The sequence below is a fragment of the Pseudomonas sp. 14A genome (genome assembly GCF_018132745.1).
GTDB classification, from domain to species: domain Bacteria; phylum Pseudomonadota; class Gammaproteobacteria; order Pseudomonadales; family Pseudomonadaceae; genus Aquipseudomonas; species Aquipseudomonas mercuritolerans.
On record NZ_JAGRQJ010000012.1, the window covers coordinates 1 to 230,686 of the forward strand.

A 230,686-nucleotide genomic window follows, 5' to 3' on the forward strand; every position below is an offset into this window, starting at 1 on the left:
CAACGAGGCTGCGATCTTTTGATTTTGATTTTCACAATCCAGATCAAGATCAAAAGATCGCAGCCTCGTTGCACTCGTCAGCTCCTACAGGGGATGCGGCCCCAACCCCTTGGCCAAACCAGTCAGCCACTTTGATAACTTTGACCATTGCCCCGAGCCCCGCGCGGCGCGACTATCCCTGTGTTGTTTACGGTTCCCAGCCTGTTAAAAACACCGAGGGATTCTGGCAATGCGCGATTACTTGTCTGCTACCGAACAGTTCGATTATCAGCACACCGTCGACGCGGCACTCAGCGGCACGCTTGCTGCCCTCAACGCCTGCGTCGAATGTTGCGACCGCCATGCCTTGCCCGGGCGCATTGCGTTGTTCTGGGAAGGACGCGACGGATCGAGTGCGACTTACACCTTCACTGATCTGCTAGACAAAGCCGCGCGTTTCGCCAATTACCTCCTCGCCCAAGGCGTGCAAAAGGGCGACAAGGTCGCCGGCCTGCTGCCGCGCAACGTCGAATTACTCATCACCGTGCTCGCCACTTGGCGCATCGGCGCGGTGTATCAGCCGCTGTTTACCGCGTTCGGCCCGAAAGCGCTCGAACATCGCTTGAACAGCTCTGGGGCTAAGGTCGTGGTGACCGATGCGGTCAATCGGCCGAAGCTCAGCGAAGTCAGCGCATGCCCGACCATCGTCACCGTTGCCGGCGGCAAAGGTCAGGGCATCGTTCGTGGTGATTTCAGTTTCTGGGCTGAGCTGGCCAACTATTCCAATGTCTGCGAGCCGGTATTGCTGACCGGCGAAGACCCGTTCCTGCTGATGTTCACCTCGGGCACCACGGGGCCGGCGAAAGCGCTGTCAGTGCCGCTCAAAGCCATCGTCGCCTTTCAGAGCTACACCCGTGATGCGGTGGACCTGCGCCCTGAAGATGCGTTCTGGAATGTTGCCGATCCGGGCTGGGCCTATGGCATCTATTTCGGCGTGACCGGGCCGTTGGCGCTGGGCCACCCGATTACCTTCTACGATGGCCCGTTCACCCTCGAAAGCACCTGCCGGGTGATCAACAAATACGGCATCACCAATCTCACCGGCTCGCCCACTGCCTATCGTTTGCTGATTGCCGGTGGCGAGGATTTCGCCAAATCGATCAAGGGCAAACTGCGCATCGTCAGCAGCGCCGGTGAGCCGCTGAACCCGGAAGTGATCCGCTGGTTCGCCGACAACCTCGACGTGGTCATCCACGACCATTACGGCCAGACCGAGCTGGGCATGGTGCTGTGCAACCACCACGGCCTCGAGCACCCGGTGCATGTCGGCGCCGCCGGTTTCGCTTCGCCGGGCCATCGCATCGTCGTGCTCGATGAGCAATACAACGAACTCGGCGTCGGTCAGCCGGGCATTCTCGCCATCGACCGCCCGCAGTCGCCGATGTGCTGGTTCGGCGGCTACGAAGGCGCGCCGACCAAGGCCTTCGTCGGCGACTACTACCTGAGCGGCGACACCGTGGAGTGGAACCCGGACGGCAGCATCAGCTTCGTCGGCCGCAGTGATGATGTGATCACCACTTCGGGCTACCGCGTCGGCCCGTTCGACGTGGAAAGCGCCCTGATCGAACACCCGGCCGTGGTCGAGGCGGCGGTCGTCGGCAAACCCGACCCGGAACGCACCGAACTGGTCAAAGCCTTCGTCGTGCTGAGCGCGCAGTACCGCGCCGCGCCGGAGTTGGCCGAAGAACTGCGCCAACACGTACGAAAGCGTCTGGCCGCGCATTCGTACCCGCGTGAAATCGAATTTGTCAGCGAATTGCCCAAGACCCCGAGTGGCAAATTGCAGCGCTTTATCTTGCGCAACCAGGAAATCGCCAAGGCTCAAGAGGCCGCGGCGCACAACGTTTCAGCTTGAATCCAAGGAAACACCGTCATGCAGATCGAGAACAAGGTTTTTATCGTCACCGGCGGCGCATCAGGCCTCGGTGCCGCCAGCGCTGAATTGCTGGTCAGTGCCGGCGCCAAAGTCATGCTGGTCGACATGAACGCCGAAGCCGTCGCCGCTCAGGCTCAGCGCCTGGGTGCGCAAAGCGTGGTTGCCGACATCAGCAATGAAGCCGCCGCCGAAGCCGCTGTGCAGGCGACCGTTGCCGCATTTGGCAGCCTCAACGGCCTGATCAACTGCGCCGGCATCGTGCGTGGCGAGAAGATCCTCGGCAAGAACGGCCCGCACGCGCTCAGCAGCTTTGCGCAAGTGATCAACGTCAACCTGATCGGCAGTTTCAACATGCTGCGCCTGGCTGCGGCGGCGATTGCCGAGAGCGAAGCCAATGCTGACGGTGAGCGCGGAGTAATCATCAACACCGCCTCGGTCGCAGCGTTCGACGGCCAGATCGGCCAGGCTGCGTACTCGGCGTCCAAAGGCGCAATCGCCAGCCTGACCCTGCCGGCCGCCCGCGAACTGGCGCGCTTCGGCATCCGCGTGATGACCATCGCCCCGGGCATCTTCGAAACGCCGATGATGGCCGGCATGACCCCGGAAGTGCGCGACTCGCTGGCCGCCGGCGTGCCATTCCCGCCGCGTCTGGGCAAGCCTGCCGAATACGCCGCGCTGGTGCGCCACATCATCGAAAACAGCATGCTCAACGGCGAGGTGATCCGTCTCGACGGCGCCTTGCGCATGGCCGCCAAGTAAGGAGGATTAGTCATGACTATGTCCAATGATCCGATTGTTATCGTCAGCGCTGTCCGCACACCGATGGGCGGTTTTCAGGGCGAGCTGAAAAGCCTCAGCGCACCGCAACTCGGCGCGGCGGCGATCAAGGCTGCGGTCGAACGCGCCGGTGTCGCCAGCGATGCGGTTGATGAAGTGCTGTTCGGCTGCGTACTGCCCGCCGGCCTCGGTCAGGCACCGGCTCGCCAGGCTGCGCTGGGCGCCGGGCTGGATAAATCGACGCGCTGCTCCACCGTCAACAAGATGTGCGGCTCGGGCATGCAGACCACCATCATGGCCCACGACATGCTGCTCGCCGGCAGTGCCGACGTGGTGATCGCCGGCGGTATGGAAAGCATGTCCAACTCGCCGTACCTGCTCGATCGCGCCCGCGCCGGCTATCGCATGGGCCATGGCCGCGTGCTCGATTCGATGTTCCTCGACGGCCTCGAAGACGCCTATGACAAGGGCCGCCTGATGGGCACCTTCGCCGAGGATTGCGCCGAGGCCAACGGCTTCAGCCGCGAAGCGCAGGATGCTTTCGCCATTGCCTCGACCACCCGCGCGCAACAGGCGATCAAGGACGGCAGCTTCAAGGACGAAATCGTCCCGCTGACGGTGACCGTCGGCAAAGAGCAGGTAGTGATCAGCAACGATGAGCAGCCGCCAAAAGCCAAACTCGACAAGGTTGCCTCGCTGAAACCGGCGTTCCGCGACGGTGGCACGGTCACCGCAGCCAACTCCAGCTCGATTTCCGACGGCGCGGCGGCGTTGGTGCTGATGCGCCAGTCCCACGCGCAGCAACTGGGCCTCAAGCCGCTGGCGGTGATTCATGGCCATGCTGCGTTCGCTGATACCCCAGGCCTGTTTCCCACCGCACCGATTGGCGCGATCAAGAAACTGGTGAAGAAGACCGGTTGGGCGCTGGATCAAGTGGATCTGTTTGAAGTGAACGAAGCGTTTGCCGTGGTCGGCATGGCCGCTATGACGCACCTGGAGATTCCCCACGACAAGCTCAACGTGCACGGCGGCGCCTGCGCGCTGGGCCATCCGATCGGCGCATCGGGCGCGCGGATTCTGGTGACGTTGCTCGCGGCGCTGCGGCAGAAACAGCTCAAGCGCGGCATTGCAGCGATCTGCATTGGCGGCGGCGAAGCCACGGCCATGGCGGTGGAATGCGTTTACTGAAGGCATCGCCGATCAACTGTGGGAGCGAGCCTGCTCGCGAAGACGTCGTTTCAGCCGGCACATGCGTGACTGATACACCGCTTTCGCGAGCAGGCTCGCTCCCACAGGGTTCTATGTCGTACTCAGATTTGAAGGAATCACGATGATCCCCAACGAAGACCAAACCCAGATCCGCGACATGGCCCGGCAGTTTGCCGAGGAGCGGCTCAAGCCGTTCGCCGCCGAGTGGGATCGCGAGCACCGTTTCCCCAAGGAAGCCATCGCCGAGATGGCCGAGCTGGGCTTCTTCGGCATGCTCGTGCCGGAGCAGTGGGGCGGCTGTGAAACTGGCTACCTCGCGTACGCCATGGCCCTGGAAGAAATCGCCGCCGGCGACGGTGCGTGCTCGACGATCATGAGCGTGCACAACTCGGTCGGCTGTGTGCCGATTCTCAAGTTCGGCAATGACGACCAGCGCGAGCGTTTCCTCAAACCATTGGCCAGCGGTGCCATGCTCGGCGCCTTCGCGCTGACCGAACCGCAGGCCGGTTCCGATGCCAGCAGCCTGAAAACCCGCGCGCGGCTGGAAGGCGATCACTACGTTTTGAACGGCTGCAAACAGTTCATCACCTCCGGGCAGAACGCCGGCATCGTGATCGTGTTTGCCGTGACTGACCCGAGCGCCGGCAAACGCGGGATCAGCGCGTTTATCGTGCCGACCGACTCGCCCGGCTACAAAGTCGCGCGGGTCGAAGACAAACTCGGCCAGCACGCCTCCGACACCTGCCAGATTCTCTTCGAAGATGTGAAAGTGCCGGTCGCCAACCGCCTTGGCGAGGAGGGCGAGGGCTACAAGATTGCCTTGGCCAACCTCGAAGGCGGCCGCGTCGGTATCGCCTCACAAGCCGTCGGCATGGCCCGCGCTGCGTTCGAGGCCGCGCGTGATTACGCCCGCGAGCGTGACACCTTCGGCAAGCCGATCATCGAGCATCAGGCCGTGGCGTTCCGCCTGGCGGACATGGCCACGCAAATTGCCGTCGCCCGGCAGATGGTGCATTACGCCGCAGCCTTGCGTGACAGCGGCCAACCGGCGCTGGTCGAGGCGTCGATGGCCAAGCTGTTCGCCTCGGAAATGGCCGAGAAGGTCTGTTCCATGGCCTTGCAAACCCTCGGCGGTTACGGTTACCTCAACGACTTCCCGCTGGAACGCATCTACCGCGACGTGCGCGTCTGCCAGATCTACGAAGGCACCAGCGACATTCAGCGCATGGTCATTTCGCGCAATCTCTGACAAGGAATTTTATTCATGACTTACGAAACGATTCTGCTGGAAACCCGCGACCGCGTCGGCCTGATCACCCTCAACCGGCCGCAGGCACTGAACGCGTTGAACGCGCAACTGGTCAGCGAAGTGAACCACGCCCTCGATACGCTGGAAGCCGATGCGCACATTGGCTGCATCGTCCTCACCGGTTCGAAAAAAGCTTTTGCCGCCGGCGCCGACATCAAGGAAATGGCTGAGCTGACCTATCCGCAGATCTACATGGACGACCTGTTCAGCGACAGCGATCGAGTGGCCAACCGACGCAAGCCGATCATCGCCGCGGTCAATGGTTTCGCCCTCGGCGGCGGCTGTGAACTGGCACTGATGTGCGACTTCATCCTGGCGGGCGACAACGCCAGATTCGGGCAGCCGGAAATCAACCTCGGCGTGCTGCCGGGCATGGGCGGCACCCAGCGCCTGACCCGCGCGGTGGGCAAGGCGAAGGCCATGGAAATGTGCCTGAGCGGGCGCATGATCGACGCCGTGGAAGCCGAGCGCTGCGGCATCGTCGCGCGGATCGTGCCGAGCGATGAGCTGCTTGATGAGGCGCTGAAAGTTGCAGCGGTGATCGCCGGCAAGTCATTGCCGATTGCGATGATGATCAAGGAGAGCGTCAACCGCGCGTTCGAGGTCAACCTGACCGAGGGCGTGCGCTTTGAGCGCCGGGTGTTCCATGCCGCGTTTGCGACGCAGGATCAGAAGGAAGGGATGGCGGCGTTTATTGCCAAGCGTGAGGCTGCATTCCAAGGCAAATAGATGCGGTGCCTAAGCTGACGCTTTCGCGAGCAGGCTCGCTCCCACTGGATCTGCACCGTCCAATGTGGGAGCGAGCCTGCTCGCGAAGCTTTTACAACTGATAGTTCTTCAAATCCCGCGCAATCACCATCCGCTGTATCTCGCTCGACCCTTCATAGATCTGGGTAATCCGCGCGTCGCGGTAGTACTTCTCGACCGGGTAATCCTCCAGATAGCCATAGCCGCCATGAATCTGAATCGCCGCAGAACACACCTTCTCGGCCATTTCCGAAGCGAACAGCTTGGCCTGTGACGCCTCGGACAAACACGGCTTGCCCGCCGTCCTCAGCCGCGCTGCATGCAGAATCAGCAACCGCGCGGCATTGATCTGCATGTGCATGTCAGCCAGCAGGTTGGCAATGCTCTGGTGCTCGATGATCGGTTTGTCGAATTGCACGCGATCTTTCGAATAGGCCAGCGCCGCTTCAAACGCCGCCCGGGCGATACCCAATGCCTGCGCGGCGATGCCGATGCGTCCGCCTTCAAGGTTGGAGAGGGCAATCGCCAGGCCCTTGCCACGCTCGCCGAGCAGATTGGCCTCGGGGATGCTGCAGTTGTTCAGCGTCACCGCGCAGGTGTCGGAGGCGCGGATGCCCATTTTGTGTTCGGTGCGATCGACGATGAAACCCGGTGTGTCGGTCGGCACCAGAAACGCTGACAGGCCTTTTTTGCCGAGATCCGGATCGGTTACCGCGAAGACGATCGCCAGCTTTGCCCGTTTGCCATTGCTGACAAATTGCTTGGCGCCGTTGATCACCCATTGGCCGTCGCGCAGTTCGGCGCGGGTGCGCAGGTTGTGTGCTTCGGAGCCGGCCTGGGGTTCGGTCAGGCAGAAGCAACCGATGGTCTGCCCACTGGCCAGATCGGCCAGCCAGGTCTGTTTCTGTTCGTCGCTGCCGTAGTTGAGCACCGGGCCGCAGCCTACCGAGTTGTGAATGCTCATGAACGCGCCGGTCGCGCCGTCACCGGCAGAGATTTCCTCGACGGCCAGGGCATAGGCGACGTAGTCGACGTAAGTGCCGCCCCATTCCTCGGGCACAACCATGCCGAGTAGGCCCAGCTCACCCATCTTCGCCACCAGCGCGTCGTCGATCCAGCCAGCCTTTTCCCAGGCCTGGGCGTGGGGCGCGATTTCGCCACGGGCAAAATCCCGGGCCATGTCGCGGATCATCACTTGTTCTTCAGTCAGTTCGAGATCGTGCATGACTCAGCTCCCGCTCTCATCAAAACCATGGAAGAAGCTCGTCACCTGCGCAGCGTCCAGCTCAGCGACGGTTGGCGGGTTCCAGCGCGGTGACTTGTCCTTGTCGATCAGCAGGGCGCGCACGCCTTCGATCAGGTCGCCACGGGCAAACCACTGGCGGTCCAGATGCAGCTCCAGAGCAAAGCAATTCTCCAGACTCAGGTGCCTGCCGCGACGGAGCATTTCCAGGGTTACGGCCATGGCCAGCGGCGAGCGGGTTTCCAGCAGATCCGCCGTGCTGACTGCCCATTCGTGGCTGTCGGCGACGGTGACGGCGCGCAATTGCTCGATCATGCTCGGCACGTCGGGCAAGGCAAAGAAGTGGTCAATGGCCGGGCGCAGTGCTTCGAGGGGCGCATCGGGCAGCGTTTGCACGGCGTGCTTGGCCAGCAGGTTCTGCAGCGACTTGAGCGGCGTGTCCTGCCACTCCATCTGATCGAGTTTCTCGTCGAGCAGGGCCAGTTTGCTGCTGTCCAGATACCAGTCGGCGAGGCCGCAGTACAGCGCATCGGCCGCGCGAATCTGCACGCCGCTGACGCCCAGATAAATCCCCAGTTCACCGGGAATACGCGGCAGGAAGTAGCTGCCGCCGACGTCGGGGAAGTAACCGATGGCCACTTCCGGCATCGCCAGACGGCTCTTCTCGGTGACCACGCGCAGATCGGCGCCTTGCACCAGGCCCATGCCGCCGCCGAGGACAAAACCGTCCATCAGGGCCAGCACCGGTTTGCGGTAGTGATGAATCGTCAGGTCGAGGGCGTATTCCTCGACGAAGAAATCTTCGTGCAGCGTGTCGCCGCTTTTGTAGCTGTCGTACAGCGAACGGATATCACCGCCGGCGCAGAAGGCCTTTTCACCGGCACCGCGCAATACCACGGCGTGAACATTGGCGTCAGACGCCCAGGCATCGAGCTGCTGTTGCAGCAGACGCACCATGTCCAGGGTGATTGCATTAAGGCCCGCAGGGCGGTTGAGGGTCAGGTGGCCGATATGGTTGCGCACCTCGGCCAGCACGTCGTTTTTCATGGCATCCATGGACGGGGTCCGCCGGGATGAAGCCTGAGCTGTCATCTGTAACTCCCTGCTTTTATTGTCTTTATTCGAATAGCCCGCGCGCGGGCGTTAGCGGATCGTAACAGTGCAAATTTGTCGTGTACAACGGGGATATGTGCAGGGGGAATCTGCGTTTTTCTCTTAGCGCCGCTGTCCGTGTAGGAGCTGCCGAAGGCTGCGATCTTTTGATCTTGATCTTGGAAGCAAGATCAAGAGATCGCAGCCTCGTTGCACTCGTCAGCTCCTACAAAGGGGTTATCTGAACGTTTCGGTAATGCTGCGGCGCTTGGCGTGCAGTTCGCTCGCGTGGATCAGGCGTTCGAGGTCTTCGGGGGTGACGTCGATGAAGGCTTCCATGTCGGCCAGCGCCAGTTTCAAGTCTTCGGCGGTGATCGCCTGACGGTCGACCGGGACCACTGGCGGTGCCGGGTCAGCAGCGCGTTTCGGGTAGCGAATGCGAGTCAGGTTGTTATAGGCCAGCGCGCTGATGAGCATGCACAGGGCGCCGAGCATCACCGGCTCCATGGCTTTCCAGTCCATGGCGATGGTTGCGGGGTCGGCCAGCACCAGTGTCAGCGCCAGGGCGCCGGCCGGCGGGTGCAGGCAACGCAGCCAGCACATCAGAATCACCGCCATGCCGGCGGCGAGGCAGGCGCTGCCCAGTGTTCGGCCGAGCACGTGGGCGACCAGCAAGGCGACGACCCCGGCACACAGGTAGCCACCGAGAATCGACCATGGCTGGGCGAGGGCGCCAGATGACACCGCGAACAGCAGCACCGCCGAAGCGCCGAGCGGGCCGACCAGGTGAAAGGCAACGTCATGGCCGAACACCTGCGCACACATCCACACGCTGAACAGCGTGCCCAGGCCCATGCCGATCGCGGCACGGCTCCATTCAGTGGGGCGGGTGTTGATGGCAGCGGGCAACCAGCGAGCAAGCATGTAGAACTGATCCTTTACAAAATCCGGGGCAAAAAAAAGGACTTGTCCGGCATATCCGGAAAGCCCTCGAAGCGTTCCAACATTGGGGGAGGAACGCGCGTAGTTTGCCGCGCAAATTCGATGCTGACAAATTCATATAAATGCAGTTTTAGTACACTATTTTTGCATTGAAGCAGTGCGGCGTGCGCTGACGAAGCACAGATAACCGCCCAGCGCTGCCAAGCCGCTCAAGGCATAGAACATGCTCGGCGCAGGTGTATGCATCAGCAAAAACCCGCATAGCACCGGGCTCGCGCCGCCGCCAAGTGCCGAGAGGTTCTGCGCGCCGTAGTAGCTGCCGCGCAGCCTCTCGGGGGCCAGGGTGTCGACAAAGAGGAAGTCGGCCGGGTAGATGATCATTTCGCCCAGGGTGAAGATGAACATCGCGACGCACCAGCCGAGCAAACTGTCTGCCACGCTGAAACCGATCAAACCGACGATGAACAGCGCGGTACCGCCGGCAATCCAGTGACGCAGGTGCTCACGGCTGAGCCAGCGACCCACTTGGTATTGCAGGAGGATCACCGTGATCGCATTGCAGGCGAGCAGGGCGGCCATGGTGTCGAGGGTCTGTTGCTGGGAGTGGGTGACCAGCAGGTATTGCGACAGGTACAGGGTGAAGCGCCCGTGTACCAACGTACTGAGCAGGCAGCCAAGGGTGAACAGCACCATGGTGCGGTCGTTTTTCAGGATCAGAAGCGTGTTGAGGAAACTTTGCGGCGCAGTTCCGGAAGTTATCGGAGTGGCATCCCTGGTCGCGCCGAGCAGCAGAAAAATACTGCCAATGGCGATCGCACCGGCAACGATGAAAGGTGCGGACGGCTGCACCCCGGCAATCACCACGCCAAGCATCGGGCCGACGGCGTAGCCGATATTGGTCAGCGTGTAATTGAGGGAAAACGCCTTGACCCGCTGGCCGACCGGCAGGTTTTCACTGAGGATCGCCTTGGAGCCGATGAGGAACAGCGCCGACGCGGTTTCGCTGATGATCAGCACCACGGTGACCACATAAAGATTCTGCGCGAAGGTCAGCAGGATCAGACCGATACCGCTGGAGAGCATGGCCAGGATCAGCAACTGGCGCTTGTCCAGCTTGTCGATGATGTAGCCGCCATACAGCGACAGCAATGTTGCACTGAATACGGCGATGCCGAGCAGCAAGCCGACATCCTGCGGATTGAGTCCAAGCTTGTTGCTGAGGAACAGTGTCAGCAACGGGCTGACCAGGGCGCGGCTGATGACCACGGTCAGCGAGCTGATCATCAACCGGCGAATGAACGGCGAATACATGGCCACGGAAGGGGAATGTCCTTATTCGGGAAGCCTGGGGCGAGCGCCATCCTCTCTGGGCAGCCGCCACCGGTCAAGCTGATATACCAGCGTCCCTGGGAACACATGATTTCCCTGTGGGAGCGAGCCTGCTCGCGAAGGCGGCGGATCAGTCACCTGCGATGTCGCTGACAAACCGTATTCGCGAGCAGGCTCGCTCCCACAGGGTCTGTGTAGCTCACAATTTGCAATGACTCCCACAGGGCCAGTTCAAGCCACATCCGACTCCGCCGGCCTCTGCCGCAAGGTGATCGGCAACTTGCACGATTCACCGCGCCCCATCGGGAAATACTGGAAGCCATTGCGCGCCAGGCGTCCGGCATCGTACAGGTTACGGCCGTCGAAGATGACCGGGCTATTGAGGCGCTGTTTGATCAGCTCGAAATCCGGCGCCTTGAACTGTTGCCATTCGGTGCAGATGATCAGCGCATCGGCGCCGGCCAGTACCGATTCCGGCGTGCCCATCAGCATCAGTTTTGATTCGTTTGGATAGAGATTCTGGGTTTCCACCATGGCTTCCGGATCAAACGCGCGCACGCTGGCCCCGGCAGCCCATAAATCTTCGAGCAGAACCCGGCTCGGCGCGTCACGCATGTCGTCGGTGTTGGGCTTGAACGCCAGGCCCCACAGGGCAAAGGTCCTGCCGCGCAAATCGCCCCGGTAGAACGCGTTGATGCGCTCAAACAATTTGTGCTTCTGGCGCTGGTTGATCGCCTCGACCGCTTGCAGCAGATCACTGGAGCAATGCGCCTGTTCGGCACTGTGAATCAACGCGCGCATGTCTTTGGGAAAACACGAACCGCCGTAGCCGCAACCCGGATAGATAAAGTGATAACCGATCCGCGTATCGGCACCGATGCCCTGGCGCACTGATTCGATATCTGCGCCGAGGTGCTCGGCGAGTTCGGCGATCTGGTTGATGAAGCTGATCTTGGTCGCCAGCATGCAGTTGGCGGCGTATTTGGTCAGCTCGGCACTGCGCAGGTCCATGAACAGGATGCGGTCATGGTTGCGGTTGAACGGCGCGTACAGATCGCGCATCACATCGCGCACTTCAGCGCCTTCGCAACCGATGACGATACGATCCGGCCGCCGGCAATCAGCAACCGCTGAACCTTCCTTGAGAAATTCCGGGTTGGAGACAATATCGAACTGCAGCAGGCGGCCAATCTTGATCAGGGCTTTTTCGATGTGGCAGCGCAAAGCGTCGCCCGTGCCCACCGGCACTGTGGACTTTTCCACCACGATCAACGGCTGCTGGCGATGCCGGGCAATCGCGTCGCCGACCGACAACACGTAGCGCAGGTCCGCCGAGCCGTCTTCGCGTGGCGGCGTGCCCACAGCGATAAACGCGACCCGCCCATGCAACACCGCGAGTCGCTCATCAGTGGTGAATTGCAGGCGTTTCGAATCCAGGCCCTCACGCACCAGGCTCGCCAGCCCCGGCTCGAAAATACTGACGTGGCCCTGGCGCAACTGCTCGATCTTCTGCGCGTCTACATCCATGCACACAACGTCGTGACCGACCTCGGCCAGCACCGCCGCTTGCACCAGACCGACGTAACCACTGCCAAACACCGTGATCTTCATGCCGCACTCCTGTTCGCAGTCCCTGCATTGAACATAAGAGCGCGATGTTTCAGTTCGCCTACCGTGCTGAAGAGGCAGCAAACAGACCGTTCGGGGAATGCCCGATTGACTTTTACCGCCTCGAACGGCAGGTTGTCGGCCTTTCGCGGCAACCCCTTTCATTGAGTCATGCCGTTTTTTGCGTTTCATTTCATGCATTTATTGTTTTTGTTGAATCGTTTTTTATTTCAAGGCCGTTTCGTTTGAGTGATTTGTCGAGTACCCAACCCGCACCGCACAACACCAATCCGCTGAGCGTTTACCTGGCAAGACTGGCGCCTTCCAGCCAGTTGACCATGCGCTATGTGCTGCAAGATGCCGCTGACCGCCTCGGCTTCGAGGACGTCGATATCGAAGAAATCCCCTGGCACGGCCTGCAACCGGAAGACGTGGTGGCGCTGGTCGCCGCTTTGCGTGCCGACGGTTATGCACCGAACACCTCGTCGCTTTACGTGAACGCCGTGCGCGGGGTGATGAACGAAGCGTGGCGCATGAGCCTGATCAGCCAGGATCACCTGTTGAAGATGCGTTCGGTCAAGGGCATAGCCGGCACACGGCTGTCCCAGGGGCGCAACCTCAAGCGCACGCTGATTCACGAACTGATGGAAGTCTGCGCTGCCGACCCGCGCCCGCAGGGCCTGCGTGATGCGGCGGTGATAGCGCTGCTGTACGGCACCGGCATGCGGAAGTCGGAATCGGTGGATCTGGATCTGAGTCAGGTCGACTTCAAAGAGCGCAGCCTGACGGTGACCGGTAAGGGCAACAAACAGCTGATCAAGTACGCGCCGGCCTGGGCCTTTGCCAAGCTTGATGCCTGGCTGGAACTGCGTCGTTCACAGCTCAAGGAAGGCGAGAGCGACGATGCTTTTCTGTTCAACCGCATTCGCCGGGGCAGCCACATCACCCGCGAGCGCATTACCAAACACGCGATTTACTACATCGCCCGCCAGCGCGGTACGCAGGTCGGGGTGAAAATCATGCCGCATGACTTCCGTCGTTCGTTCATCACCCGGGTGATCGAGGAACACGACCTGTCGATCGCCCAGAAACTGGCGCATCACAGCAATATCCAGACGACCGCCAACTATGATGTGCGCGATGACAACGAGCGGCGGCGGGCAGTCGATCGCTTCGATTTGTAGGCTGAGTCAGTTTTGCACCGGGCAGCGCGAGCCGCTCGCAGCCTGAGTGATTTGCGCAGCAAGGCGTTTGACGTTGCTCTGCTGCGCCGTCACCAGTTCCTCGATGCTCGGCCCTGAAGGCGTCTGCAACACCGAGCGGCAGGTGAGCAGCGCCGCGTCCGTTGCATCCAGCGGGCGCACTCGCCATTTCACATCGATCAAGGCGTACTGGCCGGGAATCGAATCGAAGCGCTGCACATCGACGCGCACCGATGCTCGATGCTGGCCGACGCCGCCGCTCAATTGATCGGCCAGCGCACCGCGCAACTCATCGGCAAGCGTGGCGCTCCACCAGTCGGTATCGAGGATGGCCACGCCGCTGTTGCCCTGGCGAATCACAATCTGCGCGCGATCGACCTGCGGCGGCACGCTGATGCTTTCGATGGCGATGTCGGCGCCGTTGCGACTGGCGCCCGGTTGCGCCGGGACCAGCGTGTGAAAGCTGATCGGGTCGCTACGGCACGCAGTCAGCAGCACGAACGCAGCGAGCACGGTGATCTTCAACGGTAAAGCCATGGATTCAGCTCCTGTGCTCAATTGCGTGGCGGTCCTTTGAGGTCCAGCGGCGCGGCGTTGTCGGGACGCCCGCGAATCAGCGACTCAGGGTGGCGACCGAGGTAATCCGACAATTCACGCAACGAGCGCGACATGCGCCCGAGCTCGTCGAGGGTCTCGGTGAGTTGCTCGCGTTGCGGAGAGTCCTCGGCCAACGTCGAATTGGCGGACTGCAACGTCTTGCTGACATCGGCGAGGGTGCTCTGCACGCCCGGCAGGGTCTTGGCATTGAACTGCTTCAGGCCCTTGCGCAGCTCGACCAGGTTGCCGTCGAGGTTGCTGGCGATGCGTTCCACCGGCAATGCGTTGATCTTGTTGACCATCGCCTCGAGTTTTTCCTGCAACTGTTCGAGGCTGCCGGGAACGGTCGGAATGGTGACCGGCCGTGCCTTGGGGTCGAACGCGACTTTCGGCGCTTTGGGATAGAAATCCAGCGAGATATACAACTGACCGGTGAGCAGGTTGCCATTGCGGGCCTGGGCGCGCAGGCCATTTTCGATGAACGTGCCGATCAGGCGCGCGCCGGTGGCCTCGTCGTTTTCGTCGCCATGGTAGGTCTTGAGAATCTTCGCGTGGGCACGGCCGAGTCGCTGCGGATAAATGACAATGCCGACATTCACCGGAAAGGTGCGCTTGACCTCGTCGAAGTCGAGATTGACCGCCACCACCCGGCCGATTTCGATGCCGAGAAACTCCACGGGCGCATCGACCTTGAGCCCGCGCAAGGCCTGATCAAAGCGCAGCGACAGGTATTGCGCCTTGCCGTCGGGCGGGGCGAGGGCGGCGGTCTGATTGGCGAACAGCTCGAAACTCTTGTCGTCGCTGGCCGGCTTATCGTCGGGGCTGTAGTCCGGGGCGCGGAATGCGATGCCGCCGACCAGCAGGGTCGACAGCGATTCGGTTTTCACTGCAAAGCCGTTGGCGCCGACATTGATGTCGATACCGCTGGCGTTCCAGAAGCGGGTATTTTCGGTGACGTAGACATCGTTGGGCGAATGCACGAACACTTCGATATTGACGCCTTTACCGTCCGGGTCCAGCGCGTAGGACACAACCTGGCCGACGGGAATCTTGCGGTAATAAACGGGCGAGCCGATGTCCAGCGAGCCAAGGTCGGCGGTATGCAGGGTGAAGCGCTTGCCCGGCTCGCCGTAAGTAATCGGCGGCGGATTCTCGAGACCCTTGAAGTTTTTCGAGCGGGTATTGGCCTGGCCAATGTCGGCGCCGATGTAATCGCCCGACAGCAGCGTATCGATGCCCGAGACACCGCCGGCGCCGATACGGGGACGCACGACCCAGAATTGCGAGTCCTCGCGGGTAAAGGCTTCGGCTTGCTTGGCCAGTTTGATCGTGGCGTTGACATGTCTATGGTCGTTGGCCAGTTCGACGTCGGAGACATGGCCAATGACCACGTTGCGGTATCTGACTTCGGTCTTGTTTGCGGTCAGGCCATCGCCGGTCTTGAAGGTAACGGTGATGACCGGGCCTTCCTGAAGGATGTTGTGAATCACCAGCGAAATGCCCACCAGCACCGCCACAATCGGCACGATCCATACCAGTGAAATAGCGAAACGGCGGGTTTTGATCGGCGCCTGACCGGGTGCTCGCGGCTCATCGCTGGCTGACGACTTCATCCATGTCCTCCTCAATTAATCGGGCACTGAGCGTCAGGAACGCAAAAGCACTTCATCAATATAGAAGTGCTTGGCGATAGAGCAAATGTGTATAGCTGGCGTTGATCGTTCCCATGCGCAGCAAAGGAATGCCGCCGGGGACACTCTGCGTCCCAGAACAGATCAAAAGATCGCAGCCTTCGGCAGCTCCTACAGGGGGCCGGGGATGTGGCGGGTTCAGCCGAGCATTTCGCGCAGGCGATACCAGAACATGCCCAGCGCCAGCAGCGGCGAACGCAAGGCCGGGCCGCCAGGGAAGGTCATGTGCGGCACGCCGCTGAACACGTCCATGCCTTGGCTGTGCCCGGCATGAATGGCTTCGCCCAACAGCTTCGCGCACCAATGGGTGACGTTGAGGCCATGACCGGAATAACCCTGCGCGTAAAACACGTTCGGGTGCTGCTTGAGCCGGCCAACCTGGGGGAAGCGGTTGGCGGTAATGCCGATCTTGCCGCCCCATTGGTAGTCGATGCGCACATCGGCCAGTTGCGGGAATATCTTCAGCATTTTCGGGCGCATGTAGGCAGCGATATCCGCCGGATCGCGCCCGGAATAATGACAAGCGCCGCCGAAAAGCAGCCGTCGATCAGCCGAGAGTCGGTAATAGTCCAGCCCGACTTTTTGATCGCACAGCGCCAGGTTCTGCGGAATCAACTGCGCGGCGCGGCTTTCGTCCAACGGCTCGGTGGCGATGATGTAACTGCCGGCGGGCAGCACTTTGCCGCTGAGTTTCGGCTCGAGGTCATCCAGATGCGCGTTGCAGCCGAGCACCAGGCTGCCGGCGCGTACTGAACCTGTGGCGCAGCGTACCTCGACGGTAGGGCCGTGGAGGATTTCCAGCACCGGGCTTTGCTCGAAGACACGCACGCCCAGCGATGCGGCAAGTCGCGCCTCACCTTGCACCAGATCCAGCGGATGCAAATGGCCCGAACCCATGTCGATCAATCCGCCGGCGTACACACCGGCGTCGACCACTTGCTCACGGATCTGCTGCGGGCCGACCAGCCTGGTTTCGTGGGCATAGTCGAGTTCGGCGAGACTGTCCTGTTCCTGCTTGAACGCGGCGAATTGCGCGGCGGTGTTGGCCAGTTCGCAAAAGCCCCAGCGCAGATCACAGTCGATGGCGTTTTCAGTGATGCGCTGACGCACCAGCTCCACCGAATCGATGCCGGCGCGCTGCAGATAGCGCACGCCGTCCTGGCCAACGTAACGGGCGAACCCCTCGACTTCATGGCCGATGCCGCGAATCAGCTGACCGCCATTGCGCCCGCTGGCGCCCCAGCCGATGCGCCGCGCCTCGAGCAACACCACCGACAGACCGCGCTGGGCCAGCTCAATCGCGGTATTGACGCCAGTGAAGCCGCCACCGATTACGCAGACATCGGCAAGCAAATCACCATCCAGCGCAGGGTAGGGCGTGCTCGCCCGCGCAGAAGCGGCGTAATAAGAGCCGGCGTGTTGTGCGCTGTGCTGATTCATTTGTTCGACTTCACTTTGCTCCACGACCGGGTCATCAGACGCATGATCGCCTGGGGCGGGGTCGAGGAAATGTAGAGTTTGTCGAGCACCGACTGCGGCGGGTAAACCTCAGGGTTGTTGACCAGTTTCTGATCCATGAACGGCTTGGCCGCCGGGTTCGGGTTGGCGTAGCCGACGGTAGCGCTGACTTTGGCGATCACTTGCGGATCGAGCAGGTAATTGATGAAGGCGTGCGCCTCTTCGGCGTTGCTCGCGTCGGCTGGGATCGCCAGCAGATCGAACCACAGGTTGGCGCCTTCCTTGGGGATGGCGTAAGCGATATTCACACCGTTCTTGGCTTCCTTGGCGCGGTTGGCCGCCTGGAACACATCGCCGGAGTAACCGAACGCGACGCAGATGTCGCCATTGGCCAGGTCCGATACGTATTTGGATGAATGGAAATAGGTGATGTACGGGCGGATGCTCAGCAGCTTGGCTTCGGCCTTTTTGTAGTCTTCAGGGTTTTCACTGCGCGGGTCCATGCCCATGTAGTTGAGGATGGCGGGGAAGACTTCGTCAGCGGAATCCATCATCGACACGCCGCACTGGCTCAGCTTCTTGAGGTTCTCGGGCTCGAACAGCACGGCCCAGGAATCGATGTGGTCGATGCCGAGCACTTGCTTGACCTTATCGACGTTATAACCAATGCCGTTGGTGCCCCACAGGTAAGGCACCGAGTGCGCATTCCCGGGATCATTTTTCTCCAGCAATTCAAGCAGTTTCGGGTCCAAGTTCTTCCAGTTTGGTAACTGTGAACGATCGAGCTTCATGAACGCCCCGGCCTTTACCTGACGGGCGAGGAAGTGGTTGGACGGCACCACCACGTCGTAACCGGTCCGGCCGGCGAGGAGTTTGCCTTCAAGGGTTTCGTTGGAGTCGAAGACGTCGTAGATCACCTTGATCCCGGTCTTGCTCTGGAAGTCGGCGAGGGTGGTTTCGCCGATGTAGTCGGTCCAGTTGTAGACACTGACCTGGGACTCGGCGTGGGCTACGGCACTGAACAGCACGCTCAGTGCTACCGGGAGTACGGATTTCAATAGACGCATATCGACACCTCTTGGATTTATTGGAATTCTCAGGCGCTGCACAATCCCATGTGGGAGCGAGCCTGATCGCGAAAGCGGTGTTTCAGTCGACATCTATGGTGAGTGTGCCGACGTCTTCGCGAGCAGGCTCGCTCCCACAGGGACGGGCTCGCCGTCAGACGCTCAGCAGCAGAAACTCACGCTCCCACGAGCTGATCACGCGCTTGAAGTTTTCGTGCTCGGCGCGTTTGACCGCGACGTACCCGCGGACGAATTTGCTACCCAGGTATTCGGCCACTTTCGGGCACTCTTCCATCTGCGTCAGGGCTTCTTCGATGGTGATCGGCAGGCGCAGATTGCGCCGTTCGTAGGCCCGGCCTTCGACTGCCGCGCTCGGCTCGATCTGTTCGACCATGCCGATGTAGCCGCACAGCAGGCTTGCGGCAATCGCCAGATACGGGTTGGCGTCGGCGCCGGGCAAGCGGTTCTCCACGCGCATCGATTCAGGCCCCGAAGTCGGCACTCGCAGGCCGACCGTGCGGTTCTCTTCGCCCCATTCGACGTTGACCGGCGCCGAGGTGTCCGGGAGGAAGCGGCGGAACGAATTGACGTTGGGCGCGAACATCGGCAGGACTTTCGGGATGTACTTCTGCAGGCCACCGATGTGATGACGGAACAGTTCGCTCATGTTGCCCTCGGCGTCGGCAAAGATCGGCTGGCCCGTCGCGATCTCGACCACGCTCTGGTGCAGGTGCATGGCGCTGCCGGGCTCGTCGCCGATCGGCTTGGCCATGAACGTCGCCGTCACGTTGTGCTTGAGCGCCGCCTCGCGCAGGGTACGTTTGAACACGGTGATCTGGTCCGCCAGATCCAATGCATCGCCATGGCGGAAGTTGATTTCCATCTGCGCCGGGCCGTCTTCGTGGATCAGCGTGTCGAGATCCAGGCCTTGCAGTTCGCACCAGTCGTATACGTCTTCGAACAGCGGATCGAATTCGTTGGCGGCATCGATCGAGAACGACTGGCGCCCGCTTTCCGCACGGCCCGAACGACCCAGTGGTGCCTTGAGCGGCAGGTCCGGATCTTCACAGCGCTGGGTCAGGTAGAACTCCATTTCCGGCGCGACAATCGGCTTCCAGCCCTTGTCGGTGTATAGCTGCAGAACTTTCTTCAGCACGTTGCGCGGCGACAGTTCGATCGGATTGCCAAACTTGTCGAAGGTGTCGTGGATGACGATGGCGGTCGGCTCGATGGCCCACGGGATGACATACACGGCGTCGGAAACCGGCTTGCACACCATGTCGATGTCGGCCGGGTCGAGCAGGTCGTAGTAGATGTCGTCGTCGACAAAATCCCCGGTTACCGTTTGCAGCAGCACGCTTTCCGGCAGGCGCATGCCGCGCTCATGCAGGAACTTGTTGGTCGGTGCAATCTTGCCGCGGGCGATGCCGGTCAGGTCGCTGACCACACATTCGACTTCGGTAATCTTGTGATCTTTCAGCCAGGTGAACAGCTGATCGAAAGGGGCGTTCATAAAGACCTCGTTATTGGTTTTGTAGACGCCGGGGAGGGCGGGTTTCATCTTCCGCCCCTTCCCCTGTGGCGCGTTGGCGACTATCTTGGGCGCGGCTTGCGATTCCATCTATCCACTTTCAGCAGCACCAAAGCGCACCAAAAGAGTGCGCAAGGTCACCCCATGACAACGTGCAATCCGCTTCAGGTACAAGCGTTCAATACCGCCGACGTGGCCGAGCAAATCCGCGCCACACCGGGCTGGGTCCAGCATTACCAGCAGATGTCGCCGGGGCATTTCGCCGGGCAGATTCGTTATCTGGATCTGCAGGGCGTCGAGGTCTACGAAGAACAGATGAACACCCGGGTCGAGCAGAATTTCAGTGCGCCATCCGGTGCTCTGGCGTTCTGTTTCGATCGCAGCGACAACGCGCTGTACCTGCTCAATGAAGAGAGCCGCAACATCTGGATCACCCCGGAAAACTATCGGGAAATCGCCGTGGTGTTCGGGGCGGATTTCGTCCGCGAGCACGGCCTGCAAGTGGCCAAGCTCGAAGGGTTGTTCATGGCGCCGCTGAACTGCGGACAGAACGCTTTGTTCAGCGGCTGGTTAAGCTCGATTCTCACGAAGTTGTCGCAAGCTACTGATCCACTTGATAAAGATCGCCTGACTCTACAGTTGCTAGAGGACTGCCTGTTCATCCTTGATAACGCTCACAACAGCCTCGATCGCGGCGGATTGCAGCGGCGCCACGACGAACGCCAAATCATGAAACGAGTAGGGGAGTGGGCGGCTGATTCGCCGGAAGACACGGTCAATCTGCTCGAACTATCCGACGTCGCCGGCGTGCCGCTACGCCAGTTGCAACAGGCGTTCAAGGCCTACACCGGCATGACCCCGAGCCACTGGTTACGCCTGAGACGGCTGAACAGTGCGCACCGTGAATTGCTCAAGCGCAGGCCCACGGAAACCACCGTTGCCGAAGTGGCGATGCGCTGGTCGTTCTGGCATCTGGGGCGGTTTTCCAGCAGTTACCACGCGCTGTTCAAGGAGCTGCCGAGCGAAACGCTCAAGCGCTGAGCAGAAAAAGGCTTTGTGTCCTTCGAGAAGTTAAATAGAATCAGTCTCATTTGAATCTACCTTCGCGCAGGGTCTCTTGAGATGATTGAAGCTACGTCACCGTCGGAGCAGAGCCTGCAGCAGTTGTACCGCGAGCACCGCGGCTGGCTGGAAACCTGGCTGCGCCGGCGCATGGGCAATGCGTGGGATGCGGCGGACCTCAGTCAGGACACCTTTCTGCGCGTCCTGTGCAACGCGCCGCCACTGGCCGAATTGCGCGAGCCGCGCGCGTATCTGCTCACCGTCGGCAAACGCCTGCTGAGCAATTTCTACACGCGACGCCATCTGGAAAAAGCCTACCTCGACGCCTTGGCGCAATTGCCGCAAGCGTGCGCGCCGTCGCCGGAACAGCGCTGGTTGCTGCTGGAAACCTTGCAGGCGCTGGATGAATTGCTCGATGGCTTGCCACGTGCGGTGCGTCGGGCATTTCTTTGGAGTCAACTCGAGGGCATTGGCTACCGCGAGATTGCCGGACGCTTGCAGGTTTCCGAGCGCACGGTGAAACGCTACATGGCCCAGGCGTACGAGCATTGCTTGCTGGTGGAGCTGTGATGCGCGTTGCCCCGAGCGAGGAAACACGGGAAGTGGCACGGGCCGCAGCGCAATGGCTGGCCTTGCTCGAATCCGGTGGCGCCAGTGATGAAGATCACGCCCGATTGCAGCATTGGCGCGCCAGTGACAGTCGCCACGAAAACGCTTGGCAGAAAATCCAACAGCTTCGCCAGCGTTTCGCAGGTTTGCCGCCGACACTGGCCATGGCCACCCTGGATCGGCCGGATCCGGCGCGGCGCGCGGCACTCAAGCGTGCCTTGGGCGTGGCGGCGCTGGTGCCGGCGGCGTGGTTGATCAGTCGGGAGCTGCCGCTGGAGGTCTGGCGCGCCGATTTGCACACCAGCACTGGCGAGCGGCGCAAAGTGCAGTTGGCGCAGGATTCTTCATTGCAACTCAACACCGACAGCGCGGTGAATGTCGATCTGCCTGCACGTCAGCTGACACTGATACGTGGCGAGATGGCGCTCAACGTGGCGGGCGATTCAGCCTTTATCGTCAACGCGCCTTATGGGCGGATGATCGTCAATCACAGCGACATCTCGGTGCGCCTCAATGCGCGCGATTGCCAGGTCTGCGTATTGCGTGGTTCGGTGCAATTGCAGCCACTGCACGGCCCGGCGCTGGTATTGCAGCAGGGCCAGCAAGTCAGCCTGCAAGCTTCGGGCGCCGGGGCGGTGATGGCATTCGATGCGTTGATGCCCGGTTGGCGCGACGGTGTGCTGATGGCGCAAAACCAGGCGCTGGGTGATTTCCTCCGCGAGCTGAGTCGCTACCGCTCGGGCGTGCTGCGTTGGGATCCGGCGCTGGAATCACTGCGTATCACCGGCAGTTTCCGCCTCGACGATACCGATCAAGTGCTGGCACTGCTGGCAGCCAGTTTGCCCGTCGACGTGCACACGCGAACGCGATTTTGGGTGTCACTGGTACCGCGCGCAGAAAAAACTGGCTGAAGCCTGTCCCTTTTTTTCGCCTCGCTGGTCATTCCAGGCAAGTGAACAAAATCGAGAGCTTCTTCCAATGCCCGCAGTATTCCCAGGTCGTTTGCGTCCGTTGTTGCAGTTGAGTCTGTTGCTGAGCCTGAGTGCCAGCCCCGTGTTGATCCAATCAAGCTGGGCCGACGACGGCAGCCGCCGCAGTTATCAGGTGCCGGCCGGTAGCCTGAGCGCGGCGCTGACGCGTTTCGCCGGTCTCGCTGGAGTCAATCTTTCGGTGGATCCGGCGCTGGTCAGCGGCCGTAACAGCAATGGATTGTCCGGCGAGTTCGGTGTGGAGGAGGGGTTCAGCAGGTTGTTGCTGGGCTCCGGTTTGCAGCTGCAACCGGTCGGCGATCAGGCTTATACGCTGGTGCCCGCAGCGCAAGGCAGCACCTTGCAACTGGCACCGACATCGATTCTCGGCGCGAGCGGTTCAGCGGATGCCGACGTGTTTGCTGGCGGTCAGGTTGCGCGGCGTGGCTCGCAAGGGCTGTTGGGCTCCAAGGATTTCATGGAAACCCCGTTCAGCATGACCACCTACACCAGCGAAACGGTGAAAAACCAACAGGCGCGCACCCTCGGCGACCTGATCGGCAGCGACCCTTCGGTACGCGCAACCAACCCGGCCGGTGGCCGCTACGAGCAATTCACCATCCGTGGTTTCAGCCTGTTCAACAGTGACGTTTCCTACAACGGCCTCTACGGAATCTTGCCGACTTACACCATCGACATGGAAATGGCCGATCGCGTCGACATCCTCAAAGGCCCGAGCCAATTGATCAATGGGATTTCGCCACGGGGCAGTGTAGGAGGGGGGATCAACGTCGTGCCGAAACGCGCGACCGACAAGCCGATCACTTCGCTGACAGCCAATTACGCCTCGAACAACCAAGCCGGCGGCGCGGTGGATGTCGGACGGCGTTTTGGTGACGAAAACCAATTCGGTCTGCGCTTCAACGGGGTTAAACAGTCCGGTGATACCGAATGGGATCATCAAAGTGTCGATCGCGACATGGCGGTCCTTGGTCTGGATTTCCGTGGTGAACGCTTGCGACTTTCCACCGATATCGGCCACACCGAACGCGACACCGACGCGCCGCAGGAACGCGTGCAAGTCGCGGCCAATGCCAAGGTGCCGAACGCCAATGATGTGCGCGATAACTATGCGCAACCCTGGAGCCGGGCGCGCACCAAAGACACTTTCGGCACAGTCAACGGTGAGTTCGATGTCAGCGACTCGGTCATGCTGTATGGCGGCGTCGGCGCTCGTAAAAGCGATCACGAATTCTTGCGCCATGCAGTTTCGGTGAGCAACGACGCCGGCGACTTCAGCGTCCAGCCGCGAGATTTCACCCGCGACGAAAACGTGCGCACGGCCACCGCTGGGGTGCGTAACTGGTTCCACACCGGGCCGGTCAGCCATGAAGTCAATCTGGCGGCCAACTACTTTTATATGGACTTCGAAAACGGCGGCGCCCGTTACGCGGCCGGGCGCAGCAACCTCTACGACCCGGTGGAAATCCCCAGGCCCGGCACGCCGGCCCGCAATGACGCCAAGGTCTACACCGAGAACCGCTTCAGCGGCGTGGCGTTGTCCGACACGCTTGGCTTCTTCGACGATCGTCTGTTGCTGACTTTGGGGGCGCGCTGGCAGCGAGTCAAAGTCGATGACTGGAGCGACGGCATCAAGGGCGACACGGCTTACGATGAGGAAAAAGTCTCGCCATCGGGCGGGATCCTGTTCAAGGCGACGGACAAACTCTCGCTGTACGCCAACTACATGGAAGGCCTCAGCCAAGGCAAGATCGCGCCATCAACGTCGATCAACGAAGACGAAATCTTTCCGCCATTCATCAGCCGCCAGGTTGAAGTCGGTGCCAAGTACGACGCCGGCGCATACGCGCTGACGGCAGCGGTGTTCCGCATCAAACAGCCTGCCTACGAAACCAACGCCGTTACGCGAGTCTTCGGGCCGAACGGCAAGCGTGAGAACAACGGCGTAGAACTGAGCGTGTTCGGCGAACCGCTCAAGGGGTTCCGATTGCTCGGCGGTTTGATGTACATCGACAGCAAACTGGCCCACACCACCAACGGCACATTCGACGGCAACCGCGCACCGGCGACACCGAAATACAACGTCAACCTTGGTGCGGAGTGGGACGTGCCCACGGTGCAGGGTTTGACCTTGACCAGTCGCGGTATTTACTCAAGTTCGCAGTATCTGGACCAGTCGAACGACAAGGAAATCGACTCATGGGAACGGCTCGACGTAGGCACACGCTATGCTTTCAAGCTGGACGAGAAGACCATTACCTTGCTTGCCAACGTCGAGAATGTGTTGGATAAACGCTATTGGAGCTCGGCGGGTGCATCGGATGACAGTGAGCCGGGATTGACGCTTTCTACGCCAAGAACGTACCTGCTTTCGGCGACCGTGGATTTCTAGGATAGCAGGGTGATTGCATCGATCTTCGTCGATAATACGTTAACTACACTAAATGACCGTTTAGTTGAGCTAACAAAAAATCATTACCGATAACGGAGAAAACCATGATTCAGCGCAAGCCGAACGCAACTGATGTGATTGCTGCGCTGAATCTAGAGCCTCATATCGAGGGCGGTTATTACCGCAGAACCTATCAAGCCGATCACCGTGCCTGCCTCGAAACGCAGCAAGGCCCGCGTTATCTGCTGACCTCGATCTACTATCTGCTCACTGAGCAATCGCCGGCGGGCCAGTTTCATTTCAACCAGTCCGACATCCTGCATTATTTTCAGTTGGGCGACGCCATCGAATACAACCTGATCCACGCCGACGGCTCATTGCAAACGCTGGTGATGGGCAGCGATGTTTTGGCTGGTCAGCAACTGCAGTTGCACGTACCGGGTGGAATTTGGAAAGCCTCTCGATTACTGGAAGGCTCAAATGGCTTTGGCTTGATCAGCGAAGCGGTTTCGCCTGGGTTTGATTTCGCAGACATGGAAATCGGTAATCGCGCAAAACTCACGGCACAGTTTCCACAGCACGGAGCGCTGATTGAAAAGCTGACGCGTGATGATGGATGAGGGCTGTAGATTGGGAAGAATGCGGTTTGTAGGGAAAGCTGGTTTTGAAGCGGCCAACGCAGATTCAAATCTCCCGGGCAACCACGCTGACCTTGTAATACTTTGTTACGCGTAATGTATATTATGTTAAATCGTGTATGCGAATGGTCTCAGGCTTTAGATATCAGATCCACCACTCCTAACCTCTCAGTCTAAGCAACGCCATTCGTTTGCAGCTTCAACAACCAATGTCTCTCGGTAGTCCATCCGAGAAAAACCCGAGCACCTTCGCTTGCTTGGCGAGCCCCGGTCAACGGTGCGCCAGAAGCCGCTACTCGCAATCCTCTAATCGCCGGCAGGAACCTTTCACGAAATGCACGAGGCTGAATCGCGAAATGAGCTTCGATGCGTTCAAGCGCAAATTGCATTTCTGCCTCATCGAGCATCGCTAGATAAAACACCATCTGCCGCCACGCGTACGCCGTATTTTTGATCATCACCAGGCTGGAGTGATAAAACCTCAACTTCATCTGCTGGCGTATGCATATCCATCTGAAGCATTCCTCGGCCATCGAAGCCAGGCGATGCTGCAACAGCGCCTTCAACCCAAGCTCACCAAACAACAGCGCAAGGTTTTGCGTCGTCAGGATCTGTTGTTGCTCGATGATTTTCCCGTTAATCGCCGGCCGCCATGTACCCAAGCGCTCATCAGCCCTCTGAGCGCACAATCTGGCCAATGCGTCCCTGGAACTAGCGTCAGGCCTGGAGAACCTTTTGCGCCTGGATTTCGGTTGTTCAGGCAGCATCGCCAATTGGCTTGCATCAATGTCGTAGTAATTGGCGTATAGCGTGCCACCTGTCAAAGATGCCGCCTGCCTGGCAGCTCTTATGTACTTGTTCGAGAAAGCGCCCATGAAAATGTCCGAGGCGACTTCTTCTACAAAAGGCAGATCCAGCTTGGCCATCGCCGCAAGCGCGGAAAATTCCTGAATCAGTTTGTTGGGCAGGATCGCTTGAGGAAACGCGCTAAGAGTCATTGCTGCGGATTCGATCAGGACCTGTCTGGCTGCATCGGCGACCACCGCGTCCGTTTTACGCTCGACTTCAACAGCCGCCACCCACGGCAATTCATTCATCCTGACCTGACTTTGCAGATCCAACAGCAACAATGATCGGCGTTGTCGAAAGGCGCGATAGGTTGCGACAGACAGCATCCGCAGCGACGTATCGCGATATCCTGCGCAGCAGATCTCAGCCGTTATCGCTGGCAACAGCCGCGCCACAGTATCACCAGAGGTAATGAATCCCTTCTCGATCAACTCCGCAATTGTGCCCTTTCGACACCGCTCGACGCGTCGACGAATATCAGGAGGAATGCCGATACCTGTTAACAGCGAATATGCGGTCGCTTCTTCGCAGGTAACGGGTTGCAATAGAGATGAAAAGTCGGAAATTCCGTCCGAACCCGGATACCTGCTCAGACGTGCGGCAAGCGCTTTAGCAAATAGATGGTGACCGGGGGCGGACACGTGACTGCGTTGAGACTCTCTGTGCTTTTGATGAGATTCGGATTCGGGATGACCATGCTTGCGTACGAAATCGTCGACGATCCTGCGAATTCGTCCGACTTGTCGTCCGGTAAGCAAAGCCGCATCGCTGGCGCAAACCCCCAGCAGTGCAAACAACTCCCCTGCCCGATCCCTTGAGCTTTCAGCTGCACCTAAAGCGCTGGGGCAAGAAGCATCGAACTGCCGCTTCAGAATATTCGCCTGCTCTAACCAGCCCTCGGGGTACCGGCGACAAGGCCAATCATCCTGATACGTTAAAAGGAAAAGCGACACCGCCGAATCGTAAAGCGGTAAACGTGTTTCAACGACATGCTTCTGCACTGCCACGCGCGCCTGTGCCGGGCGATTTGAAAGCACGGCTCTGACATCCCCGACAGTAAAAACCTGCACTTGCCCTGGTGAAAGCGGCAAACCGTCAGAAGCCATCGGAAAGAATCGCAGCCGGCCAAAGAAAGGCGCAATTATTTCAACGAGAGCCCACGCGTTTTCAGTGCGTTGCTGCCCCAGCAACCACGCCACCGTCAGCAGTGCAGCCTGTTCTGGCACATCGATTCGATAATCCCCGCTCGCCAGCTTCGTTTGCAGTACCTCAATCCCCTCCTCTGTAAGGTGCCAAGTGTTGAGATCGAGTCGCTCGAAGCCAGGGCGGATACCTGGAATCGAAGCAGCCAGCTGTCGCTCGTACTCGGTCAGTGCACCGCCGGCCAAGAACTGCCCAGTGGCGAAACCTCCAGTGACGACTTCCAGCGTGACCCACTCAGGCACATCCGCGAATGGAGTCCGTGAGCCATACGACGCCGATCCCTGCAATATGTGCTCGATTACATTGCGCCAGCGCTCGATGCGCTTGCTCGTCTGTCCGTCATTGTCGAGGCCCGGTGCAGTGAGTGCTCGAGACAGTTGAAAGGCTGCATAGCCGGCACCTATGCCGGCGCTCGCATTCGATTCCCTATCATCCCTGAGCATGAGTCCTTCCGAGCCTGCAATGTTGTGGGTCCGGGGGCTGGATTCGAACCAGCGCCCACCCGGTTAAGAGCCGAGTGTTCTACCGCTGAACTACCCCGGAACAGAGCGCGGATTGTCCACGAGCGCTGAACGATTGTGAAGATCGGAAATATTGCCGCTTGTGAATTGCACAGCCGAGATTCTAGCGAGCCCCATCATCGTGGATCGGCTCGACATCAATCTCACTCGACTCACCCAATGCGCGATATCGATCACGGAGCTTCCTCAGCTCGCGCGCCTCCATCTTCTCCAGACCCAGCGTGGCGTTCTGCGCTTCATTGGTAGCTCGGATCAGCTCATCGATCTTCAGATGCAGAATGTCGTTGTCGCGGTTCTGGGTGTTTTGAATGAGGAACACCATCAGGAACGTAATGATTGTGGTCGACGTGTTGATGATAAGTTGCCAGGTGTCGTTGTAGTGAAAGTACGGCCCTGTTCCAGCCCAGGCGACGATCAGAACGATCGCTGTCAAAAAGGTCTTCGGGCTACCTGCCCAGTTGGAAAGTGCCTGGCAAAAGCGTGCAAATTTCATCTTGAAACCTCTGAATAAACCTATCCACTTGACCTCGCTCGATCGTGAAATACTTTGTCATATTTGCGCCGCTCGTCGGTGCCGCAGATTCACCTGAGTGTTCAAGCGTCAGCTCGAGAAGCTACACCGGCGGCTTACCACCCGATTAATCTCCTCTACTACCCGCCCCGTCGCCTCCTCGATCGTTCCCTCATTCCGACACAAAAACCAACCCTGATCGGCAGCGGCCACCTCAAACGCCTCAGTACAAGCGACATGCTCCTCAAACCCTCGAAGCACAGTACTGCTCAAGCCACGCCGTCGTGCCCCTGCCCTCGCCCACGAAATCTCCGCGGCTGTAACCACCCCGACATGCAGGTCGGGCACCTGTACGTTGCGGTCAATGTTCAACTGCAGGATTTCAGCGAAAGGCACTATCCGGCGAAACGCCGCATCGGACGGGTACCAGCGATCAATCAGCACAATGCTGTCGGTGGGCTGTTTGCTCAGCACGTGCTGGGAAATCCAGCGGCGGCTGTCAGCCAGGCGTTGGCAAACGTCCAGTTCCAGATCCCTGTCGGGATGTCGGACGAGTCGATTCACCAGATGCATTGTCTCGCCCCTGAACGGGTCGCTTTTTTTCTCGCACAGTCGGATGACTTTCTGGTTGTCTGCCCTCAGGACTTCAGTGATGGCCTCCAACAGCGAGGTTTTGCCGACGCCTTTGGGGCCATCCAGAGCGACAAACAGCGGACGAGTCATTTTTCTCACAGGCTTTAGCGGGGAGTAGCGCGCACTCTAACGGATTTTCAGGTTGAACCTCTGTTGCTCAGCAGGACTCCCAAACTCAAATCCAGGAGAAACCTATGACCCAGACAGCTCTAGTCGTGGGCGCCAGCGGCATCGTCGGTAGCGCCATTACTCAGTTACTCATCGACAACCAGTGGCAAGTCGCTGCGCTATCGAGACATCCATCGCAAGCACACGGCGTGATCCCTGTGGCGGCAGACCTTCAGGATCCTGCTTCTCTGGAACAGGCGCTGAGGGCTGTGAAACCCACGCATGTGTTCATTACCACCTGGTCGCGGCAAGCCACGGAGGCCGAGAACATCCGCGTCAACGCAGCCATGGTACGCAACGTCCTCGCCGCCATTCGCCCAGCCAAAAACGTCAAACACGTAGCACTGGTTACCGGCCTGAAACACTACCTCGGCCCGTTCGAAGCCTATGGTAAAGGCAGCCTGCCGCAGACACCGTTTCGCGAAGAACAGGGTCGTCTTGATATCGAGAATTTCTATTACGCTCAGGAAGACGAACTCTTCGCCGCTGCGGAAAAGGACGGTTTCACCTGGAGCGTGCATCGCCCGCATACCGTCACCGGGGTGGCCGTGGGCAATGCAATGAACATGGCAACCACCCTCGCCGTGTATGCCTCGATTTGCAAACACACCAATCGCCCTTTTGTGTTTCCCGGATCCAAGGTGCAGTGGGACAGCCTCACCGACATGACCGATGCGCGGCAGTTGGCGAAACAGCAACTGTGGGCGGCCACCACGCCGGCTGCGGCAAATCAGGCATTCAATATCACCAATGGCGATGTATTCCGCTGGAAATGGATGTGGAGCCGAATTGCCGAATACTTCGACCTGCCTGCTGCTGACTATCCCGCCTCACCCTCGCCTCTAGAGAAGCAGATGGCGGACGATCAAGCCGTATGGACGCAAATAGTCGCCGAGCACGGTTTGAAAGAGTCCGATATTGGACGTCTGATTTCCCCATGGCATACCGATGCCGACCTTGGCCGCCCAATCGAAGTGGTCACGGATATGTCGAAAAGCCGCCTGATGGGTTTCACTGCCTACCAAGCGAGTGATCAGGCATTTTTTGACGTGTTCGACAAACTGCGAGAGATGCGCTTGATACCCTAGGCGGTTGCAGACAGATCAGGTGGGCACCTGGCGTGCCCCCTCCTTCAACAGGACTTTCCACGCCCTCGCCCTCCCCTCATCTGCGACGTTCATTCGCTCTGCGAATCCTCCCGCCAGTCACCGGCAGAACGCAGCCGATCGTATATCCCAACTCCAAAATAGCGCCCTCGACAGGCACTGCTCTGTATCCAAGTGTGTACGGACGCAAACACGTTACACAACATTGATCTTCCCGCCCGCCCAGACACAAGCGAGATACACCAGCACGATGAACTGCGCTCACGGCCAGCGCAGTGCTCCTGTGCCTGACACCTGTCAGTGGGAGCACCGGAACGGCTTCCACTTTCTTGACGACAAGTCGGAGGATTAAACCCATGCAAACAAACGCGTTATCGGTCTTGAATCGGCTGCAGCTTAATCTCGATCGCGCTGGAGACTGGATCGCCCCTTTGAGCCTGCGCGTTTTTCTGGCTTGGGAGTTTTTTGAAGCGGGATGGGAAAAGTGGAACGGTGAGAACTGGTTCCCAAGCATTCAAGGGGCCTTTCCTTTTCCCTTCAATCATCTGCCGGCTACGTTCAATTGGCAGTTATCCATGTGGGCAGAGCTGCTCTGTTCCATTGCTTTGCTTGTAGGCCTGGGAACACGTCTTTCGGCACTGATCCTCATAGTGGTCACCGTCGTGGCAACTGCCGCAGTTCACTGGCCAGCAGAGTGGTCGACGTTGAGTGAACTGGCTATGGGGTACTCCATCAGCAACAAAGGCTACGGCAATTTCAAGCTGCCGTTGATCTATCTCGTCGCACTTCTGCCACTGGTATTCACAGGCGCCGGCAAGCTGAGCCTGGATGCATGCATCGGTCGGTATCTCAAGCGTTTGAATGCACGCTGAGTGTTATCGCTTCACCAAGGTTATCGCTCTCAACCCACTAGTAATCAGGAGTTTCATCATGACCCATATTGATAAAGTGCTGTACACCGGCAAAGTCCATACCTCTTCGGGTGGTCGCAATGGCACCGCCCTCAGTGACGACGGCCGACTGGATATAAAGCTGTCGTCGCCTGGCGCCTCTGGCGCCGGTACCAACCCAGAGCAGTTGTTCGCCGCTGGTTGGTCGGCTTGTTTTATCGGTGCAATGGGACTAGCGGCGAGCAAGCTGAAAGTCACCCTCCCGGGTGACCTTGCTGTCGACGCCGAAGTCGATCTAGGCACAACCGATGGCGCTTATTTCCTCCAGGCTCGCCTCAATGTCTACCTTCCCGGGCTTGATCGAGAAGTCGCTCAAGACCTGATCGAAACCGCACACCAGACTTGCCCGTACTCCAAAGCGACGCGGAACAACATCAACGTGGTGATCAACCTCGTTTGAGCAGAACCGTGGCGGGTTTCAATCACCCGATTCACACCCCCCGGCTGCCAGCGGTAACCGTGGAGGTGCTGTGGATCGAGCGTTCCAGACGTCGAATCGGAGTATTGAGCTCATGCAAACGAACACTTCATCATCAACGCATTTAGATCCACAGCTTCCCCCTGAGGCGACCGTCGGGCTCGGGTTGCGCCGTGCGCTGCTTAACACGCTTCGTGACGCTCCAGTCGGGGATTTCGATTTTCTGGAGGTTGCTCCAGAGAATTGGATCGGCATCGGCGGCGCTCATGGTGAGGCCTTGCAGTTGCTAGCTGAACGCTACCCGCTGTCATGCCATGGCCTGTCACTGTCGCTGGGTGGCAGTGCACCGCTGGACGAACCCTTTCTTGAGCAAGTCCGCGGGTTCCTCGATCGCTTCAACGTGCCGTTCTATAGCGAACACCTGAGTTACTGTAGTGACGATGGCCATTTATACGACCTGCTGCCGTTGCCATTCACTGAGGAGGCTGTTCATCACGTTGCTGCGCGCATCCGCCGTGCACAGGATATTCTCGGTCGTCGTCTTGCTGTAGAGAATGTCTCTTACTACGCCGCTGCTCATCACGACATGGACGAACTCACGTTTACCAATGCAGTGCTCCGCGAGGCCGATTGCGACCTGTTGCTCGACGTTAACAATGTGTACGTCAACTCGGTGAACCATCGCTTTGATCCAGCGGTTTTCCTCGCCGGCCTGGAACCAGAACGCGTAGTCGCCATGCATGTGGCTGGGCATTACGACGAAGCCGAGGACCTGATCATCGACACCCATGGTGCGTCGGTCAAACCGGTAGTCTGGTCATTGCTGGGGCAGGCTTATGACCTTTTCGGCGTGAAACCAACCCTGCTGGAGCGCGATTTCAACTTTCCGTCCTACGACGAACTGGTGGCTGAGCTGAACACCATCAGGCGCTTGCAACGCGACGCCAATGCTTTGGTGCGGGTGACCGTCGATGGCTGACTCCCCTTCAAGTCTGCACAGTCAGCAGCTCGCGCTGACCCGTTACCTGCGTGACCCGGACAGTTATGCGCCGCCAGCGCAGATGAATCCTGCAAGAGCGCAGGTCTATCTCAACTTGGTGTTGAACAATCTGTTGGGGTTGCTGGGTGGGACGTTTCCGGTGCTGGTTGCTGTGCTGGGTGATGCCGGTTGGCGTGCCCTGGTACGACGTTTTTTGCGTGACTACCGCGCGCAAACGCCACGCTTTGGAGAAATTGCTCGTGAGTTTGTGGACTTCGTAGCGAGCCTGGAAGACTCGCCCGGTCACGAACACCCCTGGTACCCGTTCTTGCCAGAATTGGCCCATTACGAGTGGGTGGAGATGGCGCTGCAACAGTTGGACGCTGCGCCGTTAAAAGCCAGTGATGCGGAGCATTTACTCGACCGTCCCCTCAAGCTTTCCCCGCTCGTCTGGCCGCTGGCTTACACCTGGGCCGTACATCGTCTTGGGCCAGGCTATCTGCCTTCCGAACCGCCAGAACAACCGACGTTGCTGCTGATCAGCCGGGTGCCGAGTGGCCAAGTGCAATTCTCCCAGGTCAGCCCTCTCGCGTTCCGTTTGTTGCAGCGGATCGAGCAGTTCCCTGACATGGATGGTCGAGCGCAGTTGCACGCTTTGGCTGCGGAGGCTAGTGCTTCAGACGTGACCGGCTTCGTCGCTGACGCACTGGTGCTGCTGCGCCAGTTGCATGCGCAAGCTGCCGTCGGCGTAGCCGCGACACCCGTGTTAAAGCTGTTGTCCTGACTGACGAGCAAAGGCTGAGGTCGGTTTTTGTATCTCTATGTACCCAAACGCGAAGTCTTGGGATTGGCTTACAAATGCTCCGCTCGCCGATACATCGCCGATACATGACTCCCGCTCAATAGGCCTACCCGAACAAGGACGCTGTATCGAAGTGGAAGACGCTTGCGCCTTTCGCCTCGAACTTCCTTGAGGGTCTATCCGCCCTGTGGCATGAACCGCGGCCTCGCCGCGCAAACCATCTGGAGAAGCACTATGTACCGTAAACCAATGTCGAACAAAACCAGTCTTGGCCTGGCCGCTATCGCTTTAGCCGGCGGCATGAGCCTGGCATCGCCTGCCGCTTTTGCTGTTGAGCCATTGCCCCAAGGCTACCAACTGGCATCGGCCGATAAAACCGGCGAAGGCAAGTGTGGCGAAGGCAAATGCGGGGCCAGCGAAGCCAGCGACAAGTCCGCTACTGCCGAAGGCAAGTGCGGTGAAGGCAAATGTGGCGACGACTCTTTCGCTCGCACAGACACCGACCATGATGGCCTTGTTTCTCAAAAAGAACTGCTGACCGTGGCACCTCAGGGCGGTGAAGAATTCAAAGCGATGGACACCAACCACGATGGTTTTCTTTCGGAAGGTGAGGTCTACAAGTTCAGAACCAACCAGTACATTTCCAATGGCAAGAAAGTACCCACCGAGCTATTTACCCGCATGAGCAAAGCGCAAAACTGATTCCTCCCGCCGTAGCATTCGCCCTCCCCGCGCCTGCAGCCAGGGAGGGCGATTTACCTTCTGCAAAGCCCCCAGTTTTATTGATTACATCGCGTTATAAGTGATGTTCTCCGCCCCTGATTTATCCCCTGAACGCAACACTCTAAAGTCCATCCCACTGCTCCCCTCTTCATATCGATGGGGCGCCTACTGGAGACTTATCCCATGCCTTTCATCAGCGTTCGTATCACTCGCGACGGCGTTACCAAAGAACAGAAATCTCAAGTCATCGCCGAGATCACCAAAACCATGCAAACCGTCCTCAACAAGGACCCGCACCTCACCCATATCGTTATTGAAGAGGTCGACTCCGACAACTGGGGCTATGCCGGAATTACCACCACCGAGTACCGCCAACAACTGACGGAGTCGAAGAAATGACGTTCCCCGTCAGTATCGACTTTGTGTCGGATGTGGTGTGCCCTTGGTGCGCACTCGGCGCCACGGCGCTGGAACAAGCCATCGCGAACGTTGCTGGCGAGGTTGCCGTGGAGCTGACCTTCAAGCCCTTCGAACTGAACCCGGACATGCCGGCCGAGGGCGAGCACGCCATCAAGCACATGATGCGCAAATACGGGCGCAGCGCCGAAGAAGTCGCTTCGCGCAATGAAATGATCGTCGCGCGTGGCAAAGCCATCGGTTTTCAGTTCGACCTGGAAAAGCGCAGCCATTTCTACAATACCTTCGATGCCCATCGCCTTCTGCTCTGGGCCGTGCAGGAAGGCCGCCAGGTCGTGCTGAAGAAAATCCTGATCGAGGCTTATTTCACCAATGGCGAGAACCCCAGCGACCACGAAACACTGGTGCGCCTGGCCGGTGAAGCGGGACTTTCAACCACCCGCGCCCGCGAGATTTTGACTAGCGAGGCGTTCGCTCACGAGGTCCGTGAACTTGAAGGTTTCTACCTTGAACGCGGGATCAACTCGGTCCCGGCCATGGTGCTGAACGGTCGTCAGTTGGTGTCCGGATCGCTCTCAGTCACGGAATACGAACAAATCCTCAGGCAAGTGGCCCGCGAGTCCGCCACAGCCTGACAAAGCTATTGATCAGCACGATGCCCGGGCAAGCCCACCGCATCGGTCACTCAACTTGCGTGGAGTACATCGTCATGTCGAACGCCCCTTATCCGCTGAACCGCACCGCTTATCTGCTGGTCGATCCGTACAACGATTTTCTCTCGGAAAACGGCAAGGTCTTCCCCTTGATCAAGCCGATTGCCGAACAGGTCGGGCTGCTCGACAACCTGCGAGCCCTCGATCGCGCCGTACGAGCGCAGAACATTCCGGTGGTCATCGTGCCGCACCACCGTTGGGAACATGGCGACTACGAAGGCTGGGATCATCCAACACCGACCCAGTGCAAAATCATGCACATGCACCACTTCGCACGTGGTGAATGGGGCGGCGAATGGCATCCCGATTTCGCGCCGAAGGACGGCGACATTGTCGTGCAGGAACATTGGGGCGCCAGCGGCTTTGCCAATACCGACCTTGATTTTCGCCTGAAGCAGAAAGGCATCACCCACGTCATCATCGTCGGCCTGCTCGCCAACACCTGCATCGAAGCGACCGCCCGCTACGCCTCGGAATTGGGCTACCACGTCACGCTGGTGCGCGATGCGACCGCCGCATTCCGTGCAGAAATGATGCACGCCGCCCACGAGTTGAACGGGCCGACTTTCGCTCATTCAATCGTGACTACCCAAGAACTGATTGAGGCGCTGGCAGCGCAGGAGTAGCGGCGATGAACACCGATTTCGCCAGTTTGCCGAGGTGGTGCGTCAAGGCCGCTTTTTGCAATTGGCGATCGGCCCCCGTCAAAAATGCACCTTGAGCAAGAGACTCAACGCGTTCTGGTCGGTAGGGAATCCGCTCGTGTCTTCAATCCCGTATTTATTCGACCAGTAATCCCACTCAAGTCCCGCATAAAAACGTTTTTGCTGTTGCCCCAGCGCCTTGCCCACGTCGTATTTGACTTGTGGGTTGAAGTGAAAGCTCCTGGCCACATAGTTGGAAGTGCCTTTGTTGCCGACGTCGTTGACGTACCACTCCAGATAGCCGTCGAAAAGAATGTCGGAGCGACCCACCGGGAGGGTCATGGACCAGGTCGGGTTGATCTGCCATTGACCTGAGGCCTTACCGGTAATGCCGTCGGGTTTGCGGTAGTAGGTATTCAGGGAAAAGCGATCAAAGCCTGGAAGCACGAGGTCGACAGCGGGACCCAGCAGGTATTTGCGATTGCGGTTTTCACCGCGCTCGTAGGTGGCAGCGATGAGGACGTCCTTGACGATGCCATAGCTCAGGGAGCGGTCACTGATTTTGCCCAGCGACAGCCGTGGGGAGAATTCACCGTAGTAGGAATGGCCGTCGGCACCCGAGAGTCCACTGGACCATTTGTTGTCGACGAACATGAAGATATCGCCCCACGTCCAGCCGCTGGCGTGTTCGAAGCTCAGTGTTTGCTGAGTATCGTCGCCAGTGCCGTCGACTTTGAAATGCTGGCCGTAGAGGTAGCTCAAGCTGTTGTCGTTCCACAACAAAGGGCCGGCTTCGGCGCCGGCGCTGGCCAGAGCTAACAGCGGCGCCAGGCTGCGACGCAGCTGTGAAGGTGCAAGTAATGGAATACGCGATGCTTTCATGGGCTGCCCTTGCCAGGTGATTAGCGGATATCACCGGCAAGGCACGCCCGAGCTGCGGATCAAGCAGCTGCTCTGGCCCTCAAGTTAACGAGGGGCGACCCTTGCCGGGTACGCGGCGTAATGCCGCCAGAGCAATGCCCTGCACCTCGGGTCCTGTTGAGAGCCCCTCTGTGCTGACCGCTTCTACTCGATTCCGGACTAAGCAGGGGTTGTGCCAACTGAGCGAATACAATCTTCAACCCTCATTCAGCACAATCGATGCGTAAAACTGAATACTTTGCAGCCATCGGTCGCGCACCAGATTGAGGCGCGCCCACTTGAATTCGCACCGTTGCGAATCGCCTGCCCACCTCCTGCTAATTGCCTCGCCCGCCGGATCCCGTGAGGGCGGGCCTGCGACGGCTTGGCACACTTTTGGCTATGACTGCTTTCGAGTAGAAGCGGTCAGTGCCAGCAATGGCACCGGGCATTGCTCTTGCGCCCCTCCCTGTGGGCGTACGTCCGATTGGATGCTTGAACGCGGCGCCAGCGCCCCGGGCAAGAGAGAAGTGTCAGCCGTGTAACTACGCATACGCGCCCTCTCTCCCCTGTTCTCTCCAATCGGTCCCTCGCTGGCGTGCCGATTGGCGCGCGGCGGTTTTCGAATCGTTGTGGAGAACACATCATGAAAATTCGCTTTGCCTTGGGTCAACCGCTTCGCTCGCTACTGGCCATGGCGCTTGTGCCCGCCGCCCTGATCGCGTCTCCACTGGCTTTGGCCAATGACAAGGTGGTGCTGCTCACTTCCTGGTATGCCCAAGCCGAACAGGGCGGTTTTTACCAGGCCCTGGCGGATGGCCTGTATGAAAAAGAAGGCCTGGACGTGACCATCCGCATGGGTGGGCCGCAGGTCAATGGCATGCAGCTGCTGCTCAACAAGCAGGCCGATTTCATCGTCAACTACGACTTGCAGATTCTCAAAAGTGTGGAGCAAGGCCTGCCGGTGGTGGCCGTGGCCGCGCCCTTTCAAGGTGATCCTCAGGGCCTGCTGACCCATGCCGATGTGAGCGGCCTGGATGCGTTGCAGAACAAACAGGTGCTGGTGTCCACCTCCGGCCAGCAAACGTGGTGGCCTTGGCTCAAGGAAAAATATCAGCTCAAGGACAGCCAGGCCCGCCCCTACACCTTCAACCTGCAACCCTTCCTCGCGAACGCCAACACCACGCAGCAGGCCTATGCCAGCTCCGAGTTGTTCCAGGCGTTGAAGGCCGGGGAGAAAGCCAACTTCTTCCTGTTTGCCGACGCTGGTTACCCGCCCTACGGCTCGACCCTGGCCACTCGCCAGGACGTGATCGATCAGCATCCTGAGCGAGTCCAGCGCTTTGTTCGCGCCTCGATGGAGGGCTGGAAGCGCTACCTCGACAACCCGAGCGCCAACCACCTGATCAAGGCTGATAACCCGAACATGAGCGATGAATTGCTCGCCTGGGGGTTGTCGACGCTCAAGCAATATCGCCTGGTCACCGGCGGTGATGCCGCCACCCAAGGCATCGGCGTGATGAGCGACGCGCGCTGGCAGGCCACCCGAAACTTCATGGTCGACGCCGGCCTGCTCGGTGCCGATGCGCCTTGGCAGAAGGCCTACACCACGCGCTTCGTCGAGGACTTGAAGGTACTGCCTGGCGCCGAACAGTCCGCCAGCCGCTGAGCCAGATTGCAAGACTGCTGAACCCAGAGCCCGAGCCCAAGAGCCGGCTGAATGAATACCGTGAGGACACTTGTTATGTTGGTCACCAAACAACCTGTATTGCGCCGTTTCTGGTATGCCCTGCTGCCCATGACCGCGCTGGATGCCGGCCCGCAGCCCTTCACTTTACTGGGTGAGGCGCTGGTGCTGTGGAAGCGCCCCGACGGCACCCCGGTGGCCATGCGCGACCGTTGCTGCCACCGCACCGCCAAGCTCTCGAAAGGTTTTGTCAGCGAGGACGGCAACATCGCCTGCGGCTATCACGGCTGGGAATACGACTGCACCGGCACCTGCGTGAAGATCCCGCAAAATCCCGCTGGCATGATTCCGCCGGGCGCCTCGGTCCAGGCCTTTCACTGCCAGGAAAAATACGGCTACGCCTGGGTCGCCCTCGACGATCCTCTGCAACCAATCCCTGAGTTTCCCGAGGATGGCGCCCCGGGCTACCGGCGCATCTTCCAGTTTTATGAAGAGTGGAAAACCAGCCCGCTGCGGGTCATGGAAAACTCCTTTGACAACTCGCATTTTTCCTTCGTCCACAAAGCCAACTTCGGCCTTTTCGACCAGCCCGCGCCGGCCGGCTACGAGTTTCGCGAAACCGACTACGGCTTCGAGGCGGAGACCCGTGTGCCGATCCGCAATCCTGAGGAAAGCTATCGCATCACCGGCACTCGCAAGCCGATCACCCAGCGCCACCTGATCAACCGCTATTACCTGCCCTTCTCCCGGCGCTTTGGCTGCATGTACCCGGACAGCGGCATCCACCACATCATCTACAACTGCGCGACGCCCATGGAAGACGGGCGCCTGATGCTGGTGCAGTGGTTGTACCGCAATGACAGCGAAGAGCAATGCTCGACCCAGGAACTGATCGACTGGGACGCAGCGATCACCGCCGAAGACCGCGACATCCTCGAAGCCACCGATTACGACGCCTGTGTCGATACTCGCCGGCGAGTGGAACTGCACATGCCGTCGGACAAGCCTGGCCTGGTGATTCGCCGGCAATTGCTGGGCCTGCTCGAAGCTCACGGTGAAAGTGAAGTGTTCCTCAGCCATTGAAGTCAGCGCCCCGGTGTGCCGGGGCTTTACCGGACGCTCATGACCCAAGGGGAGAGCGCTATGTTGATGCAAACCATAACTGGGGCCAACGCCCTGCCACAGGCGTTGCCACGGGGCGACAGCGTCGGCGTGCAAACACCGCTGTTCGCCAATCAGGTGGAAAAAACCTACAGCAACGGCACCCAGGCCTTGAGCCGGGTGAAGCTGGCCATTCAGCGCGGCGAGTTCGTTTCATTGCTCGGCCCGTCGGGCTGCGGCAAGAGCACCCTGCTGAAAATGTTCGCCGGCCTCGAAAAGCCCTCCGCCGGCCACGTGCGCTGGTGGGGCAAGGACAGCCCGGCCAGCCCGACCCAAGGGCAAAGCCTGGCGATGGTGTTCCAGGAGGCGACCCTGATGCCATGGGCGAAGGTTAGCGACAACGTGCGCCTGCCGCTGGACCTGGCCAATGTGCCGAAAACCCAGAGCCAGCCAAAGGTCGACGCCGCCCTTGCCCTTGTCGGCTTGGACCGCTTCAGCCAGGTGTACCCGCGGGAACTGTCCGGCGGCATGCAAATGCGCGCGTCCATCGCCCGGGCCTTGGCCACCGAGCCCAATCTGCTGCTGATGGACGAGCCCTTCGGCGCCCTGGATGAGTTCACCCGCAACAAGCTCGACAGCGACCTGCGTCAGCTGTGGGCCAGCCGCGACCTGACCGTGGTGTTCGTCACTCACAGCATTTTCGAGGCCGTCTACCTGTCATCGCGGGTGGTGGTGATGGGTGCGCGCCCGGGCCGAGTAATCGCCGACATCGAAATCGACGGCCCGTTGGAACGAGACGAGGCCTACCGCACCTCCCCGGCCTTTATCGCGCAGTGCGCACGTCTGTCCCAGCTCCTGGCCGAGGCCAATGGCGATTCTTGCTGACTTCACTGAGAGCCCGATCATCATGAACTCGTCCTTTACTCCCTGGTTACGTCACCCCACGGTGTTGCGCATCGTCTCGCCGCTGCTGCTCGGCGCGGTATTGCTGGGTCTGTGGCAATTGGCATGTGTGGCCTGGAAGGTGCCGGTGTATCTGGTGCCCTCCCCGGTCGATATCGGCCGTACCCTGATCAGCGATGGCCCGATGCTGTTCGGTGCATTGTGGATGACCTTGAAGATCACCTTTTTCTCGTTTGCCCTGGCGGTGCTTATCGGCACCCTGGCGGCGTTTGTGTTTGTGCAGAGCCGCGTGCTGGAAGCCAGCCTGTTTCCCTACGCCATCCTGTTGCAGGTGACGCCGGTGGTGGCCGTGGCACCGCTGATCATCATCTGGTGCAGCAACACCACGCTGGCGTTGATTATTTGCGCGACCCTGGTGGCGATTTTCCCGATCATCGCCAACACCGTACTCGGTTTGCGCAGCGTCAACCCCGGCCTGCTCAATCTGTTCCGCCTGAACCGCGCCAGCCGCTGGCAAGTGCTGTTGCGCCTGCGCATTCCCAGCGCCCTGCCGTGTTTTTTTGCCGGGCTGCGCATCGCCAGCGGGCTGGCGTTGATCGGCGCGGTGGTGGCGGAGTTCGTTGCCGGCACCGGGGGCACCGGTGCAGGGCTGGCGTATCAGATCCTCCAGGCCGGCTTTCAACTGAATATTCCAAGGCTGTTCGCTGCCCTGCTGCTGATCGCCTTGACCGGTGTCGCGTTATTCAGCCTGATGGCCGTGCTGGCCCGGTTGAGCCTGCGCAACTGGCATGAAAGCGAACTCGGCTGACCCTTTGAATCCGCCGCAGGTGCGGCGTATGGAGCCTCACATGAAGCTTGAAAATAGCTGGCTGGTACGTAACGCCAGCGCCATCCTCACCGGTTTGTCCGGCGCGGCGGCGCGCCATGCCGGGCCTGATATCCGTATCGTCGACGGCCGCATCAGCGCCATCGGCGCCCTGCAACCCCAGCCCGGTGAGCGAGTGCTGGACGCCACCGATTGCGTGGTCTACCCGGCGTGGGTCAATACCCACCATCACCTGTTTCAGTCGCTGCTCAAAGGCATTCCCGCAGGTATCGACCAGAGCCTGGGAGCCTGGCTGGGTGCCGTGCCCTATCGCTATCGCGGCGCGTTTGACGAGCACAGCTTTCGCCTCGCCGCGCGCATTGGCCTGGTCGAATTGGCACGATCCGGCTGCGCCACCGTCGCAGACCACCATTACCTGTACTTGCCGGGCATGGACTTTGACAGTGCCGAGGTGCTGTTCGAGGAAGCCGAACGGCTGGGGCTGCGGTTTGTCCTCTGCCGTGGCGGCGCCACGCAAGCACGGCAAGCCGAAGGCAAGTCCGTGGCTGGGCCAGAGACCCTGGAGCAATACCTGGACGACGTCGAGCGTCTGGTGCGGCGCTACCACGACCCGGCCGCCGATGCCTGGCGGCGGGTGGTGATGGCGCCCACCAGCCCGCCCTACTCCATGCCTGCCGAACACCTGCGCGAAACCGCCCGGGTCGCCCGGCGACTGGGCATTCGCCTGCACAGCCATCTGAGCGAAACCGTCGAATATCAAAATGAGGTGCAGCAACGCCACGGCATGTCGCCAGTGGCGTTCTGTGCCGAGCACGAGTGGCTGGGGCCGGACGTGTGGTTCGCGCATCTGGTGAAACTCGACGCCGAGGAAATCCGCATGCTCGGGGCCAGCGGTACGGGCATTGCCCATTGCCCGCAAAGCAATGGCCGCCTGGGCAGTGGCATTGCCGATGTGGTGGGTATGGAGGCTGCGGGAATGCCAGTGTCGATTGGCGTGGATGGCGCCGCCTCCAACGAGGCCTGCGACATGATCAGCGAAACCCACGCCGCCTGGCTGATGCAACGGGCCAGAATTGGCGAACGGGCCCGCCCGCGTTATGCCGGCGGTGACGAGGAAGGCGGTGCCAGCGCGGCCACGGTGGAAGACGTGGTGCGCTGGGGTACGTCTGGCGGGGCTCGGGTGCTGGGGCTGGACGCCGTGGGCAGCGTGCAAGTGGGCATGGCCGCCGACCTGGCGATCTACCGCCTGGACCAGCCGCGATACTTCGGCCTGCATGACCCGGCGATCGGGCCGGTGGTGGGCGGAGGACGCCCGACCTTGCGCGCCTTGCTGGTCGGTGGCCGGTTGACCGTACACGACGACCAGTTGCCTGATTTCGACCTGGCCGAACTCGGCGCCCAGGCCCGAGACGCGGTACGGCGGTTGCAGCAGGCCGCAGGCGTACGCTCATGAGCTGATCTCCCCGGCACGTGCTGCCGTGCCAATACTCGGCCGCACCAAATGTCTGGTAGATGGAAAAATACGGCAGTAATCGACCTGGGACTGTCATCAGACAGTTTTAGGGTCCCGGAGAAGAAAGCAGCGGACGGCGTATCACAAGGCGCTTCTACAACAATTGCTCGCGTAGAAAATCGATGAACGCCATTGTCCGCGCTGAACGTCGGCGCTCGCGGCTGAGTACGGCGCTGACAGGCAGCGCGCTGGTCTGATAGTTGTCGAGTACGGTACTCACCCTGCCCTGCTCGACGTCAGCTGTGAACAGCCATTGCGGTGAGAGGGTGGGTATCGCATATAGAGACTCAGAGCCATAGAACGCTGATAGCCTGAATCGCTGTTATTATTCCCGCACTACAGGTAAATGGCGGCTTTATTCGGTATATGAACACGAATCGTGAGCAGTTTCCGTTGCCGGAAGATTTAAAGGTCTTCCTTACTGTTATCCGAAAAAACGGCTTCGCGAATGCCGCTGAAGAGTTGGGTTATTCACCTGCCTACATAAGCAAACGCATTTCCGTACTTGAGTCGACTCTTGCCACAAAGCTGCTGCACCGCACAACAAGACGTATTGCGCTGACCGACGACGGCGAACGAGCCCGGCAATGGGCAGAAAAACTGCTGGGAGACCTCCAGGAATTTCTTGGTGAAATATCCGAAGCGCGGCATCAACCTACAGGGTCGCTGCATATTTGCAGCAGCTTCGGTTTTGGACGTAACCACGTAGCACCAGCGATTTGCAAACTATCGCAGACCTACCCGAAACTCGATATCCGTCTGGACGTGTTTGACCGTGTAGTCGATATCGTCGGCGAAGGGTTTGACCTTGAGATACGTGTCGGGGATGACCTGCCTGGTCAGCACCTGGGGCGAAAACTTGTAAGCAATCGACGAGTGCTGTGTGCAACTACGGAGTATCTGGAGCGGCGAGGCATGCCTCACTCATTAGATGACCTGACCGCCCATGATTGCTTGGTACTCAAAGAGCGAAATAACGCATTCGGCGTCTGGAACCTGACAAAGGACGGACACGAAGAGTCGGTGCGCGTAAGCGGCCCTTTGTCCTCCAACAACGGTGAGATTGTTCTGGAGTGGGCATTGAGCGGTGGAGGGATCTTGTTGCGGTCGATGTGGGACGTTAAACCGATGCTGGAACAAGGACGACTGGTGCAAGTACTTCACGAATACACTCAAAGTGCGAACGTATGGGCTGTGTACCCCACCCGACTTAGTGAGTCGGCGAAATTGAGGGTTTGTGTCGAGTTTCTCGAAGAGTATTTTCGCCATCTATCGGTTGAGTGATGCCCTGGCGGTAGATCTCAGCATGCGATCTACCGTCGACACTGTTTCCATCTGGATCACAACCAGGGATTCTCCGACAGATACCGAGTTTCAAAGCTGCGAATCTGTTCGGTACGCTGAAGCGTGGTGCCAATGGCATCCAGACCGAGTAACAGCGACTGCTTACGCAATTGATCAATCTCAAAGTGAATAACTGCACCGTCAGCTAATTCGATCGTTTGCTCTGGCAGATTCACGTTGATCTTCGCTGTTGCTGCGTTGCTGATAACGCCTGCAATTTGTTTCAGCTGCGCTTCGGACACCTGGATGGCCAGCACCCCATTTCGCTGGCAGTTATCATAAAAAATACCGGCGAAGCTGGTGCCAAGGAGTGCTCTGATACCGACTTGCTTCAAGCCCCAGACGGCATGCTCGCGGCTTGATCCACAACCAAAGTTTGGCCCGACCACCAGAAAAGCGGCATCGTTCCAGGCGGGCTGATTGAGAATGAACTCTGGATTGGGTTCGCCGGACTCAAGAAATCGCAGATCGAAGAACAGGCCTTGGTCCAGCCCCTTGCGATCGATCCCCTTGAGGAACTGCTTGGGCATGATGACGTCGGTGTCGATGTTGGAAGCCAAAAACGGTGCTGCACTGCCGATTACCGTGGTGAAAGGTTGCATGTTCATGCCTCCAGAGCGAAAGATCGAACGTCAGTCAAATGCCCGGTAATCGCCGCCGCAGCGACCATCGCGGGGCTCATCAGATGGGTGCGCGCACCGGCGCCCTGCCGGCCTTCAAAATTGCGATTGGTACTGGATGCACACCGGTCACCGGGTGCGAGCACGTCATCATTCATGGCCAGGCACATCGAGCAGCCTGATTGCCGCCACTCAAAACCCGCATCCAGGAAAATCTGCGCGAGCCCCTCCTCTTCCGCCTGGCTACGCACCAAGGTCGATCCCGGGACGATCATTGCTCGCACATGGGCAGCGACTCGTTTACCGCGCACCACTCGTGCAACATCACGCAAGTCTTCAATCCTGGCATTGGTGCAGGAACCAATGAACGCATGGCTGATCATCACGTCGCTGAGCGGCATTCCGGGTACCAGGCCCATGTAGTCCAAGGCTCGTTGCATGCCCTGACGCAATATGAGGTCTGTCTGACTGGCGGGATCGGGTACACGACTTCCAACCGGCGCCGCCTGATCAGGGCTCGTCCCCCAGGTGACCATGGGTTCCAGCGCACCAACATCGAGAGTGACTTCACAATCAAACAGAGCACCTTCGTCGCTATGCAGTCCTCTCCATTTCGCGACTGCCTGCTCCCACATCTCGCCTTGAGGTGCGCGGGGCCTGGATTGCAGGTAGGCAAAGACTTTTTCGTCCGGTGCCATGAAGGCGCCTCTCGCACCAGCTTCTACAGCCATGTTGCAGATGGTCATCCTGGCTTCAACGCTGAGGTCATTGATCGTCGGCCCCGCGAACTCAATTGCGTAACCTGTGGCGCCCGAAGCTCCGATCTTTTCGATCAGAGCCATGATGATGTCCTTGGAGGTGACGCCGGTAGCGAGTGAACCGGTCACCGTTACACGCATGGTCTTCAAGCGCTTGTAGACCAGTGTCTGTGATGCCAGCAAGTGTTCTATTTCGGAGGTGCCGATGCCGAAACCAAACGCGCCCAATGCACCATAGGTCGTGGTATGACTGTCACCGGCTGCGACGATCATGCCTGGCAGTATGAAGCCTTGCTCGGGCGCTACGACGTGCTCAATACCCTGACGTTTATCGAGAATATCGAACAGTTCAATTCCGAAGTCTCGGCAGTTTTCTTCGAAGTACGAGACCTGCTGTGCGCCACCTGCATCTGGCATTGTGGAAATACGAACTGGAGCAGTCGGGTTAACGTGGTCTACCACCGCCAAAGTCGCGCTCGGGCGCCAAACCTGGCGGCCTGCTTCGCGTATACCGCTAAAGGCCTGTGGACTCGTGTATTCATTAGCGACTTGGCGGTCAATGTATAAAAGGACATGACCCTGATCATCGAGAGCACAAACAGTGTGGCTGTCGATGTGTTTCTGGTAGAGCGTTCTTGGCTTATTCATTGAATGGGCTCTTTTCCGGTCTAAGCATGAATATGGGTGCGGTATGTCAACAGCTTATTTTTGCCGCTGATTCTCTATCAATAGCGATAAGGTGAAGGCGTTGTGCACGACTCGTGAATGATCGTAAGTGCTTTTGTAGGACATTCATTTGTGGGGAGGTCATATCTTGAGCAGAACAACGCCAAGACACTGTGTTGCGATTCAAAGCGGCGTAGTACTGGCGCCATGAGCCAACAGAATGGAATCTGTGCCGGGGGCGGCCTATTCGGGGGAAAGCTTGGCAGCCGCTGCGGCTGTTCTTGACTGACGGCCGCGCTTGAGGGCGATCGGTGCCATCTTGCTGCGATCCATTTCACCCTCCCAGGCCGCCACTACGAATTTTTTGAATCAGCTGCGGCAGCACCGATTCTGAAGAGCTGGTGCCAAGCACAATGAGCAGTTCGGCCTTGATGTACGCCAACAGTTTGAAAATATTGAAGCCGGCGTAGTGGGCAATGCTGCCAAGTACGCAAGAAATGAAGATGAATGCCGTGACATAGAAGGTTCCGATCAACTTCAGCAGCGGCAGCAGCGAGCCGAGGCCGCACTTTCCCGGCCAATAATGTCCTGCGGCGCAAGGCTGTTTCATATCAGTGAAAGGCGGGTGTCAACGCAGGAAAGCCATTGCCTCGGCGAGCAATACCTCTGGGACTTCTTCAGCAAGGTAATGGCCGGCGGGCAACGCCTTGCCACGAACATCTGTGGCGACCTGTTGCCATTCCTTGAGCGGTTCGAAGCAACGACCGACCGTGCCTTCGGCGCCCCATAAAACCAGCAATGGAAGACTCAGGTGACGACCGGATTGGATGTCGGCACGGTCATGCTCAAGATCTATGCTGGCGCTGGCGCGATAGTCCTCGCAGATACCCCGGGCGGCGCCCGGAAGTTTCAGGCAGCGCAGGTATTCGCCGAAAGCTTCGTGAGTAAACGGTTTGAGCCCCGCACTACGACTGCCCATCACACTGCGCAGATAGGCTCCGGGGTCGGCTTCGATCAGGGTTTCCGGCAATGGTGCCGGGCGGATCAGGAAAAACCAGTGCCAGTACGCGCGGGCAAATGCTTCGTTGGTTTGGGCGTACATCGACAAGGTTGGCGCGATGTCGAGCAGCACCATTCGTTGCACTGCAGCGGGATGATCCAACGCCAGGCGATGGGCAACGCGGGCGCCACGGTCGTGGGCCAGCAGAGAGAAGCGTTCGAAGCCCAAGGAATTCATCAGCTCGACACCGTCCTTGGCCATTTCGCGTTTGGAGTAGTTGGTGTGGTCGTCGTTGGCTAGAGGCTTACCGCTATCACCATAACCGCGCAGGTCGGCGGCAATCACGGTGAAATGCTCGGCCAGTTGTTCGGCAACCTTGTGCCAAATGACATGGGTCTGAGGGTGACCGTGCAGCAACAGCAGGCCCGGCCCGCTCCCGCCAATGCGATAGGCAATGTCCACACCGTTGACATGACGCTGGTCTTTGAGGAATCCGGCAAACATGAGGTGACTCCTTGTTGTAGTTGCCTACATCCTGAAATCGTTGGCGCTAAAGAAAAAGTCGCAAACCGTGGTGCGATTATTCATGAACCGTGTTTAACGGATGCTTGTTCGATCCATCACGAACAAACTGCCGTCTTCATGCAATATCGGACACCCCTTTTCCGTGCATGTCCCTCAGATCAGTCCAAGCATGCAAACTCATTTTCGAAGCCCAGCTATCGATCAGGAGGATCGGCGCATTAGCATCTGATGGTGGCACTTTTTCCCGAGAAACCCGGGGCGTCATTTCGCCCGAAACAGACACTACGCGCGACGCATTTGCCTGATGGCCCAACGCCTGAGTAGAATGCGATTCATTATCAATCATGTATGTCCCGGGATGCCGATGCGTAGCGACGAAACACTAGGTACTGCAGATCCAGGGCTGCTCTATCGCACCCACTTCTCGTGGTTACAGGGCTGGCTGATTCGGCGCATCGGCTGTCGCGACAACGCCGCAGATCTGGCGCAGGACACTTTCGTCCGTGTGCTCAAACACCGCCATCAGTCCGGCGCCCTGCGCGAGCCACGCGCCTATTTGAGCAGCATTGCCCGCGGTCTGATGATTGATCAGTATCGTCGTCGCGAACTCGAACGTGCCTACCTGGAAAGCATCACCTTGCTGCCGCAACACGAGGTTCCCTCGGAAGAAAGCCGGCTGATGATTCTCGATGCGCTCGAGCGCATAGACCGTCTGCTTGACTCGCTGAAACCAAGAGTTCGTCAGGCGTTTTTATTTGCCCGACTCGACGGTCTGACCTGCGCACAAATCGCCGAAAAGCTCGGTGTTTCCCGCGCGACGGTGGAGCGCGACCTGGCCACGGCCCTGCAACACTGCTATCGCTTGCGTTATGTCGAGGCCTGAGCCCGAGGCGCTGGATCCGGCGATTGTCGAGCAGGCGATCCAATGGCTGGTGCGCCTTCGCTTCAATCAAGCCGATGAACAGACACAGCGCACGTTCGAGCACTGGCTGCAGCAGCGCCCGGAGCATGGATTGGCGTGGCAGCGTGTGGAAACGCTTGGCGATGAATTCGAAGGCGTGCCAGCTCAGCTGGCTCGACAAACCCTTAAGGGCGCCCGGCATGGAATGCGCCGGCGGGAAAGCCTGAAGCTACTGGGCGTATTGGCGACGGTCGGCACGGCAGCCTGGCTCGGCCGCGACTACACCCCCCTGCCCTCCATGCTCGCGCAGCAACGCAGCAGCACCGGCGAGCAACGACGTTTCCAACTCGACGATGGCAGCCTTATCCAGCTCAATAGCGATAGCGCCGTCGACAGCGATTTCGACGCCCAGCGGCGCCTGATCATCCTGCGCCGAGGTGAAATCATCGTGAATGTTGGTGCGGATCAACACTCGCCGCAAGCGCGACCGTTGTGGGTGCAATCACGCGACGGGATCATGCGAGCCCACAGCTCGCGCTTTCTGGTCCGCGAGCGTGACGACGGCACTCTGGTCGCAGCTCAGGAAGGATCAGTCACGGTTTTCCCCGGTTCCGGTCAAGCGTCTGCGAGCCGCAACGTCCTGGCAGGAAACCAACTGCTGTTCACCTCAAGTGACACCCGAACGTTCAGGGACATCGGCCTTGATCTATGGGCTTGGGGTGACGGTGTGATCAGTGCGAACCATATGCGCCTTGGTGACTTCATCGCAGAGTTGTCGCGTTATCGCCCAGGAGTCCTGCGCTGCGCCGAAGAGGTCGCTGATCGACGCGTTTCCGGCACCTTCCAGCTCGCCGACAACGATCGGGTCCTGGCATTGATCGCGCAGTCACTGCGCCTGCACATTGATTACCGAACCCGTTATTGGGTCACCGTAACCGCTGCCACCTGACTCCACCCGAATATTTTTTCGCTTCCTGAAAAATAATGAGGTGGTTTCTCATTCTCGTTCGACCTGTAAGGAAGGCCGGAATACAGGCCAGTCTGCCGATGTCCTTTCTTGGAGCGAGAAAATGAGTTCGTCCCCGGTTTCACAGCGCCATCCACTAAGTCGTGCCATGCACGGTGCGATCCTGGGTTTGATCGTCAGCAGCTACGCATTGCCATCGCTGGCGCAAACCTCGGGCGCTGATCACAGCAATCAAGTCAAACAGTGGAATATCGCCCCCGGCCCACTGGCGCCGGCGCTTGACCGCTTTGCGCGCGAGGCTGGCATCAGCCTTTCCTTCGACGCCTCGAGTGTGGCGAACCGCACCACGGCTGGCGTGAATGGTACGCTCGATACATCGGCAGCGCTGTCATCGTTGCTCCAGGGAAGCGAATTGCAGGTCGAACAGCAAGGCCCGAATGCTTACCTGCTGACCCCTCAAGCAAAAACCGCCGGCCCGCTGGAACTCGACGCAACGGCCGTCGAGGACTACCGCCTCGCCCCGCTCATCATCAATGCCAAGGTCCGGGTCAGTGCCGACGACGACGCCAACTCGGTGGTTGCCAAGGAGCTCTGGGTGGGCGGCAAGGTGGCCACCAGCATTCTCAATACACCGGCATCTGTGTCGGTGGTGACCAATAAGGAAATGCAGCAACGCAGCGTCAGCACCACGGAAGAAGCGCTGCAATACACGCCGGGCGTGGTCAGCGACTTTTATGGTACGGATGATCGCAACGACTATTTCCAAATCCGCGGCTTCCAGGCCACCACCTACCGTGACGGCTTGACCCTCAGCTCGATGCGCGGCGTACGCGAAGACCCATTCGCCTATGAGCGCATCGAGATTCTGCGTGGCGCCAACTCCACCCTGTTTGGCCCTGCGGACCCGGGCGGTTCGGTAAATTTCGTGACCAAACAGCCGCGCTTCGAGAAATTTGGCCAAGGCTATGTGACCTACGGTTCGTTTGACCATGTCGAGACAGGCATCGATGTCGGCGATGCGCTGAACGACGAAAAAACCCTGGCCGGCCGCTTTACTGCCAAAGGCCAGAACAGCGATCGCGAGTACGATCACTCGCAGGACGATAACCAGTTGTTTATGGGTGGCCTCACCTGGGCACCGACGGATTACACGTCGGCCACGATGATTCTGGACTACCTGAAAACCGAGAGTTCGCCCAACAGCGGCGGCTATCCACTGGATCGGGAATACGACCGCAGCAAGTTTTATGGCGAGCCCAGCTACAACTTCCACGATGTCGAGCGCACCAGCCTCAGCGGTAACGTCACCCATGATTTCGACAACGGTTTCGTGCTGCGCAGCAATCTGCGTTACAGCAAGTTGACCGATGATTTCGGCTACGTGTACCTCAGCGACAGTGCCGCACGTGTCGGTACTACCGTCGATCGATACCTGTTTGGCACGGACACTGACGCCGACCAGTTCAACGGCAATCTGATGCTGCAATACGATGCCCGCTTCGAGAACATCGACAGCAGCAGCCTGGTGGGCGTGGAATACCTCGATTCGACCACCAAGGAAAGCTCGGTCTACGCCCTGACGACCCCGATCGACATTGCCAACCCCGTGTTTACAGGCGTTCCACGCTCAATCGCGCCGTATGCCGTCAACAAGCGAGACGCGACTACCAAAGCCGTCTTCCTTCAGCAGAACCTGTCGTTCTACGAGCGCTTCATCGTCACCGGGGGCGTGCGCAACGACTCGATGGACCTGACCAGCAAAGGCTTGCAATCCACTGAGAAAGACACCTTCTCCGAAACCTCCTACCGAGGTGCGTTGACCTATATCGTCAACGATGAAGTATCAACCTACGTGAGCATGGTCGAATCCGTCTCGCCGCCGCAGGTTGGCGTAACACCGCAGACAGGCAGGCAATACGAAGTGGGCGTGAAGTATGCGCCGATGGGGATGGACGCATTGTTCTCCGCCGCGGTGTATGACCTGACCCAGGAAAACGTCACCATCGCCGTGGTGCTGCCAAGCGGCATCATCGAGCAGCAGACGGTGGGCGAATCGCGCGCGCGTGGCCTCGACCTGGAGGCCAAGGCGCAGGTAACGCAGAACCTGAGCCTGATCGGTGGCTATTCCTATATGGAGTCCGAGGTACTGCGCGGTTCGTTGTACGACGGCAGCTCGCTGAAGGGTAACGAATTCGCCACCGCACCCAAGCATTCCGCTTCGCTGTGGAGTTACTACGACGTACCCGCCACCGATGTCAGCGTGGGCCTGGGTGCGCGCTACGTCGGCGCTTATTACTTCGATGCAGCCAACTCCGGCAAAAGCGATGGCACCACCCTGTTCGACGCCGCCTTCAACTACAAGATCGCCAAAGGCACCGACCTGGCGGTGAACGTCAGCAACCTGCTGGACGAGCAGCATGTGGTCGGCTCCGGCACCGCGAACTTCTACAACCCGGGCCGCGAGATTACCGCCAAGCTGAGCTACAACTGGTAAACCGGCGGGTCAGCGTTTTTCCCCACACAGAAAACGGTGCCCGCGTTACCGCGGGCACCGTTAACTACGGGCATACCCAGGTTGATCTACGCTTGAATGAAATCACGCGGAGAAACAGATCATGTCCCTCGCTCCCGGAAGTCTATTGGCCCTGGCTTTGGGTGTCTGCTTTTGCACATCCGTACTTGGACAAGGGGCAGCAGACAGCGACTCTCCACCGGCGATACTGCCCTTGGCATCCGAGAGTGCGCCGAGACTCATTGCCTACCCGCCGCTTGCCGAGCCGCTCGCCCGTGGAGTGGTCATCATCCAGTTTCGAACAGAGCACGCCAGGATCATGCCGGTATTTGGCAAAGTGGCTGCTGAGGTATCACCACGCTTAGGTCACCTTCACGTGACCGTCGATGACTGGAAAGGTACGTGGGCGCACACCAGTGAAGACCCGATTATCCTGGTCGGGCTAACGCCCGGTCCTCACAAGGTTCTCTTGGAAGTGGCCGACCCGACGCACCAGATCATCACCAGTACGACAGTGAGTTTTACAGTACCGGAGAAGAAACCGATGGACGCTCCCCGTACTGACGATCATCACGCGGTAAAACCATGACTGCTGTGCTATTCGCCGAAACAGGCAATGATCGGCGTCTCTGCCAGCAATTGACTGGCTCAATATCTCCAGAAGACCGGGGTCACGAGCACCAACACCGTCAGGATTTCCAACCTGCCTAGCAGCATGCCAACGGTGAGTAGCCATTTGGCCGCATCGGGCAGTGACGAGAAATTACCTGCCGGCCCGATGATTGTGCCCAGGCCGGGGCCGACGTTACACACCGCCGTAGCGGCGCCGCTCAGGGCGGTGATCCAATCAAGCCCGATCAGCGCCAGGCCCAAAGCGATGGCGGCAATCGTGATGGTGAAGAAAAACGAGAAGGTCAGCAGCGAACGGACGATTTCCTCGTCGATGGGATGGCCATTGTATTTTTTCTGAATCACGGCCCGGGGATGGATCAACTGCTTCAAGCTGCTGACCAGAAGCGCGGCAGCCACCTGAAAACGGAAGATTTTCAGCCCGCCTGCCGTTGAGCCGGAACAGCCTCCGACGAAGGTCAAATAGAAAAACAACAACACAGCGAAGCTGCCCCACAGGGTGTAGTCGCCAACCGCAACTCCGGTGGTCGTGACGACCGAGGTCACATTGACCGCCACGATACGAAACGCGTCCCACCATCCGTAGTCGCTGTGCAAATACAGCCAGGTACCTACTGCCAACGATGTGACGAGCAGGAATCCAATAAACCCGCGTACCTGGTGATCCCTGATCAGCGCACGCCGATTGCCCCGACAGGTTGCGACGTACAAGGTGAATGGCAGGCTGCCCAAGATCATGATGACTACCGCCACCCAGTGAATTGCTGGCTGCTCCCAGTGCCCTAGGGAGGAGTCCGACGTCGAGAACCCGCCGGTAGAGATCAACGACATTGCGTGGTTGATCGCTTCGAATGGCGTCATTCCTGCGAGCCAGAGCGCCAAAGTGCCGACACCCGTCAGGCCCAGATAGAGCAAAAGGATGTACTTGGCTGCGACATGAGAACGTGGTGTCACTTTCTCCGACCAGTCCGAGGACTCAGTCTGGAAAAGACGCATGCCGCCAACTCGCAAGAGCGGAAGAATCGCGACAGCCATGCCGATAAAACCGATGCCGCCTAACCAATGCAGCATGGAACGCCAGATCAACAAGCCGGGAGAGGCGCTATCCAGACCGGTGAGTACCGTCGAGCCAGTGGTTGTGATGCCCGACATCGTTTCAAAGAACGCATCGGTGTAGCTGATATCGCTGATGAAAACCATGGGTAACGCTGCGAAGGCGCACACAACAACCCAGCTCGCGGTAGTCAGCAGGTACATGTCCCTGGGCCGAAGATTGCCAGTCTCCGGACGCCCTCGCACGATCAACAGCAGACCACAGATGAAGGTAATCAGACTCGACCAGAGAAAGGCCGACAGATCGTCGCTATGCTCATAGACCACCAGCGTCATCATGGGTATAGCCATGCTTACCGCCAGGGTGATCAAAAAAATACCCAAGATGAAGCCGATAAGCCGAATTGCTGCGAGGGACATCACGATAGCGTTCCAAATTAGCGCCGAGCAGTATCGGATGCCCTCAATAAAGACTGCGTAAATTCTCCGTAAAATTTTTATCTGCAATCAGGCAGGCTGCGGGAGTCAAAGCGGGGCTATGAGTCAATTACAGGCCTTCGCAACAGGCCGGAAACGGCAGAAGCCGCCAGTACCAGCCCTCTTCGCATCAGACGAGTCCCGGCCTGACGCTGCATGTTGCGCGTAAAATCTGGCTGCAGCATGCAGCGCCCTGCAAACGGAAGTTGATCTGCGCTGATCGCTCATCAGGAGGAAACGAGTTTCTCGTAATCAGAGAAGGGCTTGAGCGCGCAGTACTGCACGTGTAGCAGATTCCCTTTGACGTAAGGCAGCGCCTCGATGTAATCACGCGCCTCTTCGAAGGTGGCGGATTCCAGTTCAAACGCGGCACCGGGACCAGCGGCCAGCCCATGAACTGCGCGCACGATACCGTCAGCGAAGCCTTGCCAAACGTGCAATACCTCCGGTTTCGCCAGCCGCTTGAAGTCTTCTGCCGCTCCATCAGCACGGCGAGTCAGAATCACGAAGGTTTTCATGTCACCTCCTCCGTTTTCAGCTGCTTGCGCTGGGTTGTTTCACCATAAGCGACGTGCGCCATTATGCCGCTCTGGCCCACGGCCACATGCGGTTCAAGCTCATTGCGGGAAGTGTAGTCCCCACCGTTTTGGGGCCGGAAAGGTATTGGCGCATCTGTGAACAAATCCTCGAGTCGGGTGCGCCAAGCCTCTTTGGCTGCGATGGCATCTGCGGCGGTCAAGTTGCCAGTGCCGTATATGGCGAACGTCGGCAGCACATCGAACCCAGGAAAGTAGAGCGAGCCGTGCGTGATCGGAAACAGCAATTGCTCGAGTGGTCCGTTGATGCCGCGCGGCGAGTAGTCTTCTGCGGGGCCGCCGACAGCGACTGACAACATGGCCCGCTTGCCTTTGAAAGCGCCGTCACCATAGCGGTAGGCGTTGCCAGCGTCCTTGTAGCCGTGGGCGAGTCCGGCTGCCCAGACGCGATCTATCCACCCCTTCATGATGGCCGGCATGCCGTACCACCAAAGCGGAAACTGGAAGATGACAACGTCTGCCGCTAGAACCTTGTCTTGCTCCGCCGCCACGTCAGGGCTTTGGCGGCGATGACGATAGGCGTGGGCGGACTCTGCTCCGAACGACAGCCGCTGAGGGTTGGCCCGCTGAGGAAAGTCGTGCTCGTCGAATATCGCTTTCCAGCCCATGGCGTATAGATCGGATTGCAGGACCTCGTGTCCTTGCGCAGTCAAGCATTCAACAGACACATCCACCAGTTGCCGCGTTAGCGACGAAGGCTCGGGATGGGCATAGATGATCAGTACTTTTTTCGACATGAAGGACGGCTCCGCTGTGATTTCGAAGGAGTGTCGCGGGGCTCGGGCCATCTGTGAAATCGCAAAATTTTGCTGCTAACATAAGATCGATGGATACCAGACGCCTTGATCTAAATCTGCTTGTGACGTTGGAGGCCCTTCTCATTGAGCAGAACGTGACCCGGGCTGCCGCCCGTCTGCATTTGAGCCAGCCAGCAGTCAGCGCTCAGTTGAGCCGTCTGCGCGACGTCTTCAACGACCCTCTTCTGATCCCCGCGCAGCGTGGAATGACGCCCACCGTCAAAGCCTTGGAGCTGCTCGTGCCGCTTCGCCAAGCACTTGACCAGGTAAGGGCGACCGTCACTACTCACCTGAATTTCGAGCCCGCGACGGCGAGCCTGACGGTATCAATCGCCTGCACGGATTACGTGCAGGCGGTTTTGATCAAACATCTCGTTGTCGCCATGCGACGCGAAGCGCCGGGTGTTCGCATCGCACTGCGCATCCTGGACGTACCACAGCTGGAGCTGCAGATGACCCGCGGCGAGGTGGATCTGGCCGTGATAAACATGAACGGGGTTCCGCCCGCACTGCACTCGCAGCACCTCTATGATGAGAGTTACGTGCTGATCGGGCGTCGTGGGCATCCCAGCATGCGCGCGGACCTGACCGTGGATGAGTTCGCGCAGCTGGAACATGTCGTGGTGTCACTGCGCGGCGGAGGCTTCTCTACCTCGGTGGATCACGCCTTGGTAGCGCGCGGGCTGCGGCGTAACGTCGTTCATTCAGCGTCGTCATTCCTTCCAGTACCGGAGTTGGTCGCGCAGTCGGATTGTGTGGCCCTGGTTCCAAGTCGTCTTGTAGACGGTCGCAGCGAGCAACTGCTGTGCGTAGCCCCTCCATTGCCGGTGGAAGGTTTTGCGATTGGCTTGTTCTGGCATGAGCGGTCGGATGGGCATGCCGGCTTCAAATGGGTACGTGAGTTCATCACTCGCGTGGCCGATTCTCGTGCATCCGATTATGGCAACCCAAGAACTCTGACAACCTCGAAAACCGTCCAGACAAGCTAGCGTGTCGAGTACTCGATAGGTCAAAGGCTCGCTGGTTGGCTCGCTCTTGCAAGCTCGTTGAGGCAATAAACTTCCATCCATCTCCTTACGGTCGATTATGGGTTTTTATCGGCATACCTGAATGACTGTTTTGGCCGAAAGCAGGCGGGTATTACCTTGTTTCAGCTTCGTCAGGAGGCCAGCTCTCATAGAAAGAGCCGCCTACAGGGATCGGGTTGCCATCCATATGGTATGCGGCCCATGCCAGTACGTGTGCCATGCGTTCGGCAGCAACTGGCGACAGTCCGCAAGATTCTCTGACTTCGTCTAGCCGTACTCGGCAAACATCGAGGTGGCGTCGAACCCCGGAAAATCCACCAAGATAGAGAAAGAACTCGTCGAGAAGGATACCCACGCCTGAAACACCATAGGTGCCGGCCACACCTGGTGCCTCCTCATATAAGGCCTTCACATCATGGCCTTCCAAGGCCGCGACAGCGGTGAGTACCTCGCAAAAAGTATCTTTCATGCTGTTGCTGACCCAGAGGTCATAGCTGTTGCCGATAATGATGGGCGCGCCCATGAGTCTTACTCTGATGTCGATAATGGAATGCTGAAGAAGAGGCGTATTCAGCCATGTAGCCAATTTTCAATAGGCCGTCTCCGCTCCGATTATTATCTTTTGGGGCTGAAAAAGGCCATGCGTGGACGGCTGCTTTTGGCCGGAAGCTGCCTCCCAGGCAGCGAACCGTGAATGGTCACTCGTCAAACAAGGTCCAGCCATGGCAAATGCCGGCAAAGTCTTTTGCCGTAAAAAATAATGTCAGTTCCTTTGGGTCAAATTCTTTGTAGAGCCAATGCCCAGGAATGGGGCCTCTCGTTATCGCGTATTCCAAGCGGTATTTTTGAACAGGTCCAAAACCGAAGGAGCGTGAATTCAACTCAAACCTGTCACCTCTGTTGAGCGCCCATAGCTTTTCAACAAGGCAGTCATCAAGCACCACCTCTCCCGCTACCTCAACGAGATACTTTGAATGAAGTTTCTGTTGAAGCCTAACGCTTCTGGCCATGCATCAACCTACCTATGAACAGTCCGAGCCTCGGCACAATAATACTTGACCATGATGATGACCGCTTTGGGTTGAAAAAAGTGCGTTGGGCGTCCGCTTTTGGTCCAGGCTGTGTGAAAACGTCAGCGTCGATAGGGACGGGGCGTCTCTACGTGAAGTCCGTAGATATACGGAATCATCTTCACTGCTCTGGAGGTCAGTTCTTACGACGTTGGTTAAAGGATTTCTTGAGTTCATCGGTATCATTACTCTCGCCCCTCTCAAATCAGGTCATGCCATGAACCAAAACCCTATGGAATCCTGCCCCCGCTGTGGATCGGTCCAACACGTCAGACCAAAGGGAATTCTGATAGGAGCAGCAAGCCCAAAAAAACGCTTCAATGGGGAAGAAAAAGCAGGCTATCAACGCTTGGATCAGCTAGCAGTTGATGAATGCAAGCCTGCCCTTCTGAAAGCAGCGCCGCTGGAGCAGCTGGTTGATGGGTTTTATTGCGATCATTGCGGGGTGGGTTTTGTAACAAGCGAGATTGTACAAGGTGTCGACCGAACATCGCTCTAGAGACGATGACGGGGGTTGTTTAGATCGAAACGGCTTTTCATGACAGGCAGAAGTCGAGCACACCGGGTGAAAACGCCAGTGCTTGTCTAATCTTTTGATCGTCTAGATCGTATCGAGGACGATCATGAAGCGATTCATTGAAGGCGAGGCCCGGACGCAAGTGACTCTGCTGCCGGAGTGCCTGGACGATTACGTAACCGAAGAAAATCCAGTCCGAGTGGTCGACGTTTTCGTCGATGAACTCGACCTGGGCGCACTTGGGTTTGAGGGCGTCGATCCTGCTGCAACGGGTCGTCCGGCCTATCATCCAGCGGTCTTGCTAAAGATCTATATCTACGGCTATCTCAATCGGATTCAGTCCAGTCGCCGGCTTGAGCGTGAGGCCGAGCGCAACGTCGAGTTGATGTGGCTAACGGGGCGTTTGGCCCCGGACTTCAAAACCATTGCCGACTTTCGCAAAGACAACGGCAAAGCCATTCGCAGCGTATGCCGCCAGTTCGTAGTTCTTTGTCGCAACCTCAATCTCTTCTCCCAATCGATCATCGCCATCGACGGCAGCAAATTCAAAGCCGTCAATAATCGCGACCGCAACTTCACTCAGGGCAAGGTGAAGGCACGCATGCAGCAGATCGAGCAGAGCATTGATCGATATCTGGCGGCGATGGATTCGGCGGATCGGGCAACGCCCGAAGTGGCCGAGGCCAAAGCAGAGCGGCTTAAAGAAAAGATAGAAACACTGAAAAAGCAGATGCAGACACTCAAGGACATCGAGGCGCAGCTCCACGAAAGTCCAGACCAGCAGATCTCCCTCACAGGCCCAGATGCACGCTCAATGGCTACGAGCGGCCGAGGCACCGGAACGGTTGGCTGCAACGTACAAACAGCTGTCGACGACAAACACCATCTGATCGTTGCCCATGAGGTGCCAACGTTGGTAATGATCGTGGGCAACTGAGCAATATGGCGAAACAAGCGCGTGAAGAAATCGAGGCTGAATCGCTAACGGTGGTGGCCGACCGAGGCTATTACAAAGGTCTGGAAATCCTTGCTTGCGAGCAAGCCGGCATCACTACCTTCGTACCGAAACACCCCACATCTGGCAGCAAAGCCGAAGGCCGATTTGGTAAGCAGGACTTCATCTATCTGCGGCGTCGGACGAGTATCGATGCCCTGCGGGACAGTTACTAACCAGGCGGCATTCGTCATGGAAGACGGCATGTTATTGCATTGTTACTACTTTTCGGGCTGCCAGTCCTGCTCAATGCAAAAGCAATGTACGACGGGTAAGGAGCGCCGTGTGAAGCGCTGGGAACATGAGGCTGTAGTCGACGCGATGCAGGTTCGGCTAGAACATGCCCCGGGGAAGATGAAGGTTCGCCGCCAGACTGTTGAACATCTTTTCGGAACGCTCAAGTACTGCATGGGAAGTACCCACTTCCTGACCAAAACCCTGCCGAGGGTGAGCACTGAGATGAGCCTTCATGTGCTCGCCTACAACCTCAAACGAATGATGAGCATCTTCGGCATCGCAGGACTGCTTGAGGCGATCAGGGCGTGAACCAAGCCGCTTGGCCGTTCGTGAGCGCCTGTTTGGGTCGCTGACGCGGCCCAAACGGCAATACGAACGCCTATGCAACTGATCAAGGAAATTCGCGCTTCCGTCCGCTGATTCCACTGGCACCATCGCGACTTTCAGTTTGCGACGTATTTTGTGCGTTTTCACACAGCCTGGGTCGATAGCTACCATCCGCCACCGGCAGCTATCAGCTGAGACGCCCGTACATCTGGCCCAAGCAAGCCACTCACCAAACCTGGCCCCATGTTTTTCCTGCCTGCAATCCCAAACCCGCACAAAAAAACCACCGATGCGTTGTCAGTTGATCCTTTTCAGCCTATCTTCATAAAACCTATACAGACAACCTGTATGCGTACAACCTTTTCACCCGACTGTGTCCCTAACCCGCACCGCCACGAGTAACCCGAATGAGCCCACTACTAGCCAGCCATTACCGTGAAATCCTCGTTGGCGTCGGTGAAAACCCGGAACGCGAGGGTTTGCTGGACACGCCCAAGCGCGCCGCCAAGGCGATGCAATACTTGTGCAACGGTTACGCGATGAGCCTGGAAGACGTCACCAACGGTGCGCTGTTCGAGTCGCAGAGCGATGAGATGGTGATCGTCAGCGACATCGAGCTCTATTCGCTGTGTGAACACCATATGCTGCCGTTTATCGGCAAGGCGCATGTGGCGTATATCCCCAATGGCCGGGTGCTGGGGCTGTCCAAGGTCGCGCGGGTGGTCGACATGTTCGCGCGGCGTCTGCAGATCCAGGAAAACCTTACTCGGCAGATTGCTCAGGCGATCCAGCAGATCACCGACGCTGCCGGTGTCGCGGTGGTTATTGAGGCCAGGCACATGTGCATGATGATGCGCGGCGTCGAGAAGCAGAATTCGATCATGACCTCCTCGGTCATGCTCGGTGCCTTTCGCGACAGCTCGACTACGCGGCAGGAATTTCTCCAGCTGATCGGCCGGCGCTAGGCCTATACACAGCCTGTTAACTGTACAAGCTCAAGGAGTAGGAAGATGACCCGATTTCTGCTGCTGTTAGGACTGGCGCTCAGCATTGCAAGTTGCGGCAGTGTCGATGTTGCTCGTTATGCGGATCAGCAACCGGCTTTGAATCTGGAGCAGTTTTTCAGTCAGCCCGTCAAAGCCTGGGGGATGTTTCAGAAGCGCAACGGCGAAGTGGTCAAGCGTTTCGAGGTCGATATCGCCAGCCGTCGTGAAGGTGAAAACCTGATCCTCGACGAGCGCTTCCGTTACAGCGACGGCACCCGTGAACGCCGAGTCTGGACCCTCACTCCCGGGGGCAATGGTCAGTGGAGCGGTCGCGCGCATGATGTGGTCGGAGTTGCTCAGGGCCAGATCGCAGGCAACACCTTCCACTGGCGTTATCGCCTGAACCTGCCAGTTGATGATTCGACCTACGAGATGAGCATGGACGACTGGATGTACCTGGTCGACGAAGACACGTTGATCAACCGCACCCGTATGTCCAAGTGGGGTTTCGAAGTCGGTCAGGTGACGGTGTTCTTCCGTCGTCAGAGCGCTGGAGCGAACCCATGAGCAGTGGGTTGACCCTGGCCTCGTTCGGCGACGGTTATCGCGCTCTGGTGATCGGCGCCAGTGGCGCCCTCGGCACGGCGTTCTGCCAACATTTGAACCAGGATCCACGCTGCGCCAGCGTCCGTACGCTGGGACGCGATACCGTGCCGAAGCTCGACCTCGAGCAGCCCGAAACGATCGCCAGCGCCGCCGCCGAACTGGCAGGCGAAGCGCCCTATCACCTGATCATTCACGCGGCCGGCCTCCTCCATCGCGACCAAGTCAAGCCGGAAAAAAGCTACAGCGCAATCGAAGCCGAGTCGCTGCAGGCCGTGTTTCAAGTCAACACGCTGGGGCCGGCATTGCTGCTGCGCGACTTTCTGCCATTGCTTGCGCCTCAAGGCGCGATGGCGATGCTGTCGGCGAAAGTCGGCAGCATCGGCGACAACCGTTTGGGCGGCTGGTACGCCTATCGCGCCTCCAAGGCTGCGCTGAACATGCTGATCAAGACCGCCGCCATCGAGCTTTCGCGCACTCGACCGCAGAGCCGCTTGCTCAGTCTGCACCCGGGCACGGTGGTCTCGCCGTTGTCGCAACCTTTTCGCGGAGCCTCGAGCGCCCGCCCGGCAGACATTGCCGCTGCGCAATTACTGAGTTTGATTGACACGCTGACGCCGGCCGATAGCGGCCATTTCTTCGCCTACGATGGAGAACGCCTGCCCTGGTAGGCAAGGAGTGAAGCATGAATCTGCAAACCCTCACCGAACGTGCGGCCAACAGTGAAGTTCGCGAACTGGAGCTGCTGTCACTCGAAGGTGGTTTTTATCTGGCGAGGATTCGCGTGGATCAAGGCCAGTTCACTTTGCTCGATGACGCGGCCAAGCCAATGCACCTGCGTTCGATCACCCACCTGCGCGACTTGCTGCAAACCGTGCCGGCGTTTCCCTGCGTACTGGTGCAACAATGCGTGCACGACGAAATGTGCGGCCGGGATTCAGGGCCGGTCGAAGAGCTGCGCATTCCATTTTCGCTGACCACGCCGTTATGACGCCGAAGCGAGGCAAGCGCTGCATGGCAGGCTGATAAGGCGCGCGTCGCCCACCGGCGACGCATTTATCGAACCCCTGCCCCGTCCACGGGTCTGCTTCACATCGATTCCCTGGAAGTAAACCCCATGTCCACTCAACACACGCTTGTCCTGCTTGCCCGAGGCGGATACGCCGCGCGCGGCGTTCTGTATCTGATCATCGGCATCTTCGCGCTGTTGGCAGCGCACGACTCCACCAAACCGAAAGACAGCCACAAGAGCCTTGAAGCATTGCTCAGCCAGCCCTTCGGCTATGTGCTGATCGGTGTTGTGGTCGCCGGCCTGCTGGCCTTCGCCGCCTGGCGTGCACTGCAAGCGATCCGCGATGTCGACCACCACGGCAGCGAGTTCAAAGGCCTGGTCATTCGCGCAGGTTTGCTCGCCGGCGGTCTGGTCAACGCGGCGCTGGCCTTCTTTGCCTTGGGCCTGTTGGTGAGTGGCCTAAGGAGTTCGGGCGGTTCCGGCGATGGCAAGACCAAGGATCTGCTCGCGCAGCTGCTGTCATTCGAACACTCGAACCTGTTGATCTACCTGATCGCGCTGATCCCGCTGGGTGTCGGTATCGCCCACATCATCAAAGGCTGGAAGGCCACGTTCGAGAAATACTTCGAAGCGGATGACGAAGTGATGCGTTACGTGCGCCCGGTGTCGCGCTTTGGCCTGATCGCCCGAGGCGTGGTGTTTATCGAGATTGCGGTGTTGATGGCGGTCAGCGGCTCGGTTTACCAAGCGACCAATCCACCCGGCATGAAGGAAGCGCTGGATGCTTTGCAGAATCTGCCGGCAGGCGGAGTGCTGTTGATGCTGATGGCGTTGGGGCTGATAGCATTTTCGGTGTACAGCTTTTCCGAAGCAGCCTGGCGCCGGATCGAAATGGATGTGCCGCTGTAAGCGGCGATTCGAGGGGGCGTTTGCCCCCTCGACTGCTTCCCGTCAAGTAAACAGATCAACGCCCAACTGGAACGCTACCCATAGCGCCAGACCTGTAGCAAACATCAGCGCGATGTTTTCAAACAGGTTGTTGCGGTACTGCTTGTCCAGCAGCGATTTCTGGTTGGACATGATCAGCAAGCCCAGAGAAATCACCGGCAAACCAATGATGTTCAATGCGCTGACACCAATGGTCAGGGTGACGAAATCCGGCATGCCCGGCATCGACCAGATCAGCGGCGTGACCAGGATGAACAGCATGAACCACTTGTGCATCGGGTCGTGATGGAACTCTTTACCGTACTTCTCGCGACGCTCAGGACGAACATGCTGGAAGGCATCGGTGATCAGCATCGGAAACGCTGTGGTCTTGCCTGAAATACTGGCGAACAGCGTCGCGAACACGCCGATGAAGAACACGTACCAGCCGATCGGGCCGAAGAAGATTTCCAGCGCCTTGCCCAGATCGCCCAAGGTTTTCACCTCGATGCCGTTGGGCCGCAGGATTTCCGCACCGACGATCCAGATCGCCAGGTTGATGATGATCCCGACGAACACCGCAAACAGCAGATCGTTACGCTGAATGCGCTTGTGCTGCGGCCCGGTCCAGCCTTTCTGGCGCATGACATACGGGTGCACGAAGTTGGCGATCGAGCCGGCAACCGCGCCGATCACTGAAACCGCCACCAGCAACGCGCCATGCACGCCTTCGTCCGGCGGAATGCTGAAGCCGATGGTGCCTTTGATGATGCCGCTGACATCCGGGCCGGACATCACCGCCAATGCGATGAACGCCAGGGTCATGATCGCCAGCAGCAGCTTCATCACGCCTTCGATCATCGTGTAGATGTTGCGCCCGACCAGCATCCACACCGCCAGCACCACCGCCACCGAGCACAGCAATGGCTGATCGATCTTGAACAGCATCGCCAGCGACTCCCCTGCCCCCTTGATCATGTAGGCGTTCATCAGGTGCCCCATCAACAGGGCATAAACCAGCATGAACCAGGCAAACACCGGGTTGAGCTGGGCGTAGCCCTGCAGAATGGTCATGCCCTGGTTATTGCACAGCTGGAACCGGGCAATGATGTTGACGATCAGGTATCTAAGCAACAGCGAGACCGCCAGCACCCACATCATCGCGTAGCCGTAGTTCGCACCGGCCACTGAAGACGTGATGAGATCGCCCGCACCGAGCCACGACAGCACGGCGATAATGCCGGGGCCGAGCAGTTTCAGCGTACGCAGGAACAGGTTTTGCGGTTTCGCAGCGGCCTGATGATCGAGTGGAGCCATGCTCGTCATAGGGGTATCTCCGTTATTGTTTTTGTGAGAGTTGTTGCACTGCGCACATTAGGTAGGATGTCGTACAACAACGCTAACAGGAGAGTATGTAAAAATGTGTCAAACCTCAATCACGACCACCCTCTCCGATCATTTCCGCTGATCAAAATCATCTAGAACAAGCATGTCAAATAAGCGTAGCGACGTTACAGGCCCCCGAAATAGCCATTGATGCCCCAGCCAATCACTCATAGGATGACTGACCACAACAACAATAAGGCTGGAAATGATGAAAGGAACGCTATTGATCGCTGCGCTCGCCTCCTCGTTGAGCGTGACGGCTAACGCCGCTACTTACGCTTACATCTCAAGCCCAGGCGACGGTCTGATCTCGCAATATCGCCTTGACCAGAGCAACGGCGCACTCACCCTCGTTGAGCAGATCCAGGCCGGCGACCAGGTCAATCCCATGGCCCTCACCCCGGACGGCAAAGTGCTGTTTGCAGCGTTGCGGGTCAAGCCTTTCCAGGTGCTGGGCTATCGGATCGACTCCAAAAGCGGGCACCTGACAAAGTTTACCCACGCGCCTCTGGCAGAGAGCATGGCTTATCTGTCGACTGATCGAAAAGGACGCTACCTGCTCGCGGCGTCCTACGGCGCCGATACCCTCAGCGTTCAAAAGATCGGCGAGGATCATCAACCTTCCGCCAACATCCTGCGTTATCCGACCGGCCTGCACGCGCATTCGATTCGCACCGAGCCGAGCAATCGCTTTGCCTACGCCGGCAACCTGGGCACCGACAAGGTGCTGCAATATCGCCTGGACGCCAGGACTGGCGAGCTCAGCCCGATCGGCAGCGGCTCGGTCAGTGTTCCGGATAAAACCGGCCCCCGGCACCTGGCGTTCTCGCCGAACGGCAAATTCCTTTACGTCGTCGGCGAAATGAGCGGCACCGTGACTGCGTTTTCAATTGACGACGCCAGCGGCGCGTTGACCCGAATCGCTGAAGCCAATGGCATTCCCGAGCGATTGAAGCTGGCCCACGGCGAAGTCCGTGATGCGCGCAACAACGATCTGAAAGACGACCCGACCCCACGCATCTGGGCTGCCGACCTGCGCATGTCGCCGGATGGAAAACTGCTGCTGATGAGTGAGCGCACCAGCAGCAGCGTTTCGGCATTTGCCGTGGATCCGGCAACAGGGGGACTCACGTTTCTCGACAACTACCCCGTGCAAGAACAGCAACCACGCAACATCGCCTTCTCCCCAGATGGCCGCTGGCTGCTGGTGACGGGCGAGAAAAGCGCCAAGGTCGGTACGTACGCGGTGAGCAAGGATGGCGCGCTGAAGCGTGTCGGTGAAGCGGCGTCCGGCAAAGGCTCATTGTGGATCGAGATACTGCAAACGCCTGACGCATGAATATCTGCGGAGCAGCAACTGCTCCGCCGTTCTGCAACTAATCTCCCGCCGCTTCGGTCATTAGGTTTGCCGAGGTTGATACATTTACGCAGACCTCACTTTCAAGAGACTGCCCACCGTGATCAGCCATCTCGATCGCCGCAACAACCGCTCGCTGGACAGTCTGAATTTCTTTCTCGCCGATGTCCGCGACGGCCTCGGGCCGTACCTCGCCATCTACTTGCTCGCCGTGCACCACTGGGACCCGGCCAGCATCGGCGTGGTCATGACCATTGCCGGTATCGCCGCACTGATCACGCAGACGCCCGCTGGTGCGCTGGTTGACAGCAGCCGGGCGAAACGGGCGCTGGTCATCTTCGCCGCGCTGTTGGTGACGGTGAGTTGTCTGCTCCTGCCGTTCATTTCGTCATTCAGTCTGGTGGCGTTGACCCAAGCCTTGAGCGCGGCGGCAGCATCTATTTTTGCCCCGGCCATTTCCGCGATCACCCTGGGCATCACCGGCCCGCGAGCATTCACCCGGCGTACAGGTCGCAACGAGACGTTCAACCATGCCGGCAACGCGTGCGCGGCGTTGTTGGCCGGTTTGTTTGCGTATCTGTTCGGCCCGGTGGCGGTGTTTTATCTGATGGCGGTCATGGCGCTGGCCAGTGTGATTGCCGTGCTGTTCGTTTCGGCAGAAGCGATAGATCACGATGTCGCGCGCGGTTTGCAGCCTGGCGATCAAAGCCATCAGCCGTCCGGATTCAAGGTACTGCTGAGCAATCGCCCGTTGCTGATGTTTGCCCTGTGCTGCGCGCTGTTTCACTTGGCCAACGCGGCGATGCTACCGCTGGTGAGCCAGAAACTCGCCCAAGCCAACTTGCACATGGCCACGCCGCTGACGTCGGCGTGCATCGTCGCAGCCCAACTGGTGATGGTGCCGATGGCGCTGCTGGCCGGTGCGAAAGCCGATGTCTGGGGACGCAAACCGTTATTGCTGGCGGGTTTTCTGATCCTGCCGCTGCGTGGCTTGCTCTACACCTTCTCGGATGATCCGTACTGGCTGGTCACCGTGCAGCTGCTCGACGGCGTCGGCGCTGGGCTGTTCGGCGCGCTGTTCCCGGTGATGGTCAAGGATCTGACCCTCGGCTCCGGGCATTTCAATGTCAGCCTCGGCGCGCTGACCACAGCGTTTGGTCTGGGCGCGGCGCTGAGCAATGGGCTGGCCGGATTTGTCGTCGAGGCCGCCGGTTACAGCGCAGCGTTCCTGACTCTTGCCGGAGTTGCGGCGGCGGCGTTTCTGCTGCTGTTGATCGGTGTTCCGGAAACGCTGCAGCGGACTGACAAGTTCGAGTCCGCTGCACTGCTCAGCCAAAACTGAGCGGTTTGTATCAGCATGTAGCTTTTGCCGACACTGATACACACGCATGCGAAGTTCAGTCTTGCGCACACAGAACTGACACATTTAGCGCGCTAAATACCCCTGTCGCTTCCATTCCTACCTTAACCAATCGACAGGAAATCACCATGAACAAAGTCTTCGCTACCCTCGCCCTCACCGCTGCCATGTTCGGCGCCACCGCTGCGTTCGCCGCACCGGTTAAACCTACCGTGGTGCTGGTGCACGGTGCCTTTGCCGATTCGAGCAGTTGGAACGGCGTGGTCAAGATTCTCGAGAAGGATGGCTACCCGGTGATCGCCGCCGCCAACCCGCTGCGCTCGGTCAAGGGTGATGCGCAATCGGTGGCGGATGTGCTGGCCAGCGTGAAAACTCCGGTGGTGTTGGTCGGGCACTCGTACGGTGGCCCGGTGATCAGCGAAGCCGCTTACGGCAATGCCAATGTCAAAGCGCTGGTGTACGTCGCCGCGTTCGCCCCGGAAAAGGGCGAAACCGCAGCCGAATTGTCCGGCCGTTTCCCTGGCAGCACCCTTGGCCCGACCCTGTCGGCCCCGGTTGAGCTGGCCGATGGTGGCAAGGATTTGTACATCCAGCAGGACAAATTCCATGAGCAGTTCGCTGCCGATGTTTCCCTGGCAGATGCGAAGCTGATGGCCGCCACGCAACGCCCGGTGACCGTCGCCGCGCTCAACGAAGCCGCCACCGAGCCTGCATGGAAAACCGTGCCGTCGTACTTCGTCTACGGTGACCAGGACAAGAACATACCGGCGCAAGCCCTGGCGTTCATGGCCGAGCGCGCGCACTCCAAGCAGACCGTCGTGGTCAAAGGCGCGTCGCACGTGGTGATGGTGTCCAACCCGAAAGCCGTCGCCAGCCTGATCGAAACCGCTGCGGCCGCGAAGTGATCCAGCGCTGAGTTGAGCCTTCAAGCCCTAGCCGTGAACCCTGTTCACGGCTTTCAGCGCTGGGTGGTGTTGCAGCTGCTCGCTGAGAAAGTCCACGAACGTGCGCACCTTCGCCGGTACGCGCGGATGTTTCAGATAGACCAGTTGCACCGGTAACGCCGGCGGCTCAAAGGCCTGCAACACCAATTCCAGTTCACCGGCCGCAACCTGGCTGGCGACTTGATAGGACAGCACGCGGGTAATGCCCCAACCGGAGCTGGCGATGTTGATTGCCGCCTGATTCGCCGTGACCACCAGACGCGGTTCGAAGCGAAAGCTCAACGGCCCGTCGGCATGGGCGAATTGCCAATCGCTGAGCAAATGACTGGCAGACGACATGACGATATTGGCGCGGCTCAACTCGTTCGGATGTTGCGGTCGGCCATAGCGGGCGAAGTAATCGGGGGTGCCGCAGATCACTTGGCGGACCTCGCCGACCTTGATTGCATGCTGATTGTTTTCGTGCAGATGGCCGATGCGTACGGCGACATCGATACCCTCTTCCGCCATGTTCACCACGCGATCGACCAGCAAGGCCTTCAGATGCACCGAAGGAAACGCGTCGACGTATTGCGCCAGCAACGGCGCGATGAACAACTCGCCAAACAACACCGACGCGGTCACGCTCAAATGCCCGCACGGCACCCGATAACTGCCGGCGGCCGCCTCCTCGGCTTCGTCGACGTCGCACAGAATTCTTCGGCAATCATCCAGATAACGATGCCCGGCTTCGGTCAGGTGCAGGCTGCGCGTGGTGCGCGACAACAGGCGCGTGCCGATGCGTTGCTCCAGCGCGGCAATGGCACGGGTGACGCTGGGTGGCGAGGTGTTCAAACGCCGGGCCGCCGCCGCAAAGCCACCCTCCTCGGCCACGGCCAGGAACATGCGCATTTCCTGAAAACGATCCATAGACGGGAACCTGTAAAAAACCTCGAAAACACAGTGAAATCATGTGGGAGCGAGCCTGCTCGCGAAGGCATTCTGTCAGTCAACATCACCGTTGAATGACACACCGCTTTCGCGAGCAGGCTCGCTCCCACAGGGGATGTGCATCGTTGTGAGTCAAGCTGTTTGCAGGCCCACCGCTGTACGCTGCATGCCGACGAACTTGGGCAGCGCCTCGACCCGTTCCAGCCACGCCCGCACATTCGGGTAATCCTCAAGCGAGACATTGCCTTCCGGTGCGTGGGCGACGTAAGTGTAGGCGGCCACATCGGCAACGGTTGGCTTGTCGCCGGCGAGGAATGCGCTGTTGCCCAACTCGTCTTCCATCACTTGCAATAAAGCGTGGGAACGCTTGATCGCATCAGCCGCGTCGTAACCGGCGCCGAACACAGTGATCAAGCGCGCTGTGGCCGGGCCGGAGCTGATCTGCCCGGCAGCCACCGATAACCAGCGTTGCACCTTGGCTTGCTCGGCCGGATCGCTCGGCAGCCACTGGCCGTTGCCGTATTTGCTCGCCAGATAAACCAGAATGCCGTTGGAATCCGCGAGCACCGTGCCGTTGTCATCAATCACCGGCACCTGGCCGAAACGATTGAGGGCAAGGAATTCAGGGGTTTTGTGCGCGCCCTTCATCAGGTCGACGAACACCAGTTCGGTCGGCACATCCAGCAGGGAAAGCATCAACTCGACGCGATGCGAGTGGCCGGACAACGGATGGCGGTACAGTTTGACGGCTGACTGAGACATGACGTGCTCCTGGATTATTTGAGGTCGACCCGCTGATCGTGTCGATGGGGCTCATCCTGCTCCCCTGCCGCAAATCGCGGAATCCTCAGCAAATACAATCGAGCATTTCAGCCAGTGAAATAATCACCCGCCTCCTTAGGCGCGCGCAGGGATCATTTCACCGAGTGAAACAGTGGATTGCAGTTTCTGGCCATTCCCTCGCAACCAGCCGGGGGCGAACATGAGCCCAACTTGAGCTTCAGCCCCTGGCGGCTCACCGGCCCGGTTGCACCCGAGGAGAATCGAAATGGACACAGCGTCGAAACCGCAGCCCTCGCCCTGGCATGAAGGTGAGCTGACCCTGCAACGTGCCGTCGGCGCGGTGGAGATGATGGTCGGTGTCGGTCAGCGGCAACTGGCTCGCGACTGGATGCCGGACCAGCACCGCGAGTTCTATGCGCAACTGCCCTTCGTCGTACTCGGCGCTGTCGATGGCCAGGGCGACCCGTGGGCAACGCTGCGCACCGGTCAACCGGGGTTCATGGATTCGCCGTCGCCGCAGGTGCTGAAGATCAAACTCGACGCCCAGCCCAATGACCCGGCCAATCAAGGCCTGCAGCCCGGCGACGCGATCGGCATGCTCGGCATCGAGCTGCACACCCGTCGGCGCAATCGCATGAACGGCAATATCAGCCGCCGCAAGGACGACAGCCTCGAGATCAGCGTGACCCAGGCTTACGGCAACTGCCCGCGCTATATCAACCTGCGCCATTACGCCTTCGTCGATGAGACCACCGACAACGCGCTCGACTTGCCGGTCAGCGAACCCTTGGTGCGCGACATGATCACTGCCGCCGACTCGTTCTACGTGGCCACTTACGTGGTGCGCGACGGCGAGCGCCAGGTCGATGTGTCCCATCGCGGTGGCAAATCCGGCTTCGTGCATATGGACGAAGACGGCACCCTGACCATCCCGGATTTCTCCGGCAATCTGTTCTTCAACACCTTGGGCAACATCCTGCTCAACCCGCGCGCCGGGCTGACCTTTATCGATTTCGAAAGCGGCGATCTGTTGCAGATGACCGGCAGCGCAGAAGTGCTGCTCGACGATCCGCAAATCGCCGCGTTCCAGGGCGCCGAGCGCCTGTGGCGCTTCAAGCCGCAGCGCATCGTTTACCGTCAGGCCGCGCTGCCACTGCGCTGGGCCGAGCAGCCGGAAGGCGATTCACCCAATTCGCAAATGACCGGCAGCTGGGAACAGACCCGCGAGCGTTTGCAGGCCGAGGCGCTGCGCAATCAATGGCGCGCGCTGCACGTCACGCGGGTGGTCGATGAGAGTCCGCAGATCCGCTCCTTTTACCTGCAAGCCAACGACGGCTTCGGCCTGCCGCGCTTTGAACCGGGCCAGCACTTGCCGATCAAGGTTTTGCTCGACGGTCAGGACGCCGCGTCGATCCGCACCTACAGCGTGTCCAGCGCACCGTCGGACGAGTTTCTGCGCATCAGCGTCAAACGCGACGGCTCGGTGTCTTCGCATCTGCATGATCGGGTCCAGGCACTGGACTTGATCGAAGCCCGCGCGCCGCAAGGCGATTTCACCGTCGACGCCACCGAACGCCGGCCACTGGTGCTGTTGGCCGCAGGGGTTGGGGTGACGCCGTTGCTGTCGATGCTGCGCGAGGTGGTCTACCAGGGCAAACGCATCAGCCGCATGCGCCCGACCTGGGTGGTGCAAAGCAGTCGCACCGTCGAGGATCTGGCCTTTCGCGAAGAAATCGACGCCTTGGCTGCGCGCGCGGGTGACAAGGTCAAGGTGCTGCGCGTGGTCAGCCAGCCGCCGCTGGACGCAACAGCGCAGGGTTACGATCACGCCGGGCGCATCGACATCGCCTTGCTGAAAGGCCTGCTGCCGCTGGATGACTACGATTTCTACCTGTGCGGCCCGGGCAGCTTCACTCAGGCGCTGTACGACGGCCTGCGCAAAATGCGCATTCCCGATGATCGCATCCACGCCGAAACCTTCGGCCCGTCGACGCTGATCCGCGATGTCGAAATCAGCACCCCGGCGCCGCCGCAAGTGCCGGTCGCGGAAGAACCGGTCAAGGTGTTGTTCGCCACGTCCGGCAAGGAAGCACGCTGGGAACCGGGCAGCGGCACCTTGCTGGAACTGGCCGAGGCACGTGGCTTGAATCCGGAGTTCAGCTGTCGCGGCGGCTCGTGCGGCACCTGCAAAACCCGCCTTACCAGCGGCCAGGTGCATTACCTCACCCCGCCGGCCATGCGCCTGGCGGACGACGAAGTGCTGATCTGCTGCGCCGCCCCGGCGCAGGGCAGCGAAACCCTGGTGCTGGACGTTTGAATGTTGAGGAGGTGCGCCATGAAGCCGTATGCAGAAACCAACGTCGTTTGGCCGCAAGAGAAAACCGGACTGTCCGCCAGTGAATGCGAACGCAGTTTTTTACTGCCGCAACTGATGGGTTCACTCGCCGGTGAAACCTGCGCGTTGACGGGCTCATTCAATCAACGTGAGCATCTGCCTTCGAGCCCGAACGGCTGGTTTTCCCGCGGGCTCAAAGCGTTGTTTGCTTAGGCTTTGCTCACCGCCGTCACTTTGGCCGCCGGCCCATGCTGGCGGCTGGTGATCAATCCGACGAAGGAAATCAGCAGCGCCAGGCCAATCGTCGAGCTCACTTCCATGCGATGTTCAGGGGTGATCATCATCACCGCCAAAGCCGCGCAGATGAAGGCGATGACCAGCCAGGTGAGCCAGGGAAACAGCCACATGCGCAAGGTCATTTCGACCTTCTCCCGTTCCAGTCGGCGGCGCATGCGCAACTGCGAAATGGCGATCACCAGGTACACCAGCAAGGCGATTGCGCCGGAGCTGGCGAGCAGGAACTGGAACAGCCCGGCCGGCATGAAATAGCTGAGTAACGTCACGCCTGCGCCGATCACCGTGCTGGCAATGACCGCCGCGCGTGGCACGCCGGCCGCCGAAGTCACCTTCAATGCCGGCGGCGCATCACCGCGTCGGCCCAGCGAATAGAGCATGCGCGAGGAAATGTAGATCGAGGAGTTCATGCAACTGGCCACCGCGATCAATACGACCACGTCGACGAGGAATTTGGCGTTGGGGATGTTCATCAGTTCCAGTGCGCGCTGGTAGGAACCGACCGAGGCGAGTTGCGGGTCGTTCCACGGCACCACGGAAATCACCACGAAGATCGACAGCAGATAGAAGATGCCGATGCGCCAGATCACCGAGCGCGTGGCCTTGGCGATGTTCTGCGCCGGATTGTTCGATTCCGCAGCGGCAATGGTCACCGCTTCGGTGCCGATGAAACTGAACATGATGGTGATGAACGCGCCGACCACCGCCGACATGCCGTTCGGCGCAAAGCCGCCGTGCTCGGCCATCAGCGTGCTCAAGCCACTGGCTTCGCGCTCGGGAATCCAGCCCATCAGCACCGCAAAACCCAGGCCGATGAAACCGATGATCGCGATGACCTTGGCCATGGCGAACCAGAATTCGAACTCGCCGTATTTCGACACGCTGAACAGGTTGGTAATCACCAGCAGGACGATCGACAGCAAGGCGAACAACCACGCATCGACCTGGGGAAACCACTGATTGAGCACATGCCCGGCGGCCAGTGCTTCGATCGGAATCACCAGCACCCAGAACCACCAGTAGAGCCAGCCGATAGTGAACCCGGCCCAGCGGCCGATGGCTTGATCGGCATAGGTGGAAAACGAGCCGGTGTCGGGATGCGCCACGGCCATTTCGCCGAGCATGCGCATCACCAGCACGACCAGCAGACCGGAGAACAGATAAGCGAGCAGCACCGCAGGTCCTGCGGCGGCGATGGCGTGGCCTGAGCCAACGAAAAGTCCTGCGCCGATGATGCCGGCAATGGAAAGCATGGTGACGTGACGCGGTTTGAAACCTTGCGCCAACTGACCGTTGGAGTCCTTGGGGTTCAGGCTAGTCATGGGTTCTTATTGTTCTCATGATCGACGTTTGGGCCACTGACTGAGCGTCAGGCGATCATCATTTCCGGTGTCGGCATCAGACGAAAGCTGCGACGCAGACGCTTTGCCGACGAAATGATGCTTCACCTTACGTGGCCCGACCGCCGCGCAACTAGCCTGAGTGCGGCATGCCGATGTCTGATTTCGACATGCCACTCTCAGGCCAGCATGGGGCGGCGGCAACCGCTGCGGCAATTTACAGCGTGTAGGAAATCCCCACCTGCACGGTTCGCGGCGCGCCCGGGTAGGCGTAGACGTTGCCGAAGGCGCCTTCTTCGTAGTCACGATCGAAGATGTTTTTCACATCGAGATTGAGCCGCACCTTGTCGTTGATCTTGTAGAAGCTCAGCAGGTCGACCACGGTGTAACTGCCCATGGAAAACGCGGTGTTGGACGTCTGCCCGGCGCGCTCGTCGACGTATTTCAGGCCAGTGCCAAGGCCAAGACCTTTGAGCGTTCCGTCCTGGAACTCGTACATGTTGAGCAGGCTGAAGCTGTTCTTCGGGATGTTCAGCAGGCGCGTGCCGGAGCGCAGCGTGTTGTCCTTGGTCACCTCGGCGTCAACGTAAGCGTAACCGCCGGCCACTCGCCACTCGGGGGTGAGATTGCCGGTGACATTGACGTCGAAACCACGGCTGCGTACTTCACCGGCGGCGACGCTGAAGGTCGAATCCACAGGATCGGTGGTCAGCACGTTGCGTTTTTCGATCTGGTAGATCGCTGCGTCGACGCTCAACTGCTGATCCAGCGCTTCCCACTTCACGCCCATCTCGTAGGACTTGCCTTTTTCCGGAGCGAAGCCGCCGCCTTCGCGGCTGGCGCCGGTGTTGGGCTTGAACGAGCGCGCGGTGTTGGCGTACACCGCCAGGGTTTCGGTCAAATCGTAGGTGACGCCGATACGCGGGGTGACGGCATTGTCGCTAGCCTGCCAGCTCTTGCCGCCGGGCACGTAGGTTTCGTAGTCGTGCTCAAAGCGCTCGAAACGTGCGCCGGCCAGCACTTTCAGTTTGTCGGTCAGGGCTACCTGATCCTGCACGAACGCGGCGTAGGTCTTGAGGTTCTCTTTGTCGTGAGTCGGCGTGCGGGTCAGCGCCGGGCGTGGCTGGCCGTAAACCGGATTGAAGATGTCGATCGGGTAGGCACTGACCGCGCCGCTGGAGCGCCGGATGATCGACTTGTAGTCGTAATCTTCATACTCGATGCCGGTGAGCAAGGTGTGCTGCAGACCGCCAGTGTCGAAATGCCCGGTGAGGTTGAGCTGGGTGTCCTTGTCGGTCCATTCCAGCTTGCGGTAGTTGAAGTTGCGTCCCAGCGTGCGGCCGTCGGCGGCAATGCCGTTGGCCTCGATCGCATCGCCCTTGAGCGAGCCGTCGAGCCACTGGAAACCACCGCCCAGGGTCCAGTCGTCGTTGAGCATGTGTTCGAAACGCAGTTGCGCCATGTTGTTGTCGTTGTGCAGCTTGCCGACGTCCTTCTCGCCAAAGAAGGTATCGCGCGAGGCGGTGCCGATCTGCGCCGGGTAGCGGGTCACGCCACGATCGAGCGGCGCGTTGTTGCGCATGAAATCGCCTTCGAAAATCAGCTTGGTCGCGTCGGTGGCTTGCCAGGTCAGCACCGGCGTAATGCCGTAGCGCTCGGTCTCGACATGATCGCGGAAGGTGTCGCCGCCCTCGCCCACCACATTCAAGCGATAGGCCAGACGCCCTTCTTCATCCAGCGGCCCGGAAGCGTCGAGGGTGCCGCGCTTCATGCCTTGGTCATTCAACTGACTGCCCAAGGTGACGGTGCGCTCGGGCAATGGCTGTTTCGACACCACGTTGAAGGTACCGCCGGGATCGCCACGGCCATAGAGCATGGTCGCCGGACCGCGCAGCACTTCCAGACGCTCGATGGTGTTGGCGTCAGGCATGTTCGGGTAGCCACGGTTGATCGGGAAACCGTTGCGGTAGAACTCACCGGTGGTAAAACCGCGCACGGTGAAGGTGGTCAGGCCCTGCCCCCCGAAATTGTTCGCCCGACCGACGCCACCGGCGTAATCCAGGGCATCCTGCAAACGCGTCGCGCCGAGGTCTTCGACGGCATCCTTGGTCACCACGCTGATCGACTGCGGGGTTTCATGAATCGAAGTGTCGGTGCGCGTGGCGCTGGCCGAACGCGTCGCGCGGTAGCCTTGAACCGGGCCGTCTGCCCTTTCGTAATCCGCTGTGCCGACCACATCGGTGGCTTCCAGCTCAAGCGTTGAAGAAGTCGGTTCGGCTGATTCAGCCCACGAGGAAGAAGACAACGCCTGCAGCACACAAATGGAAAGCAGAGTTCGACGCATGAGGTGAAAACCTTTACGAATAGGCCAGAACGAAGGGCAAAACCGCCACTGAAAACGCCGCGCATGGTATACGGTCGCATTAGTAATTGAAACGTATTCTTATTTGTCATGTTGATCAGGATTGGTGAGCGAGATTCATCATTCCATCCTGAAACCGCGCATTATCAGCAGCGCGTCGATGGCCTAGGCTCGTAGAGATCCGACGTCAATCGATGGCTGCGCCGCGCTACGTGGGCGCCGCCAGCCTGTCTGAAAGGAATTTGCAGATGAAATTCGACACCCCTGCCGGCTCCAATCCGATCGACCAGCTGAACGTCATCGGCCAACCTGCCGACCGCATCGACGGCAAGCTGAAAACCACCGGCACCGCCCCCTACGCCTACGAGCAAAACGCAGCGGTGCCGGACGCCGCCTATGGCTATATCGTCGGCGCCGGGATCGGCAAGGGGCGCATTGCCTCGATCGATTCGACGCAAGCGCGGGAGGCGTCCGGGGTAATCGCCATCGTCACTTACGAAAACGCCGGGCCATTGGCCAAAGGCGAGTTTTACGTAGCCAGGGCCTTGGCCGGGCCGCAGGTCGATCACTATCACCAGGCCGTAGCGATTGTCGTCGCGGACACCTTTGAACAGGCGCGCGCGGCCGCCGGCTTGCTCGACATCCGCTACGTGGCCGAAGCGGGTTCATTCGATCTGGCGGCTGCGAAAGACTCCGCAACCCCACCGCCACCGGCCGGTTTTGGCCCGCCGCCGCAGACCCGCGTCGGTGACTTTGAAGGCGCCTTCAACGCTGCGCCAGTGCAAATCGATCAGCACTACAGCACGCCTGACCAGGCCCACGCGATGATGGAACCGCACGCAACCATTGCCCGCTGGAGTGGCACGCAGTTGACCTTGTGGACATCGATCCAACAGATCAACTGGGGCGTGCGCGATCTGGCGAAAACCCTCGGCATCGCCAAGGAAGATGTGCGCCTGATCTCGCCGTATATCGGCGGTGGTTTCGGCGGTAAGGGCACGATTCTTTGCGACGCAGTGTTGGCATCCCTGGCCGCTCGACATGCCGGGCGTCCGGTGAAAGTCGCGCTGCCGCGGCCGCTGATGTTCAACAACCTGACCCATCGTCCGGCGACGATTCAGCGCCTGCGCATCGGTGCCAACCGTGACGGCGTGATCACGGCGATCGGCCACGAGAGCTGGTCGGGCAATCTGCGCGGCGGACGCGCCGAAGCGGCTACCGCGTCAACCCGCTTGCTTTACGCCGGGGCCAATCGCATGACCCGTTTGAATCTCGCCGTGCTCGATCTCGCCGAGGGTTCGGCGATGCGCGCGCCGGGCGAGGCACCGGGGATGATGGCGCTGGAAATCGCCATGGATGAACTTGCCGAAAAGCTGCAGATGGATCCGCTGCAACTGCGCATCCTCAACGACTCGCAGGTCGATCCGGAGCAGCCGTCGCGGCCGTTTTCCAAACGGCAACTCGTGGGGTGTCTGAACACGGGTGCCGAGCGCTTTGGCTGGCAGCAGCGCAACCTTCAACCCGGTCAGCGACGCGAGGGCGGCTGGCTGATCGGCATCGGTCTGGCCTCGGCGATTCGCGGCGCACCGACCACCGCTTCGGCAGCGCGGGTGCGGCTTGATCGCCGGGGCATCATCACGGTAGAAACCGACATGACCGACATCGGCACCGGCAGTTACACCGTCATTGCCCAGACGGCCGCCGAAATGATGGGCGTGCCGCTGGACCGTGTCGTGGTGCACTTGGGCGATTCGCGGTTTCCGGAATCGTCGGGCTCCGGCGGCCAGTGGGGCGCGGCCTCCTCCACTGCCGGCGTGTATGCCGCGTGCGTGAAACTGCGTGAGGCCGCCGCTCGCGCCGTCGGGATTGACCCGCAGCAAGCCGAGTTTGTCGACGGGCAAATTCGCGCAGGCTCGCAGCAGGTTGCCTTGGCCCAGGCCGCAGCCAATGGCGAGCTGACGGGCGAGGACCGCATGGAATACGGTGACCTTGCCCAGCGCTTCGCCCAGCAGACTTTCGGCGCGCATTTCGCCGAGGTCGCGGTCAATGCGGCGACCGGCGAAATTCGCCTGCGTCGGCAACTGGCCGTGTGCGCCGCCGGGCGCATCCTCAACCCGAAAACTGCGCGCAGCCAGATCATCGGCGGCATGACCATGGGCGCCGGCGCGGCATTGATGGAAGAGCTGGCGGTGGATCATCGAATCGGCTTTTTCGTCAATCACGATCTGGCCGGATACGAGGTGCCGGTGCACGCCGACATTGCCCATCAGGAAGTAGTATTTCTCGATGAAGTCGACCCGTATGCCACCCCGCTGAAGGCCAAAGGCGTCGGTGAGCTGGGTATCAGCGGCGCGGCGGCTGCCATCGCCAACGCGATCTATAACGCTTGCGGCGTGCGGGTGCGCGATTATCCGATTACGCTGGATAAACTCATCGGCGAGTTGTCCTACCCGGTCTGAGACTGGATCACGCAGGATATCGTCCATGTACCCCACCACCCCCGATGGCCGCTATTTTGTGGTCAGGCAACAGCTGTGGCGTTGCAGCAATCCAGCGCTGCCAGCCGCCGAGCGTGAGGCGTTTGTAGCCGAACTCATGTCAGCGCGGCGTGCGGTCAAAGAGGCGAAGCGTGCGGAGGATGCACAGGCGTTGAAGTCGGCGAGAGCTCGCGTCAACGACGCCAAAGTCGCGCTGGGTGAACGCGGGCCGGTGTGGTGGGATGACGGCAGCCCGGATTTCAACCGCTTCAAGGTGAGCAACACGCCGTACGCGCAGTGGTTTGCCCAACTGCCTGAAGAGGAAAAATCCCCTGACTGAATGTTGAGTGGCCTGCTGATCTCCAATCCCACCAATCAACACAGATCTCCTGTGGGAGCGAGCCTGCTCGCGAATGCATTGGGTCAGGCAATGAAGATGTTGAATGTGCCGCCGCCATCGCGAGCAGGCTCGCTCCCACACTGGATTTTGCGTGTCGCCGGGATTTGGCACACGCCGCGAAAACCTGTGGGAGCGAGCTTGCTCGCGAAGGCGTTGGGTCAGGCAATGAAGATGTTGAATGTGCCGCCCTCTTCGCGAGCAAGCTCGCTCCCACACTGGATTTGCATGTCGCCGGGATTTGGCACACGCCGCGAAAACCTGTGGGAGCGAGCTTGCTCGCGAATGCGTTGGGTCAGGCAATGAAGATGTTGAATGTGCCGCCGTCTTCGCGAGCAGGCTCGCTCCCACATTGAGTTTTGTGTGCTGCCGGGATTTGGCACACGGCGCGAAAACCTGTGGGAGCGAGCCTGCTCGCGAAGGCGTTGGGTCAGGCAATGAAGATGTTGAATGTGCCGCGCTCTTCGCGAGCAGGCTCACTCCTACAAGGGACCTGCGGCGAGGCTCAGACTCGCAACAACTGCCGGGTCATCGCCATCGAGGTTTCCAGCGACTGTCCGGTGCGCTGCAATTTGTTCAGCAGGCTGGCGCCGAGCCAGAGCTGATACAGCGTCTCCGCCAACTTGCGCGCATCGCCCTCCGGCAGGCTTTTGTCGGTCTGGCCTTGTTCGATGCATTCGGTGATGCGTGCGACGATGCGTTCGGCGCCGTCGCGCAAGGTCAGGCGCATCGATTCGGACAGGTCGGCGACTTCGGCGCTGAGTTTCACCACCAGGCATTCATCGCCGTGGCCTTCGAGGGTGCAGCGGTTCTGCCAGCCCTGCCAGTAATCCATCAAACGCTCGAAGGCAGACAGCCCAGGCAATGTCAGGCGGCGCTCCATGTCCGCGAGGTAGTCGACGAAGTAATCCTCGAGCAGCGCCTGGCCGTACAACTCCTTGGATTTGAAGTAGTGATAGAACGAGCCCTTGGGCACGCCGGCGGTCTGCAGGATCTCGTTGAGGCCGACGCTGGTGAAGCCCTTCTCGGCCATCATCCGGTGGCCGGTGTCGAGCAAGTGTTGGCGGGTGTCGTCAAAGGTCGGCTTCATGGTGCGCAAAATTCCAGACAATAGACCAGTCGTATAGTTTTCAGGACCGGGAGTTTGCCATAACCGACGGGCAAAAACATTTTCTGAAAAAATTACTAGACGACTGGTCTAATTGGAAACTATGCTGCGCCCCGACACACAAATTCATGCGGCACCGACAACAAGCGAATCCCTCGCCTTCTGCCGATGCCAGACCAACCCAAGGGTGCTCTATGAAAATCTTGATGGTTCTGACTTCCCACGATCAACTCGGCAACACCGGCAAGAAAACCGGCTTCTGGCTGGAAGAGTTCGCCGCGCCCTACTTTGCCTTCAAGGACGCCGGCGCCGACGTCACCCTGGTATCGCCTGCCGGCGGCCAGCCTCCGCTCGATCCGAAAAGCGATGAGCCAAGCGCGCAGACTGCCGAAACCGATCGCTTCCGCGCTGATCCGGCCGCACAACAAGCACTGGCCACCACTGGCCGTTTGGCTGACGTGAAGGCCGAAGATTTCGACGCAGTGTTCTACCCAGGTGGCCACGGCCCGCTGTGGGATCTGGCCGAAGACAAGGCCTCGATCGCGCTGATCGAAGCCTTCGACCGCGCCAACAAACCTCACGGTTTTGTCTGCCACGCACCTGGCGTGTTGCGTCATGTGGTGCGCGCTGACGGCCAGCCAATCGTCAAGGGTCGTGATGTCACCGGCTTCACCAATGCCGAAGAAGCGGCGGTCGGCCTGACTGACGTGGTGCCGTTCCTCATCGAAGACGAGTTCCAGCGTCTTGGCGGGCGCTATTCGAAAGTTGCCGACTGGCAGGTGCATGTGGTCGCTGACGGTCAACTGGTCACCGGCCAGAACCCGGCCAGCTCCGCCGCCGTTGCCGAAAAGCTGTTGAAGATGCTCGGCTGAATCCCTCGCTCCAACCCGATCAACGCCGCGTGCGTACAGCCCGGCGTTGTTTTTTTGCCCAGTCAGTAGTCGACTGGTCTAATCAGATTCAAAGGCTGACTCCATGAATAACGCTTTCTTCACGCCTGCCGAATTGGGCGCCCACACCCTGAAAAACCGCATCGTTCTGCCGCCTCTCACCCGCCAGCGCAGCACACAACCGGGCAATGTCGCCAACGAGTTGATGGCCGAGTATTACCAGCAGCGCGCCGGTGCCGGTTTGCTGGTCACCGAAGGCACGCAGATCGAACCGCGCGGCCAGGGTTATGCGTGGACGCCGGGCATTCATACGCCGGAGCAGATCGCCGGTTGGCGCAAAGTCACCGAGGCGGTGCACGCCGTGGATGGCGTGATCTTCGCCCAGCTCTGGCATGTCGGTCGGGTCTCGCACACGGCGTTGCAGCCCAACGGAGACGCGCCGGTGTCGGCCTCTGCGGTGGCGACGGACCGCGTCAGCGTGTTCATCGAAACCGCGCCCGGTGTCGGTGAACTGGTGCCGCCGTCCGCTCCGCGCGCGTTGAGCACCGATGAAGTGCAGGAACTGATTCAGCTGTACATCCAGGCCGCGCGCAACGCGATGGAGGCGGGTTTCGACGGCATCGAACTGCATTGCGCCAACGGTTATCTGGTCAACCAGTTCATCTCCGCCCACAGCAACCTGCGCACCGGCCAGTACGGCGGCTCACTGGACAATCGCTTGCGCTTTTTGCGCGAAGTGGTGGCCGGCGTCGCCGAATGCATCGGCAAGGACAAGGTCGGTGTGCGGTTTGCGCCGCTGTTCACTACCACCGATGAAGCGCGGACATACCTGGGCCTGGTCGAGGAAGATCCGCACACAACTTACATTGCCGCGATCAAGATTCTTGAAGACGTCGGCATCGCCTACCTGTCGATCGCCGAAGCCGACTGGGACAACGCCCCAGCGATGCCGCAGACCTTTCGCCAGGCCGTGCGCGACACGTTCAGCGGCGCGATCATTTATGCCGGCCGCTACACCGCCAAAACCGGCGCGCAATTGCTTGAGTCGGGGCTGGCCGATCTCGTTGCGTTTGGCCGACCGTTCATGGCCAACCCGGACCTGCCGGCGCGGATCGCCAATGACTGGCCGTTGAATCAGTTGAATCCGGCGACGGTGTATGGCGGCGGTGCCGAGGGTTATATCGATTACCCGACCTACCCCGCATAAGCACACAACACAAATCCCTGTGGGAGCGAGCCTGCTCGCGAAGGCGGTGGGTCAGTCAGCATTTGTATTGACTTACAGGACCCTTTCGCGAGCAGGCTCGCTCCCACTACAGGATGTCAGTGGCCGCTAAAACCTATACATAGCAAACAATCTGTATAACTATTGGAGTCTGAATCTCTAACCGGACTTCGCTCCATGCCCCCTGCCCACCGCTTGCTCCTGATCCTCGGCGACCAGCTGTCTTTCGACCTGGCCTCCCTGCAGCCACTCGATCCCCAGCACGACCTGCTGCTGATGGTCGAGGTTATGGAGGAAGCGACCCACGTCGCCCATCATCCGCAAAAGATCGCCCTGATCTTCAGCGCCATGCGCCACTTTGCCGAGGCGTTGCGCGATAAAGGCTACCGCGTCCAGTACGTCAGCCTCGACGACCCGGACAACAGCGGCTCAATTCCCGGCGAACTACAGCGCTGGCAAACCCTCACCGGCGCCGAAGAGATTCATATCACCGAATGCGGCGACTGGCGCCTTGAGCAATCAATCAAAGATTCGGGCTTGCCCGTGCACTGGCATTCAGACCGCCGTTTCCTCTGCTCCCGCGAAGAGTTCTCCAATTGGGCCAGCGGCAAGAAGCAACTGCGCATGGAGTTTTTCTACCGCGAGATGCGGCGCAAGAGTCGGCTGCTGCTCAATGGCGACGGCACGCCGGTCGGCGGTGCGTGGAATTTCGATGCGGAGAATCGCAAGGCGCTGCCCAAACACGCCAGACCGCCCTACCCGGCGCGTTTCGCCAATGACGCAATCACCCAAGAGGTTCTGGTATTGGTCGGCGAGCGCTTCGCCAGCCATTACGGCACGCTGGATGACTTCAATTACCCAGTGACCCACGCCGACGCACAGGCCCTGTGGCAATACTTTCTCGACTATGCGCTGGCCGGCTTCGGTGATTACCAGGACGCCATGGCCAGTGATGAACCGTTCCTGTTTCACGCGCGGATCAGTGCCGCGCTGAACATCGGCCTGCTCGATTTGCGCCAGCTGTGCAGCGATGTCGAGGCGGCTTACTGGTCGGGGAGCATCGGCCTCAACGCGGCCGAAGGCTTCATTCGACAGTTGATCGGCTGGCGCGAATACGTGCGCGGTGTGTACTGGCTGAAGATGCCGGATTACGCCGAGGGCAATGTGTTTGGCAACACGCGCCCGCTGCCGGAGTTCTACTGGACGGGTGAAACGCAGATGAACTGCATGCGCCAGGCCATCGGCCAAAGCCTGCAACATGCCTACGCCCACCACATTCAGCGCCTGATGGTCACCGGTAACTTTGCCTTGCTCGCCGGAATTGCGCCGAAGGAAATCTGTGAATGGTATCTGGCGATCTACATGGACGCCTTCGACTGGGTCGAACTGCCCAATACCCTCGGCATGGTCATGCACGCCGATGGCGGTTATCTCGGCTCCAAGCCTTACTGCGCGAGCGGCCAGTACATCAATCGGATGTCGGATTACTGCGGCGACTGCGCCTACAAGGTCAAGGAAAGCAGCGCGGACGATGCCTGCCCGTTCAATGCGCTGTACTGGCATTTCCTCATGCGCCACGGCGATATCCTGCGCGGCAATCAGCGCATGGGCATGATGTACAAGAACCTCGACCGCATGCCGCTGGCCAAGCAGGATGCACTGTGGCAACGCGGGCAGATGCTGCTGGTGAAACTGGATAACGGCGAAGCTTTCTAGTGCGCCTCAGGCCTGCCCGGCCATCCCGTTGCGCCCCGCCGCTTTGGCGCGGTATAGCGCCTGATCGGCGGTCTGGATCAACGCCGGCAGCGAATCCAACTGAGCGCCCCTCCCCACCGCCATACCGATACTCACCGTAATCCGAGCAAACGGACTGCCCGGGTGGGCGATGTTCGCCTGCTGCAAACGCTCAAGCATCAACTGCGCCACCACCGTCGCCCCGGCGCTGTCGGTGGCCGGCATGATCACCGCAATTTCCTCGCCACCGTAGCGTGCGACCAGATCCGAGGGGCGTCGCACGCAGCCTTCAAGAATCTTGCTGACCGCTTGCAGGCAGGCATCGCCAGCAACGTGGCCCAAGGCATCGTTGAACAATTTGAAGTGGTCGATATCGATCATCAGCAAGGCCAGCGAGGTGCCGTCACGCTGCGCCCGCCGCGCTTCCACCGCCAGGGTTTCATCGAAACAGCGGCGGTTGGCCAGGCCGGTCAGCGCATCTTTCATTGCCAGCAATTCCAGCTGTCGATTGGACGCGAGCAACTGCTGCTGGGCATCGCGCAAGGCTTCTTCAGCCTCGGTGCGGCGGCGGATATCGAGAATCAGGAACCAGCCGATCAATCCGGTCAGCCCCAGCAGCCCGATCACTACCACCGCCGACAACGCCGCTTCGATACGCCACGCCGCCAGCGCTTCATCCTTGCCCAGGGCCACGGTGGTGATCAGCGGCAGCGTTTCGCTTTTGCGGAACGCGTAGAGCCGCTCGACACCGTCGAGGCTGGAGGTGTAGGAGGCAGTGCCGACCGAGCGGTCGACGAGGTATTTGGCGTAGATCGGCGAACTGGAAAAATTGCGGCCCATGTCCTGCTCGCGGAACGGGTAGCGCACCAACAGCGTGCCATCGGTGTAAGACAGACCGATCGCGCCGTCCTGGCCAACGTCGAGTTTGCCGAACACCCGAAGGAAGTTCTCCACCCCCAGCGTCACCGCTACCACGCCAGCGAACTGCCCGCCATCGTCGTTGAAGCGCCGACTGATGGTCACCACCCATTCGTGATTGGCACGGCTCTGGATCGGCGGGCCAATGAACGGCTCGCGGCTCGGGCTGTCACGGTGGTGGATGAAATAGGCGCGGTCGCTGCTGTTGGCGCCCTCGGGAATCGGCCGGTTGGAGGACATCAGCCAATGCCCGTGCCGGTCATAAATGGTGATGCCGCTGAGCTGTGGCATCAGCGGCTGCTGGCGGTCGATCAGGCTCTGGATGCGCTGAATCTGCGCCGGGCCATCGCCCTCGGTTTCCAGACGTTCGACCAGCCCGAGCAAGAGCAGCGAGCTTTGCCGGACGATGCCTTCGGTGTAGGTGTTGAGCGCCTGGGTCAGGTTCAGGCCATGCACGTCGACTTCCGCCAGCGCACGCTCGCGCGAAGACCAGACTTTCCAGATCGTCAGCGAAGTCAGGGAACAGCCGATCACCAGCAGCAGGAGCATTACAAGGCGAGTATCACGCTTCACGTCAGTACCTTAAGGAAGTCCGGTATCCATTCCAGCCATCATTCGAACGTCGGCACTCACGGCGGCCACGTGTTCCGGGGCGCAAGCATACAAGCAGTGTGCAGCGGCTGCAGCAACAGAGTGTGCAGCGCTATGCGGCGGGTTTGAGGATTTCCACGAGAAAGTCGATGAACACGTTGATCCGGCTCGATCCACGGTGGTTGGGCAGGTACAGCGCGTTGATGCAACTGCTGGCGCTGCCGGGATTGACCTCGTAGTGCTCAAGCAAGCGCGTCAGGCGCCCGGCGGCGACATCGTCGCGCACCAGCCAGTCGGCCAGCAGCGCCACACCGCCACCGCCAATCGCCGCTTCGCGAAGAATGTCGGCGTTGTTGCTTTGCAGGCGGCCCTGGACGTTGAGCTGAATCGGCTCTTCGTCGCCCTGAAAGGTCCAGTGATGATGGCTGCCGCCGTAGTCGAAGCGCAGGCATTGGTGCTCGAGCAAATCCCGCGGATGTTCGAGCACTGCGCTGCGCGCCAGATAATCCGGGCTGGCGACAATCCAACGCTGAAAGTGGCCGACGCGTTTGCTGACGATGTCCTCGCTGACCACCGTCGAGCCGAGCCGCACTGAAACGTCGATCTGCTCGCTGAGCAAATCGCTGACCTGATCGCTCAGCGACAGACTGATCTCCAGCCCGGGATGGCGTTCAAGCAAGCGGCTCAGGTGCGGCGCAATCAGTCGCCGGTCAAACTCCACCGGCACGCTGATGCGCAAGCGGCCCTGGGCATCACTGCCACGATCGGCGACCACCGCATCGGCTTCATCGATGGCATCGAGAATCGCCACGGCCTTCTCGAAATAGGTCTGGCCGGCGACGGTCACGCTGGTATTGCGCGTGGTGCGATTGAGCAGGCTGGCGCCCAACTCGTTTTCCAGGCCCGCCACTTGCCGTGTCACCGAAGACGTCGAAATCCCAAGCTTGCGCGCCGCCGAGGAATAGCCTCCGCAGCGCACGGTTTCAACAAACATCTTCAATGCCAGCAACTTGTCCATAAGCGGGGTCCGGTGGTGAGGGAACGCCGCTGATTGTGCATCAGCGCCCGCCACACGTCTTGTATCGTCGTGCTTGCCGGGCCTCATCGCGACCTCAAACATCAGCCTTGCGCCCGAGGAACAACGCCAGCGCCAGCGCCGGCAACACCGCCACGGCGACGGCCGAGAGGTTCCAGCCGAGGTGTTCGTACAGCGGGCTGGCGACCAGCGAGCCGAGGGCGCCGCCGACGAAGATGCTGGTCATGTACACCGCATTCAGGCGTGCGCGGCTGTGCGGGTCGAGGGCGTAGACCTCACGCTGGCCGAGGACCATGTTCAGCTGCACGGCAAAATCCAGCAGCACCGCACACACCACCAGCCATACGTAACCACTGCCCGGCAGCGCGGCGATCAACAGCGACAGCGGCGCCAGCAGCAACGCCACCAAGGTACCGCGACGACCGTGCCCGGCATCGGCGAGACGCCCGGCAATCGGCGCGGCAATCGCACCCACCGCGCCGACCAGAGCGAAGATCGCCACCTGCGCCTGGCTGAAACCGTGGTGACGCATCAGCTCAATTGGCGCGAGCGTCCAGAACAGGCTGAAACTGGCGAACAGCAAACCCTGATACAGCGAACGCTGGCGCAACACAGGAAAGCGCCGGGCCAGAGCAAACACCGAACCGATCAAGGCGACATAAGTGGCTTTGTGCGTCGGCACCCGGCGCGGCAATGCCACAGCGGTAATCAGCGCGATCACCGCCATCAGTGCCGCCGCGCTGTAAAACACCCCGCGCCAGCCGAACACTTCAACCAACAGACTCGACAGCGGCCGCGACAGCAGAATCCCCAACAACAGGCCGCTCATGATGTTGCCGACCACGCGCCCCCGGCTGGCTTCCGGCGCCAAATGCGCGGCCAACGGCACGAGGATCTGCACCGCTACCGAGGTCAGGCCGATCAGCAAAGAGAGCAGCAGAAACAGTGACGGCGAATGAGTCAGGCCAGCGCACAGCAGCGTGGCGCTGGCGGCGAGGGTGAAACCGACTACAAGACGACGGTTCTCCATCAGATCGGCCAGCGGCACCAGCAGCAACAAGCCCAGCGCGTAACCGAACTGCGTCAGCGACACGATGAGGCTGGCATTGGCGCTGGACAGGCCGATCTGCGGCGCGATCAGTTCGACGATGGGCTGCGCGTAATACAGGTTGGCGACGACCGCGCCGCAGCAGAAGGCCAGAAACGCGACCATCAGGCCGGAGAGTGAAGCAGGCTGTTCGGCCGGGGCCGCAACGGCAGGGTTGCCCGTAAGCATGGTGACACCTCGTTGAGTTCGGGAAAGTTGTGCCAAGGCTACGGTCAGCCGGCGGGGGCGAGAATCCGTGCCACTGGCAACGCACTGATGCGCCGTGCGCAACGTTGCTTGTGGCGCAACGCGCTGTTGCGCGGGCCGGTGATTCTCCGCTGCAAGCGTCTTCTCTACGCTTTGGCCCTGGCGCTGACGTCCGCATCGGCGCCCTTCCCCGGCTGCTACAAGGAGCGTTTCCATGACCCGCACTGCACTCGTCCTGCCACTGTCCGCCGCGTTTTTCTGCCGACCATGAACAGCCATTTGCTCAAATCCAGAACCCTGTGGATCAGCGTCGCCGTGCTCGCGGTGCTCGGCCTGATCGTCGCCGTCGCGCTGATGTGGCGCCCGGCGATCGCACCAATCAAACGGCCGACGTCATTCGATAATGCGCAGTTGCAACGCGGCGCACGGGTGGTCGAGGCCGGCGACTGCGCGGTGTGCCATACCCGCCCCGGCGGCGAATACCTGGCTGGCGGGCTGCCGCTGGTGACGCCGTTCGGCACGCTGTACAGCACCAACATCACCCCGGATGCGCAGACCGGCATCGGCGAATGGTCACTGCCGGCCTTCGAGCGGGCGATGCGTGAAGGCATTGCCCGCGACGGCCAATTTCTCTACCCGGCGTTTCCTTACGTGCACTACCGGCGCATGAGCTCCGAAGACATCGCCGACGCTTACGCCTACTTAATGAGCGGCCCCGCCGTACACGCCCCGGCGCGGCAGAACCAGATGAACTTCCCGATGAACATCCGCCCGCTGGTGTCGTTCTGGAATCTGCTGTTTCTGCATGGCGAGCCGCTCACGCCGCTGGCCGAACACAGCGCGGCATGGAATCGCGGACGCTATCTGGTCGACGGCCCGGGCCACTGCGCCGGCTGCCATTCGCCGCTGAACCTGATTGGCGCGGAGAAATCCTCGGAGTATTTGAAGGGCGGCAGCGTCGATGGCTGGGAAGCGCCGGCCCTGGTCGGCCTCGGCCAGCGCGCCAATCCGTGGAGTCGCGAGCAATTGGTCGGCTACTTGCGCGCCGACGTGGTCAATGGCCACGGGACACCCGCCGGCCCGATGCGCCCGGTCAGCCTGAGTCTGGCGCGCTTGCCGGCCAGTGAAGCCGATGCGATTGCCGACTACCTGCTGAGCCTGCAAAACCCGCACGTGGTGAGCGAAACCACCGCGCAAAAGCAGCCAGGTATTCCAGCGGATCACACAACCGGCGCCCTGCTCTTCAGTAGCGCCTGCGCCGGATGTCACGCACCCGCCGCGCCGATGCGCGAAATCGACGGCCGCCCAGGCCTGCAAAGCACTTCGGCGCTGCAAGCGGCCAGCTCGCGCAACTTTCTCAAGACCGTGCTCGAAGGCGTGCCCGCCATTCCCGGCGCCCCCGGCCCGGTGATGCCGCCGTTCGCCGCCAGCCTCGACAACGCCCAGCTCGGCGCCCTTGCCGCGTATCTGCGCGAGCAAGCCCGCCCCGAACAGCCATGGGCCGACCTTTCTTCCACTATCGAAGCGTTACGTCAGGAGACGAAATGAGCCAGATCACTCTCACCGTCAATGGAACCGCCCAAGCGCTGGAGCTGGAACCGGACATGCCGCTGCTGTATGCGCTGCGCAACCACTTGAACCTCAACGGCGCCAAGTACGGCTGCGGCCTGGGCCAGTGCGGCGCGTGCACGGTGATCGTCGACGACCAACCGGTGTTCGCCTGCCTCACGCCGTGCGCAGGCCTTGAAGGGAAAAAAATCCGCACCGTGGAAAGCCTCGGCAGCGCAGAGAAACCCGGCCCGTTGCAAGCGGCATTCATCGACAAGCAGGCCGCGCAATGCGGTTACTGCATCGCCGGCATGCTGATGCGCGCGCAGGCGTTGCTCGAACGCGATCCGCACCCGGACGAACAAACCATCCGCGAACACATGGCCGGCAATCTGTGCCGTTGCGGCACGCACTTGCGCATCATCGAGGCGATCAAACAGGTGGCCGGGCATGACGGGAGCCTGACATGAGCGAAGCAAACGGCTTGAACCCCAGCCGCCGGGCCTTCCTGCGTGGCGGCGCGTTGCTCATGGCTTTTACGCTGATGCCGGTAGCGCGGCGTGCCTTGGCCGACACCGAAGTCGACACCCTCGGCACTGTGGTGCTGGCGCCCGACCTGCCCGGCAGTTTGCGCACCAACCCATACCTGGACGCGTGGATTCGCATCGGCGCCGACGGCATCACCGTGTACACCGGCAAGGTCGAACTGGGCACCGGGGTGAAAACCGCGTTGCTGCAAATCGCTGCCGAGCGTTTGCAGGTGCCGGCCAGCGCGATCAACTTGCTCACCGCCGACACCGCGCTGACGCCCAACGAAGGCTACACCGCCGGCAGCCACAGCATTTTCGACAGCGGCACCGCGCTGTACAACGCGGCCGCCCAGGTGCGAGAAATGCTCGTCGATGCCGCCGCGCGCAGTTGGCAAGTCGATGCTGCGCAACTGAGCACTCGCGACGGCATCATCGAAGGGCCGAATGGTCAGCGCATGGCATATGCCGACGCGGTCAAGCATGTCGATGTGCACCAGTACGCCAAGGCGCAATCACCGGCGATGGCGGCGGCCGATTTCAAACTGATCGGGCACAACCTGCCGCGCCTGGACATTCCGGCCAAGGTCAGCGGCGGCGCGGCATTTGTCCAGGACATGCGCCTGCCGGGCATGCTGCACGCGCGCGTGATTCGCCCGCCGCGTCCCGGCTGCACGTTACAAGTGTTCGATGCAGCATCCATCGAGGCGTTGAACGGCGTGGTCAAAGTGATCCGCGACGGTAACTATCTGGCCGTGGTCGCCCGTGATGAGTGGCAAGCGATCAAGGCCATGCGCAGCGGCATTGAGAGTGCCAAGTGGAGTGGCGGCGAGGCGATTCCCGAAGCCGCCGGGATTCACGATTTGCTCAAGCAATTGCCCTCCAAGCGCTATCCGATCAGCAACAACGGCAATGCCGGCGGCGCGACCGAAACGCGCTTCAAGGCGCGGGTGACCAAGCAGTATCTGATGCACGGCTCGATCGGCCCGTCCTGTGCGGTGGCCTGGTACAACGACGGCGTGCTCACGGTGTGGACCCACACCCAGGGCGTCTATCCGCTGCGCGCCGGTATCGCCGAAATGCTGCGTCTGCCGCCGGAGCGTGTGCGCTGCATTCACACCGAAGGCTCGGGTTGCTACGGCCACAACGGCGCCGATGATGCCGCCGCCGATGCCGCGCTGATCGCCATGCGCCTGCCGGGCACGCCGGTCAGGGTGCAATGGATGCGCGAGCAGGAAAATCTCTGGGAGCCGTACAGCTCGGCGATGGTCACCGAAGTCGATGCCGGCCTCAGTCAGGGCCGTTTGCAGGACTGGACCTACGAGCTGTGGACCACGCCGCACAACGAACGCATCGTCAATGCCGGGCGCCTGCTGCCGGCACGTCTACTGGCGAAACCCTTCGTCTCTGCACCGTCGGTGCCGATCGCCCAGCCCGAAGGTGACGGCGATCGCAACGCGGTGCCGCTGTACGAGCTGGGCACGACGCGGATCAACATGAATTTCGTCACCACTATGCCGTTCCGCACTTCGGCCATGCGCTCGCTGGGAGCGCACATCAACATCTTCGCCATCGAGGCGGGTATTGATGAGTTGGCGATCAAGGCCGGGCTCGATCCGCTGGCGTTGCGCCTGGCGCATCTGCGCGACCCACGTGCCCGGGCTGTGATTGAGCGCGTGCGTGACGAAATCGGCTGGCCCCACAAGAGCAGCGAGCCCGGCGCGGGGATCGGTTTTGCCTTCGCCCGCTACAAAAACATCATGGGTTACTGCGCCCTTGCGGTGAAACTGCGGGTGCATCCGCAAACTGGTGAGATCCGTGTCGATCATGTGGTGACAGCGGTCGATGTTGGCCAGATCGTCAGCCCCGATGGCCTGCGCAATCAGGTCGAGGGCGGCATCATCCAGTCGGCCAGCTGGACGCTCTACGAAAAAGTCGCTTACGACGCCGGCGGCATTCGCAGCTATGACTGGAGCGGTTATCCAATTCTGCGTTTCACGCAATTGCCGAAAAAAGTCGATGTGCACCTGCTCGATCAACCGGGCGAACCCTTCCTCGGTGCTGCCGAAATCGTCCAAGGGCCAATGGCTGCTGCCCTCGGCAACGCGGTCAGCAATGCCACTGGCCGGCGCTGGCTGAATCTGCCGCTGACCCGTTACAGCCAACCCGCCTGAACCACGCCCGCGCTCATCAGCGATGAGCGCGGGTGCCGTTGCGTTGCGCGCAAAACTGCGTAGCGCCGGCCACGGATTATCAGCCCCGCCACCCCCGGTTAAGTTACCTGCACAGCGCGCGGCACTTGGCTGCCGCACTTGAACCCTACTCATCGAAATCCGGAGCTACCCATGACCCGTCGCCTGTTTCAACCCATCGCACTCGGCCCTTACACCCTTGCCCATCGCGTGGCGATGGCGCCCCTGACCCGCTCGCGCGCTGGCCAGCCGGGCGACGTGCCGACCGCAATGAACGCCGAGTACTATCGCCAACGTGCCAGTGCCGCGCTGATCATCACCGAGGCCACGCAGATTTCTCAGCAAGGCCAGGGCTATGCGTGGACGCCGGGAATCTACACCGATGCGCAAGTGCAGGCTTGGCGCGAAGTCAGCACGGCGGTGCACGCGGCGGGCGGTTTGATTTTCATGCAGCTGTGGCACGTCGGCCGGGTCTCGCACCCAAGCTTTCAGCCGGACGCCGGTTTGCCGGTGGCGCCGAGCGCCCTGCCAGTGCCGGGCAAGACCTTTATCGTCGATGAACAAGGCAATGGCGTGTGGGGTGATGTGCCAGTGCCGCGCGCCCTCGAAACGGCGGAGATCGCCGACATCGTCGAAGACTATCGCCGCGCCGCGCGCAACGCGTTGAACGCTGGCATGGACGGCGTGGAGATCCATGCCGGCAACGGTTATCTGCTCGACCAGTTCCTCAACAGCAACAGCAACCAGCGCGACGATGCTTATGGTGGCAGCGTCGAGAATCGTGCGCGGTTTTTGCTCGAAGTGGTCGCCGCCGTCGCTGATGAAGTCGGCGCCGAGCGCGTCGGCGTGCGTCTGACGCCAATGGGCCGCTTCATGGGCATGGGCGATGACACGCCTGAAGCGACCTTCGGTTATCTGGTCGAGGCGCTCAACCAGTGGAATCTGGCCTACCTGCACCTGGTCGAGCCGGCCATGGTCGGCACGGTCAAGGACGAAAACTTCGACCCGCGCTGGGACGCGATCATCGCCCAGTTGCGCCAGACCTGGAACGGCGTGCTGATCCTCGCCGGCGGTTACGACGCCGAGTCCGCCGAACAGGCGCTGAACGCCGATCGCGCCGACATCATTGCCTTTGGCCGGCCTTTTTTGGCCAACCCGGACCTGCCGCGTCGGCTGCACGATGGCCTTGAGCTGAACACGCCAGATCCGAGCAGTTTCTTCGGCGGCGATCAGCGTGGTTACGTCGATTATCCGTTTCACGCCTGAGGCTTGGGCTTCATAACTTTTAAGGTTTGTTTAAGGACTTTAAATAAAGCCTGCGGCCAGACTTTGCCCATCGATCAGGAGAGCCGCCATGAACCCGCAATCGGTGAAGTCAGACCCTTCCTGCCACCTGGCTCGCCCACTGGGCGCACTGTCCGGCTGGCAGGAACGCCGCGCCAAGGCCTACATGCTGCACGATCTGAGCCGCAGCCTGCGCGTCAGCGAGATTGCCGAACATTGCAATCTTTCACGCAGCCACTTTTCCCGGGCGTTCAAGATCGTCACCGGCTGCTCGCCTCAGGAATGGATGCTGAAGATGAAGATCGACAAAGCCAAAGGGCTGTTGCTGACCTCGATGGCGATTACCGAGATTGTTTATGAATGCGGATTTTCCGATCACTCGCACTTCACCCGCACGTTCGGGCGCATGGTGGGGATGCCGCCGAAGGTCTGGCGCCAACTGATGTGCGGAGCGCGGGTGGCGCTGGTGGATGCGGATGTCTGGCGGCTCAGCGATGGGTTGCTGAATTCGACGATGGGCCAGCGCTTGACGGAACTGCGGCACTGAGTCGGATTTCAAAGGGTTTTGTTCACTCCTCCCTTTTGGCCGCGATTTTTCGCGGCTTTTTTTTGAACGGTGCACCGCCGTTCGGCAATGGAGTGGCGGTGAATTCACCCCTCACCCCAGCCCTCTCCCCGAGGAGAGGGAGCCGATTTGTGGGCTTTTCCAATCCTGAGTTCAACTCGGACTTTCACGTCGGCGTATCTCCCCCAAACACCTCGGTCAGTCCCCTCTCCCACCGGGAGAGGGTTAGGGTGAGGGGCTGTTGTTTTTGCCAACCCTGAATTCAACTCGGTATTGCAAGTCGGCGTACGTCGACCAAACACCTAGGTCAGTCCCCTCTCCCGCCGGGAGAGGGTTAGGGTGAGGGGCTTTTGTTTTTGCCAAACCTGAATTCAACTCGGTATTGCAAGTCGGCGTACGTCGCCCAAACACCTCGGTCAGTCCCCTCTCCCTCCGGGAGAGGGCTAGGGTGAGGGGCTGTTGTTTTTGCCAACCCTGAATTCAACTCGGTATTGCAAGTCGGCGTACGTCGACCAAACACCTAGGTCAGTCCCCTCTCCCTCCGGGAGAGGGTTAGGGTGAGGGGCTTTTGATCCTGGCGTCCGGCGCAAGTGGCAGCCTGAAACAGATCCGCGCGCCCTCTTCGCTGTCTTCCACGCGCAACGTCCCGCCATGGGCGCCTATCACCGTTCGGCAAATCGCCAGGCCCATGCCCATGCCGCTGCCCTTGGTGGTGAAGAACGCATCGAAAATTTCTTCACGCTGATGCTCGGCGATCCCCGGCCCGTTGTCTTGAAAAGCCACGCAGACCTGCCCATCGGACAGCGTCGACTCAATCACCAGGCGCCCGTCAGTCACGCCCTGCCCAGCCATCGCTTCCAGCGCGTTGACGATCAGGTTGTAGATCACCTGCTGGATCTGCACCCGATCCCCCAGCACCGGGTCAGCAGCGTTGAGTTGCGTGCGCAAGCTCACCCCGCGATTGTGCACATCGCTCGCCGTCAGTTGCACGACCTCACCGATCAACGCGTCAATCGACACCGGCAATCGTTGCAACGGCGCCTGCCTGGCCAATGCGCGCAAGGCCTGGACGATCTCGGTGGCACGGGCGCTGTCGGAGCGGATGTCTTCCAGTCCCTGAATAGCCTCGTCGAGATCAGGCGTGTCGCGCTTGAGCCAGCGCAGACTGGCCGAGGCGTTCGATGAAATGCCCAGCAGCGGCTGGCTGATTTCGTGGGCGATCGAGGCCGACAGTTCGCCCATCATTTTCAGGTGCGAGTTGCGCGCCAGTTCCGCCCGCGAGCTGCGCAAGTCGGCTTCCATCTGCGCGCGCAAGCGGTTGTCTTCGACCAGTTGAGCGTAGAGCCGCGCGGTCTGCAGCGACACCGCTGCCTGCGAGGCGAGGATTTCCAGCATGGTCAGGCGTTCGGCGCTGAACAGCTTCGGGACCAGGCTGTTTTCCAGATACACCAGACCGATCAGCGCGCCCTGCTTGAGCAACGGCAGGCACATCAGCGAGCGCGTCTGCCGTTGCTGCAGATCAGCACTGTAGGCTTGCGGGCAGTCGGCGCGGGCATCGTCAAGCACCAGCGGCGTGCGCGTGCGCATGGTCGAATTGAGTACTGAAACCGGCGCGATCTGCTCCAGCGAGCGATCGTTGTCCTGACTGACCCGCACGTTGCCCGCCTCGACATGCGCGGCAGCGGCCAATTGCAACTCACCCTCGGCGACCAACAGCAGCGCGCCGCGATCGGCACCGGCCTGAATCATCAAGTGATTCATCAAGGTCTCCACCAGCCGATCGAGCAACACCTCTTGCGAGACCGCGCGTGCCGCTTCAATGCCGACTTCCAGGTCAAGGCGCACCCGCGTCACCGGCGTTCGCGCGTCCAGGGAATGCTCGTGGGCGAGAAACGGATGCTGCGCTTCGAGCTGGCGCGCCTTGGCTTCAGCGCCCCACAGCACATAGCAGTCGCGCGCCACACGCAGGTGATGATGCGTGCCGGAGACCAGGCCGTTGGCCAGGCAGACCTCGGCCAGTTGTTCATGTGCCAGTGCTTGCTCATGGATAAACCCGGCAGCGGCCGCCGCGATTTGCGCTTGGTCGAAGCAGCGAATGGCGGCCAGCCCTTCGCCGCGCACGCGGGCCATCGCGCCTTCGATCAGCAGCAGTTTGTTGCTGAAGGTCGAAGGATTGAGCTCGACCCATGGCAGAAAACGCTGCCGTTGCTGCTCCAGCTTCTGCAGTTTTTCGGCAACAGAGCCCGGCGCCTCGGGACTGGCCAGTGCCAAGCTGTAGAACAGGTAGTAATGCGCCAGATCAATGTGCGCCGGCAGCGACCAGGTCAACGCCTCGGCGTCTTCGAAACGGCGCAGCGCGTAACGCACTTCACCGAAATACAACGCCGACATGCCCGAATACAACCACATCCACACTAGCGTCGGCTGTGAAACGCGGTCGCGATGCAGCGGGCCGAAGCGGTCATGTTCCAAAGCATCCAGCATTGCGATCGAACGAGGCTCAGGCCCATTGCGCAAATCGCTGGCGAACGCCTGTTGCGCCAGCAGAATGCGCTCGATGTCGATGTAGTGAAACTGCCGCACCCAACTCAGGCCGACGTCCAGCTCGTTCAACACGTTTGGCAGCGGCTCGCCCATGAACAGCAGATCGGAGCCGATGTGGTTGCAGGCGTAACACGACATGCCCAGATCGCCGCCGGCCTGACCGCACTCAAACGCGGCGAAAGCCTTCTGCCGCGCGTAGGCCATCGGCCGGGTCCACGCGCTGACCTGATCCAGCGCCACCAGCGTGCCGGTGCGCCCTGCCTCATAGCCGTGCAGATCAGTCAGTTCCAGCGCCAGTTCGGCGAAAGCAACACCGTCCAGATATTCGCCATAACGGTCGGCGATCATCACGCCGTACCAGGCAAAACCGTAGCCGCTGCTCGGCGTGGTGCCGTGCAAGAGGGTCAGTTCAACCATCTTCGCCAAGTGCAGAAAAGCAATGTCGTCCTGCACGAAGAACGAGGCGATCAGCGTGCTCAGCAGTTCCATGGCCACTTCGATTCGCGGCTCGTTGGCTTTGGGCAACGCCGTCAACTCAGCGATCCGTCGCGCACCGACCAATTGCCGAACCCGTTCGAACGCTTCGCCCAGTTGCGCCTTCGATGGGTGTCGCTGCAGGTCGATGTCGAGCAATGCAAGACCGGCCAGCGCTTCGCCGATCGCGCCGTGGTAATCGGAATGCAAGGTGCGCAGGCTGGCGCGCAGGCGGTAGGTCTTCGCCCGGTCCAGCACGGTGGCAGCGTGTTCCAGGCAGTCGTCGAGACGCTGTTGCGCGCCGGGCAGATCCGCCAGCAACATCGCGCAGTCGGCTGCCAGCCAGCGCGCCGCGAAGGCTTGCGGGTAGAGCTGCGTCCAGCCGTTGTCGCCGAGTAATACCTCGGCGCTGCGCAGATAATCCACGGCCTGCTCGACAGCGGCGCTATCGCGGGCGCGCTCGGCAGCTTCGAGCAATAACTGGATGAATTCAGCGCGTCGAGGCGCTTGCAGCGCATTGCCGGCGCTGCGCTGAATCTGACTGGCGATGTCGAAGACCCGCGCCTGCCGCTGCTCGCCGCATTGATCGAGCATGGCGGCAGCGATGCGCGCATGCTCAGCCGAACGCCCGGCCGGTGGGGTCAGCGCAGCGGCGGCTTCCAACACCCGATCGTGGGGAAACACCAGTTGGCCCGGCTCGCGCAGGAGAAATCCGGCGCTGACCAGATAATCCACGTCACGCAGCAATTGCGCCGGATCGTCCCCCAGCAAATCGCCCAACAGCGTTTCGTCACAGCGGCCACCAACGTAACCCGCGGTGCGCAACACTTCACGGGCACTGACCGGCAGACGCTGCAAGCGTTGCACCATCAATTCGGCCACGTTGTCGGCGTAGCGATAGCCGTTCACTTCGGCCTGATTCCACACCCAGCGCCGCGTCGTCGCGTCGAAACGCAGCAGACGCTCGTCCACCAGCGCGCGCGCCACCTGGCTGACGAACAACGGATTGCCGGCGGTTTTGAAATGCACGACGCGGGCCAGCGCCTCGAGGTTGTCGACGTCAGCATCGAGTTCGACCGCCATCAGTTGCGCAACGGCCTGCAACGACAGCGGCCCTAGTCGAAGGCCACTGACTGGCAGCGCGGGTGCTCTGCGCATCTCATCGAGCCAGCCGCCCGGATGCTCCGTCAACTCGCCCTCGCGATACGCCAGAACCAGCAGCAGATGCCGCGTCGGTCGGGCGATAAAGGCTTTGAGAAACGCCTGCGTCGAGTCGTCAGCCCACTGCAAGTCGTCGATAAACAGCAGCAGCGGATGCCCCGGTTGCGCAAAGACTTCGAGCACATCGAGCAGCGCCCGATTGACCCGATCCAGGGCGTGGCGCGCCGGCATGTTCGGCAGTTCGGCGGTGGCGCCAATCAGCAGTTCGGCTTCCGGCGCCAAGTCCAGCAGCAAGCGGCCACGGCCCTTGAGGGTTTCGCGCAGTTGCTCGGCCAAGGCCTGCAAGGCCAGCGTGGGCTTGGTCAACACTTGGCTGATCAGCGACTGAAAAATCTGCGCCAGCGGCGCGAAGGGCCGGTCATTGTTCAGCAGTTCGATCTTGCCGCTGGCCCAATAACCGGGTGCCTGGCTACGCAGGACTTGCTGGATCAGCGTCGACTTCCCCGCTCCCGGTGCGCCGGCAACCAGCAGCACGCGAGCGATGCCGTCGCTGCGCACGCGCTGGATCTGTTCAAGCAGTTGCTGACGTTCGTCGTCACGACCAAACAGCACATCGCCGCGCGTGGCCGTTGCGCGAGCATCGAATGCACCGAGGCGGAACGCTTCGATCTGGCCTTTTTTCTGCCATTGGCGCAGGCACCAGGTCAGATCGGCGGCCAGCGATTCGATGCTTTGATAGCGCGCGTCCGGCTCCTTGGCCAGGCCCTTGAGCAGCACATGGCAAATGCCTTGCGGCAGGTCGGGTTGGTATTGCGCTGGCGACAAAGGCTGGACGGCGGCGTGCACATGCAACCATTGCGAGGCGTCGCGAGCGATCAGCGGCGGGCGCCCGGTCAGCGCCTCGTAGATGATTGCCGACAGCGCATAGACGTCGCTGCGCTCATCGGAATCGACGCCGTCGCCCTGCAGCTGTTCCGGCGCCAGATAAGGCCAGTGTTCCAGGCTCGGCAGTTCAGTCGCCGGCGTTTCCTGCGCGTGGGTGTGAAAGCCCATCAGCCTGACGCTGTCGTCAGCATCGACCAGCAGATGCCAAGGCAATAAAGAACACTGTGGGAGCGAGCCTGCTCGCGAAAGCGGTGGGTCAGTCAAGGGTGATGTCGGCTGGACTGACGCTTTCGCGAGCAGGCTCGCTCTCACAGGGTTTTGCGGTGTTTCCGGATGGCGAGAGTGGACCAGCGCATTGGCAGCGGCGACGGCGATATTCAGCACCCGTCCGAGTGGTAAGCCGGCGGCGTCGATCAGTCCAGCCAGTGGCGCGCCCCATTGCGGGTAGACCAGCACCGGCCCGTCCGCCGAACGTATCAGCGCGAGCGGGTTGAGCGCCCACTGCGAAGGCAACTGCAAATGGAAATCGCGCTCCAGCCGCTGGCACAGCGCCGGGCGCTGGATCGGCGCACGCACAGCGAACCAGCTCTGGCCCGAGTGGCTGTCTTCGAGGCTGAACCAGGTCAGTTCATGGTCACGGCGCAGCAGACTGAACCGACAGTTCTCCAGCCATGCTTCATCGAGCATCGGCGCATCGGCCGCACGGGAAATTGCAGATGAAGATGGCTGGCCGGGCATACGCATTCACCGCTGGAAATGGGATTCGGGCTGGTGGCGAAGTATACCCAGCGTTTTTTTGCCAGAGGGCCAGCCGCTGCGCTGATGTCCGTCCGCAGCCTCAAGATGGCCGTCCAGAGCCTTGCGCTGCTGTTTCTTGCGCTATAGGAGCGCACGTCTTATCCCTCGGGATAATTGCTTTATGCCAGGCCGTCCCCTAGCGTACGAACCTGATAACCCGGCGCCCGCGCCCTGTCCTTCTCACCGCAACGCAGAGGCCCGCATGATCCGACTCGGCCAAGCCACGATTTCTTTGGAACGGCGCGAAGCCTTTCTCGATGGCCGGCCCTTGCGCATGGGCGGGCGGGCGTTCGAAATACTTTCGGTACTGATGCAGGCCGATGGGCGCATCGTCAGCAAGGACGAGCTGATCAATCAGGTGTGGCCGGACATCGTCGTCGAAGAGAACAATCTGCAAGTGCAGATTTCCTCGCTGCGCAAACTGCTCGGGGAAAAAGAAATCATCCAGACGGTTGCCCGTCGAGGTTACCGATTATTGAAAGACCGCGAACCCAAACTGCCCGTGTTCAACGCACTGGCCTCGGCGCCGATGGTGGCGCAGCCGCCGTCGGTCGATACGCAATCGGTGCCGGTGTTCATCGTTGACGATGAGGCCTGCGTGCGCAGCGCATTGAGCCGCTTGTTGCGCGCCGAAGGCATCGAGCACCGGATTTTCCAGTCCGCCGAAGAACTGCTCGAGGCCGACATCGCCAGCGGCCCGGCGTGCCTGTTGCTCGACGTCAGCCTGCCCGAAACCACAGGCCTGCAATTGCAGGCAGCGCTGAACGAGCGCGGCTTGCCGTGGCCGGTGATCTTCATGACCGGCCACGGCACGATTCCGATGTCGGTGCAGGCGATGAAGGCCGGCGCGGTGGAGTTCCTGACCAAGCCATTCAATGACGATGAACTGCTCGGCATTCTGCGCAGCACCCGTCAACACGCCGCGACTGCGTTCAATCAATGGCAACGGGTTCAGCACGTGCGGCAGCTGGCGGCGCAACTGACACCGCGTGAGCGCGAGGTGCTGCCGCTGATCGTCGGCGGTCTGTCGAACAAACAGATCGCCAACCAGTTGGGCACCAGTGAAGTGACCGCCAAGGTTCATCGCAAACACATCATGGCGAAGATGCAGACCCGCTCGCTGGTCAACCTCGTCGAACTCTACGGACTGATCAGCGCTGCGCCTTCGCCTGGCCCATCGAGCCCGTCGTGAGCGCCCCGGCGGGTCGTCCGACGGCGATCGAGAACCCCCGACCGACGATTGTCTGCATCGTCGATGACGACGCGTCGGTGCGCAAAAGCCTGTCGAATCTGCTGCGTTCGGTCGGGTATCGCGCGCAGGTTTATGCCAGTGGCGAAGCGTTTCTCGCCGAAGCAGACTTCGCCGAGATCGCCTGCCTGCTGCTGGATCTGCGCATGCCCGGCCTGTCCGGCATCGACGTGATGCGCCAACTGCCGCGACAGTTTCCGGTGATCTGCATGTCCGCCCATTGGGACGAAGCGGCGCTGGCTGAGTCCGGGCATTACCAGGCGTTTGAATGCCTGTGCAAACCCTTCGAAGAAGAGGTTTTGCTGGCGGCACTCGACAAGGCCCTGCACCGCCAGCACTGATCGCTTCAGCTGTCCTGCGTGGCTTCTTCCGCAGTTTCGATCGCGGGCAGCGACTCAGTCATCGAAGCGTGACACACCGCCAGAATCTCATCGGCCAGCGCCGAATCATCCGGGCAGGCCCGCGACAGCATGATCGCCCCGACCGCGCGGGCCAACAGGTCGATCATCCGGGTTCTGCCCTCACCTTGCGGCGCATCCGCTGCGGTGGGGTATTTCTCGCCGAGCGTCTGCAACGTGCGCTCGATACCTTCAGCGAACGTCGCTTTGACATCCCCCGACTGCCGCGCCGCATCGCCGCACAGCGCTGCCATGGTGCAACCGGTGGAGCGGCCGTCGCGATGGTCTCGCGACACGTACACGTCGATGAAATCCTGCACGCTCATGCTTTCGGCGGCGGCCGTGGACTGCGCCAGGCTGTTGGCCGAGGCTTCGGCCATCAGGTCGGCCTTGGAGCCGAAGTGTTTGTAGAAACCGCCGTGAGTAAAACCGGCGGCCGCCATCAGGTCAGCCACGCCGACCCCGTCATAACCGCGTTCGCGGAACATCACTGAAGCGGTTTCGACAATGTGCTCACGATTGGCCTGAGCCTGAGCCTTGGATACGCGCATGTTGAATACCTCCAGCGCTGAAAATTCATCGGCCGATGATACATAGATGTTGGCCATAATCAAAACCGTTGACAGGTTAGATTTCGATCATCATCCTAAAAGCCCGCAATCAGTCTTCAACTGACAAAGAGCCCACACCATGACTACTCGCCCTACTGTTCTGATCACTGGCGCCTCCACCGGCATCGGCGCGGTCTACGCCGCACGTTTCGCCCAACGCGGGCACGATCTGGTGCTGGTCGCCCGTGACCAGTCGCGCCTGGACACCCTTGCTGCCGGTTTGCGCGCTGAGCACAACGTCAATGTCGAAGTGCTACAGGCCGACCTGACGCAACTGAGCGACCTGCAAACCGTCGAAGCGCGTCTGCGTGACGACGCGCGCATCGGCATTCTCGTCAACAATGCCGGCGCCGCGCAGTCCGGTACCTTCATCGAGCAGAGCACCGACAGCGTGGCGCAACTGGTCGCGCTCAACACCACGGCGCTGGTGCGTCTGGCCAGTGCTATCGCCCCGCGTCTGGCCAAGGCTGGCGACGGCGCAATCATCAATATCGGTTCGGTGGTGGGCCTGGCGCCGGAGTTCGGCATGTCGGTGTATGGCGCGACCAAGGCGTTCGTACTGTTCCTCTCCCAGGGTCTGAGCCTGGAACTGTCGCCACAAGGCGTGTACGTGCAAGCCGTGCTGCCTGCCGCCACCCGCACGGAAATCTGGGACCGCGCCGGTATCGACATCAACACCCTCACCGACATCATGGAAGTCGGCGATATGGTCGACGCCGCGCTGGTCGGTTTCGACCGTCGCGAAGTCGTGACCATCCCGCCGCTGCACGAAGGCGAGCGCTGGGATGCCTTGCAAGCGGCGCGTCAGGGGCTGTTGGGGCAGATCCGCCAGTCGGCTGTTGCGCAACGTTATCTGGCTCAGGCCTGACCTCATCCAGACCCGCCGCTATGCCGGCGGGTTTCTACCGACAAGAGCATCCGCAATGAAGGCATTTTTCATCGAGCGCTACGGCAAGCAGAACGGCCGGATCGGCGACATCCCGGAACCGCAGGTCGGCGCGCACGACGTGCTGATCGAAGTGCGCGCCAGCAGCGTCAACCCGCTGGATCTGAAGATTCGCAGCGGCGAATTCAAGATGATCCTGCCCTATCAAATGCCTTTGATATTGGGCAACGATGTCGCCGGCGTGGTGCTCAGCACCGGTGCGGCGGTCAAGCGTTTCAAGCCGGGCGATGAGGTTTATGCGCGTGTGCCTGATAACAGGATTGGCACGTTTGCCGAACGCATCGCTGTCGATGAAACAGCGATCGCGTTAAAACCCGCCAATCTCGCCATGACCGAGGCGGCTTGCATGCCGCTAGTGGCGTTGACGGCGTGGCAGGCACTGGTCGAAGTCGCCAACGTGCAAAAAGGCCAGAAGGTGCTGATTCACGCCGGCTCCGGTGGCGTTGGCACGGTCGCCATTCAACTGGCCAAACACCTCGGCGCTTTTGTTGCGACCACTACCAGCACGGCGAATGTCGCGTGGGTCAAGGCGCTGGGCGCTGATGTGGTGATCGATTACAAGCAGCAGGATTTCGCCATTGAGCTGCGCGACTACAACGTGGTGCTCAACAGCCTTGGCGGCGATGTGCTGGAGAAATCGTTGAAGGTGTTGAAACCTGGCGGGCAACTGATTTCCCTGTCAGGGCCGCCGACCGCGCAGTTCGCTCGGGAGCAGGGTTTGTCCTGGCTGCTGGGGCTGGTCATGCGTCTGCTCAGCAGTGGCATTCGGCGCAAGGCGCGCAAGCGTGGGGCGGGTTATTCGTTTCTGTTCATGCGCGCCGATGGCGTTCAGTTGCAAAAAATCACTGCGTTGATTGAGGCCGGGGTGATCAAACCGGTGATCGATCGTACTTTTCCGTTCGATCAGATAGCTGACGCCTTGCACTACGTTGAACAAGGTCGGGGCAAGGGCAAGGTTGCCATCGCGGCCAACCCCAAAAGCCCCTCACCCTAGCCCTCTCCCCGAGGGAGAAGGAACTGACCGAGTTGTTTGATCGAGTGATTCCAACCTGCAATACCGAGGTGAACACAAGTTCTGAAAAGCCACCAATCGGCTCCCTCTCCCCGGGGAGAGGGCTGGGGTGAGGGGTGAATTCACTGCGGTGTTCGGGCATGCGCGTTACAACTGCAAGCCCGACTCGCCATCCCCGCTGAAACGTCGAGAAACCCCTCTCGCCTTGCATTTTGCCCATCCTGCACCACGCTTGATTCACAGAAGTGCACGTTTTCATGGCAAAACTGCGGTTAACTGAATGGTTAGTTACCGCTATAATCCCGCGCTTCATTCAAACGGGACTTTCAATGTGAACCACAGTCAACGCGTCTCAGGCGTTTCAACGTTCATTCTGGTCGGCCTTGGCGTGATCATCGCCCTGCTCGGTCTGGCGCTCGCGGCCGGCGGTGTGAAGCTGGTCAGCCTGGGCGGTTCCTGGTACTTCCTGGTCGGCGGCCTGGCGATGACCGTTTCCGGGGTGCTGATCGCACTGAAGAAAACTGCAGGCGCCTGGCTGTTCGCCGCGTTTCTCGTGGCCACCGCGATCTGGGCCGTGGCTGACGCCGGGCTGGTGTTCTGGCCGGTGTTCTCGCGGCTGTTCATGTTCAGCGCGATCGGTATGGTCGTCGCTCTGGTCTACCCGCTGCTGGCGCGCGCCAATGGCCGCGTGGCCGGTCGTGGTGCGTATGCCGTGGCCGCTGTGCTGGCGGTAGGTGTCGCGGTTGCTGCCGGCAACATGTTCGTCGCTCACCCAACCGTTGCCGCGACTGGCACTGGCCCGGGCCTGACTCCGGTCGAGCCGGCTAAGGCGCAGAAAGACTGGGCGCACTACGGCAACACCGAAGGTGGCAGCCGTTTCGCCGCGCTCGATCAGATCAACCGCAACAACGTCGACAAATTGAAAGTCGCGTGGACCTACCACACCGGTGACGTCGCCGAGAGCGATGGCAACGGCGCCGAAGACCAGCTCACCCCGCTGCAGGTCGGCAACAAAGTCTTCATCTGCACCCCGCACAACAACCTGATCGCGCTGGACGCCGACACCGGCAAGGAAATCTGGAAAAACCAGATCAACGCCCAGTCGAAAGTCTGGCAGCGCTGCCGTGGCATGGCGTATTTCGATCGCACCGCTACCATCGCGCAGCCAGCCAATTCGCCGATCATCGAATCCAAACCCGAGCCGGCCGCCAACTGCCAGCGTCGTCTGCTGACCAACACCATCGATGCCCGCCTGATCGCGGTCGATGCTGACACCGGCGAGTTCTGCCAGGGTTTCGGCAACAACGGCCAGGTCGATCTGAAGGCCGGTCTGGGTGATGTGCCGGACAGCTACTATCAGTTGTCGTCCGCGCCATTGATGGCCGGCACCACCGTGGTGGTTGGCGGTCGTGTTGCCGACAACGTGCAAAGCGACATGCCGGGCGGTGTGATTCGCGGTTTTGACGTGATCACCGGCGCCATGCGCTGGGCGTTCGACCCGGGCAACCCGCAGGATCGCAACGCGCCGGCCGACGGCAAAACCTACGTGCGCAGCACGCCGAACAGCTGGGCGCCGATGTCCTACGACGCGGCGACCAACACGGTGTTCCTGCCGATGGGCAGCTCGTCCACCGACATCTATGGTGTCGAGCGCAGCGAACTGGACCACAAGTACGGCGCTTCGATCCTCGCGCTGGACGCCAGCACCGGTGAAGAACGCTGGGTGTTCCAGACCGTGCACAACGATCTGTGGGACTTCGACCTGCCGATGCAGCCGAGCCTGATCGACTTCGACAAGGACGGTCAAAGCGTTCCGGCGCTGGTCATCGGCACCAAGGCCGGGCAGATCTATGTGCTCGACCGCGCCACCGGCAAGCCGCTGACCGAGGTCAAGGAAGTACCGGTGAAAGCCGCGAACATCCCCAACGAGCCGTACTCGCCGACTCAGCCGAAATCCGTGGGCATGCCGCAGATCGGCGCGCAGCACCTGACCGAATCGGACATGTGGGGCGCCACGCCGTACGACCAGCTGCTCTGCCGCATCGACTTCAAGAGCATGCGCTACGACGGTCTGTACACCGCACCGGGTACCGACAAATCGCTGAGTTTCCCGGGTTCGCTGGGCGGCATGAACTGGGGCAGCATCTCCACTGACCCGGTGCACGGTTTCATCTTCGTCAACGACATGCGCCTGGGTCTGTGGATCCAGATGATCCCGTCGCAGAACAAAGGCCAGGCCGCTGGCGGTGGCGAAGCGCTGAACACCGGCATGGGCGCTGTTCCGCTCAAAGGCACGCCGTACGCGGTGAACAAGAACCGCTTCCTGTCGGTGGCCGGCATTCCGTGCCAGGCGCCGCCGTTCGGCACCTTGACCGCGATCGACATGAAGACCCAGAAAGTCGCATGGCAGGTTCCGGTCGGCACCGTTGAAGACACCGGTCCGCTGGGCATCCGCATGCACCTGCCGATCAAGATCGGTCTGCCAACCCTCGGCGGCACCCTGTCGACCCAGGGCGGCCTGATCTTCATTGCCGGCACCCAGGACTTCTACCTGCGCGCCTTCAACAGCGGCAACGGTGAAGAAGTCTGGAAAGCCCGTCTGCCGGTCGGCAGCCAGGGCGGCCCGATGACGTACGTTTCGCCGAAGACCGGCAAGCAGTACATCGTCGTCACCGCTGGCGGCGCACGCCAGTCGACCGATCGTGGCGATTACGTGATGGCTTACGCCCTGCCGTAACTCGCTGCCGCACCACCAACCTCCTCCAAGCGCGCGGTGCCCCAAAGCACCGCGTCGCTGTTTTATTGCGTTAAAGATTTCAGCAGGAAGGATTCACATGTCATCGGCTGTTCGCTTTTCTCGTACCAAGCTTTCCACTGGCCTGTTGCTGGGCCTGAGCTGCACCACCGCCCTCCCCGCGCTGGCCGCCAGCGATTCCGATCTGCTGACCCGCAGCACCCTCACCGGTGACTGGGGCGGCTTGCGTCATCAACTGGATGAAGATGGCGTCAAGTTCACGGGCGATTACAGCGGCGAAACTGCTTACAACGCCGACGGCGGCCTGCATCGTTCGGCGCGCTACTCGCAGAACATCAAGCTCGGCGTGCAGTTTGATCTGAGCAAACTCTACGGCGTCGACAACGCCGGCAAAGTGCAACTGACCATCAATGACCGTCGCGGCAACAGCGCTTCGGAAGATCTGGTCGGCAACCGCCTGCCGATTCAGGAAAACTACGGCGGTTTGTACACGCGCCTGACTGAACTGAGTTATGAGCGCAGCCTGTTCACCCCGGCGCTGAACGTGAAGCTCGGCTACATGGCCATGGGCAACGACCTCGGCGGCCTCGACAGCGGCATTCTGTGCAACTTCATGAACGCCGGTTTCTGCGGTCACCCGCTGAACATGTCCGGCGGCAGCGGCTGGACCAACTACCCCAACGCGCGTCTGGGCGTGCGGGTCAAATACGACCTGTCGCCGTCCTGGCAGCTGCGTGTGGCGGCGTTCAACGTCGACCCCGAGAGCAACGGCAATTCCAGCCGCGCCTGGCATCTGGGACCGAAGCACACCACCGGCACCGTCGTGCCGATCGAGTTGGTGTACAAGCACGCCGGCGAGCTGCCGGGCGAGTACAAGCTCGGCTATTACTACGACAGCTCCGACGTCAAACGCATTGGCAGCGACGATGAAGTGTCCGGTCGTGGCGGACATTATTTGTTGATCGATCAGGCCGTATGGCGTTCGCCGACCTCCGAAGGCCGCAGCCTGCATGCTTTCGGTCAGTATTCGGCGGCCAGCGAAGCGGCCTCGCCGTTCAGCAAGTGGTACGGCACCGGCGTGGTTTTGTACAAACCGTTCGAAGGCCGTCCGCGTGACACCCTGGCGCTGGGCTACGGCCGCGCTGTGCCGAACCCGCGCAGCCGCGATGTACAGCAGGATGCCGCGTTGGCCAGTGGTGCTGCGTTTCCCAATATCGACAGCGCCGAGCAGTTGATCGAATTGGGCTACGGCTATCAAGCGACCCCATGGCTGACCTTGCGGCCGAACCTGCAATACATCATCGAACCGGGCGCGTTTTCCGGGCAGGACATCGACAATGCGCTGGTGGTGGGGTTGCAGGTGAAGGCTGCGCTTTAAGCCTTGTGGTGAAAGGGCTGCCGTCATCGCGAGCAGGCTCACTCCTATAGGATTGGCGGCGTGCGCAAAATCTCTGCAAAACACAAAACCACTGTGGGAGCGAGCCTGCTCGCGAAAGCGCAGGGTCAGGCGACCGCGATGTTGAATGTAGCGCCGACTTCGCGAGCAGGCTCGCTCCCACAGGGGGTTTGGATCAGGTCGGAGAGTTGGATTCGCCGCTGCCGTAGCGGGATGCAGAGGATTTGCGGCGGGCAGGAAATTAATTCCAGCCCATCGGTGAATTATTTCGTGTCCGCATGTATCTGAGCCAGAAGAGCCGGCGCCATCATGGAGATGGCATCGCAGCGGTAATCTGGATCAGCGAGCGGGAACAGCGCAATGAAATCACGCAAGAACACCGTCAAACCGATCGGTTTGAAAGACATCACCATTGTCGACGACGCCAAGATGCGCAAGGCGATCACCGCCGCCGCACTGGGCAACGCCATGGAATGGTTCGACTTTGGCGTCTACGGCTTTGTCGCCTATGTGCTCGGCAAGGTCTTCTTCCCCGGCGCCGATCCCGGCGTGCAAATGATCGCCGCGCTGGCGACCTTCTCCGTGCCCTTCCTCATCCGTCCGCTTGGCGGTTTGTTCTTCGGTGCGCTCGGCGACAAATACGGACGGCAGAAAGTCCTCGCCGCGACCATCGTCATCATGTCCCTGAGCACCTTCGCCATCGGCCTGATTCCGTCCTATGCCTCGATCGGCATCTGGGCGCCGATCCTGCTGTTGCTGGCGAAAATGGCCCAAGGTTTCTCGGTCGGTGGCGAATACACCGGCGCCTCGATCTTCGTCGCTGAATACGCGCCCGACCGTAAGCGCGGCTTCCTCGGCAGTTGGCTGGATTTCGGCTCGATCGCCGGTTTCGTCTTCGGCGCCGGTGTCGTGGTGCTGATCTCGACGACTCTCGGTGAACAGCGCTTCGAAGAATGGGGCTGGCGGATTCCGTTTTTCCTCGCCCTGCCGCTGGGCATGATCGGCCTGTATCTGCGCCACGCCCTCGAGGAAACCCCGGCCTTCCAGCAGCACGTGGAAAAACTCGAACAAGGCGACCGCGAAGGCCTCGCCGGTGGCCCGAAAGTGTCGTTCAAGGAAGTCGCAACCAAACACTGGCGCAGCCTGATGACCTGCATCGGCGTGGTGGCGGCGACCAACGTCACCTATTACATGCTGCTCACCTACATGCCGAGCTACCTGACGCACAACCTGCACTACAGCGAAAACCACGGCGTGCTGATCATCATCGCGATCATGGTCGGCATGCTCTTCGTGCAGCCGCTGATCGGTTTCATCAGCGACAAGATCGGCCGCAAGCCCTTCATCGTCGTCGGCAGCATTGGCCTGTTCATTTTCGCCATTCCGGCATTCATGCTGATCAACAGTGGCAGCATCGGCCTGATCTTCTCCGGCCTGCTGATCCTCGCGGTGCTGCTCAACTTCTTCATCGGCGTGATGGCCTCGACCCTGCCGGCGATGTTCCCCACGCACATCCGCTACAGCGCGCTGGCCAGTGCCTTCAACGTCTCGGTGCTGATCGCCGGTCTGACCCCGACTGCCGTGGCCTGGCTGGTGGAAAGCACCAACGATCTGTACATGCCTGCGTATTACCTGATGGTCATCGCCGTGGTCGGTCTGGTCACTGGCGTGACCATGAAGGAAACCGCCAACAAGCCCCTGCGCGGCGCGGCCCCGGCGGCTTCCGACCTCGAAGAGGCCAAGGAGCTGTTGCAAGAACACCACGACAACATCGAGCAGAAAATCGAAGACATCGATGCCGAAATCGCCGCGCTGGAAGCCAAACGCAAGGAACTGGCGCTCCAGCATCCGCGCATCGATTGATCAGTGCGGCGTCGGCAATCGGTCCGACGCCGCGCCAAGCTTGAGCTAGCCTTGAAACCGGATCGCATGCCACTCAAGGAGTCCACATGTTCAAGCTGATGAAAAGTTCGGTCGCTGGCGGATTGCTCTTCGCCAGCCTCCAGGCCGAAGCCGGCGGCATCATGATTTACGAGGCCGGCCACGAAGGCACAGGGCTGGCCAACGCCGGTTCTGCGGTCATGGCCAGCGACCCGAGCATTCTGATGACCAACCCGGCGGGCATCAGCCAACTGGCCGGCACTCAGATCAACTTCAACGCGCAGTTGATCCTCGGCGACGTCAGCTTCTCCCGCGACAACGCCAATACCTTCGGCGGCAACGAAGGTGGCAACGCCTTGAAGTACCTGCCCGGCTCCAGCTTTTTCATCAGCCATCAACTCGATGAGCGCTCCTCGATCGGCTTCGGCATGTACGGCAATTTCGGTCTGGCGGTGGATTACGACGATGACTGGGCCGGGCGCTATTTCACCCAGGAGTCGGCCATTCTCGGCGTGTCATTCCAGCCCACCTATGCCTACAAAATCACTGACGACCTGTCCGTCGGCCTCGGCCCGCGCTTCATGCTTGGCTACTTCCGCACCGAAGTGGCGGTCAACAATAACGTGCTCGGTCTGGGCAACGCCGAGGATGGTCAGTTGCGCTACAAGGACACCGACTGGGGCACGGGCGCCAACGTCGGCGTGCTCTACAACCTCAACGAGCGCACAAAGCTCGGGCTGGCCTGGACCAGCAAGATCAAGCTCAAATTCGAAGACAAACCCGAGCTGAAGAAAATCACCAATCCGCTGCTGCGTCTGGCGCTCAACCGTCTCGACGCCGATCAGCTGAACGTCGACATGAACGTGCCGCAGACCGTCACCACCAGCGTGTCCTACCAGCTCGATCCGCAGTGGACGCTGCTCGGCAGCCTCGGCTGGCAGGACTGGAGCGATTTCGGCAAGGTCGGCGTGGAAGTCGATACCGACCTGGGCTCGACGTCCAGAACGGCGCAGCGGCAATACAAGGACACCTGGCATGCCTCGATCGGCGCGCAGCACCAGATCAACCCGAAATTGCGCTGGAACGTCGGCCTCGGTTACGACTCCTCGGCAGTGGATGACAAGGATCGCACCGTCGACAACCCGATGAACGAAGCGTGGCGCCTGGCGACCGGGGTCAGCTATGCATTGCAGGACGATGTCGATGTGCACATGAGCTACACGCTGATCTACCTCGGCGACATGGACGTGCAACAGACCAAAGCGCGCTCCGGTGGCTCGGTCTCCGGCGAATATAAAAACGCCGCCCTGCATGTGCTTGGCGGCGGCGTGGTCTGGCGTTTCTAGGGATCACTGATCCTTCGGTGCCTGCGCCGGTGCGGTGAACCACTGCTCCGGCGGCACGCGTTTTTCCTGCTGCGGATCACCCAGGTAGTGCGGCGACATGATCTGCACGCCGTATTCATTGAACACATCCTGAATATTGGCGTGGAGCATGCTCAGCAATACCGCGCGCGGACGTGGCTGGCTGGGGATAGCCTGGGCCACCAGTCGATACTCGGGATAGAAGTCCGACAACGCGGTCTGGAACACCTGCGCCGGCGGGTCTTCGAGCACGCCCGGCGTGCGTTTGGCCGCCTCCAGCAGCATCGCTTCGACCTGACGCCACGGCGTGTCGTAGCCGATGGTCACCACCGTATCGACCACGTAGCCCGGACCTTGCACGGTGCGCGAGTAGTTCTTGGTCACGGTGCCGGTGATCATCGAGTTGGGCAGCGTCAGCACTTCACCGAGGCCGGTGCGAATCCGCGTGGTGAACATGCCCAGCTCGGTGACGGTGCCTTCGTACTCGCCGATCCTGACAAACTCGCCTGGGCGCAGGGTCCGCGTGTAGGTCAGGATCAACCCGGCCGCCGCTTGCCCGACAACACTGGTGGCGCCGAGGGAAATCATCAGGCCGATCAGCACGGACAAGCCTTTGAACGCATCGGTACCAGCGCCGGGCAGATAGGGATAAGCCATCGCCAGCGCAAACAGCCAGACTGCCAGTGCGGTCAGGCGTTGCGTCGGTTGCAGGGTTTCATGGTTGAGCCAGCTGAACGTGCCCGGCGCGGCCATCCGGCGCAGGATGCGTCGGGTAAATGCGGTCACGCCCCGGGCGATGAAGAAAATCGCCAGCGCCACGCCCAGCCCCGGTATCGCATCGACGATGCCCTGCAACAGATACCCGGCCAGCTCGAACAGATAGTTGTTGAGGCTTTCGCCCCACGGCCGCGTATACGGGAAGCGTGACAGGACAAAACCCAGCCATTCGTAGGACAGCAGCAGGATCAGCAACCAACGCAGGAACAACAGACAGCGGCTGACCAACGGGTAGAGAAAATTCGAATCGATCAGTTGCACCCGCCCGACCTTCAGCGCCTGGGTGTGGCGATCCATCAGCGCCGGCAGTTTCGCCAACAGCTTGTGGCGCAGCCATGACAGGCACCACAGCAGCGCCAAGTAGATCAGCGTGGCCACCGCCGCCAGCGCCAGCGAACGCACGATCATCTGCACGTTGCGCGCCTCACGGGTTTCGTTGACCACCTGGCGCAGTTTTTCCGCTGCGCCCTCGGCGGCTTCCTGCACCGAGGAATAGGCCAGGCTGTCGACATCCTTGGGCGCAACGATAAACGCACGGGTATTGCCGATCAGCACCATGTAACTGTTCTGGATCGAATCAGTGCTGATCTTCAGCTCAGGGTCTTCCTCCAGCGCTTCACTGATCACCCGCTTCGCCCGCTTGACCCGTGAGGCCGGCGCCTCGCCAAGAATGGTTGCGCGAAACAGCATGATGCTGCGGTTGGCCACTTTCAGTTCTACCGCTTCGTCCGTTGCTGTCGTGGTGTCTTCCAGTGCCTGGCCGAGCCCGGACCACAGTGTTGCAGCCAGCAGCATCGCCAGCACCATCAGCCTGTTACGCATGCGCCGTTCCTTATGGCTGATTGTCGTGAGAGGTTTCGTCCAGCACTTCGCTGACGTCGGCCGGTTGATAGACCCAGCCGATGAACAATTCATAACCGACCGCCAGGATCACCGGCCCGGTGAACAGGCCGATGATGCCGCTGGTGACCATGCCGCCCAGCGCGCCGATCAGCACCACCGGCATCGGCACGGCAACGCCACGGCCGAGCAACATCGGTTTGAGCACGTTGTCGGAAAGCCCGGCGATCACCATCCACACGGTGAAGATGATCGTGCCGGGGCCGACGCCATCATGGGCAAAGACAAACACCACCACCGGCACGGTAACCAACAGCACCGGCAGTTGCATGATGCCCAGCAGCAACACCATCAACGCCAGCACACCGGCAGCGGGCACGCCCATGATCACCAGTGCCACACCGATCAAGATCATCTGGATAAAAGCGATACCGACCACACCCTGTGCCACCGCGCGAATGGTCGAGGTGCATAGTTGCGCGATCTGCGGGCCACGCACCGGGCCGGAAATCCGCGTGGTGATCGCCACCGCCGTGCGATGGCCGCGTTCGCCGTGGGTCATGATCAGTCCGGCGACGATCAGCGCGACGACAAACACTACGATGCCTGCGCCGACGCCGGCGGCCTGATGCAACAGCACCCGGCCCCAACTGGTCAGGTGCGGCGCCAGTTCCTTGAATACCCAGCTCAGGTCCTGCGAAGCATGCATCCAGATGCCATACAACGGCGCACCGATCAGCGGCCAGTCGGCGACATTGGCGGGTGGCGGCGGAATCTCGAACTGCCCCGCTTCCACGGTTTGCATGCCCACCTTCACCGAATCGGCCACGGATGCGCCGAGCAGACTCAGCGGCACCATCAGGATCACCAGCCCCAGCAATACCAGCACAATCGCCGCCCAACCGTAGCGGTTGCCGAGTTTCGCGCCAAGTTTGTGGTTCAGCGGGTACAGCGTGACCGCAAGGATCAGCGCCCACAGCATCACATTGAGAAACGGATGGAAAATGTCGTAGCAGAACAGCACCAAAGTCGCGATCAACCCGGCGCGGATCAGTACGTCGAGCAAGGCTTTGGAACTGTTGAAGGCAATCAGTGGCTTCTCTTCCATGGGAACATTCCTGAGCGGCGCAGCATTCGGGATGCGCTGAGCCTAGAACATGTTGGGCTGGTCTTCCTGTGGGGCGCGGGATTATCGGTTTACACAACACATGTGGGAGCAAGCCTGCTGGCGAAAGCAGTATTTCAGGGCCAAGACCCTTTTGAATCTGCCGCACCTTCGCGAGCAGGCTCGCTCCCACCGGGCTTTGCGTTAATCCTCAATCTCAACCCGCCCACAAATCCAGTGTGGGAGCGAGCCTGCTCGCGAAAGCGCAAGGTCAAGCAGCACGGATGCTCAGGCCATCTACCAACAAAACCATCACCCCACCGATTACTCCGCCCGCCGCATGGTGTTAAATAGGCGCCAGTCCCGACCTTGTCGCTTCAAGCCGTGCCACGAGAACCGCTATGAAAACCCCTGCCCAGAACATCCACGCTCAACAGGTGACCCGATGATCGAAGTCACCGAAGTCTCCATCGCCCAACTGCGCGCCGCCCTCGAATCCGGCCAGACCACAGCCGTCGAGCTGGTGCAGGCCTATCTGGCACGGATCGATGCCTACGACGGCGCCGACACCTCGACGGCACTCAACGCCGTCGTCGTGCGCAACCCCGAAGCACTGAACGAAGCCCGCGCCTCCGATGCCCGCCGCGCCAAAGGTGAAACCCTCGGCCCGCTCGATGGCATCCCCTACACCGCCAAGGACAGCTATCTGGTCAAGGGCCTGACCGCCGCCTCCGGCAGTCCGGCGTTCGCCGATCTGATCGCCCATCGCGACGCCTTCACCATCGAGCGCCTGCGCGCTGCCGGGGCGATTTGCCTGGGCAAGACCAACATGCCGCCGATGGCCAATGGCGGCATGCAACGCGGCGTCTATGGCCGCGCTGAAAGCCCGTACAACGCCGCATACCTCACCGCACCGTTCGCCTCCGGCTCGTCCAACGGCGCCGGCACCGCGACCGCTGCGAGTTTCGCTGCGTTCGGTCTGGCCGAGGAAACGTGGTCGAGCGGCCGAGGCCCTGCGTCGAACAACGGCCTGTGCGCCTACACCCCGTCGCGCGGCGTAATCTCGGTGCGCGGCAACTGGCCGTTGACCCCGACCATGGACGTCGTCGTGCCGTTCGCGCGGACCATGGCCGACCTGCTCGAAGTGCTTGATGTGGTCGTCGCCGAAGACCCGGACACCCGTGGCGACCTTTGGCGCTTGCAACCGTGGGTGCCGATCCCGCGCGTCAGCGAAGTGCGCCCGGCTGCATACAGCGAACTGGCCGCCGACGCCAAAGCGCTGGCCGGCAAACGCTTCGCCATTCCGCGGATGTATATCAATGCCGACCCGGACGCCGGCACCAGCGAAGCCCCCGGCATTGGCGGCCCGACTGGCCAGCGCATCAACACCCGCGCGTCCGTGATCGATTTGTGGAAACAGGCGCGTCAGGCCCTGGAAGCCGCTGGCGCCGAAGTCGTCGAAACCGATTTCCCGCTGGTCTCCAACTGCGAGGGCGACCGCCCTGGCGCGCCAACCGTGTTCACCCGTGGGCTGGTGTCGAAAGAGTTTCTGCACCATGAATTGTGGGATCTGACTGCCTGGGCGTTCGACGACTTCCTGCAGGCCAACGGTGACCCGAAGCTTAATCGTCTGGTTGACGTCGACGGGCCGAAGATCTTTCCGCACGACCCCGGCACCCTGCCCAACCGCGAAGGTGATCTGGCCGCCGGCATGGACGAATACGTGCGCATGGCCGAACGCGGCATCACGCCGTGGAATGAAATCCCTACCGTGCCTGATGGCTTGCGCGGTCTGGAACAGACCCGACGCATTGACCTCGAAGACTGGATGGACAGCCTCGGCCTCGACGCCGTGCTGTTCCCCACCGTCGCCGACGTCGGCCCGGCGGATGCTGATGTGAACCCGGCCTCGGCCGACATCGCTTGGAGCAACGGCGTCTGGGTGGCCAACGGCAACCTCGCGATCCGCCACCTCGGCGTACCAACCGTCACCGTGCCGATGGGCGTGATGGCCGACATCGGCATGCCCGTCGGCCTGACCTTCGCCGGCCGCGCCTACGACGACTCGAACCTGCTGCGCTTCGCCGCCGCCTTCGAATCCACCGGCAGCAAACGCCAGATCCCACCGCGTACACCGCCGCTGGCTTAATGCACTGTGTCAGCTCCCACAAATACTGTGGGAGCTGGCTTGCCAGCGATAGCGGCCGGACAAACGCCACATTTCTACCTGACTACCCCGACTCAAACTGTGGGAGCGAGCCTGCTCGCGAATGCGGAGTGTCAGTTAACGAAAATGCTGACTGACACACCGCTTTCGCGAGCAGGCTCGCTCCCACAGGGTTTGGTGTGAAGGCTACGAACTCAGCACACCGGCCCAATCCTTTCCAGGCCAATCCGCCGATCATCAGCGCCATCCTGATGACCACCGGCCCTGACCATGATCAACCGCGCCCCCTCCCGCCTCACCCTGCTCGCCATGCTCTGCGGTCTGACCGGCACCGCCCATGCCAGCGGCTTTTTCGACGACGCCAAAAGCGATGTCCTGCTGCGCAACTTCTACCTCAGCAACGACTACCGCTCGCCCACGCCCTCCGGAAAAAACTACAAACAGGAATGGGCACAGGGCTTTATCGGCAACTTCTCATCCGGTTTCACCGAGGGCACTGTCGGTTTCGGTATCGATGCCCACGCCTTCGCCGGCCTGAAACTCGACGGCGGCAAGGGCCATTCCGGCACCGGCCTGTTACCGGTCGACAGCGATGGTCGCAGCGAAAACAACTATTCCAGCGCCGGCGGTGCGTTCAAGCTGAAGGTCTCGCGAACCACCGTCGCCTTCGGCGAAATGACCGTGGAAACCCCAGTCTTCGACACTTCCGACAAACGCCTGCAACCGGAATACGCCACAGGCTTTTTGCTCAACAGCGCCGAGTTCGACAACGTCAATCTGGTCGCCGGGCATTTCACCGCGTTCAAGAACCAGGACAGCTCTTCCGGCCAAGGCGACTTCTACGGTTACGGCGCCAACACCGAAGCGGGTGGCATCAGCTTCGTCGGTGCCGATCTGTTCAGCTCAAGCCCGATCGGCGGCGCGTTGTATGCCTCGGAACTGAGCGACACCTGGCACCAGTACTATGGCAACCTGCACTTCAAACAGTCCGGCGTGCTGCTCGACGCCAACCTCTATCACACCCGCGACACCGGCCGCGCCCTGGCCGGCGGAATCGACAACACCGCCTTCAGCCTCTCCGGCAAATACAGCTTCGGCGTGCACACGGTGATGCTCGGCTGGCAACGCATCAATGGCGACACGCCGTTGGATTTCGTCGGTGGCGACTCGATCTACCTCGCCAACTCGATCAAATACGCCGACTTCAACGGCGCCAACGAACGCTCCTGGCAAGCCCGCTACGACCTCGACCTCGGCGCCTTCGGCATCCCCGGCCTGAACTTCATGACCCGCTACGTCAGCGGCAGCCACATCGACGGCACGCACGCGCCGAGGGGCGGCGCCTATAACCCTTTCGACGCCGAGAGCGGCGACTATCAACCGCAACAAGGCAGCGGCGGCAAGCACTGGGAACGCGACATCGACCTGAAATATGTCGTGCAATCCGGCGCCGCGAAGGATCTGTCGGTGCAACTGTCGCACGTAACCCACCGCGCCAACGAAGCGCAGGCCGGGGATGACATTGACCGGATTTACGTGGTCGTTCAGTACCCGTTGGGTTTTTGAGGTAAAACGATCAACCCGCCCACAGGTTCCTGCGTCGGCCACAAACCATGAGTTTGCTCCTTGAGATCAAAATCAAATGATTTCAGCGTACCGCAGCGCCTACAGCGGCTAGCCAAGTGCCATCACCTCGTTTATTCTGCGCCCCCGCATAAAAAGCCAAGCCAGGAAGGCATTGATTGACCTTCCTGTTTGTAGTCAATCAACGCAAGCAGATTCAGGGATGTACATGTTTCAGCTATTCAAACTCGGAGCGGCCGTCGTGCTCGCCGCGACGCTCAGCGGCTGCATTACCGAAAGCGCTTCCTGGGTCAGCGAACCCTTGCAACCCAAGGCAAGCGAGCCAGTCAGTTATCTCGTTGGCTCAATCGGGCCGCAATCACTCAAGCAATCAGCCGCTGACAACCAGCGAATCTTTTTCCGCAAACGCGGTTCCGAATACGGTGCGGCCGGCGTCTGGAAAATGGCCGGCGCTTACTCCACGCCGCAGGATGTTCAGGACGGTGTCGGCGCAGCGAGCGTATTCGTGCTTCCCCTGAAGCCGGGCGATTACGAGTTCTATGATTTCCAGTTCTTTTCCGCACGTTATCAACCTGGGCTAGGCACTGTTTTCACCTCGAGAGAGGCGCGGGAGAAATTCAACCTGCCGATGCGCCTGGAACCCGGCAAGGCCTATTACATCGGCGAGTTCCGCTCGTTCTGCCTGACAGCCGGTTTCTGCGCGTTCCGCTGGAGTGATCAGAACGCCCGCGATGCGCTGATTGCGCAACGTCTGGCGCCAGGATTGCCAACGCTGCAACCGCTGAAACTCGACCTGAACAGTGCTCAGCCCTACATCTTCACCGGCCCCATCCCGGGTATTGCCGTGGACGCCAAACCATGAAAAAAATCATCGCCCTCACCGCCGCCGCTCTGTTGACCGGTTGCGCGGCGACCAACACCTTGCCCGAGCGTACGCTTACGGACGCTCAGGATTATCTGCAGCCGATTCACGTTATGGTCGATGACCCGGAAAACGGCTCCAGCCTGCGCAACCACCTGCGTCAGACCGGTGTGTTCCGCACCATCGAAACCGGCAGCGGTAAAGCTGACGAGTACAACGTGCAGGTCAAACTCAATGTGGAACGTCACCTGCCGCCGTTTCCGGTGATTCTGCTGAGCACCGCGACGTTGTTCTTGCTGCCGCTGTCGAACGAATTCGATACGCAAACCGAATTCACCGTGTACCAGGGTGACAAGCGACTGAAGCAATACACCTATCGCAACATCACTCAAAAATACGTCTGGCTATTGGATCAGGGCGGCGAGATGCGCGAACAGAACCTCGGCCGCATCGCCCGCGCCTTCGCGCAGGATGTGCAGCAGGACCGGCTGATCCCGGCAGTCGCGCAATGAGCCGCGCGATGATAAAAGTCGCCGGCCTGCTCTGTGCCTCACTGATGCTGGGCGGCTGCGCCAACACCTTGCAGCCGCTCGATTACCATGCCGATCAGGCCTACGTGCCGGTCACGCTAGGCATGGGGCCGGCGTATACGCGCATCGACGAGCAGCATCAGCGCGAAACCGTCAGCGTCCTGAAAAAGACCGGCGCATTCTCGATGCTCGACGGCGGTTACACCCGCAACGGCTACAGCCTGTTGATCACCGAACCCAGCGACGGCAAGGTCAACTGGCTGGCGCTGGTCAACGTTTTCACCCTGTTCACCTTCCCGATGCCCTACCACTACCAGGACAACCTGCGCGGCTCGGTCTTCAAGGATGGCCAACTGCTCAAAACCTACAACTACTCCCGCGAAGGCTGGAGCGTGATGACGTGGTATGTGCCGATTCCCGGGGTCGAGAACAAACGGCAGATGCTCGACCAGTTGTTGGTGGAAATGGACCGGGACAAGGTGATTCCGTATCAGCCGTGAGGCTGGGTGATGGGGGCTGGTGCGGTGGACTGCGGCGCAATGAATTGCAATGAGGGAGCGAGCCTGCTCGCGAAGAGGCCATCAGGTTCGGCGCAATTCTTTGATTTAAACGAAGCTGTTTAAAAGACACCTGCGGATACGGTCTCAAGGCTACAAATCCTTGCGCCGTTGCCTACAGCTACGCCAGAATCCGCCGGCTTGTGCGCCTTGAGGGCGGGTTCTATTGTGGTGCGGTCGCTGACGAATCAGCGATCGGGTTTAGCGACCCGGATCTTAATTAGGTGCATCAGCGGTCCATGCTTCGTCGCAGGTTCAATTCTGCGACTGCGCTATGGTGGCTGTATGCGGGAGACCTTCGGGTCTGCCGGGTACCTATAACCGGTTCGCTAACCTGCGTACAGCCGCCACCTACTGTTTAGCGACAGTGCCTGACGGCTCCACTTAATAGGAGCTTTATCATGATCAAACCAACACCCAACCCACCCGAAACCGATCCCACCTCCCCCTACGAATCCCTCGACTCCAAAAAACTCCACCAAGCCGCCGACCGCGCCCTCGACCACTACCTCTGCCCACCCGGCTCAACCCCACCGCCGTTCAGCCCCCGCGCCATGTACGCCGTCACCGCCGACACCAAAAACGAAGACCTGCTGGCCAACGCCTGCGAAACCCTCGCCTCGGCCAAAACCATCGCCCAGGAATTCGCCGGGCTGGTCAAGCCATCCCAGCGCCGGACGCTGATGGGGATTGCGCAACTGATCATGCTTGGGGAACTGGCGGTGAATCGGGTGCTGGATAATCTGGAGTTGCCGGGCTAATGCGGGCCGGCTGAGTTATGCGATGCCCGTGCCGGCCTCTTCGCGAGCAGGCTCGCTCCCACATTGATCCTGGTCGGACGCAAACTTTGCGACCACTGAAGGAACTTGGGGTAGCGAGCCTGGTCGCGATCACAAAGGGACGGATTTATTTAACCCGATGGATGTGCTCGGGCAGCAGATGCGGTTGCGGGTCTGAAAATGCAGCCTGCGGCAGTTCGAGCGATATACGCATGAGCTTCCGAAGGCTGTGATTCGTTCTTGTAACGGCTAGGCTTATACTCGTTAGCGCACCATTAGTATGATAATTTGCGCAAAGTTCCCCATCCGCAAAGGGCCCGATCATGGCTACCGTACGCAAAACCATAACCGTGACTGACCAGCAAGACCATTGGATCAAAGCTCAAATAGAAGCGGGACATTACACCAACGATAGCGAATATATCCGCGATTTGATCCGTCGAGAGCAAGAGCGAAACGCTGAACTGGAAACCGTCCGCGCAGCCCTTCGAGAAGGAGAATCCAGTGGTGCCCCCCGGCCTTTCGATGCTGATGCTTTCAAAAAGAAAATGTTGAGGGCGCATGGCTGAATACCGACTTACCCCCGCCGCCGAAGCGGATCTTGAGGCTATCTGGACCTATACAGCTCAACAATGGGGTTTGGATCAGGCCAATCGCTACATCGACATCCTGACTGAGTCTTTCGAGCAGTTGGCTGATCGTCCCAAAACAGCACCCGCATGCGACGCTATCCGCCCCGGTTACCGACGCTGCAGCGTGGAGAGTCACATGATTTATTTTCGAATCACCGCCTATGGGATCGCGATAATCAGAATCTTGCATGACCGGATGGAAGCGCAGCGCAATCTCTGACCTTCTCGTATCACCGAAAATCAAAAGATCGCAGCCTTCGTCAGCTCCTACAAATCGATGTAGGAGCTGCCAAAGGCTGCGATCTTTTGCTCTGGGGAAACTGGCGGAAGACAGCCGGAGTCGAACCTGCCCGGGAACGGATGCCGTCCCCAACCGGGTTTGAAGCCCGGCCGCGCCACCGGGCGCGATTGTCTTCCTGAACTCAGGGTGCGCAGGCGTTGGCCAGCGCGTTGTCTGGGCGGATCTGGCGGGATTCGCCGAGGCGGCGGGTCAGGCCGAGTCGGTCGAAATATTCCAGATACTGAATACAGCGTTTGCGTCCCAAGCCTAGCGCATCGCGGAAGGTTGTCACTTCAATCGCTGGTTTTTCTTCGGCGAGTTTCAGCAGCAGCGCTGCCATTTGCCGCAGGACGATGTCGCTGATGAACAGGTCGCGCACAACCTGGTGCATCAGGCCCAGCCGTGCGAGTTTGCGCAGCAGCAGGCGGACGCTGGCGTCGTCTTCGCCGAGCATTTTCGCTGCGTCGCGGACCCACGGCGGGTCGAAACCGGTCTGGTCGAACAACGGTTGTAATTGCTGCCAGAGTATTTCGTCGTCGGCATTCAGGCGCACCTGATGGTCGGGCAGGTGCAGCCAGGGGCCGCTGGCGAGGATGGAGCCGGCGTTGAGCAGTTCGTCGAGCAGGCTGATGAACGTCGAGCGTTCCAGCGCCAGCGCGCTGAAGCGGCGCAGACGATCGCGGTCCGGCCCCATCTGGTCGGGTTCCTGTTCGTGGAATCGCGCCAGTTGTTCGAGCAGCGTGAATTTCAACTGGCCCCAGCGCTGCACGTTGAACAGCAGCGGGCCTTGGCGGGTGTCGATCAGGCGGATGTTTTCCGCCAGCGTCCACTGCGGGCGCGGGCGGTTGAACTGGCGTTCGAGGCGTTGCGGGTCGAGGCCGCCGGGGCTGTGGTTGAGCAGTACCGGCAGGGCCTGTTCGAGGCTGACGCTGAGGGCGAGGGTTTGCAGTTGCGCGAGGCGTTCCGGGCTGCGGCGTTGGCGGGCCGGGGCGAACGGGTCGAGGACAACGCCGCCGCCAAGGGTGCGCTGGGCACTGGAGTCGCGCAGGATCAGCCGATCGCCCTTCACTGCGTGCGCCGGCGCGTTGATCAGCAGTTGCGCGAACATGCGCTCGCCGGGGCTCAGGCGTGGGCCTTGCAACAAGGCGACGCGGGCGATGACGTCCTGGGTGCCGAGGTGCAGATGCACCGGGTGAAAGTGTTCAAAGGTGCGCTCGCCGGGCAACAGCTGAAAGTCGATGTCGATGCGCTGCGTCGGCGCATGCAGCCAGTCCGCCAGCAGCCATTGGCCACGGTGAATCTGCGCCAGTTCCAGGCGCTCGCCGCTGAGGTTCAATGCCACGCGCTGGCCGGCGAAGGCCTGTTCGGCGGCTTGGTTTTGCGCGTGCAGGCCACGGATGCGCACCGATTTGCCCGCAGGCCCCAAGACAAGTTTGTCGCCAACCGCAACCGTGCCCGACAACGCTGTGCCCGTGACTACAATCCCCGCGCCGGCGACGCTGAACGCCCGATCGATCGCCAGACGAAAGCCGCCCTCGCAACTGCGCGCGTGCACCTCGTTGTGCGCCTGCAATAACGCCGCGCGCAACTCATCGACGCCCTGCCCGTTCACGCTCGACAGGGTAAAAATCGGCGCATCAGCGAATGGCCCGGGCGCCAGCAGGTCGAGCACCTGACGCTGCACCTCTTCCACCCTGCCTGTTCCGGCCCGGTCGCATTTTGTGATCGCCACCAGCGCGCGGGGAATGCCTAGCAGTTCGACGATCGCCAGATGTTCGCGGGTCTGCGGCATCACGCCGTCGTCGGCCGCGACCACCAGCAACACCAGATCGATGCCCTGCGCACCGGCGAGCATGTTGTGGGTGAATTTTTCGTGGCCGGGCACGTCGATGAAGCCGGTCAGCCCGGCGCCCGCTGCGAGTTCGGCGTAGAGATAACCGAGGTCGATGGTCATGCCGCGTTCGCGCTCCTGCGGGCGGCGGTCGCCGGTTTGCCCGGTCAGCGCCTGCAACAGCGAGGTCTTGCCATGGTCGATGTGCCCCGCCGTGCCGACGATCACCGGTCGACCTGCAACTGCGGCAACTGCGCCAGCCACGCCGGTTCATCGTCGAGCTGACGCAGATCCAGCCACAGCGCATCGTCGCCGATTCGCCCGAGCACCGGGATCGGCAAGCCGCGTAACGCTGCGTCGAGATTCAATAAATAGCGCCCGCGCCAACGCTTCGATACCTGCGGGCGACAACACAGCGCCGCGCTCGGCAGACGCGCCACCGGTTGGCTGCCGCTGCCGATCATGCCCAAGGCTTCGACGGCGCTGACTTGCCAGGCTGGTCCCAGGATTTCGGCCAGCAAGGGCTGCAAGCGTAAAGCCTGAGCGAAGATCTCGGCTTGCGGGCGGGTCAACAGCCGCAGACTCGGCAGTCGTTCGGCGAGGCGATCAGGATCGCGGTACAGACCGAGCACCGCCTCCAGCGCGGCCAGGGTCAACTTGTCGACCCGCAGTGCGCGTTTCAGTGGATTCTTCTTGATCTTCGCAATCAGCTCTTTGCGCCCGACAATCAAACCGGCCTGCGGCCCGCCGAGCAATTTGTCGCCGCTGAAGGTGACGATATCCGCACCATCCAGCAGCGCCTGCCGCACCGTCGGTTCCGCCGGCAGGCCCCAGCGCGTCAGGTCAAGCAGACTGCCGCTGCCCAGATCTTCCAGCAACGGCAAGCCATGAGCATGTGCCAACTCGGCCAGTTCCGCAGTCGGCACCCGCGCGGTGAAGCCTTCGATGCTGTAGTTGCTGGCATGCACGCGCATGATCAAACCGCTGCGCGGACTGATTGCCGCTTGGTAATCGCGGGCATGGGTGCGGTTGGTGGTGCCGACTTCATGCAGGCGCACGCCGGCGCGGGCCATGATGTCGGGAATGCGGAAAGCGCCGCCGATTTCGATCAGCTCACCGCGCGAGATGATGCCTTCCTTGCGCGCGCCGAGGCTGTTGAGGGTCAGCAGCACGGCGGCGGCATTGTTGTTGACCACGGTCACCGCTTCGGCGCCGGTCAGTTCGCGGATCAGGCCTTCGATCAGATCGTCACGATCACCGCGCTTGCCGCTGGCCAGATCGAATTCGAGATTGAGCGGATAGCGTGCGGCCATTTGCACCGCTTCGATGGCTTCTTCGGGCAGCAAGGCGCGGCCGAGATTGGTGTGCAGCACCGTGCCGGTCAGATTGAATACCCGGCGCACCTGGCTGCGCTGCTGTTGCGCCAAGCGTTCGCCGACGCGGCCGGCGAGCACTTCGGGACCGATCTCCACAGCCGCCAATTGCCCGCTCAACACGCCGGGCCGCAGCTCATCGAGCAACTGACGCAGGCCCGTCAGCAAAGAATCCCGGCCGTAGCGCTCGGCCAACGGCACGCACGCCGGGTGACGCAACAAGCCATCAATGGACGGCAACCGCAGGGCAACGCTGGAAGACATCAGCCACTCCTGATTTCACTGAAACAATCCCTTTTGGTAGCAAGCTTGCTCCCGAAAGGGTTTCAGAAGTGTAGACGCACTGCCGGAGCTAGCCTGCTCGCGAAAGCGGTGTGTCAGTTGGTGTGGATGTGGCTGACCCGCCGCCTTCGCGAGCAGGCTCGCTCCCACAGGGAAATCGGGGGCTGACCGGACTTTGTGATTCGGCACACAAATCTGTGGGAGCGAGCCTGCTCGCGAATGCGGTGTGTCAGTCGGTGTGGATGTGGCTGACCTGACGCCTTCGCGAGCAGGCTCGCTCCCACAGGGAAATACGGGGCTGACCGGGCTTTGTGATTCGGCACACAAATTTGTGGCTGGCTTGCCAGCGATTGCGGTGGGTCAGTCAAAGAAGGCGGCGGATGTGCCGACCTAATCGCTGGCAAGCCACCCCCCACGGGGTTTGGGGGTGAAAGAACCTTTGTTGGCCCCCACAAAACCTTGTGGGAGCGAGCCTGCTCGCGAAAGCGGTGTGTCAGTTGGTGTGCTTGTCGCTGACCTGACGCCTTCGCGAGCAGGCTCGCTCCCACAGAGAAATCCGGGGCTGACCGGGCTTTGTGATTCGGCATACAAATCTGTGGGAGCTGGCTTGCCAGCGATTGCGGTGGGTCAGTCAAAGAAGGCGGTGGCTGTGTCGACCGAATCGCTGGCAAGCCAGCTCCCACAGGGATTCGGAGTGGAATGAACATTGTTGGTCACCGCCAGTCCCTGTGGGAGCACACCCCTCTCCCACAATTTTGCTCTGGTCAGTCGTCTCCCGGCGCCAGCAGCAGATTGGGCGCCAGACGCTGATAGCCGTCCTGGGCCAGGCGCATGTCCAGCAGCAAACTGCCGAGATCTGCCGACAACGCCTCGGCTTCGGCATCGTTCTCCAAATAGAGCAATTTCAGGTAGCTGTTGCAGCTTGGGCAGACTTCGGCGCGCAGCGGGGCCTGTTCGGCGCTGTGCCGATCGTCTTCCTGGCTCAGGTACTCGAGGCCTTTGCTCTGCTCGCAATACACGCACTTGACCCGCACCACATGCCATTCGCAGGCGCACAGCGAACACACCAGATAGCGCAAACCGTTGTGCTTGCCGCGATGGCGAATGACCCCGGCCATGGCCGGCGACCCACAGGCCGGGCATTGGCTGAGGCTATCGCCAGGCTTGAGTTGCAGATTTGGCACACTGAGCAGCCAGTGGCTCCAAGCGATTTGCAGCGCCGCGCCGAGAAACGGCACCAGCGCCGCCGGCACCAGCGAATACTGACCGCTGACCAACGCCACCGCCCACGCCCGCAACTGGCCGGGACTGGCGGTGCGCAGCGTGTCCAGCGCGTCGATCACCGCAGGTTGATCCGCTGGCACATAGCGCTGCAGCAAGGCGTCGAGCCACGGCCGCCAGGCATCCTCTCGCACCAAGGTGTCCGCGGCGAACGGCGGCAGACCGTGCTGCTGACAGGCTTCGAAACGTTGCGCATCAAACGGCGCGGTCAGCGGCGGATCGTCGAAGACCTGCTGCTGCGCCCGGCACAAACCGGCCATCAGCCGCAGATAATCCGCCAACCCATTGCCCTCGGCCAGACGCTCAAGCCGCTCTGCACGCAGGGCAAACAGGTCACGCGGCGGCAGATACAGATACGGCGGCGAACTGGCCGCCGCCTCGATTTCCCCAGGTTCAAGAATGCTTGGCAAAAGTCAGCCCTTTTTCGTCAGCGGTCGCTCGGGCAGGTCCCGAGGCTGTTCGTCGCGGGTCACCTCGCGGTACCACAGTTCATGGTGTTTTTTCGCCCACGGCCGACTGACCCAGCCATGCAACATGGCGTCGACCGAACCCTTGATCCACAAACCGGCGTAGATGTGCACGATGATGCTCAGCACCAGCACGAACCCGGCCAGTGCATGCAACAGCATGGCCCAACGGATCACGCTGATGCCGAAATACGTGCTGAACCACGCGCGCCAGATCACCAGCCCGGTGAACAGCAACGCGAGCATGCACAGCAGTAAAGTCCAGAACAGCAGTTTCTGCCCGGCGTTATATTTGCCCACCGGCGGCACGCTTTCCTCGTCGTTGACCATCACCCGGTTGATCCGCCGCAACCACTGGCGGTCATTGGCGATGAAGAAATTGGTGCGCCAGAAGCTGAACACCAGGCCGAGGAACAGCACGAACATGGCGATGCCCATGTACGGGTGCAGGATCCGCGTCCAGGTGCCGCCGCCGAACAGGTTGCTCAGCCAGAACAGCGACGGATGAAACAACGCCAGCCCGGACAACCCAGCCATGAAAAACAGGATCGCCACCAGCCAGTGATTGGTGCGCTGGTTGGCGCTGTAACGCAGGATCGTCTTGTTGCTCATGGCCGCTCCTCCCCGCGTGGATCGAAGGTGTGCACCGCCGGGTCGATCACGTGCACCGAGGTGTCGGGCGCTGGCGGAACTTCATCCTCCTCAACACGATTGGGGCCGATGCGCACGTAATGGAAGAATCCGGCCAGCACCGCCGCGCCCATCGCCAGCAGGCCGAGGGGTTTGCTGATGCCTTTCCACAAACCCACCAGCGGACTGATGGCCGGGTGATCCGGCAAGCCGGCGTAGATTTTTGGCGTGTCGGCGTGGTGCAGCACGTACATCACATGGGTGCCGCCGACCCCGGCCGGGTCGTACAGACCGGCGTTCTCAAAGCCACGGCTTTTCAGATCGACGATGCGCTCGGCGGCGTGCTCTTTCATGTCCTCCTTGGTGCCGAAGACGATGGCGCCGGTCGGGCAGGTTTTCACGCAGGCCGGCTCCAGCCCTACCGCCACGCGATCGGAACAGAGCGTGCATTTGTAGGCTTTGTGATCCTTCTGCGAAATGCGCGGGATGTTGAACGGGCAACCGGTGATGCAATAGCCGCAGCCGATGCAGTGGTCCTGATCGAAATCGACGATGCCGTTGGCGTGCTGAATGATCGCCCCGGGGCTCGGGCACGCGGCCAGACAACCAGGTTCGGCGCAGTGCATGCAGCCGTCCTTGCGGATCAGCCACTCAAGGTTGCCAGCGTCGGTTTCGTGCTCGGTGAAGCGCATCAGTGTCCACGAATCCGCCGTCAGATCCTGCGGATTGTCGTAGGTGCCGTGGTTGTGGCCGACCTCGTCGCGCAGCTCGTTCCATTCCGAGCAGGCGACCTGGCAGGCCTTGCAGCCGATGCATTTGGTCGTATCGATCAGCTTGGCAACGCCTTGCTGGGTCCTCACCGACGGCGGCACGGTGGTGGTGGCCGAGCGGGCAATGATGTCTTGGCTGGCCATTTACAGTTTCTCCACGTTGACCAGGAATGACTTGGATTCCGGGGTCTGAGTGTTGCCATCGCCGAGGAACGGCACCAGGGTGTTGGTCAAGTAACCGTGGCGCGTCAGGCCGGTGAAACCCCAGTGCAGCGGGATGCCGATCTGATGCACGACCTGGCCGTTGACCTGCAGCGGCCGGATCCGTTTCGTCACTACCGCCACCGCCTCGATAAAGCCGCGCTTGCAGCTGACCCGAACGCGATCACCGGCAGCAATGCCCTTCTCGTTCGCCAGCACCTCGCCGATTTCGACGAACTGCTCGGGCTGAGCGATCGCGTTCAACTTGCAGTGCTTGCTCCAGAAGTGGAAATGCTCGGTGAGCCGGTAGCTAGTGCCGGCGTACGGGAAGTCCTTGGCTTCGCCGAGGGTTTCCCAGACCGAATCGAAGATCCGCGCCGCCGGGTTGCTGGTGGCCTTCTTGTTCTGCGGGTGCAGCGGGTTGATGCCGATCGGCGTTTCGAACGGCTCGTAGTGCTCAGGGAATGGGCCTTCGTTCATCTTGTCGACGGCGAAGAACCGCGCGACGCCTTCGGGGTTCATGATGAATGGGTTCATCCCGGCTTCCGGCGGCACGTCGGCCTTGTAGTCCGGCACGTCGGTGCCGGTCCAGGTCTTGCCATTCCACCACACCAGCCGCTTTTTCGGATCCCACGGTTTGCCCGCCGGGTCCGAAGAGGCGCGGTTGTAGAGGATTCGCCGATTGGCCGGCCATGCCCACGCCCAGCCTTGATGCTGGTGCATGCCGTATGGGTCAGCGTTATCACGCCGGGCCATCTGGTTGCCGGCCTCGGTCCAGCTGCCGGCGAAGATCCAGCAACCGGACGCGGTGCTGCCGTCATCCTTGAGCAAACCGAAGCCGGCCAGTTGCGTACCGGCCTTGACCGTGACGCCGCTGGCATCGGTGAAATCGCTGACAGCGGTGCCGTTGATTTCCCGCGCCAGTTCTTCCGGCGAAGGCTCGTCGGGGATCTTGTACGGCCACGACAGTTTCAGCAGCGGATCAGGAAACTTGCCGCCCTCGCTCTGATAACGCTGGCGCAGGCGCAGGAACAGTTCGCTCATGATGCGAATATCGGTCTGCGCTTCGCCGGGGCCGTCGGCGCCCTTCCAGTGCCATTGCAGCCAGCGGCTGCTGTTGACCAGCGAGCCGTCCTCCTCGGCAAAGCAAGTGGTCGGCAGGCGAATGACTTCGGTCTGGATTTCCTCGGTTTTCACATCGTTGTACGGCCCGACGTTCTGCCAGAACTCCGAAGTCTCGGTGGCCAGCGGGTCCATCACCACCAACCACTTGAGCTTGGCCAACGCGCCCATCACGCGGTTCTTGTCCGGTAACGCCGCGATCGGATTGAAGCCTTGGCAGAAGTAACCGTTGACCTTGCCCTGGCTCATCAGGTCGAACATTTTCAGCACGTCGTAGTTGGGGATGTCGAGCTTCGGCAAATGGTCGAACAGCCAGTTGTTCTCGGCGGTGGCGTTGGCGCCGTACCACGATTTCATCAGGCTGACGTGGAATTTGCTGTAGTTCTGCCAATACGAAAGCTGCCCCGGTCTGAGCGGAACCTGCGTGCGTTTGTGGATGAACTGGCCGTAATCCTGCTCGCTGTCGCTGGCCAGCGTGAGGTAGCCGGGCAAGGCGTTGGACAGCAGGCCGAGGTCGGTCAGGCCCTGAATGTTCGAGTGCCCGCGCAAAGCGTTGACGCCGCCGCCGGGCATGCCGACGTTGCCCAACAGCAGTTGCACCATCGCCGCGCTGCGGATGATCTGCGCGCCGATCGAGTGCTGCGTCCAGCCGAGGGCGTAGAGAATCGTCATGGTCTTGCCCGGTGTCGAGCAGGTGGCGATCTCTTCCCAGATTTTCTGCATCGCGTCGACCGGCATGCCGCAGATCTGGCTCGCCAGGTCGATGTTGTAGCGGCTGTAATGCTGCTTCATCAGTTGATAAACGCAGCGCGGGTCTTGCAGGGTCGGGTCGACGCGGACGAAACCGTCCTCGGCGAACTCGTAGCCCCAGCCGGACTTGTCGGTATAGCTGCGCTTTTCTGCGTCATAGCCGCTGAACAGGCCGTCTTCGAAGCCATAACCGGCTTTGACGATGAACGACACGTCGGTGTAATTGCGCACGTATTCGTGCTGGATCTTGTCCTCGGTCAGCAGGTAATTGATCAGCCCGCCCATGAAGGCGATGTCGGTGCCGGTGCGGATCGGCGCGTAATAGTCGGCCACCGAAGCGGTCCGGGTAAAACGCGGGTCGACCACGATCAGCCGCGCGGCGTTGTGCGCCTTGGCCTCGGTCACCCATTTGAAGCCGCACGGATGCGCTTCTGCTGCGTTGCCGCCCATCACCAGGATCAGATTCGCGTTGGCGATATCGGTCCAGGTGTTGGTCATGGCACCACGGCCGTACGTCGGGGCAAGACTTGCCACCGTCGGGCCGTGTCAGACACGCGCCTGGTTATCGAACCCCAGCAGGCCGAGGCTGCGAATCACCTTCTGAGTGATGTAGCCGGCTTCGTTGGATGCCGCCGATGCCGCGAGGAAACCGGTGGTCAGCCAGCGATTCACCGTCTGCCCGTTGGTATTTTTCTCGATGAAGTTGGCGTCGCGGTCGGCCTTCATCAGGTCGGCTATGCGATCAAGGGCTTCGTCCCAGCCGATGCGCGTCCATTCATTGCTGCCGGGCTTGCGCACTTGCGGGTACTGCAAGCGGCCGGGGCTGTGAATGAAGTCGAGCAGGCCCGCGCCTTTCGGGCACAGGGTGCCGCGATTGACCGGGTGGTCGGAATCGCCTTCGATATGAATGATGTTTTGCGCCACGTTCTTGCCGGCATCGCCCTGGCTGTACATGATCAAACCGCAACCGACCGAGCAATACGGGCAGGTGTTGCGGGTTTCACGGGTGTGGGCGAGCTTGAAGTGACGCACCTGCTCGGCGAAGGCCGCCGTCGGGGCCATGCCCAACGCGCCCAGGCTTGAGCCTGCAAGGCCGATACCGGCGACCTTGAAGAACTGACGACGGCTGAGATCCATCGTGCACTCCTGATCAGGTGGAACCCGGTACTTGCGCCGGGCTTTATCTGGACAATCACGGTTGCGACGCCTTGGCGCCGACTTTTTCACTGTAGACAAAGACCTTGCCGATTGTGTGAAAACCGACCGTCGGGTGTCTGGCCCGGATTTCCAGCCAGCACACAACCCCTGTGGGAGCGAGCCTGCTCGCGAAAGCGGTGGGTCATTCAACTCGATGCTGCCTGACCCGACGTATTCGCGAGCAGGCTCGCTCCCACACAGATGGCGTTGCGCATAGAATGTCCGGCAGAACCAACTCCGCCTTGACGAGACCGCGCATGACTTTCGATTTTGATCAGCTGTTCGACCGCCACCACACTGGCAGCACCAAGTGGAGCCGCTACCCGGCCGATGTGTTGCCGATGTGGGTCGCTGACATGGATTTCGCCGCGCCGCCGGTCATCGTCGAAGCCTTGCAACAGCGCCTGCTGCACCCGCTGCTCGGTTACAGCGTGGCCCAGGACAACCTGCGTGAAGCCATCGTCGCCGACCTGTGGAACAAGTACGCATGGCCGGTCAAACCGCAGGAGCTGATTTTCCTGCCGGGCGTGGAATCCGGCTTCAACATGGCGCTGAAGGCTTTGGTCCAGGCGCAGCAGAATGTCGTCGTGCAAGTGCCGAACTACCCGCCGCTGCGTCATGCGCCGGGGCATTGGGGCCTGAACAAGGTCGAGCTGGAATTCAAAGCCCAGGCCGATGGCACTTACGCCACGCCGCTGGACGCACTGCGCGAGTCGCTGAAAGGCGGCGGCGCCCTGCTGTTGAGCAACCCGCACAACCCGATCGGCAAGGTCTTCGCCCGCGAAGAATTGCAGGCAGTGGCGGATATTTGTGCAGCGCAGGACGCGTGGATCATCTCCGACGAGATTCACGCCGAACTGTGCTTCGACGGCCGCTTGCACATTCCCACCGCATCGCTGAGCCCCGAGATTTCCAAACGCACGATCACCCTGATGTCGGCGAGCAAGGCCTACAACATCGCCGGCCTCAAGACCTCGTTCATGATCATTCAGGACGCCGCCCTGCGCGAGCGCGTCAACCATGCCCGCTGCGGCATGGTCGACAGCGTCAACCCGCTGGGCATGGAAGCCACCCGCGTCGCCTACAGCGAAGCCGCGCCGTGGCTCGCCGAACTGAAAACCTACCTGCAGGCCAACCGCGACTGGCTGGTTGACGCGGTGCGCACGCGCCTGCCGGGCGTGACCATCAATGTGCCGCAGGGCACGTATCTGGCGTGGCTCGACTGCACGGCGCTGGACCTGCCGGATCCGCAGCGGTTCTTCCTCGAACAGGGCAAGGTCGGGCTGAGTGCCGGGCTCGATTTTGGTGACCGGCACCAGCAGTTCGTGCGCTTGAACTTCGGTTGCCCGAGGGCGTTGCTGGAAGAAGGGATTGCGCGGATGGAGCGGGCGCTGGCTAACCGCAATCTCTGATCCTGCCCCTAGATTCACCTGTGTAAATGATCCCCTGTGGGAGCGAGCCTGCTCGCGAAAGCGTACTGTCAGTCGACATATTTATCGTCTGACAGATCGCTTTCGCGAGCAGGCTCGCTCCCACATTGGTTTTGCATAGCCAACTAAATCCAGCGCAAATCCGATCGAACTCAAGGCAAACCCACCGGGTCAACCCGGAACACTGGCCTTGAAATCAGGAGACCCTGCGATGACTGACTATCCAAAACCACCCTTCCCGAAACAAGCCCAACCGGTGCCCGGCTCGCAACGCAAGATGGAGCCGTATCCAGACTGCGGCGAGCAAAGTTACGTCGGTTCCGGCCGTCTGGCCGGCAAGATTGCCCTGATCACCGGCGCCGACAGCGGCATCGGTCGCGCGGTGGCGATTGCCTTCGCCCGTGAAGGTGCCGACGTCGCCGTGGCTTACCTGAATGAACACGAAGACGCCAAGGAAACCGCACGCTGGGTCGAGCAGGCCGGGCGTCAGTGCATCCTGCTGCCGGGCGATATCGCCGAGAAAGCACAGTGCCAAGCGCTGGTCGACAAGACTGTCGAGCGCTTTGGCCGCATCGACATTCTGGTCAACAACGCCGCGTTCCAGATGACCCACGAAAACTTCGAGGAAATTCCCGATGACGAATGGGTGATGACCTTCGATGTGAACATCACGGCCATGTTCAGGATCTGCCAGGCGGCGATCAAACACATGCGCCCCGGCTCGTCGATCATCAACACCAGCTCGGTCAACTCGGACATGCCCAAGCCGACCCTGCTGGCCTACGCCACCACCAAAGGCGCGATCGCCAACTTCACTGGTGGCCTGGCGCAAATGCTCGGGCCGAAGGAAATTCGTGTAAACAGCGTCGCCCCTGGCCCGATCTGGACGCCGCTGATCGTCTCGACCATGCCTGATGAAGAAGTACAGAACTTCGGCGGCAGCACTCCGCTCGGCCGTCCAGGCCAACCGGTGGAAGTTGCGCCGATTTACGTGCTGCTGGCCTCCGACGAAGCCAGCTACATCACCGGCCAGCGCTACGGCGTGACCGGCGGCAAACCGATGCTGTAACCGTGCAGCAGAAAAACTGAACCCGAGCGGCATGGCATCTCTCCATACCTGTAAGCGCCTACGGGCCAACAGGAACAGGAGGTTGTCATGTCCGCCCCCCTCGTCAGACTCTTCACTCAACCCAACTTCGCCTGGACCGATATCCGCCGCGAAGAAGAAACCCATCCCCGCCACTATCTCGCGCATCTGCTGCTGCTCGCGTTGATTCCGGCCGTGTGCCTGTTCATTGGCACCACCCAGGTCGGCTGGAGCCTCGCCGTCGGTGAAAACGTGCGGTTGAGCACGGCCAGCGCCTTGCAACTGAGCGTGTTGCTGTACGTGACGATCGTGGCCGGTGTCGCGATTATCGGCGGGTTTATCAGATGGATGTCGCGATCATTCGATGCGCGGCCAACGCTCAATCAATGCATCGGTTTTGCCGCCTACACGGTGACGCCGTTTTTTCTCGCCGGGATTGCCGGGTTGTATCCGAGCCGCTGGCTGGCAATTCTGGTGCTCGGCGCAGCGTCGATTTATTCGACCTTCCTGCTGTTTGTCGGCCTGCCGACCTTCATGCATGAGCGCAAGGAACAAGGCCTGCTGTATTCGGCGTGCGTGTGGGGCGTTGGCCTGCTGGTGCTGGTGACCATGCTCGTGTCGATGATTCTGCTGTGGTTCAACGTGCTCATCCCCGAGTACCTGCGCACGACCGTGAGCTGACCCGGTGCGCCTGCCCTTGGAAATTCGCTGCTGTGAGCGGTCATGAGTTTCGGCGTATGGGTCGCGGTGCTCGGCGCCGTGCTGCTGACGCTGGCCCTGACATCGTCATGGTTGCGCTGGATGCCGGTCACCACCTCGGCGGTGTGCCTGCTGCTGGGCATCGCCATCGGCCCCAGCGGCCTCGACTTGCTGAAACTGTCGCTGGAAGAATCATCCTTGTGGATGGAGCACCTGACGGAAGTCGCGGTGCTGTTTTCCTTGTTCGTCTGCGGTTTGAAATTGCGCCTCCCGCTAGGCAACAAGACCTGGCGCATCGCTTTTGGTCTGGCCGGGCCGGTGATGATTCTGACGATTATCGGCGTGTGCCTGCTGTTGCACTGGGGCCTGCAATTGCCGTGGGGGCCTTCCTTGCTGATCGGCGCGATGCTGGCGCCAACCGACCCGGTCCTCGCCGCGCTGGTGCAGGTCAATGATGCGCAGGACGTCGATCGCGTGCGCTTCGGCCTCTCCGGTGAAGCCGGGCTCAACGATGGCGTGGCCTTCCCTTTCGTCATTCTCGGCCTGCTGTTGCTGCACGGTGACGGTAGCGCCGGCGAGTGGCAGCACTGGGTAATTCGCAGTCTGTTGTGGGCGGTGCCGGCGGGTTTGCTCACCGGTTACTGGATGGGTCGCGGCATCGGCCGGATCGCCCTGCTGCTGCGCATTCACAACGAGGACAGCACCCTCGGCCCGAACGATTACCTGACGCTGGCGCTGATCGCGCTGTCCTACGTGGTGGCCGACGCCATTGGCGGCTACGGCTTCCTCGCGGTCTTCGCTGCCGGCCTCGGCCTGCGTCAGGAAGAAGTGAAATCCACCGGCATCACTCAGGCCCCTGCCGAGCATCTGGTGCAGCCGGTGGTCGGCCATCAGAACATCGAACCTGAAAACGCCGTGCATGGCGACACCGAACAACTGGAAGACAGCCAGGTCGCGGCCGGGATCATGATGGGCGACATGCTCGCATTCGGCAGTCTGGTCGAGCGGGCGATGGAAGTGTTTCTGGTAACCCTGCTTGGTGTTGTGCTGATAGCGCATTGGGACTGGCGGGCCTTGTGGATCGGCGCGGTGCTGTTCTGCCTGATTCGCCCGCTGAGCGTGGCGCTGATGCCGTGGGGCAACCTGCTCAGCGGGCCGCAGCGTTTGTTGATCGGCTGGTTTGGCATTCGTGGCATCGGCAGCCTGTTCTATCTGTTCTTCGCCCTGAACCATGGCCTGGATTCCGACGTGGCCAAGGTCTGCACCGACGTCACTTTGTCGGTGGTGGCCCTGAGCATTCTGCTGCATGGCATCAGCACACAACCGATGCTGGCGCGCTATGAACGCCTGAAGCAACGAAAAAGCTGATTCTTCAGCCGCTGCGCTTGGCTGAAATTTATCGAAGATTTTTCTGCAAAAAAATGGATCGCCAGGCGCGACCCAACGGTCACAACTTTAACCGCGCCAATCATCAGCGCGGCCCGGCAGGTTCGGTTCCCCTGCGGTGAACAGCCTATTAAACGGAACCCCGACACAAACAAGGTCACGGTCATGAACGAATGCTCGACTCCTGCGCAAATCAAGGCTTGCAGAGCACTGGCTCTGGAACGCAATCGTCAACTGTTCGAAGAAGCCCACGAACTGAACCGAGCGGCCAACGCGCTGCTGGAACAGACGCCGACCGACTTCGAACGCTTTGAGCAATACCGGGCACTGCGCAAGAAAGCCGATGCGAAATTTGAAGATGCGATTGATCATCTGTGTGTACTGAATGAGGATTTCCCGCCGATTCCGGCGGCGGTGCAGAATGCTGTTACGCCGCGGCGTGAGCTGGAAACTGCGTAATAAAAGTCAAAAGCCCCTCACCCTAGCCCTCTCCCCGAGGGAGAGGGGACTGACCGGGGTGTTTTTTCGTTATTCATCGACCTGAAAAATCGAGTCGAATACAAATTTTGAAAAGCGTGAAAATCTGCTCCCTTTCCCCCTCGCCCCTCTAGGGTAGAGGGGACTGACCGGTGTGTTTTTTCGTTATTCATCGACCTGAAAATCGAGTCGAATACAAATTTTGAAAAGCGTGAAAATCTGCTCCCTTTCCCCCTCGCCCCCTTGGGGGCGGTCCGACGTTTCGGGAGGGCTGGGGGGAAGGGGGTAAAATCTCATTAACACCACAACATCCAGCACCTGTCCCGACCAATCCACCTCAAGGATTGGTCACCTGAATAAACACCGCATATACCCCCAACATCACCCAGAACGTCGCAAAAATCCAAGGCGTGCGCACCGAAAACAGCAGCGACTTGCGATAGCCCTTGTGGCTCGATTCCATCTCGCTGAACAGCGGGGACTCGTCATACGCCGCGCCCATCACCGGCTCGCTGTGCAGCAACTGGCTCTGCTTGAAGTGCCAGTGGTCGATGATGTCGTACGCCGCACGAATCCCCGGCCAGGCATTCAATGAACTGAGCACGCCGAGCAATGCCAGAAACGGCGGCACGACGAGGGTGAACATCTTGCCCCACTCCGGATTGAGGTTAGCCATGCACGAGGCGAAAGCGATCACCAGAAACGACTGCGCCGCGAGGTAGGCGTCGGTGCGGTTGGCGAGGATGCTGGTTTCGTACTGGATTTCCCGGCGATAGAAATCCAGGCGCTCCTTGGGTGAGCCAAACATCTTGGCGTCGTGTTCGGCCAAGGCTTCTTCAGCAGCGCTTGGCTGGGTCAATATGCGAGACAAGAGAAGTGCCCTCCAAAAGTGAACAAGACTTTTGGAAAGGCACGCGTCAGCACTAGTTCAGCCGGATCGACCAGCGCGTCATTTCATTGACTGGGCGATGATCTGCACCAGACCCGCTTGGGTGAACGGTTTCGGCAGACGCGGCAGTTGAGCGGCAAAACCTTCCAGGCGTTCGGCATATCCAGTGGAGAGAATGATCGGCAGATCCGGCTTGAGCATGCGCAACGCATGGGCCAGTTGCGCGCCGCTCATTTTTGGCATGGCCATGTCGGTGATTACCAGATCGATCACTTCGCCCTGATCGAACAGCGCCAGCGCCTGGGCGCCGGACGTTGCGCCGATGACTCGATGGCCGAGATCTTCCAGCAGCAGACTGGTGCTGGTCAGCACCAGCGAATCGTCATCGACCACGAGCACACTGAGCCTCGGCACCGCAATGGGCGCGGCGTTGCTGTACGCCGAGCGACTGGCCGTACGCTCAAGCGCCACCGGAATCCACAGCTCGGCCGCCGTACCCTGGCCCTTCTCGCTTTTCAGAATAAAGCGCCCGCCCAATTGTTCGATAAAGCCGTGCACCATCGACAAGCCCAGCCCGGTGCCTTTGCCCAGGCCTTTGGTGGTGAAGAACGGATCACGGGCACAGGCCAGCGTGGCTTCGTCCATGCCTTCGCCGCTGTCGATCAGGCTCAGGCACACGTAACGCCCCGCCGCCAATGTCGAATGAGTTTGTTCCAGCACCACTTCGGCTTGCGCCTGAATGATCACCGTGCCGCCGTCGGGCATGGCATCGCGGGCATTGGTGGCGAGATTGAGGATCGCCAGTTCCAGCTGATTGCTGTCCGCCAGCACGGGCTGCAGATCTTCGGGAAAGCGCGTTTCGATGCGAATCCCCGGCCCGAGCGAACTGCGCAGCAGCCCGGTGATACCTTGCACCAGTTGCGGGATATCCACCGACTCGGTCTTGAGCTCCTGACGACGGGCGAAGGCCAGCATGCGCTGGGTCAACGAGACGCCACGCAAGGCACCTTGGGTGGCGTTTTCCAGCAGACGAGCGATTTTCGGCGCGTCGCCGATGCGTTTCTGCACGATCTCGAGGTTGCCGAGAATCACCGTCAGCAGGTTGTTGAAGTCATGGGCGATGCCGCCGCTGAGTTGGCCGATCGCCTGCATCTTCTGCGCTTGGAACAACGCCTCGCGGGTCTTTTCCAGGGCCTGCTGCGCTTCGTGGGCCTCGGTGACATCGCGGGTGATCTTGGCGAAGCCGAGCAACGCGCCGGTGTCGCCGCGAATCGCATCGACGACCACGTGGGCAAGAAAGCGCGTGCCGTCCTTGCGCATCCGCCAGCTGCGGTTCTCGAAGCGGCCTTCGCGAGTGGCAATCTCCAGCGAGCGCTGCGGCTCGCCGAGTTCGCGGTCTTCGGGGGTGTAGAAAATCGAAAAATGCTGGCCGATGATCTCTTCCGGCAAATAGCCTTTGATGCGCTGCGCGCCCTGGTTCCAGTTGCTGACGCAGCCTTCGGGGCTGAGCATGTAGATCGCGTAGTCGGTGACGCCCTGCACCAACAGGCGGAACTGCTGTTCGCTTTGCTTGAGGGTTTCCTCGGCCATTTTGCGGTCGGTGAGGTCGCGGGTGATCTTGGCGAACCCGAGCAGCTTGCCGTTGGGGTCGATAATCGGGTCGATCACCACGTGGGACCAGAAGTGCGTGCCGTCCTTGCGCACGCGCCAGCCCTCGCCTTCGAAGCGACCTTCGCGAATTGCCGTGTCGAGCGCCCGCTGCGGCATGCCGTTGGCGCGGTCTTCAGGGGTATAGAAGCGCGAGAAGTGCTCGCCGATGATCTCGGCTTCTTCATAACCTTTGAAGCGTTTGGCGCCGGAGTTCCAACTGGTGATGGTACCGTCGGGGTCGATCATGTAGATCGCGTAGTCGACAACCGCGTCGATCAGCAGCCGGAAACGGCTGTCTTCGATCGCTGCGGTTCTGTTGTTTTCACTCATCACACTCACCAGCCACTGTCATGGGCTGAAGTATGCGTGAATCCGTCGATTTGAACAGCGCCGGTTCGCTTTTGATCGCCCACCAGCGCGGCAGCAGTTGCTGGATGCGGCTCTCGGCAAAGCGGTCATCAATGAGCATGACCGTGCCGCGATCTTCACGGGTGCGGATCACCCGCCCAGCGGCTTGTACGACTTTTTGCATGCCCGGGTACAGATAGGTGTAATCGTAGCCAGCGCCAAAAATGGCGGCCATGCGCCGCTTCATCTGCTCGTTGACCGGGTTGAGCTGCGCCAGCCCCAGCGTGGCGATGAACGCGCCGATCAGCCGCGCGCCGGGCAAATCGATGCCCTCGCCAAACGCGCCGCCCAACACCGCAAACCCCACACCCTGGCTGTCGGCGCTGAACTGGTCGAGAAACGCCTGCCGCGCGCCCTCGGCCATGCCCCGCGATTGCAACCACTGGGTGATGTGCGGATGGCGCTCGGCCAATAAGGTCGCGACCTGTTGCAGGTAATCGAAACTGCTGAAGAACGCCAGATAGTTGCCCGGGCGCTCGCTGAACTGGCGGGCGATCAGCTCGACGATCGGCTCCAGCGAGGCTTGGCGATGGTTAAAACGCGTGGAGATCTGGCTGACGATGTGCACCTGCAATTGCTCGGCGCTGAACGGCGATTCAACGTCGATGCACACCGTATCGGCGGGCGTGCCGAGCAGGTCGGCGTAATAGTTGCGCGGGCTCAGCGTGGCCGAGAACAGCACGCTGCTGCGCGCCGCGCTCAGGCGCGGGCCGATGAACACGGCCGGCACCACGTTGCGCAGGCAAAGTTGCGACAGTGGACGCTTGCGGTCGAGGTCGCGTTTGCTGATATCGAACAGGTAATGCTCGTCGTACAGCTCGGCGACCCGGGCGAATTGCAGCAAGTCGAAATAGAAATTCTGCAGGCCGCTGTCGAGGCCTTGCGGATGTTCGTTGAGGTAATCGCCAATGGCCGCGCAACACAGCGAAATGGCGTGCAGGAGCTTGTCCGGCGCCTTGTCGTAGGCCTGATACGCGGCCAGTTGCGGCGCGTGCAGCGCGTTCCATTCGCGATTGACCCGTTGCAGCGAATTCTTCAGCGCGGCCGGCGCGGTTTTGCGCACGCTGGCGAGGGTGAACTGGTCGAGACTGGCGCTGTACATCTGCCGGCCGCGCTCGACCAGGTTGTGCGCCTCGTCGGCGAGCACCGCGACTTTCCACTGATTGAGCTGGGCCAGACCGAACAGCAGCGCGCTGAAGTCGAAGTAATAGTTGTAGTCGGCAACCACCACATCCGCCCAGCGGGCCATTTCCTGACTGAGGTAGTACGGGCACACGCTGTGCTGCGCGGCGACTTCACGCATCGCCGCCTGATCGAGCAGGTTGATGCGGCTGGCGGCTCCGCGGGCGGCCGGCAAGCGATCATAAAAACCCTGGGCCAGCGGGCAGGATTCGCCATGACAGGCCTTGTCCGGATGTTCGCAGGCCTTGTCGCGGGCAACCATTTCCATCACCCGCAGCGGCAAGTCCGGCGTTTGCCTGAACAACACCTGGCTGGCATCCAGCGCCAGCTTGCGTCCGGGAGTCTTGGCGGTGAGAAAGAACACCTTGTCCAGTTGTTGCGGCGCCAAGGCCTTGAGCATCGGAAACAGCGTGCCAAGGGTTTTGCCGATGCCGGTCGGCGCCTGGGCCATGAGGCAGCGGCCGGTGCTGACGGCTTTGAACACTGATTCGGCCAGATGCCGTTGGCCGGGACGAAAATCCGCGTGCGGGAACGCCAGTTGCTGCGCGGCCAGATTGCGCGCCTCGCGGTGGGCCATTTCCTGCTCGGCCCATTGCAGGAACAAAGCGCACTGCTGCGCGAAAAACCCCTGGAGCGATTCGGCGCTGTGGGATTCGACCAGACAGGTTTCCTTTTCGCTGACGACGTCAAAATACACCAGCGCCAGATTGATCTGCTGCAGTTGCAGCTTCTGGCACATCAACCAGCCGTAGATTTTCGCCTGCGCCCAGTGCAACTGGCGGTGATTGGCCGGTTGCTTGCTCAGGTCGCCGCGATAGGTTTTGACTTCTTCCAGGCAGTTTTGCGCCGGATCGTAGCCATCCGCCCTGCCCTTGACCTTCAACTCGCCGAACTCACCTTGCAGGGCCACTTCGCTCTGGTATTGCTCGCTGCGCCGCGAGGCCACGGTGCGATGGCCGACGATGCCTTCCAGCGCGGTCGGTGACGGGGTGAAGCGCAGGTCGAGGTCGCCGGTCTTGGCGGTGAACTCGCACAATGCACGCACGGCAACGCTGTAACTCAAGCGCTCTGCTCCGCCCATTGCACGTAGCACACGGCCACTGGCATCTGGTGCTCGTGGCAGAACTCCAGCCAGCGCAGTTGATTGTCCTGCAAGCGGTCGCCGGGGCCTTTGACTTCGATCATGCGGTAGGTCTTGTGCTGCGGCCAGAACTGGATCAGGTCGGGCATGCCGGCGCGGTTGGCCTTGATGTCGAGCAACAGGCGATTGAACCAGTGTTTCAGGTGTTCGGCGGGCAGACAGGCCAGCGCCTGCTCCAGCAAGTCTTCATTGAGCGCGCCCCAGAACACGAATGGCGACTGGATGCCCCACTTGTCGACGAAGCGCTGGCGGATGGTCTCGGCGTAGCGGCCGTCGTCGAGTTCGCCCAAGCAGGCCTGGAACAGCTCGGCGCGGCGCTCGAGGAAGTCTTCGCTGAGCAGATCCACCGGGCCGCGCTGGAACGGGTGGAAGAACGCGCCCGGCAACGGCGCGAAGATCGCCGGCCAGCACAACAGGCCAAACAGCGAATTGATCAGGCTGTTCTCGACGTAATGCACCGGGCCGTCATCGGCATGCAAGTGCGCTTGTACATGAAACTCCACCGACCGCGCCGGATCGATGCGCGGCAAGTGCAAATCGAGGCGCTCGACCTCTCTGGCCTTGGCACGCTTGAGCGGCGGGCCGCCGAGTTTACGCCGCAGGCGCGGGACGATGCGCTGCAAGCCTTGCTGCTCGGCCGCGCTTTGCGGTGCCTGTTCGGCCAGCGTGCCGAGTTCCAGCGCCAATGCGTATTCGCCGCAACGTTCAAGCACGCGGATCATCCGCAGTCGTGCGCCCGGGTAGGCGCAGTCGCGGTAAACACTCAGGGCCAGGGCAAAGTCGCCGATGCGCTCGGCGTACTGGCCGATCTGGAACAACGCCTTGGCTTGCCGGCGGCGCAGCCACGGGTTGTCGAATTGCACGGCGTTGATCTGCTCGACGATCTCGTCCAGCGGTTCGCCGGCCTCGAAACGCAGTTGGCACTGATGCAGGAACAGGCAGGCGTCGACGTCTTCGCGACTGCGCAGGCCTCGGGAATCGGCGCAGAACTCGACTTTTTCATAGGTAAAGATGCCCAGGTCGGCCAGCACGAACTCCGACCAGTCTTGATACAGATTGCCGAAGAACATCAGGCGCAGGCGATCGCACAGGTCCATCAGGGTCAGGCTGAACAGCCGCTCAGCCAGTTGCGGCGCCCAGGCGCGCAGGGTTTGCGCGTCGGTGAACTGTTCGGCCAGCACCGGCAGCCATTCATCCTTGCGCCCTTTCGGCTGTTCGATAGAGGCGCCGAATGCCTGCAAAAGCTCGGCCTTGAGCAAGACATCGAACAGTTCTGCCAGTGTCAAATCCGCCTGTTCATCGAGCCAGCCGCGATCGAGCAACGGCTGCGCCGCCTCGGCAATGTCCCCGACTTCCAGATAATTGAGTTTGCTCGCGCGAAAGTGAATGCCCTTGCGCATGACCATGCGTACCAGCAATCCCTGCGAGGTTTGCGGCAGCGTGTTGAAGTCGCGGATGAAGCCGTGCTCGCTTTCATTCATCAGATCGGCATAGCGAAGCCCAAGCCAATCAAGCACTTGCCGGAAGTTGTTGAGGTAATAGAACGGATCGTCGAGAGGGTTGGAGGTCACGGGAATTCAAAGCCACGGCAAGCGAACACTGGTTATGCGTACAGATACCAGCTCAGCCCTGCCCGGCGCAAACGGAAAAAGATCAATGGCATTTTTTTGCGCCGCCATCGAACTTTTCCGCCGATGCTGGCACCAACCGCGTTACAGGGCCGACAATGCCCGCAATCACATTCAAGCAAGGAGTCAGAGGTGGGTATGAAAATCAAGATGCTGGGTATTCCTGTAGCGGTCGCAGCCCTGTTGGCGCTGGGCGGCTGTTCGACCCAGACCGTGGTGACGTTGCAGAACGGCACCCAGTACCTGACCGAGGACATGCCGAAGACCGAGACCGAAGACGGTTTCTATGAGTTCGAGGATATTTCCGGCGCCAAGGTCAAGGTTCGCGCCGATGAAGTCGCGACCGTGCGCAAGGAAGACTGACTTGGCTTGAATGATCGTTTTTCGCGAGCAGGCTCGCTCCCACACTGGATCTGCGTCGTCCACAAATCCCCTGTGGGAGCGAGCCTGCTCGCGAAGGGGCCGCCAAAGGCCCCGCATCAACCTCAGGCGATAACAACCCCGTCGGCACTCAAACTCTCAAGCGCCACCCCCACCAACGTCACCGAATCCCCACCGAACGTCAGCACGGTATCCTGCCCGACCGTCGACGCATGGGCGCGCAAATTATCCCCCGGCAACACCCCCTGCACGCCAAGAAACACCAGTTTGTCATCGGCCGTATAGCCAACCACACGATCCTGGCCAAACGCGCCATTGAACAGAAACGTATCCGCTCCGCCGCCCGATTCCAGCAGATCATTGCCGGCGCCACCGACAAACACGTCATTGCCCGCGCCGCCGAGCAAATGATCGTTGCCCTCAAGGCCAAACAGCCAGTCGCCGCCGGTATGCGCCTTCAGTGTGTCAGCGCCGGCCGTTCCTCTAACGCTCGATTCATAAGCGGTGAGGTTACTGCCGACTTTCAAACCGCTGGCCGTGACGCTGTGTAGCACGTCGTCCTTGAACACGCCCCAGAGAAACCCCGGCTCTTTGCTGACGATGCTGCCAATGTCACGGGTGATGCTGATCCCGCCGTTGGCATCGCGGATGTACAGGTTGCCAGCGCCGTCGTTGGCAAAATCAAAGTTCTTTACCGTCTGCTGCAAGTCGAGGGTGTTGCTGCCCTGCCCACCCAAAATGATGTTGTACCCGCCGCTGTCGCGGAAGCTGTCATTTCCGGCGCGCCCCTCCAGATAGTCATTTCCGCTGCCGCCCTGGATCAGGTCGTTGCCGTCACTGCCGATGATGAACGTGCTGCCCTTGTGGGTTTCGGCGTTGCGGTTGAGGTCCTGCACCCAAGTGTTGGCCCGCGCCGGGTCGGACAGGTTGGCGACGATGATCGTCGAGTCGCGGCTGGTCAGGTCGTAGAACTTCGATTCCAGCACGCGGGTCATGCCGTCGCCGTAACCGGTGGGCAGGTGCGAAATCCACGTCGGGATATTCAGGATCGAATACGGCAGCACGTTCCAGGCGTTCGAGGCGTAGTGATCGTTGAAGCTGACGATGTTGTCGGTGGTCGATGCGTGAGGCGCGTCGTGCACGCCCACCGAGGCACTGCTGAAGGTCGAACCGTCGAGGGCGCGAAACACCGGGTCGTTTTCGTATCCGATATTCAGCACCTTGTCGCCGCTGCTTTGCGTCGGCGAGGCGTAGGCGATGTAGTTGGAGTCGGCGAAGAACCCGCCCCACTTGCCAGCGCTCAAGTCAGCCATGCTGTTCACCGCCAGGCCGCCGAGGCTGTGACCGCTGACCAGCACGTCCTTGCCGCTGAGGCCGTTGGCCCGGGCGAATGCGACCACATCGTTGAGCAGATTGCCAAAGGCTTCACCGACGTAGTTTTTCGCGTAATCGGCCGGGCCGAAGGCCGCGAGCAGATCGTTGATCACGTCGCCAATCGAATCACCGATGAGGATTTCGCGCGGGCCGCTGGTGCCGCGAAAGGCGATACCCAGTTCAGTCAGGTGACCCTGAGCGTCGTACTTGCCGAGGATTTCCACTTGTGCGCTGGTGTAGCCGGACTTCTCGCCGAAGAACGTCCCGCGTGCATCGGTCTTGCCTTCATAGCCCAATTGCGCGGCGCTGATCGGTGTCCAGCCGGCCTTTTGCACGGCCTCGAGGGCGAGTTTTTCCGAATCGGGATTCCACGGGATACCGGGGATCACCCCTTGCGAATCGGTGCCGCCAATCAGCGCGGTAACCAGCGTCGCCGGCAGACCGAGGCCGAAGCCGTTGTGCTGGTAACCGGCGGCGAAGCCGTTATCGAGGTTGTGATAGGAATACAGCGTGATCGCCATGGCATCGCTGAACAGCGCCGCGGAATCGGCTGTGCCGAAGTTCTTGTAATCGTATACACCCATTGCCATTGCCTCTCTTGTTGTTGGAATTGTCAGAGATAGCTCACAGCCAGAGCGCAGGGCTCCGGAGCATTTCATTTGTCGTTCAATGGTCCCTCAAATGTCATGTGTACGCCGTACCTGTGGGAGCGAGCCTGCTCGCGAAGGCGGCAGCACATTCAACATCACAATCGCCTGAACCAGCGCATTCGCGAGCAGGCTCGCTCCCACATTTGGATCTTCTGCACATTTGGATTTTTGTACGCGAACAATCCCATGAGCAGCGCTCCCTTTTCTTGAAAAACCGGCAGCCCGAGAAGCGCTGCCGGTTACGCCTCAGAACTGCCAGTCGAGCGTCAGACCGACTCCGTGATCTTTCTCGTTGGAGCCGATCAAACCGTTGTAGTCGAGGTTGACCCGCACGTCGCGATTGAGCGCCAGCCCGGCGCGCACGCCCACCACAGCGGCGTCACGATCCATCGACACGCTCTGCACGGTGAACGCGCTGTTGCCGTTGGCGAAGGCCAGATGGCTGTCGGCATCGACGCTGCTCAGGTTGTGCTGCCAGCCGAGACTGGCGCCCAGTTCCAGCTGACGCTGATCCGACACGGCGAAGCTGCGCTTGGCGCGCACGCCGAGGGTCGACAGCACCACGTCGCGGTTGTCTTCACCACCCTTGAGCGCGGCCGCGTCACCTTTCTCGGTGAAGCTGTCGGTGTTGAGGTGCACGTAGGACAGATTGGCGAACGGCTCCAGGTTCATCGGTTGCAGGCCCAGGTCGTATGCGGCCTCGGTGAACAGTTGCGCGGTGGTCGCGTCACGTTTGGTTTTCTGTTTGCCGCTGACGTCGCCGAACTGCAGATCACGCTTCACATCGATGCGATGCCAGCTGTAGGCGCCGCCGACGGTCAGGCGCAACGCGTCGATTTCGTGGCCCAGGTACGCACCCAAATGGTAGCTGTCGACCGACGCCGAGGAATGCGTGCCGCTGCCCATGCTCAACGAACTGTCGCTGTAACCGGTGACGAAACCGAGACGGGTATCTTCAGCGATCAGCCCGTCGACACCGGCCAGCAGCCCACCGATGGAGCTGTTGGAGTCGGCATTGTCATGCCCGCCATCGCTTTCGCCCCACGATCCGAGGACCTTGACCCAGACGTTGCTGCGCTCATCAGTCGGCGCATCGGCGTTGAACAGATCACGCTCCCGCAGGCGCTCGCCGACGGCTTCGCGCAGGTAGCGGCTGTCGTTGATCAGCAGCGTGCCGATGGCCGGGTGAATCTCGCCGGACAACTGTTGAAAGGCCTGCTGCGCCGACGCCGCGTTGGGCGACAGCAACAGGGTTTCGAACAGCGCATTGCCCGCGCCCAAACTTTCGGCGGCGGCACCGACGGCGCGTTGGTTCGGTGTCAGACCGACGCTGGCAAACGATGCCTCATTACGCCCGACCGCCAGCTGGATGCCGCCCGCCGAGTAATCGAGGGTGCCGCCGAGGAACGCGTAATTCGGCAAGACCTGCCCGAAGCGCCCTTCAATGCCGCCCGCCGCTTGCAGAATGTTGTAGCGGGTGCCGAGCAGGCTTTGCACTTCGCCGGTGCTGAGCAAGGTCGGGCTGTTTTCCAGCGACAGGCTCACCGTGGCGCCGTCGATGACGGCTTTGCCGCCCGCGACGATCTGGTCGCTGCTGGTTGGCGACAGCTCTACGGCGTAGGTTGAGCCCGGCGCGAAGGTCACGTCCCCCGCCACATTCAGGGTGCCGATGGAGTTGCCCGGCGCCACCGTACCACCGCTGTTCACCGCCAGCGCGCCGATGCGGCCATTGCCGCCGAGGATGCCGCCGTTGTTGACGGTGACCGCCGATTGCAGCGAACCGTTGATGGCCAGACGGCCTTGATTGACCAGGGTCGGGCCGCTGTAAGTGTTGTTGCCGGTCAGCACCAAAGTGCCGATGCCTTGCTTGGTCAGACCGCCGTGGCCGCCGATGTCGTTGCGCCAGGTGTCGAGGCCGCACGTGATGTCGCTGCACACGCGTTCGGTCGGTTTGCCCTGATCGATGATCGCGCCGATGCCCGGCAGATCGGCGACAAACTGGCCGGAACCGTAAGCGCCCTGCACGCGGAACTCCTCGGGAATGTCCTGCTCAGTGACGAACATTGCCGGGCCGTCGATGGCCTTGCGCAGGTTGATCATGCCCCAGCCGTACAAGGCGTCGATGCCCGGTGCGCCAAGGTCGGTGGCGGTGGTGCGCAATACGCTGGCGACTTGATCGCCGGACATATACGGGAAGCGTTCCATCAACACCGTGATGGAACCGGCCACGTGTGGCGCGGCCATCGAGGTGCCGTTGTAGTTTTTGTAGCCGGTGGTCAGGTTGTCGGCGTTGGTACCTTCGATGATCGAGCTGTAGATCTTGGTGCCCGGCGCCGACACGCAATAACTCGCCGTATAGCCGCAACGCGAGGAGAACGTGCTGATCACGTAGGGATTGGCGCTGGCGGTGTCCGGGTTCTGCTGCAATGCGGCGACGGTGATCCAGTTCGGCGCGATGTCCGGAACGAAATAACCGAGGCCGGCAATGGCATCCGGGTTGTTCAGGTTGTAGTCGTTGCCGGCGGCAAAAATGGTGACGATGCCGCTGCGTGCGGCGGCAATCGCGCCGTCGTAGGCGCCGCCGGGTTTGGTGCCGAGCAGCGTGCGGATTTCGTTGAACTGCAACTGCGCGTCGTTGACGGTGAAGTGCGGATACGCCGGATCGCGACCGCCGAGGTCGAAGCGGTCGGTGATGCCGATGCCCCAGCTGTTGTTGATGATCCGCGCACCGCTGGCGATCAGCGCATCCCAACCGGCCTTGTACACCGCGCCGTCGTTGCCACGCACGATGCCATCTTCGGGGCCTGGGTCGCCGTTGTCGGCGCTGATGATCTGCGCTCCGAATGCGACGCCGTGCATCACCCCGCCGTCGCGACTGCCCGCCGCGATACCGCCGACGTGGGTGCCGTGGGCGCCGAGCTTGCCGTCGGAGCCGACCGAGGGCGAACCGTCATAGCGGAACGCGTCGCCGGCTTTCACCGGAATATACGGGTCGGTGTATTCGCGGATACCGCTGGTGACCAGGGTGACGACTTTGTTGCTGCCAGAGAACTCCGGATGCGCGGCGTAGACCGGCTGATCGAAGATGCCCAGTTTCACGCCTTTGCCGGTGTAGCCGGCGGCGTAGGCGTAATCCGCGCCGATCGCACCCAGGCCCCAGTCGGCCCTGAATTCATTGCTGCGCCAGCTCGACGGATCGCCGCTGCGGCCGTTCTCAACGTAAGGCGCTGCCTGCGCCATCGCGCTGGCACAGAGCATCGCGACTGTCAGGGTTTTCAGGGCAAAGCGGCCGCCCGATTGCGCGGGGGTATTGTTGTTATCCATCCACGACCTTCCTTAGTGATGTTGCGAAAAATCCGGTTGTTTCAATAGCTGTGGCGAGAGGCACCTTTGTCCGCGGTAGCCAATGACAAACCGCACCTGTGGCGAGGGGATTCATCCCCGTTGGGTTGCGAAGCGACCCCCCGGCAATTTTTCCAACCTACGTAAACACAGGTTTTGCGACTGCTGCGGAGTCGAGCGGGGATAAATCCCCTCGCCACAGCGACTCAAACACATGCCATCAGAACTGCCAGTTCAGGCTCAGGCCAACGCCATGCAACTTCTCGCGGCTGGCCAGTTGGCCGTTGTAATCGAGGTTGACCCGCACGTCCTTGCTCAACGCCAGACTGGCCTGCACCCCAACCAGTGCGGCATCGCGAACCAGCGCCGAGCTCTCCACTGAGTACGGCGTGCCGCCGCTGGCAAAGCGCAAATGTTGTTCCGATTCGATATCGCTGAGGCTGTGCTGCCAGCCGAGACGGGCGCTGACGTCCAGCGCTTGCTGGTTCGCCAGATTGAAGGTTTTGCTCGCCCGCACGCCCAAGGTGCTCAACACCGCATCGCGCTGATCGCCAGCGCTTTTCAGCGCAGCGGCATCGCCCTTTTCGGTAAAGCCTTCGGTGTCGAGATGCAGGTAGGTCAGGTTGGCGAACGGTTCCAGCGCCAACGCTTGCAACTGCAAGCGATACGCCGCCTCGGCGAAAACCTGAGTGGTGGTCGCATCGAGCTTGGCTTTCTGCTTGGCGCTGACCTCGTCGTATTGCAGATCGCGCTTCACATCGCCGCGATGCCAGCTGTACGCCGCACCGCTGCTCAAGCGCCAGGCGCCGATGTCGTGCCCGACGTAAGCGCCGAGGTGATAGCTGTCGACTTTTGCCGAGGAATGCGTGCCCGAGCCCATGCTCAAGGAGCTGTCGCTATAACCGGTGACCAGACCGATGCGGGTCTGCTCGTCCAGCGCGCCGTCGACACCGGCGAGCAGACCGCCGATCGAAGTGTTGTAGCCGGCCGTGTCGTGACTGGAATCGGTGCTGCCCCAAGCGCCGAGGGCTTTGATCCAGCCGTTGCTGCGGGTCGCCGATTCATCGTGCAGCCGCTCGCCGAGCGCATCACGCAACTGGCGGCTGTCGTTGATCAGCATCGTCCCCAGTGCCGGATAAATCTCGCCGCTCAGTTGCTGGAAGGCTTGCTGCGCCGAGGCTTGAGTCGGTGCACGAAGCACACTTTCGTAAACCGAATTGCCAGCGCCCAGCCCTTCGACTGCCGCCGCCACCGAACGCTGGTTCGGCGTTTGCCCGACGCTGGCGAAGCTTGTGGCATTGCGCTGGATATTCAGCTGGATGCCGCTTGCGGCGTAGTCGAGGGCGCCGCCGATGAACAGGTAGTTCGGCACCACCGCAGCGAACTGCCCCTGCACGCCGCCGGCCGCTTGCAGGATGTTGTACTGGCGGCCGAGCAGGCTTTGCGCTTCGGCGCTGCTGAGCAAGGTCGGGCTGTTTTCCAGCGCCAGGCTGACGCTGGCGCCGCTGACGGTTGCCGTGCCGCCGGCAACGATGCGGTCACTGCTGGTGGGCGATAGCTCGACGGCGTAGGTCGAGCCCGGGGCGAATGTCACATCACCGCCGACGTTCAAGGTGCCGATGGAATTGCCCGGTGCGACCCGGCCGCCGCTGTTGGCGGTCAACGCGCCGATGCGTCCAGAACCGCCGAGGGTGCCGCTGTCGTTGACGGTGACCGCTGAGGTCAGCGAACCGTTGACCGTCAGCAGCCCGCCGTTGACCGTGGTCGGGCCGCGATAGGTGTTTGCGCCGCTGAGCAGCAATTGTCCGGCACCGGACTTGATCAGGCTGCCCTCGTACACCCGGTTCGCCGCTGCCGCATCACGCAGCATGCCGACCGCGTAATCGGTCTGGTCCTGCTGACTGGCGCCGGCCGGGACACCGTTCTGCCAGCCTTTGTCCTGCAGGGTTTGCTGCCAGGCGCTGTGCTCGGCGAGGTCTTCGCGCTGGCGCTGGAGCAGCGCCTTGTCGGAGATGTCATTGCTCCAGACATCGCGCTGCCCTGCCCCCAGATTGGCATCGAACGCACCGAGCAATTGCCCTGGCCCGCGCATCGCCCGATTGAGATTGGCGACGCCCCAGCCGACGCGCTCGTTCGGTGCGTCGGTGACCGAGCCATCAAGTTGCGTGGCGGTGGTCAGCAGCACTTCGAGCGCCTGCTGGTTGTTCATGTACGGATAACGCTCCATCACCAGCGCCAGGGCGCCGGTCGCGTGCGGCGCCGCCATCGAGGTGCCGGATTTGATCGCGAAGCCGCCCCCGGGAATGGTGCTGTCGATCTTCGCCCCCGGTGTGGTGATGCACCAGTATTTGGCGATGCCGCACTGGTTGTATTTCTGCTGATTGCTCTGATCGAGCCCGGACACCGCCAGCCAGTGACCTTCCAGATCCGGCTGAAAGTACGGCAGCGCCGAGCGTACGCTGGCATTCGGGTAGCCGCTGTTGCCGGCGCTGAAAACGTTGATCACACCGCGCCGGGAAACATCGGCAGCGGCGTCGAGCCAGGTGCCCTTGTTCCAGTGCTGCGCGTAGGCGGCGTGCAGATCCGCGAGAGTGCGATAGCTGACATCCGGCGGCTGACTGCCCCAACTGTTGTTGATCGCCCGCACCCCGGCATCGGCGAGGCTGTCGTACACCGCTTTGAAATAACGCGGATCAGGGCTTGGACCGAAGAGGAAACTGTCGTTCTTGTTGGTGTTGCCGACGTAGATCTGCGCGTTGTACGCCACCCCGTGCATGCCGCTGCCGTCACGGGCGGCGCCCATGGTGCCGACCACGTGGGTGCCGTGGGAATCGTTGTTGGGGTTGAGCGTGCCGTCGACGTTGAACGCTGAGCCATCGACGTAGCTGCCGCTGGCCGTTACCGGGTGATAGCGATCGGCGGCGAATTCCGGGTGGGCGGCATCGAAACCGGAATCGAGCGCGCCGATCTTCACGCCCTTGCCGGTGATGCCGGCGGCATAGGCCTGATCAGCCTGCATGCGTTCAAGGCCCCAGTCACGCAGGAACTCGGCGCTGCGCCAACTTGCCGGATTGCCGGGCTCGCCGGGTTCGAGGTATTGCGCCTGAGTCGCCGAGGTCACCAGCAAAAGCGTGCCGAGCGAAATCGGTTTGATGCGTACGTCCATGGTCATCACTCTCGTTTTTGTTGTTTTGTTCAGGGCTGAATTGCGTTGTCGCCTGTTCCCCTCACCCCAGCCCTCTCCCCGAGGAGAGGGAGCCGATTTGTGTTGATGTCAAAACCTGCGTCCGGCTCGGTCGTTCAGGTCGATGCATCTCGCCAATTTCCCCGAATCGGTTTCCTCTCCCTGTGGGAAATGGAGCCGATTTCTATTGATGTCAAAACCTGCGTCCGGCTCGGTCGTTCAGGTCGATGCAGCTATCGCAGGCCACTCGGTCAGTCCCCTCTCCCTCTGGGAGAGGGTTAGGGTGAGGGCTGTTGCGCGACCACAAATGCCTCGTCCACCCGCGCCAGGTCCTGTTCGTTCAAAGTCCCGGCGTAGTAATGCAATTTGGTCCACGCCATCAGATAGTCATAACGCGCCTGGGCCAGGTCGCGGCGCGTGGTAAACAATTGCTGCTCGGCGTTCAACGCATCGAGATTGGTGCGTTCGCCGCCCAGAATGCTTTGTCGGGTCGAGACCACCAGCGCCTCGGCCGACTTCAAGGCTTTCTGATAAGCGCGCAATTTGCTCACCCCGGACAGGCAGGCGCTGAACTGTCGACGCAGTTCGATCAAGGTTTCGCGGGTCTTGCCATCCAGCTCGTATTCGGCCTGTTCCATGGTGCGGCTGGCCTGCCGTGTGGAAGCAGACACCCCGCCGCCGGCGTACAGCGGCACGCTGACTTCCAGGCCGATGGTGTTGGTTTCGTAGCGCTGGTTATAGGTGTTGCCGCTTTCGGACTCGTTGTCGCGCATCGAGGCATAAGCACTGACTTTCGGCAGATGCCCGGCGCGGTTGCGCTCGACTTCATAGCGCGCCACTTCCACGGCCTGACGCTGCGAAGCGAGATTCGGGTTGTTGCTGATTGCCAGCTCATGCCAGGTGTCGAAGTTGGCCGGTTGCAGAGTGAAGGTCTGGAATTGCTGACCAAGCGGCGCCAGATCGCCGATGTCCACTGCCGGCACGCCCACCAGCGCGCCCAGCTCGCGCAAAGCGGCATCCTGCTCGTTGCGCGCTTCGATCTCCTCGGCAGTCGCCAGCTCATAGCGCGACTCGGCTTCGAGAATATCGGTGCGCGTGCCCTCGCCCTGCTTGAACATGTGTTCGTTCTGCTGGAACTGCTGTTCGTAGGCCTTCTTCTTCGCCTGGGCGATGTCGATCTGGTCCTGGGCGAACAAGGCTTTGGTGTAGTTATCCAGCACGCGCACCAACAGCTCCTGACTCTTGCCGCGAAACGCTTCGTCGGCGAACAACGACTGCGCCACGCCCTTGCGATACGCGGCGTAAGCCTCGTAATCGAGCAGCGGTTGCTGCACCGTCAATGCCGAGCCGTAACTGTTGTAGTTGCGCTCATCAGTACGATTGCGAGCGCGATCATCCAGAGACGTAGCCTTGGACGAGTTGCGGCCCTTGTTGTAGGTGTAGCCGATCCGAGGCAGCAGGCCGGCGCGGCCAATCACGCGGTTTTCCAGGCCGGCATCGCGCTCCTTGATTGCACCGAGAAAGACCGGATCGTTGCGCAATGCCTGTTCGTAAATCTCGAATGGCCCCATGGCCGCGACTGCCCAGTGACTCGCGAGCAGCGTCATTGCGGCCCCCAGCATGCAAAGCTTTTTCATACAGCCGAACATCCTTATTCCTCGGTCAACGCAGAACCGGCGCGATCGAGCAGCGGTTTGAACAGGTAGTTGAGGAGTGAACGCTCACCGGTGCGCACGAACATTTCCGCCGGCATGCCGGGTTTGATCACCAGGCCGTTGAGCTTTTCCATGGCCTGATCGCTGACGCTGCTGCGCAACACGTAATACGGCATACCGGTTTTCTCATCGACCATCTGGTCGGCGGAGATCAGGCTGACTTCGCCGGGCACACGCGGGGTTTTGCTCTGGTTGAACGCGGTGAACAGGATGTCCACCGGCAAATGCGTGCCGACCTTGTCGATCAGGTTGATCGGCAAGTGCCCTTCCACTTCCAGGGTGGTGCCCTGCGGAACGATCTCCAGCAAGGTTTCGCCCTGACGCACCACGGCGCCTTCAGTGTGCACACCGAGGTTGACCGCCACGCCATCGGCGGTGGCGAGGATCTCGCTGTGTTGCAGATCGAAACCGGCGGAGGTCAGCTGTTCGGACAGCGTCACGCTTTTCAACTGCGCATCGGCCAGTTGCGTACGCACTTCCTTCTGGTATTCCTCGCCGTGCTGCTGCAACTTCAGGCGCGACTCAAGGATGCCCTGCTCCACGCGGCCGCTTTCACCGGTGTTTTCTGCCAGCTGCTGCTGCACTTGCGACAGTTGCCGCTGGTAGTCCATCAAGCGGTTGCGCGGGATGTAGCCGTTGTCGGCCAGCGGTTGCAGATTGCTCAATTGTTGCTGCAAGGAACTGGCCTGGGCATTGAGGTCGCTGCGGGCGCGGCGCATGCCGGCCAGTTGCGCAGTGGCGCCTTCAATGTTGGCGCGCAGTGCCGCTTGTTCCCGGGAGAACGCTTCGCGGCGGCTGCTGAACAGTTGCCGCTGGCCTTCCAGCACCAGCGCCAGGCGCGGATCCGGGTCGTTGCTCAGTTCGGCCGGAAAGGTCACTTGTTTGAGGTTGTCGCGCTCGGCCTGCCAGCGCGCGAGGCTGGCCCAAGCCATGCGGTACTGCGCCTGCAGCGATTGCACATCGGCGGCGACCTGCGTCTGATCGAGGCGGAACAGTGGCTGGCCCTGCTTCACGATCTGGCCTTCGCGCACCAGAATCCGGCTGACCACGCCGCTGCTCATCGACTGCACAGCCTTGCGTTTGCCCGAGACCACCACGGTGCCCTGCACCGGAATGCCCTGATCCAGCGGCGCCAGTGCGGCCCAGGTGAAGAAACTGCCAGCGCCGACGATGGCCAGAATCCAGCCCATGCGCGCGAAGAATTTCGCGTCGCGTTCCGGGCATTCGGTGATGTAGCAGTGTTCCATGGTCGCTTCGTTTTCAGTGTTCATGCTGGCGCTGCTCATACACCCGAATTCCTTGTCGAGGGCTGATACTGCCGGCTCATGCTGAGCCCGCCCGGTGTTTGTGCGGCTTTTTCACGTTGCTGTTCGTGCTGACCGGAAAGTGCCTTGAGCACATCCTGACTCGGGCCGAACGCCTGCAAACGGCCGTCGTTGAGCACGAGCAATTTGTCAGCCTGAGCCAGCACCGAAGAACGATGGGTGACCAGAATCACCGTGGTGCCCTGAGCCTTGAGTTGCGCGATGGCGCTGGCCAGTGCCGCTTCGCCGACGGTATCGAGATTGGAATTGGGTTCATCCAGCACCACCAGACTTGGCGTGCCGTACAGCGCGCGGGCCAAGGCCACGCGTTGCTTCTGGCCACCGGACAAACCGCTGCCGTCCTCGCCCAGTTGCGTGTCGTAGCCTTGCGGCAGGCGCAGGATCATTTCGTGAACGCCGGCCTGCTGCGCGGCGGCTACGACTTTTTGCGGATCGGCTTCGCTGAAGCGCGCAATGTTCTCGGCGATGCTGCCGCTGAACAATTCGATGTCTTGCGGCAGGTAACCGATGTAAGGACCAAGCTGATCGCGGTTCCAGCGATGAATATCAGCGCCGTCGAGGCGCACGGTGCCGCCCAGCACCGGCCACACGCCGACCAGCACTCGAGCCAGCGTCGATTTGCCGGAACCGGAAGCGCCGAGCACACCCAGCACTTCACCAGCACTCAGATTGAAATTGACCATGTGCAAAGTGGCTGCACGCTGCCCGGGCGGGCCGGCGCTGACTTGTTCGAAGGTGATCTGGCCTTTCGGTGCCGGCAGTGCCATCGCCTCGTCGCTGGGCGGAAACGCCTGCAACAGCGCATCGAGACGGCGGTAAGCCAGCTTCGCCCCGCTCCACTGTTTCCAAACGGCGATCAGCTGATCAATCGGGCTCAGCACGCGGCCCATCAGGATCGAACCGGCGATCATCATCCCCGCCGTCATGTCACCCTTGATCACCAGCAACGCGCCCAGGCCCAGCACCAGGGATTGCAGGCACAGGCGCAGGGTCTTGCTCAGTGAACTGATCACCGCGCCGGTGTCGCTGGCCTGGTTCTGCAAGCCGAGGAAGCGCGAATGCACCCCGAACCAGCGCTTGCGCAGCGAGCCGAGCATGCCCATCGCCTGAATGGTTTCGGCGTTGTGCAAGTGGCTGGTGGCCAACTGGCTGGACTGCTGGGAAAAACCGGCGGCCTCGCCGAGGGGCTTTTTGGTCATGTATTCGTTGAGGCACGCCAGCGCGATCAGCAGCAACGCGCCCGCCGTCGCCAACACGCCGAGCCAGACGTTGAACAGGTAGATGACAAACAGATAAACCGGGAACCACGGCGCATCGAAGAAGGCGAACAGCGCCGGGCCGGTGACGAACTGGCGAATGTGGGTCAGGTCGCCCAGCGACTGCCCGGCGTTGCCTTCGCCCTTGAACAGGTTGCGCTCGAACGCGGCCTGATAGACGCGCAGATTGAAGCGACGCTCCAGCTGGCTGCCGATGCGGATGACGATAAAGCTGCGGATCACTTCCAGCAGCCCGATAAAGGCGAAGAAACCGACCACCATCAACGACAGCATTGCCAGGGTGGTTTCGTTCTGCGACGAGAGCACCCGGTCGTAGACTTGCAGCATGTAGATCGACGGTACCAGCATCAACACGTTGATCAGCGCGGTGAAACAACCGACGCTGATCAGAATGCTTTTATAGTCGCCCAATGCCTTGATTAACGGAGCGGTGGCAGGAGACTTCGCCATCTTCATTGATTCTTCCTGAATTCATGCCTCGTCATTACCGGACGAGCATTCCATTGATATTCCGCCTGCCTGCCAAAGATGACTTGCAAGTAGCGCTTACAATTTCATAACAACTTGATCCGATGCCGCGCTTATAACGCACGACCACTGGCTTATATCAACTTTCTTTCACTCGACAACCATTGCCTACTGCGCTGCGCGCTCTAACGTAATAAGCAGTTCGGCGCTCAAGGCCTTTGTATAAATGCCATCACGCTGGCGGCTGAAGAAGGCGATCCTCGAACCTTCCTTGCCGGTGATGGAAATGCCATCGGGCTCCGGAAACCAGCTTATCGGCGCTTCGCCCAACCACGCGGCCAGACATTCAGTGCCCTCGCCCAAAGTCTGGTTCGGCGCAAGCTCGACCAGGCAAGTGTTCGACGGCTTGTCTTGCAACGACCGCGTTTCGGGTGTGTCGTTGTGACCGGTCAATGTGGCCTGCCAGCGCCCGGCAAATGCCGAGGGGTCATCGAGTCTGAGGCTGCTCGCCATGCTTGTCGCTCCGGTCATCATCAGCGTGACTGCCATCAGCCATGCCATCGTTGTGTACGTAAAAACATTTCCGCGCATAGGACATTTCACTTCCGCTCGTAGCCTTGCTCGGCGATCAGGCCGATGCAAGCGAAGAAAGCGACGCACGAGGCGCCGCTTTCCTTTCACATCACGCCACGATGTCGCTGGTCGCTGCCTGGCCAACGGTGCTGACGATGAAGTCAGCCACGCCATGCCCGGAGAAATCCACCGACAACAGGCTGTTGCCGCCCGACGAGGTCAGCACTGCGTCGCCGGCAGAACCGGTGAAGCTGTTGACGAAGTGCAGGCCCGCGCCGTTGGTGATGCCGGTCAGGTCGATTTTGTCCAGACCGCTGACGAAATCGAGAATCTGATCGATCGCCCCCGGCTTGGAGTCCGAGCTGGCGGCGAACACAAAGGTGTCCGAACCGGCGCCGCCCCACAGCTTGTCGGCACCGCCAGCGCCGAAGAGGATGTCGTTGCCGGCACCACCCTTCAGTTCGTTGGCCACGCTGTTACCGATCAACAGATCACTGCCCGAACCACCAATCGCGTTCTCGATGACTGCGCCCTTGGCGATCGACACGTTGCCGACCATGCCGCCAACGTCGGAGAACGAAGCGCTATTGAGGTTGATTTTCTGGTTCTGGGTAAACCCGGAAAAGTCCAGGGTATCCTTGCCGCCGGCATCCCAGACCGAGAACACCACCTTGTCGCTCGACGACGACGCGCTGAGGAAATCGCGGCCGGCATTGGAGTTGAAGCCGTAGGTGGTGTCGCCGGTGCGGGTGGTGGTGTTGGCGCCGTAGAGTTTCTGGATGGCTGCGATGTCGTCCATCAGCGGGCCGGACGAATAGGCTTCGACGCCACCCTTGCTGAAGTTCTGGTTGGTGTTGCTTTCGCTCCAGTAACTCATGACGCTGTAGCCACGGGTGTCCTGGCCATAAGTCGCGTCGTTGTAAGTCGGGTTGCCATTGCCGGCGTTGTAGTCGCCAGGGTGAGCAAGGCCCAGGGTATGGCCGATTTCGTGGGTCAGGGTCTGACGCCCGTAGTTGTTCAGATCCGGGTTCTTGTTCTGCGTGTAACCGCTGTTGATCAGGTACCACGAAGTACCGTCATAACCAGCGCCGGTCCCCGGCAGATAGGCAAACGCCGCAGCGCCATCCTGACCACCGCTGTAGTTACCGAAGGTCATGTGCCCGTCACCGCCCGAGGCTTTCTCGGTAAAGGTGACATTCGCCACATCGGCCCACGACTGCATGGCGAGCTTGGCCTGCGCCTGCTGCTGCGCGCTGAACTGACTGAACCCGCTGATGCCGTGCTTGTTCATCGTGCTGTTCGAGGCCGAAGTCATAAACGTATAGGTGAGGTCGATCTTGCCGCTGCCGTCCTTGTCCTGGTAGGCAGCGCCGTCACGCAGCAATTGCGTAGCCGCCTGGTCGACGGTGTACGAGGGTTTGCCATTGACCGTGAGGTTGCCGCCGCGGTCGTACTGATGGCTGAAGCTATTGATCTGGTTGTACGCCGAGCTGAACGCGGCCAGTTGGAAAGCCTGTTCGGCGGAATCAACAGCATTGGTTTTAACTTTCGACATAAACACACTTCCTTGTTTAGCAATGGAACAGTTTTTGTCCGACAGGACGATCTTTGGCGAGATCGTCCTATCACTCGCCCAATGAAGGCGTAACGAACCTGACACAATTGGAAATCTGTCGTAAAGAGTTTTTTTGCGATCCAATTTGGTGGTATCAGGAAACTGCCGTAAACAAAGCGCGCGGGGAGGAAAGATTGTTTTTAGTTGCGATGAGGGTGGAAATTGTCTGACGATTTTCTATTTAAATATTAAATATAGGTAAGTTTGGATTTGTTGGGCAAGTCACACTTTCAGTCAGCGGTGCCAGTGCTTTGATATCAACTATCCTGATTCATTGAATAACGAATGTGGGAGCGAGCCTGCTCGCGAAGGCGCCAAGCCAGTCAACATAAGTGTCGAATGACAAAACGCTTCGCGAGCAGGCTCGCTCCCACAGGGGTCTTGTATGTTGGCCTGAAAAAACTCAGCTACCGGTGCGAATCTTGTTCCACACCCGCGTCCGGATCCGGTCGATATTCAGCGGCATCGCTTCCAGCGCGAACAGCTTGCCCATCATCTCCGGGCTCGGGTAAACCTTGGTGTCGTTCTTGATCGCCGGGTCGATGAGTTTGTCGGCTTGTTCGTTGCCATTGGCGTAATGCACGTAGTTGCTGATCCCGGCCATGACATCGGGGCGCAGCAGGTAGTTCATGAAGGCGTAGCCGGCCTTTTCGTCCGGTGCGTCGGCGGGCATGGCGACCATGTCGAACCATATCGCCGCGCCTTCCTTGGGAATCGCATAACCGATCTCGACGCCGTTCTTCGCTTCCTTGGCGCGGTTCTCCGCTTGCAGGATGTCGCCGGAAAAGCCTACTGCTACGCAGATGTCGCCGTTGGCCAAATCACTGGTGTACTTGGAGGAATGGAAGTAGCTGACGTAAGGCCGCACTTTCATCAGCAGCGCTTCGGCTTTTTTGTAGTCTTCGGGATTCTTGCTGTGGTGCGGCAGGCCGAGGTAGTTGAGCGCCGCCGGTAGCAGTTCCGGGCCGTTGTCGAGGATCGCCACGCCGCACTTCTGCAGTTTCTCCATGTATTCGGGCTTGAAGATCAGATCCCAGGAATCCACCGGCGCGTTGTCGCCCAGCACCGCTTTGACCTTGGCAATGTTGTAGCCGATACCGGTGCTGCCCCACAGATAAGGGAAGCCGTGCTCGTTATTAGGGTCGTTGGTCTGCAAGGCCTTGAGCAGCGCCGGGTTGAGGTTCTTCCAGTTCGGCAACTGACTCTTGTCGAGTTTCTTCAGCGCCCCGCCCTGAATCTGCCGCGCCATGAAGTGGTTCGACGGAAAAACCACATCGTAACCGGATTTGCCAGTCATCAACTTGCCGTCGAGGGTTTCGTTGCTGTCGTAGACGTCATAAGTGACGCCGATGCCCGTGTCTTTCTGGAAGTTCTTCGTGGTGTCCGGGGCGATGTAGTCGGACCAGTTGTAGACCTTGACCGTCTCGGCCGCGTGACTGACGGAAGCGGCCAGCAGCAGCGGCGCCAATGCGAGGGTTTTCTGGATCATGAGGCGATTCCTGTATGGGCTTTTTTTGTTGGCAGGCAATCAAAGGATCAAACAATCAGAAAATCAGCACGTAGCTCTTGCGCACGGTTTCCTGGATATCCCAGACCCCGAGCGTGTTGGCTGGCAACATCAGTGCGTCGCCGCCTTGTATGTGCAGGGTTTCGCCGCCACCGTCAGGAGTGAACGTGCAACGCCCGGAAATGAAATGGCAGAACTCCTGCGCGGTGATCTGCCGCCGCCAGCGGCCCGGGGTGCATTCCCAGACGCCGGTTTCGACACCGTCGTCGCGCTCGACACCGGTGGTCGAGGCAATTGCGACGGGTTCGCCGAGGGGCACGGCGACAGGGTTGGATTCTTCGAGCTCAAGCGTGGCGGTGTTCTTGAAGTGGGTGATGCTCATGGCGTGACCTGTTTATTGAGGGAAACGGCGTTTAATGCATGAAACCTTCCATGAATCCGGCGACCCGACTGGCGAGCTTGCGCCGCCAAGGTGCGGTCGCGGGATTGGCCAGAGTCTGGTCTTCGTGCACGAAACTTTTGATGATCGCGTTGTAGCCGAGCCAGCGGCATGGCTCTGGCTCCCAGGCACGCAGCGCGTGAATGCCGCCGTCGGGCAGCACCCACGGTTGCTCGGTCAGTTCGCTGTCGCGCTCCAGAATAAGATCCGCCAGGGTGCGTCCGCCGAGGTTGCTGGCACCAACACCCTCCCCGCCGTATCCGCCGGACAACGCGATGCCGTTGGCGCGGTCGCAAAGCATGTGCGGCTTGAAATGCCGCGACATGCCAAGGTTGCCGCCCCAGGCATGGGTGATCTGCACATTTTTCAGCTGCGGGAACAGTTCGCCGAACAGATAGCGGCGCAACTCGACTTCATCGCGGGTGAGGTTGAAGTCATGGCGCAGCTTGCCGGCGAACTGATACCCGCCACGGGCGCCGAAGATCAGACGATTGTCGGCACTGCGCTGGCCGTAGGTGACCTGGCGGCTGAATTCACTGAAGGCCTGGCCGCGATTGAGGCCGATTTCATCCCAGGTCGCAGCGGACAGCGGTTCCGTGGCGACAATCAGGCTTTGCACCGGCAATTGATAACGGCCAAGTGGCGGCAAGGTCACCGAATAACCTTCCACCGCCGGGACGATCCAACGGCTGCGCACGCTGGCCTTGGCGGTACGCAGACTGCCAGGTTGCCAGTGGGTGACCGGGCTGTTTTCGTAGATTTTCACGCCCATGTTCTGCACGGTCCGCGCCAGACCACGGACCAGCTTCGCCGGGTGAATGGTCGCAACGTGAGGCGCGAAGATGCCGCCGTAGGGCTTGGCCACGCGGATCTGCTGGGCCAACTGCTCGGGACTGAGCCAGCGGTAATCGTCGTCAGTCAGACCTTGGGCATGCAGCTTGCTCAGGTAATCGCGCAGAACGGTTTCCTGCTCTGGATAGCGCGCAGCACAATAAAGCACCCCGCCCTTACGGTAATCGCAGTCGATGCCTTCGCGTTCGAGGACGATCTCCACTACATCGGGGATGCTGTGCAGCAGATCAAACGACGCCCGCCGTTGCTGCGGCGATAAGCCTGCGAGCAAGCGATCCTCGCCCAGCAAATTACCCATCAGCCAGCCGCCGTTACGCCCGGAAGCACCGAACCCGGCGGTTTGCGCCTCGACGATGGCGATATCCAGGCCGGGCGCCTGTCTTTTCAGGTAGTACGCCGTCCACAGTCCGGTGTAACCGGCGCCGATGATGGCCACGTCGACGTCCAGATCGCGCTCAAGCGCAGGCCGCGCCAATAGCGGCTCATCGAGCTGATCCATCCACAAACTGATCGTGCGCCACGCCGACATGCCAGACTCCGCCACTGAAAACTTTCGATGGCGTCGATCCTAGTGGCTGCCTTCAGTGGATGTCTTGCGCGCGTGCCCGCAGAGAAATTTGTTTGGCGTAGGCCTTGGGCGACTGACCGGTGTGCTCGCGAAAGCATTTGTAGAACGCTGATAGCGAATTGAAGCCGGCGGCAAACGCCAGCTCGTCGACACGTAACGGCGGCGTGGCGCTGTCCAGCGCACGTAGCAAATGCTGCAGGCGCGCCTGATTGACGTAGCGATAGAAGCTTTGCCCCAGCACCTGATTGAGCAGATAGGAAATCTGATTGCGGCTGTACCCGCACTCCTTCGCCACCCGTTGCAGGTCAAGCTCAGGGTCCAGATAGGGCTGCTGCTTTTGAAAATACTGCTGCAGGTCTTCGGCCATGAAACTCAGTTGCCGCGGTGACAGACCCAGCCGACTGACCGCCGGACGCTGACTCTGTGCCGAACTGCCGTCGGCTTGAGTACGCACCAGCGAGGCATACTCGTTGACGCGCCAGATCAAACCGTCCTTGACCGTGATCGCTTCGCTGGAGCGAAACGACACCAGGCCATCGCCGCCGCGCAAGGTCACCTCGTACTGAATGAACGCGGTGTTGCCGTCCACCCGGATTCGGTCGCAATGCTCGAGCAGTTCGTCGGATTCTCGCGGCATGCTCACGCGCACGTATTCGCGCAACTCGTTCAGACCAAGTACGCGATTCTGAAAGAAATCGTTGTACTGGATATCGGCGTGATAAAGCGCCATCACGCTGTCCAGATCCCGGTGTTTCCAGCTCAGGTGATAGCGCATGACCGTGGCGGCCGTGGCCTGGGTCTGTTCTGGGCCGTCGTCATCGGCGTGCATAAGCGGCTCGGCGAAAAAGAACCGAGCTTGCCCAACTTCCTCTGCCGCTTCAACGAAAAATCCATAGTGGCGTTTTGGCGATAATCGATGAGCCAGTGACTTACATCAAAAAATGCGAATCAATCGCTAAACGGACTGAAAAAACTCACAGTTTTTTCACACACGGATGCTACTTTTAAAGCTCAAGCACTGGTTGAGCCAATGAAGGCTCTTCCCACCTAACATGAGCAAAAGGAAGCGCTCGATGAAGCAGGCGGGCAACACCATGAATAAAGGGTTCAGCAAGGTCACTTTCCCCAACGCTTGCCAGCTGATGCGCTGGCATTTTCATCCAATGGGTTTCGAGGCAACGATGGATGCGCCGGGCAGCATGATCGCCCGTCTGTTTGATCGTGCCAGCGGCGAAACCATGATCGCCATCGCCGGCATTCCCTGCGCAACGGTGATGAACGCGGCGGACGTCGAGCGAATCATCGAAGCCATCGAGGATGAGCTGGAAGCTTTCACTCCTCCGGAATCTCTCAAGAACTACGCATAAGTGCCTGATTTAAAATAAAAAGCCCGCAGTGATGCGGGCTTTTTATTGATCAGGCGCTGGCCTTTTCGATCCGATGATCGACGAAGAAAGGCTTGCCCCTGGCAACTCGATCCGAGGCCCGCGGCATGTTTACCGCTTGGGCGTCCTGCGGCTCGACATACCAGTAGCAATGACTGACGGCGCGTGTGATACCGACGTAGGCAAGGCGCAGGATTTCGTCCTTTTGTGCAGTGTCGTATGGCTCGCTGTCACCGCTTTCGCCCAATCCCGCCATGCGATAAACCTGATTCTTGTACGGAGAGCTGGTCAGATGCTGGCAATCACCCAGCAGGAATACTGCATCAGCCTGCAAGCCTTTGGCGCTGTGATAGGTCAGTTGTTTCAGCCGCCGCGCGTCGTAGAGCAAGCTCGAATCTACATTAAGTACAGGCTGAATATGCCGCTCTATCAACAACTTATCGCTACTTTTTCGATAAAGCATCAAGATTGAATCGCCGCGCCGGTAATGCTCGGCCAGGCGCTGACCCAATGCTTCATCATCCCGCTCAAGCACGTTGACCGGGTGAAGCGGCTTGGGCTCACCACTGGCCTTGGCCTTCTTGCCCGCTATCGCTGGCGCGGCACGGACGATGTGTTCGGCGGCGTCGATGATGTGCTGGTGGCTGCGGTAGTTGTCACTGAGCATGACCCGCGTTGTGCTCGGTGAAGGGAATTCCTTGTTGAACTCCATGAAGTAGCTCGGCGAACTGCCGCGCCAGCCGTAAATCGATTGCCAGTCATCGCCGACGCACAGCAGCGACGACCGCTGCGCCCCTCGCCCGACATGCATGGCCGGGCCACGGCTGCGGATTTCATTGAGGCTGGCACGAATCCACGAAACGATCTGCGGAGAGACGTCCTGGAATTCGTCGATCATCAAATGCGCCATCGGCCGCAGCAACTCATCGCTGAGCAGCTTGAGGTTTTCCGGCGAGTGCTCGCTGAACAACGCGAACATGCGGTTGTAGGTCATCACCGGCGGCTTCTGATCCAGCAGGTGATCTTCAAATGCGCGCCAGAACAGGCTCAGGGCTTCAAAGAAAAACCGATCGGGATCGTCCCTGGCGAAGCTCATCCGACTGACCGCGTCCGGCACATCCAGGCCGAGGTTTTCGATGAAGCCCGCTGCGGCGACAAAACAGTCCAGCAATGGCGCGGATGCCAGCTCGCCTTTGACCTTGTAATCAAAGCCGGGACCGGCGCTGGCATCTCCGGCCAACGTAGCAAGAACGCGCCTGGATGACTCGTAACTATCCATCCATATCAATGGTTTACGGCAGAAAGCTTGAAACAGGGTGCGCTTGACCGCCCATTCTGCACGGACACTCAGCTTGGCGTTGGGTCGGGTCAGCTGGGCGTTTTCCCTGGGATCAAAGCCGAGCACCACCCAGGCATCGAGACCGGGAATATAGCCGTGAGCGTGGAAACGCGAGCCGTTGATTTCAAACGTTTGCCGACTCGGCTCAATGCCTTGGATAGGCCACGCACCGGCGCGAAACCACAGATCCTCGATGACATCGCAGAGCTCTTCATCGCGCTTGGCCGCCAGTTCGGTGACCGCCATGCGTTTCTGCACATCGGGGTGATCGCGTTCCAGTTCCTTTAATTGCAAACCCGCGCGGGACAGCGGCTGGATCAACTGGCGGAAACGCTCATCGTCGTTGAACAGCCGGTGATAACAAGCATTAAGTTGCTGGCGCTGTGCGTCATTGATACGCAGGTCAAACGGATTGCTGTCGACCTCCTCTGCGCCGCTTTGCGGGCGATCGCTGAGATTCTCGAAGGCCTGCAAACGCTCGAAACCCGGCAGGCTGCGGACCATCGGCAGAATGCGTGAGTGGAAGGTTCTGACCAGCTCGCGGGCCTGCTTGAGGTTCAGCGGCTGGCCCCACAGCGTGAAGATTTCGATGAGTTTGTTGATGAAGTCCTTACGCGATTCGCGGGTGAAGGTCACCACGGTCATCGAATCCAGCTCAAAACCCAGATAATGGCTGAGCAACAGAATGCGCAGCACCAGCGTGGTCGACTTGCCGGCGCCGGCACCAGCCACCACCGAGGTGGACGGCGTATCGCTGAAGATCATTTTCCACTGCGCGGCGCTGGGCTGGGCGTGGGCCGGAAGCAAACGGGCGACGTCAGCCTTGATGCGCTTCTTCAGTTCCGCCGTCAGCGGCAGGCGCCAGTCATCGAACAGGTTGTTATCGACGCTGGGCGGCCGATGCTCGGTGTTGCGGCTGTCTCGAATGAGCAGAACCTGGCGGCCTTCCTCCAACCCCTCAAGCTTGCCCTCCTTGAAACCGTATTCGACGCCAGCGGTGTGGCCACTGCGAAATCCGTCGGCTTGCCCGTGCAGCCACGACGCCCGGTGCTGGGCGCGCAGCTTGGTCAGACCGTGACCAAAGAATCGCGCGGCCAGACGTTTGAACCAGGGCATCTCGGCCAGTGGACGAAGTTCAGGGGGAAGATCGGGGATGTGTTGCGCCACGCTGACGGACTCCAGGGTGTGAGGCTGTGGCGGCTATGGTGTCTGGATTTGCTGATGAGTTCTAGCGAAATGCTTACAGGTCATCGGTTTAGGCGACGAATTGAAAGTCGGATGAGACGATGTCGAGGGGGATTCCCATCAAATAACCTGATCATGATGCGGCAGTTTTTGCGCTTTTTATCGATGATTGCCTGATAGATGATCGTCGTCATCAACCACGGGCCTCGCCCTGACGAACCTTATTAAGGAGACGATCATGCTTGAACTCAGACCCTTCAGCTCGCTGGGCGGTGCCCATCACGGCTGGCTGGACGCGCATCACCACTTTTCGTTTGCCGAATACTACGATCCGCAACGGATGAGCTGGGGCAACCTGCGCGTGTGGAACGATGACATCATCGCTGCAGGCACCGGTTTCCCGCAGCATCCGCACCGCGACATGGAAATCATCACTTACGTGCGAGAAGGTGCCATCACGCACCAGGACAATCTGGGCAACAAGGGCCGCACCGAAGCTGGCGACGTACAAGTGATGAGCGCTGGCACCGGCATTGCTCACAGCGAGTACAACCTGGAGGACAAGGAAACCAAGATCTTCCAGATCTGGATTCTGCCGACCGAAACCGGTGCGCCGCCGTCGTGGGGTGCCAAGCCGTTTCCCAAAGGCGAGCGTGAGGGTTTTGTGACGTTGGCCAGCGGCAAGGACGGCGACGATGAGAGCTTGCACATTCGCGCCAATGCGCGTCTGGTCGCCGCGAACATCAAGGCCGGTGAAACCGCTGAGTACCGACTGGACGAGGGGCGTCGCGCCTATCTGGTTCCGGCCACCGGCGTGATCGAAGTCAATGGCTTGCGTGCCCAAGCGCGTGACGGCGTGGCGGTGGCACACGAGCAAGTGCTGACGGTCACGGCGATCGAAGACAGCGAGATCGTACTGGTCGACCTGGCTTGATCTGCAGGCAATAAAAAAGGGCAACCATTACGGTTGCCCTTTTTCATGTGCGCATTATTTGCTGGAAATGGCGCCATCCACCAAAGTTTGCGCTTCGGCCACCAGTTGTTTGAGGTGGTCGTCGCCGAGGAAGCTTTCGGCGTAGATCTTGTAGATATCCTCAGTGCCCGACGGACGCGCGGCGAACCAGCCGTTCTCGGTCATGACTTTCAGACCACCAATGGCCTGATCGTTGCCCGGTGCGTGGCTGAGGATGCTCTGGATCTTTTCGCCCGCCAGCTCGGTCGAGGTGACCTGCTCCGGCGCCAGCTTGCTCAGCAATGCCTTCTGCTCAGGGTTGGCCTTGGCATCGACGCGTACCGAGAACGGTTCGCCCAGTTCATCGGTCAGGGCGCGGTAGGCCTGGCTTGGATCGCGTCCGGTGCGCGCCGTCATTTCGGCGGCGAGCAAGGCTGGAATCAGGCCATCCTTGTCGGTGCTCCATACACCGCCATCCTTGCGCAGGAACGAAGCGCCAGCACTCTCTTCACCGCCAAAACCCAGCGAGCCATCAAACAGGCCATCGGCGAACCATTTGAAACCGACCGGCACTTCGTACAGGCGACGGCCCAGGCGCTTGGCCACGCGGTCGATCAAACCGCTGCTGACCACGGTTTTGCCGACAGCAGCATCAGCGCGCCATTGCGGACGGTTCTGGAACAGGTAGTCGATGGATACCGCCAGATAGTTGTTCGGCGCAAGCAAACCACCGGACGGCGTGACGATGCCGTGGCGGTCGTGGTCAGGATCGCAGGCAAACGCCACGTCGAAGCGCTCTTTCAGGCCGATCAGGCCCTGCATCGCGTGGCTGGACGACGGGTCCATACGGATTTGGCCGTCCCAATCGACGGTCATGAAACGGAACGTTGAATCGACCTGTTTATTCACCACTTCCAGGTCGAGACGGTAGTGTTCGGCGATGGCCGACCAGTAGCGCACCCCTGCTCCGCCCAACGGATCGACACCCAGACGCAGCTTGGCGTCGCGGATGGCATCGAAGTCGATGACGTTGATCAGGTCGGCGACATAAGTGTTCAAGTAATCGTGACGATGGGTCGTGCTGGCCTTGAGCGCTTGCTCGTAGCTGATGCGTTTGACCCCGGCCAGTTTGTTCGCCAGCAGCTCGTTGGCCTTGGCTTCGATCCACTTGGTGATGTGGGTATCGGCCGGGCCACCGTTGGTTGGGTTGTATTTGTAGCCACCGCTCTGTGGCGGGTTGTGCGACGGCGTGATGACGATACCGTCCGCCAGGCCAGAGGTACGGCCGCGGTTGTAGCAGAGAATGGCGTGGGAAACTGCCGGGGTCGGCGTGTACTCATCGCCTTCGGCGATCATCACGGTGACGCCGTTGGCGGCGAGGACTTCCAGCGCGCTGGCGCCGGCCGGGGTCGACAATGCATGGGTGTCGATGCCGACAAACAGCGGGCCGGTGATGCCCTGGGCTTCGCGATACAGGCAGATCGCCTGGCTGATGGCCAGAACATGCCATTCGTTGAAACTCAAATCGAACGAACTGCCGCGGTGGCCGGAGGTGCCGAACGCCACTCGCTGGGTAGAAATCGATGCATCAGGCTGGCCGGTGTAATAGGCCGTAACCAGTCGCGGGATATCGACCAACAGTTCTGCCGGTGCCGGTTTGCCCGCAAAAGGACTGAGTGTCATGCAAAAACCTCTGAAATCGGAGTGGTTCAGGAAATGCAGCGCAGTTTACTGGCAGTTTGACCACTGTGCGACGGGATGTATCCGAAACTCGCCCGATGTTTTTTAACGTTATTGACTGGGCGACAGGCGCAAGGCATCGCCGAGCAGGCCGATGACACTCGGCAAGTCGCGCTCGCCGTGGTTCAACGCGCTTAAACGCAGATGATCCGAGTGCAACCCTTGCAGACTGAACAGCTCGCCGGGCGCCACGATGATCTGTTGCTTGAGCAGGCGGTGGAACACATTCGTCATGTCGACCGGCCGTAACGAACGCACCCACACCGTCGCCCCGCCCTGCGGCTCGATGACATGCAGGGCATCGCCCAGACGCTCGCGCATTACCTGGATCAACACCGCCCGCCGTTCGCCCAGCATTCGCCGCAACACGCATAAATGCTGATCAAGCCGCCCGCCATTCAACAGCCGGGCAATGGCCTTTTGGCGAATGGGTGACAATCGAAACGCGCGCAGCAGAAAATGGCGCTGCAACGCCTCGCGCCAGTGACGCGACAAGACAAAACCGAATGGCGCTTCAGCGCCGATGAATTTTTCGAAAGTGGAAAACACCAGCAGGCGATCAGGATCAAGCCAGGTTCGCAATCGCTGCGAATCGTTGCGCTCGTCAAGTTCGCTGTAGCAGTCGTTTTCCAGCACCCAGACGCCATGTTGATTGAGCAACTGCGCGGTGGCCTGCTGATTTTCATGGGTGAGGCCGTTGCCTTGGGGCATGCTCAATACCGAAGACAACAGAATCAAACGCACCGGCTCGTTCTGCAACAGTGATTCCAGTGTCGACAGATCGAGCACGCCTTCGGCCAGCAATGACCACTCGATCACGCGTACGCCGGACGATTCGAGCAGGCGCAATATCACCCAGTCGCAAGGCGATTCGACGATCACGGTGGCCTGGCGCAATTCAAGGACCGAAATCAGGATCTCCAGGACCCCGCGCAGATCAGCTCCGATGTAGATGTCATCGGCGTGCCAGAAATGCTCTGTGGAGCTGGTGTACCGAGCCGCCAGCGCAACCCGCAATTCCAGCTCACCGCAAGGCTGTACGAATGTCTGTAGCTGACGCGGGTATTGACGCAAAAGCTCACGCTCCAATGTCAGCAACGGACTGTCCAGCGGCTGCAGCGAGGCCGGTTCGTCGGCGCTCAACACACACATCCCGGGACGTCTGGCGTTGACGTATACGGTCTCCAGCAAATCATTGCCGTTGCCGGGCGCATCCAGATGGAACAGCGCTTGCGCGTAATACCCGGATTTCGCTATGGAATAGACCCGGCCCTCCTTCTCCAGAAGCGAATAGGCGTACTGCACTGTCGAGATGGATACATTCAGCCGATCAGCCAGCTGACGCAGCGATGGCAGGCGCACCGTGGTGCTCCCCCCTGCATCATCAATCAGCATTGTCAGATATCGATAAACGGCTTGGTAAACGAAGTCATTGTCCCGCGCGCCTTTCACAACCTTGTTCCTGTACACAGCGGTTCACAATCCACCTCCTGGCTCACGGTCAGCGTTCCGTCGACCGCTCGAATGGCGAGGCGGAACCCACCTCATCCGATCCCGCATTTTCCAAGGCGCATTCGGCGGGTGCTTGAATCTGTACGGGGCCCATCGCATAGAGACGGATCACCAGCCTCACCGGCAAACCGCTGACTTCCGTCAGCCACTTCAACACTTGCTCTGGCGCGTGCAAGCCCTGCATGGCGCGGTGCAGGTCAGGCATGGCGACGAGCATGCCGGGATGACAGTTGCGCAGGAACCGCTCGAGGCCTTTGCCACTGTCGATGAATGGTGCGAACAACAGGCACGCCAACTGCGTTTCGTTCAATCCGAAACCATTGCTCAGGTAATCCTCGGCAAGCGTGCGCAGCTGCTCTGGTCCGCCGGCGTTGTCGTAGCTGGACAGCAAGTGCTCGCAGACAGGCTCGGCAACCTGCTTTCGCCGCATGTCGGCCAGCGTGTGCCGGACGTAGTCGTCGATGCCCGCCTCATAGGCGCGCCCTTCGATGAACCGGGCGTACAAACCTCGCACATGTGCCGAGATCAAAGGGTCAGCAAAAATCGCTTCGCCCTGGTACAGCGCCAGGTCGTCGGGTTCATAACCGAGAAATTCTCCCAGCAGTAGCCAACGATCTTCGATTTTGCCAACCATCATGTCGTTGATGTCGATAAAACTGGTACGTCGGCAGGCCTCGAACTCGCCTTCGGGGCGCCAGGCAATGCGGTCACCTTCCGGGAGCAGCTCGCCATAGAAATTGTCACCAAGCCCGTCGAGCAGAGGAAACAGCGCTTCGAATCCGGCATTGACGTTGCCTGGCCCCGCTATCGCCACACGCTGCATGGCGCGGTTCAGACCCTCGAGAAATTGCTGCTGACTGCCTTTGTTTTCAGTGCTGATCATGGCGTCGACACCATTGTTCCAACGGGCAATCTGGCTGTAGTACTCGGCCGTCGCCAGATAGGCTTCATCCCATAATTCAGGGGTTTCAAGCCAGGTGCGACAGTGCCCGACCAGCAGCAGATTGACGCGACTGGCCTCACGCCCCTCATCGCTGACAGGCGTGCGATGGTCGAACGGCAGCACCTCGCGGTTATCGACCATCAGCACTTCGACCCGCGGATCGTCATAAAGAAACAGAGCGCTGTAGCTGCGATGCAGGTTCTGCAGGGCGACCGGGCTGTCGCCATTCCAGCGAAGGGAGGCCACGCGCAGCTGGAAAGTCGCCGGGGCGCGGCCGGCAATGGTCAGTTGCGCCGCCCGAAGCAGGGCCAGGGTGTAACAGCTGTCACGCAGGCCGGACTGATGCACCAGCACCTTGAACTGCCCGATGTTTTCCATGCCGCCAGCGGCCACCACCAGGCGCTGTATCAGCAACTGCAATGCCGTGCGCTCGGCTCGGGAAAAGAAACTCAGCAGACGCTGCAATACTTGCTGATAGACATAATTCATTGCCTGATCATGGATCGTGCTCATCGGTATTTACCCGGTATCAAAAGTTTCATGCCGCGCAGACATGACAATGAGCGCGCGACAATTTGATCAATAAGTAATAGACGCTGAAATGCTAACACTTACAAAGTTGTAGTTATTTGAAACACTTGACCTGAAAAAATCCTCCCAGATGCCAAGCATGGCGCTCAACCGCCCGTATTCATTGACCTTTTGCCATCCACAAATGATCTGAGGAAACTTCCCACAACGTCCCACGACAAATCATTACAAGAAAAGGAGAAGCAACTTCCGAAACGCCCTACAGCAATTAAACAGAAATTGACGAAGCCAGCCGAGCCAGCCATTTGATATTGCCCTGGACAAATTGAATGCACAGCCATAGCTCATTCCTTGAGATGAAAGTAATCATTCAATTATCAGTGCTTATAGTGTGATTAGAAGATACAGATCGAAGGCAAAAACCAGTTCAGTTGCTGAAGGGCCGATGCTTCGATATCGGGAAGGGTTTACTGACAGCGGAGGATCTAAACAGAAAAGAGTCCGTGGCGGCCACGGACTCTGATGAGCGGATTTACGCGGTTTCCACTTGCAGGGCCACTCGCTCGCGGCATGGGCATTCGTCCATGTAGCGATGCGCTTCAACGAACTCGTTGAACGCGAATACACGAGTCTTTAGCGGCAGGAGCACGCGGTCAGCGGTCAACTGGTTGATGTCACGCAGAGCACGTTGCAGAGCGACGTGATCCTGGACAATGCCCAGCTCCGGCTTGCCGGTGAAGTTGCCGATGCAGTGCACGAAGAACTGGATGTTCTTCTGGAACGCTGCGCACGCCGGGAACGGAGTCTGATTGCCGCCCTGCAGGCCGTACAGAACCAGACTACCGCGTGGCGCCAGCACATCGCCGAGCAACGACATCTGCGGACCGCCAAGACCATCGAATACCACATCGACGCCGCGGTTGTCGGTGATCTTGTTGATGCGCATCAACAGATCTTCCTCTTCGGTGACGATGACCTTCTCCGCGCCGAGGGACAGCAGGTACTCGCGCTCCTCCGCCGATTTGGTCGCGGCGATCACTCGCACACCCAGCGCTTTACCAAGCTGGACAAACGACGGGCCGGCGCAGTGGCTGGCGTCAGTCACCAGCGCAAATTGACCGGGTTTGACCCGCGCCAGATCGGCATAGGCAAAGTAGGCGATCAGCAGCGGCGTGTAATGCACGCTCGCTTCGATCGGGCTGAGCACATCCGGGTAGCGGGTCAGCGCGGTGCGCGGCAGAACGATCGACTCGCCGTACACCGGATAATCGTTCGGACTTTCAGCCGGAAAACTGGCTACCTTGTCGCCGACGGACAGGTCGTCGACATCAGCGCCCACCGCAGTAACCACGCCAGCCATTTCATGACCGAGACCCGAAGGCAGACGTGCCTGGGACGACGCCAGATTCTGGCGCCACAGGGTGTCGTACCAACTGATGCCGATTGCCTCGACACGTACCTGCACTTCGCCAGGACCTGGCTGAGCAGCCGCATGCTCTTCGCATTTGAGCACCTCGGCCGGACCAAACTTGTGAAAACGGATCGTGCGGGACATCGCAAACCTCGTCAAAGTAACCTCTAATGCCATGAACTCTATCTGGGCTTTTGACCCAAGACCATCAGTGGCTATTAATAGTCGACATGCCTGTCATTGATTCCGCATCAAGGGCGGCATTGGCAAATTCCATGAAAAAAGGCCTGCCACCGTCGCAGTAAAGCTGAATTTTCCGGTGCAGAGTACCAGCCTTTCCCCGTAAGATTCATGCCGGCCATTGTTCTCATATGGCCGCCCTCGTCAAGTTTGATGACTCTGCCAGGACTCCAGATGAATCGTAATGACCTGCGTCGTGTCGACCTGAACCTGCTGATCGTGTTCGAAACATTGATGCACGAACGCAGTGTGACCCGGGCCGCGGAAAAATTGTTCCTCGGCCAACCGGCTATCAGTGCCGCTTTATCGCGCCTGCGCAGCCTGTTTGACGATCCCTTGTTTGTCCGCACCGGCCGCAGCATGGAACCCTCCGCGCGCGCGGTGGAAATCTTCGCCCTGCTCTCGCCTGCCCTCGATTCGATCTCGACCGCCGTCAGTCGTGCCGCCGATTTCGATCCCGCGACCAGCACGTCGGTGTTCCGCATTGGATTATCCGACGACGTCGAATTCGCCCTGCTGCCGATGCTGCTCAAGCGCCTGCGTGCCGAAGCACCAGGCATCGTCCTCGTGGTGCGACGGGTCAACTACATATTGATGCCGGGCCTGCTGGCCTCCGGCGAGATTTCGATCGGCGTCAGCTACACCACCGACCTGCCGGCGAACGCCAAGCGCAAGGTCCTGCGCCGCAGCGCACCGAAGCTGCTGCGCGCCGACACCGTGCCGGGGCCGCTGAGCCTCGACGACTACTGCGCCCGACCGCACGCACTGGTGTCGTTCGCAGGCGACCTCAGTGGTTTTGTCGATGAAGAACTGGAAAAGCTCGGACGCAAACGCCACGTGGTGCTGGCCGTGCCGCAGTTCAACGGATTGGGCACGTTGCTGGCAGGCACCGATATTGTCGCGACCGTGCCGGATTACACAGCTGAGGCACTGACGGCGGCCGGCGGTCTGCGTGCTGAAGACCCGCCACTGCCTACGCGGACCTTTGAATTGCATATGGCCTGGCGCGGGTCGCAGGACAACGACCCGGGGGAGCGGTGGTTACGGTCGCGGATTCAGATGTTCTTTGGCGACCCCGATAGCCTCTAGGAACTACTTGCCACCCGTCACGTCAAGAAAAGTCCCGGTAACAAACGAAGCCTCCGCGCTGGCCAGCCACAAGATGGCCCGCGCCACCTCTTCCGGCTGTCCGCCTCGGCCCATCGGGATCGAGTCCTTCACGCGATCCACCCGCCCCGGCTCGCCGCCGCTGGCGTGCATGTCGGTATAGATGTGGCCCGGGCGAATGCAGTTGACCCGAATACCCTCGCGCGCGACTTCTTTGGCAAAGCCGATGGTGAAGGTTTCCAGCGCGCCTTTCGATGCTGCGTAGTCGACGTATTCATTGGGGCTGCCCAAGCGCGCCGAGGCAGAAGAAACGTTGATGACTGCCCCACCTGTGCCGCCGTGCCGATAAGCCATGCGCTTCACCGCTTGCTGCGCGCACAGGATCGGTCCCAGAGCATTGACCGCGAAGATGCGTTGCATGCGTTCGAAGCTCAGGTCCTCCATGCGTGACTGCTTCGCCAGCACGCCAGCGTTATTCACAAGAACATCGATGCGTCCGAACGAGCGATCGATGGCCGAGAACAGTTCAGCAACCTGCTCGGGGTCAGAACTGTCAGCACGCACCGCGAGGCCTTTGCGACCCATTGCTTCGACATCGGCCACCACCGCCAGCGCAGCGGACTCGTTGGCGACGTAGCTGATGGCAACGTCGTAGCCTTGTGCTGCGGCGAGTCGGGCGGTGGCCGCGCCGACTCCGCGACTGCCGCCGGTGATCAGAATCAGCGGTGCTTGCGAGACTTTGTCCATGCGACGTTCTCCTGAGCAGTTGGGCTGTGTCAGCCGATGATGATGGCGCCGCTGGCAATGACCACGCACGCCAGAATCCTGCGGACGGTGAGTTTTTCACCGAGGAACAAATAGCCGAGCAACGCCGCGAACAACACGCTGGTTTCGCGCAAGGCTGACACCGCGCCCAGTGGCGCTTCGTTCATGGCGTAGATAACGATTGCGTAGGCCAGCAACGAGACCAGTCCGCCGACCGCAGCGGTCAGCATTCCGGGCCGTACGGAAAACAGACTGCGAGCATCGCGCAGGCCGATATACACCAGCGGCATCAGCACGCCCCACAGTGCGCTCATCCAAACCGTGTAAGCCAGCGGCGCCCCCGACAGTCTGGCGCCAATGCCATCGACCACGCTGTAGGCGGCAATAAAGCAACCGGTACCCAGCGCATACGGAAGGCTCGGCACCGACAGGCTGCGCCCGCGAAAGGCCAGGGAAATGATTCCGCCGGATACCAGACCGATGCCGAGCAGTTCGCCGGGGGTAATGGTTTCGCCGGCAAACAGCGCGGCGCCGAGGGTGATCAGCGCCGGCGAGGAGCCACGGGAAATCGGATAGATCTGCCCAAGGTCGCCGACCCGATAGCTGCGCACCAGAAACAGGTTGTAGCCGACATGCAGCAGTGCCGAGAGCAGCGCATAACCCCAGCTCTCAGGTGCAGGCGCGTCCATGAAAAAGGCGGCGATGACGCAGACGATGGCGATGGCCACGCACATCATCGTCATCGACCAGAGCCGGTCGGCGCCGCCGCGCAGCAGCGCGTTCCAGCTAGCGTGCAGGAGCGCGGCGAACAGAACAAGAAGTACGAGATGGATTGGCATGCGGCATTCTAGGCATCACTGGCATTGGCATTACAGCGAAGTTTCCTCATTGAAGCATGAGTAAAAGCTCATGCCTCAGCACTGGGCGCTCTGCACCTTCAACGCCTCACCCAGTAACCATTCACGAAAATTGACGATATGTGGCTGTGCTTCAATGCCTTTGGGACAGACGAAATAGTAGGCCAGCGGCGAAGTGAACGGCACATCGAACAGCCTCACCAGGCGGCCATCGGCGATTTCATTCTCGACATGGCCGCTGCGCACCAGCGCCACACCCTGGCCGAGCAACGCAGCTTCCACCGTCATATTGGTATCACCAAACCTGACGCCTTCGCGCAGCGGTAAAAACTCCAGCCCGACGGACTGAAACCACACCTCCCATTTCGGCGCCAACTCGGCGCCGTCGCGAATGAGTAACGGCATCTGCAGCAACTCGGCGGGAGTGCCGGGCGTGCCGACGCGCTGCAGCAGTTCAGGACTTGCCACGGGAAACACCTGCTCGCCAAACAGAAACTCCGAATACAGACCGGGATAATTGCCTTTGCCCAAGCGGATCGCGACATCGGCTTCGCCATTGGCGAAGTGGATGATCTTGTCCGTGGTATCCAGCGACACCAACAGCTCCGGGTGTTGGCGTGACAGGTTCGGCAAGCGTGGCAGCAGCCACTTCAACGCGAACGAATAGGTGGTGCTGACAGACAGGCGAACCCTGTCCTTTTGCTCGCGCAGATCCTCCAGCGTTGCTTCAAGGCTCATGAAAAATTCGCGCACGATCGGCGCCAGCGTCGCCCCCGCTGCGGTGAGTCGTAACGCTTTACCGCGCTCGAACAATTGCAATCCCCAAAGTTCTTCAAGGTGCCGGAGCTGATGACTGACGGCGCTTTGGGTCACGTGCAGTTCTTGAGCGGCAGCCGTGAACGTCGGGTGCCGGGTGGCCACTTCGAAAGCCCGCAGGGTCGCGGTCGGGGGCAGGTCGCGCATAGATGAAAGTTCCGGGGTTGGCAGAAGCTGACGGCATGAATATCAGCTCATGTTAGAGCGGAATGCTTTCGCATGCCTCTCGCCCCAAGTGGATTTGGTGACGATCGGGTTTCGGTTTAGCCGCAGACCCACAAATCGAAAGCCGAGATCCGATGACAAACCTTATGGTAACGATTAGATTACCGCCGCCCCGCCAATGGAGAGTCGGGCATTCAGTCTCTCTGCTCTCGTTGGCGGCGATGTTTGCACCAACGAAAACACCGGGGCGTATCTGTCCCGTCTTTCGACTGACCATTTTTTAGGGAAAAAAACATGAGCCTGGTTTTCTGCCGTGGTTGCGCCAAGGAAATAAGTACACTGGCATTGGCATGCCCACAGTGCGGCGCACCTCAAGCGCCACTGCATTCGATTGCCAATGGCCCCGTCATGGCAAGCGGCAACCCGTACGTGGAAGCGCTGAAGAAATATGCCGTGTTCACCGGACGCGCCACGCGCCGTGAATACTGGATGTTCTTTCTGATCAACATGGGCATCGCTATTGTCATGAGCGTTTTTGACGCCATGCTCAAGACCGGTGGCGTTTTGCAGAGCCTGTACAACCTGGCAATGCTGTTGCCGAGCCTCGCTGTTGGCGTACGGCGCATGCACGACACTGACCGCAGCGGCTGGTGGATTCTGCTGCCTATCGTCAACATCGTGTTCCTGGCGCAGGACAGCCAACCCGGTCCCAACCGTTTTGGTGCGAATCGCAAAGGTTTCAACTGACCCTCAGCCGCATCGCGGATCGAAACGGCCTTTATGGCCGTTTCTTTGTTTTGGGTTATCGTTTTCGGGGCCGCGCTGGATCGTTGCGGTTCAGGCAACAAACTTTTGCCAGGGAACCAATTGATAGCCCCCTAACGAAAGGTGCATGCTAGAGGGCTGCCTCGGCCCTTATATCATTCCGAATGATAGTTACCTTTGCTTCATTCGATTCGTGCCATCACACCCGCGCCGAGCATCATCCGCCCATCTTCAACAATTCGGCGGATTGCATCCATGGAACAATCACTCAAACATTTGCGCTTCCCGTTGGCCATGCTGGCCGTACTGGTGATGAGCGCCTGCGGCAAAACCCCTGAGACTGCCGGCGCCCCGCCCGCTGCCAAAGTCAGCGTGGCGAAGGTTATCGAACAACCGGTCAACGAGTGGGACGAATTCACCGGGCGCCTCGAGGCGCCGGAAACCGTTGAAATCCGTCCACGGGTTTCTGGCCAGATTGATCAAGTCGCGTTCACCGAAGGCGCGCTGGTCAAGAAAGGCGACCTGCTGTTCCAGATCGACCCGCGTCCGTTCCAGGCCGAGGTACGCCGCCTCGAAGCTCTGGTTGCTCAAGCCCGCGCCACCGCCACTCGCAGCGAAAACGAAGCGGCGCGCGGCGAACGCCTGCGTACCAGCAACGCCATTTCCGCTGAACTGGCCGACTCGCGCACCAGCGCCGCCCAAGAGGCCCGCGCCGCCGTTGGTGCCCTGCAGGCACAACTGGACCTGGCCAAACTGAATCTGAGCTTCACCCGCGTGACCGCACCGATCAGCGGCCGCGTCAGCCGCGCCGAAATCACTGCCGGCAACCTGGTGACCGCCGACACCACCGCGTTGACCAGCGTCGTCTCCACCGAAAAGGTCTACGCCTACTTCGACGCCGACGAACGCGTGTTCCTCAAATACACGCAACTGGCCCGCAACGGTCAGCGCGGCGCCACCACGCCGGTGTACATGGGCCTGTCCAACGAAGACGGCAACCCGCACCTGGGCCAGATGAACTTCGTCGACAACCAGGTCAACCCGAAAACCGGCACCATCCGTGGCCGTGCCGTCTTCGACAACGCTGACGGCACCTACACCCCGGGCCTTTACGCTCGCTTGAAACTGGTCGGCAGCGGCACCTACAACGCCATGCTGATCAATGACGAAGCCGTGGGCACTGACCTGGGCAAGAAGTTCGTGCTGGTGATGGATGGCGACAACAAGACTGCGTACCGCGCCGTCGAACTCGGTCCGAAAATCGAAGGCCTGCGCATCGTCCGCAACGGTCTGAACAAGGACGACACCATCATCGTCAAGGGTCTGCAACGGGTTCGTCCTGGTTCCCCGGTCACCCCTGAGGTGATTCCGATGGCCAGCGAGCAGACCCTCGCCGCCCTCGCTCAACAACGTCAAGCGCTGGAAGCCAGCAACCTGCCCAAAGTTGCCCCTGCCAAGGGTGCATCGGGTTCGGCTGCGAAGCTGGCTGCTACGACCCCACGCGGTTAAGGGACGACAACTCCGATGAATTTTTCCCAATTCTTCATTTCCCGGCCGATCTTCGCAGCGGTGCTGTCGCTGTTGATCCTGATCGCCGGTGCGATCTCGCTGTTCCAGTTGCCGATCAGCGAATACCCGGAAGTCGTGCCGCCGACCGTGGTCGTGCGTGCCAACTTCCCGGGGGCCAACCCCAAAGTCATCGGTGAAACCGTGGCCGCTCCTCTGGAGCAGGCGATCACCGGCGTCGAGAACATGCTGTACATGTCCTCGCAATCGACCGCTGACGGCAAGATCACCCTGACCATCACCTTCGCCCTGGGCACTGACCTGGACAACGCGCAGGTGCAGGTGCAGAACCGGGTGACCCGGACCGAGCCCAAGCTTCCCGAGGAAGTGACGCGCATCGGTATCACCGTCGACAAGGCTTCGCCCGACCTGACCATGGTTGTGCACTTGACCTCGCCGGACAAACGCTACGACATGCTCTACCTGTCCAACTACGCGATCCTCAACATCAAGGATGAGCTTGCTCGCCTCGGTGGTGTCGGTGACGTGCAGTTGTTCGGTATGGGCGACTACTCGCTGCGCGTCTGGCTTGATCCGAACAAGACCGCTTCGCGCAATCTGACCGCGACCGATGTGGTCACGGCGATTCGCGAGCAGAACCGTCAGGTCGCCGCCGGTCAACTGGGCGCGCCCCCTGCCCCGACCGCGCAAAGCTTCCAGCTGTCGGTCAACACTCAAGGCCGTCTGGTCTCCGAGGAAGAGTTCGAGAACATCGTCATCCGCGCAGGCGACGACGGTGAGATCACTCGCCTGAAGGACATCGCGCGCATTGAACTGGGTTCCAGCCAATACGCCTTGCGCTCGCTGCTGAACAATCAGCCGGCGGTGGCAATCCCGATCTTCCAGCGTCCTGGCTCCAACGCTATCGACATTTCCAACGAAGTGCGCGGCAAGATGGAGGAGCTGAAGAAAGGCTTCCCGCAGGGCATGGACTACAGCATCGTGTATGACCCGACGATCTTCGTCCGTGGCTCGATCGAGGCGGTGGTTCATACCTTGTTCGAAGCGCTGATCCTCGTGGTGCTGGTGGTGATCCTGTTCCTGCAGACCTGGCGCGCCTCGATCATTCCGTTGGTGGCGGTGCCGGTATCGTTGATCGGTACGTTTGCGGTCATGCACCTGTTCGGTTTCTCGCTCAACGCCCTGTCGCTGTTTGGCCTGGTACTGGCCATCGGTATCGTGGTCGACGACGCAATCGTGGTGGTGGAGAACGTCGAGCGAAACATCGAACTTGGACTGACGCCGGTCGAAGCGACCAAGCGCGCCATGCGTGAAGTGACCGGGCCGATCGTGGCCACGGCACTGGTACTGTGTGCGGTTTTCATCCCGGCGGCATTCATTTCCGGCCTCACCGGGCAGTTCTACAAACAGTTCGCGTTGACCATCGCGATCTCGACAGTAATCTCGGCATTCAACTCGCTGACCCTGTCGCCAGCGCTGGCTGCTGTGTTGCTGAAAAGTCACGACGCGCCGAAAGACCGCTTCTCGAAAGTACTCGACAGAATCTTCGGTGGCTGGCTGTTCCGTCCGTTCAACCGTTTCTTCGACCGTGCCAGTCATGGCTACGTCGGCACCGTGCGCCGGGTCATCCGTAGCAGCGGCATCGCCCTGCTCGTGTATGCAGGCCTGATGGTGCTGACCTTCTTCGGTTTCTCCAGCACGCCGACCGGTTTCGTACCCGGCCAGGACAAGCAATACCTGGTGGCCTTCGCGCAATTGCCGGACGCCGCGAGCCTGGATCGCACCGAAGACGTGATCAAGCGCATGTCCGACCTCGCGCTGAAACAGCCAGGCGTGGAAAGCGCCGTAGCGTTCCCAGGGCTGTCGATCAACGGCTTCACCAACAGCCCGAACGCCGGCATCGTCTTCGTGACGCTGAAACCGTTCGACGAGCGTAAAGACCCGAGCATGTCCGCCGGTGCGATTGCCGGTGCCTTGAACGGCCAGTACGCGAACATTCAGGAAGCGTACATGGCGATCTTCCCGCCACCGCCGGTACAAGGCCTGGGCACCATTGGTGGTTTCCGCCTGCAGATCGAAGACCGGGGCAACCTCGGCTACGACGAGCTGTACAAAGAAACCATGAACATCATCAACAAGAGCCACAACGTGCCGGAACTGGCCGGCCTGTTCACCAGCTACACAGTGAACGTGCCGCAGGTCGATGCCGCCATCGACCGGGAAAAAGCCAAGACCCATGGCGTGGCCGTCAGCGACATCTTCGACACCCTGCAGATCTACCTGGGTTCGCTGTATGCCAACGACTTCAACCGCTTCGGGCGCACCTATCAGGTCAACGTTCAGGCCGAACAGCAGTTCCGTCTTGAGTCCGACCAGATCGGTCAGCTGAAAGTGCGCAACAACAAAGGCGAGATGATCCCGCTGGCAACCTTCATCAAGGTCAGCGACACCTCCGGGCCGGATCGCGTGATGCACTACAACGGCTTTATCACCGCTGAAATCAACGGTGCCGCAGCCCCGGGCTACAGCTCTGGCCAGGCAGAAAAAGCCATCGAGAAACTGCTCAAGGAAGAACTTCCGAACGGCATGACCTACGAGTGGACCGACCTGACCTACCAGCAGATTCTGTCCGGCAACACCGCGCTGTTCGTATTCCCGCTCTGCGTACTGCTGGCGTTCCTGGTGCTCGCCGCACAATACGAAAGCTGGAGCCTGCCACTGGCGGTGATCCTGATCGTACCGATGACCCTGCTGTCGGCCATTACTGGTGTGATCATCTCCGGCGGTGACAACAACATCTTCACCCAGATCGGCTTGATCGTACTGGTGGGACTTGCCTGTAAAAACGCGATTCTGATCGTCGAGTTCGCCAAGGATAAACAGGAAGAAGGCCTCGACCCGCTCGCAGCGGTACTGGAAGCCTGCCGCCTGCGTCTGCGGCCGATCCTGATGACCTCCTTCGCGTTCATCATGGGTGTGGTGCCACTGGTGTTCTCCAGCGGTGCCGGTGCCGAAATGCGTCACGCCATGGGTGTGGCAGTGTTCTCCGGGATGCTCGGGGTGACCTTCTTCGGTCTGCTGCTGACGCCAGTGTTCTACGTACTGATCCGTAACTTTGTCGAACGCGGCGAGCAGCGCAAAGCAGCCAAAGCCCTGCAATTGGAGGCGCAACAATGAGTCTGAAAGTCTTCCTGCCGAGTCTGCTGGTGCTGGCCCTCAGCGCCTGCGCCGTCGGCCCCGACTACAAGACCCCAGCCACGGAGGCGGCCAATATTACGACCGCCACCGACGGCGCCGCCGGGCAAAAAAATTTCGACCGTTCGAAATTCGAAGGCATCTGGTGGCAGCAATTCGACGATCCGACCCTCAACCAGTTGGTGAGTCAGTCGCTACAAGGCAACCGTGAACTACGCGTGGCGTTCGCCCGCTGGAAAGCCGCCCGGGCAATCCGCGACGACGCCAGCAACGACGCGATGCCAACCATCACCAGCCGCGCCAGCAGTGACCTGGGCAAAGGCCAGATTCCTGGCCAGACCACCGACCGGGTCAATAGCGAACGCTATGACCTCGGTCTGGACATGGCCTGGGAGCTTGACCTGTTCGGCCGCATCCAGCGCAACCTGGAAGCCAGTGATGCCGACCAGCAAGCCGCCGAAGCCGATCTGTACCAGCTGCAAGTCACCATGATTGCCGAACTGGTCGATGCCTACGGTCAACTGCGCGGCGCACAGTTGCGGGAAAAGATCGCCGTGGCCAACCTGAACAACCAGGAGGAGTCGCGCAAGATCACCATCAGCCTTCGTGACGCCGGTGTCGGTGATCAGCTCGATGTCGAGCGCGCCGATGCGCGTCTGGCCAACGTTGAAGCCACTGTGCCGCAGTTGCAGGCGGAACAGGTTCGGCAGAAAAACCGTATCGCCACCCTGCTCGGTGAGCGCCCGGACAAGCTGACCGTCGACCTGAGCCCGAAAGACCTGCCGGCCATCGCCAAGGCGCTGCCAATCGGTGATCCGGGTGAACTGCTGCAACGTCGTCCGGACATCCTCAGCGCCGAGCGGCAACTGGCTTCGGCCACTGCGCGCATCGGCGTGGCCAAGGCCGATTTGTTCCCCCGGGTCAGTCTCAGCGGTTTCCTCGGCTGGACGGCCGGACGTGGCTCGCAAATCGGTTCCTCGGCGGCCAACGCCTGGGCACTCGGCCCGAGCATCACTTGGGCCGCGTTTGACCTCGGCAGCGTCCGCGCTCGTTTGCGTGGCGCAGATGCTGACGCCGAGGGCGCGCTGGCCAACTACGAGCAACAGGTACTGCTGGCTCTCGAAGAATCGGAAAACGCCTTCAGCGATTACGGCAAGCGTCAGCAACGCCTGATCTCGCTGATCCGTCAGAGCGAATCGAGTCGCAAGGCTGCCGATCTGGCGGAAATCCGCTATCGCGAAGGCACCACCGACTTCCTTGTCCTGCTCGACGCCCAGCGTGAGCGCCTGAACGCCGAAGACAGTCAGGCCCAGGCCGAAGTCGAGTTGTATCGCGGCATTGTCGCGATCTACAAGGCCCTCGGCGGTGGCTGGCAACCGGAGACAGTTGCCAGCAAGTAAAGATTGTTAAAGAGCTCCTTTGGTTGGCCGCAACCAACCAAATTTTTTGCCCCGCGCATCATTCGGTCGCGGGGTTTTTTTATGCCTGCCTGATTCACCAATCCCGTGTAGGAGCTGCCGAGTGCAACGAGGCTGCGATCCTTGATGGGAATGCAGCCGGGGACGCTCTGCGTCCCAAGATCAAAAGATCGCAGCCTCGTTGCACTCGACAGCTCCTACAGGGGAATCAGGGTTCCAGGACGGTGACGGTGGCGGTTGTACCGGCGCGCAGGCGATGCTTGCCGGCAAAGTCGCCATCGATGCCGATACGCACCGGCACCCGTTGCGCCAGTTTCACCCAGGTGTAACTCGGGTTGATGTTCGCCAGCAGACGACTGCCCGGCGCGTTTTCGCGGTCGGCGATGGCGAAGGCGATGCTTTCTACCGTGCCGCCGAAACGCTCACCGCTCATCAATTGAATGCGTACCCGATCACCCTCCTCGATTCGCGGCAACTTGGTTTCCTCGAAATAACCGCTGACATAAAAGGAATCGCTGTCGACCAGCGCCAGCAGTGCCCCGCCCGCCTGTGCGTAATCACCCTGGCGGGTCAGCAGGTTGGTCACGTAACCGCTCACTGGCGATTCAACGCGGGTGCGCTGCAAGTCCAGTTCGGCTTGGGTCAGCGCGGCAATTGCCAGTTGCACATTGGCTTCGGCCAGCCCGAGGTTTGCCTGATTGCGCAGCAGATCCGCCTGGGCAACCGCCACGTCGGTACTGGCCTTCTCCCATTCTTCACCGGAAATCGCGAAGCCCTGCTTCAGCGTACGGCGGCGGCGCTCCTCGCTTTGACGTTGCTTGAGCAACGCTTCACTGGCGACGATTGCCGCTTGCGATTGCCCCAGCGACGCCTTGGACACTTCCACTGAACGCCGGGCGTGCTCGACCGCCAGCTGATAGCGCGCCGGATCGATCTCCAGTAACAATTGGCCCTTGTCGACATGCTGGTTGTCCTGCACTGCCAGTTTGACGATTCGCCCCGAAACATCCGCCGACAGCGTCACCACATCCGCCCTCACCCGAGCATCCCGTGTCCACGGCGCGCGGGTGTAATACTCCCAGGCAAACCAGCCAAGGACGATCGCCAGGATCACCACTGCCACGGTCATCATTCGTGCAACTAGTGCTTTCAAGACATCAGGCTCCCATCAACAGAATCAGCGTGGCGCAGACACAGGCATACAGTGCGCCTTCGAACAGTGCTTCATGCCACACCAGGCGCAGCACGCCGAGGCGCCGCAGACACCAGTCCAGCAACATGAAGATCGGAATCGCCAGTAACAGTGCCTGGGCAATCGGCGGCAGATAAACCCCGCCAATTTCGAAATCAATGGGCAAGTTGCGGTTCTCCTTCCAGGCCTTGAGGTTGCAAATATTCGCCGTGCCGCTCGAGGAACGACACCACAATCAGCAGCGCCACGCGCATACGGAACACCGACCACAGATGTTCATGACTGGTGGCGTGCAGCTCGTCCAGCTCATCGCCGAGTTGGTGCAACGTGGCCAGCAGCGCCGCAAGCTGGACATCGTCGCGACCGGCAACCAAACGACCAGTCTTGCGCAACGCCGACGCCAGGCGTTGGCCGAACGCATCGGTGAGTAACCCATTGTTCTGCGCCTGCTGCCGCAGCTGATGCATGGCCACGCCCAAGGCCACGCATGCCAGGCTGATTTCATACAAGCGCTGCATGGCACGATCGTTCGCCGCTGGCAGCAGGCCGAGCATGCTGGTCAGGCGATCGGTCATCCGACTCTCGAAAGCGAATTGTTGTTCATCGGTCGCCGGCATTTTGCTCAGTTGGTACACCTGCTCCCGCGCTTCGCCGTACAGGCGGCGGATGCGCAAGGCCGGGCGGAACGGGAAGATCAGCGCATAAACGATCAGGGCCAGCATCGCTGCACTGACGTAGGCGCCGGCGAATTCGAACCATTGGATCGCCGTGTTCTGCCCAGTGCCGGTATTTTGCGGTCCGAGCATGAGGAAACTGGACAGGCCAAGGCCCATGCCGATACCGGCGGTGGCCGGACTGGAAATGCCCACAGCAATGGCATACAGCAGCGGCGCCAGCAGCAATGCCAGCAGCTCGAAATCACTGATCGCCGGCACCAGCATGAATTGGTACAACGCCGATACCACCAGTGCCAGGCCCAGTCCGCGCGCATAGCTTTGCGCAGCCATCAGCGGGCGCGGAAAAGTCGCCATCAGCGAGCAGAGAATCCCCACCAGAATCATCCCGCCACGCGCGCCATCCCACGCGGTTTCGATCCAGATCAGGCCGGACACCAACAGCGCGGTGAAGGCGCGAATGGCGTTCATTGAGGCCAGGGTGAAATCCAGATGCAAAGGACTGCTCTGGCCGCGATAGAGACAGCTGGCCGGGCGCCCTTCCTGAATCGCGTCGCTCAGTTCGAGGATCTGCTCAAGTTGCTGCAACAGGCGCGCCTGCTCCCAACGCAGCGCCCAGGCCAGTGAACGCAGGGTCGCGCTCATGTTCTCGGTCTGCTGCTCGGCCTTGTACGCCAACGCTTCGAACTGTTGCTGCAAGGTGACGAAACGCTGCCGATCGGCGCCAGACAGCGCGCGCCCCTGTTGCGCGAGCTGCTCCAGCAATGCCAATTCCTCGGCCCGCAACTGCTGAACCTCAAGCGGCAGATCGCCCTCCCAGCGTTCGATGAGCAATTCACGCTGATGACGCAGCGCGGTCAGTCGCGAGGTCAGCAGCATCAGTTGATTGCCGAGCAGCAATACCAGGTTGTCCGCGCTGCGCAACCGTGGCGCGTCGAAATACAAATGACGGCGCAAACCTTCCAGCGCGCTGATTTCACCTAGCAGCTGCATTTGCCTACGCTGGAAATCGGCTTCGCTTTCTTCCGTGCGAAGCACCTCGGCGGCGTGGCTGGCGGCCAGTTTGATGACCTGATCGATTTTGGCGAAATAGCCCTTGGCGACAGCTTCAGGCCGTGCCGTGAGCAAACTGACCACGCAGACACAGGCCACCGCCAACAAGGTTTCGGTGACACGGGTAACCGCTAGCAGAAACGTGCCGTCCTGATCCGGAATCGCCAGCAAGGCCACGACCACTGCGGTGTAACCACTGAGCACGAACGCTTGGGAACTGGTGTAGCGCAGCAAGGTGCCGCCCGCCGTGCACAGCGCCAGCCACAACGCCAATGTGGTAATGAACGGCAGCGGCGCCTGAGGGAAAATCGCCATGATCAACACCGCCACCGCCGCCCCCACGGTGGTGCCGATCACCTGGCCGAAACTGCGCGCCAGTGCCATCCCCGCCAATGGCTGGCTGACAATCACCACGGCCATGATCGACCACTTCGGCTGTTCGAGATCGAAAATGAACGCCAGATACAGGGTCAACAGGCCAGCGGCGATAGTCCGCAGGGCAAACAGCAGAACAGCCTGACCGGGATGGATCAGAGCCTTGAAATAAGCAAACAGCGCTGGCATGGGCACACTCTTCAAAACGACTTCTGCAAGCGTAGACATTGCAGCAAAAGCCTGACGGATTTCACAGTCGACACGTGTTGTAGGACGATTCGCTGGCAACGGTTTGACTCACGCGCCAAGCTGAACGAAGCTTGCCGCTCTGCTCAAGTTCGAAGCTTTCGGAAACCCGCATGACTCAGTCCCGCCGCAACCTGCTGATCGGCCTAGGCCTCGTCCTGATCCTCGGCGTCGTCTGGCTGTCCTGGCGCAGCAATGCACCGACTATTCCCGATGCTATCAAACATGGCTACAGCGAAGCGCTGAACGCCGCGCGCACCGGTGAGCCCGGAGCGGCGCGCCAGTTGTACCAGCAATTGGGGCGCCCGGACATCTCGGTCAAGCGCCGCGTCTGGCTGCATGGCGAGCTGCCCAACTATCCCAGCCCGCAGGCACTGAAACTGGCTGACATCGACTTGCATCACGAAGCGCCGCAAGTGCGCGTCGCAGCGATCAAAAGCATCGTCGGCCTGGTGCCCGGCGGGCAACGCAGCCTGTTGCTCGGGCCGCTGCTCGACGATGAAGAACAAACTGTCCGTTTCGCTGCGATCAATGCCCTGCTCGGCCTTACCCCGGACGAGTTGGGCCTGTATTTCGCGCCGCTACAGCAAGCCATCGACGGCTGGCAGCAGACGCTCGAAAGCCAGCCGGAAAGCGCTGCCAACTATGCGCAACTGGCACGTCTCTATATTCATAACGCCGAATACAAACAGGCACAGCAAGCGCTGGACAACACGTTGCGCCTGGAACCGGGCAACCTGGCGGCGCTGGTCATGCAGATCGATGTGCTCGACCGCCAGGGCCAGAGCGATGCGGCCCGCCAGTTACTTGCACAACAACTCAAGGCGCAGCCTGACTCGGCCTATCTGCAACATGCCCTGGGTCTGTGGCTGTTGCATCACGGCCAGCGCGAATACGCCCTGCTCGGCCTGTCCAAAGCGGTCGAACTGGAACCGGACAACAAGGATTATCGCTACGACCTCGCCACGACACTGCACAGTGCGGAAGAACTGGAAGCGGCGCAGAAACAATTGCAGGAAATCGTCCAGCGCCACCCCGCCGACCGCAAGGCGCGGGTGCTGCTGATCAACTATTGGAAGGAAAGCGGCCAGTTGCAGAATGTGCAGATTCTGCTGGCGCAACTGGAGCAGCTCAATCCGGACGACCCGGCCCTCCAACAGGGTCTTTAATCAAGGTAAAGCGGGTGCAATCAACCACCTGTCGAAAGAAAAAGCGGAACCGTGAACATGCCCTGAGGTCAAGTTATTCAGGCGGCTCACTTAGCCAGCCGCCGGATTACCCTAGTCATAAGAGGGCGTTTTTTGACTACATCAAACGAGTTGATCAGTGCAAAGGCCGCCGTCGGCATTGTAGGTCTGGATGACATCCTTGCCGGTGGCCTGTCTCGCGGCCATGTGTTTTTGCTCGAGGGGGAACCCGGGACCGGCAAAACCACCGTGGCCCTGCATTTTCTGCGCGCCGGTGCGCTGGCCGGGGAACGTTGCTTGTACATCACTCTCTCGGAAACCGAGAAAGAACTGCGTCAAGGTGCGCTCTCCCACGGCTGGGAGCTGAACGAAAACATCAAGATCTTCGAGCTGACACCGCCGGAAAGCCTGCTCAATGCCGAGCATCAGCAAAGCCTGCTGTATTCCTCGGACCTTGAACTGGGCGAGGCGACCAGGCAGATTTTCGAAGTTGTCGAACGCTTCAAACCGACCCGCGTAGTGCTCGACAGCCTTTCGGAGATCCGTCTGCTGGCGCAGAGCTCGTTGCGCTATCGTCGGCAGATTCTGGCGATCAAGCACTACTTTGTGCGCTACGACGCCACCGTCCTGCTGCTTGACGACCTGACTACCGAGTCCCTCGACAAGACCGTGCACAGTGTCGCCCACGGAGTGATTCGCCTTGAAGAGCTGACGCCAAGCTACGGCGCCGAGCGTCGTCGGGTACGAGTGGTCAAGTATCGCGGGCAGAAATACCGTGGCGGTTTCCACGATTTCACCATCATGGGCGACGGCGTCCATGTTTTCCCACGCCTGGTAGCGGCGGAACATCGCGGTGACTACCCACGTCTGCAGCTGTCCAGCGGCATCCCGCAAATGGACGCCCTGCTCGGCGGCGGCATCGAGACCGGCTCAAGCACGCTGATTCTCGGCCCGGCCGGTACCGGCAAATCGATGATTTCGATGATCTTCGCCGCCGCAGCGGTGGCCCGAGGCGAAAAAGCCGCGCTGTTCATTTTCGATGAAGAGCTGGGCCTGCTGTTCGAACGCATGCGTCATCTGGGCATCGACCTCAAAGCCTTGCAGGCCACCGGTAACCTGCTGATCGAACAGGTAGACGCCGCCGAATTGTCTCCCGGTGAGTTGTCCCATCGCGTGCGTCGTTGCGTCGATGAGCTGGGTATCAAAACCGTGGTGATCGACAGCATTAACGGATATCAAGCGGCGATGCCGGAAGAAAACGCGCTGGTGCTGCACATGCACGAGCTGCTGCTGTACCTTAACCGCAAAGGCGCGGCGACTTTCATGACGGTCGCCCAGCACGGTCTGGTGGGCGATATGCAGGCGCCGGTCGACATCACTTACCTGGCCGACACGGTGATTCTGTTGCGCTACTTCGAAGCCCTCGGCAAAGTCCGCCGGGCGATCTCGATTATCAAAAAACGTACCGGCAACCACGAGTCGACCATCCGTGAATACCGGATCTCCTCGCGTGGCATGACCATCGGCCAGCCGCTGGAGTCCTTCCAGGGCGTGCTGCGTGGCGTGCCGACTTATATGGGAGCGAGCAATCCATTGCTCGAGGATGAAAGCTTGTGACGGTCAACACGCCGTTGGCCGAGCGGGTGCTGGTGCTGGCGCCCATGGGTCGTGACAGCCAGATCGCGTTGATGATTCTCAACGAAGCCGGTTACGGCGGCATGGTGGCGCCGAATCTCGGCGCTCTGTGCATGGAACTGGAGGTCGGTGCCGGGTTGCTGCTGATTGCTGCTGAAGCGTTGCGCGGACCGGAACTGGAAGGACTTATCGCCTACCTTGACCAGCAGCCCGCGTGGTCGGACATGCCAATCGTGCTGCTGACTCATCATGGCGGCGATGAACAAGGGCCGCCGTCGCGCCTCAGCACCCTGCTCGGCAACGTGACTTTTCTCGAGCGCCCCTTCCATCCCGCGACTCTGGTCAGTCTGGTCTCCGCCGCCCTGCGCGGGCGGCGACGACAATATGAAGCGCGCGATCGGCTGATCGACCTGAGTGAAAGCGAACGCCGCCTGCAATCGACGCTGGAAACCCTCGAACAACAGGTTGAAGAGCGCACCGCACAGCTTCGCCACAACGAAGAAGCGCTGCGCCAATCGCAGAAAATGGAAGCGGTCGGCCAACTTACTGGCGGCATTGCTCACGACTTCAACAATATGCTCACCGGCATCATCGGTAGCCTGGAACTGCTGCGCCGGCGTCTGGCCCGGGGCCGCACCGAAGACCTCGACAGTCTGATCGATCTAGGCGTTACCTCCGCCAACCGCGCCGCCGGCCTGACTCACCGCTTGTTGGCGTTCTCCCGCCGGCAATCCCTCGACCCGAAAGCCGTGCAGATGAACACGCTGGTGCTGTCGATGGGCGAGCTGCTGCAACGCAGCCTCAATGAAAGCATTCATCTGGAAATGCGCCTGGACGACAACCTCTGGGTTGCCGAGGCCGATCCCAATCAACTGGAAAGCGCCCTGCTCAACCTGGTAATCAACGCCCGCGATGCGATGCCCGAGGGTGGCAAACTGGTGGTGGAAACCAGCAATCAGGTGCTGCATCGCGATTTCACCGCCGCTTACAGCAATCTGGAGCCGGGCGATTACGTGATGCTCAGCGTCACCGACAACGGCAGCGGCATGCCGCAAAGCGTGGTCAGCCGTGCGTTCGATCCGTTTTTTACTACCAAGCCGATCGGCCAGGGCACCGGCCTCGGACTGTCGATGATCTATGGCTTCAGCAAGCAATCACGCGGGCATGTGTCGATTGACAGTGAAGTCGATCAAGGCACCACGGTAAAACTCTACCTGCCGCGTTTCCGCGGTGAGGAAGTAGAAATCCCCGTCTCGGATTCGCAGCAGGCTCCGTATGCGATGGATGGCGAAACCGTACTCATCGTCGAAGACGATCCGGCTGTGCGCGTGTTGGTCAGCGCCGTGCTCAGTGAGTTGGGTTACGCGTTTGTGGAGGCCGGTGATGCCGATGGCGCCATGCCGATTCTAAATTCGACGCAACGTATTGATTTGCTGATCAGTGACGTTGGTCTGCCGGGGATGAACGGTCGGCAACTGGCGGAGGTCGGTCGGCAATACCGACCAGGTCTGAAAGTGTTGTTCATCACCGGTTATGCCGAACACGCGGCGGTGCGCGGTGGCTTCCTCGACTCGGGGATGCAGATGATCACCAAGCCTTTCACCTTTGATCTGCTCACCGCCAAGGTGCGCGAGATGATCAATAGCTAAAACAACGGGCGCCGTGATTGGGATTACGGCGCCCGTCGTTTTAATCAGGCCAGCAATTCCTGAATCTTTTCCTGCAGCACATCCAGATCGAACGGTTTCTCGAGGATCGGTGCCTTGCTGGTGATCGGGCTGCCGGTCTCACGGATTTCCTGCGGGTAGCCGCTGATGAAAATCACTTTCAGGTCCGGTCGCAGTTTCACTGCCGGCTCGGCGATCTGCACGCCGGAGATTCCGCCCGGCAGGCGGAAATCGGTAATCAGCATGTCCAGGTGAGGTTTGCTGGCGAGGATCTCGAAAGCCTGCTCACCGTTTTCCGCTTGCAACACGCGATAGCCCTGCCCTGACAGGTAATCTGTCAGGACCATCAAGATAACCGGTTCGTCTTCGACGACGAGTACTACATCTTGCGCATCTACGCTCATGGGAAGCCTATGTTCGGTCAATAGCTGCTGATACGACCGTGTGGTCACTCAGAGGTTGCGTCGGATATGCCGTTTTCCTGGATCGGCAGACAAACGCGAAACAGGGCGCCTTCGTTGATTTCACTTTCGACGACGATGGAGCCGCCATGGGCGGCGACGATCTGCTCGGAAATGAACAGACCCAGCCCGAGCCCGGCCACCACCGTCTTGGCGGACACCCGTTCGAACTGCTGGAAAATACGCTTCTGGTTCTCGGCGCTGATGCCGATGCCGTGGTCCTGAACTTCGACCCGCGCCTCGTCACCTTCGCGATAGACGCGCACCTGAATCGGGCTGCGACCACCGTAACGCAAGGCGTTGGTCAGCAGATTGGATACCACTTGCTCGATGCGGAACTCGTCCCAGCAACCTTCGACCGGCTCGGGCGCTTCAAAGGAAACACTGGTCTCAGCCGCTTCCATTTGCGAGGCGAAGTTCTGCAACAGGTTGCCGACCAACTGCACCAGATCGAAACGACTCGGGCGGATCGACAGTTTGCCGGTGCGGATTCGCGAAACATCGAGCATGTCTTCGATCAGGCGAATCAGGCTTTTGATCTGCCGCTCATCGCGGTCGACCATCGCCTGCATCTTGTCGAGCGTAAACGCCGAGGCGTTGTCCCGGGCCAGGTGCATCTTGCGCAGCTGGGTTTCGAGAATCAGCCCGTTGAGCGGCGTACGCACCTCATGTGCGACGATCGACATGAAGTCATCGCGCATGCGCACCGCTTGCTCGAGCTCAAGCTGAGTGCTTTGCAGTTGTTGCAGCAGCGCTTCCTGCTCGCGTCGGGCCTGCTCCAGCGCCTCGACCTGCTGCTTCATGGCTTTGCTTTGGCGATACAGATCGACGAAAACGTTGACCTTGCTCTTCACCGCATGAATGTCCAGCGGCTTGTGCAGGAAGTCCACCGCACCGCTTTCATAGCCCTTGAACGCGTAATTGAGTTCACGGCCGGCGGCGCTGACGAAGATGATCGGGATGTTCTTGGTTTTCTCGGTGCCGCGCATCAACTCGGCCAGTTCAAAGCCGTTCATGCCGGGCATCTGCACGTCGAGAATGGCCATGGCGAATTCGTGTTGCAGCAGCAGCGACAGTGCTTCGTCCGCCGACAGAGCCTTGTAGACCGTGCGATCCTCGCGCTTGATCAGCGCTTCCAGCGCCAGCAGGTTTTCTGGCAGATCGTCAACGATCAACAGTTTGGCTTGGATATTACTCAGCATGCGATTCGTTCCAGCTCGACTAGCAGACGGCCGATGCCGTGAATGGGTAGGACATGATCCGGCTGCAGAACGTTCAGTGCAGCCTGGGGCATGGTGGCGACTTGTGCATCATCGGGGTCTTGAACAATGGTCAGACCGCCGCAGTGCTTGACGCAGGCCAACCCGCGCGCGCCATCGTGATTGGCGCCGGTCAGCAGCACGGCGGCGAGTGTCTCGCCGTAAACCTCAGCGGCCGATTCAAACAGGTAATCAATAGACGGCCGCGAATGATGCACGCGATCCTCCAGGCTCAGCGACAGGCTGCGATCAGCTTCGACCGACAAGTGATAACCGGGCGTGGCGAAATACACCGTGCCGGCTTCAATGTCCTGCTTGTCTTCAGCTTCCTTGACCGGCATCGCCACACGACGGGAGAACACTTCGGCCAGATGACTGCGGCGCTCTTCCGGCAGATGCAGAACGATGATGATCGGCAGCACATAGCCTTTGCGCAACGGCCCGAGCAGGGTCAGCAACGCCTCGACACCGCCTGCGGAGGCGCCGATCACGACGGCCTCGATGCGAGGCAGGCTCGGGGTGTCGTTCATGATTTGCGGTAGATCCGTTCTTGTTTGACCAACGGCTCGAACTGGTTCGAATAGTTGGAAAAATCCAGGGTTTCCTTGCTGCCCAACACCAGAAAACCGCGATGCGACAACGATTCATGGAACAGCCCGAACGCCCGGTCCTGAAGCTTCTTGTTGAAGTAGATCAGCACGTTGCGGCAAGAGATCAACTGGGTTTCGGAGAACACGCTGTCGGTGGCCAGGCTGTGGTCGGCGAATGTCACGTTCTCGCACAGGCTCTTGTCGAAAATCGCGTAGCCGTAGGCTGCGGTGTAGTAATCGGCAAACGAACGCTGACCGCCGGCCTGCTGATAGTTGGCAGTGTAGGCGCGGACATTTTCCATGGAGAAAATCCCTTGCTTGGCCTTCTCCAGCGAGCGCGGGTTGATGTCGGTGGCGTAGATGATCGTGCGGTCGAGCAGGCCTTCCTCGCGCAACAGAATCGCCATCGAATAGACCTCCTCGCCCGTGCTGCATCCGGCGATCCAGATCTTCAGCGATGGATAGGTACGCAGGAGCGGCACCACTTCGTTGCGGATCGCCAGGAAGTGCGACGGATCGCGGAACATCTCGCTGACCGGGATCGTCAGCAGTTGCAGCAGCTGCATGAACGCCGTCGGGTCGTGCAGGACTTTCTCTTGCAGGGCCGAGATGGTCGCGCACTCGAACTGACTCAGCGCGTGCTGCACCCGGCGCTTGATCGAAGCGCCGGAGTAGTCGCGAAAGTCGTAGCTGTATTTCAGGTAAATCGCCTCGATCAACAAGCGTAATTCGATCTCGCTGTTGCGCTCGGCCGGACTGCTGCGTTCCACTAGATGCGTTCCATTTTCGGTAACCACACACGTATCAGCGAGAACAGACGATCAAGGTCGATGGGCTTGGCCAGGTAATCGTTGGCGCCCGCTTGCAGGCAGCGCTCCTGATCGTCCTTCATGGCCTTGGCCGTCACCGCGATGATCGGCAGCTTGCGCCAGCGCGGATCCTTGCGGATTTCCATGGTGGCTTCGAAGCCATCCATTTCCGGCATCATCACGTCCATCAGCACCAGGTCGATGTCCTCGACTTCATGAAGTTTCTCAATCGCTTCGCGGCCATTACGGCCGATCACCACGACTGCGCCTTTGTGTTCCAGCGCGCTGGTCAGGGCGAAGATGTTGCGCACATCGTCGTCCACCAGTAGCACTTTGCGACCTTCAAAGACCTTGTCGCGGCTGCGCGCGGTCTTGAGCATCTTCTGCCGTTCATGGGACAGCTGCGATTCGACTTTGTGCAGAAAGAGTGTGACCTCGTCGAGCAATCGCTCCGGGGAGCGCGCGCCCTTGATGATGATCGAGCGCGAATACTTGCGCAGTTCAGCCTCTTCGTCCCGGGTCAGGTTGCGGCCGGTGTAGACGATGACCGGCGGGAACGAGCAGATGTCTTCGGTGGACATGCGCTTGAGCAGATCGTTGCCGAGCATGTCCGGCAGCTTGAGATCGATGACCATGCAGTCGTAGATGGTCGTGCGCAGCAGCTCCAGCGCGTCCTGGGCCAGCCCGACGGCGGTGATTTCGATGTCTTCATCGCCGATCAGCCGCGCGATGCTTTCGCGTTGCAGATCGTCGTCTTCAACCAGCAGCACGCGTTTGACCTTCTGCGTCAGCTTGGCTTCGAGACGGGCGAAGACGTCCTTGAGCTCTTCGCGGGTGGTCGGTTTCACTGCGTAGCCGATGGCGCCCATGTGCATCGCCGCTTCGACGCGATCCTCGACGGAAATCACGTGCACTGGAATGTGCCGGGTTTCGGCGCGTTCTTTCAGGCGTTGCAGCACGGTCAGGCCGGAATGATCCGGCAGGCGCATGTCGAGCAGGATCGCATCCGGCACGAATTCGCGGGCCAGGTCGTAACCCTCGTCAGCACCGTGGGCGACCAGACACATGTAACCCAACTCATGGGCGAGGTCATAGAGGATGCGAGCGAAGTTGGGCTCGTCCTCCACCACCAGAATGCAACGAGTGGCAAACGGCGCCTTGTCGCGGTCATCGGCGAAGCGCGGGATGACCGCAGGAATCGCTGATGCCACCGGCACCGCAACCGCGACTGGCGCAGGCGTCACAGGTGTCGGGTGAAAGGTCAGCGGCGCGGCCGGCGTTTCGCCGAACTCGTGATACTGACGCGGCAACACCAGGGTGAACGTGCTGCCCTGCCCCGGTACGCTATCGACGCTGATCGAACCGCCCAGCAACGTCGCCAGATCCCGCGAGATCGACAGGCCCAGACCGGTGCCGCCGTACTTGCGATTGGTGGTGCCATCCGCCTGACGGAACGCCTCGAAGATACTTTCCTGCTGATCCGCGGCGATACCGATCCCGGAATCCTTGACGCTGAAGGCGATGTGATCATTCGGCTGCGCGGTGATGGTCAGGCTCACGGCGCCGTGCTCGGTGAACTTGATCGCGTTGGACAGCAGGTTCTTGATGACCTGCTCCAGACGCTGACGGTCGGTGAACAGCAAGCCCGGTGCGTCCGGCTGAACCTCGACGCTGAAGGCGAGTTTCTTGTCCGCCGCCAACGGTTCGAACATCGAGCGCAAGCCGTCGACCAGTCGATCGACACGGGTGTTTTCGGCGATCACTTCGAGCTTGCCGGCCTCGACCTTGGAAATATCCAGAATGTCGTTGATCAGGTTGAGCAGATCGTTGCCGGCCGAGTAGATCGATTCGGCGAACTTGACCTGTTCCGCCGACAAATTCTGCTGCGGGTTTTCCGCCAGCAGCTTGGCCAGAATCAGTGAACTGTTCAGCGGCGTACGCAGCTCGTGGGACATGTTGGCGAGGAATTCGGACTTGTACTTGCTCGAGCGCTGCAGTTCTTCGGCACGCTCTTCGAGCTGAATCTGCGCTTGATTCAGCTCGGTGTTTTTCTTGTCCATCGCGTCGCGCTGCTCGGCGAGCTGCTCGTTGGTCTGCTCCAGTTCCACCTGCTGGGTTTCCAGATGCGCCTGGGATTCCTTGAGAATCCGCGACTGTTCTTCCAGCTCTTCGTTGGCGGTCTTCAGCTCTTCCTGCTGCACTTGCAGTTCTTCGTTGAGCTGCTGGGTTTCGGCGAGCACTTCCTGCAAACGCTGACGGTAGCGCGCCGCTTCGATCGAGGTGCCGATGTTGCCGGCAATCAGCTCCAGCAGTTCGATGTCGCGCTCGGACAGCGGACGCAGGAAACCCAGTTCGATCACGCCATTGACGCGGTCGTCATCACTGGTCGGCACCACCAGCACACTGTGCGGCAGGCCTGCGCCGAGGCCGGAGCTGACTTTGAAATAGTCGCCCGGTACCGCGTCGAGACGGATCAGCCGTGCTTGTTCTGCGACTTGGCCAACGATGCCTTCGCCGCTGTAAATCGTTTGATTCAGTTCTTCCTGCTCGCGGGAGAAGCCATAAGTGGCCACGCGTTTGAGGCCGCCATGTTCTTCACGCACATAAAGCGCGGCGACGGCAGTGCCGAGGTATTGCGCGCAGAATTGCAGAATGTTGCGCCCCAGCAGGTTCAGTGTCAGCTGCCCCAGTACCTGCTCGGCCAGTTGCGTCTGGCCGTTGCGCAGCCACGCCTGTTTTTCAAGGCGTTCGGCGCTAGCCTGCTGCGCAGCCAGATTGGCGCTGTAATTGGTCGACAGGTTGACCAGATCACGCCGACCGATGTAAGCCAGCAAACCACTGATGCCAACGATGAAGATCAGGTAGAGGGTGATGCTCCAGATCGTGGTGCGCCGCACATCTTCGTTGCGCGTGGCGCGCAGCACCTGCTCGGTCTCGATGACGTCCTCGAACTGCTTGCGGATCTCATCGGTCAGGCGCTTGCCCCGCCCGGCCTTGACCGCGCCGCGATAGTCGCCACTGCTGCGCTGCAGATCGATCATCGACTGCGCGTAGTTGGCCCACTCCACCTGCAAGGCTTGCAAACGGCGCAGGCGATCGGTCTGCACCGGATTATCGGCGGTCAGCTCAAGCAACGTATTGAGAGCGACCTCGATACGCGGCTTGGCAACTTCGTACGGGTCGAGAAAATGCTCGTCACCGCTGAGCAGATAGCCGCGCATGCCGGTTTCCAGATCAACGGTGAGTTTCACCGCTTCATTGGCGTTATTGATCACCCGGTCGGTGTGCTCGACCCATTGGATGACCGACAGCAAATAAGTGATCAGCGAGACGAAGAACACGGCGCTAAGCACGCCGACGCCCAGCGGCAGGCTGACGTTGCGACTCAGAAGTTTGCGGAACCGTTGTTCATCAACCGAGGACGGAGAGGACATGGGGCAGCCTTGTCGAACTGTTGAAAACCCGAGAGTTTGCCCCAAAACCCCGCCATGGATCCATTTTTCTCACACAAATGATGGCATTTTCCTACACACGCCTGCGCATTGGACGACGCCAACGGTTATCCTTGCCGCACCGCACTGACCTGTTCTTTTCGTATCAGCTCGGGAACTTGTGGCTATGCGCCACTTACTCATGCAAGAGTCCGGCAAAATTCGCTTGCCCGGTATCCCCCGATTTCATTTTTCTGAGAGTCCTGCCATGTCTGCCAATGCCTCCACTATCCTTGTCGTAGAAGATGACGACATCGTGCGCATGCTCATCGTGGATGTGCTGGAGGAGCTGGAATTCACCGTGTTGGAGGCTGAAGACGGCGGCAAGGCGCTTGCGATTCTTGCGGATTCTGGTAACGCCATCGATTTGATGATGACCGACCACGGCCTGCCTGGCATGGATGGCCGCGAACTCTCTCAAAGGGCCCGTCAGCTGCGCCCTGCTCTGCCCATCCTGTTCGCCAGCGGTTATGCCGAGACTATTGATGTGCCCAGCGATATGCAGGTCATTGGCAAGCCCTTCTCTATTGACCAATTGCGCGACAAAGTTAAAAGCATTCTGAAATAAACCTGATAGCTGCCCGTCGCGGATGCAACTTGTCACATCCAAAAACAATCAGCAACTAACTAATACTGCCATCACTTAACCTGCCAGCTCTATCCTGAGTAATCCTTGGCCCCGTCATGCAAATAACGGAACGTTTGCCAAACACCATTCAATAAATTCAGGATAGAGCCCATGAAGTTCATTTCAGCCGACGTGGCTGTCACCGTCGACCGCAGCGCGTATGACAAACAGGAACGCGCGCTAATGGCCCGGGCACTGACCGAGGCGATTGCAGCAACCGAGCTTCACGTCTCCGTCGGCAGCTATGCGGCAAGCGCCTCGCGCCCCTCCAGTACAGTATTCAATGTGCAAGATCGTTTCATGCCTCGGGTCGTCGGCAGCAGCTTTGACGAACGTTGCGAACCAGCACGGAACGTCTTCAAAGAGATAATCAACGCGCCTGCTTTTTTGCAATTACTGCGCAAACACTCATATGCCGATGACATGCAGCTGGGGGTCAACACCGAGTCCAGGCTATTTATTGTTTATGATTCGGAATTTGAATCCCATCGGTTCAGCGTTGCTTTTGATAGTGAAGAAACAAGCGTATTCAGCGAAGAGCTCGACATGCTCGCCGAGTTGGCAGAGGACACTGGCGGCGTTATTTATTCCGGTGAAGTGATCGGCATAGAGCAATGGTTGAATTTTCACGGTTATAACTTGCCGACAACGCTTGGCGAAACCAGGGTATTGATTGAGTGGCTTGTCTTCGAACTGCCTGAACCACCCATCCTGGGCGACTACCACGAGTTGCTCCACGCTGATCAATCCTCACCGTTTCATTTATCGATCGCAGAACGCCACGTCATCACCCAGACCGTACATGAGCTGACCCGAGGTGCGACAAGCCTGTTGCAGGCAGTGGCGTTCGCCAACTTCAACCTGATCCCGGCGCAGGATATACGTGAGCATGCGGACAAGTTTCTGCAAAACTTCCTGCGTCGAAAGACTGCTCGCGCACTCGGGGTCACGTTGCACGAGCGGCTTGGCTGGCATCTGGAGGCCGATGATTCAGCCGTCCGCGATCGCCAGCTCGACGAGATAGTCCTGGCTGCGCTGATCATCGACATGCAATTGCGCTCCGATCAGCCCCTCCTCGCCGGCTATGACTTCTATCAACCGGCCAATAGCGCACGGAGCGCGGCCGAAGTACGCATCCTGTTCGAACAGCATCTGGTTGACGTCGGCCTGAGCGAGGCGCACAACGCGCCACTGGCAGCGCATCTGTTACTGGCGGGTGCGGCACCGGAGCTGCTGATTGCGCAAATCCCGCCCGGGCTGACGCTGGACAAGCCTGGCTGGGTAACAGCGCGCCAGACCGCTGCCGTCATCGAACACCTCGCGCCAGGCAGCTGCCGAGCAATGACATTTGCGCAAATCAAGGCATTTTCCGAGCTGACAGGTGTTTCCACTGACCTCGACAAATTGTACGAAGCGGTGGCAATCCCGGCGGTGGTGGACTGGGCGGTTTTGAACGGAGTCATCTCTTACCGCAGTGCCAAAGACTACGACAACGCTGCGGTGATCAAGGCTACCGCTTATTTCTCGCGCTATATGCAGGCCCTTGCCCAGTCTGAAACCGGCTTGTCCGCTACGCCCCCCGACCGGCGCAAAATCGCCTTGCAAGCGCTGGAAAAGGTCATGCCCGCCGGCCCCTACCTTGAACAGAAAGCCTTCAAAATAAAGTATTTGAGCAGTTTCGAAGAGCGCAGCTGGCTGGAAGGTCTGAAGGCTGCGCATCCGGCGGGGATTCTCAGCGAGTTCTGGGATTTGCTCGCCAGCACCACCGGCAACAACGAATATGCAATCAACGGCCTGCTGCGCCTGCGCCTGTCGATTCTCGATCTGTACCTTTCCGGGGACCTGGTCGAAAACGGAAAACTCTCGGACAAATTCAAGCCCCGCGACAGTTTCCGCGCTCCAGCCGGTGCCTTTGCCCGCCTCGGCGAACTGCAATCGCCGTCGCAACTGTTTGATCAGGCATTCGATGGTTACTACCGGAACGTGCGCGAGGGCTTGTCGTCCCTGATCAAAATGGCGATCACGCAAATGCCGGAGGACGATCGCCTCGCCTTGACCCGCGGCAAAACAACCCTCTACACCGTCCGCAAAGAAGTCAATCCGCTGAATCCGAATCAGGAAACGCAAATCCAGCGGGATGAAGCCCATGGGCGTTACGGGATCATTCTCTGCTGCGGCAACGGTGATCAAATCCGCGCTTACGAGCTGTTCACGTTGCGCGGCGTTTGTCGCGAGCGCCCCGATCTGGCGCTCAAGTTGCAAAGCACCGGCCTCATCCATCAACGTCCGACCCTCTCGTATACCGGTAGCAAGTACGACTTCCAGGACAAGAACAAAGCGAGCCAGTGGCCTCTTGATTACGCCGCCTATCGCGAGGGCAGCGAATCACGCCCGGGCATGACCTCCAAAGTGGTGGTGGAAAAGCTCTGGCAGTTGCAACTCGACGCGACTGATGTGCGGGCGGTTGCGCTGTTCTTTTCAGCGCAACTGGATGCGATCGCCGAGTGCGTGCTGGACAACCATCCTGTCGCCAGCCGCGAAGAGTTGTATGCAGCACTGGATGTGCGCAACGGTTTGGAAGAATGGCGCACCACCAGGGAAACCATCGAAAACCTGGCAATCAACGTCATCGTGCCATTCAAACAATGCGTTGAAGACATCCGCTCCGGACGCACCGACCGCGTCTCCGAAGGTATTGGTGGCTGCGTTCTGGATGGCCTGTCGGTGATCGGCCTGCTGGTTGGTCTTGGCGCGTCGGCAGCGAGCATCCTCGCCAAGACCGGGTCGACCACCCTTAAACTGCTGAAAGTCGCCAAAGCTGTCGCTCGTGCGGCGGTGTCGTTGGCCAACCCGCTCGATGGCGTGCCCGCCCTCGCCCGCAAAGGCTTTCAACTGGCCAGGCGCGGCGTCGTGTTTGCCGGAGCCAGCGCGCTCGATGCCGCGCACACCGCCAGCGTGCTATTGAGGAGATTGATGCATGGCGCCGACGGTCATGACTGGATCAGGCTCTCCCCCACCCGCGATGTGTATCAGGCGACGTGGCGAGGGGGCGATGCGCTTGGCGAGGGAGTCGATATCGCGGTGCTCGAGCGCAACCAGGACTGGCACGCGCTGAACATCCGCACCGGCGGTGCCTGGGGACCGCGCCTGAAACTGCTCGACCTGGGCAACTTCGCACCGTTGAAGCGTCTGTTCGGCGGCTTCAAGCCGTTCAGTTACACCCGTGGCTATCTGAAAAAAGCCATTCCTGTGGCGCGCAGCAAGCTGGACAATTCCATCAGCGCGCTGATGGAATTGTCCTCCAATGACGACATTCCCGCAGTGCTCAGGCATGTGTTCGGCAATGATTCCGATGAAGTGGTTGAACATGTGTCCAAGCACCTGCGCGCCATGCGCAGGGATCTGGAATCGATCAGTTTCAGCAACGTCACCTTCCGCCCGCATCAACCCGGCGTGATTGCATCGCTGTCGCCACCGGCCTACAAGCGCTGGAAGACGGCGCTGCGCACCGGCAAGACCATCGATGAATCCGCCGGCAAGTTTCTTTCGATCTACCCGGACAATCTCGATGAGTTCTACAAGTTGTCCCGCTACGACGACGGTAGCGTCGCCGACGTACTCATCCATGAAATGTCCCACGGTGGCCCGGACACCCTTGATCTGTATTACGGCCAGGTGTACCCCGATTTGTATCATGCGGAATTCGATGCGGTCGGTTTGCTGGAGCTGGCCCGAGATGCGCGAAAGGCTCACCCGGACAACCTGATCAATCCGCACCACGCGCTGGCGTACAGACCGGGTTTCGTCCAGTTCGACCAGATGAAGGCGAGTCTGCCGAAACTGGTCCAGGATCACCCCGCGCTGGCCAATGCGGAGTCCTACATGCTTGCGGTGTCCCTGCTCGATCAAGCGCACACCCGCCCGGCCATATTGAGCTTCAATATCAAGACTATCGAATATGCCGTGAGCAAGACCGCTGCTGGCAAGTTCCTGAAAGGGCCGCTGCTGCTAAATCTCGCCAAACCGGTCAGCTGAACGCGCAAACGATCGGCGGTGAAAGGGCTACAGGGTGCATTTCAATCACTTCGCTGTGGTTTAATTGCGCCCTTTTTTCCATGGGTCAGAGGATCAGTCGTGAGCCATTCGTGTACCACCAGAGTTCTGGTCATCGGCTACGTCTGGCCAGAACCGCGTTCGTCGGCGGCCAGCGGGCATGTCATGCAGATCCTCGAAACGTTTCTCGAGCAAGGCTGGGACATCACGTTCAGCAGCCCGGCCGGCCCGGGTGAACACAAGGCTGACCTCGTATCGCTGGGCATTCGCGAAGTACCGATCGAGCTCAACAACAGCAGTTTCGATACGTTCATCAGCGAGTTGGTACCGGATATCGTGCTGTTCGACCAGTTCATGATGGAAGAACAGTTTGGCTGGCGTGTGGAAAAAAACTGCCCGGATGCCCTTCGTATTCTGGAGACCTCCGATCTGCAAAGTCTGCGTCATGCGCGCCATCAGCGCCTGAAGGACCGGCTCAAAAGCAACGACGAACAGACTGATTTCAGCGAACTGTTTTCCCCGGCATTGCACGAAGAATTCCAGCTGATGGCGGGTACCGATCTGGCCAAACGGGAAATCGCCGCGCTGTATCGTTGCGACCTGAACCTGATGATTTCCGAAGTCGAAATCGATTTGCTGGTGCAGGAGTTCGGCGTGCCCCGCCAGATTCTGCACTGGTGTCCGTTGATGATAGATATTCCAACCACGGCGCCGCGTGGTTTCGCCGAGCGCGCGCATTTCCTCAGCATCGGCAACTTCCGCCACGCGCCGAACTGGGATGCCGTGCTCTGGATGAAAACCACCCTCTGGCCGTTGATCCGCGCGCGCTTGCCACGCGCGCAACTGCACATCTACGGGGCCTACACGCCCCCCAAGGCGACTGCTTTGCACAACCCGGCTCAAGGTTTTCACATCATGAACTGGGCCGAAGATGCGCTTGAGGTGATGTCTGCAGCACGGGTCTGCCTCGCGCCACTGCGCTTCGGCGCGGGAATCAAGGGCAAACTGGTCGATGCCATGCTCTGCGGCACCCCGAGTGTGACCACACCGACTGGCGCCGAAGCCATGCACGGCGACAGTCCCTGGCCCGGAGCGGTTGTCCTTGACGCGAACACGTTCGCCGAACAGGCGGTGCAGTTGCACGAAGATCCGTCACGCTGGCAGCACGCGCAGGTTCTGGCTGAAGCACTGTTGCAACAACGCTACCAGCGCAATGTCCACGGCCCTCTTCTCATCAACAGGATCAACGATTGCCGACAACATTTGGCACAACTTAGAAACGACAACTTTACCGGTGCCATGTTGCGTCATCACACGCTCAAAAGTACCCAATACATGGCTCAATGGATTGAAGCCAAGAACCAGTTACATTCTACGGAGCGGTAGTCACAGCCCATACACGACTTGCATTGAAAGCAAACTATCGCGATAAACCGAATATGCCTATAACCATCCTGCGCGCAAAACTTTCATTAACGATCTGGCAGGATGTTCAACATGCAAGACCAAGATACTTTTCAAACTCATCAATGGATGGCTGATTCTCCACTACTCGACAAACTTTCGTTATTCGAGATGACCCTGCCCGGCGCACATAACGCCGGGTGTGACTGGGAAGCCTCCTACGCTTTGATTCCCGGCAAAAACTGGCTTGCCTGTCAGGACGTGTCCTTTTATTCGCAATTGAATCGCGGTGCTCGCGCACTTGACCTGCGCCTCATTTACAACAGCGAGGCAAACCATCTGGGGAGATTTCGCTTCCATCACAATGGCTATACCTCTTCGCGAACTCTTGAAGACCTCGTCAGGGATCTGAAGGGATTTCAGGAACGGAGCCGGAATGAATTTATCGTTCTCGACTTTCATGAACTTTCCAGCGTCAACGACCCATTCAATCATGCGCAATTCAAATCAGCTTTGCTGGAACAGCTTGGGGAGCGAATCATTCCCACCGAAAACCTGCATCTGACACTTGGCCAGCTCAAAGCCATCAATCCATTGCAACGCATCATGGTGGCCGCGCCGATGACCTGGGAAACGCAGGAATCCCGTTTCGAAAGTCCGATCCAGCACAAATGGATCGGGCAGACTCAAGTCAACACCACGGATCTGCATGGCTATATCAAAGGTGTTCTAAGCAACCCCGTCAGCACACGCCGCCCATGGTCATTATCGGCAACCAGCTTCACCCTCGGTGGTCCTCAGCGAATCCTCGACAGCCTTGACGAATGGTTTGACCCAGGTAAGACCGACTGGGCGCGCAAGTGCAATATCATCAATTTCGATTTCATCAAAAACTCGAACATTGTGCGCTTTTGCCAAATGGCCAACTTGCAAAAGGCTCACGACAAGCCCAGCTAAGCGCGGTACCCAGCCACGATCAGGTGGAAGTGGCACAAATGTCGGAAAACGAGGCATCATCGCGCAGCAATAATAAAAAAGTGCCCCGTCATGACTCGAACCGCTCGCGTGACCGACCCCTCTTACGAGTTGATGGATGACCATAACGGTTTATCCATCATCTATCGCCAGCACGGCTTTCCGTGCCCGCTGGTGCGCTGGCATTTCCACAAGGAATACGAACTGCACCTGATCGTCGCCAGCTCCGGCAAGGTGTTCATCGGCGACTACATCGGTAATTTCTATCCCGAGACGCTGTTTCTGACCGGTCCGAACTTGCCGCACAACTGGATCAGTCAGGTCGCCGAAGACGAAGTGGTCGAGAAGCGCGACATGCTGGTCAACTTCACCGACGAACTGTTCGAGAGCGGCCATCAGGTGTTTGCTGAGTTGAAAACCCTGGCGCCACTGCTCGAGCGTGCGCAGTACGGCATCGAATTCCGCTGCAAACGCACGATCCGTCAGGCCATGACGCTCATGCAGCGGATCGCCGACAGCACCGGCATCACTCGCCTCGGGCATTTTTTCATCCTGATGGAATTGCTCGCGGCCAGTGATGATTTCCAGTTGTTGTCCGGTGCCACCACCCCGCAACTGGCCGACGAACATAACATCGACCGCACCAACCGCGCGGTCGATTACATCTTCAGCCATTACGCCCGGGACATTTCACTGGAGGAAGTGGCCGAGCATCTGGGCATGACGCCGACTTACTTCAGCCGAGTGTTCAAACAGGCGACCGGGCGCAACTTCATCGAGTTCGTCAACCGCCTGCGCATCAGCAAATCCTGCGAGTTGCTGGCCGATGGCGACAAACCGGTGACCGAGGTGTGCTTCGAGTCGGGCTTCAACAATATTTCCAACTTCAATCGGCGCTTTCAGCAACTCAAGGGCATGACGCCGTCGCACTATCGGCGGCTGGCGGTGCAGCGGCTGACTGAACAGAACCATCTCTGACCACACTATCCCTGTGGGAGCGAGCCTGCTCGCGAAAGCGGTCTGTCAGTCAAGAACCCTGTGACAGGGATATCGTCTTCGCGAGCAGGCTCGCTCCCACAAAAAACCGTGCCCCGGCTGGCGAAATCTGTACGCATTCGCGAACGATCCTTCGCGCAAAACCCCTTCCCTGCGTTCCCCCCACCAAACGCCAGTGCAAAAAAGTATCGACATAAGTGCTAGGGATGATTTGTCAGCCCCGCCGTTGAAGGCTGTAATCAGCGCAGATTCTTCCTGCATTCGGAAGACACAAAAACAATAACTGTCCTTCTGCCCCGTCGGGTGCCAGAAAAGGAGTGCACGATGCAACCCACTGCAAAAGCTCTGCTCGCTCTCACCTGCATGACCCTCAGCAGCGTCAGCCTTGGCGCCCAGACTCTGACCATCGCCACCGTCAACAACAGCGACATGATTCGCATGCAGAAACTCTCGAAAACCTTCGAGAGCGAGCATCCGGACATCAAGCTCAATTGGGTGGTGCTGGAAGAAAACGTCCTGCGTCAGCGCCTGACCACGGACATCGCCACTCAGGGCGGCCAGTTCGACGTATTGACCATCGGCATGTACGAAGCCGCACTCTGGGGCGGCAAGGGTTGGCTGGAGCCGATGAAGGACCTGCCGGCCAGTTACGCCCTCGACGACGTCTTCCCGTCGGTGCGTGAGGGCCTGTCGGTGAAGGGTTCGCTGTATGCGCTGCCGTTTTACGCAGAAAGTTCGATCACCTATTACCGCACCGACCTGTTCAAGGCAGCCGGGCTGACTATGCCGGAGCGGCCGACCTGGGAAGAGATCGCCGGGTTCGCGGAAAAGCTCACCCAGAAAGACAAAGAGCAATATGGCATCTGCCTGCGCGGCAAGGCTGGTTGGGGCGAGAACATGGCGCTGGTGACCACGGTCGCCAATGCTTATGGCGCACGCTGGTTCGATGAGCAGTGGAAACCGGAATTCAGCGGCCCGGAGTGGAAAAACGCGCTGAATTTCTACGTCAACACCATGAAGAAATCCGGCCCGCCGGGCGCATCCAGCAACGGTTTCAACGAAAACCTCGCCCTGTTCAACAGCGGCAAATGCGCGATCTGGGTCGACGCCAGCGTCGCCGGCTCGTTCGTTACCGACAAGACGCAGAGCAAAGTCGCCGATCACGTCGGTTTCACCTTCGCTCCGCATCAGGTCACGGATAAAGGCTCGGCGTGGTTGTATTCGTGGGCGCTGGCGATTCCGACCAGTTCCAAGGCCAAGGACGCAGCAAAAACCTTCAGCGCCTGGGCCACGTCCAAAGAGTACGGCGAACTGGTTGCCAAGACCGATGGCATCGCCAACGTACCGCCGGGCACCCGCGCTTCGACCTACAGCGATGCTTACATGAGCGCCGCGCCGTTTGCCAAGGTGACGCTGGAATCACTCAAGGCCGCTGACCCGAGCAAGCCGACGCTGAAACCGGTGCCGTACATTGGCATTCAACTGGTGACCATCCCTGAATTCCAGGCGGTGGGCACCCAAGTCGGCAAGCTGTTCTCGGCGGCACTGATCGGCCAGACCACGGTGGATCAGGCGCTGGCGGCGGCGCAGCAGACTACGGAACGAGAGATGAAGCGCGCGGGTTATCCCAAGTAAGCGCTGCACGACTTGCTCCTGCCTCTTGTGGGAGCGAGCCTGCTCGCGAAGGCGTCGTGTCAGCCAGTACACATGACACTGATCCGGCGCTTTCGCGAGCAGGCTCGCTCCCACATGGGGATCTCCATAGGTCTGTATGACTCGGTTGTGAATGCCATGAATACTTCAACTGCCAAAGCCCACATCGACCTGTCGCCACCCCAGCGCAAGCTGCGGGTGCGCAATCCCGGCTGGTTTCTGGTCAGCCCTTCGGTGGCGCTGTTGCTGCTGTGGATGATCGTGCCGCTGGGCATGACCCTGTACTTTTCGATGATCCGCTACAACCTGCTCTACCCCGGTGAAAACGAGTTTGTGGGGCTGGAGAACTTCACCTATTTCCTCACCGACTCGGGTTTCATGCCCGGCGCAACCAATACGTTGTTGCTCGTTGGCAGCGTGCTGCTCATCAGCGTGGTCTTCGGTGTGTTGATCAGCGCGTTGCTGGAGGCCAGCGAATTCCTCGGTCGCGGCCTGGTGCGGGTGATGCTGATTTCGCCGTTCTTCATCATGCCCACCGTCGGTGCGCTGATCTGGAAGAACCTGATCTTCCACCCGGTCTCGGGAATCCTCGCCTACATCTGGAAGCTGTTCGGCGCGCAACCGGTGGACTGGCTGGCGCACTACCCGCTGCTGTCGATCATCATCATCGTTTCGTGGCAATGGCTGCCCTTCGCGATCCTGATTCTGATGACCGCCATGCAATCGCTGGATCAGGAACAGAAAGAAGCCGCACGCCTGGACGGTGCCGGCCCGATCGCGATCTTCTGGCACCTGACCCTGCCGCACCTGGCGCGGCCGATTGCCGTGGTGGTGATGATCGAAACGATCTTCCTGCTCTCGGTGTTCGCCGAAATCTTCACCACCACCAACGGTGGCCCCGGCTACGCCTCGACCAACCTCGCCTACCTGATCTACAACCAGGCGCTGGTGCAGTTCGACGTCGGCATGGCCTCGGCGGGCGGTCTGATTGCCGTGGTCATCGCCAACATCGCCGCGATCATTCTGGTGCGGATGATCGGCAAAAACCTGACTGACAAAGCGTGAGGCCTGCCATGACCCTCCAACAATCCCGCCGCCTGCAAAGCCTGCTGCTCGGCACCCTGGCCTGGGCCATCGCGATCGTGATTTTCTTCCCGATCTTCTGGATGGTGATGACCAGTTTCAAGAGCGAAATCGACGCCTTCGCCACACCGCCGCAGTTCATCTTCACGCCAACGCTGGAGAACTACCTGCACATCAACGAGCGCAGCGATTACTTCAGTTTCGCCTGGAACTCGGTGGTGATCTCGTTCAGCGCCACCGCCCTGTGCCTGTTGATCGCGGTGCCTGCGGCGTACTCGATGGCGTTCTACGAAACCCAGCGCACCAAAGGCACGCTGCTGTGGATGCTCTCGACCAAGATGCTGCCGCCGGTGGGCGTGCTGATGCCGATCTACCTGCTGGCCAAGAGTTTCGGCCTGCTCGACACGCGCATCGCGCTGATCGTGATCTACACGCTGATCAACCTGCCGATCGTGGTCTGGATGGTTTACACCTACTTCAAGGACATCCCCAAAGACATCCTCGAAGCCGCCCGCCTCGACGGTGCGACGCTGTGGCAGGAAATGGTCCGCGTGCTGCTGCCGATCGCCAAGGGCGGCCTCGCCTCGACCGTGCTGCTGTCGCTGATCCTGTGCTGGAACGAGGCGTTCTGGTCGCTGAACCTGACCTCTTCGAATGCCGCACCACTGACCGCGTTGATCGCCTCGTATTCAAGCCCCGAAGGGCTGTTCTGGGCCAAGTTGTCGGCGGTGTCGACCCTGGCGTGTGCGCCGATTCTGATCTTTGGCTGGATCAGCCAGAAGCAACTGGTGCGCGGCCTGTCGTTTGGTGCCGTGAAATGAAGCCTCTCAATCTAATGCGATTCACTGTGGGAGCGAGCTTGCTCGCGAAAGCGGAGCGTCATCCAACAATGATGGTGACTGACACGGCCCCTTCGCGAGCAAGCTCGCTCCCACAAAAGAGCTTATCCAGCTCAATCGAATAACAACAATGCGGAGGCCCATCTCATGGCCAACCTGAAAATCAAGAATCTGCAAAAAGGCTTCGAAGGCTTTTCCATCATCAAGGGCATCGACCTGGAAGTGAACGACAAGGAATTCGTGGTCTTCGTCGGCCCATCGGGCTGCGGCAAATCCACCCTGCTGCGCCTGATCGCCGGCCTTGAAGAGGTCAGCGGCGGCACCATCGAACTCGATGGCCGCGACATCACCGAAGTCAGCCCGGCCAAGCGTGATCTGGCGATGGTGTTCCAGACCTACGCGCTGTACCCGCACATGACGGTGAAAAAGAACATGTCGTTCGCCCTCGATCTGGCCGGCGTGCCGAAAGCCGAGGTCGAGCGCAAGGTTGGCGAAGCGGCGCGGATTCTCGAGCTCGGGCCGATGCTCGAGCGCAAGCCGAAACAGCTCTCCGGCGGCCAGCGCCAGCGCGTGGCGATCGGCCGTGCCATCGTGCGCAACCCGAAGATTTTCTTGTTCGATGAACCGCTGTCCAACCTCGACGCGGCGTTGCGCGTGCAGATGCGTCTGGAGCTGCTGCGCCTGCACAAGGACCTGCAAGCAACGATGATCTACGTGACCCACGATCAGGTCGAAGCGATGACCATGGCCGACAAAGTCGTGGTGCTTAATGGCGGCAGAATCGAACAGGTCGGCTCGCCGCTGGACCTCTATCACAACCCGGCCAACCTGTTTGTCGCAGGCTTTCTCGGCACGCCGAAAATGGGTTTCCTCAAAGGCAAGATTGCCCGCATCGACGGCGCCAGCTGCGAAGTTTCGCTGGACGCCGGCACGCGTATCACCCTGCCGTTCAACGCCGCCAACCTCAGCGTCGGCAGCGCGGTGACGTTGGGCATTCGTCCGGAACATCTAGAGCTGGCGCAACCCGGCGACTGCACGTTGCAGGTGACTGCCGACGTCAGCGAACGCCTCGGCAGCGACACCTTCTGCCACGTCACCACCAGCGCCGGTGAAGCCCTGACCATGCGCGTGCGCGGCGATCTGGCCAGCCGTTATGGCGAGCAATTGAGCCTGCGTCTGGACCCGACTCACTGCCACCTGTTCGACGCCGAAGGTGTGGCGCTGACCCGCCCACTGCGCGCTGCCGCCTGATTTCGAGACTATCCGATGAAACTCAACCAACAGAACCTCAACCGCCTCGCCGCCGAAGTGCAACTGCCGGGCTACGACCTCGGCGACACACGCCAGGGCATTGCTCACATCGGCGTCGGCGGTTTCCACCGCGCGCACCAGGCGTATTACACCGATGCCTTGATGAACACTGGCGAAGCGCTGGACTGGGCAATCTGCGGCGTCGGCCTGCGCCCGGAAGATCGCCGCGCCCGCGATGATCTGCGCGAGCAGGATTACCTGTTCACTCTGTTCGAACTGGGTGACAGCGATGACACCGAAGTGCGCGTCATCGGCGCGATCCGCGACATGCTGCTGGCCGAAGATGGCGCGCAAACGCTGATCGACAAACTCGCCGAACCGCAGATCCGCATCGTTTCGCTGACCATCACCGAGGGCGGCTACTGCATCGACGACAGCACCGGCGAGTTCATGGCGCACCTGCCGCAGATTCAACACGATCTCGCCCATCCCGAGGCGCCGGGCACCGTATTCGGTTTCCTCTGCGCCGCGTTGGCCAAACGCCGTGCGGCGGGTGTTCCGGCATTTACCGTGATGTCCTGCGATAACCTGCCGCACAACGGCGCGGTCGCGCGCAAGACGCTGCTGGCGTTCGCCGCGCTGCGTGATCCGCAATTGCGCGATTGGATCGACCAGAACGTCAGCTTCCCCAACGCCATGGTCGACCGCATCACGCCGATGACCAGCACCGCGCATCGCCTGCAACTGGCCGACAAACACGGCGTCGACGATGCCTGGCCGGTGGTCTGCGAACCGTTTGTACAGTGGGTGCTGGAGGACAAATTCGTCAACGGTCGCCCGGCGTGGGAAAAGGTCGGCGTGCAGTTCACCGACGATGTGTCGCCGTACGAAGAGATGAAAATCAAACTGCTCAACGGCAGTCACCTGGCGCTGACGTATCTGGGCTTTCTCAAGGGCTATCGCTTCGTCCACGAGACCATGAACGATCCGCTGTTCGTGCGCTATATGCGCGCTTATATGGATCTGGATGTCACGCCGCAACTGGCACCGGTGCCGGGCATTGATCTGAGCGAATACAAGGACACGCTGGTCGCGCGGTTTTCCAATCAGGCGATTGCCGATCAACTGGAGCGCGTGTGTTCGGATGGCTCGTCGAAGTTTCCCAAGTTCACCGTGCCGACGATCAATCGGCTGATTGCCGATGGCCGCGAGACCAAACGCGCGGCACTGGTAGTCGCGGCGTGGGCGCTGTATTTGAAGGGCGTGGATGAGAATGGCGATACGTATTCGATTCCGGACCCGCGAGCGGCGTTCTGTCAGGGATTGGTGGCGGACGATGAGTTGATCACCGAGCGCCTGTTGGGCGTGGAAGAAATTTTCGGCACGGCGATACCGAAGTCGGCGGAGTTTGTTGCGGCATTCGAGTGGTGCTGCCAGAGTCTGCGCGAGGTTGGGGTTTCGCGAACTCTGGGACGAGTTCTAGCCTGATCCTGCGGCGATGCGACTGACGTCTTCGCGAGCAGGCTCGCTCCCACAAGTGATGTTGGAACACTGACCTGTGGGAGCGAGCCTGCTCGCGAATAGCCGCCATACTCGGAAACACCCTGACATCCTGAGGACCTCATTGTGACCAGCCAACAACTCTTCCTGGGTATCGACTGCGGCACCCAAGGCACCAAAGCGATTATCCTCGATGCCGACAGCGGGCAGGTGCTCGGTCTGGGCGCGGCGCCGCACACGATGATCAGCGGCGCCAACGGCCGCCGCGAACAAGACGTTCAGCAGTGGCTCGATGCATTCGTCAGCGCCACCCGCCAGGCCTTGCAAGCGGCGAACGTCGACGGCCAGGCGATCCTCGGTGTCGGCGTCTCCGGCCAGCAACACGGCCTGGTCCTGCTCGATGAGCAAGGCGCAGTGCTGCGCCCGGCCAAGCTCTGGTGCGATACCGAAACCACGCCGGAAAACCAGCGCTTGCTCGCGCAACTGGGCGGCGAGGAAGGCTCGCTGGAACGCCTCGGCGTGGTCATCGCGCCGGGCTACACGGTGTCGAAACTGCTGTGGACCAAAGAGCAGCATCCTGACGTTTTCTCACGCATCGCGCGCATTCTGTTGCCCCACGACTACCTCAACTACTGGCTCACCGGCCGCGCCTGCAGCGAATACGGCGACGCCTCCGGCACTGGTTACTTCAACGTGCGCACGCGGCAGTGGGATGTGCAGATCCTGCGCGACATCGACGCCAGCGGCCGTTTGCAAGCCGCGCTGCCGGAGCTGATCGACGCGCACGCCGCCGTCCGCACTCTCCTCCCGGCAATCGCCGAGCAACTCGGCATCAACCCCAACGCCGTGGTCTCGAGCGGCGGTGGCGACAACATGATGGGCGCCATTGGTACCGGCAATATCCAGCCCGGCGCGATCACCATGAGCCTCGGTTCGTCCGGCACGGTCTACGCCTATTCGGAGGAGCCGAACGTCAGCGCCGATGCCTCGGTCGCGACGTTCTGCTCCTCCAGCGGCGGCTGGCTGCCGCTGATCTGCACCATGAATCTGACCAACGCGACCGGCGCGATTCGCGAGCTGTTCAAGCTCGATCTGCCGACCTTCAACGAACTGGTCGCGCAATCGCCGATCGGCGCCGAGGGCGTGAGCATGTTGCCGTTTCTCAATGGCGAACGCGTTCCCGCCCTGCCCCACGCCACCGGCAGTTTGCATGGCCTGACCATCGACAACCTGACCCAAGCCAATCTGTGCCGCGCCGCCGTCGAAGGCACCACCTTCGGTTTGCGCTACGGGCTGGATTTGCTCCGCCAGAATGGTTTACAAAGCCTGCGCATCTGCCTGATCGGCGGCGGTTCGAAGAGTCCGGTGTGGCGGCAGATCGTCGCCGACATCATGAACGCCCCGGTGATCTGCACCGAACAAAGCGAAGCCGCCGCACTGGGTGCGGCGATTCAAGCGGCGTGGTGCGCGTCGCGCTCTAACGGCGATGATGTCTCCCTGGCCGAGCTGTGCGAGCGCTGCGTGAAACTCGACGCGGGCAGCGAAACCCTGCCGATCGCCGCCAATGTCGCGGCGTTCCAGCAGGCCTACGGACGCTATCAACAGCATGTCGCAACCCTATAACGAGCAAACAACTATGTACCTGGTGTGTGGCGAAGCCCTGTTTGATTTCTTCAGCGAAAACGATGCCAGCGGGCTGGCCTCGAAAGTCAATTTCAAGGCGATTGCCGGCGGCTCGCCCTTCAACGTCGCCGTCGGTCTGCGCCGCTTGGGCGTGGACTCGGCGCTCTTTGGTGGGCTGTCCACCGACTACCTTGGCCGCCGCTTGCAGCAAGTGCTGCAGGACGAAGGTGTGCGCCCGGACTATCTGGTGGATTTCGCCGCGCCGACCACTCTGGCAATGGTCGCGGTAGGCGCCAATGGCTCGCCGCATTACAGCTTCCGTGGCGAAGGCTGCGCCGACCGGCAACTGAGCGAGGCACATTTGCCGACGCTCGGCGACGAGGTGCGCGGCCTGCACATCGGCTCGTTTTCGCTGGTAGTACAGCCGATCGGCGACACCTTGCTTAAGCTGGTTCAGCGCGAAAGCGGCGAACGCCTGATCAGCCTCGACCCCAACGTGCGCCTCAATCCCGAGCCGAACATCGATCTATGGCGCGAGCGCATCGCCACGCTGGTGCGCCTGGCCGATCTGATCAAAGTCAGCGACGAGGATCTGAGCCTGCTCTATCCCGAGCAGAATCCGCAGCATGCGATTGAAGGCTGGCTCGAACATCGCTGCCAGATCGTCTTCCTGACTCGCGGCGGCGACGGCGCGACCGTGTTCAGTCGCGCCCATGGCTCGTGGTCGGTACCGGCCAACCCAGTGAAAATCGCCGATACGGTAGGCGCTGGCGACACCTTCCAGGCCGCGCTGATCACCTGGCTGACCGAACATTCGCTGGACTCCGTCGAAGGCGTGCAGCAGCTCAGTCGAGAGCAAATCGACGGCATGCTCAGGTTCGCCGTGCAAGCCGCCGCGCTGACCTGCAGCAAAACCGGTCCGGATCTGCCCTATCGTCATCAATTGAGCTGAGCGCGTAGACTGTCGGCCTTTTTGCGCACGACGGAAAACAGCTCTTGAATCACAGGCACATCCTCGCCCTCCTGACCCTGGCCACTCTGCTGAGCGGTTGCGGCACCTCGCCGCCCCGCTCACCGGAAGACATCTGCGCAATCTTCCGCGAGAAAAGCGACTGGTACGACGCTGCGCAAGTCACCCAGAAACGCTGGGGCGTGCCGATTCAGGTGCCCTTCGCGATCATGTATCAGGAATCCGGCTATCGCTACGACGCCAAGACGCCACGCAAATACCTGCTCTGGGTAATTCCGTGGGGCCGCGTCTCCACCGCGTCCGGCTACGCGCAAGCCAAGGACGAAGTCTGGGCCGACTACCAGAAAAGCACCGGTCGCAACTGGGCCGACCGCGAAGACTTCGACGACGCCATCGACTTCGTCGGCTGGTACATGGACAAGACCACCTCGATCAACGGCGTGTACAAATACGACGCCTATAACCAATACCTGAACTACCACGAAGGCTGGGGCGGCTTCCGCAACAAGACCTACGCCAGCAAGGCCTGGCTACCGCCGACAGCGCGCAAGGTGCAGAACCGTTCGGATCTGTATGCGCAGCAGTATGCCGGCTGCAAGGAAGACCTCAATCGCGGGTTCTGGAGCCGGTTCTGGCATTGGTTGTAGAAGCCCTTCGCGAGCAGGCTCGCTCCCACAGGACCTTAGTGAACGCCGATTTTGTCTACACCCGAGAAACCTGTGGGAGCGGGCTTGCCCGCGATGGCAATCTCTCAAACACCATCAAAGTCTATGAAAGGCCCGATTTCACTGGCCCAAACCGCCCTCCTAAGGGTTTTCCCTATGGCATCAAGGCCCCACACCTACGCCATTTGCGCCTTGAATGAGGCCGTCTAATCCTGCAACATCCATCACCTGCTTATTCAACGGACGGAATTCAAGGCATGCTGGACGCCAATGCAACCCACATCACCCTCTCGATCGAAGACGCCAACGCCGACCTGCAAGTCCTCAGCTTCACCGGTCGCGAAGCCCTCAACGAACCGTTCCGTTTCGACCTCGAACTGGTCAGCGCCCGCCCCGACCTGAAGCTCGAAGAGCTGCTGCACAAGCGCGCCTGCCTGACGTTCGGCGCCACCGGCGAAGGCAAGATTCACGGTCAGGTCTATCGTATCGAGCAGGGCGACTCCGGCAAGACCCTGACCCGCTACAGCATCAGCCTGATGCCGCAACTGGCCTATCTGCAGCACAACCATGATCAGCAGATCTTCCAGCAACTGACGGTGCCGAAAATCATCGCCCAGGTGCTGGAAGATCGCGGCATTCTCTCTGACGCCTACAGCTTCCAGCTCGGCGCCGAGTACCCGGAACGCGAGTATTGCGTGCAATACGACGAGTCCGACCTGCATTTCATCCAGCGTCTGTGCGAAGAGGAAGGCATTCACTTCCACTTCCAGCACAGCAGCAGCGGCCACAAACTGGTGTTCGGCGACGATCAGACGGTATTCCGCAAACTGAAGCCGGTCAGCTACCAGCAGGACTCCGGCATGGCCGCCGAGAAACCGGTGATCAAGCGCTTCAATCTGCGCCTGGAAACTCGCACCACCCGCGTCAGCCGGCGCGACTACGATTTCGAAAAACCCAAGCTGCTGCCCGAAGGCGCGGTCAAATCCGAATTCGCCCCGGACCTGGAAGACTACGATTACCCCGGCCGCTTCACCACCCGCGAGCGCGGCAAGTTCCTCTCGACCCGCGCCCTCGAACGCCATCGCAGCGACTACAAACTCGCCGAAGGCAAAGGTGATGAACCGACGCTGACCAGCGGCCATTTCCTCACGCTCGCCGAACACCCGCGCGCCGAGTGGAACGACCTGTGGCTGCTGCTGGAAGTCTTCCACGAAGGCAAACAACCGCAAGTGCTCGGTGAAAACGTCACCAGCGAGGTCACCGACAACAAGAGCGATTTCCACCAGGGCTACCGCAACAGCTTCCTCGCCACCCCGTGGGACGCGCACTACCGCCCTGCCCTCGAACACCCGAAACCGAAAGTCCTCGGCAGCCAGACCGCAATCGTCACCGGCCCGCCCGGTGAAGAAATCCACTGCGATCAGTACGGCCGCATCAAAGTCCAATTCCACTGGGACCGCGACGGCCAGTCCGACGATAAAACCACCTGCTGGATGCGCGTCGCCAGCGGTTGGGCAGGCAGCGCCTACGGCGGCATCGCCATCCCGCGCATCGGCATGGAAGTGCTCGTCACCTTCCTCGAAGGCGACCCCGACCAGCCCCTCGTCACCGGCTGCCTGTACCACAAGGAAAACGTCGTCCCCTACGACCTGCCGGCCAACAAGACCCGCAGCACTTTCAAAACCCTCAGCTCCCCCGGCGGCAAGGGCTACAACGAATTCCGCATTGAAGACAAAAAAGGCGCCGAACAGATCTACATCCACGCCCAGCGCGACTGGGACGAAAACATCGAACACGACCAGAAAATCCGCGTCGGCAACGAACGGCATGACACCGTTGAAGCCAACGTGTTGAGCGAGTTCAAGGTTGAAGAGCACCGGATCACTCATCTGGACCGAATCAGCGAAATGCGCGCGGATGATCACCTGACAGTGGGTGTGACGCAGCATGTGAAGGTGGGGACTGGGCAGTTTGTTGAGGCTGGCAACGAAATACATTACTACGCCGGCCAGAGAGTCGTGGTCGAAGGCGCCATGGAACTGACCGCCAAGGCTGGCGGCAGCTTCGTCAAGGTCGATGCGGGTGGCGTGACCATCAGCGGCGCTGAGGTGAAGGTGAATACCGGTGGTGCGCCGGGGGTGGGCACGCCGGCGGCGCCGTTGTTGCCGGGGCCGATGAAGGTTGCGGATGCGGATAAGGCGGGGAAAGCACCGCTCCCTGCCCGTCTTAATGAGTCAGGTATCACCCCGCTGTGCGGAAAACAGAGTAACGGCGCTTGCAGCCGTAAGGATTGCACATGCATGTAAAAACGCTGAGCGCCCTCCTCGCAGAGCCTCGTTACGACTTTTCAGACCTGCCCGCTACAAGCGAATCGCTGTGTTTCATCATCGACCAAGGGCTCCAGCCAGACGCTTTGGGTCGTCTTTATCGATTAGGCGAACCCGTTGTCGCCCAAGGTCTGTTTGTCGGGACAGACCTTGCAGGGATTCCTGACGAGCCATTGTGGCTGGTCGCCCCAAAGGGCGGCAAAGTGGCAAAGGTCGCTGTGGAACTATGTGAGGAACGCTTTTCGGGAATTGCAATCTCAACCCGGGATCCTGAAAAAGCTCTGGCTCATGCGCGCTGGCTGCTTAAGGCAAACGATGGTTCAGGTGGCCAAACTCTGCTGAGTTTCCACAAGCCGAGTTTATGGGCTGCGCTGGCCTACACCGCCGATAAAGCATTCGACCAGTTACTAGGCTGCTGGGAGGCGGTCTACAGCCCTGCGCCGATTCATTTCGGTCAAGAGCGTGGGCGATGGCTGACCTGGAAGGCCACCGATCAATCAACGTGGGACGGCGACAGAGCGGCGTTCAATTTGCCCGAGACAGCCGCGAAAGTACAAGCGCGCTTGGGCTGGATGTACTGGATCGATGAGGAATACACAGCATTCAATGAGCCATCCGATGACCGCTTGAATGACATGGCGGACAACCTCGACATGCTGCTCAAAAACAACATTTATGATGGCGATCACCTGCTCAAGCTTGGCCATGTCGTGAACGGTCCGCTGTTCGAGACCCAGCCTGGGATCATGGCGATCCTGCAATCAAAGGACGAGTCGTTTATCAAAGTAGATCGGCTCCTGGAATCAGCCGCCGTTGCCCAACACTAAGGCGACGCGACAACAGAACGGAATCACCATGGAAATTACAAATCACGCCGTAATGCCCGGCGAAACTCTGGGCCAGATTGCTACGCGCTACAACACTACTGTGGCGCAACTTCGTCAGATGAACCCCTTCATCACCAACCCGGATAATGTCAAAGTCGGATGGAACCTGAGCGTTCCGAAAAGCGCACTACCGCCTGCTGCGCCTGCCGCTCAGACACCCGCCGCAACTCAACCGCCTGCGCAGACGACCCCGGAAGCCGCAACTCAGTGCTCTGCGGAGAATCTGATTGTACTGGAGCCTGTCAGAGATACCCCAGATCAATGCTCAAAAACTTTCAACCCGCACGCGTCTGCCTGCTCGCAAAAGTTTGCCAGTGCCATATATGCCACCGAAGAGCAAGAGTTCTGGCTGCTTCCCGAACGGGCAAAGTCCGCCATCAAAGAATCCATGTTTGCCTTGGATAAAATGATTGCGCCCAGCAAATCACGTGATGCACGCCTGAACGGGTTGCAGGAATCTGGTTTGCTGGAATACTTCCTTGAGCCCAAGTTGAGCAACTTTCTCACGGGCGCGCAGCGTGCTCGTATGGAAGAGTTTGAAGCGATGGGCGATGAGATCGAAATCGATCCCGCCACCGCTAAAAAAAGGCAGAACGAAGCTGATGGGAACAAACCGGCAGTCGCTCCTGCTCAGTCCACGGAGGAGGAGACGCCGGTATCTCGCCTCGACCGTCTAGCGGCAGACATAGCTACTGACCAGCGCGTTCACGAAGCATATGCCGACTTTTACAAGCGGCGGGCTGAGTGGGTCGCGCTAAAAAAAGAAGCGGTAGCGGCCGCTAAGTTGGAAGGCTACACCTACGAAAGCGGCTCGCTGTACTCCAAGGAGGCGATTGAAGCGCGGGCACGTGTGCAAGCTTATCTGGAGGCTCGCAAGAAGTTCCTCGGCAACAAAGACTTCAAGCAGGTATCGCTGGAAGACGTTGCCAAAGCCTTGGCGGAAAAGAAAAAAAGTTACGACAATATCTGCAGTGGCATGACTGACTGCACCGCCGATCTGGTCGGTTATGTCTACACACTACACAAAAATGCCGAAGCGCTTGATTACCACGCTTACACTGAATCCATCATCAAAGCGTCCGAGTATGGTCTTGCTCTTCCGGAATTCGCCTTGATCAGTGACGGACTCCCTTCCGGTATCGAGCAATTCAAACTGTATCTGGACACAGAGAAAAAACAGGTAGAAGTTACAGCGCAACTTCAGGAGAAATACAAACGCTGGATCGAGGCAACAGGCCAAAATGCACAGGCGCCAGCCGGCCTCGTTGATGCAGAACGTGCCAAGTGGGATCAACTACAAAAAATCAAGGATGACCTCCAGGCCACAGCCCAAAAAAATGTCAGCACCAGTAAACCTAGGCGCTATTTAATTTGGGAACCAGAAGAGTTCCAACCGAAACCAATCGACCGTATGGTAAAGCCAGGCTTTCCACTGCGCGAAGTCAGCCTTTCTGACGCCAAGGGCACGCCCCTTGGATGGTTCAGCATGGCGAACCTGAAAGACGCAAAAAAAATAATCGAAGAAGATTTGAAAAAGGCAGCTGGCTCGATAAAGAAGGTAAAAGAAAGTCTACCAACCGATGCTACCGAAGGCTCCGATAAAAACAGTGAAATCAGTTCGTTCCGCCAATGGCTCTTGGATCAGGGTGCAAAAAAAATCAGTGATCAGGCTGGCGACTGTTTCGACGAAAAAGGCTGGTTCAAAGCTAAAGACTTTTACGCGTACTTGAAAAAGCAAGGTTATGAGGTTACTGAACTAGAAGACGACGCGGCCCTAACTAACTGGGGCAAGCACCTTCAGCAACTAGTGTTCCAGAAAAGTGTGCGCGGCGAGGTAAGGCTGTTTGATGCAAGTCCTCAGGCTCAATTCGTCCGCTGCCTGACTCCTCCACAGCCGAACATTCACGGTGAACTGAAGCTAGAAGGCCCGAAGATGTCCGCCGCGGAAGGCTTCCAGATATCTGGGGAGATGGGATTGAGCCTGGACTTGGCACGGGGCGAAGTTCAGTTAATGAAAGTGGACATGCCTGCCAAGGCCAACGCTCAAGAAATCATGCTTGACTATCTCTTGGACGGCAGCCCACGACAAATGAGTTTCGGCCGCTTCTCCTTTCACTTTGGTGTAAAGGCCTGGGGTTACGCTGGAGCGTCGTTATTGTTAGCTGGCAGCGTAGAGCTGAGCCCTATCTTCGGCAACGTCAAATATGGAGCGTCGCTGAGCCCGGTAAAACGCGCACAACGTGAAGACGCTTCTGCAAAAGAAGAACGCGCCGATCACGCAGCCGCCAAGCAAGCAAAAACCGATAGCGGTGACGATAGTCCTACTCCTGATCTTGAACACACGTCGAAATCCGGCACCTACGCCGACTCCAAAAGCACAGAGCAACTGCGCGGCGGACGTTTCGCCAAAGTACAAATCGAAAACGGCGCAAAAGCCAGCTTCAATGTCTTTGGGGGTTTGCAAGCCGCCATTGAGCTTACCGGCGTATTGAACTGGGCACCGCCAAAAGAACTCGCCGCCTTACGCATCGCACCTTCAACGGGGATTGGCAGCGCTAAAGACGCGAAAAATGCAAATCCATGGTTGACGCTGGCCAAGTTGAGCGGTTCAGTTGGGGTGGCGTTTGGCGCGGGCTTTCAGGGAACGGCGCAGGTGTCTCTCGATAAGGGGCGTTTTATTTTGAACTTGAAAGCGGCTGTGGTACTTGGCCCAGGTGCAAATGGTAGCTTCAAGTTCGAAGTTGGTTATGAGGCAGTGGTTGACCTTGTCAACTTGTATCGCAGGGAGTTGCACAGAGCCAAAGGCAGAAAAGTGGAGTGGATGGAGACAGAAGCGGGACAGTTTGCATCGGCGCTGAACGCATTAGGAGCTGCTGGGCTTAGTGTGGAAATGTCTTACCTGATGGGTTGGAGTGTTGTCATGGACTTGTATGACGCGATGACCAGCGGAGGAAAAGGTGGCCCGATTGCTCATGCTATTATTGAATACCAAAACCCAGACGAGTTAAAAAAATGGGTGGTAGAGGCCACCCCTGCCGCGTTAGGCCCGATTTTGTTGACACTGATGTCTAATCCGGAGGAGTTCGCCATAGCCACAGCGAAACAAACTAGCATTAGCGCTTCAAACGATGGCAAGAAAAAATATACGAGAGATACAGCATATTTAGCGCAACAGACAGCGATTGAGATGATAATTACTCATATAACTACTAACGCTCAAGAGAAAGGAAGCCTACCGGAGGCTCAAAAACAATTTGAGCTAGCCTGCGCATGCATGAACAAATTCGGGGTCGAACCGGTTGATACCGGTCAAAAATACTGTGAAAACCGCTATTTGTTGGACAATTTCATGAGCGAACCAGTGCTTGCGGTAACTGAAGCACTCGGAAACACTACCAGGGCTCGATATAAGAAAAATGCTTCGATATTAGGTGGGCCGATTGATGGATCCTGCAAAATTGTTATGCATGAAAACAGCTATATACCAAGGCCTTCTGTGAAATTTTCAGCTCCAGCAGGAAAATCAAATTGATAAACTTAAAAAAATTGTTTGCTACAACCTTCTGTGTCCTCCTTATATTTCTCTGCAATACCGCTAATGCAACACTAACAAAAGAGCAAGAAGAAGCGAAGAAGAAAGGCATTGAGCTCTACAATCAATACAAAGCAATATCCGCAATCGAGTTTTTAGAAATCGCTGCAAAGGGTGGTGACAATGAAGCACTTTACTATCTAGGAGAATCAATAAGAAAAAACAACAGATATATGACCCAAGAAGCGCAAAAGGCTTACGAGGAATCAGCAAAAAAAGGCAATATTTACTCTATGATTCGGCTCGGCGGCGCGGATCAAGATTTGTGCGTAACTATGAACAATTGTTCTTCCTCCGAGCAATCACCTAAAGATTGGATGAACAAAGCCAAAAACCTTGCTACAGATCAGGCATCTCATGGTGACGCTGAGTCGATGTACCTGCTATGGGAGATAACAGGAAACGATGAATGGCTTGAAAAATCCGCAGAAAAAGGTTTTGCATTAGCGCAATTTCGTTTAGCGACCAAGTATCAAGAGGGGGGAGGCATGTTCCTACTACCCTCTAGCAGATCAGATGAAATCGAAAAATGGATGAAAGCCGCTGCAGAGAATGGTTATCCACCAGCCATGATGGGATTTGCCGCTACCAGGATTGAAAAAGCCGATTTTTCATCATTTAGAAAATGGAATGAAAAAGCTGCAGCCTCAGGCTATGCATCAGCAGTTTTTGGTTATGCGTCATATATTGGCGAAGCTGAACCAGAATACGGATTTGAATCAGACCCGGTGAAGTCATACGCACTATTGTCGAATCTACTGGAGCTCGATGGTGGTGGAAACGTAATAAACAACGTTAACGACGTATTGCCGGAAGTGGAAAAAAAGCTGTCAAAAGAGCAATTAGAAAAAGCAAAAGAACTCGCAAAAACGTGGAAGGCCACTCACCCACCGCTCTCGTTTTTTCCAGATAAGTTAGGGTACTGAAATTTAGCAGTACAGCCTTATCATTAATTTTTTCGAGCACGTCAAAGCCCGTACCCTAATGATTCATATCGCAAACGACAAATGCCCGAGGCAAGGGAAAAGCAACCGTAAATAACTCAGCTCATGTTCACATCGGTTAACTCAGCCTTAACGCCACAGTCAGAGACTCCATATCACCGCACACCCTCAGCTCTCCCCCGCTGACGCCCAGTGCGGCAGGCTCGCCCGGCTTCGTGCCGGGCGCCTACCCGCAACGCTGGAGTCCTCTCATGGACATTCGTCCCCTCCTGCTCACCGCCACCCTCGCCTGCTGCTCATACGCCGCACTGGCCCAAGCCAACGACACCTCCGCCACATCGAATCAAACACCCTACCAATACGGCATGCCACTCCACGTGGCGAAGGTGCTTTCGCTAACCGAGCCGCCGACCCTCTAGTGCAAAGTCATCACCGCCGACATGAAATACATCGACAACACCGGCAAGCCCGCACAAATCAGCTACAGGAAATTATCTGACGCTTGCAGTCAACAGAACTGACAGACGCTTCTGATTTTCCGGTTGGCCATAGGCGTGGGGTGGTTTCGGCGGGTATGCTCGGGGCCTTCCCTACTGCCGCAAGGATTGGCCATGCAGTTGTCGTTCCGCACGTTGTCGAGCTTCACTTCAATCCTGTGTTTTCTGCTGGCGCTGGTCTGGGGATTTTTTCCAGAGGTGTTGCTGGCGATCTGGAGTATTGGCTATTCGGAGGGCACGGGCGTAGTCGCAAGGCGCAGCGCGGTGCTGTTTGCGGCGTTGGGGGTGATGTTTTATTTGCTGCGCAATGCTCCGCCGTCAGCGGCACGCAGTGCACTGAGCAATGGTTTTATCGTCGGCTGTTTCGGTTTGGCGGCGTTGGGTTTTGGCGAATGGCTCAATGGTCATGCCGGCCCCGGGATCTTGCTCGCGGTGCTGGTCGAGTTCGCGCTGGGCCTTGGTTTCGTGAAGGCCCGGCGCGTGACGGTCGAACTGGGTGAAACGGTGGGTTAAACGGCTCGAGAACGAGCGCTGTTTTGATGTGTCGTGGTTTGTTGCGCGAGATCGGAACGCAGCCCTGCGACCAGGTTGTTGATTTCACGGCAGCTGTTCAAGCGGCTGGCATCGATGCCACTGACGTAGAGATCGGCTTGGTCGGTTCGATGGTCGCCAAACACTTTGACCGACATCGACAAGTCGGGTGACAGCGTGCACTGGCAGCGTTTCGGCAGGAAGCTGCTTTCAATGATATTGCGTAATTCCAAGGCAGATAAAAACATGGCGAACCCTCTCCTTTCTGTGCGATTGCCAATCAAGTATTCACGCTGACCCTTTGCTGCGCCTTCACGGGTGTGCCCCCGCTGTTTCCTTGGTGCAGCAAGTGGTGGTACTGCGAAATGCCCATTGGAGTGTAGGCGCCCAAATCCGGTGCGCCTTACCGAAAGAACGCATAAAACGTGCCTTTGATCGGTTCGTTTTGCTTCTTTCAAAATCAAGCACTTGGAAAAGTGGCCAGTATCCTGCTATTTGCAAAATGCATGAACCGACCACCTGTCCCCTGCAATCTGCAATCTCCGGCTGAATTTGCTTTCGACGACCATGACGGCAAGAATGTCTCCCAATGCAATTCAACCCGCACGGAGGCTTCCATGAATTCCTTGAGTATTTGCGCGATCACCGGCCTGTTAATCGCCAACCTTTCCACCCTCGCCCACGCCGCCAAACTCGAAGACGTCGCGCCGTATCCCAAAGCCGAAGCCGGGTTTACCCGTCAAGTCATCCATCTGCCCAAACAAGAGCAGGAAGAGAATTTCCAGGTTGAAATTCTCGCCGGCAAAACTCTGGAAGTAGATTGCAACCGTCAACGTCTGGGCGGTGTTCTCGATGAAAAGAATCTGCAAGGCTGGGGCTATCCGTTCTATCGCCTGGAAAAGGTCATCGGCCCAATGAGCACGATGATGGCCTGCCCGCCTGGCAGTCAGAAAAAGCGCGCTTTCGTTCCGGTCGTCGGCGACGGCTTCATGTTGCGTTACAACAGCAAATTGCCGGTTGTGGTGTACGCGCCGTCAGACGTCGAAGTGCGTTATCGCATCTGGTCGGCGTCGGACAAAGACGGCACCGCCCTGCAGGAATAACCCGAGCGCTTGTTACGCCGGCACGCCGCAAGCAGCGGCGCGCTCGGCGACATGGCGCAGGCTGTCGAAGTTGATGTTGGCCCCGGAGTCGATGGCGACGAATGTCTGATCGCGAACCCCACTGCGCGCCACGTACTGCTTGATCCCCGCCACGGCCAGAGCACCTGAAGGTTCAGTGATCGAACGTGTATCGTCGTAGATATTCTTGATCGCGGCGCAGAGCTCGTCATTGCTGACCGTGATTACCTCATCTACACAAAAACGGCAAACCTCAAAGCCATACGCGCCGATCTGCGCCACCGCTACGCCATCGGCAAAGGTACCGACGCTTGGTAGAACCACCCGCTCGTCCGCGCGCAAAGCGGCTTGCAGACAGGCCGAATGTTCGGATTCGACGCCGATGATCCGCACTTCCGGGCGCAGGTATTTGACGTAGGCCGCGATTCCGGCGATCAAGCCTCCGCCGCCGACCGGGATAAAGATCGCATCCAGCGCGCCTTGATGCTGGCGCAGTATTTCCATCGCCACGGTGCCTTGTCCGGCGATCACGTCAGGATCATCGAACGGTGAAACGAACGTGCGTCCGCTCTGCTCGGCCAAATGCAACGCGTGGGCCAGAGCAAACGGGAAACTCTCGCCATGCAGCAGTGCTTCGGCACCGCGACTGCGCACGCCGAGAACTTTGAGCTCAGGGGTGGTAGACGGCATGACGATCGTCGCGCAGATGCCCAACTCCCGTGCCGCCAGCGCTACACCCTGCGCGTGATTACCCGCCGACGCAGTGATCACTCCCCGCGCTCGCTGCTCATCGCTCAGTTGCACGAGTTTGTTGTAAGCACCACGGATCTTGAAAGAGAACGTCGGTTGCAGATCTTCGCGCTTGAGCAGGACCCGATTGCCCAGTGCTTGCGACAATGCCGGCGCAGGCTGCAACGGGGTACGCACCGCAATGTCGTACACCGGCGCGGCCAGGATTTTCTTTACGTAGTGCTCAAGCAGGGCTTGCTGGTCGGGGCTGTGCGGCATGGTCGTCTCCTGACATTTTTCAGAACCCCGGAGACAGAAAGTAAAAACCCGCCTCTAGGGCGGGTTGGGTGCTGCAGTCGTGAGCTAGCCCGCCAAATGAGGAATGGCGGTAATAATGCTTGGCTGGCAGCGCGATACGGTGAAAGTCATGGGCTGGAAATTAGCCTGCCGACAGATGACAAGTCAATGGCCGCTGCAGAACTTTGAATCTTGCACAGAACGGAACCGTCACTGCAAAGGAGAACAACAACTTTCGCTCCAAGCCGATGAAAGTGGAGATCAACCATGAACATTCGCCAAGCGCTGTTCGCTGTACCGCTGCTGGCCGCCGTCCTGTCCAGCCCTGCTGTTTTCGCCGTCGATGAAAGCGACGCCGTCAAGAAACCCGAATGCCCGAAAGGCCAGGTCTGGGACAGTAAAACCCAGCAATGCGTGTTGCAGACCAGCGGCTGAACACAGCCCTGCTAAACTGGCAGAGGTTTTATTCCAAGGAGGATCGCCCTTTGCCAATTTCATCTCGCACTGCCTTGCTGGTCATCGATGTTCAGAACGACTTCATTCCCGGCGGCCAGTTACCGGTGCCTGAAGGTGACCGGATTGTGCCGCTGATCAACCGGCTCGCGCGTCAGTTCAGGCAAGTCGTTATTGCTCAGGACTGGCATCCCAGCGGGCATGTTTCGTTCGCATCCAGCCATCCGGGCCGGCAGCCCCACGACGTCATCGAGTTACCGTACGGCGCACAAACGTTGTGGCCGGATCATTGTGTGCAAGCCAGTGCCGGCGCCGCATTCCACCCGGAACTGGATTTGCCACACGCGCAATTGGTCATCCGCAAAGGCTGCAATCCCGACATCGACAGCTACTCGGCCTTTCTTGAAGCGGACCGACGCACCACTACGGGTCTTGCGGGTTATCTTAAAGAACGCGGCATCGACACCGTGTACATGGTCGGCCTGGCCTTGGATTTTTGTGTGATGTTTTCGGCGCTGGATGCGCGCGCGGCAGGCTTCAATGCCTTTGTAGTGATGGATGCTTGCCGAGCGATTGATCTGGACGGTTCGCTGGCAGCCGCGACTACCCGGATGCAAGAGGCCGGCGTCGGCCTGATTCAGTCATCCGATATCCGTTAGACGTGTCAGGCGGTCGCAGGCAGCCATAATCTGAACCGCGCACCACCCAATGGCGAATCCTCAACTGTCAAAGTGCCGCCCTGCGCTTCCAGCGCTCGGCGGCTGATCGCCAGACCGAGGCCGAAACCACCCGTCGCGCGATCACGGCTGCGGTCGAGCCGGTAGAACGGTTCGAAAACCCGCTCGCGCTCATCGTCGGGAATGCCGATGCCATCATCATCGACCCAGATCTCACACCCGCCGGCAATGACTTGTACGCCAATCTGAATGCGCTTTTCGCAATAGCGCATGGCATTGCGCAACAGGTTCTGGATAGCCCGGGCGGTCAGACGCGGATCCAGCGCAAAGCGTTCGAGCTGACCGTGCAACAGAACATCAATGACGATCTCCGGCGATTCCAGTTCTTCGTCGACACTACCGAGAATGCTGTCGATGAACTCGTCCAGCGACACCTCGATGCGCTCGGGCGATTGCGCGGGATTCTGCAAGCGGCTGTAGGAAAGCAACTCCAGCACCAGTTCATCCAGTTCACGAATATGCGCGACCAGGCTCTGCAAGCGCTCGCGACTGGCGGCTGGCAAGTCTTCGGACAACGCCAAGGCCAGGCCGAAATCCAGACGCGTCAACGGCGTACGCAGTTCATGGGAAACAGCGTTAAGCAGGTCGCGCTGCTGGTTGAGCAGGTTCTCGATATCGCCGGCCATGGTGTCGAACACGTTGGCGAGGCTGCCGATGTTCGAACTCGGGGCGATTCTGGTTCGCTCGCTCAAATGCCCCTTGCCGAAGCGTTCGGCAGTGCCCTTCAGACGTTCAAGATCGCGCCAGTGCGGACGCAGCCAAAGCAACAGGCAGCCGAGCAACATGGCGCCGATCAGCACATTGATGCTCCAGTACAACAGATCGACGTCGACCGGATCCGGCGGCACAACCATGCGCACGGCCATGTCCGCATTCAGCGGCGTCACCGCCAATGTTCGCCATCCCCAATCACCGATGCGCACCACGTTTTCACCACGGTGCAGACGTTCCTGCTCGATGGGAGTGAACACCGGGTCGTCGATTGGCGTCAGGACGATGTGCAGGGGCTGGAATTCCTTGTCCATAGCCGCCGCAATCGCCGGCCATTGCTCTTGCGGCGCAGCATGAAACTGCTTGGTGATCAGCGATTGCAGACCTCGGGAAAAGTCCAGGTTGTAGGTGACGAAGCGATCCCGGAAGGCCATGACCACCAGATCAGGCACCAGGTAGATCGCCGCGCTATAGGAGACGATCGTCACCAGATACAGGCGAAACAGGATACGAAACATCAGCTCAGCATTCCCATTCGGAGCGGCTGAACAGATAGCCCTTGCCCCACACGGTCTTGATCTTGCGCGCCTCG

General features: G+C 60.1%; 182 protein-coding genes, 2 tRNA genes and 6 pseudogenes (1 of these 190 cut by a window edge). 108 read left to right on the plus strand and 82 right to left on the minus strand.

All coding sequences use genetic code 11. The annotated features are described in order from the left end of the window. The first annotated feature begins 229 nt into the window (after positions 1 to 229). The 5 genes from PS14A_RS12425 to PS14A_RS12445 all read left to right on the plus strand — a co-directional run bounded on the left by PS14A_RS12425 (position 230) and on the right by PS14A_RS12445 (position 5,939). Complete coding sequence (locus tag PS14A_RS12425) at positions 230 to 1,894, plus strand: AMP-binding protein (RefSeq protein ID WP_212616318.1); 1,665 nt, start codon at positions 230 to 232, stop codon at positions 1,892 to 1,894. A gap of 18 nt (positions 1,895 to 1,912) precedes the next feature. Then, positions 1,913 to 2,674, plus strand: a complete 762-nt coding sequence (locus tag PS14A_RS12430; RefSeq protein ID WP_041480381.1) for an SDR family NAD(P)-dependent oxidoreductase — start codon at positions 1,913 to 1,915, stop codon at positions 2,672 to 2,674. Positions 2,675 to 2,686: 12 nt separating this feature from the next. After that, the gene (locus tag PS14A_RS12435; protein WP_212616319.1) at positions 2,687 to 3,880 is read left to right on the plus strand and encodes an acetyl-CoA C-acyltransferase; all 1,194 of its coding nucleotides are present in this window, start codon (positions 2,687 to 2,689) and stop codon (positions 3,878 to 3,880) included. Positions 3,881 to 4,022: 142 nt separating this feature from the next. Further along, positions 4,023 to 5,150, plus strand: a complete 1,128-nt coding sequence (locus PS14A_RS12440) for an acyl-CoA dehydrogenase (RefSeq protein WP_122698287.1) — start codon at positions 4,023 to 4,025, stop codon at positions 5,148 to 5,150. Between the two features lie 15 nt (positions 5,151 to 5,165). Beyond that, complete coding sequence (locus PS14A_RS12445; RefSeq protein WP_024012950.1) at positions 5,166 to 5,939, plus strand: enoyl-CoA hydratase; 774 nt, start codon at positions 5,166 to 5,168, stop codon at positions 5,937 to 5,939. Positions 5,940 to 6,030: 91 nt separating this feature from the next. Here the strand turns inward: PS14A_RS12445 and PS14A_RS12450 are convergent, their stop codons facing one another. The 5 genes from PS14A_RS12450 to PS14A_RS12470 all read right to left on the minus strand — a co-directional run bounded on the left by PS14A_RS12450 (position 6,031) and on the right by PS14A_RS12470 (position 12,174). Then, entirely contained in the window at positions 6,031 to 7,182 is a 1,152-nt protein-coding gene (locus tag PS14A_RS12450) for an acyl-CoA dehydrogenase family protein (RefSeq protein WP_212616320.1), read from the minus strand. 3 nt (positions 7,183 to 7,185) lie between these two features. Next, complete coding sequence (locus tag PS14A_RS12455) at positions 7,186 to 8,292, minus strand: enoyl-CoA hydratase/isomerase family protein (protein WP_212616321.1); 1,107 nt, start codon at positions 8,290 to 8,292, stop codon at positions 7,186 to 7,188. A gap of 237 nt (positions 8,293 to 8,529) precedes the next feature. Next, positions 8,530 to 9,216 (minus strand): HPP family protein, encoded by a 687-nt coding sequence (locus PS14A_RS12460; RefSeq protein WP_071172429.1) that lies wholly within the window; start codon positions 9,214 to 9,216, stop codon positions 8,530 to 8,532. Between the two features lie 156 nt (positions 9,217 to 9,372). Next, a complete protein-coding gene (locus tag PS14A_RS12465; protein WP_212616322.1) occupies positions 9,373 to 10,551 on the minus strand; it encodes an MFS transporter in 1,179 nt (392 codons plus the stop codon). A gap of 243 nt (positions 10,552 to 10,794) precedes the next feature. Further along, the gene (locus tag PS14A_RS12470; RefSeq protein ID WP_212616323.1) at positions 10,795 to 12,174 is read right to left on the minus strand and encodes a UDP-glucose/GDP-mannose dehydrogenase family protein; all 1,380 of its coding nucleotides are present in this window, start codon (positions 12,172 to 12,174) and stop codon (positions 10,795 to 10,797) included. Between the two features lie 242 nt (positions 12,175 to 12,416). Here PS14A_RS12470 and PS14A_RS12475 point away from each other — a divergent pair, with 242 nt between their 5' ends. Next, entirely contained in the window at positions 12,417 to 13,355 is a 939-nt protein-coding gene (locus PS14A_RS12475) for a tyrosine-type recombinase/integrase (RefSeq protein WP_349251720.1), read from the plus strand. 6 nt (positions 13,356 to 13,361) lie between these two features. Here PS14A_RS12475 and PS14A_RS12480 read toward each other — a convergent pair whose 3' ends face one another. From PS14A_RS12480 to PS14A_RS12500, 5 genes are all read right to left on the minus strand, one after another. After that, positions 13,362 to 13,910 carry a PqiC family protein gene (locus tag PS14A_RS12480; protein ID WP_212616324.1) on the minus strand — a complete coding sequence of 183 codons (549 nt, stop codon included), beginning with the start codon at positions 13,908 to 13,910 and terminating at the stop codon, positions 13,362 to 13,364. A 17-nt stretch (positions 13,911 to 13,927) separates the two neighbouring features. After that, positions 13,928 to 15,583: an MlaD family protein gene (locus PS14A_RS12485; RefSeq protein ID WP_130910171.1), complete on the minus strand. Its 1,656-nt coding sequence runs from the start codon at positions 15,581 to 15,583 to the stop codon at positions 13,928 to 13,930. Between the two features lie 216 nt (positions 15,584 to 15,799). Beyond that, entirely contained in the window at positions 15,800 to 17,101 is a 1,302-nt protein-coding gene (locus tag PS14A_RS12490) for an FAD-binding oxidoreductase (RefSeq protein WP_212616325.1), read from the minus strand. Further along, complete coding sequence (locus PS14A_RS12495) at positions 17,098 to 18,186, minus strand: polyamine ABC transporter substrate-binding protein (RefSeq protein ID WP_212616326.1); 1,089 nt, start codon at positions 18,184 to 18,186, stop codon at positions 17,098 to 17,100. Before PS14A_RS12495 ends, PS14A_RS12490 begins: the two co-directional genes overlap by 4 nt. Positions 18,187 to 18,340: 154 nt before the next feature. Continuing rightward, the gene (locus tag PS14A_RS12500; RefSeq protein WP_122881066.1) at positions 18,341 to 19,699 is read right to left on the minus strand and encodes a glutamine synthetase family protein; all 1,359 of its coding nucleotides are present in this window, start codon (positions 19,697 to 19,699) and stop codon (positions 18,341 to 18,343) included. Positions 19,700 to 19,861: 162 nt separating this feature from the next. Here PS14A_RS12500 and PS14A_RS12505 point away from each other — a divergent pair, with 162 nt between their 5' ends. The 5 genes from PS14A_RS12505 to PS14A_RS12525 all read left to right on the plus strand — a co-directional run bounded on the left by PS14A_RS12505 (position 19,862) and on the right by PS14A_RS12525 (position 25,389). Continuing rightward, positions 19,862 to 20,758 carry a helix-turn-helix domain-containing protein gene (locus PS14A_RS12505; RefSeq protein ID WP_212616327.1) on the plus strand — a complete coding sequence of 299 codons (897 nt, stop codon included), beginning with the start codon at positions 19,862 to 19,864 and terminating at the stop codon, positions 20,756 to 20,758. Positions 20,759 to 20,839: 81 nt separating this feature from the next. After that, a complete protein-coding gene (locus PS14A_RS12510) occupies positions 20,840 to 21,349 on the plus strand; it encodes a sigma-70 family RNA polymerase sigma factor (RefSeq protein ID WP_212616328.1) in 510 nt (169 codons plus the stop codon). After that, entirely contained in the window at positions 21,349 to 22,299 is a 951-nt protein-coding gene (locus PS14A_RS12515; protein WP_212616329.1) for a FecR family protein, read from the plus strand. Before PS14A_RS12510 ends, PS14A_RS12515 begins: the two co-directional genes overlap by 1 nt. 67 nt (positions 22,300 to 22,366) lie before the next feature. After that, entirely contained in the window at positions 22,367 to 24,769 is a 2,403-nt protein-coding gene (locus PS14A_RS12520; RefSeq protein ID WP_212616330.1) for a TonB-dependent receptor, read from the plus strand. 104 nt (positions 24,770 to 24,873) lie between these two features. Beyond that, positions 24,874 to 25,389, plus strand: coding sequence for a cupin domain-containing protein (locus tag PS14A_RS12525; protein ID WP_212616331.1), 516 nt, complete (start codon positions 24,874 to 24,876; stop codon positions 25,387 to 25,389). 191 nt (positions 25,390 to 25,580) lie between these two features. Here PS14A_RS12525 and PS14A_RS12530 read toward each other — a convergent pair whose 3' ends face one another. The 4 genes from PS14A_RS12530 to PS14A_RS12545 form a co-directional block, all read right to left on the minus strand. Beyond that, entirely contained in the window at positions 25,581 to 27,902 is a 2,322-nt protein-coding gene (locus PS14A_RS12530) for a hypothetical protein (RefSeq protein ID WP_212616332.1), read from the minus strand. 25 nt (positions 27,903 to 27,927) lie between these two features. Beyond that, positions 27,928 to 28,002, minus strand: a tRNA-Lys gene (locus tag PS14A_RS12535). A gap of 81 nt (positions 28,003 to 28,083) precedes the next feature. Further along, positions 28,084 to 28,473, minus strand: a complete 390-nt coding sequence (locus PS14A_RS12540) for a low affinity iron permease family protein (protein ID WP_137213593.1) — start codon at positions 28,471 to 28,473, stop codon at positions 28,084 to 28,086. 108 nt (positions 28,474 to 28,581) lie between these two features. Further along, entirely contained in the window at positions 28,582 to 29,214 is a 633-nt protein-coding gene (locus PS14A_RS12545; protein ID WP_212616333.1) for a dTMP kinase, read from the minus strand. Between the two features lie 104 nt (positions 29,215 to 29,318). Here PS14A_RS12545 and PS14A_RS12550 point away from each other — a divergent pair, with 104 nt between their 5' ends. From PS14A_RS12550 to PS14A_RS12590, 9 genes are all read left to right on the plus strand, one after another. Beyond that, entirely contained in the window at positions 29,319 to 30,380 is a 1,062-nt protein-coding gene (locus PS14A_RS12550; protein WP_212616334.1) for an SDR family oxidoreductase, read from the plus strand. Between the two features lie 374 nt (positions 30,381 to 30,754). Beyond that, the gene (locus tag PS14A_RS12555) at positions 30,755 to 31,270 is read left to right on the plus strand and encodes a DoxX family protein (RefSeq protein WP_212616335.1); all 516 of its coding nucleotides are present in this window, start codon (positions 30,755 to 30,757) and stop codon (positions 31,268 to 31,270) included. 58 nt (positions 31,271 to 31,328) lie between these two features. Further along, positions 31,329 to 31,748 carry an organic hydroperoxide resistance protein gene (locus tag PS14A_RS12560; RefSeq protein ID WP_212616336.1) on the plus strand — a complete coding sequence of 140 codons (420 nt, stop codon included), beginning with the start codon at positions 31,329 to 31,331 and terminating at the stop codon, positions 31,746 to 31,748. 112 nt (positions 31,749 to 31,860) lie between these two features. Next, positions 31,861 to 32,745: a DUF692 domain-containing protein gene (locus PS14A_RS12565; protein WP_212616337.1), complete on the plus strand. Its 885-nt coding sequence runs from the start codon at positions 31,861 to 31,863 to the stop codon at positions 32,743 to 32,745. Beyond that, positions 32,738 to 33,529, plus strand: coding sequence for a putative DNA-binding domain-containing protein (locus tag PS14A_RS12570; RefSeq protein WP_212616338.1), 792 nt, complete (start codon positions 32,738 to 32,740; stop codon positions 33,527 to 33,529). Before PS14A_RS12565 ends, PS14A_RS12570 begins: the two co-directional genes overlap by 8 nt. A gap of 252 nt (positions 33,530 to 33,781) precedes the next feature. Next, a complete protein-coding gene (locus tag PS14A_RS12575; RefSeq protein ID WP_212616339.1) occupies positions 33,782 to 34,249 on the plus strand; it encodes a hypothetical protein in 468 nt (155 codons plus the stop codon). 204 nt (positions 34,250 to 34,453) lie between these two features. After that, positions 34,454 to 34,669, plus strand: a complete 216-nt coding sequence (locus PS14A_RS12580) for a 4-oxalocrotonate tautomerase family protein (protein ID WP_212616340.1) — start codon at positions 34,454 to 34,456, stop codon at positions 34,667 to 34,669. Beyond that, a complete protein-coding gene (locus tag PS14A_RS12585; RefSeq protein WP_212616341.1) occupies positions 34,666 to 35,322 on the plus strand; it encodes a DsbA family oxidoreductase in 657 nt (218 codons plus the stop codon). The genes PS14A_RS12580 and PS14A_RS12585 overlap by 4 nt, the downstream gene beginning before the upstream one ends. Positions 35,323 to 35,396: 74 nt before the next feature. Next, positions 35,397 to 36,026 carry an isochorismatase family cysteine hydrolase gene (locus PS14A_RS12590; RefSeq protein WP_212616342.1) on the plus strand — a complete coding sequence of 210 codons (630 nt, stop codon included), beginning with the start codon at positions 35,397 to 35,399 and terminating at the stop codon, positions 36,024 to 36,026. A gap of 78 nt (positions 36,027 to 36,104) precedes the next feature. Here PS14A_RS12590 and PS14A_RS12595 read toward each other — a convergent pair whose 3' ends face one another. Continuing rightward, the gene (locus PS14A_RS12595) at positions 36,105 to 36,926 is read right to left on the minus strand and encodes an outer membrane protein OmpK (RefSeq protein ID WP_137213603.1); all 822 of its coding nucleotides are present in this window, start codon (positions 36,924 to 36,926) and stop codon (positions 36,105 to 36,107) included. A gap of 664 nt (positions 36,927 to 37,590) precedes the next feature. On the opposite strand from PS14A_RS12595, the gene PS14A_RS12600 reads away from it, so the two are divergent. The 5 genes from PS14A_RS12600 to PS14A_RS12620 all read left to right on the plus strand — a co-directional run bounded on the left by PS14A_RS12600 (position 37,591) and on the right by PS14A_RS12620 (position 42,914). Continuing rightward, on the plus strand, positions 37,591 to 38,613 hold the full coding sequence (locus PS14A_RS12600; protein WP_212616343.1) for an ABC transporter substrate-binding protein: 1,023 nt from the start codon (positions 37,591 to 37,593) through the stop codon (positions 38,611 to 38,613). 75 nt (positions 38,614 to 38,688) lie between these two features. Beyond that, on the plus strand, positions 38,689 to 39,714 hold the full coding sequence (locus PS14A_RS12605) for an aromatic ring-hydroxylating dioxygenase subunit alpha (protein ID WP_212616344.1): 1,026 nt from the start codon (positions 38,689 to 38,691) through the stop codon (positions 39,712 to 39,714). 60 nt (positions 39,715 to 39,774) lie between these two features. Beyond that, entirely contained in the window at positions 39,775 to 40,617 is an 843-nt protein-coding gene (locus PS14A_RS12610) for an ABC transporter ATP-binding protein (RefSeq protein ID WP_212616345.1), read from the plus strand. Between the two features lie 22 nt (positions 40,618 to 40,639). After that, on the plus strand, positions 40,640 to 41,443 hold the full coding sequence (locus PS14A_RS12615) for an ABC transporter permease (RefSeq protein WP_122610653.1): 804 nt from the start codon (positions 40,640 to 40,642) through the stop codon (positions 41,441 to 41,443). 40 nt (positions 41,444 to 41,483) lie between these two features. After that, positions 41,484 to 42,914, plus strand: a complete 1,431-nt coding sequence (locus PS14A_RS12620; protein WP_212616346.1) for an amidohydrolase family protein — start codon at positions 41,484 to 41,486, stop codon at positions 42,912 to 42,914. Between the two features lie 154 nt (positions 42,915 to 43,068). Here PS14A_RS12620 and PS14A_RS12625 read toward each other — a convergent pair. Further along, positions 43,069 to 43,242 (minus strand): annotated as a pseudogene (locus PS14A_RS12625) (LysR family transcriptional regulator); the annotation flags it as partial. 98 nt (positions 43,243 to 43,340) lie between these two features. Between PS14A_RS12625 and PS14A_RS12630 the strand changes: the two are divergent. Then, positions 43,341 to 44,258, plus strand: a complete 918-nt coding sequence (locus tag PS14A_RS12630) for a LysR substrate-binding domain-containing protein (protein ID WP_133337689.1) — start codon at positions 43,341 to 43,343, stop codon at positions 44,256 to 44,258. A gap of 56 nt (positions 44,259 to 44,314) precedes the next feature. Here the strand turns inward: PS14A_RS12630 and leuD are convergent, their stop codons facing one another. The 5 genes and pseudogenes from leuD to PS14A_RS12655 form a co-directional block, all read right to left on the minus strand. Next, entirely contained in the window at positions 44,315 to 44,926 is a 612-nt protein-coding gene (gene leuD, locus PS14A_RS12635; RefSeq protein ID WP_212616347.1) for a 3-isopropylmalate dehydratase small subunit, read from the minus strand. After that, entirely contained in the window at positions 44,923 to 46,344 is a 1,422-nt protein-coding gene (leuC, locus tag PS14A_RS12640; RefSeq protein WP_212616348.1) for a 3-isopropylmalate dehydratase large subunit, read from the minus strand. The genes leuD and leuC overlap by 4 nt, the downstream gene beginning before the upstream one ends. A gap of 261 nt (positions 46,345 to 46,605) precedes the next feature. Next, positions 46,606 to 46,936 (minus strand): annotated as a pseudogene (locus PS14A_RS12645) (cation:dicarboxylase symporter family transporter); the annotation flags it as partial. Positions 46,937 to 46,990: 54 nt separating this feature from the next. Further along, positions 46,991 to 47,866, minus strand: coding sequence for an alpha/beta hydrolase (locus PS14A_RS12650; protein ID WP_212616349.1), 876 nt, complete (start codon positions 47,864 to 47,866; stop codon positions 46,991 to 46,993). A gap of 136 nt (positions 47,867 to 48,002) precedes the next feature. Next, on the minus strand, positions 48,003 to 48,233 hold the full coding sequence (locus tag PS14A_RS12655) for a hypothetical protein (protein ID WP_212616350.1): 231 nt from the start codon (positions 48,231 to 48,233) through the stop codon (positions 48,003 to 48,005). 18 nt (positions 48,234 to 48,251) lie between these two features. Here PS14A_RS12655 and PS14A_RS12660 point away from each other — a divergent pair, with 18 nt between their 5' ends. The 4 genes from PS14A_RS12660 to PS14A_RS12675 all read left to right on the plus strand — a co-directional run bounded on the left by PS14A_RS12660 (position 48,252) and on the right by PS14A_RS12675 (position 52,856). Further along, complete coding sequence (locus PS14A_RS12660; RefSeq protein WP_051600722.1) at positions 48,252 to 48,770, plus strand: sigma-70 family RNA polymerase sigma factor; 519 nt, start codon at positions 48,252 to 48,254, stop codon at positions 48,768 to 48,770. Continuing rightward, positions 48,757 to 49,737, plus strand: a complete 981-nt coding sequence (locus PS14A_RS12665; RefSeq protein ID WP_212616351.1) for a FecR domain-containing protein — start codon at positions 48,757 to 48,759, stop codon at positions 49,735 to 49,737. The genes PS14A_RS12660 and PS14A_RS12665 overlap by 14 nt, the downstream gene beginning before the upstream one ends. Before the next feature lie 121 nt (positions 49,738 to 49,858). Further along, on the plus strand, positions 49,859 to 52,249 hold the full coding sequence (locus tag PS14A_RS12670) for a TonB-dependent siderophore receptor (RefSeq protein WP_212616352.1): 2,391 nt from the start codon (positions 49,859 to 49,861) through the stop codon (positions 52,247 to 52,249). Positions 52,250 to 52,370: 121 nt separating this feature from the next. Next, the gene (locus tag PS14A_RS12675; protein ID WP_212616353.1) at positions 52,371 to 52,856 is read left to right on the plus strand and encodes a DUF6130 family protein; all 486 of its coding nucleotides are present in this window, start codon (positions 52,371 to 52,373) and stop codon (positions 52,854 to 52,856) included. 59 nt (positions 52,857 to 52,915) lie between these two features. On the opposite strand, the gene PS14A_RS12680 is transcribed toward PS14A_RS12675, so the two are convergent. From PS14A_RS12680 to PS14A_RS12690, 3 genes are all read right to left on the minus strand, one after another. Then, complete coding sequence (locus PS14A_RS12680) at positions 52,916 to 54,370, minus strand: TrkH family potassium uptake protein (RefSeq protein WP_212616354.1); 1,455 nt, start codon at positions 54,368 to 54,370, stop codon at positions 52,916 to 52,918. A gap of 284 nt (positions 54,371 to 54,654) precedes the next feature. Next, positions 54,655 to 54,945, minus strand: a complete 291-nt coding sequence (locus PS14A_RS12685) for a hypothetical protein (RefSeq protein WP_137213619.1) — start codon at positions 54,943 to 54,945, stop codon at positions 54,655 to 54,657. Then, positions 54,942 to 55,760 carry an NAD(P)H-dependent oxidoreductase gene (locus tag PS14A_RS12690; protein ID WP_137213620.1) on the minus strand — a complete coding sequence of 273 codons (819 nt, stop codon included), beginning with the start codon at positions 55,758 to 55,760 and terminating at the stop codon, positions 54,942 to 54,944. The genes PS14A_RS12685 and PS14A_RS12690 overlap by 4 nt, the downstream gene beginning before the upstream one ends. Positions 55,761 to 55,849: 89 nt before the next feature. Here PS14A_RS12690 and PS14A_RS12695 point away from each other — a divergent pair, with 89 nt between their 5' ends. Further along, the gene (locus PS14A_RS12695; protein WP_212616355.1) at positions 55,850 to 56,809 is read left to right on the plus strand and encodes a LysR family transcriptional regulator; all 960 of its coding nucleotides are present in this window, start codon (positions 55,850 to 55,852) and stop codon (positions 56,807 to 56,809) included. Between the two features lie 151 nt (positions 56,810 to 56,960). Here the strand turns inward: PS14A_RS12695 and PS14A_RS12700 are convergent, their stop codons facing one another. Continuing rightward, the gene (locus PS14A_RS12700) at positions 56,961 to 57,371 is read right to left on the minus strand and encodes a hypothetical protein (RefSeq protein WP_212616356.1); all 411 of its coding nucleotides are present in this window, start codon (positions 57,369 to 57,371) and stop codon (positions 56,961 to 56,963) included. A gap of 175 nt (positions 57,372 to 57,546) precedes the next feature. After that, complete coding sequence (locus PS14A_RS12705; RefSeq protein ID WP_122880606.1) at positions 57,547 to 57,858, minus strand: hypothetical protein; 312 nt, start codon at positions 57,856 to 57,858, stop codon at positions 57,547 to 57,549. Positions 57,859 to 58,135: 277 nt separating this feature from the next. Between PS14A_RS12705 and PS14A_RS12710 the strand changes: the two genes are divergently transcribed. The 7 genes and pseudogenes from PS14A_RS12710 to PS14A_RS12740 all read left to right on the plus strand — a co-directional run bounded on the left by PS14A_RS12710 (position 58,136) and on the right by PS14A_RS12740 (position 63,503). Further along, positions 58,136 to 58,417 carry a hypothetical protein gene (locus PS14A_RS12710; protein WP_130910228.1) on the plus strand — a complete coding sequence of 94 codons (282 nt, stop codon included), beginning with the start codon at positions 58,136 to 58,138 and terminating at the stop codon, positions 58,415 to 58,417. Positions 58,418 to 58,541: 124 nt separating this feature from the next. Further along, positions 58,542 to 59,975: pseudogene (locus PS14A_RS12715) on the plus strand (IS1182 family transposase). A 425-nt stretch (positions 59,976 to 60,400) separates the two neighbouring features. Continuing rightward, the gene (folE, locus tag PS14A_RS12720) at positions 60,401 to 60,958 is read left to right on the plus strand and encodes a GTP cyclohydrolase I FolE (RefSeq protein WP_212616357.1); all 558 of its coding nucleotides are present in this window, start codon (positions 60,401 to 60,403) and stop codon (positions 60,956 to 60,958) included. Positions 60,959 to 61,003: 45 nt separating this feature from the next. Next, on the plus strand, positions 61,004 to 61,546 hold the full coding sequence (locus tag PS14A_RS12725; RefSeq protein WP_133337663.1) for a DUF3833 domain-containing protein: 543 nt from the start codon (positions 61,004 to 61,006) through the stop codon (positions 61,544 to 61,546). Beyond that, a complete protein-coding gene (locus tag PS14A_RS12730) occupies positions 61,543 to 62,253 on the plus strand; it encodes an SDR family oxidoreductase (RefSeq protein WP_212616358.1) in 711 nt (236 codons plus the stop codon). Before PS14A_RS12725 ends, PS14A_RS12730 begins: the two co-directional genes overlap by 4 nt. Positions 62,254 to 62,267: 14 nt before the next feature. After that, positions 62,268 to 62,573, plus strand: coding sequence for a DUF6482 family protein (locus PS14A_RS12735; protein ID WP_016774774.1), 306 nt, complete (start codon positions 62,268 to 62,270; stop codon positions 62,571 to 62,573). A 126-nt stretch (positions 62,574 to 62,699) separates the two neighbouring features. Then, positions 62,700 to 63,503: a DUF1206 domain-containing protein gene (locus tag PS14A_RS12740; protein ID WP_016774775.1), complete on the plus strand. Its 804-nt coding sequence runs from the start codon at positions 62,700 to 62,702 to the stop codon at positions 63,501 to 63,503. Positions 63,504 to 63,545: 42 nt separating this feature from the next. On the opposite strand, the gene PS14A_RS12745 is transcribed toward PS14A_RS12740, so the two are convergent. Beyond that, positions 63,546 to 64,847 (minus strand): Nramp family divalent metal transporter, encoded by a 1,302-nt coding sequence (locus tag PS14A_RS12745; protein WP_024013001.1) that lies wholly within the window; start codon positions 64,845 to 64,847, stop codon positions 63,546 to 63,548. 265 nt (positions 64,848 to 65,112) lie between these two features. Between PS14A_RS12745 and PS14A_RS12750 the strand changes: the two genes are divergently transcribed. The 3 genes from PS14A_RS12750 to PS14A_RS12760 all read left to right on the plus strand — a co-directional run bounded on the left by PS14A_RS12750 (position 65,113) and on the right by PS14A_RS12760 (position 68,529). Beyond that, positions 65,113 to 66,246 carry a lactonase family protein gene (locus PS14A_RS12750; protein ID WP_212616359.1) on the plus strand — a complete coding sequence of 378 codons (1,134 nt, stop codon included), beginning with the start codon at positions 65,113 to 65,115 and terminating at the stop codon, positions 66,244 to 66,246. A 118-nt stretch (positions 66,247 to 66,364) separates the two neighbouring features. Next, entirely contained in the window at positions 66,365 to 67,606 is a 1,242-nt protein-coding gene (locus PS14A_RS12755; RefSeq protein WP_212616360.1) for an MFS transporter, read from the plus strand. A gap of 146 nt (positions 67,607 to 67,752) precedes the next feature. After that, positions 67,753 to 68,529 carry an alpha/beta hydrolase gene (locus PS14A_RS12760; protein WP_212616361.1) on the plus strand — a complete coding sequence of 259 codons (777 nt, stop codon included), beginning with the start codon at positions 67,753 to 67,755 and terminating at the stop codon, positions 68,527 to 68,529. Between the two features lie 27 nt (positions 68,530 to 68,556). On the opposite strand, the gene PS14A_RS12765 is transcribed toward PS14A_RS12760, so the two are convergent. Next, positions 68,557 to 69,477 (minus strand): LysR family transcriptional regulator, encoded by a 921-nt coding sequence (locus tag PS14A_RS12765; RefSeq protein WP_212616362.1) that lies wholly within the window; start codon positions 69,475 to 69,477, stop codon positions 68,557 to 68,559. A 43-nt stretch (positions 69,478 to 69,520) separates the two neighbouring features. Here PS14A_RS12765 and PS14A_RS26825 point away from each other — a divergent pair. Further along, a pseudogene (locus tag PS14A_RS26825) lies at positions 69,521 to 69,610 on the plus strand (metal ABC transporter ATP-binding protein); the annotation flags it as partial. A 20-nt stretch (positions 69,611 to 69,630) separates the two neighbouring features. On the opposite strand, the gene PS14A_RS12770 reads toward PS14A_RS26825, so the two are convergent. Further along, the gene (locus PS14A_RS12770) at positions 69,631 to 70,260 is read right to left on the minus strand and encodes a glutathione S-transferase (RefSeq protein WP_212616363.1); all 630 of its coding nucleotides are present in this window, start codon (positions 70,258 to 70,260) and stop codon (positions 69,631 to 69,633) included. A 286-nt stretch (positions 70,261 to 70,546) separates the two neighbouring features. On the opposite strand from PS14A_RS12770, the gene PS14A_RS12775 reads away from it, so the two are divergent. Continuing rightward, a complete protein-coding gene (locus PS14A_RS12775) occupies positions 70,547 to 72,598 on the plus strand; it encodes a pyridoxamine 5'-phosphate oxidase family protein (protein WP_212616364.1) in 2,052 nt (683 codons plus the stop codon). An 18-nt stretch (positions 72,599 to 72,616) separates the two neighbouring features. Further along, positions 72,617 to 72,829 (plus strand): hypothetical protein, encoded by a 213-nt coding sequence (locus PS14A_RS12780; protein ID WP_130902660.1) that lies wholly within the window; start codon positions 72,617 to 72,619, stop codon positions 72,827 to 72,829. Here PS14A_RS12780 and gabP read toward each other — a convergent pair. Next, a complete protein-coding gene (gabP, locus tag PS14A_RS12785) occupies positions 72,826 to 74,232 on the minus strand; it encodes a GABA permease (protein WP_212616365.1) in 1,407 nt (468 codons plus the stop codon). The genes PS14A_RS12780 and gabP overlap by 4 nt on opposite strands. A 235-nt stretch (positions 74,233 to 74,467) precedes the next feature. Then, entirely contained in the window at positions 74,468 to 76,594 is a 2,127-nt protein-coding gene (locus PS14A_RS12790) for a TonB-dependent siderophore receptor (RefSeq protein ID WP_212616366.1), read from the minus strand. Positions 76,595 to 76,860: 266 nt separating this feature from the next. Between PS14A_RS12790 and paoC the strand changes: the two genes are divergently transcribed. Both paoC and PS14A_RS12800 read left to right on the plus strand, forming a co-directional pair. Then, on the plus strand, positions 76,861 to 79,071 hold the full coding sequence (gene paoC, locus PS14A_RS12795; protein WP_212616367.1) for an aldehyde oxidoreductase molybdenum-binding subunit PaoC: 2,211 nt from the start codon (positions 76,861 to 76,863) through the stop codon (positions 79,069 to 79,071). A 25-nt stretch (positions 79,072 to 79,096) separates the two neighbouring features. Further along, positions 79,097 to 79,429 (plus strand): hypothetical protein, encoded by a 333-nt coding sequence (locus tag PS14A_RS12800; protein WP_212616368.1) that lies wholly within the window; start codon positions 79,097 to 79,099, stop codon positions 79,427 to 79,429. Between the two features lie 562 nt (positions 79,430 to 79,991). Here PS14A_RS12800 and PS14A_RS12805 read toward each other — a convergent pair. Further along, positions 79,992 to 80,576, minus strand: coding sequence for a TetR/AcrR family transcriptional regulator (locus PS14A_RS12805; RefSeq protein ID WP_212616369.1), 585 nt, complete (start codon positions 80,574 to 80,576; stop codon positions 79,992 to 79,994). A gap of 212 nt (positions 80,577 to 80,788) precedes the next feature. Between PS14A_RS12805 and PS14A_RS12810 the strand changes: the two genes are divergently transcribed. The 3 genes from PS14A_RS12810 (at position 80,789) to PS14A_RS12820 (ending at position 84,425) form a co-directional block, all read left to right on the plus strand. After that, complete coding sequence (locus PS14A_RS12810) at positions 80,789 to 81,466, plus strand: type 1 glutamine amidotransferase domain-containing protein (RefSeq protein WP_073476243.1); 678 nt, start codon at positions 80,789 to 80,791, stop codon at positions 81,464 to 81,466. Positions 81,467 to 81,569: 103 nt separating this feature from the next. After that, a complete protein-coding gene (locus tag PS14A_RS12815) occupies positions 81,570 to 82,691 on the plus strand; it encodes an alkene reductase (protein WP_212616370.1) in 1,122 nt (373 codons plus the stop codon). Between the two features lie 195 nt (positions 82,692 to 82,886). Further along, on the plus strand, positions 82,887 to 84,425 hold the full coding sequence (locus PS14A_RS12820; RefSeq protein WP_212616371.1) for a cryptochrome/photolyase family protein: 1,539 nt from the start codon (positions 82,887 to 82,889) through the stop codon (positions 84,423 to 84,425). A gap of 6 nt (positions 84,426 to 84,431) precedes the next feature. On the opposite strand, the gene PS14A_RS12825 is transcribed toward PS14A_RS12820, so the two are convergent. The 3 genes from PS14A_RS12825 to PS14A_RS12835 form a co-directional block, all read right to left on the minus strand. Then, a complete protein-coding gene (locus PS14A_RS12825) occupies positions 84,432 to 85,934 on the minus strand; it encodes a sensor domain-containing diguanylate cyclase (RefSeq protein WP_212616372.1) in 1,503 nt (500 codons plus the stop codon). Positions 85,935 to 86,064: 130 nt separating this feature from the next. Beyond that, positions 86,065 to 86,970 (minus strand): LysR family transcriptional regulator, encoded by a 906-nt coding sequence (locus PS14A_RS12830; protein ID WP_212616373.1) that lies wholly within the window; start codon positions 86,968 to 86,970, stop codon positions 86,065 to 86,067. Positions 86,971 to 87,064: 94 nt separating this feature from the next. Further along, on the minus strand, positions 87,065 to 88,264 hold the full coding sequence (locus PS14A_RS12835; RefSeq protein WP_212616374.1) for an MFS transporter: 1,200 nt from the start codon (positions 88,262 to 88,264) through the stop codon (positions 87,065 to 87,067). 285 nt (positions 88,265 to 88,549) lie between these two features. Between PS14A_RS12835 and PS14A_RS12840 the strand changes: the two genes are divergently transcribed. From PS14A_RS12840 to PS14A_RS12860, 5 genes are all read left to right on the plus strand, one after another. Beyond that, complete coding sequence (locus PS14A_RS12840; protein ID WP_212616475.1) at positions 88,550 to 89,830, plus strand: c-type cytochrome; 1,281 nt, start codon at positions 88,550 to 88,552, stop codon at positions 89,828 to 89,830. Beyond that, on the plus strand, positions 89,827 to 90,300 hold the full coding sequence (locus PS14A_RS12845; RefSeq protein WP_212616375.1) for a (2Fe-2S)-binding protein: 474 nt from the start codon (positions 89,827 to 89,829) through the stop codon (positions 90,298 to 90,300). The genes PS14A_RS12840 and PS14A_RS12845 overlap by 4 nt, the downstream gene beginning before the upstream one ends. After that, on the plus strand, positions 90,297 to 92,531 hold the full coding sequence (locus PS14A_RS12850) for a molybdopterin cofactor-binding domain-containing protein (RefSeq protein WP_212616376.1): 2,235 nt from the start codon (positions 90,297 to 90,299) through the stop codon (positions 92,529 to 92,531). Before PS14A_RS12845 ends, PS14A_RS12850 begins: the two co-directional genes overlap by 4 nt. 171 nt (positions 92,532 to 92,702) lie before the next feature. Continuing rightward, positions 92,703 to 93,815 (plus strand): alkene reductase, encoded by a 1,113-nt coding sequence (locus PS14A_RS12855; RefSeq protein WP_212616377.1) that lies wholly within the window; start codon positions 92,703 to 92,705, stop codon positions 93,813 to 93,815. An 88-nt stretch (positions 93,816 to 93,903) separates the two neighbouring features. Continuing rightward, positions 93,904 to 94,380, plus strand: a complete 477-nt coding sequence (locus PS14A_RS12860) for an AraC family transcriptional regulator (protein ID WP_249121285.1) — start codon at positions 93,904 to 93,906, stop codon at positions 94,378 to 94,380. Positions 94,381 to 94,950: 570 nt separating this feature from the next. Here PS14A_RS12860 and PS14A_RS12865 read toward each other — a convergent pair. Next, the gene (locus PS14A_RS12865) at positions 94,951 to 100,200 is read right to left on the minus strand and encodes an AAA family ATPase (protein WP_249121286.1); all 5,250 of its coding nucleotides are present in this window, start codon (positions 100,198 to 100,200) and stop codon (positions 94,951 to 94,953) included. A 262-nt stretch (positions 100,201 to 100,462) separates the two neighbouring features. Here PS14A_RS12865 and PS14A_RS12870 point away from each other — a divergent pair, with 262 nt between their 5' ends. Further along, positions 100,463 to 101,452 carry a response regulator gene (locus tag PS14A_RS12870; RefSeq protein ID WP_212616378.1) on the plus strand — a complete coding sequence of 330 codons (990 nt, stop codon included), beginning with the start codon at positions 100,463 to 100,465 and terminating at the stop codon, positions 101,450 to 101,452. Further along, positions 101,449 to 101,850: a response regulator gene (locus tag PS14A_RS12875; RefSeq protein ID WP_241150576.1), complete on the plus strand. Its 402-nt coding sequence runs from the start codon at positions 101,449 to 101,451 to the stop codon at positions 101,848 to 101,850. Before PS14A_RS12870 ends, PS14A_RS12875 begins: the two co-directional genes overlap by 4 nt. A 5-nt stretch (positions 101,851 to 101,855) precedes the next feature. Here PS14A_RS12875 and PS14A_RS12880 read toward each other — a convergent pair whose 3' ends face one another. Next, on the minus strand, positions 101,856 to 102,458 hold the full coding sequence (locus PS14A_RS12880; RefSeq protein ID WP_212616379.1) for a TetR family transcriptional regulator: 603 nt from the start codon (positions 102,456 to 102,458) through the stop codon (positions 101,856 to 101,858). Between the two features lie 139 nt (positions 102,459 to 102,597). On the opposite strand from PS14A_RS12880, the gene PS14A_RS12885 reads away from it, so the two are divergent. The 6 genes from PS14A_RS12885 to PS14A_RS12910 all read left to right on the plus strand — a co-directional run bounded on the left by PS14A_RS12885 (position 102,598) and on the right by PS14A_RS12910 (position 111,854). Continuing rightward, positions 102,598 to 103,386 carry an SDR family oxidoreductase gene (locus PS14A_RS12885; RefSeq protein ID WP_212616380.1) on the plus strand — a complete coding sequence of 263 codons (789 nt, stop codon included), beginning with the start codon at positions 102,598 to 102,600 and terminating at the stop codon, positions 103,384 to 103,386. Between the two features lie 55 nt (positions 103,387 to 103,441). Next, on the plus strand, positions 103,442 to 104,458 hold the full coding sequence (locus PS14A_RS12890; protein ID WP_212616381.1) for an NADP-dependent oxidoreductase: 1,017 nt from the start codon (positions 103,442 to 103,444) through the stop codon (positions 104,456 to 104,458). Positions 104,459 to 104,807: 349 nt separating this feature from the next. Then, the gene (locus PS14A_RS12895; RefSeq protein WP_212616382.1) at positions 104,808 to 107,213 is read left to right on the plus strand and encodes a glucose/quinate/shikimate family membrane-bound PQQ-dependent dehydrogenase; all 2,406 of its coding nucleotides are present in this window, start codon (positions 104,808 to 104,810) and stop codon (positions 107,211 to 107,213) included. Positions 107,214 to 107,310: 97 nt separating this feature from the next. Continuing rightward, positions 107,311 to 108,609, plus strand: a complete 1,299-nt coding sequence (locus PS14A_RS12900; protein WP_212616383.1) for a carbohydrate porin — start codon at positions 107,311 to 107,313, stop codon at positions 108,607 to 108,609. 378 nt (positions 108,610 to 108,987) lie between these two features. Next, complete coding sequence (gene proP, locus PS14A_RS12905; RefSeq protein WP_212616384.1) at positions 108,988 to 110,490, plus strand: glycine betaine/L-proline transporter ProP; 1,503 nt, start codon at positions 108,988 to 108,990, stop codon at positions 110,488 to 110,490. Positions 110,491 to 110,588: 98 nt separating this feature from the next. Next, positions 110,589 to 111,854, plus strand: a complete 1,266-nt coding sequence (locus PS14A_RS12910; RefSeq protein ID WP_249121293.1) for an OmpP1/FadL family transporter — start codon at positions 110,589 to 110,591, stop codon at positions 111,852 to 111,854. 3 nt (positions 111,855 to 111,857) lie between these two features. Here PS14A_RS12910 and PS14A_RS12915 read toward each other — a convergent pair whose 3' ends face one another. Both PS14A_RS12915 and PS14A_RS12920 read right to left on the minus strand, forming a co-directional pair. Beyond that, positions 111,858 to 113,471 (minus strand): mechanosensitive ion channel domain-containing protein, encoded by a 1,614-nt coding sequence (locus PS14A_RS12915; protein ID WP_212616386.1) that lies wholly within the window; start codon positions 113,469 to 113,471, stop codon positions 111,858 to 111,860. A 10-nt stretch (positions 113,472 to 113,481) separates the two neighbouring features. Beyond that, a complete protein-coding gene (locus tag PS14A_RS12920; protein ID WP_212616387.1) occupies positions 113,482 to 114,597 on the minus strand; it encodes an AI-2E family transporter in 1,116 nt (371 codons plus the stop codon). Between the two features lie 442 nt (positions 114,598 to 115,039). Here PS14A_RS12920 and PS14A_RS12925 point away from each other — a divergent pair, with 442 nt between their 5' ends. The 8 genes from PS14A_RS12925 to PS14A_RS12960 all read left to right on the plus strand — a co-directional run bounded on the left by PS14A_RS12925 (position 115,040) and on the right by PS14A_RS12960 (position 121,925). Continuing rightward, the gene (locus PS14A_RS12925) at positions 115,040 to 116,743 is read left to right on the plus strand and encodes an amidase (RefSeq protein ID WP_212616388.1); all 1,704 of its coding nucleotides are present in this window, start codon (positions 115,040 to 115,042) and stop codon (positions 116,741 to 116,743) included. Between the two features lie 288 nt (positions 116,744 to 117,031). Next, positions 117,032 to 118,327: an OprD family porin gene (locus tag PS14A_RS12930; protein ID WP_212616389.1), complete on the plus strand. Its 1,296-nt coding sequence runs from the start codon at positions 117,032 to 117,034 to the stop codon at positions 118,325 to 118,327. Between the two features lie 226 nt (positions 118,328 to 118,553). Further along, positions 118,554 to 119,207 (plus strand): hypothetical protein, encoded by a 654-nt coding sequence (locus tag PS14A_RS12935; RefSeq protein WP_056786867.1) that lies wholly within the window; start codon positions 118,554 to 118,556, stop codon positions 119,205 to 119,207. Beyond that, positions 119,204 to 119,719 carry a hypothetical protein gene (locus PS14A_RS12940; protein ID WP_024013038.1) on the plus strand — a complete coding sequence of 172 codons (516 nt, stop codon included), beginning with the start codon at positions 119,204 to 119,206 and terminating at the stop codon, positions 119,717 to 119,719. Before PS14A_RS12935 ends, PS14A_RS12940 begins: the two co-directional genes overlap by 4 nt. A gap of 8 nt (positions 119,720 to 119,727) precedes the next feature. Then, entirely contained in the window at positions 119,728 to 120,237 is a 510-nt protein-coding gene (locus tag PS14A_RS12945) for a hypothetical protein (RefSeq protein ID WP_016774812.1), read from the plus strand. A gap of 458 nt (positions 120,238 to 120,695) precedes the next feature. Then, the gene (locus tag PS14A_RS12950) at positions 120,696 to 121,055 is read left to right on the plus strand and encodes a DUF6124 family protein (protein ID WP_042607541.1); all 360 of its coding nucleotides are present in this window, start codon (positions 120,696 to 120,698) and stop codon (positions 121,053 to 121,055) included. A gap of 341 nt (positions 121,056 to 121,396) precedes the next feature. Continuing rightward, positions 121,397 to 121,642 carry a type II toxin-antitoxin system ParD family antitoxin gene (locus PS14A_RS12955; protein ID WP_122505613.1) on the plus strand — a complete coding sequence of 82 codons (246 nt, stop codon included), beginning with the start codon at positions 121,397 to 121,399 and terminating at the stop codon, positions 121,640 to 121,642. Next, the gene (locus PS14A_RS12960) at positions 121,635 to 121,925 is read left to right on the plus strand and encodes a type II toxin-antitoxin system RelE/ParE family toxin (RefSeq protein ID WP_041480302.1); all 291 of its coding nucleotides are present in this window, start codon (positions 121,635 to 121,637) and stop codon (positions 121,923 to 121,925) included. The genes PS14A_RS12955 and PS14A_RS12960 overlap by 8 nt, the downstream gene beginning before the upstream one ends. Positions 121,926 to 122,026: 101 nt before the next feature. Here PS14A_RS12960 and PS14A_RS12965 read toward each other — a convergent pair. The 7 genes from PS14A_RS12965 to fdnG all read right to left on the minus strand — a co-directional run bounded on the left by PS14A_RS12965 (position 122,027) and on the right by fdnG (position 131,829). Further along, positions 122,027 to 122,122 (minus strand) — tRNA-Sec (locus PS14A_RS12965). Positions 122,123 to 122,127: 5 nt separating this feature from the next. Further along, complete coding sequence (gene selB / locus PS14A_RS12970; RefSeq protein WP_212616478.1) at positions 122,128 to 124,044, minus strand: selenocysteine-specific translation elongation factor; 1,917 nt, start codon at positions 124,042 to 124,044, stop codon at positions 122,128 to 122,130. Beyond that, positions 124,041 to 125,453: an L-seryl-tRNA(Sec) selenium transferase gene (gene selA / locus PS14A_RS12975; protein ID WP_212616390.1), complete on the minus strand. Its 1,413-nt coding sequence runs from the start codon at positions 125,451 to 125,453 to the stop codon at positions 124,041 to 124,043. Before selA ends, selB begins: the two co-directional genes overlap by 4 nt. A gap of 782 nt (positions 125,454 to 126,235) precedes the next feature. Continuing rightward, the gene (fdhE, locus tag PS14A_RS12980) at positions 126,236 to 127,162 is read right to left on the minus strand and encodes a formate dehydrogenase accessory protein FdhE (RefSeq protein WP_212616391.1); all 927 of its coding nucleotides are present in this window, start codon (positions 127,160 to 127,162) and stop codon (positions 126,236 to 126,238) included. A gap of 3 nt (positions 127,163 to 127,165) precedes the next feature. After that, positions 127,166 to 127,831: a formate dehydrogenase subunit gamma gene (locus tag PS14A_RS12985; protein WP_212616392.1), complete on the minus strand. Its 666-nt coding sequence runs from the start codon at positions 127,829 to 127,831 to the stop codon at positions 127,166 to 127,168. Further along, positions 127,828 to 128,763 carry a formate dehydrogenase subunit beta gene (fdxH, locus tag PS14A_RS12990; RefSeq protein WP_137213660.1) on the minus strand — a complete coding sequence of 312 codons (936 nt, stop codon included), beginning with the start codon at positions 128,761 to 128,763 and terminating at the stop codon, positions 127,828 to 127,830. Before fdxH ends, PS14A_RS12985 begins: the two co-directional genes overlap by 4 nt. Then, on the minus strand, positions 128,764 to 131,829 hold the full coding sequence (fdnG, locus tag PS14A_RS12995) for a formate dehydrogenase-N subunit alpha (protein ID WP_212616393.1): 3,066 nt from the start codon (positions 131,827 to 131,829) through the stop codon (positions 128,764 to 128,766). 317 nt (positions 131,830 to 132,146) lie between these two features. Between fdnG and PS14A_RS13000 the strand changes: the two genes are divergently transcribed. From PS14A_RS13000 to PS14A_RS13020, 5 genes are all read left to right on the plus strand, one after another. Beyond that, on the plus strand, positions 132,147 to 133,301 hold the full coding sequence (locus tag PS14A_RS13000) for a PatB family C-S lyase (protein WP_212616394.1): 1,155 nt from the start codon (positions 132,147 to 132,149) through the stop codon (positions 133,299 to 133,301). A 229-nt stretch (positions 133,302 to 133,530) separates the two neighbouring features. Continuing rightward, positions 133,531 to 134,388, plus strand: a complete 858-nt coding sequence (locus PS14A_RS13005; RefSeq protein WP_016774822.1) for a glucose 1-dehydrogenase — start codon at positions 133,531 to 133,533, stop codon at positions 134,386 to 134,388. 87 nt (positions 134,389 to 134,475) lie between these two features. Further along, complete coding sequence (locus PS14A_RS13010; protein ID WP_016774823.1) at positions 134,476 to 135,087, plus strand: Yip1 family protein; 612 nt, start codon at positions 134,476 to 134,478, stop codon at positions 135,085 to 135,087. Positions 135,088 to 135,129: 42 nt separating this feature from the next. After that, positions 135,130 to 136,473 carry a cation:proton antiporter gene (locus PS14A_RS13015; RefSeq protein ID WP_137213664.1) on the plus strand — a complete coding sequence of 448 codons (1,344 nt, stop codon included), beginning with the start codon at positions 135,130 to 135,132 and terminating at the stop codon, positions 136,471 to 136,473. 183 nt (positions 136,474 to 136,656) lie between these two features. Further along, the gene (locus PS14A_RS13020) at positions 136,657 to 136,950 is read left to right on the plus strand and encodes a hypothetical protein (RefSeq protein WP_039761510.1); all 294 of its coding nucleotides are present in this window, start codon (positions 136,657 to 136,659) and stop codon (positions 136,948 to 136,950) included. A gap of 355 nt (positions 136,951 to 137,305) precedes the next feature. On the opposite strand, the gene PS14A_RS13025 is transcribed toward PS14A_RS13020, so the two are convergent. The 4 genes from PS14A_RS13025 to PS14A_RS13040 all read right to left on the minus strand — a co-directional run bounded on the left by PS14A_RS13025 (position 137,306) and on the right by PS14A_RS13040 (position 143,809). Continuing rightward, positions 137,306 to 137,839 carry a hypothetical protein gene (locus tag PS14A_RS13025; protein WP_130909637.1) on the minus strand — a complete coding sequence of 178 codons (534 nt, stop codon included), beginning with the start codon at positions 137,837 to 137,839 and terminating at the stop codon, positions 137,306 to 137,308. 78 nt (positions 137,840 to 137,917) lie between these two features. Continuing rightward, positions 137,918 to 139,837, minus strand: a complete 1,920-nt coding sequence (locus PS14A_RS13030) for a PAS domain-containing sensor histidine kinase (RefSeq protein ID WP_212616395.1) — start codon at positions 139,835 to 139,837, stop codon at positions 137,918 to 137,920. Next, the gene (locus PS14A_RS13035; protein ID WP_212616396.1) at positions 139,830 to 142,160 is read right to left on the minus strand and encodes an ATP-dependent DNA helicase; all 2,331 of its coding nucleotides are present in this window, start codon (positions 142,158 to 142,160) and stop codon (positions 139,830 to 139,832) included. Before PS14A_RS13035 ends, PS14A_RS13030 begins: the two co-directional genes overlap by 8 nt. After that, positions 142,157 to 143,809 (minus strand): VRR-NUC domain-containing protein, encoded by a 1,653-nt coding sequence (locus PS14A_RS13040; protein ID WP_212616397.1) that lies wholly within the window; start codon positions 143,807 to 143,809, stop codon positions 142,157 to 142,159. Before PS14A_RS13040 ends, PS14A_RS13035 begins: the two co-directional genes overlap by 4 nt. A 195-nt stretch (positions 143,810 to 144,004) precedes the next feature. On the opposite strand from PS14A_RS13040, the gene PS14A_RS13045 reads away from it, so the two are divergent. Then, the gene (locus tag PS14A_RS13045; protein ID WP_016774830.1) at positions 144,005 to 144,229 is read left to right on the plus strand and encodes a YgdI/YgdR family lipoprotein; all 225 of its coding nucleotides are present in this window, start codon (positions 144,005 to 144,007) and stop codon (positions 144,227 to 144,229) included. A 122-nt stretch (positions 144,230 to 144,351) separates the two neighbouring features. On the opposite strand, the gene PS14A_RS13050 is transcribed toward PS14A_RS13045, so the two are convergent. The 12 genes from PS14A_RS13050 to PS14A_RS13105 all read right to left on the minus strand — a co-directional run bounded on the left by PS14A_RS13050 (position 144,352) and on the right by PS14A_RS13105 (position 163,965). After that, positions 144,352 to 146,205: a polyurethanase gene (locus tag PS14A_RS13050; protein WP_212616479.1), complete on the minus strand. Its 1,854-nt coding sequence runs from the start codon at positions 146,203 to 146,205 to the stop codon at positions 144,352 to 144,354. 312 nt (positions 146,206 to 146,517) lie between these two features. After that, positions 146,518 to 149,595 (minus strand): autotransporter serine protease, encoded by a 3,078-nt coding sequence (locus PS14A_RS13055; protein ID WP_212616398.1) that lies wholly within the window; start codon positions 149,593 to 149,595, stop codon positions 146,518 to 146,520. Between the two features lie 238 nt (positions 149,596 to 149,833). After that, complete coding sequence (locus tag PS14A_RS13060) at positions 149,834 to 152,779, minus strand: autotransporter serine protease (RefSeq protein ID WP_212616399.1); 2,946 nt, start codon at positions 152,777 to 152,779, stop codon at positions 149,834 to 149,836. Between the two features lie 296 nt (positions 152,780 to 153,075). Continuing rightward, positions 153,076 to 154,446 carry a TolC family outer membrane protein gene (locus tag PS14A_RS13065; protein WP_212616400.1) on the minus strand — a complete coding sequence of 457 codons (1,371 nt, stop codon included), beginning with the start codon at positions 154,444 to 154,446 and terminating at the stop codon, positions 153,076 to 153,078. 2 nt (positions 154,447 to 154,448) lie between these two features. Further along, a complete protein-coding gene (locus tag PS14A_RS13070; protein ID WP_212616401.1) occupies positions 154,449 to 155,798 on the minus strand; it encodes an HlyD family type I secretion periplasmic adaptor subunit in 1,350 nt (449 codons plus the stop codon). Further along, positions 155,795 to 157,570 (minus strand): type I secretion system permease/ATPase, encoded by a 1,776-nt coding sequence (locus tag PS14A_RS13075; protein WP_197890506.1) that lies wholly within the window; start codon positions 157,568 to 157,570, stop codon positions 155,795 to 155,797. Before PS14A_RS13075 ends, PS14A_RS13070 begins: the two co-directional genes overlap by 4 nt. A 180-nt stretch (positions 157,571 to 157,750) precedes the next feature. Continuing rightward, on the minus strand, positions 157,751 to 158,173 hold the full coding sequence (locus tag PS14A_RS13080) for an AprI/Inh family metalloprotease inhibitor (protein WP_212616402.1): 423 nt from the start codon (positions 158,171 to 158,173) through the stop codon (positions 157,751 to 157,753). 91 nt (positions 158,174 to 158,264) lie between these two features. Further along, complete coding sequence (locus tag PS14A_RS13085; RefSeq protein WP_212616403.1) at positions 158,265 to 159,710, minus strand: serralysin family metalloprotease; 1,446 nt, start codon at positions 159,708 to 159,710, stop codon at positions 158,265 to 158,267. A gap of 463 nt (positions 159,711 to 160,173) precedes the next feature. Further along, the gene (locus PS14A_RS13090) at positions 160,174 to 161,259 is read right to left on the minus strand and encodes a polyamine ABC transporter substrate-binding protein (protein ID WP_212616404.1); all 1,086 of its coding nucleotides are present in this window, start codon (positions 161,257 to 161,259) and stop codon (positions 160,174 to 160,176) included. A 55-nt stretch (positions 161,260 to 161,314) separates the two neighbouring features. Next, the gene (locus PS14A_RS13095) at positions 161,315 to 161,659 is read right to left on the minus strand and encodes a cupin domain-containing protein (RefSeq protein WP_212616405.1); all 345 of its coding nucleotides are present in this window, start codon (positions 161,657 to 161,659) and stop codon (positions 161,315 to 161,317) included. A 31-nt stretch (positions 161,660 to 161,690) separates the two neighbouring features. Continuing rightward, entirely contained in the window at positions 161,691 to 163,097 is a 1,407-nt protein-coding gene (locus PS14A_RS13100) for an FAD-dependent oxidoreductase (protein WP_212616406.1), read from the minus strand. Positions 163,098 to 163,149: 52 nt separating this feature from the next. After that, a complete protein-coding gene (locus PS14A_RS13105; protein WP_212616407.1) occupies positions 163,150 to 163,965 on the minus strand; it encodes a nuclear transport factor 2 family protein in 816 nt (271 codons plus the stop codon). 265 nt (positions 163,966 to 164,230) lie between these two features. On the opposite strand from PS14A_RS13105, the gene PS14A_RS13110 reads away from it, so the two are divergent. Further along, on the plus strand, positions 164,231 to 164,503 hold the full coding sequence (locus PS14A_RS13110) for a DUF1652 domain-containing protein (protein ID WP_039761582.1): 273 nt from the start codon (positions 164,231 to 164,233) through the stop codon (positions 164,501 to 164,503). Between the two features lie 49 nt (positions 164,504 to 164,552). Here PS14A_RS13110 and PS14A_RS13115 read toward each other — a convergent pair whose 3' ends face one another. Continuing rightward, a complete protein-coding gene (locus PS14A_RS13115) occupies positions 164,553 to 167,027 on the minus strand; it encodes a UvrD-helicase domain-containing protein (RefSeq protein WP_212616408.1) in 2,475 nt (824 codons plus the stop codon). A gap of 256 nt (positions 167,028 to 167,283) precedes the next feature. Here PS14A_RS13115 and PS14A_RS13120 point away from each other — a divergent pair, with 256 nt between their 5' ends. Next, positions 167,284 to 167,979, plus strand: coding sequence for a pirin family protein (locus PS14A_RS13120; RefSeq protein ID WP_016774845.1), 696 nt, complete (start codon positions 167,284 to 167,286; stop codon positions 167,977 to 167,979). Between the two features lie 54 nt (positions 167,980 to 168,033). Here the strand turns inward: PS14A_RS13120 and pgm are convergent, their stop codons facing one another. The 4 genes from pgm to PS14A_RS13140 form a co-directional block, all read right to left on the minus strand. Next, positions 168,034 to 169,680, minus strand: coding sequence for a phosphoglucomutase (alpha-D-glucose-1,6-bisphosphate-dependent) (gene pgm / locus PS14A_RS13125; RefSeq protein ID WP_095180093.1), 1,647 nt, complete (start codon positions 169,678 to 169,680; stop codon positions 168,034 to 168,036). A gap of 108 nt (positions 169,681 to 169,788) precedes the next feature. Beyond that, positions 169,789 to 171,189, minus strand: coding sequence for a PLP-dependent aminotransferase family protein (locus PS14A_RS13130; RefSeq protein ID WP_212616409.1), 1,401 nt, complete (start codon positions 171,187 to 171,189; stop codon positions 169,789 to 169,791). Between the two features lie 49 nt (positions 171,190 to 171,238). Next, the gene (locus PS14A_RS13135; RefSeq protein WP_212616410.1) at positions 171,239 to 172,705 is read right to left on the minus strand and encodes a hypothetical protein; all 1,467 of its coding nucleotides are present in this window, start codon (positions 172,703 to 172,705) and stop codon (positions 171,239 to 171,241) included. 550 nt (positions 172,706 to 173,255) lie between these two features. Continuing rightward, complete coding sequence (locus PS14A_RS13140; protein WP_016774849.1) at positions 173,256 to 174,278, minus strand: zinc-dependent alcohol dehydrogenase family protein; 1,023 nt, start codon at positions 174,276 to 174,278, stop codon at positions 173,256 to 173,258. Positions 174,279 to 174,548: 270 nt separating this feature from the next. Here PS14A_RS13140 and PS14A_RS13145 point away from each other — a divergent pair, with 270 nt between their 5' ends. Then, positions 174,549 to 175,463, plus strand: a complete 915-nt coding sequence (locus tag PS14A_RS13145; RefSeq protein WP_016774850.1) for a LysR family transcriptional regulator — start codon at positions 174,549 to 174,551, stop codon at positions 175,461 to 175,463. A gap of 3 nt (positions 175,464 to 175,466) precedes the next feature. On the opposite strand, the gene PS14A_RS13150 is transcribed toward PS14A_RS13145, so the two are convergent. The 3 genes from PS14A_RS13150 to gcvA form a co-directional block, all read right to left on the minus strand. Continuing rightward, the gene (locus PS14A_RS13150) at positions 175,467 to 176,228 is read right to left on the minus strand and encodes an SDR family oxidoreductase (RefSeq protein WP_137213684.1); all 762 of its coding nucleotides are present in this window, start codon (positions 176,226 to 176,228) and stop codon (positions 175,467 to 175,469) included. Between the two features lie 29 nt (positions 176,229 to 176,257). Beyond that, a complete protein-coding gene (locus PS14A_RS13155; protein WP_212616411.1) occupies positions 176,258 to 177,085 on the minus strand; it encodes a DMT family transporter in 828 nt (275 codons plus the stop codon). Positions 177,086 to 177,160: 75 nt separating this feature from the next. Beyond that, a complete protein-coding gene (gene gcvA / locus PS14A_RS13160; RefSeq protein ID WP_212616412.1) occupies positions 177,161 to 178,066 on the minus strand; it encodes a transcriptional regulator GcvA in 906 nt (301 codons plus the stop codon). A 312-nt stretch (positions 178,067 to 178,378) separates the two neighbouring features. Here gcvA and PS14A_RS13165 point away from each other — a divergent pair, with 312 nt between their 5' ends. From PS14A_RS13165 to PS14A_RS13180, 4 genes are all read left to right on the plus strand, one after another. Continuing rightward, positions 178,379 to 178,831 (plus strand): DUF805 domain-containing protein, encoded by a 453-nt coding sequence (locus tag PS14A_RS13165; RefSeq protein ID WP_137213686.1) that lies wholly within the window; start codon positions 178,379 to 178,381, stop codon positions 178,829 to 178,831. Between the two features lie 273 nt (positions 178,832 to 179,104). Continuing rightward, entirely contained in the window at positions 179,105 to 180,358 is a 1,254-nt protein-coding gene (mexE, locus tag PS14A_RS13170; protein WP_212616413.1) for a multidrug efflux RND transporter periplasmic adaptor subunit MexE, read from the plus strand. Between the two features lie 15 nt (positions 180,359 to 180,373). After that, a complete protein-coding gene (locus PS14A_RS13175) occupies positions 180,374 to 183,553 on the plus strand; it encodes an efflux RND transporter permease subunit (protein ID WP_130909872.1) in 3,180 nt (1,059 codons plus the stop codon). Further along, positions 183,550 to 184,971, plus strand: coding sequence for a TolC family protein (locus tag PS14A_RS13180; RefSeq protein ID WP_130909873.1), 1,422 nt, complete (start codon positions 183,550 to 183,552; stop codon positions 184,969 to 184,971). Before PS14A_RS13175 ends, PS14A_RS13180 begins: the two co-directional genes overlap by 4 nt. Before the next feature lie 226 nt (positions 184,972 to 185,197). On the opposite strand, the gene PS14A_RS13185 is transcribed toward PS14A_RS13180, so the two are convergent. The 3 genes from PS14A_RS13185 to PS14A_RS13195 are packed head-to-tail and all read right to left on the minus strand — an operon-like array spanning position 185,198 to position 188,472. After that, complete coding sequence (locus PS14A_RS13185; protein ID WP_071172553.1) at positions 185,198 to 186,142, minus strand: HlyD family secretion protein; 945 nt, start codon at positions 186,140 to 186,142, stop codon at positions 185,198 to 185,200. A gap of 4 nt (positions 186,143 to 186,146) precedes the next feature. Then, the gene (locus PS14A_RS13190; RefSeq protein ID WP_016774855.1) at positions 186,147 to 186,347 is read right to left on the minus strand and encodes a DUF1656 domain-containing protein; all 201 of its coding nucleotides are present in this window, start codon (positions 186,345 to 186,347) and stop codon (positions 186,147 to 186,149) included. Further along, complete coding sequence (locus PS14A_RS13195; protein ID WP_137213690.1) at positions 186,337 to 188,472, minus strand: FUSC family protein; 2,136 nt, start codon at positions 188,470 to 188,472, stop codon at positions 186,337 to 186,339. Before PS14A_RS13195 ends, PS14A_RS13190 begins: the two co-directional genes overlap by 11 nt. A 170-nt stretch (positions 188,473 to 188,642) precedes the next feature. Here PS14A_RS13195 and PS14A_RS13200 point away from each other — a divergent pair, with 170 nt between their 5' ends. From PS14A_RS13200 to PS14A_RS13210, 3 genes are all read left to right on the plus strand, one after another. Next, a complete protein-coding gene (locus PS14A_RS13200) occupies positions 188,643 to 189,698 on the plus strand; it encodes a tetratricopeptide repeat protein (protein WP_212616414.1) in 1,056 nt (351 codons plus the stop codon). A 132-nt stretch (positions 189,699 to 189,830) separates the two neighbouring features. Next, positions 189,831 to 191,333: an ATPase domain-containing protein gene (locus tag PS14A_RS13205; protein ID WP_024013082.1), complete on the plus strand. Its 1,503-nt coding sequence runs from the start codon at positions 189,831 to 189,833 to the stop codon at positions 191,331 to 191,333. Further along, positions 191,330 to 193,000: an ATP-binding protein gene (locus PS14A_RS13210; protein ID WP_212616415.1), complete on the plus strand. Its 1,671-nt coding sequence runs from the start codon at positions 191,330 to 191,332 to the stop codon at positions 192,998 to 193,000. The genes PS14A_RS13205 and PS14A_RS13210 overlap by 4 nt, the downstream gene beginning before the upstream one ends. A gap of 44 nt (positions 193,001 to 193,044) precedes the next feature. On the opposite strand, the gene PS14A_RS13215 is transcribed toward PS14A_RS13210, so the two are convergent. From PS14A_RS13215 to PS14A_RS13235, 5 genes are read right to left on the minus strand one after another with little or no spacing between them, the layout of a single operon-like run. Further along, entirely contained in the window at positions 193,045 to 193,422 is a 378-nt protein-coding gene (locus PS14A_RS13215; protein ID WP_016774860.1) for a response regulator, read from the minus strand. Positions 193,423 to 193,466: 44 nt separating this feature from the next. Further along, positions 193,467 to 194,681 carry a hybrid sensor histidine kinase/response regulator gene (locus tag PS14A_RS13220; protein ID WP_130911312.1) on the minus strand — a complete coding sequence of 405 codons (1,215 nt, stop codon included), beginning with the start codon at positions 194,679 to 194,681 and terminating at the stop codon, positions 193,467 to 193,469. After that, the gene (locus PS14A_RS13225; RefSeq protein ID WP_212616416.1) at positions 194,675 to 195,268 is read right to left on the minus strand and encodes a chemotaxis protein CheB; all 594 of its coding nucleotides are present in this window, start codon (positions 195,266 to 195,268) and stop codon (positions 194,675 to 194,677) included. The genes PS14A_RS13220 and PS14A_RS13225 overlap by 7 nt, the downstream gene beginning before the upstream one ends. Next, positions 195,265 to 196,098: a protein-glutamate O-methyltransferase CheR gene (locus tag PS14A_RS13230; RefSeq protein WP_137213691.1), complete on the minus strand. Its 834-nt coding sequence runs from the start codon at positions 196,096 to 196,098 to the stop codon at positions 195,265 to 195,267. The genes PS14A_RS13225 and PS14A_RS13230 overlap by 4 nt, the downstream gene beginning before the upstream one ends. Beyond that, a complete protein-coding gene (locus PS14A_RS13235; RefSeq protein WP_212616417.1) occupies positions 196,098 to 199,571 on the minus strand; it encodes a response regulator in 3,474 nt (1,157 codons plus the stop codon). Before PS14A_RS13235 ends, PS14A_RS13230 begins: the two co-directional genes overlap by 1 nt. A 265-nt stretch (positions 199,572 to 199,836) precedes the next feature. Here PS14A_RS13235 and PS14A_RS13240 point away from each other — a divergent pair, with 265 nt between their 5' ends. The 19 genes and pseudogenes from PS14A_RS13240 (at position 199,837) to PS14A_RS13330 (ending at position 226,028) form a co-directional block, all read left to right on the plus strand. After that, positions 199,837 to 200,196: a response regulator gene (locus PS14A_RS13240; protein ID WP_137213693.1), complete on the plus strand. Its 360-nt coding sequence runs from the start codon at positions 199,837 to 199,839 to the stop codon at positions 200,194 to 200,196. A gap of 171 nt (positions 200,197 to 200,367) precedes the next feature. Then, positions 200,368 to 204,291: a hypothetical protein gene (locus PS14A_RS13245; protein ID WP_212616418.1), complete on the plus strand. Its 3,924-nt coding sequence runs from the start codon at positions 200,368 to 200,370 to the stop codon at positions 204,289 to 204,291. Positions 204,292 to 204,390: 99 nt separating this feature from the next. After that, complete coding sequence (locus PS14A_RS13250) at positions 204,391 to 205,695, plus strand: glycosyltransferase (RefSeq protein WP_212616419.1); 1,305 nt, start codon at positions 204,391 to 204,393, stop codon at positions 205,693 to 205,695. 111 nt (positions 205,696 to 205,806) lie between these two features. Next, a complete protein-coding gene (locus tag PS14A_RS13255) occupies positions 205,807 to 206,670 on the plus strand; it encodes a phospholipase (protein WP_130911307.1) in 864 nt (287 codons plus the stop codon). Positions 206,671 to 206,760: 90 nt separating this feature from the next. Then, entirely contained in the window at positions 206,761 to 207,666 is a 906-nt protein-coding gene (locus PS14A_RS13260) for an AraC family transcriptional regulator (RefSeq protein WP_137213696.1), read from the plus strand. Between the two features lie 342 nt (positions 207,667 to 208,008). Beyond that, on the plus strand, positions 208,009 to 209,319 hold the full coding sequence (locus PS14A_RS13265) for a sugar ABC transporter substrate-binding protein (protein ID WP_039761571.1): 1,311 nt from the start codon (positions 208,009 to 208,011) through the stop codon (positions 209,317 to 209,319). Between the two features lie 156 nt (positions 209,320 to 209,475). Further along, positions 209,476 to 210,402, plus strand: a complete 927-nt coding sequence (locus PS14A_RS13270) for a sugar ABC transporter permease (RefSeq protein WP_041480415.1) — start codon at positions 209,476 to 209,478, stop codon at positions 210,400 to 210,402. A gap of 8 nt (positions 210,403 to 210,410) precedes the next feature. After that, positions 210,411 to 211,241, plus strand: coding sequence for a carbohydrate ABC transporter permease (locus PS14A_RS13275; RefSeq protein WP_016774872.1), 831 nt, complete (start codon positions 210,411 to 210,413; stop codon positions 211,239 to 211,241). Positions 211,242 to 211,406: 165 nt separating this feature from the next. Further along, positions 211,407 to 212,510 carry a sn-glycerol-3-phosphate ABC transporter ATP-binding protein UgpC gene (gene ugpC / locus PS14A_RS13280; RefSeq protein ID WP_073476158.1) on the plus strand — a complete coding sequence of 368 codons (1,104 nt, stop codon included), beginning with the start codon at positions 211,407 to 211,409 and terminating at the stop codon, positions 212,508 to 212,510. Between the two features lie 15 nt (positions 212,511 to 212,525). After that, positions 212,526 to 213,998, plus strand: a complete 1,473-nt coding sequence (locus PS14A_RS13285) for a mannitol dehydrogenase family protein (protein ID WP_212616420.1) — start codon at positions 212,526 to 212,528, stop codon at positions 213,996 to 213,998. 138 nt (positions 213,999 to 214,136) lie between these two features. Continuing rightward, positions 214,137 to 215,633 carry a xylulokinase gene (gene xylB, locus PS14A_RS13290; protein WP_212616421.1) on the plus strand — a complete coding sequence of 499 codons (1,497 nt, stop codon included), beginning with the start codon at positions 214,137 to 214,139 and terminating at the stop codon, positions 215,631 to 215,633. 13 nt (positions 215,634 to 215,646) lie between these two features. Continuing rightward, entirely contained in the window at positions 215,647 to 216,585 is a 939-nt protein-coding gene (locus PS14A_RS13295; protein ID WP_212616422.1) for a carbohydrate kinase, read from the plus strand. 44 nt (positions 216,586 to 216,629) lie between these two features. Continuing rightward, positions 216,630 to 217,250 (plus strand): hypothetical protein, encoded by a 621-nt coding sequence (locus tag PS14A_RS13300; protein WP_016774877.1) that lies wholly within the window; start codon positions 216,630 to 216,632, stop codon positions 217,248 to 217,250. Between the two features lie 275 nt (positions 217,251 to 217,525). Next, positions 217,526 to 219,574, plus strand: a complete 2,049-nt coding sequence (locus tag PS14A_RS13305; RefSeq protein ID WP_212616423.1) for a type VI secretion system tip protein VgrG — start codon at positions 217,526 to 217,528, stop codon at positions 219,572 to 219,574. Next, positions 219,565 to 220,422 carry a DUF4123 domain-containing protein gene (locus PS14A_RS13310; protein ID WP_212616424.1) on the plus strand — a complete coding sequence of 286 codons (858 nt, stop codon included), beginning with the start codon at positions 219,565 to 219,567 and terminating at the stop codon, positions 220,420 to 220,422. Before PS14A_RS13305 ends, PS14A_RS13310 begins: the two co-directional genes overlap by 10 nt. Positions 220,423 to 220,450: 28 nt before the next feature. After that, positions 220,451 to 224,014 carry a LysM domain-containing protein gene (locus PS14A_RS13315; protein ID WP_212616425.1) on the plus strand — a complete coding sequence of 1,188 codons (3,564 nt, stop codon included), beginning with the start codon at positions 220,451 to 220,453 and terminating at the stop codon, positions 224,012 to 224,014. Next, positions 224,011 to 225,000, plus strand: a complete 990-nt coding sequence (locus PS14A_RS13320) for a sel1 repeat family protein (RefSeq protein ID WP_249121289.1) — start codon at positions 224,011 to 224,013, stop codon at positions 224,998 to 225,000. Before PS14A_RS13315 ends, PS14A_RS13320 begins: the two co-directional genes overlap by 4 nt. A 269-nt stretch (positions 225,001 to 225,269) precedes the next feature. Beyond that, positions 225,270 to 225,539: pseudogene (locus PS14A_RS13325) on the plus strand (DUF2790 domain-containing protein). A gap of 90 nt (positions 225,540 to 225,629) precedes the next feature. Next, the gene (locus PS14A_RS13330) at positions 225,630 to 226,028 is read left to right on the plus strand and encodes a hypothetical protein (RefSeq protein WP_212616426.1); all 399 of its coding nucleotides are present in this window, start codon (positions 225,630 to 225,632) and stop codon (positions 226,026 to 226,028) included. On the opposite strand, the gene PS14A_RS13335 is transcribed toward PS14A_RS13330, so the two are convergent. After that, the gene (locus tag PS14A_RS13335; RefSeq protein ID WP_212616427.1) at positions 226,025 to 226,294 is read right to left on the minus strand and encodes a DUF1652 domain-containing protein; all 270 of its coding nucleotides are present in this window, start codon (positions 226,292 to 226,294) and stop codon (positions 226,025 to 226,027) included. The genes PS14A_RS13330 and PS14A_RS13335 overlap by 4 nt on opposite strands. A 369-nt stretch (positions 226,295 to 226,663) precedes the next feature. Here PS14A_RS13335 and eco point away from each other — a divergent pair, with 369 nt between their 5' ends. Then, a complete protein-coding gene (eco, locus tag PS14A_RS13340) occupies positions 226,664 to 227,149 on the plus strand; it encodes a serine protease inhibitor ecotin (RefSeq protein ID WP_212616428.1) in 486 nt (161 codons plus the stop codon). Positions 227,150 to 227,185: 36 nt separating this feature from the next. Here the strand turns inward: eco and ilvA are convergent. Further along, positions 227,186 to 228,175 (minus strand): annotated as a pseudogene (ilvA, locus tag PS14A_RS13345) (threonine ammonia-lyase, biosynthetic); the annotation flags it as partial. A gap of 285 nt (positions 228,176 to 228,460) precedes the next feature. Here ilvA and PS14A_RS13350 point away from each other — a divergent pair. Both PS14A_RS13350 and pncA read left to right on the plus strand, forming a co-directional pair. Further along, positions 228,461 to 228,628 carry a hypothetical protein gene (locus PS14A_RS13350; RefSeq protein WP_178083737.1) on the plus strand — a complete coding sequence of 56 codons (168 nt, stop codon included), beginning with the start codon at positions 228,461 to 228,463 and terminating at the stop codon, positions 228,626 to 228,628. A 50-nt stretch (positions 228,629 to 228,678) separates the two neighbouring features. Next, positions 228,679 to 229,305 carry a bifunctional nicotinamidase/pyrazinamidase gene (pncA, locus tag PS14A_RS13355; protein ID WP_212616430.1) on the plus strand — a complete coding sequence of 209 codons (627 nt, stop codon included), beginning with the start codon at positions 228,679 to 228,681 and terminating at the stop codon, positions 229,303 to 229,305. Between the two features lie 5 nt (positions 229,306 to 229,310). On the opposite strand, the gene PS14A_RS13360 is transcribed toward pncA, so the two are convergent. Continuing rightward, a complete protein-coding gene (locus PS14A_RS13360; RefSeq protein ID WP_212616431.1) occupies positions 229,311 to 230,612 on the minus strand; it encodes an ATP-binding protein in 1,302 nt (433 codons plus the stop codon). 4 nt (positions 230,613 to 230,616) lie between these two features. Then, a protein-coding gene (locus PS14A_RS13365) for a response regulator transcription factor (protein WP_016774890.1) crosses the window boundary here: on the minus strand, positions 230,617 to 230,686 show its end. Its footprint extends 632 nt past the window's final position; 70 of the gene's 702 nt are visible here — the last part of the coding sequence; its start codon lies off the right edge, out of view; it ends in the stop codon at positions 230,617 to 230,619.

What these genes read in the sequence shown, in the direction of transcription:
- PS14A_RS12425 (WP_212616318.1), top strand. Translation starts at nt 230, where the DNA reads ATGCGCGATTACTTGTCTGCTACCGAACAGTTCGATTATCAGCACACC.
- PS14A_RS12430 (WP_041480381.1), top strand. Translation starts at nt 1,913, where the DNA reads ATGCAGATCGAGAACAAGGTTTTTATCGTCACCGGCGGCGCATCAGGC.
- PS14A_RS12435 (WP_212616319.1), top strand. Translation starts at nt 2,687, where the DNA reads ATGACTATGTCCAATGATCCGATTGTTATCGTCAGCGCTGTCCGCACA.
- PS14A_RS12440 (WP_122698287.1), top strand. Translation starts at nt 4,023, where the DNA reads ATGATCCCCAACGAAGACCAAACCCAGATCCGCGACATGGCCCGGCAG.
- PS14A_RS12445 (WP_024012950.1), top strand. Translation starts at nt 5,166, where the DNA reads ATGACTTACGAAACGATTCTGCTGGAAACCCGCGACCGCGTCGGCCTG.
- PS14A_RS12450 (WP_212616320.1), bottom strand. Translation starts at nt 7,182, where the DNA reads ATGCACGATCTCGAACTGACTGAAGAACAAGTGATGATCCGCGACATG.
- PS14A_RS12455 (WP_212616321.1), bottom strand. Translation starts at nt 8,292, where the DNA reads ATGACAGCTCAGGCTTCATCCCGGCGGACCCCGTCCATGGATGCCATG.
- PS14A_RS12460 (WP_071172429.1), bottom strand. Translation starts at nt 9,216, where the DNA reads ATGCTTGCTCGCTGGTTGCCCGCTGCCATCAACACCCGCCCCACTGAA.
- PS14A_RS12470 (WP_212616323.1), bottom strand. Translation starts at nt 12,174, where the DNA reads ATGAAGATCACGGTGTTTGGCAGTGGTTACGTCGGTCTGGTGCAAGCG.
- PS14A_RS12480 (WP_212616324.1), bottom strand. Translation starts at nt 13,910, where the DNA reads ATGGCTTTACCGTTGAAGATCACCGTGCTCGCTGCGTTCGTGCTGCTG.
- PS14A_RS12485 (WP_130910171.1), bottom strand. Translation starts at nt 15,583, where the DNA reads ATGAAGTCGTCAGCCAGCGATGAGCCGCGAGCACCCGGTCAGGCGCCG.
- PS14A_RS12490 (WP_212616325.1), bottom strand. Translation starts at nt 17,101, where the DNA reads ATGAATCAGCACAGCGCACAACACGCCGGCTCTTATTACGCCGCTTCT.
- PS14A_RS12495 (WP_212616326.1), bottom strand. Translation starts at nt 18,186, where the DNA reads ATGCGTCTATTGAAATCCGTACTCCCGGTAGCACTGAGCGTGCTGTTC.
- PS14A_RS12500 (WP_122881066.1), bottom strand. Translation starts at nt 19,699, where the DNA reads ATGAACGCCCCTTTCGATCAGCTGTTCACCTGGCTGAAAGATCACAAG.
- PS14A_RS12505 (WP_212616327.1), top strand. Translation starts at nt 19,862, where the DNA reads ATGACAACGTGCAATCCGCTTCAGGTACAAGCGTTCAATACCGCCGAC.
- PS14A_RS12510 (WP_212616328.1), top strand. Translation starts at nt 20,840, where the DNA reads ATGATTGAAGCTACGTCACCGTCGGAGCAGAGCCTGCAGCAGTTGTAC.
- PS14A_RS12515 (WP_212616329.1), top strand. Translation starts at nt 21,349, where the DNA reads ATGCGCGTTGCCCCGAGCGAGGAAACACGGGAAGTGGCACGGGCCGCA.
- PS14A_RS12520 (WP_212616330.1), top strand. Translation starts at nt 22,367, where the DNA reads ATGCCCGCAGTATTCCCAGGTCGTTTGCGTCCGTTGTTGCAGTTGAGT.
- PS14A_RS12525 (WP_212616331.1), top strand. Translation starts at nt 24,874, where the DNA reads ATGATTCAGCGCAAGCCGAACGCAACTGATGTGATTGCTGCGCTGAAT.
- PS14A_RS12530 (WP_212616332.1), bottom strand. Translation starts at nt 27,902, where the DNA reads ATGCTCAGGGATGATAGGGAATCGAATGCGAGCGCCGGCATAGGTGCC.
- PS14A_RS12540 (WP_137213593.1), bottom strand. Translation starts at nt 28,473, where the DNA reads ATGAAATTTGCACGCTTTTGCCAGGCACTTTCCAACTGGGCAGGTAGC.
- PS14A_RS12545 (WP_212616333.1), bottom strand. Translation starts at nt 29,214, where the DNA reads ATGACTCGTCCGCTGTTTGTCGCTCTGGATGGCCCCAAAGGCGTCGGC.
- PS14A_RS12550 (WP_212616334.1), top strand. Translation starts at nt 29,319, where the DNA reads ATGACCCAGACAGCTCTAGTCGTGGGCGCCAGCGGCATCGTCGGTAGC.
- PS14A_RS12555 (WP_212616335.1), top strand. Translation starts at nt 30,755, where the DNA reads ATGCAAACAAACGCGTTATCGGTCTTGAATCGGCTGCAGCTTAATCTC.
- PS14A_RS12560 (WP_212616336.1), top strand. Translation starts at nt 31,329, where the DNA reads ATGACCCATATTGATAAAGTGCTGTACACCGGCAAAGTCCATACCTCT.
- PS14A_RS12565 (WP_212616337.1), top strand. Translation starts at nt 31,861, where the DNA reads ATGCAAACGAACACTTCATCATCAACGCATTTAGATCCACAGCTTCCC.
- PS14A_RS12570 (WP_212616338.1), top strand. Translation starts at nt 32,738, where the DNA reads ATGGCTGACTCCCCTTCAAGTCTGCACAGTCAGCAGCTCGCGCTGACC.
- PS14A_RS12575 (WP_212616339.1), top strand. Translation starts at nt 33,782, where the DNA reads ATGTACCGTAAACCAATGTCGAACAAAACCAGTCTTGGCCTGGCCGCT.
- PS14A_RS12580 (WP_212616340.1), top strand. Translation starts at nt 34,454, where the DNA reads ATGCCTTTCATCAGCGTTCGTATCACTCGCGACGGCGTTACCAAAGAA.
- PS14A_RS12585 (WP_212616341.1), top strand. Translation starts at nt 34,666, where the DNA reads ATGACGTTCCCCGTCAGTATCGACTTTGTGTCGGATGTGGTGTGCCCT.
- PS14A_RS12590 (WP_212616342.1), top strand. Translation starts at nt 35,397, where the DNA reads ATGTCGAACGCCCCTTATCCGCTGAACCGCACCGCTTATCTGCTGGTC.
- PS14A_RS12595 (WP_137213603.1), bottom strand. Translation starts at nt 36,926, where the DNA reads ATGAAAGCATCGCGTATTCCATTACTTGCACCTTCACAGCTGCGTCGC.
- PS14A_RS12600 (WP_212616343.1), top strand. Translation starts at nt 37,591, where the DNA reads ATGAAAATTCGCTTTGCCTTGGGTCAACCGCTTCGCTCGCTACTGGCC.
- PS14A_RS12605 (WP_212616344.1), top strand. Translation starts at nt 38,689, where the DNA reads ATGTTGGTCACCAAACAACCTGTATTGCGCCGTTTCTGGTATGCCCTG.
- PS14A_RS12610 (WP_212616345.1), top strand. Translation starts at nt 39,775, where the DNA reads ATGTTGATGCAAACCATAACTGGGGCCAACGCCCTGCCACAGGCGTTG.
- PS14A_RS12615 (WP_122610653.1), top strand. Translation starts at nt 40,640, where the DNA reads ATGAACTCGTCCTTTACTCCCTGGTTACGTCACCCCACGGTGTTGCGC.
- PS14A_RS12620 (WP_212616346.1), top strand. Translation starts at nt 41,484, where the DNA reads ATGAAGCTTGAAAATAGCTGGCTGGTACGTAACGCCAGCGCCATCCTC.
- PS14A_RS12630 (WP_133337689.1), top strand. Translation starts at nt 43,341, where the DNA reads ATGAACACGAATCGTGAGCAGTTTCCGTTGCCGGAAGATTTAAAGGTC.
- leuD (WP_212616347.1), bottom strand. Translation starts at nt 44,926, where the DNA reads ATGAACATGCAACCTTTCACCACGGTAATCGGCAGTGCAGCACCGTTT.
- leuC (WP_212616348.1), bottom strand. Translation starts at nt 46,344, where the DNA reads ATGAATAAGCCAAGAACGCTCTACCAGAAACACATCGACAGCCACACT.
- PS14A_RS12650 (WP_212616349.1), bottom strand. Translation starts at nt 47,866, where the DNA reads ATGTTTGCCGGATTCCTCAAAGACCAGCGTCATGTCAACGGTGTGGAC.
- PS14A_RS12655 (WP_212616350.1), bottom strand. Translation starts at nt 48,233, where the DNA reads ATGATTGATAATGAATCGCATTCTACTCAGGCGTTGGGCCATCAGGCA.
- PS14A_RS12660 (WP_051600722.1), top strand. Translation starts at nt 48,252, where the DNA reads ATGCGTAGCGACGAAACACTAGGTACTGCAGATCCAGGGCTGCTCTAT.
- PS14A_RS12665 (WP_212616351.1), top strand. Translation starts at nt 48,757, where the DNA reads ATGTCGAGGCCTGAGCCCGAGGCGCTGGATCCGGCGATTGTCGAGCAG.
- PS14A_RS12670 (WP_212616352.1), top strand. Translation starts at nt 49,859, where the DNA reads ATGAGTTCGTCCCCGGTTTCACAGCGCCATCCACTAAGTCGTGCCATG.
- PS14A_RS12675 (WP_212616353.1), top strand. Translation starts at nt 52,371, where the DNA reads ATGTCCCTCGCTCCCGGAAGTCTATTGGCCCTGGCTTTGGGTGTCTGC.
- PS14A_RS12680 (WP_212616354.1), bottom strand. Translation starts at nt 54,370, where the DNA reads ATGTCCCTCGCAGCAATTCGGCTTATCGGCTTCATCTTGGGTATTTTT.
- PS14A_RS12685 (WP_137213619.1), bottom strand. Translation starts at nt 54,945, where the DNA reads ATGAAAACCTTCGTGATTCTGACTCGCCGTGCTGATGGAGCGGCAGAA.
- PS14A_RS12690 (WP_137213620.1), bottom strand. Translation starts at nt 55,760, where the DNA reads ATGTCGAAAAAAGTACTGATCATCTATGCCCATCCCGAGCCTTCGTCG.
- PS14A_RS12695 (WP_212616355.1), top strand. Translation starts at nt 55,850, where the DNA reads ATGGATACCAGACGCCTTGATCTAAATCTGCTTGTGACGTTGGAGGCC.
- PS14A_RS12700 (WP_212616356.1), bottom strand. Translation starts at nt 57,371, where the DNA reads ATGGGCGCGCCCATCATTATCGGCAACAGCTATGACCTCTGGGTCAGC.
- PS14A_RS12705 (WP_122880606.1), bottom strand. Translation starts at nt 57,858, where the DNA reads ATGGCCAGAAGCGTTAGGCTTCAACAGAAACTTCATTCAAAGTATCTC.
- PS14A_RS12710 (WP_130910228.1), top strand. Translation starts at nt 58,136, where the DNA reads ATGAACCAAAACCCTATGGAATCCTGCCCCCGCTGTGGATCGGTCCAA.
- folE (WP_212616357.1), top strand. Translation starts at nt 60,401, where the DNA reads ATGAGCCCACTACTAGCCAGCCATTACCGTGAAATCCTCGTTGGCGTC.
- PS14A_RS12725 (WP_133337663.1), top strand. Translation starts at nt 61,004, where the DNA reads ATGACCCGATTTCTGCTGCTGTTAGGACTGGCGCTCAGCATTGCAAGT.
- PS14A_RS12730 (WP_212616358.1), top strand. Translation starts at nt 61,543, where the DNA reads ATGAGCAGTGGGTTGACCCTGGCCTCGTTCGGCGACGGTTATCGCGCT.
- PS14A_RS12735 (WP_016774774.1), top strand. Translation starts at nt 62,268, where the DNA reads ATGAATCTGCAAACCCTCACCGAACGTGCGGCCAACAGTGAAGTTCGC.
- PS14A_RS12740 (WP_016774775.1), top strand. Translation starts at nt 62,700, where the DNA reads ATGTCCACTCAACACACGCTTGTCCTGCTTGCCCGAGGCGGATACGCC.
- PS14A_RS12745 (WP_024013001.1), bottom strand. Translation starts at nt 64,847, where the DNA reads ATGACGAGCATGGCTCCACTCGATCATCAGGCCGCTGCGAAACCGCAA.
- PS14A_RS12750 (WP_212616359.1), top strand. Translation starts at nt 65,113, where the DNA reads ATGATGAAAGGAACGCTATTGATCGCTGCGCTCGCCTCCTCGTTGAGC.
- PS14A_RS12760 (WP_212616361.1), top strand. Translation starts at nt 67,753, where the DNA reads ATGAACAAAGTCTTCGCTACCCTCGCCCTCACCGCTGCCATGTTCGGC.
- PS14A_RS12765 (WP_212616362.1), bottom strand. Translation starts at nt 69,477, where the DNA reads ATGGATCGTTTTCAGGAAATGCGCATGTTCCTGGCCGTGGCCGAGGAG.
- PS14A_RS12770 (WP_212616363.1), bottom strand. Translation starts at nt 70,260, where the DNA reads ATGTCTCAGTCAGCCGTCAAACTGTACCGCCATCCGTTGTCCGGCCAC.
- PS14A_RS12775 (WP_212616364.1), top strand. Translation starts at nt 70,547, where the DNA reads ATGGACACAGCGTCGAAACCGCAGCCCTCGCCCTGGCATGAAGGTGAG.
- PS14A_RS12780 (WP_130902660.1), top strand. Translation starts at nt 72,617, where the DNA reads ATGAAGCCGTATGCAGAAACCAACGTCGTTTGGCCGCAAGAGAAAACC.
- gabP (WP_212616365.1), bottom strand. Translation starts at nt 74,232, where the DNA reads ATGACTAGCCTGAACCCCAAGGACTCCAACGGTCAGTTGGCGCAAGGT.
- PS14A_RS12790 (WP_212616366.1), bottom strand. Translation starts at nt 76,594, where the DNA reads ATGCGTCGAACTCTGCTTTCCATTTGTGTGCTGCAGGCGTTGTCTTCT.
- paoC (WP_212616367.1), top strand. Translation starts at nt 76,861, where the DNA reads ATGAAATTCGACACCCCTGCCGGCTCCAATCCGATCGACCAGCTGAAC.
- PS14A_RS12800 (WP_212616368.1), top strand. Translation starts at nt 79,097, where the DNA reads ATGTACCCCACCACCCCCGATGGCCGCTATTTTGTGGTCAGGCAACAG.
- PS14A_RS12805 (WP_212616369.1), bottom strand. Translation starts at nt 80,576, where the DNA reads ATGAAGCCGACCTTTGACGACACCCGCCAACACTTGCTCGACACCGGC.
- PS14A_RS12810 (WP_073476243.1), top strand. Translation starts at nt 80,789, where the DNA reads ATGAAAATCTTGATGGTTCTGACTTCCCACGATCAACTCGGCAACACC.
- PS14A_RS12815 (WP_212616370.1), top strand. Translation starts at nt 81,570, where the DNA reads ATGAATAACGCTTTCTTCACGCCTGCCGAATTGGGCGCCCACACCCTG.
- PS14A_RS12820 (WP_212616371.1), top strand. Translation starts at nt 82,887, where the DNA reads ATGCCCCCTGCCCACCGCTTGCTCCTGATCCTCGGCGACCAGCTGTCT.
- PS14A_RS12830 (WP_212616373.1), bottom strand. Translation starts at nt 86,970, where the DNA reads ATGGACAAGTTGCTGGCATTGAAGATGTTTGTTGAAACCGTGCGCTGC.
- PS14A_RS12835 (WP_212616374.1), bottom strand. Translation starts at nt 88,264, where the DNA reads ATGCTTACGGGCAACCCTGCCGTTGCGGCCCCGGCCGAACAGCCTGCT.
- PS14A_RS12840 (WP_212616475.1), top strand. Translation starts at nt 88,550, where the DNA reads ATGAACAGCCATTTGCTCAAATCCAGAACCCTGTGGATCAGCGTCGCC.
- PS14A_RS12845 (WP_212616375.1), top strand. Translation starts at nt 89,827, where the DNA reads ATGAGCCAGATCACTCTCACCGTCAATGGAACCGCCCAAGCGCTGGAG.
- PS14A_RS12850 (WP_212616376.1), top strand. Translation starts at nt 90,297, where the DNA reads ATGAGCGAAGCAAACGGCTTGAACCCCAGCCGCCGGGCCTTCCTGCGT.
- PS14A_RS12855 (WP_212616377.1), top strand. Translation starts at nt 92,703, where the DNA reads ATGACCCGTCGCCTGTTTCAACCCATCGCACTCGGCCCTTACACCCTT.
- PS14A_RS12860 (WP_249121285.1), top strand. Translation starts at nt 93,904, where the DNA reads ATGAACCCGCAATCGGTGAAGTCAGACCCTTCCTGCCACCTGGCTCGC.
- PS14A_RS12865 (WP_249121286.1), bottom strand. Translation starts at nt 100,200, where the DNA reads ATGCCCGGCCAGCCATCTTCATCTGCAATTTCCCGTGCGGCCGATGCG.
- PS14A_RS12870 (WP_212616378.1), top strand. Translation starts at nt 100,463, where the DNA reads ATGATCCGACTCGGCCAAGCCACGATTTCTTTGGAACGGCGCGAAGCC.
- PS14A_RS12880 (WP_212616379.1), bottom strand. Translation starts at nt 102,458, where the DNA reads ATGCGCGTATCCAAGGCTCAGGCTCAGGCCAATCGTGAGCACATTGTC.
- PS14A_RS12885 (WP_212616380.1), top strand. Translation starts at nt 102,598, where the DNA reads ATGACTACTCGCCCTACTGTTCTGATCACTGGCGCCTCCACCGGCATC.
- PS14A_RS12890 (WP_212616381.1), top strand. Translation starts at nt 103,442, where the DNA reads ATGAAGGCATTTTTCATCGAGCGCTACGGCAAGCAGAACGGCCGGATC.
- PS14A_RS12900 (WP_212616383.1), top strand. Translation starts at nt 107,311, where the DNA reads ATGTCATCGGCTGTTCGCTTTTCTCGTACCAAGCTTTCCACTGGCCTG.
- proP (WP_212616384.1), top strand. Translation starts at nt 108,988, where the DNA reads ATGAAATCACGCAAGAACACCGTCAAACCGATCGGTTTGAAAGACATC.
- PS14A_RS12910 (WP_249121293.1), top strand. Translation starts at nt 110,589, where the DNA reads ATGAAAAGTTCGGTCGCTGGCGGATTGCTCTTCGCCAGCCTCCAGGCC.
- PS14A_RS12915 (WP_212616386.1), bottom strand. Translation starts at nt 113,471, where the DNA reads ATGCGTAACAGGCTGATGGTGCTGGCGATGCTGCTGGCTGCAACACTG.
- PS14A_RS12920 (WP_212616387.1), bottom strand. Translation starts at nt 114,597, where the DNA reads ATGGAAGAGAAGCCACTGATTGCCTTCAACAGTTCCAAAGCCTTGCTC.
- PS14A_RS12925 (WP_212616388.1), top strand. Translation starts at nt 115,040, where the DNA reads ATGATCGAAGTCACCGAAGTCTCCATCGCCCAACTGCGCGCCGCCCTC.
- PS14A_RS12930 (WP_212616389.1), top strand. Translation starts at nt 117,032, where the DNA reads ATGATCAACCGCGCCCCCTCCCGCCTCACCCTGCTCGCCATGCTCTGC.
- PS14A_RS12935 (WP_056786867.1), top strand. Translation starts at nt 118,554, where the DNA reads ATGTTTCAGCTATTCAAACTCGGAGCGGCCGTCGTGCTCGCCGCGACG.
- PS14A_RS12940 (WP_024013038.1), top strand. Translation starts at nt 119,204, where the DNA reads ATGAAAAAAATCATCGCCCTCACCGCCGCCGCTCTGTTGACCGGTTGC.
- PS14A_RS12945 (WP_016774812.1), top strand. Translation starts at nt 119,728, where the DNA reads ATGATAAAAGTCGCCGGCCTGCTCTGTGCCTCACTGATGCTGGGCGGC.
- PS14A_RS12950 (WP_042607541.1), top strand. Translation starts at nt 120,696, where the DNA reads ATGATCAAACCAACACCCAACCCACCCGAAACCGATCCCACCTCCCCC.
- PS14A_RS12955 (WP_122505613.1), top strand. Translation starts at nt 121,397, where the DNA reads ATGGCTACCGTACGCAAAACCATAACCGTGACTGACCAGCAAGACCAT.
- PS14A_RS12960 (WP_041480302.1), top strand. Translation starts at nt 121,635, where the DNA reads ATGGCTGAATACCGACTTACCCCCGCCGCCGAAGCGGATCTTGAGGCT.
- selA (WP_212616390.1), bottom strand. Translation starts at nt 125,453, where the DNA reads ATGTCTTCCAGCGTTGCCCTGCGGTTGCCGTCCATTGATGGCTTGTTG.
- PS14A_RS12985 (WP_212616392.1), bottom strand. Translation starts at nt 127,831, where the DNA reads ATGAGCAACAAGACGATCCTGCGTTACAGCGCCAACCAGCGCACCAAT.
- fdxH (WP_137213660.1), bottom strand. Translation starts at nt 128,763, where the DNA reads ATGGCCAGCCAAGACATCATTGCCCGCTCGGCCACCACCACCGTGCCG.
- PS14A_RS13000 (WP_212616394.1), top strand. Translation starts at nt 132,147, where the DNA reads ATGACTTTCGATTTTGATCAGCTGTTCGACCGCCACCACACTGGCAGC.
- PS14A_RS13005 (WP_016774822.1), top strand. Translation starts at nt 133,531, where the DNA reads ATGACTGACTATCCAAAACCACCCTTCCCGAAACAAGCCCAACCGGTG.
- PS14A_RS13010 (WP_016774823.1), top strand. Translation starts at nt 134,476, where the DNA reads ATGTCCGCCCCCCTCGTCAGACTCTTCACTCAACCCAACTTCGCCTGG.
- PS14A_RS13015 (WP_137213664.1), top strand. Translation starts at nt 135,130, where the DNA reads ATGAGTTTCGGCGTATGGGTCGCGGTGCTCGGCGCCGTGCTGCTGACG.
- PS14A_RS13020 (WP_039761510.1), top strand. Translation starts at nt 136,657, where the DNA reads ATGAACGAATGCTCGACTCCTGCGCAAATCAAGGCTTGCAGAGCACTG.
- PS14A_RS13030 (WP_212616395.1), bottom strand. Translation starts at nt 139,837, where the DNA reads ATGAGTGAAAACAACAGAACCGCAGCGATCGAAGACAGCCGTTTCCGG.
- PS14A_RS13045 (WP_016774830.1), top strand. Translation starts at nt 144,005, where the DNA reads ATGAAAATCAAGATGCTGGGTATTCCTGTAGCGGTCGCAGCCCTGTTG.
- PS14A_RS13050 (WP_212616479.1), bottom strand. Translation starts at nt 146,205, where the DNA reads ATGGGTGTATACGATTACAAGAACTTCGGCACAGCCGATTCCGCGGCG.
- PS14A_RS13055 (WP_212616398.1), bottom strand. Translation starts at nt 149,595, where the DNA reads ATGGATAACAACAATACCCCCGCGCAATCGGGCGGCCGCTTTGCCCTG.
- PS14A_RS13060 (WP_212616399.1), bottom strand. Translation starts at nt 152,779, where the DNA reads ATGGACGTACGCATCAAACCGATTTCGCTCGGCACGCTTTTGCTGGTG.
- PS14A_RS13065 (WP_212616400.1), bottom strand. Translation starts at nt 154,446, where the DNA reads ATGTTCGGCTGTATGAAAAAGCTTTGCATGCTGGGGGCCGCAATGACG.
- PS14A_RS13070 (WP_212616401.1), bottom strand. Translation starts at nt 155,798, where the DNA reads ATGAGCAGCGCCAGCATGAACACTGAAAACGAAGCGACCATGGAACAC.
- PS14A_RS13075 (WP_197890506.1), bottom strand. Translation starts at nt 157,570, where the DNA reads ATGAAGATGGCGAAGTCTCCTGCCACCGCTCCGTTAATCAAGGCATTG.
- PS14A_RS13080 (WP_212616402.1), bottom strand. Translation starts at nt 158,173, where the DNA reads ATGCGCGGAAATGTTTTTACGTACACAACGATGGCATGGCTGATGGCA.
- PS14A_RS13085 (WP_212616403.1), bottom strand. Translation starts at nt 159,710, where the DNA reads ATGTCGAAAGTTAAAACCAATGCTGTTGATTCCGCCGAACAGGCTTTC.
- PS14A_RS13090 (WP_212616404.1), bottom strand. Translation starts at nt 161,259, where the DNA reads ATGATCCAGAAAACCCTCGCATTGGCGCCGCTGCTGCTGGCCGCTTCC.
- PS14A_RS13095 (WP_212616405.1), bottom strand. Translation starts at nt 161,659, where the DNA reads ATGAGCATCACCCACTTCAAGAACACCGCCACGCTTGAGCTCGAAGAA.
- PS14A_RS13100 (WP_212616406.1), bottom strand. Translation starts at nt 163,097, where the DNA reads ATGTCGGCGTGGCGCACGATCAGTTTGTGGATGGATCAGCTCGATGAG.
- PS14A_RS13105 (WP_212616407.1), bottom strand. Translation starts at nt 163,965, where the DNA reads ATGCACGCCGATGACGACGGCCCAGAACAGACCCAGGCCACGGCCGCC.
- PS14A_RS13110 (WP_039761582.1), top strand. Translation starts at nt 164,231, where the DNA reads ATGAATAAAGGGTTCAGCAAGGTCACTTTCCCCAACGCTTGCCAGCTG.
- PS14A_RS13120 (WP_016774845.1), top strand. Translation starts at nt 167,284, where the DNA reads ATGCTTGAACTCAGACCCTTCAGCTCGCTGGGCGGTGCCCATCACGGC.
- pgm (WP_095180093.1), bottom strand. Translation starts at nt 169,680, where the DNA reads ATGACACTCAGTCCTTTTGCGGGCAAACCGGCACCGGCAGAACTGTTG.
- PS14A_RS13135 (WP_212616410.1), bottom strand. Translation starts at nt 172,705, where the DNA reads ATGAGCACGATCCATGATCAGGCAATGAATTATGTCTATCAGCAAGTA.
- PS14A_RS13140 (WP_016774849.1), bottom strand. Translation starts at nt 174,278, where the DNA reads ATGTCCCGCACGATCCGTTTTCACAAGTTTGGTCCGGCCGAGGTGCTC.
- PS14A_RS13145 (WP_016774850.1), top strand. Translation starts at nt 174,549, where the DNA reads ATGAATCGTAATGACCTGCGTCGTGTCGACCTGAACCTGCTGATCGTG.
- PS14A_RS13150 (WP_137213684.1), bottom strand. Translation starts at nt 176,228, where the DNA reads ATGGACAAAGTCTCGCAAGCACCGCTGATTCTGATCACCGGCGGCAGT.
- PS14A_RS13155 (WP_212616411.1), bottom strand. Translation starts at nt 177,085, where the DNA reads ATGCCAATCCATCTCGTACTTCTTGTTCTGTTCGCCGCGCTCCTGCAC.
- gcvA (WP_212616412.1), bottom strand. Translation starts at nt 178,066, where the DNA reads ATGCGCGACCTGCCCCCGACCGCGACCCTGCGGGCTTTCGAAGTGGCC.
- PS14A_RS13165 (WP_137213686.1), top strand. Translation starts at nt 178,379, where the DNA reads ATGAGCCTGGTTTTCTGCCGTGGTTGCGCCAAGGAAATAAGTACACTG.
- mexE (WP_212616413.1), top strand. Translation starts at nt 179,105, where the DNA reads ATGGAACAATCACTCAAACATTTGCGCTTCCCGTTGGCCATGCTGGCC.
- PS14A_RS13175 (WP_130909872.1), top strand. Translation starts at nt 180,374, where the DNA reads ATGAATTTTTCCCAATTCTTCATTTCCCGGCCGATCTTCGCAGCGGTG.
- PS14A_RS13180 (WP_130909873.1), top strand. Translation starts at nt 183,550, where the DNA reads ATGAGTCTGAAAGTCTTCCTGCCGAGTCTGCTGGTGCTGGCCCTCAGC.
- PS14A_RS13195 (WP_137213690.1), bottom strand. Translation starts at nt 188,472, where the DNA reads ATGCCAGCGCTGTTTGCTTATTTCAAGGCTCTGATCCATCCCGGTCAG.
- PS14A_RS13200 (WP_212616414.1), top strand. Translation starts at nt 188,643, where the DNA reads ATGACTCAGTCCCGCCGCAACCTGCTGATCGGCCTAGGCCTCGTCCTG.
- PS14A_RS13215 (WP_016774860.1), bottom strand. Translation starts at nt 193,422, where the DNA reads ATGAGCGTAGATGCGCAAGATGTAGTACTCGTCGTCGAAGACGAACCG.
- PS14A_RS13220 (WP_130911312.1), bottom strand. Translation starts at nt 194,681, where the DNA reads ATGCTGAGTAATATCCAAGCCAAACTGTTGATCGTTGACGATCTGCCA.
- PS14A_RS13225 (WP_212616416.1), bottom strand. Translation starts at nt 195,268, where the DNA reads ATGAACGACACCCCGAGCCTGCCTCGCATCGAGGCCGTCGTGATCGGC.
- PS14A_RS13235 (WP_212616417.1), bottom strand. Translation starts at nt 199,571, where the DNA reads ATGTCCTCTCCGTCCTCGGTTGATGAACAACGGTTCCGCAAACTTCTG.
- PS14A_RS13240 (WP_137213693.1), top strand. Translation starts at nt 199,837, where the DNA reads ATGTCTGCCAATGCCTCCACTATCCTTGTCGTAGAAGATGACGACATC.
- PS14A_RS13245 (WP_212616418.1), top strand. Translation starts at nt 200,368, where the DNA reads ATGAAGTTCATTTCAGCCGACGTGGCTGTCACCGTCGACCGCAGCGCG.
- PS14A_RS13255 (WP_130911307.1), top strand. Translation starts at nt 205,807, where the DNA reads ATGCAAGACCAAGATACTTTTCAAACTCATCAATGGATGGCTGATTCT.
- PS14A_RS13260 (WP_137213696.1), top strand. Translation starts at nt 206,761, where the DNA reads ATGACTCGAACCGCTCGCGTGACCGACCCCTCTTACGAGTTGATGGAT.
- PS14A_RS13265 (WP_039761571.1), top strand. Translation starts at nt 208,009, where the DNA reads ATGCAACCCACTGCAAAAGCTCTGCTCGCTCTCACCTGCATGACCCTC.
- PS14A_RS13270 (WP_041480415.1), top strand. Translation starts at nt 209,476, where the DNA reads ATGAATACTTCAACTGCCAAAGCCCACATCGACCTGTCGCCACCCCAG.
- PS14A_RS13275 (WP_016774872.1), top strand. Translation starts at nt 210,411, where the DNA reads ATGACCCTCCAACAATCCCGCCGCCTGCAAAGCCTGCTGCTCGGCACC.
- ugpC (WP_073476158.1), top strand. Translation starts at nt 211,407, where the DNA reads ATGGCCAACCTGAAAATCAAGAATCTGCAAAAAGGCTTCGAAGGCTTT.
- PS14A_RS13285 (WP_212616420.1), top strand. Translation starts at nt 212,526, where the DNA reads ATGAAACTCAACCAACAGAACCTCAACCGCCTCGCCGCCGAAGTGCAA.
- PS14A_RS13295 (WP_212616422.1), top strand. Translation starts at nt 215,647, where the DNA reads ATGTACCTGGTGTGTGGCGAAGCCCTGTTTGATTTCTTCAGCGAAAAC.
- PS14A_RS13305 (WP_212616423.1), top strand. Translation starts at nt 217,526, where the DNA reads ATGCTGGACGCCAATGCAACCCACATCACCCTCTCGATCGAAGACGCC.
- PS14A_RS13310 (WP_212616424.1), top strand. Translation starts at nt 219,565, where the DNA reads ATGCATGTAAAAACGCTGAGCGCCCTCCTCGCAGAGCCTCGTTACGAC.
- PS14A_RS13315 (WP_212616425.1), top strand. Translation starts at nt 220,451, where the DNA reads ATGGAAATTACAAATCACGCCGTAATGCCCGGCGAAACTCTGGGCCAG.
- PS14A_RS13330 (WP_212616426.1), top strand. Translation starts at nt 225,630, where the DNA reads ATGCAGTTGTCGTTCCGCACGTTGTCGAGCTTCACTTCAATCCTGTGT.
- PS14A_RS13335 (WP_212616427.1), bottom strand. Translation starts at nt 226,294, where the DNA reads ATGTTTTTATCTGCCTTGGAATTACGCAATATCATTGAAAGCAGCTTC.
- eco (WP_212616428.1), top strand. Translation starts at nt 226,664, where the DNA reads ATGAATTCCTTGAGTATTTGCGCGATCACCGGCCTGTTAATCGCCAAC.
- PS14A_RS13350 (WP_178083737.1), top strand. Translation starts at nt 228,461, where the DNA reads ATGAACATTCGCCAAGCGCTGTTCGCTGTACCGCTGCTGGCCGCCGTC.
- PS14A_RS13360 (WP_212616431.1), bottom strand. Translation starts at nt 230,612, where the DNA reads ATGTTTCGTATCCTGTTTCGCCTGTATCTGGTGACGATCGTCTCCTAT.